226 protein-coding genes, 1 tRNA gene and 1 pseudogene (2 of these 228 running past the window's edge) are annotated in these 223,959 nt (G+C 58.6%); 130 read left to right on the forward strand and 98 right to left on the reverse strand.

All coding sequences use genetic code 11. From position 1 onward, the window contains the following. The 4 genes from AC2FIR_RS00285 to AC2FIR_RS00300 all read right to left on the reverse strand — a co-directional run. On the reverse strand, window positions 1-191 hold the 5' portion of the coding sequence (locus tag AC2FIR_RS00285; RefSeq protein ID WP_496743608.1) for an FAD-binding dehydrogenase. It extends 1,471 nt beyond the left edge of the window; only the first 191 of its 1,662 coding nucleotides appear in the window; it begins with the start codon at window positions 189-191; its stop codon lies beyond the left edge, outside the window. Between the two features lie 11 nt (window positions 192-202). Beyond that, the gene (locus AC2FIR_RS00290; RefSeq protein WP_480906959.1) at window positions 203-1,060 is read right to left on the reverse strand and encodes a bile acid:sodium symporter family protein; all 858 of its coding nucleotides are present in this window, start codon (window positions 1,058-1,060) and stop codon (window positions 203-205) included. A gap of 72 nt (window positions 1,061-1,132) precedes the next feature. Then, the gene (locus tag AC2FIR_RS00295; protein ID WP_480906957.1) at window positions 1,133-1,867 is read right to left on the reverse strand and encodes a glutamine amidotransferase; all 735 of its coding nucleotides are present in this window, start codon (window positions 1,865-1,867) and stop codon (window positions 1,133-1,135) included. Between the two features lie 16 nt (window positions 1,868-1,883). After that, complete coding sequence (locus AC2FIR_RS00300) at window positions 1,884-3,656, reverse strand: SLC13 family permease (RefSeq protein ID WP_496743609.1); 1,773 nt, start codon at window positions 3,654-3,656, stop codon at window positions 1,884-1,886. Between the two features lie 110 nt (window positions 3,657-3,766). On the opposite strand from AC2FIR_RS00300, the gene AC2FIR_RS00305 reads away from it, so the two are divergent. Continuing rightward, window positions 3,767-4,507, forward strand: a complete 741-nt coding sequence (locus tag AC2FIR_RS00305) for a YebC/PmpR family DNA-binding transcriptional regulator (protein WP_170609910.1) — start codon at window positions 3,767-3,769, stop codon at window positions 4,505-4,507. A 72-nt stretch (window positions 4,508-4,579) separates the two neighbouring features. Here the strand turns inward: AC2FIR_RS00305 and AC2FIR_RS00310 are convergent, their stop codons facing one another. After that, complete coding sequence (locus AC2FIR_RS00310) at window positions 4,580-5,269, reverse strand: nitroreductase family protein (RefSeq protein ID WP_496743610.1); 690 nt, start codon at window positions 5,267-5,269, stop codon at window positions 4,580-4,582. Window positions 5,270-5,306: 37 nt separating this feature from the next. After that, on the reverse strand, window positions 5,307-6,191 hold the full coding sequence (locus tag AC2FIR_RS00315) for a LysR family transcriptional regulator ArgP (protein WP_170609913.1): 885 nt from the start codon (window positions 6,189-6,191) through the stop codon (window positions 5,307-5,309). 85 nt (window positions 6,192-6,276) lie between these two features. Between AC2FIR_RS00315 and AC2FIR_RS00320 the strand changes: the two genes are divergently transcribed. From AC2FIR_RS00320 to AC2FIR_RS00350, 7 genes are all read left to right on the forward strand, one after another. Further along, entirely contained in the window at window positions 6,277-6,876 is a 600-nt protein-coding gene (locus AC2FIR_RS00320) for a LysE/ArgO family amino acid transporter (protein ID WP_170816658.1), read from the forward strand. Between the two features lie 40 nt (window positions 6,877-6,916). Next, window positions 6,917-7,825, forward strand: a complete 909-nt coding sequence (locus tag AC2FIR_RS00325) for a DMT family transporter (protein WP_496743612.1) — start codon at window positions 6,917-6,919, stop codon at window positions 7,823-7,825. A gap of 87 nt (window positions 7,826-7,912) precedes the next feature. Beyond that, window positions 7,913-8,485 (forward strand): choline-binding transcriptional repressor BetI, encoded by a 573-nt coding sequence (betI, locus tag AC2FIR_RS00330; protein ID WP_496743613.1) that lies wholly within the window; start codon window positions 7,913-7,915, stop codon window positions 8,483-8,485. Next, window positions 8,482-9,990, forward strand: a complete 1,509-nt coding sequence (gene betC, locus AC2FIR_RS00335; protein WP_480911284.1) for a choline-sulfatase — start codon at window positions 8,482-8,484, stop codon at window positions 9,988-9,990. Before betI ends, betC begins: the two co-directional genes overlap by 4 nt. 89 nt (window positions 9,991-10,079) lie before the next feature. Beyond that, the gene (gene betA, locus AC2FIR_RS00340) at window positions 10,080-11,738 is read left to right on the forward strand and encodes a choline dehydrogenase (protein WP_170609923.1); all 1,659 of its coding nucleotides are present in this window, start codon (window positions 10,080-10,082) and stop codon (window positions 11,736-11,738) included. Window positions 11,739-11,792: 54 nt separating this feature from the next. Beyond that, entirely contained in the window at window positions 11,793-12,443 is a 651-nt protein-coding gene (locus tag AC2FIR_RS00345; protein ID WP_496743614.1) for a thermonuclease family protein, read from the forward strand. 99 nt (window positions 12,444-12,542) lie between these two features. Beyond that, window positions 12,543-12,782, forward strand: coding sequence for an HP1242/YdcH family protein (locus AC2FIR_RS00350; protein WP_170681998.1), 240 nt, complete (start codon window positions 12,543-12,545; stop codon window positions 12,780-12,782). 85 nt (window positions 12,783-12,867) lie between these two features. On the opposite strand, the gene AC2FIR_RS00355 is transcribed toward AC2FIR_RS00350, so the two are convergent. Both AC2FIR_RS00355 and AC2FIR_RS00360 read right to left on the reverse strand, forming a co-directional pair. Further along, window positions 12,868-14,268 carry a helix-turn-helix domain-containing protein gene (locus AC2FIR_RS00355; RefSeq protein WP_170609929.1) on the reverse strand — a complete coding sequence of 467 codons (1,401 nt, stop codon included), beginning with the start codon at window positions 14,266-14,268 and terminating at the stop codon, window positions 12,868-12,870. A gap of 65 nt (window positions 14,269-14,333) precedes the next feature. Continuing rightward, entirely contained in the window at window positions 14,334-15,539 is a 1,206-nt protein-coding gene (locus AC2FIR_RS00360; RefSeq protein ID WP_496743615.1) for a multidrug effflux MFS transporter, read from the reverse strand. Between the two features lie 182 nt (window positions 15,540-15,721). Between AC2FIR_RS00360 and AC2FIR_RS00365 the strand changes: the two genes are divergently transcribed. The 3 genes from AC2FIR_RS00365 (at window position 15,722) to AC2FIR_RS00375 (ending at window position 18,334) form a co-directional block, all read left to right on the forward strand. Further along, window positions 15,722-17,254, forward strand: a complete 1,533-nt coding sequence (locus tag AC2FIR_RS00365) for an acyl-CoA carboxylase subunit beta (protein WP_170609933.1) — start codon at window positions 15,722-15,724, stop codon at window positions 17,252-17,254. Between the two features lie 221 nt (window positions 17,255-17,475). Continuing rightward, window positions 17,476-17,844 (forward strand): DUF6497 family protein, encoded by a 369-nt coding sequence (locus AC2FIR_RS00370; protein WP_496743616.1) that lies wholly within the window; start codon window positions 17,476-17,478, stop codon window positions 17,842-17,844. A 136-nt stretch (window positions 17,845-17,980) separates the two neighbouring features. Further along, a complete protein-coding gene (locus AC2FIR_RS00375) occupies window positions 17,981-18,334 on the forward strand; it encodes a hypothetical protein (protein WP_496743617.1) in 354 nt (117 codons plus the stop codon). 74 nt (window positions 18,335-18,408) lie between these two features. Here the strand turns inward: AC2FIR_RS00375 and AC2FIR_RS00380 are convergent, their stop codons facing one another. Then, window positions 18,409-19,560 carry a DcaP family trimeric outer membrane transporter gene (locus AC2FIR_RS00380; protein WP_496743618.1) on the reverse strand — a complete coding sequence of 384 codons (1,152 nt, stop codon included), beginning with the start codon at window positions 19,558-19,560 and terminating at the stop codon, window positions 18,409-18,411. 650 nt (window positions 19,561-20,210) lie between these two features. Here AC2FIR_RS00380 and AC2FIR_RS00385 point away from each other — a divergent pair. Together AC2FIR_RS00385 and AC2FIR_RS00390 are read left to right on the forward strand one after the other, a co-directional pair. Continuing rightward, complete coding sequence (locus tag AC2FIR_RS00385; RefSeq protein ID WP_170609939.1) at window positions 20,211-20,414, forward strand: hypothetical protein; 204 nt, start codon at window positions 20,211-20,213, stop codon at window positions 20,412-20,414. Between the two features lie 117 nt (window positions 20,415-20,531). Next, on the forward strand, window positions 20,532-22,577 hold the full coding sequence (locus AC2FIR_RS00390) for an ATP-binding protein (RefSeq protein WP_496743619.1): 2,046 nt from the start codon (window positions 20,532-20,534) through the stop codon (window positions 22,575-22,577). Window positions 22,578-22,653: 76 nt separating this feature from the next. Here the strand turns inward: AC2FIR_RS00390 and AC2FIR_RS00395 are convergent, their stop codons facing one another. After that, window positions 22,654-23,100, reverse strand: coding sequence for a DUF4174 domain-containing protein (locus AC2FIR_RS00395; protein WP_170609943.1), 447 nt, complete (start codon window positions 23,098-23,100; stop codon window positions 22,654-22,656). Window positions 23,101-23,265: 165 nt separating this feature from the next. Here AC2FIR_RS00395 and scpA point away from each other — a divergent pair, with 165 nt between their 5' ends. The 6 genes from scpA (at window position 23,266) to AC2FIR_RS00425 (ending at window position 28,740) form a co-directional block, all read left to right on the forward strand. Next, window positions 23,266-25,392: a methylmalonyl-CoA mutase gene (gene scpA / locus AC2FIR_RS00400; RefSeq protein WP_496743620.1), complete on the forward strand. Its 2,127-nt coding sequence runs from the start codon at window positions 23,266-23,268 to the stop codon at window positions 25,390-25,392. Between the two features lie 109 nt (window positions 25,393-25,501). Beyond that, the gene (locus AC2FIR_RS00405) at window positions 25,502-26,098 is read left to right on the forward strand and encodes a VOC family protein (protein WP_496743621.1); all 597 of its coding nucleotides are present in this window, start codon (window positions 25,502-25,504) and stop codon (window positions 26,096-26,098) included. Then, window positions 26,095-26,583 (forward strand): GNAT family N-acetyltransferase, encoded by a 489-nt coding sequence (locus tag AC2FIR_RS00410; RefSeq protein WP_480911267.1) that lies wholly within the window; start codon window positions 26,095-26,097, stop codon window positions 26,581-26,583. Before AC2FIR_RS00405 ends, AC2FIR_RS00410 begins: the two co-directional genes overlap by 4 nt. A 45-nt stretch (window positions 26,584-26,628) precedes the next feature. Further along, a complete protein-coding gene (locus tag AC2FIR_RS00415; RefSeq protein ID WP_170609951.1) occupies window positions 26,629-27,309 on the forward strand; it encodes a TerB family tellurite resistance protein in 681 nt (226 codons plus the stop codon). A gap of 4 nt (window positions 27,310-27,313) precedes the next feature. Next, complete coding sequence (locus tag AC2FIR_RS00420; protein WP_480911265.1) at window positions 27,314-28,327, forward strand: endonuclease/exonuclease/phosphatase family protein; 1,014 nt, start codon at window positions 27,314-27,316, stop codon at window positions 28,325-28,327. A gap of 38 nt (window positions 28,328-28,365) precedes the next feature. Beyond that, the gene (locus AC2FIR_RS00425) at window positions 28,366-28,740 is read left to right on the forward strand and encodes a hypothetical protein (RefSeq protein ID WP_170609955.1); all 375 of its coding nucleotides are present in this window, start codon (window positions 28,366-28,368) and stop codon (window positions 28,738-28,740) included. Window positions 28,741-28,754: 14 nt separating this feature from the next. Here the strand turns inward: AC2FIR_RS00425 and AC2FIR_RS00430 are convergent, their stop codons facing one another. From AC2FIR_RS00430 to AC2FIR_RS00450, 5 genes are all read right to left on the reverse strand, one after another. Further along, window positions 28,755-30,299 (reverse strand): Ppx/GppA family phosphatase, encoded by a 1,545-nt coding sequence (locus AC2FIR_RS00430; protein WP_496761791.1) that lies wholly within the window; start codon window positions 30,297-30,299, stop codon window positions 28,755-28,757. Between the two features lie 58 nt (window positions 30,300-30,357). Further along, window positions 30,358-31,038, reverse strand: a complete 681-nt coding sequence (locus tag AC2FIR_RS00435; RefSeq protein WP_496743622.1) for a P-loop NTPase family protein — start codon at window positions 31,036-31,038, stop codon at window positions 30,358-30,360. Next, on the reverse strand, window positions 31,039-32,112 hold the full coding sequence (locus tag AC2FIR_RS00440) for an AI-2E family transporter (protein WP_496761793.1): 1,074 nt from the start codon (window positions 32,110-32,112) through the stop codon (window positions 31,039-31,041). A gap of 90 nt (window positions 32,113-32,202) precedes the next feature. Beyond that, a complete protein-coding gene (locus AC2FIR_RS00445; protein ID WP_496743624.1) occupies window positions 32,203-33,177 on the reverse strand; it encodes an isopenicillin N synthase family dioxygenase in 975 nt (324 codons plus the stop codon). Beyond that, a complete protein-coding gene (locus AC2FIR_RS00450) occupies window positions 33,177-34,541 on the reverse strand; it encodes an FAD-dependent oxidoreductase (RefSeq protein WP_496743625.1) in 1,365 nt (454 codons plus the stop codon). Before AC2FIR_RS00450 ends, AC2FIR_RS00445 begins: the two co-directional genes overlap by 1 nt. A gap of 168 nt (window positions 34,542-34,709) precedes the next feature. Between AC2FIR_RS00450 and proS the strand changes: the two genes are divergently transcribed. After that, a complete protein-coding gene (proS, locus tag AC2FIR_RS00455; RefSeq protein ID WP_170816649.1) occupies window positions 34,710-36,050 on the forward strand; it encodes a proline--tRNA ligase in 1,341 nt (446 codons plus the stop codon). Continuing rightward, window positions 36,034-36,927, forward strand: a complete 894-nt coding sequence (locus AC2FIR_RS00460) for a glycosyltransferase family 2 protein (RefSeq protein ID WP_496743626.1) — start codon at window positions 36,034-36,036, stop codon at window positions 36,925-36,927. Before proS ends, AC2FIR_RS00460 begins: the two co-directional genes overlap by 17 nt. A gap of 9 nt (window positions 36,928-36,936) precedes the next feature. On the opposite strand, the gene AC2FIR_RS00465 is transcribed toward AC2FIR_RS00460, so the two are convergent. Next, window positions 36,937-37,272: a hypothetical protein gene (locus AC2FIR_RS00465; protein WP_321252154.1), complete on the reverse strand. Its 336-nt coding sequence runs from the start codon at window positions 37,270-37,272 to the stop codon at window positions 36,937-36,939. Between the two features lie 358 nt (window positions 37,273-37,630). Here AC2FIR_RS00465 and AC2FIR_RS00470 point away from each other — a divergent pair, with 358 nt between their 5' ends. The 3 genes from AC2FIR_RS00470 to AC2FIR_RS00480 all read left to right on the forward strand — a co-directional run bounded on the left by AC2FIR_RS00470 (window position 37,631) and on the right by AC2FIR_RS00480 (window position 40,675). Then, window positions 37,631-38,617 (forward strand): DUF6492 family protein, encoded by a 987-nt coding sequence (locus AC2FIR_RS00470; RefSeq protein WP_496743627.1) that lies wholly within the window; start codon window positions 37,631-37,633, stop codon window positions 38,615-38,617. An 83-nt stretch (window positions 38,618-38,700) separates the two neighbouring features. After that, on the forward strand, window positions 38,701-39,996 hold the full coding sequence (locus AC2FIR_RS00475; RefSeq protein WP_496743628.1) for a lipoprotein-releasing ABC transporter permease subunit: 1,296 nt from the start codon (window positions 38,701-38,703) through the stop codon (window positions 39,994-39,996). After that, entirely contained in the window at window positions 39,989-40,675 is a 687-nt protein-coding gene (locus AC2FIR_RS00480; RefSeq protein WP_170609973.1) for an ABC transporter ATP-binding protein, read from the forward strand. The genes AC2FIR_RS00475 and AC2FIR_RS00480 overlap by 8 nt, the downstream gene beginning before the upstream one ends. On the opposite strand, the gene AC2FIR_RS00485 is transcribed toward AC2FIR_RS00480, so the two are convergent. Beyond that, a complete protein-coding gene (locus tag AC2FIR_RS00485; RefSeq protein ID WP_170609975.1) occupies window positions 40,659-41,096 on the reverse strand; it encodes a DMT family transporter in 438 nt (145 codons plus the stop codon). The two genes, AC2FIR_RS00480 and AC2FIR_RS00485, sit on opposite strands and share 17 nt — an antisense overlap. A gap of 96 nt (window positions 41,097-41,192) precedes the next feature. On the opposite strand from AC2FIR_RS00485, the gene AC2FIR_RS00490 reads away from it, so the two are divergent. After that, window positions 41,193-41,594 (forward strand): c-type cytochrome, encoded by a 402-nt coding sequence (locus tag AC2FIR_RS00490; RefSeq protein ID WP_496743629.1) that lies wholly within the window; start codon window positions 41,193-41,195, stop codon window positions 41,592-41,594. Between the two features lie 6 nt (window positions 41,595-41,600). Here AC2FIR_RS00490 and AC2FIR_RS00495 read toward each other — a convergent pair whose 3' ends face one another. Next, window positions 41,601-42,287 (reverse strand): hypothetical protein, encoded by a 687-nt coding sequence (locus AC2FIR_RS00495; RefSeq protein WP_496743630.1) that lies wholly within the window; start codon window positions 42,285-42,287, stop codon window positions 41,601-41,603. A 42-nt stretch (window positions 42,288-42,329) separates the two neighbouring features. Further along, window positions 42,330-42,992, reverse strand: a complete 663-nt coding sequence (locus AC2FIR_RS00500; protein ID WP_496744195.1) for a DNA-3-methyladenine glycosylase I — start codon at window positions 42,990-42,992, stop codon at window positions 42,330-42,332. 414 nt (window positions 42,993-43,406) lie between these two features. Between AC2FIR_RS00500 and AC2FIR_RS00505 the strand changes: the two genes are divergently transcribed. The 8 genes from AC2FIR_RS00505 to AC2FIR_RS00540 all read left to right on the forward strand — a co-directional run bounded on the left by AC2FIR_RS00505 (window position 43,407) and on the right by AC2FIR_RS00540 (window position 51,611). Continuing rightward, window positions 43,407-44,357, forward strand: coding sequence for an ABC transporter substrate-binding protein (locus AC2FIR_RS00505; protein WP_496743631.1), 951 nt, complete (start codon window positions 43,407-43,409; stop codon window positions 44,355-44,357). Window positions 44,358-44,366: 9 nt separating this feature from the next. After that, on the forward strand, window positions 44,367-45,419 hold the full coding sequence (locus tag AC2FIR_RS00510) for a quaternary amine ABC transporter ATP-binding protein (RefSeq protein WP_496743632.1): 1,053 nt from the start codon (window positions 44,367-44,369) through the stop codon (window positions 45,417-45,419). Next, entirely contained in the window at window positions 45,416-47,479 is a 2,064-nt protein-coding gene (locus AC2FIR_RS00515; protein ID WP_496743633.1) for an ABC transporter permease, read from the forward strand. Before AC2FIR_RS00510 ends, AC2FIR_RS00515 begins: the two co-directional genes overlap by 4 nt. A gap of 106 nt (window positions 47,480-47,585) precedes the next feature. Further along, a complete protein-coding gene (locus AC2FIR_RS00520) occupies window positions 47,586-48,251 on the forward strand; it encodes an NnrU family protein (RefSeq protein WP_496743634.1) in 666 nt (221 codons plus the stop codon). 72 nt (window positions 48,252-48,323) lie between these two features. Continuing rightward, on the forward strand, window positions 48,324-48,845 hold the full coding sequence (locus AC2FIR_RS00525) for a DUF2478 domain-containing protein (RefSeq protein ID WP_480906910.1): 522 nt from the start codon (window positions 48,324-48,326) through the stop codon (window positions 48,843-48,845). Window positions 48,846-49,109: 264 nt separating this feature from the next. After that, window positions 49,110-49,976 (forward strand): hypothetical protein, encoded by an 867-nt coding sequence (locus AC2FIR_RS00530; protein ID WP_157707899.1) that lies wholly within the window; start codon window positions 49,110-49,112, stop codon window positions 49,974-49,976. Between the two features lie 97 nt (window positions 49,977-50,073). After that, window positions 50,074-50,319: a helix-turn-helix domain-containing protein gene (locus AC2FIR_RS00535; protein ID WP_025059995.1), complete on the forward strand. Its 246-nt coding sequence runs from the start codon at window positions 50,074-50,076 to the stop codon at window positions 50,317-50,319. Further along, window positions 50,319-51,611, forward strand: coding sequence for a type II toxin-antitoxin system HipA family toxin (locus AC2FIR_RS00540; protein ID WP_496743635.1), 1,293 nt, complete (start codon window positions 50,319-50,321; stop codon window positions 51,609-51,611). The genes AC2FIR_RS00535 and AC2FIR_RS00540 overlap by 1 nt, the downstream gene beginning before the upstream one ends. A gap of 586 nt (window positions 51,612-52,197) precedes the next feature. Here AC2FIR_RS00540 and AC2FIR_RS00545 read toward each other — a convergent pair. The 11 genes from AC2FIR_RS00545 to AC2FIR_RS00595 form a co-directional block, all read right to left on the reverse strand. Beyond that, the gene (locus tag AC2FIR_RS00545; protein ID WP_157707897.1) at window positions 52,198-52,677 is read right to left on the reverse strand and encodes a DUF411 domain-containing protein; all 480 of its coding nucleotides are present in this window, start codon (window positions 52,675-52,677) and stop codon (window positions 52,198-52,200) included. Between the two features lie 39 nt (window positions 52,678-52,716). Next, window positions 52,717-55,050, reverse strand: a complete 2,334-nt coding sequence (locus tag AC2FIR_RS00550) for a heavy metal translocating P-type ATPase (protein WP_496743636.1) — start codon at window positions 55,048-55,050, stop codon at window positions 52,717-52,719. A 65-nt stretch (window positions 55,051-55,115) separates the two neighbouring features. After that, window positions 55,116-55,799, reverse strand: coding sequence for a TVP38/TMEM64 family protein (locus AC2FIR_RS00555; RefSeq protein ID WP_496743637.1), 684 nt, complete (start codon window positions 55,797-55,799; stop codon window positions 55,116-55,118). A gap of 1 nt (window position 55,800) precedes the next feature. Beyond that, complete coding sequence (locus tag AC2FIR_RS00560) at window positions 55,801-56,187, reverse strand: DUF302 domain-containing protein (protein ID WP_496716880.1); 387 nt, start codon at window positions 56,185-56,187, stop codon at window positions 55,801-55,803. A gap of 16 nt (window positions 56,188-56,203) precedes the next feature. Beyond that, on the reverse strand, window positions 56,204-56,329 hold the full coding sequence (locus AC2FIR_RS00565; RefSeq protein ID WP_268888901.1) for a hypothetical protein: 126 nt from the start codon (window positions 56,327-56,329) through the stop codon (window positions 56,204-56,206). Between the two features lie 119 nt (window positions 56,330-56,448). Continuing rightward, window positions 56,449-56,634, reverse strand: coding sequence for a hypothetical protein (locus tag AC2FIR_RS00570; RefSeq protein ID WP_496761795.1), 186 nt, complete (start codon window positions 56,632-56,634; stop codon window positions 56,449-56,451). 90 nt (window positions 56,635-56,724) lie between these two features. Next, window positions 56,725-58,035: a Na+/H+ antiporter NhaA gene (nhaA, locus tag AC2FIR_RS00575; protein WP_496743639.1), complete on the reverse strand. Its 1,311-nt coding sequence runs from the start codon at window positions 58,033-58,035 to the stop codon at window positions 56,725-56,727. Between the two features lie 287 nt (window positions 58,036-58,322). After that, window positions 58,323-58,457, reverse strand: coding sequence for a hypothetical protein (locus AC2FIR_RS00580; protein ID WP_263720905.1), 135 nt, complete (start codon window positions 58,455-58,457; stop codon window positions 58,323-58,325). Between the two features lie 105 nt (window positions 58,458-58,562). Then, window positions 58,563-60,200, reverse strand: a complete 1,638-nt coding sequence (gene groL, locus AC2FIR_RS00585) for a chaperonin GroEL (RefSeq protein WP_496743640.1) — start codon at window positions 60,198-60,200, stop codon at window positions 58,563-58,565. 44 nt (window positions 60,201-60,244) lie between these two features. Further along, a complete protein-coding gene (locus tag AC2FIR_RS00590; protein WP_062563235.1) occupies window positions 60,245-60,532 on the reverse strand; it encodes a co-chaperone GroES in 288 nt (95 codons plus the stop codon). Window positions 60,533-60,665: 133 nt separating this feature from the next. Then, window positions 60,666-60,902: a hypothetical protein gene (locus tag AC2FIR_RS00595; RefSeq protein WP_157707891.1), complete on the reverse strand. Its 237-nt coding sequence runs from the start codon at window positions 60,900-60,902 to the stop codon at window positions 60,666-60,668. Between the two features lie 150 nt (window positions 60,903-61,052). Here AC2FIR_RS00595 and AC2FIR_RS00600 point away from each other — a divergent pair, with 150 nt between their 5' ends. Continuing rightward, window positions 61,053-61,787: a Crp/Fnr family transcriptional regulator gene (locus AC2FIR_RS00600; protein ID WP_496761797.1), complete on the forward strand. Its 735-nt coding sequence runs from the start codon at window positions 61,053-61,055 to the stop codon at window positions 61,785-61,787. Window positions 61,788-61,843: 56 nt separating this feature from the next. Here the strand turns inward: AC2FIR_RS00600 and AC2FIR_RS00605 are convergent, their stop codons facing one another. From AC2FIR_RS00605 to AC2FIR_RS00615, 3 genes are all read right to left on the reverse strand, one after another. Further along, window positions 61,844-62,032 (reverse strand): hypothetical protein, encoded by a 189-nt coding sequence (locus tag AC2FIR_RS00605; protein WP_099275886.1) that lies wholly within the window; start codon window positions 62,030-62,032, stop codon window positions 61,844-61,846. 214 nt (window positions 62,033-62,246) lie between these two features. After that, window positions 62,247-62,660 carry a hypothetical protein gene (locus AC2FIR_RS00610; RefSeq protein ID WP_246162180.1) on the reverse strand — a complete coding sequence of 138 codons (414 nt, stop codon included), beginning with the start codon at window positions 62,658-62,660 and terminating at the stop codon, window positions 62,247-62,249. Then, complete coding sequence (locus AC2FIR_RS00615; RefSeq protein WP_157707888.1) at window positions 62,657-63,082, reverse strand: hypothetical protein; 426 nt, start codon at window positions 63,080-63,082, stop codon at window positions 62,657-62,659. Before AC2FIR_RS00615 ends, AC2FIR_RS00610 begins: the two co-directional genes overlap by 4 nt. Before the next feature lie 274 nt (window positions 63,083-63,356). Here AC2FIR_RS00615 and AC2FIR_RS00620 point away from each other — a divergent pair, with 274 nt between their 5' ends. From AC2FIR_RS00620 to AC2FIR_RS00645, 6 genes are all read left to right on the forward strand, one after another. After that, window positions 63,357-63,671 (forward strand): hypothetical protein, encoded by a 315-nt coding sequence (locus AC2FIR_RS00620; RefSeq protein ID WP_246162179.1) that lies wholly within the window; start codon window positions 63,357-63,359, stop codon window positions 63,669-63,671. After that, complete coding sequence (locus AC2FIR_RS00625) at window positions 63,668-64,012, forward strand: hypothetical protein (protein ID WP_073038017.1); 345 nt, start codon at window positions 63,668-63,670, stop codon at window positions 64,010-64,012. The genes AC2FIR_RS00620 and AC2FIR_RS00625 overlap by 4 nt, the downstream gene beginning before the upstream one ends. A gap of 107 nt (window positions 64,013-64,119) precedes the next feature. Next, window positions 64,120-65,187, forward strand: coding sequence for an FtsH protease activity modulator HflK (gene hflK / locus AC2FIR_RS00630; RefSeq protein ID WP_157707886.1), 1,068 nt, complete (start codon window positions 64,120-64,122; stop codon window positions 65,185-65,187). Then, window positions 65,184-66,272, forward strand: a complete 1,089-nt coding sequence (gene hflC, locus AC2FIR_RS00635) for a protease modulator HflC (protein ID WP_157707885.1) — start codon at window positions 65,184-65,186, stop codon at window positions 66,270-66,272. Before hflK ends, hflC begins: the two co-directional genes overlap by 4 nt. 219 nt (window positions 66,273-66,491) lie before the next feature. Continuing rightward, window positions 66,492-66,971: a hypothetical protein gene (locus tag AC2FIR_RS00640; RefSeq protein WP_496743643.1), complete on the forward strand. Its 480-nt coding sequence runs from the start codon at window positions 66,492-66,494 to the stop codon at window positions 66,969-66,971. A gap of 322 nt (window positions 66,972-67,293) precedes the next feature. Further along, complete coding sequence (locus AC2FIR_RS00645; protein ID WP_496761798.1) at window positions 67,294-67,515, forward strand: hypothetical protein; 222 nt, start codon at window positions 67,294-67,296, stop codon at window positions 67,513-67,515. Between the two features lie 4 nt (window positions 67,516-67,519). Here AC2FIR_RS00645 and AC2FIR_RS00650 read toward each other — a convergent pair whose 3' ends face one another. Both AC2FIR_RS00650 and AC2FIR_RS00655 read right to left on the reverse strand, forming a co-directional pair. After that, window positions 67,520-68,881, reverse strand: coding sequence for a site-specific integrase (locus AC2FIR_RS00650; RefSeq protein ID WP_496761801.1), 1,362 nt, complete (start codon window positions 68,879-68,881; stop codon window positions 67,520-67,522). Window positions 68,882-69,170: 289 nt separating this feature from the next. Further along, window positions 69,171-69,244, reverse strand: a tRNA-Cys gene (locus tag AC2FIR_RS00655). Between the two features lie 225 nt (window positions 69,245-69,469). Between AC2FIR_RS00655 and AC2FIR_RS00660 the strand changes: the two genes are divergently transcribed. The 3 genes from AC2FIR_RS00660 to AC2FIR_RS00670 all read left to right on the forward strand — a co-directional run bounded on the left by AC2FIR_RS00660 (window position 69,470) and on the right by AC2FIR_RS00670 (window position 72,476). Beyond that, the gene (locus AC2FIR_RS00660) at window positions 69,470-70,123 is read left to right on the forward strand and encodes a protein-L-isoaspartate O-methyltransferase family protein (protein ID WP_170610075.1); all 654 of its coding nucleotides are present in this window, start codon (window positions 69,470-69,472) and stop codon (window positions 70,121-70,123) included. A gap of 95 nt (window positions 70,124-70,218) precedes the next feature. Next, window positions 70,219-71,637, forward strand: coding sequence for a TolC family outer membrane protein (locus AC2FIR_RS00665; protein WP_170610077.1), 1,419 nt, complete (start codon window positions 70,219-70,221; stop codon window positions 71,635-71,637). Window positions 71,638-71,711: 74 nt separating this feature from the next. Beyond that, complete coding sequence (locus AC2FIR_RS00670) at window positions 71,712-72,476, forward strand: hypothetical protein (RefSeq protein ID WP_496743650.1); 765 nt, start codon at window positions 71,712-71,714, stop codon at window positions 72,474-72,476. 4 nt (window positions 72,477-72,480) lie between these two features. Here the strand turns inward: AC2FIR_RS00670 and AC2FIR_RS00675 are convergent, their stop codons facing one another. Then, window positions 72,481-73,938 carry a cobyric acid synthase gene (locus AC2FIR_RS00675; protein ID WP_496743651.1) on the reverse strand — a complete coding sequence of 486 codons (1,458 nt, stop codon included), beginning with the start codon at window positions 73,936-73,938 and terminating at the stop codon, window positions 72,481-72,483. Between the two features lie 219 nt (window positions 73,939-74,157). Here AC2FIR_RS00675 and AC2FIR_RS00680 point away from each other — a divergent pair, with 219 nt between their 5' ends. Beyond that, window positions 74,158-74,568, forward strand: a complete 411-nt coding sequence (locus AC2FIR_RS00680) for a cobalamin biosynthesis protein CobQ (protein ID WP_496743652.1) — start codon at window positions 74,158-74,160, stop codon at window positions 74,566-74,568. A gap of 64 nt (window positions 74,569-74,632) precedes the next feature. Here the strand turns inward: AC2FIR_RS00680 and AC2FIR_RS00685 are convergent, their stop codons facing one another. Beyond that, window positions 74,633-74,953 (reverse strand): DUF6280 family protein, encoded by a 321-nt coding sequence (locus tag AC2FIR_RS00685; protein WP_037310273.1) that lies wholly within the window; start codon window positions 74,951-74,953, stop codon window positions 74,633-74,635. 219 nt (window positions 74,954-75,172) lie between these two features. On the opposite strand from AC2FIR_RS00685, the gene efp reads away from it, so the two are divergent. Beyond that, window positions 75,173-75,736: an elongation factor P gene (gene efp, locus AC2FIR_RS00690; protein ID WP_170610085.1), complete on the forward strand. Its 564-nt coding sequence runs from the start codon at window positions 75,173-75,175 to the stop codon at window positions 75,734-75,736. A gap of 56 nt (window positions 75,737-75,792) precedes the next feature. On the opposite strand, the gene AC2FIR_RS00695 is transcribed toward efp, so the two are convergent. Next, on the reverse strand, window positions 75,793-76,737 hold the full coding sequence (locus AC2FIR_RS00695) for an ABC transporter transmembrane domain-containing protein (protein ID WP_170816619.1): 945 nt from the start codon (window positions 76,735-76,737) through the stop codon (window positions 75,793-75,795). A 106-nt stretch (window positions 76,738-76,843) separates the two neighbouring features. Beyond that, window positions 76,844-77,581 carry a CAF17-like 4Fe-4S cluster assembly/insertion protein YgfZ gene (ygfZ, locus tag AC2FIR_RS00700; RefSeq protein WP_496743653.1) on the reverse strand — a complete coding sequence of 246 codons (738 nt, stop codon included), beginning with the start codon at window positions 77,579-77,581 and terminating at the stop codon, window positions 76,844-76,846. Between the two features lie 73 nt (window positions 77,582-77,654). On the opposite strand from ygfZ, the gene AC2FIR_RS00705 reads away from it, so the two are divergent. Next, a complete protein-coding gene (locus tag AC2FIR_RS00705; protein WP_496743654.1) occupies window positions 77,655-78,329 on the forward strand; it encodes a TIGR04283 family arsenosugar biosynthesis glycosyltransferase in 675 nt (224 codons plus the stop codon). A gap of 851 nt (window positions 78,330-79,180) precedes the next feature. Here the strand turns inward: AC2FIR_RS00705 and AC2FIR_RS00710 are convergent. Then, the gene (locus tag AC2FIR_RS00710) at window positions 79,181-80,050 is read right to left on the reverse strand and encodes a MurR/RpiR family transcriptional regulator (protein WP_170816616.1); all 870 of its coding nucleotides are present in this window, start codon (window positions 80,048-80,050) and stop codon (window positions 79,181-79,183) included. Window positions 80,051-80,157: 107 nt separating this feature from the next. On the opposite strand from AC2FIR_RS00710, the gene AC2FIR_RS00715 reads away from it, so the two are divergent. The 9 genes from AC2FIR_RS00715 to AC2FIR_RS00755 all read left to right on the forward strand — a co-directional run bounded on the left by AC2FIR_RS00715 (window position 80,158) and on the right by AC2FIR_RS00755 (window position 89,782). Next, entirely contained in the window at window positions 80,158-80,967 is an 810-nt protein-coding gene (locus tag AC2FIR_RS00715; protein WP_496743655.1) for an N-formylglutamate amidohydrolase, read from the forward strand. A gap of 2 nt (window positions 80,968-80,969) precedes the next feature. Beyond that, entirely contained in the window at window positions 80,970-81,494 is a 525-nt protein-coding gene (locus AC2FIR_RS00720; RefSeq protein ID WP_496743656.1) for a TRAP transporter small permease subunit, read from the forward strand. Then, window positions 81,494-82,819 carry a TRAP transporter large permease gene (locus AC2FIR_RS00725; RefSeq protein WP_170610096.1) on the forward strand — a complete coding sequence of 442 codons (1,326 nt, stop codon included), beginning with the start codon at window positions 81,494-81,496 and terminating at the stop codon, window positions 82,817-82,819. Before AC2FIR_RS00720 ends, AC2FIR_RS00725 begins: the two co-directional genes overlap by 1 nt. Window positions 82,820-82,876: 57 nt before the next feature. Beyond that, window positions 82,877-83,914 (forward strand): TRAP transporter substrate-binding protein, encoded by a 1,038-nt coding sequence (locus tag AC2FIR_RS00730; RefSeq protein WP_170610097.1) that lies wholly within the window; start codon window positions 82,877-82,879, stop codon window positions 83,912-83,914. 57 nt (window positions 83,915-83,971) lie between these two features. Then, window positions 83,972-85,333: a glutamine synthetase family protein gene (locus AC2FIR_RS00735; protein ID WP_480490213.1), complete on the forward strand. Its 1,362-nt coding sequence runs from the start codon at window positions 83,972-83,974 to the stop codon at window positions 85,331-85,333. 99 nt (window positions 85,334-85,432) lie between these two features. Then, window positions 85,433-86,815 (forward strand): aldehyde dehydrogenase family protein, encoded by a 1,383-nt coding sequence (locus AC2FIR_RS00740; RefSeq protein ID WP_496743657.1) that lies wholly within the window; start codon window positions 85,433-85,435, stop codon window positions 86,813-86,815. A gap of 65 nt (window positions 86,816-86,880) precedes the next feature. Then, window positions 86,881-88,026 carry an iron-containing alcohol dehydrogenase gene (locus AC2FIR_RS00745; RefSeq protein ID WP_496743658.1) on the forward strand — a complete coding sequence of 382 codons (1,146 nt, stop codon included), beginning with the start codon at window positions 86,881-86,883 and terminating at the stop codon, window positions 88,024-88,026. A 72-nt stretch (window positions 88,027-88,098) separates the two neighbouring features. Continuing rightward, a complete protein-coding gene (locus tag AC2FIR_RS00750; protein WP_496743659.1) occupies window positions 88,099-88,938 on the forward strand; it encodes an EamA family transporter in 840 nt (279 codons plus the stop codon). A gap of 73 nt (window positions 88,939-89,011) precedes the next feature. Beyond that, window positions 89,012-89,782, forward strand: a complete 771-nt coding sequence (locus tag AC2FIR_RS00755; RefSeq protein ID WP_496743660.1) for an alpha/beta hydrolase — start codon at window positions 89,012-89,014, stop codon at window positions 89,780-89,782. Between the two features lie 16 nt (window positions 89,783-89,798). On the opposite strand, the gene AC2FIR_RS00760 is transcribed toward AC2FIR_RS00755, so the two are convergent. The 3 genes from AC2FIR_RS00760 to parE all read right to left on the reverse strand — a co-directional run bounded on the left by AC2FIR_RS00760 (window position 89,799) and on the right by parE (window position 93,382). Beyond that, window positions 89,799-90,080: a hypothetical protein gene (locus tag AC2FIR_RS00760; protein WP_170610108.1), complete on the reverse strand. Its 282-nt coding sequence runs from the start codon at window positions 90,078-90,080 to the stop codon at window positions 89,799-89,801. Window positions 90,081-90,362: 282 nt separating this feature from the next. Beyond that, entirely contained in the window at window positions 90,363-91,427 is a 1,065-nt protein-coding gene (locus tag AC2FIR_RS00765) for a GTP pyrophosphokinase (protein ID WP_496743661.1), read from the reverse strand. After that, on the reverse strand, window positions 91,424-93,382 hold the full coding sequence (parE, locus tag AC2FIR_RS00770) for a DNA topoisomerase IV subunit B (RefSeq protein WP_170610112.1): 1,959 nt from the start codon (window positions 93,380-93,382) through the stop codon (window positions 91,424-91,426). Before parE ends, AC2FIR_RS00765 begins: the two co-directional genes overlap by 4 nt. A 171-nt stretch (window positions 93,383-93,553) precedes the next feature. Between parE and AC2FIR_RS00775 the strand changes: the two genes are divergently transcribed. The 4 genes from AC2FIR_RS00775 to AC2FIR_RS00790 all read left to right on the forward strand — a co-directional run bounded on the left by AC2FIR_RS00775 (window position 93,554) and on the right by AC2FIR_RS00790 (window position 97,622). Then, complete coding sequence (locus AC2FIR_RS00775; RefSeq protein WP_480490203.1) at window positions 93,554-94,372, forward strand: class I SAM-dependent methyltransferase; 819 nt, start codon at window positions 93,554-93,556, stop codon at window positions 94,370-94,372. A 128-nt stretch (window positions 94,373-94,500) separates the two neighbouring features. Continuing rightward, window positions 94,501-95,109 (forward strand): carboxymuconolactone decarboxylase family protein, encoded by a 609-nt coding sequence (locus AC2FIR_RS00780; protein WP_480490201.1) that lies wholly within the window; start codon window positions 94,501-94,503, stop codon window positions 95,107-95,109. 117 nt (window positions 95,110-95,226) lie between these two features. Beyond that, window positions 95,227-96,153, forward strand: coding sequence for a polyphosphate kinase 2 (gene ppk2, locus AC2FIR_RS00785; RefSeq protein WP_480490199.1), 927 nt, complete (start codon window positions 95,227-95,229; stop codon window positions 96,151-96,153). A 104-nt stretch (window positions 96,154-96,257) separates the two neighbouring features. Beyond that, on the forward strand, window positions 96,258-97,622 hold the full coding sequence (locus tag AC2FIR_RS00790) for an MATE family efflux transporter (RefSeq protein WP_480490198.1): 1,365 nt from the start codon (window positions 96,258-96,260) through the stop codon (window positions 97,620-97,622). Here AC2FIR_RS00790 and AC2FIR_RS00795 read toward each other — a convergent pair whose 3' ends face one another. Together AC2FIR_RS00795 and AC2FIR_RS00800 are read right to left on the reverse strand one after the other, a co-directional pair. After that, window positions 97,623-98,024 carry a hypothetical protein gene (locus AC2FIR_RS00795; RefSeq protein WP_480490196.1) on the reverse strand — a complete coding sequence of 134 codons (402 nt, stop codon included), beginning with the start codon at window positions 98,022-98,024 and terminating at the stop codon, window positions 97,623-97,625. A gap of 13 nt (window positions 98,025-98,037) precedes the next feature. Further along, the gene (locus AC2FIR_RS00800; RefSeq protein WP_480490194.1) at window positions 98,038-99,240 is read right to left on the reverse strand and encodes a pyridoxal phosphate-dependent aminotransferase; all 1,203 of its coding nucleotides are present in this window, start codon (window positions 99,238-99,240) and stop codon (window positions 98,038-98,040) included. Between the two features lie 91 nt (window positions 99,241-99,331). Here AC2FIR_RS00800 and AC2FIR_RS00805 point away from each other — a divergent pair, with 91 nt between their 5' ends. The 7 genes from AC2FIR_RS00805 (at window position 99,332) to AC2FIR_RS00835 (ending at window position 104,343) form a co-directional block, all read left to right on the forward strand. Continuing rightward, entirely contained in the window at window positions 99,332-99,724 is a 393-nt protein-coding gene (locus tag AC2FIR_RS00805; RefSeq protein ID WP_170676314.1) for a helix-turn-helix domain-containing protein, read from the forward strand. Further along, window positions 99,721-99,978, forward strand: a complete 258-nt coding sequence (locus tag AC2FIR_RS00810) for a succinate dehydrogenase assembly factor 2 (protein WP_480490192.1) — start codon at window positions 99,721-99,723, stop codon at window positions 99,976-99,978. The genes AC2FIR_RS00805 and AC2FIR_RS00810 overlap by 4 nt, the downstream gene beginning before the upstream one ends. A 78-nt stretch (window positions 99,979-100,056) precedes the next feature. After that, window positions 100,057-100,554, forward strand: coding sequence for a MarR family winged helix-turn-helix transcriptional regulator (locus AC2FIR_RS00815; RefSeq protein WP_170805411.1), 498 nt, complete (start codon window positions 100,057-100,059; stop codon window positions 100,552-100,554). 390 nt (window positions 100,555-100,944) lie between these two features. Next, entirely contained in the window at window positions 100,945-101,940 is a 996-nt protein-coding gene (gene dusA, locus AC2FIR_RS00820) for a tRNA dihydrouridine(20/20a) synthase DusA (protein WP_480490190.1), read from the forward strand. Window positions 101,941-101,974: 34 nt separating this feature from the next. Beyond that, window positions 101,975-102,799, forward strand: coding sequence for a sulfite exporter TauE/SafE family protein (locus AC2FIR_RS00825; protein WP_480490188.1), 825 nt, complete (start codon window positions 101,975-101,977; stop codon window positions 102,797-102,799). Continuing rightward, window positions 102,793-103,578 carry a hypothetical protein gene (locus tag AC2FIR_RS00830; RefSeq protein WP_496761805.1) on the forward strand — a complete coding sequence of 262 codons (786 nt, stop codon included), beginning with the start codon at window positions 102,793-102,795 and terminating at the stop codon, window positions 103,576-103,578. The genes AC2FIR_RS00825 and AC2FIR_RS00830 overlap by 7 nt, the downstream gene beginning before the upstream one ends. Window positions 103,579-103,614: 36 nt before the next feature. Then, window positions 103,615-104,343, forward strand: a complete 729-nt coding sequence (locus AC2FIR_RS00835) for a SpoIIAA family protein (protein ID WP_496743667.1) — start codon at window positions 103,615-103,617, stop codon at window positions 104,341-104,343. 138 nt (window positions 104,344-104,481) lie between these two features. Here the strand turns inward: AC2FIR_RS00835 and AC2FIR_RS00840 are convergent, their stop codons facing one another. Genes AC2FIR_RS00840 through ccmI form a run of 3 tightly spaced genes read right to left on the reverse strand, consistent with a single transcriptional unit; the run spans window position 104,482 to window position 106,423 of the window. After that, window positions 104,482-104,715 (reverse strand): DUF1289 domain-containing protein, encoded by a 234-nt coding sequence (locus AC2FIR_RS00840; RefSeq protein WP_170610137.1) that lies wholly within the window; start codon window positions 104,713-104,715, stop codon window positions 104,482-104,484. A gap of 17 nt (window positions 104,716-104,732) precedes the next feature. Then, a complete protein-coding gene (ruvX, locus tag AC2FIR_RS00845) occupies window positions 104,733-105,197 on the reverse strand; it encodes a Holliday junction resolvase RuvX (RefSeq protein ID WP_170610139.1) in 465 nt (154 codons plus the stop codon). After that, window positions 105,194-106,423 carry a c-type cytochrome biogenesis protein CcmI gene (gene ccmI, locus AC2FIR_RS00850; protein WP_496743669.1) on the reverse strand — a complete coding sequence of 410 codons (1,230 nt, stop codon included), beginning with the start codon at window positions 106,421-106,423 and terminating at the stop codon, window positions 105,194-105,196. Before ccmI ends, ruvX begins: the two co-directional genes overlap by 4 nt. Window positions 106,424-106,599: 176 nt before the next feature. On the opposite strand from ccmI, the gene AC2FIR_RS00855 reads away from it, so the two are divergent. From AC2FIR_RS00855 to AC2FIR_RS00870, 4 genes are all read left to right on the forward strand, one after another. Continuing rightward, the gene (locus AC2FIR_RS00855) at window positions 106,600-107,844 is read left to right on the forward strand and encodes a sarcosine oxidase subunit beta family protein (protein ID WP_170610143.1); all 1,245 of its coding nucleotides are present in this window, start codon (window positions 106,600-106,602) and stop codon (window positions 107,842-107,844) included. 89 nt (window positions 107,845-107,933) lie between these two features. Further along, window positions 107,934-108,263 carry a sarcosine oxidase subunit delta gene (locus AC2FIR_RS00860; RefSeq protein ID WP_170610145.1) on the forward strand — a complete coding sequence of 110 codons (330 nt, stop codon included), beginning with the start codon at window positions 107,934-107,936 and terminating at the stop codon, window positions 108,261-108,263. Window positions 108,264-108,330: 67 nt separating this feature from the next. Continuing rightward, entirely contained in the window at window positions 108,331-111,345 is a 3,015-nt protein-coding gene (locus tag AC2FIR_RS00865) for a sarcosine oxidase subunit alpha family protein (protein ID WP_496743671.1), read from the forward strand. Beyond that, on the forward strand, window positions 111,338-111,904 hold the full coding sequence (locus tag AC2FIR_RS00870) for a sarcosine oxidase subunit gamma (RefSeq protein ID WP_496743673.1): 567 nt from the start codon (window positions 111,338-111,340) through the stop codon (window positions 111,902-111,904). Before AC2FIR_RS00865 ends, AC2FIR_RS00870 begins: the two co-directional genes overlap by 8 nt. On the opposite strand, the gene AC2FIR_RS00875 is transcribed toward AC2FIR_RS00870, so the two are convergent. Both AC2FIR_RS00875 and AC2FIR_RS00880 read right to left on the reverse strand, forming a co-directional pair. Beyond that, window positions 111,898-112,341 (reverse strand): hypothetical protein, encoded by a 444-nt coding sequence (locus AC2FIR_RS00875; protein ID WP_496743674.1) that lies wholly within the window; start codon window positions 112,339-112,341, stop codon window positions 111,898-111,900. The two genes, AC2FIR_RS00870 and AC2FIR_RS00875, sit on opposite strands and share 7 nt — an antisense overlap. Before the next feature lie 102 nt (window positions 112,342-112,443). Beyond that, window positions 112,444-113,205 (reverse strand): FkbM family methyltransferase, encoded by a 762-nt coding sequence (locus AC2FIR_RS00880; protein WP_496743676.1) that lies wholly within the window; start codon window positions 113,203-113,205, stop codon window positions 112,444-112,446. 101 nt (window positions 113,206-113,306) lie between these two features. On the opposite strand from AC2FIR_RS00880, the gene AC2FIR_RS00885 reads away from it, so the two are divergent. From AC2FIR_RS00885 to AC2FIR_RS00895, 3 genes are all read left to right on the forward strand, one after another. Then, on the forward strand, window positions 113,307-113,906 hold the full coding sequence (locus AC2FIR_RS00885) for a superoxide dismutase (protein ID WP_496743678.1): 600 nt from the start codon (window positions 113,307-113,309) through the stop codon (window positions 113,904-113,906). A gap of 3 nt (window positions 113,907-113,909) precedes the next feature. After that, window positions 113,910-114,791 carry a metallophosphoesterase gene (locus AC2FIR_RS00890; protein WP_170610154.1) on the forward strand — a complete coding sequence of 294 codons (882 nt, stop codon included), beginning with the start codon at window positions 113,910-113,912 and terminating at the stop codon, window positions 114,789-114,791. A 221-nt stretch (window positions 114,792-115,012) separates the two neighbouring features. Next, complete coding sequence (locus tag AC2FIR_RS00895; protein ID WP_496743679.1) at window positions 115,013-115,471, forward strand: baeRF12 domain-containing protein; 459 nt, start codon at window positions 115,013-115,015, stop codon at window positions 115,469-115,471. A gap of 52 nt (window positions 115,472-115,523) precedes the next feature. Here AC2FIR_RS00895 and AC2FIR_RS00900 read toward each other — a convergent pair whose 3' ends face one another. Further along, window positions 115,524-116,075 (reverse strand): LOG family protein, encoded by a 552-nt coding sequence (locus AC2FIR_RS00900; protein ID WP_496743681.1) that lies wholly within the window; start codon window positions 116,073-116,075, stop codon window positions 115,524-115,526. Between the two features lie 126 nt (window positions 116,076-116,201). On the opposite strand from AC2FIR_RS00900, the gene AC2FIR_RS00905 reads away from it, so the two are divergent. The 3 genes from AC2FIR_RS00905 (at window position 116,202) to AC2FIR_RS00915 (ending at window position 120,052) form a co-directional block, all read left to right on the forward strand. Further along, window positions 116,202-117,692, forward strand: coding sequence for a LysM peptidoglycan-binding domain-containing protein (locus AC2FIR_RS00905; RefSeq protein WP_496743683.1), 1,491 nt, complete (start codon window positions 116,202-116,204; stop codon window positions 117,690-117,692). 79 nt (window positions 117,693-117,771) lie between these two features. Further along, complete coding sequence (locus AC2FIR_RS00910) at window positions 117,772-119,577, forward strand: ABCB family ABC transporter ATP-binding protein/permease (protein WP_170610162.1); 1,806 nt, start codon at window positions 117,772-117,774, stop codon at window positions 119,575-119,577. 64 nt (window positions 119,578-119,641) lie between these two features. Continuing rightward, on the forward strand, window positions 119,642-120,052 hold the full coding sequence (locus AC2FIR_RS00915) for a DUF2147 domain-containing protein (protein ID WP_496743685.1): 411 nt from the start codon (window positions 119,642-119,644) through the stop codon (window positions 120,050-120,052). Between the two features lie 30 nt (window positions 120,053-120,082). On the opposite strand, the gene AC2FIR_RS00920 is transcribed toward AC2FIR_RS00915, so the two are convergent. After that, entirely contained in the window at window positions 120,083-123,880 is a 3,798-nt protein-coding gene (locus AC2FIR_RS00920; RefSeq protein WP_496761809.1) for an efflux RND transporter permease subunit, read from the reverse strand. After that, on the reverse strand, window positions 123,877-125,109 hold the full coding sequence (locus AC2FIR_RS00925) for an efflux RND transporter periplasmic adaptor subunit (RefSeq protein ID WP_496743689.1): 1,233 nt from the start codon (window positions 125,107-125,109) through the stop codon (window positions 123,877-123,879). The genes AC2FIR_RS00920 and AC2FIR_RS00925 overlap by 4 nt, the downstream gene beginning before the upstream one ends. A 226-nt stretch (window positions 125,110-125,335) precedes the next feature. Here AC2FIR_RS00925 and AC2FIR_RS00930 point away from each other — a divergent pair, with 226 nt between their 5' ends. The 5 genes from AC2FIR_RS00930 to AC2FIR_RS00950 all read left to right on the forward strand — a co-directional run bounded on the left by AC2FIR_RS00930 (window position 125,336) and on the right by AC2FIR_RS00950 (window position 130,984). Beyond that, window positions 125,336-126,007 (forward strand): hypothetical protein, encoded by a 672-nt coding sequence (locus tag AC2FIR_RS00930; protein WP_496743691.1) that lies wholly within the window; start codon window positions 125,336-125,338, stop codon window positions 126,005-126,007. 45 nt (window positions 126,008-126,052) lie between these two features. Further along, window positions 126,053-127,375, forward strand: coding sequence for a PQQ-like beta-propeller repeat protein (locus AC2FIR_RS00935; protein WP_170610172.1), 1,323 nt, complete (start codon window positions 126,053-126,055; stop codon window positions 127,373-127,375). 49 nt (window positions 127,376-127,424) lie between these two features. Next, window positions 127,425-128,888: a ribosome biogenesis GTPase Der gene (der, locus tag AC2FIR_RS00940; protein WP_480888663.1), complete on the forward strand. Its 1,464-nt coding sequence runs from the start codon at window positions 127,425-127,427 to the stop codon at window positions 128,886-128,888. Window positions 128,889-129,321: 433 nt separating this feature from the next. Next, window positions 129,322-130,308 (forward strand): fatty acid desaturase, encoded by a 987-nt coding sequence (locus AC2FIR_RS00945; RefSeq protein WP_496761812.1) that lies wholly within the window; start codon window positions 129,322-129,324, stop codon window positions 130,306-130,308. A 91-nt stretch (window positions 130,309-130,399) separates the two neighbouring features. Next, window positions 130,400-130,984, forward strand: a complete 585-nt coding sequence (locus tag AC2FIR_RS00950; protein ID WP_170805453.1) for a helix-hairpin-helix domain-containing protein — start codon at window positions 130,400-130,402, stop codon at window positions 130,982-130,984. Between the two features lie 64 nt (window positions 130,985-131,048). On the opposite strand, the gene serS is transcribed toward AC2FIR_RS00950, so the two are convergent. After that, window positions 131,049-132,341: a serine--tRNA ligase gene (gene serS / locus AC2FIR_RS00955; protein ID WP_496743696.1), complete on the reverse strand. Its 1,293-nt coding sequence runs from the start codon at window positions 132,339-132,341 to the stop codon at window positions 131,049-131,051. A gap of 85 nt (window positions 132,342-132,426) precedes the next feature. Next, entirely contained in the window at window positions 132,427-134,088 is a 1,662-nt protein-coding gene (locus AC2FIR_RS00960; RefSeq protein WP_496743698.1) for a mechanosensitive ion channel family protein, read from the reverse strand. Window positions 134,089-134,289: 201 nt separating this feature from the next. Between AC2FIR_RS00960 and yajC the strand changes: the two genes are divergently transcribed. From yajC to AC2FIR_RS01010, 10 genes are all read left to right on the forward strand, one after another. Next, complete coding sequence (gene yajC, locus AC2FIR_RS00965) at window positions 134,290-134,577, forward strand: preprotein translocase subunit YajC (protein ID WP_170610183.1); 288 nt, start codon at window positions 134,290-134,292, stop codon at window positions 134,575-134,577. Window positions 134,578-134,610: 33 nt separating this feature from the next. Continuing rightward, window positions 134,611-136,272 carry a protein translocase subunit SecD gene (secD, locus tag AC2FIR_RS00970; protein WP_496761816.1) on the forward strand — a complete coding sequence of 554 codons (1,662 nt, stop codon included), beginning with the start codon at window positions 134,611-134,613 and terminating at the stop codon, window positions 136,270-136,272. A 1-nt stretch (window position 136,273) separates the two neighbouring features. Further along, window positions 136,274-137,242: a protein translocase subunit SecF gene (gene secF / locus AC2FIR_RS00975; protein WP_496743701.1), complete on the forward strand. Its 969-nt coding sequence runs from the start codon at window positions 136,274-136,276 to the stop codon at window positions 137,240-137,242. Next, complete coding sequence (locus tag AC2FIR_RS00980) at window positions 137,235-137,981, forward strand: TSUP family transporter (protein WP_480911135.1); 747 nt, start codon at window positions 137,235-137,237, stop codon at window positions 137,979-137,981. Before secF ends, AC2FIR_RS00980 begins: the two co-directional genes overlap by 8 nt. 9 nt (window positions 137,982-137,990) lie before the next feature. Further along, window positions 137,991-138,344, forward strand: a complete 354-nt coding sequence (locus AC2FIR_RS00985; protein ID WP_480911132.1) for an Mth938-like domain-containing protein — start codon at window positions 137,991-137,993, stop codon at window positions 138,342-138,344. Window positions 138,345-138,491: 147 nt separating this feature from the next. Further along, a complete protein-coding gene (gene ccmA / locus AC2FIR_RS00990) occupies window positions 138,492-139,106 on the forward strand; it encodes a heme ABC exporter ATP-binding protein CcmA (protein ID WP_170610193.1) in 615 nt (204 codons plus the stop codon). After that, complete coding sequence (gene ccmB / locus AC2FIR_RS00995) at window positions 139,103-139,759, forward strand: heme exporter protein CcmB (RefSeq protein WP_496743704.1); 657 nt, start codon at window positions 139,103-139,105, stop codon at window positions 139,757-139,759. The genes ccmA and ccmB overlap by 4 nt, the downstream gene beginning before the upstream one ends. 61 nt (window positions 139,760-139,820) lie before the next feature. After that, window positions 139,821-140,594 (forward strand): heme ABC transporter permease, encoded by a 774-nt coding sequence (locus AC2FIR_RS01000; protein ID WP_170610197.1) that lies wholly within the window; start codon window positions 139,821-139,823, stop codon window positions 140,592-140,594. Next, complete coding sequence (gene ccmD, locus AC2FIR_RS01005; RefSeq protein WP_170610199.1) at window positions 140,591-140,749, forward strand: heme exporter protein CcmD; 159 nt, start codon at window positions 140,591-140,593, stop codon at window positions 140,747-140,749. The genes AC2FIR_RS01000 and ccmD overlap by 4 nt, the downstream gene beginning before the upstream one ends. Further along, window positions 140,742-141,281: a DsbE family thiol:disulfide interchange protein gene (locus AC2FIR_RS01010; RefSeq protein ID WP_170610201.1), complete on the forward strand. Its 540-nt coding sequence runs from the start codon at window positions 140,742-140,744 to the stop codon at window positions 141,279-141,281. The genes ccmD and AC2FIR_RS01010 overlap by 8 nt, the downstream gene beginning before the upstream one ends. Window positions 141,282-141,306: 25 nt before the next feature. Here AC2FIR_RS01010 and AC2FIR_RS01015 read toward each other — a convergent pair whose 3' ends face one another. Next, window positions 141,307-142,008: an SDR family NAD(P)-dependent oxidoreductase gene (locus AC2FIR_RS01015; protein ID WP_170610203.1), complete on the reverse strand. Its 702-nt coding sequence runs from the start codon at window positions 142,006-142,008 to the stop codon at window positions 141,307-141,309. Between the two features lie 143 nt (window positions 142,009-142,151). Beyond that, window positions 142,152-144,842 (reverse strand): aconitate hydratase AcnA, encoded by a 2,691-nt coding sequence (gene acnA / locus AC2FIR_RS01020; protein WP_496743706.1) that lies wholly within the window; start codon window positions 144,840-144,842, stop codon window positions 142,152-142,154. 226 nt (window positions 144,843-145,068) lie between these two features. Between acnA and AC2FIR_RS01025 the strand changes: the two genes are divergently transcribed. Then, window positions 145,069-145,770 (forward strand): DUF1223 domain-containing protein, encoded by a 702-nt coding sequence (locus AC2FIR_RS01025; RefSeq protein ID WP_496743707.1) that lies wholly within the window; start codon window positions 145,069-145,071, stop codon window positions 145,768-145,770. A gap of 1 nt (window position 145,771) precedes the next feature. Here the strand turns inward: AC2FIR_RS01025 and AC2FIR_RS01030 are convergent, their stop codons facing one another. The 5 genes from AC2FIR_RS01030 to purB all read right to left on the reverse strand — a co-directional run bounded on the left by AC2FIR_RS01030 (window position 145,772) and on the right by purB (window position 150,194). Beyond that, window positions 145,772-146,695 (reverse strand): lysophospholipid acyltransferase family protein, encoded by a 924-nt coding sequence (locus tag AC2FIR_RS01030; protein WP_496743709.1) that lies wholly within the window; start codon window positions 146,693-146,695, stop codon window positions 145,772-145,774. Between the two features lie 113 nt (window positions 146,696-146,808). Beyond that, window positions 146,809-147,906, reverse strand: a complete 1,098-nt coding sequence (locus AC2FIR_RS01035) for a flagellar motor switch protein FliG (RefSeq protein WP_496743711.1) — start codon at window positions 147,904-147,906, stop codon at window positions 146,809-146,811. 68 nt (window positions 147,907-147,974) lie between these two features. Then, window positions 147,975-148,517, reverse strand: coding sequence for a tetratricopeptide repeat protein (locus tag AC2FIR_RS01040; RefSeq protein ID WP_170610210.1), 543 nt, complete (start codon window positions 148,515-148,517; stop codon window positions 147,975-147,977). 102 nt (window positions 148,518-148,619) lie between these two features. After that, window positions 148,620-148,772, reverse strand: coding sequence for a chitin-binding domain-containing protein (locus AC2FIR_RS01045; protein ID WP_170610212.1), 153 nt, complete (start codon window positions 148,770-148,772; stop codon window positions 148,620-148,622). Between the two features lie 117 nt (window positions 148,773-148,889). Next, on the reverse strand, window positions 148,890-150,194 hold the full coding sequence (gene purB, locus AC2FIR_RS01050) for an adenylosuccinate lyase (protein WP_496761818.1): 1,305 nt from the start codon (window positions 150,192-150,194) through the stop codon (window positions 148,890-148,892). 87 nt (window positions 150,195-150,281) lie between these two features. Here purB and AC2FIR_RS01055 point away from each other — a divergent pair, with 87 nt between their 5' ends. The 3 genes from AC2FIR_RS01055 to AC2FIR_RS01065 all read left to right on the forward strand — a co-directional run bounded on the left by AC2FIR_RS01055 (window position 150,282) and on the right by AC2FIR_RS01065 (window position 151,653). Next, the gene (locus AC2FIR_RS01055; protein ID WP_496715055.1) at window positions 150,282-150,614 is read left to right on the forward strand and encodes a hypothetical protein; all 333 of its coding nucleotides are present in this window, start codon (window positions 150,282-150,284) and stop codon (window positions 150,612-150,614) included. A 144-nt stretch (window positions 150,615-150,758) separates the two neighbouring features. Beyond that, complete coding sequence (locus AC2FIR_RS01060; RefSeq protein ID WP_321252296.1) at window positions 150,759-151,319, forward strand: hypothetical protein; 561 nt, start codon at window positions 150,759-150,761, stop codon at window positions 151,317-151,319. 10 nt (window positions 151,320-151,329) lie between these two features. After that, entirely contained in the window at window positions 151,330-151,653 is a 324-nt protein-coding gene (locus AC2FIR_RS01065) for a hypothetical protein (protein ID WP_170610219.1), read from the forward strand. Window positions 151,654-151,665: 12 nt separating this feature from the next. Here the strand turns inward: AC2FIR_RS01065 and AC2FIR_RS01070 are convergent, their stop codons facing one another. Both AC2FIR_RS01070 and dddP read right to left on the reverse strand, forming a co-directional pair. Further along, entirely contained in the window at window positions 151,666-152,883 is a 1,218-nt protein-coding gene (locus AC2FIR_RS01070; protein WP_170610221.1) for a bifunctional alpha/beta hydrolase/OsmC family protein, read from the reverse strand. A 187-nt stretch (window positions 152,884-153,070) separates the two neighbouring features. Next, on the reverse strand, window positions 153,071-154,414 hold the full coding sequence (dddP, locus tag AC2FIR_RS01075) for a dimethylsulfonioproprionate lyase DddP (RefSeq protein WP_170610223.1): 1,344 nt from the start codon (window positions 154,412-154,414) through the stop codon (window positions 153,071-153,073). Window positions 154,415-154,537: 123 nt separating this feature from the next. Here dddP and AC2FIR_RS01080 point away from each other — a divergent pair, with 123 nt between their 5' ends. Further along, complete coding sequence (locus AC2FIR_RS01080; RefSeq protein WP_496743713.1) at window positions 154,538-155,281, forward strand: heme-dependent oxidative N-demethylase family protein; 744 nt, start codon at window positions 154,538-154,540, stop codon at window positions 155,279-155,281. Between the two features lie 36 nt (window positions 155,282-155,317). Here AC2FIR_RS01080 and AC2FIR_RS01085 read toward each other — a convergent pair whose 3' ends face one another. The 5 genes from AC2FIR_RS01085 to AC2FIR_RS01105 form a co-directional block, all read right to left on the reverse strand. Next, the gene (locus AC2FIR_RS01085) at window positions 155,318-156,232 is read right to left on the reverse strand and encodes a hypothetical protein (RefSeq protein WP_496743715.1); all 915 of its coding nucleotides are present in this window, start codon (window positions 156,230-156,232) and stop codon (window positions 155,318-155,320) included. Between the two features lie 199 nt (window positions 156,233-156,431). Continuing rightward, window positions 156,432-157,226 (reverse strand): lytic murein transglycosylase, encoded by a 795-nt coding sequence (locus tag AC2FIR_RS01090; protein WP_170676410.1) that lies wholly within the window; start codon window positions 157,224-157,226, stop codon window positions 156,432-156,434. Window positions 157,227-157,304: 78 nt separating this feature from the next. Beyond that, a complete protein-coding gene (locus AC2FIR_RS01095; RefSeq protein ID WP_480811761.1) occupies window positions 157,305-157,952 on the reverse strand; it encodes an MSMEG_1061 family FMN-dependent PPOX-type flavoprotein in 648 nt (215 codons plus the stop codon). Window positions 157,953-158,084: 132 nt separating this feature from the next. Beyond that, the gene (gene glnA / locus AC2FIR_RS01100) at window positions 158,085-159,491 is read right to left on the reverse strand and encodes a type I glutamate--ammonia ligase (protein ID WP_170610233.1); all 1,407 of its coding nucleotides are present in this window, start codon (window positions 159,489-159,491) and stop codon (window positions 158,085-158,087) included. Between the two features lie 43 nt (window positions 159,492-159,534). Next, window positions 159,535-159,873 (reverse strand): P-II family nitrogen regulator, encoded by a 339-nt coding sequence (locus AC2FIR_RS01105; protein WP_480522527.1) that lies wholly within the window; start codon window positions 159,871-159,873, stop codon window positions 159,535-159,537. A 167-nt stretch (window positions 159,874-160,040) separates the two neighbouring features. Here AC2FIR_RS01105 and AC2FIR_RS01110 point away from each other — a divergent pair, with 167 nt between their 5' ends. The 3 genes from AC2FIR_RS01110 to tig all read left to right on the forward strand — a co-directional run bounded on the left by AC2FIR_RS01110 (window position 160,041) and on the right by tig (window position 164,535). Next, the gene (locus tag AC2FIR_RS01110) at window positions 160,041-161,576 is read left to right on the forward strand and encodes an NAD(P)H-hydrate dehydratase (RefSeq protein ID WP_496743717.1); all 1,536 of its coding nucleotides are present in this window, start codon (window positions 160,041-160,043) and stop codon (window positions 161,574-161,576) included. Window positions 161,577-161,895: 319 nt separating this feature from the next. Further along, entirely contained in the window at window positions 161,896-163,020 is a 1,125-nt protein-coding gene (locus tag AC2FIR_RS01115; RefSeq protein WP_170676416.1) for a porin, read from the forward strand. Window positions 163,021-163,203: 183 nt separating this feature from the next. Further along, complete coding sequence (tig, locus tag AC2FIR_RS01120) at window positions 163,204-164,535, forward strand: trigger factor (protein WP_496715066.1); 1,332 nt, start codon at window positions 163,204-163,206, stop codon at window positions 164,533-164,535. A gap of 100 nt (window positions 164,536-164,635) precedes the next feature. On the opposite strand, the gene AC2FIR_RS01125 is transcribed toward tig, so the two are convergent. The 6 genes from AC2FIR_RS01125 to rpsF all read right to left on the reverse strand — a co-directional run bounded on the left by AC2FIR_RS01125 (window position 164,636) and on the right by rpsF (window position 168,385). Further along, on the reverse strand, window positions 164,636-165,499 hold the full coding sequence (locus AC2FIR_RS01125; RefSeq protein WP_170619144.1) for an acyl-homoserine-lactone synthase: 864 nt from the start codon (window positions 165,497-165,499) through the stop codon (window positions 164,636-164,638). Between the two features lie 97 nt (window positions 165,500-165,596). After that, window positions 165,597-166,298 (reverse strand): helix-turn-helix transcriptional regulator, encoded by a 702-nt coding sequence (locus AC2FIR_RS01130; RefSeq protein WP_170610242.1) that lies wholly within the window; start codon window positions 166,296-166,298, stop codon window positions 165,597-165,599. A gap of 226 nt (window positions 166,299-166,524) precedes the next feature. Further along, window positions 166,525-167,001 carry a lytic transglycosylase domain-containing protein gene (locus AC2FIR_RS01135; protein ID WP_170610244.1) on the reverse strand — a complete coding sequence of 159 codons (477 nt, stop codon included), beginning with the start codon at window positions 166,999-167,001 and terminating at the stop codon, window positions 166,525-166,527. Between the two features lie 145 nt (window positions 167,002-167,146). Beyond that, entirely contained in the window at window positions 167,147-167,764 is a 618-nt protein-coding gene (gene rplI, locus AC2FIR_RS01140) for a 50S ribosomal protein L9 (protein ID WP_170610246.1), read from the reverse strand. 12 nt (window positions 167,765-167,776) lie between these two features. Further along, window positions 167,777-168,004 (reverse strand): 30S ribosomal protein S18, encoded by a 228-nt coding sequence (gene rpsR / locus AC2FIR_RS01145; RefSeq protein ID WP_005608650.1) that lies wholly within the window; start codon window positions 168,002-168,004, stop codon window positions 167,777-167,779. Window positions 168,005-168,031: 27 nt separating this feature from the next. Continuing rightward, window positions 168,032-168,385, reverse strand: a complete 354-nt coding sequence (gene rpsF / locus AC2FIR_RS01150) for a 30S ribosomal protein S6 (RefSeq protein WP_170610248.1) — start codon at window positions 168,383-168,385, stop codon at window positions 168,032-168,034. A 283-nt stretch (window positions 168,386-168,668) separates the two neighbouring features. On the opposite strand from rpsF, the gene AC2FIR_RS01155 reads away from it, so the two are divergent. Then, window positions 168,669-169,187, forward strand: a complete 519-nt coding sequence (locus AC2FIR_RS01155; protein WP_496743720.1) for a hypothetical protein — start codon at window positions 168,669-168,671, stop codon at window positions 169,185-169,187. A 126-nt stretch (window positions 169,188-169,313) separates the two neighbouring features. After that, window positions 169,314-169,886, forward strand: coding sequence for a YceI family protein (locus tag AC2FIR_RS01160; protein ID WP_496761822.1), 573 nt, complete (start codon window positions 169,314-169,316; stop codon window positions 169,884-169,886). A gap of 69 nt (window positions 169,887-169,955) precedes the next feature. On the opposite strand, the gene AC2FIR_RS01165 is transcribed toward AC2FIR_RS01160, so the two are convergent. Beyond that, window positions 169,956-171,182: a cytochrome b/b6 domain-containing protein gene (locus AC2FIR_RS01165; RefSeq protein WP_496743721.1), complete on the reverse strand. Its 1,227-nt coding sequence runs from the start codon at window positions 171,180-171,182 to the stop codon at window positions 169,956-169,958. A 174-nt stretch (window positions 171,183-171,356) separates the two neighbouring features. Between AC2FIR_RS01165 and fabD the strand changes: the two genes are divergently transcribed. From fabD to mltG, 7 genes are all read left to right on the forward strand, one after another. Further along, complete coding sequence (fabD, locus tag AC2FIR_RS01170) at window positions 171,357-172,295, forward strand: ACP S-malonyltransferase (RefSeq protein WP_496744197.1); 939 nt, start codon at window positions 171,357-171,359, stop codon at window positions 172,293-172,295. Between the two features lie 42 nt (window positions 172,296-172,337). Next, on the forward strand, window positions 172,338-173,075 hold the full coding sequence (fabG, locus tag AC2FIR_RS01175; protein ID WP_170610255.1) for a 3-oxoacyl-[acyl-carrier-protein] reductase: 738 nt from the start codon (window positions 172,338-172,340) through the stop codon (window positions 173,073-173,075). 210 nt (window positions 173,076-173,285) lie between these two features. Further along, window positions 173,286-173,519: an acyl carrier protein gene (locus tag AC2FIR_RS01180; protein ID WP_008756330.1), complete on the forward strand. Its 234-nt coding sequence runs from the start codon at window positions 173,286-173,288 to the stop codon at window positions 173,517-173,519. A 138-nt stretch (window positions 173,520-173,657) separates the two neighbouring features. Then, the gene (locus AC2FIR_RS01185; protein ID WP_170610257.1) at window positions 173,658-174,197 is read left to right on the forward strand and encodes a GNAT family N-acetyltransferase; all 540 of its coding nucleotides are present in this window, start codon (window positions 173,658-173,660) and stop codon (window positions 174,195-174,197) included. 122 nt (window positions 174,198-174,319) lie between these two features. After that, a complete protein-coding gene (locus AC2FIR_RS01190) occupies window positions 174,320-175,063 on the forward strand; it encodes a 1-(5-phosphoribosyl)-5-[(5-phosphoribosylamino)methylideneamino]imidazole-4-carboxamide isomerase (RefSeq protein ID WP_170610259.1) in 744 nt (247 codons plus the stop codon). A 209-nt stretch (window positions 175,064-175,272) separates the two neighbouring features. Continuing rightward, a complete protein-coding gene (gene fabF / locus AC2FIR_RS01195; RefSeq protein WP_480911079.1) occupies window positions 175,273-176,538 on the forward strand; it encodes a beta-ketoacyl-ACP synthase II in 1,266 nt (421 codons plus the stop codon). After that, window positions 176,539-177,693 (forward strand): endolytic transglycosylase MltG, encoded by a 1,155-nt coding sequence (mltG, locus tag AC2FIR_RS01200; protein ID WP_496743724.1) that lies wholly within the window; start codon window positions 176,539-176,541, stop codon window positions 177,691-177,693. A 62-nt stretch (window positions 177,694-177,755) separates the two neighbouring features. Here the strand turns inward: mltG and AC2FIR_RS01205 are convergent, their stop codons facing one another. The 3 genes from AC2FIR_RS01205 to phhA form a co-directional block, all read right to left on the reverse strand. Further along, entirely contained in the window at window positions 177,756-179,018 is a 1,263-nt protein-coding gene (locus tag AC2FIR_RS01205; RefSeq protein ID WP_170610928.1) for a DEAD/DEAH box helicase, read from the reverse strand. 299 nt (window positions 179,019-179,317) lie between these two features. Further along, on the reverse strand, window positions 179,318-179,656 hold the full coding sequence (locus tag AC2FIR_RS01210) for a 4a-hydroxytetrahydrobiopterin dehydratase (protein WP_170610266.1): 339 nt from the start codon (window positions 179,654-179,656) through the stop codon (window positions 179,318-179,320). 6 nt (window positions 179,657-179,662) lie between these two features. Continuing rightward, window positions 179,663-180,463 carry a phenylalanine 4-monooxygenase gene (gene phhA / locus AC2FIR_RS01215; protein ID WP_170610269.1) on the reverse strand — a complete coding sequence of 267 codons (801 nt, stop codon included), beginning with the start codon at window positions 180,461-180,463 and terminating at the stop codon, window positions 179,663-179,665. Between the two features lie 115 nt (window positions 180,464-180,578). On the opposite strand from phhA, the gene AC2FIR_RS01220 reads away from it, so the two are divergent. The 3 genes and pseudogenes from AC2FIR_RS01220 to AC2FIR_RS01230 all read left to right on the forward strand — a co-directional run bounded on the left by AC2FIR_RS01220 (window position 180,579) and on the right by AC2FIR_RS01230 (window position 183,443). Beyond that, window positions 180,579-181,037 carry an Lrp/AsnC family transcriptional regulator gene (locus AC2FIR_RS01220; protein WP_170610932.1) on the forward strand — a complete coding sequence of 153 codons (459 nt, stop codon included), beginning with the start codon at window positions 180,579-180,581 and terminating at the stop codon, window positions 181,035-181,037. A gap of 556 nt (window positions 181,038-181,593) precedes the next feature. Next, window positions 181,594-183,138: pseudogene (locus AC2FIR_RS01225) on the forward strand (phage tail protein). 8 nt (window positions 183,139-183,146) lie between these two features. Next, window positions 183,147-183,443 (forward strand): DUF7742 family protein, encoded by a 297-nt coding sequence (locus AC2FIR_RS01230; protein ID WP_170619145.1) that lies wholly within the window; start codon window positions 183,147-183,149, stop codon window positions 183,441-183,443. Here AC2FIR_RS01230 and AC2FIR_RS01235 read toward each other — a convergent pair. Next, a complete protein-coding gene (locus tag AC2FIR_RS01235; protein WP_496743726.1) occupies window positions 183,424-183,762 on the reverse strand; it encodes a TraR/DksA family transcriptional regulator in 339 nt (112 codons plus the stop codon). The two genes, AC2FIR_RS01230 and AC2FIR_RS01235, sit on opposite strands and share 20 nt — an antisense overlap. A gap of 84 nt (window positions 183,763-183,846) precedes the next feature. Between AC2FIR_RS01235 and cysE the strand changes: the two genes are divergently transcribed. Beyond that, window positions 183,847-184,656, forward strand: coding sequence for a serine O-acetyltransferase (cysE, locus tag AC2FIR_RS01240; RefSeq protein WP_170610280.1), 810 nt, complete (start codon window positions 183,847-183,849; stop codon window positions 184,654-184,656). A 397-nt stretch (window positions 184,657-185,053) separates the two neighbouring features. On the opposite strand, the gene AC2FIR_RS01245 is transcribed toward cysE, so the two are convergent. The 7 genes from AC2FIR_RS01245 to AC2FIR_RS01275 form a co-directional block, all read right to left on the reverse strand. Beyond that, window positions 185,054-186,358 carry a pyruvate dehydrogenase complex dihydrolipoamide acetyltransferase gene (locus AC2FIR_RS01245; RefSeq protein ID WP_496743728.1) on the reverse strand — a complete coding sequence of 435 codons (1,305 nt, stop codon included), beginning with the start codon at window positions 186,356-186,358 and terminating at the stop codon, window positions 185,054-185,056. A gap of 14 nt (window positions 186,359-186,372) precedes the next feature. Continuing rightward, on the reverse strand, window positions 186,373-186,858 hold the full coding sequence (locus tag AC2FIR_RS01250) for a hypothetical protein (RefSeq protein ID WP_170610286.1): 486 nt from the start codon (window positions 186,856-186,858) through the stop codon (window positions 186,373-186,375). A gap of 3 nt (window positions 186,859-186,861) precedes the next feature. After that, window positions 186,862-188,232 carry a pyruvate dehydrogenase complex E1 component subunit beta gene (locus AC2FIR_RS01255; RefSeq protein WP_496743730.1) on the reverse strand — a complete coding sequence of 457 codons (1,371 nt, stop codon included), beginning with the start codon at window positions 188,230-188,232 and terminating at the stop codon, window positions 186,862-186,864. 15 nt (window positions 188,233-188,247) lie between these two features. Further along, window positions 188,248-189,237, reverse strand: a complete 990-nt coding sequence (pdhA, locus tag AC2FIR_RS01260; protein WP_496743732.1) for a pyruvate dehydrogenase (acetyl-transferring) E1 component subunit alpha — start codon at window positions 189,235-189,237, stop codon at window positions 188,248-188,250. Window positions 189,238-189,416: 179 nt separating this feature from the next. Continuing rightward, window positions 189,417-189,716 carry an FtsB family cell division protein gene (locus AC2FIR_RS01265; RefSeq protein ID WP_170610294.1) on the reverse strand — a complete coding sequence of 100 codons (300 nt, stop codon included), beginning with the start codon at window positions 189,714-189,716 and terminating at the stop codon, window positions 189,417-189,419. A 132-nt stretch (window positions 189,717-189,848) separates the two neighbouring features. Then, the gene (locus AC2FIR_RS01270) at window positions 189,849-190,193 is read right to left on the reverse strand and encodes a lysozyme inhibitor LprI family protein (RefSeq protein WP_496743733.1); all 345 of its coding nucleotides are present in this window, start codon (window positions 190,191-190,193) and stop codon (window positions 189,849-189,851) included. Window positions 190,194-190,262: 69 nt separating this feature from the next. Further along, window positions 190,263-191,453: a phosphoglycerate kinase gene (locus tag AC2FIR_RS01275; RefSeq protein ID WP_496743735.1), complete on the reverse strand. Its 1,191-nt coding sequence runs from the start codon at window positions 191,451-191,453 to the stop codon at window positions 190,263-190,265. A gap of 133 nt (window positions 191,454-191,586) precedes the next feature. Between AC2FIR_RS01275 and AC2FIR_RS01280 the strand changes: the two genes are divergently transcribed. Beyond that, window positions 191,587-192,093 carry a peptidylprolyl isomerase gene (locus tag AC2FIR_RS01280; RefSeq protein WP_170610303.1) on the forward strand — a complete coding sequence of 169 codons (507 nt, stop codon included), beginning with the start codon at window positions 191,587-191,589 and terminating at the stop codon, window positions 192,091-192,093. Next, window positions 192,086-192,643, forward strand: a complete 558-nt coding sequence (locus AC2FIR_RS01285) for a peptidylprolyl isomerase (protein WP_496743737.1) — start codon at window positions 192,086-192,088, stop codon at window positions 192,641-192,643. The genes AC2FIR_RS01280 and AC2FIR_RS01285 overlap by 8 nt, the downstream gene beginning before the upstream one ends. 4 nt (window positions 192,644-192,647) lie before the next feature. On the opposite strand, the gene AC2FIR_RS01290 is transcribed toward AC2FIR_RS01285, so the two are convergent. Continuing rightward, window positions 192,648-192,821 (reverse strand): hypothetical protein, encoded by a 174-nt coding sequence (locus AC2FIR_RS01290; protein WP_496743739.1) that lies wholly within the window; start codon window positions 192,819-192,821, stop codon window positions 192,648-192,650. 184 nt (window positions 192,822-193,005) lie between these two features. Here AC2FIR_RS01290 and AC2FIR_RS01295 point away from each other — a divergent pair, with 184 nt between their 5' ends. Further along, complete coding sequence (locus AC2FIR_RS01295; RefSeq protein WP_496743741.1) at window positions 193,006-193,971, forward strand: DUF3179 domain-containing protein; 966 nt, start codon at window positions 193,006-193,008, stop codon at window positions 193,969-193,971. A 21-nt stretch (window positions 193,972-193,992) separates the two neighbouring features. Here the strand turns inward: AC2FIR_RS01295 and aqpZ are convergent, their stop codons facing one another. Next, window positions 193,993-194,682: an aquaporin Z gene (aqpZ, locus tag AC2FIR_RS01300; RefSeq protein WP_496743743.1), complete on the reverse strand. Its 690-nt coding sequence runs from the start codon at window positions 194,680-194,682 to the stop codon at window positions 193,993-193,995. Window positions 194,683-195,038: 356 nt separating this feature from the next. Here aqpZ and AC2FIR_RS01305 point away from each other — a divergent pair, with 356 nt between their 5' ends. Further along, window positions 195,039-195,803: a hypothetical protein gene (locus tag AC2FIR_RS01305; RefSeq protein WP_496743745.1), complete on the forward strand. Its 765-nt coding sequence runs from the start codon at window positions 195,039-195,041 to the stop codon at window positions 195,801-195,803. 77 nt (window positions 195,804-195,880) lie between these two features. Here the strand turns inward: AC2FIR_RS01305 and AC2FIR_RS01310 are convergent, their stop codons facing one another. The 4 genes from AC2FIR_RS01310 to AC2FIR_RS01325 form a co-directional block, all read right to left on the reverse strand. Next, window positions 195,881-196,381, reverse strand: coding sequence for a bactofilin family protein (locus AC2FIR_RS01310; RefSeq protein WP_496743747.1), 501 nt, complete (start codon window positions 196,379-196,381; stop codon window positions 195,881-195,883). After that, a complete protein-coding gene (locus AC2FIR_RS01315) occupies window positions 196,371-197,696 on the reverse strand; it encodes a DUF5930 domain-containing protein (protein WP_170610319.1) in 1,326 nt (441 codons plus the stop codon). The genes AC2FIR_RS01310 and AC2FIR_RS01315 overlap by 11 nt, the downstream gene beginning before the upstream one ends. Window positions 197,697-197,878: 182 nt before the next feature. Continuing rightward, entirely contained in the window at window positions 197,879-198,691 is an 813-nt protein-coding gene (locus AC2FIR_RS01320) for a ferritin-like domain-containing protein (RefSeq protein WP_496744199.1), read from the reverse strand. A 94-nt stretch (window positions 198,692-198,785) separates the two neighbouring features. Next, on the reverse strand, window positions 198,786-199,247 hold the full coding sequence (locus tag AC2FIR_RS01325; protein WP_170610321.1) for a peroxiredoxin: 462 nt from the start codon (window positions 199,245-199,247) through the stop codon (window positions 198,786-198,788). Window positions 199,248-199,319: 72 nt separating this feature from the next. Here AC2FIR_RS01325 and AC2FIR_RS01330 point away from each other — a divergent pair, with 72 nt between their 5' ends. The 4 genes from AC2FIR_RS01330 (at window position 199,320) to AC2FIR_RS01345 (ending at window position 205,862) form a co-directional block, all read left to right on the forward strand. Next, the gene (locus tag AC2FIR_RS01330; protein ID WP_496743749.1) at window positions 199,320-202,700 is read left to right on the forward strand and encodes a YhdP family protein; all 3,381 of its coding nucleotides are present in this window, start codon (window positions 199,320-199,322) and stop codon (window positions 202,698-202,700) included. Between the two features lie 44 nt (window positions 202,701-202,744). Next, window positions 202,745-203,791 (forward strand): tRNA preQ1(34) S-adenosylmethionine ribosyltransferase-isomerase QueA, encoded by a 1,047-nt coding sequence (queA, locus tag AC2FIR_RS01335; RefSeq protein WP_170610938.1) that lies wholly within the window; start codon window positions 202,745-202,747, stop codon window positions 203,789-203,791. Window positions 203,792-203,903: 112 nt separating this feature from the next. Continuing rightward, on the forward strand, window positions 203,904-205,175 hold the full coding sequence (locus AC2FIR_RS01340) for an MFS transporter (RefSeq protein ID WP_496761825.1): 1,272 nt from the start codon (window positions 203,904-203,906) through the stop codon (window positions 205,173-205,175). 108 nt (window positions 205,176-205,283) lie between these two features. Then, complete coding sequence (locus AC2FIR_RS01345) at window positions 205,284-205,862, forward strand: DUF924 family protein (RefSeq protein ID WP_496743751.1); 579 nt, start codon at window positions 205,284-205,286, stop codon at window positions 205,860-205,862. Here the strand turns inward: AC2FIR_RS01345 and AC2FIR_RS01350 are convergent. Further along, window positions 205,859-206,293: a hypothetical protein gene (locus AC2FIR_RS01350; protein WP_496715086.1), complete on the reverse strand. Its 435-nt coding sequence runs from the start codon at window positions 206,291-206,293 to the stop codon at window positions 205,859-205,861. The genes AC2FIR_RS01345 and AC2FIR_RS01350 overlap by 4 nt on opposite strands. 215 nt (window positions 206,294-206,508) lie before the next feature. On the opposite strand from AC2FIR_RS01350, the gene lpdA reads away from it, so the two are divergent. After that, window positions 206,509-207,903, forward strand: coding sequence for a dihydrolipoyl dehydrogenase (gene lpdA, locus AC2FIR_RS01355; RefSeq protein WP_170610335.1), 1,395 nt, complete (start codon window positions 206,509-206,511; stop codon window positions 207,901-207,903). A gap of 136 nt (window positions 207,904-208,039) precedes the next feature. Here lpdA and AC2FIR_RS01360 read toward each other — a convergent pair whose 3' ends face one another. Continuing rightward, on the reverse strand, window positions 208,040-209,425 hold the full coding sequence (locus AC2FIR_RS01360; protein ID WP_496743753.1) for a M20/M25/M40 family metallo-hydrolase: 1,386 nt from the start codon (window positions 209,423-209,425) through the stop codon (window positions 208,040-208,042). A 328-nt stretch (window positions 209,426-209,753) separates the two neighbouring features. Here AC2FIR_RS01360 and hemA point away from each other — a divergent pair, with 328 nt between their 5' ends. The 4 genes from hemA (at window position 209,754) to AC2FIR_RS01380 (ending at window position 214,378) form a co-directional block, all read left to right on the forward strand. Beyond that, window positions 209,754-210,977 (forward strand): 5-aminolevulinate synthase, encoded by a 1,224-nt coding sequence (hemA, locus tag AC2FIR_RS01365; protein ID WP_496743755.1) that lies wholly within the window; start codon window positions 209,754-209,756, stop codon window positions 210,975-210,977. 130 nt (window positions 210,978-211,107) lie between these two features. After that, window positions 211,108-212,322: a helix-turn-helix domain-containing protein gene (locus AC2FIR_RS01370; RefSeq protein ID WP_496761827.1), complete on the forward strand. Its 1,215-nt coding sequence runs from the start codon at window positions 211,108-211,110 to the stop codon at window positions 212,320-212,322. A 71-nt stretch (window positions 212,323-212,393) separates the two neighbouring features. Next, window positions 212,394-213,515 carry a flavodoxin-dependent (E)-4-hydroxy-3-methylbut-2-enyl-diphosphate synthase gene (ispG, locus tag AC2FIR_RS01375; RefSeq protein WP_170677562.1) on the forward strand — a complete coding sequence of 374 codons (1,122 nt, stop codon included), beginning with the start codon at window positions 212,394-212,396 and terminating at the stop codon, window positions 213,513-213,515. A 14-nt stretch (window positions 213,516-213,529) separates the two neighbouring features. Then, window positions 213,530-214,378, forward strand: a complete 849-nt coding sequence (locus AC2FIR_RS01380; RefSeq protein WP_496743760.1) for an SDR family NAD(P)-dependent oxidoreductase — start codon at window positions 213,530-213,532, stop codon at window positions 214,376-214,378. 59 nt (window positions 214,379-214,437) lie between these two features. Here the strand turns inward: AC2FIR_RS01380 and AC2FIR_RS01385 are convergent, their stop codons facing one another. Together AC2FIR_RS01385 and AC2FIR_RS01390 are read right to left on the reverse strand one after the other, a co-directional pair. Further along, a complete protein-coding gene (locus AC2FIR_RS01385) occupies window positions 214,438-215,196 on the reverse strand; it encodes a DsbA family protein (protein ID WP_496761830.1) in 759 nt (252 codons plus the stop codon). Further along, a complete protein-coding gene (locus AC2FIR_RS01390) occupies window positions 215,193-216,572 on the reverse strand; it encodes a M48 family metalloprotease (RefSeq protein WP_496743763.1) in 1,380 nt (459 codons plus the stop codon). The genes AC2FIR_RS01385 and AC2FIR_RS01390 overlap by 4 nt, the downstream gene beginning before the upstream one ends. Here AC2FIR_RS01390 and AC2FIR_RS01395 point away from each other — a divergent pair. The 3 genes from AC2FIR_RS01395 to AC2FIR_RS01405 all read left to right on the forward strand — a co-directional run bounded on the left by AC2FIR_RS01395 (window position 216,571) and on the right by AC2FIR_RS01405 (window position 221,606). Further along, the gene (locus tag AC2FIR_RS01395) at window positions 216,571-217,734 is read left to right on the forward strand and encodes a pyridoxal phosphate-dependent aminotransferase (RefSeq protein ID WP_496743765.1); all 1,164 of its coding nucleotides are present in this window, start codon (window positions 216,571-216,573) and stop codon (window positions 217,732-217,734) included. The two genes, AC2FIR_RS01390 and AC2FIR_RS01395, sit on opposite strands and share 2 nt — an antisense overlap. A 66-nt stretch (window positions 217,735-217,800) precedes the next feature. Continuing rightward, on the forward strand, window positions 217,801-219,021 hold the full coding sequence (locus tag AC2FIR_RS01400; RefSeq protein WP_496743767.1) for an N-acetylmuramoyl-L-alanine amidase: 1,221 nt from the start codon (window positions 217,801-217,803) through the stop codon (window positions 219,019-219,021). A 95-nt stretch (window positions 219,022-219,116) separates the two neighbouring features. Further along, window positions 219,117-221,606, forward strand: coding sequence for a penicillin-binding protein 1A (locus tag AC2FIR_RS01405; RefSeq protein WP_170610366.1), 2,490 nt, complete (start codon window positions 219,117-219,119; stop codon window positions 221,604-221,606). Between the two features lie 22 nt (window positions 221,607-221,628). Here the strand turns inward: AC2FIR_RS01405 and AC2FIR_RS01410 are convergent, their stop codons facing one another. Further along, complete coding sequence (locus AC2FIR_RS01410; protein WP_496743769.1) at window positions 221,629-221,991, reverse strand: aminoglycoside phosphotransferase family protein; 363 nt, start codon at window positions 221,989-221,991, stop codon at window positions 221,629-221,631. 127 nt (window positions 221,992-222,118) lie between these two features. Between AC2FIR_RS01410 and prfB the strand changes: the two genes are divergently transcribed. Continuing rightward, a complete protein-coding gene (gene prfB / locus AC2FIR_RS01415; protein WP_170677545.1) occupies window positions 222,119-223,246 on the forward strand; it encodes a peptide chain release factor 2 in 1,128 nt (375 codons plus the stop codon). 184 nt (window positions 223,247-223,430) lie between these two features. Beyond that, window positions 223,431-223,959 carry the beginning of an amidase gene (locus tag AC2FIR_RS01420; protein WP_496743771.1) on the forward strand. 872 nt of this gene lie beyond the right edge of the window, so 529 of the gene's 1,401 nt are visible here — the first part of the coding sequence; it begins with the start codon at window positions 223,431-223,433; its stop codon lies off the right edge, out of view.

The following is a 223,959-nucleotide window of genomic DNA, read 5'->3' on the forward strand; positions in this document are numbered from 1 at the left end:
ATGCGGCGTTGCTCGGGCGTGTCGACCATGAACAATCCGCCAAGGCTCCAGAACGCCTGACCGCCCAGAAAGTGTTCAGGCTCCTGATCAACGATGATCACTTTCTTGCCGCGGTCGCCAAGTTCCGCAGCCGCCGCCAGACCGGCAAGACCGCCGCCAACGACAATTGCATCTGCAGTATTGTTGGTCATGAAATGTCCTTTCAGCGGTTGCGGAACCAGACGAGAAACGGAAGAGCCACGAAATACATTGTGATGCCATAAACGGCCGAGGGCAGGGCCAGCGGGCTGAACCCGCTTTCTGTTCCAGTGATCAAGGCCGCCAGCGTGATACCCAGTGTCGAGTTCTGAATGCCGGTTTCGATGGAAATCGTCTTGCTTTCATTCCACGACAGATTGGCCGCACGCGCCAGCCCCAGTCCGATCAGCAGCAGCGCCAGGTTCAGTGTGACCAGCCCCGCACCCATGATGCCGAGGTTGTCGATGAACAACTGCCAGTTTCCGGCCAGGGCGGCGATGACGATCAGGATGAATAGGATAGTAGCGGTTTTGGCCAGCGCGGGTTCGACCCGATCGGCAAACCCGGTTGCAAAATGGCGCAGGCCGACACCAATGGCCACGGGCAGGGTGGTGATCAGAAACATGGCGATGGCCAGTCCGCTGATCGACACCTCGGGCGCATCCTCGGCCATGAAATGGCTTATCGACCATGCGGCCAGTACGGGCACGGTCACGATGGACAACAGGCTGATTACAGCGGTCAGACTGACGGACAGCGCGACATCGCCCCTGGCAAGCCGGGACAGGATGTTGCTGGTCACGCCGCCGGGACAAAAGCTCAGCAACATGAACCCGACTGCTATTGCGGGCGGCAAGGCGAACAGCTTTACGACAGCAAAAGCGGTGACTGGCAGCAAAACTACCTGAGACAAGGCACCGATCGCGAACGGATACTGTCGGCTTAGCACGCGACGGAAATCGGCCGCCTCCAGTCCGATACCAAGAGACAGCATGATGATGGCCAACGAAACGGGCAGGCCGACATTGATGAGCAGATCCAAGAACAACTCCTCCCAAAGCTGTTCGGATCAACCTATGCGAGGGGCGACGGATCAGGCAACCACGTCGTTGGGTCAGCCATAGCGCTGAGCGAACCGCCGCAGGATTTCGCCGGGTTGGGTAACGTCGGCGGCGTGGCACAGATCGATCAGGGTTTGCGCGTCTTCGGGCGGGAAATAACCGTGGTCTTTGTAGATGTTGATGCGCTGTTCAAAGTCCCCTGCATCCGCCTCGGGGTGGAACTGCGTGGCATAAACGTTCTGCCCCCATCGGATCATCTGGAACGGGCAGGGGTCCGAAGCCACCAGATGCACGCAACCATCCGGCAGGTTCTGGACGGCTTCCTTGTGGCCAACAAAGGCTTCGAATTCTGATTGCAGACCCGCGGTCAGCGGGTCGGCCGCGCCGGCCTCGGTCAGGCGGCAGATCGAAGGGCCGACCGGCTCGCCAAAGCGGTTCTTGCTGACGTCGCCCCCCAGATGTGCGGCCAGAATGCCCAACCCGTAACAACAGCCCATAAAGGGATGATCCAACGCGGTGATTTGCGGCATCAATCCCATGATGGTGTTTTCGATACGAGCATCCAGCGGCGATTTCGAAGCCGGATCGTCACTGACGCAGCCAGGACCTCCCCCCACGATAATACCGGCGTAGTCCGAAACACTAAGCCCCTCGGGCAAAGTCTCGCAATCCAGCCGGATGCGATGGGTCTGGTCTGCGTGAAGCCCGGTTTTTTCGAGAATCGAGGCGTACTCGGCGTCCGATGCATCAGTTTCAGGGCGCAGTTGCAGGATCAAAAAGCGTTTCATGTGCTGCCCTTACCCGTCAAAGCGGCCAGAACACAAGTATGGCCGGAACCGAAACCGCGATAATCAGGATCTCCAGCGGCAGGCCCATGCGCCAATAGTCTCCGAAACGATATCCGCCCGGCCCAAGAACCAGTGTGTTGTTCTTGTGCCCGATGGGCGTCAGGAACGCAGCCGAGGCGGCAACTGCGACTGTCATCAGGAATGGATCGGGCGACACTTCAAGCGTTCGGGCCATCTGGATGCCGACAGGGGCCGCAACGATGGCAGTTGCCGTGTTGTTCAGAACATCCGAAAGGGTCATCGTGACGATCATCAGCACGGTCAGAATGGCCCAGGCCGGCAAGCCGTTTGTCAGTTGTATCAGCGCGTTTGCGATCAATTCGGTGCCGCCTGAAGATTCCAACGCACTGCCCAACGGGATCATGGAACCCAGCAGGACAACGACCGGCCATTCAATATGGTTGTAGATATCGGCAATCGGCATGATCTTGGTCAAAACATAGGCGACGACGACCAGTCCCAGGGCAATCGGCAGGTAAATCAGGCCGATGCTGGCAGCCAGTACGGCGGCGGCGAAAAGTCCGATGGCAAGCCACGCTTTGTCGTTTGCCGTGACATTCAGCCCGCGCGTGGCCAGCGGAAGACAGCCGAGCCATTCAGTAACGTCCGCCCCCCGATCCCGTGGGCAAAGCAGCAGCAGGATGTCGCCCGCTTCAACCTGGGTCTTCCGGACCTGTTCGGTGATGTTGCGGCCTTGACGCGAAATGCCCATCAGTACGGTACTCTGCCGCCAGGCAAGGCCCAGCCCTTGCGCTGTGCGGCCCGTGATGCGGGCGCTTTCGGGGGCGACGACTTCGATCACTTCCAACCCGTCGCCTTCGGCGGTCAGCAACTCCTGTCGCCGCGTGTCCGAGAAATCCAGATTGAGCGCCGTGCGGAACTCATCCAACGCCTCGGGTCGCGCCTCAAGAACCAGCGCGTCGCCCTCGTGCAGCGTGGCATGGGTGGATCGGCCATAACGGCGTTTGCCATCCCGGATCAGCCCGATGATGGCGACGTCCGATTTTTCCGCCACCTCGTAAAGCTCACTGACCCGTTTGCCGATATGAGGGGACTCGGGCGGAACAGTGAGTTCGGCGATGTACTCGGCCAGCGCTTCGGAGGTTTCCGTCTGCGGCCCCCGGTCCGGGATCAGTCGCCATCCGATCAGCGCAACAAAGGCCAGCCCGGCAATCGCGGCCAACCCGCCAACGGGGGCGAAATCGAACATGTGGAACGGCTCGCCCAGTGTTTCAGCCCGGATCGATGCAATGATGATGTTGGGCGGGGTGCCGATCAGCGTGGCCATGCCGCCCAGAATCGTGGCAAAACTTAGCGGCATCAGGCTTAGCCCGACCGATCGGCCCGCCTTGCGGGCGGTCTGAATATCCACCGGCATCAGCAGCGCCAGCGCCGCGACGTTGTTCATAAAGGCAGACAGCACAGCCCCGATCCCGCCCATCAACGCGATATGGGCGCCAAGTCCGCGCGAAGCATCGACTAAGATGCGGGTGATCAGGAACACCGCGCCGGACCGCACCAACCCGGCAGAGACCACCAGGACCAGAGCGACAATGATCGTGGCCGGATGGCCGAAGCCTGAAAAGGCATTGTCAACGGGCACAACGCCCAGCACAACACCGATCAGAAGTGCCGAAAACGCGACCAGATCGTATCGGAACCTGCCCCACAGAAGCAGTGCAAATACGGTTATGAAAAGTGCGAATAGAATGATCTGGTCAGTCGTCATGGGGCCACCATACCCACGCTGACGGGTTGGACAAGCCGCTCTCTTGATCCCACACCCTGCAACCGTCTATATGAGCGCCGAATACGCAATCACTATCACGAGGACGCAACATGGCAGGCCATTCCAAATGGGCCAACATCCAGCACCGCAAGGGGCGTCAGGACGCCGCGCGGTCCAAACTGTTTTCCAAGCTGTCGAAAGAAATCACCGTTGCCGCCAAGATGGGCGATCCCGACCCCGACAAGAACCCGCGCCTGCGTCTGGCGGTGAAAGAGGCCAAGTCGAACTCGGTTCCCAAGGATGTGATCGACCGCGCCATCAAGAAATCGCAGGCGGGCGAGGGCGACGATTACGAAGAAATCCGGTACGAGGGCTACGGCCCGAATGGCGTGGCCGTCATCGTTGAAACGATGACCGACAACCGCAACCGGACCGCATCGACCGTCCGGTCGACCTTTTCGAAGAACGGTGGAAACCTGGGCGAGACCGGATCGGTCGGCTTCATGTTCGACCGCAAGGGCGAAGTGGTCTACCCGGCCTCGGCAGGCGACGCGGACACCATCTTTGAAGCGGCCATCGAGGCGGGTGCCGAAGACGTCGAAAGCTCGGACGACGGGCACATCATCTGGTGCGCGGATACCGATCTGAACGACGTGTCCAACGCGCTTGAGGCCGCGCTGGGTGAGACCGAGTCGACCAAGCTGGTCTGGAAGCCCACAACAACGACCGAGTTGGGCCTCGAGGACATGCAAAAGCTGATGAAACTGGTTGATGCGCTGGAAGATGATGATGACGTGCAGCGCGTCACCACCAATTTCGAGGCCTCCGACGAGGTTATGGCGCAACTGTAAGGCGTCGTATGACTGATTGAAAAACCCGGCCTGTCAGGCCGGGTTTTTTTGTGCCCTCGGTCTGACGGGTTGTCAGAAGAATGACGAGATGTCTTCCAGCGGTTTCTTTAGTTTTGCAACGGACGGGACGGTCTCGTCTGCAGCGGGATGGCCCACTGCGATAATCATTGTCGGTTTTTCGGAAGCAGGTCGGTTCAGTGCATCATTGAGAAAACGCATGGGGTTAGGGGTGTGTGTTAAAGTGCTGAGCCCGGCGTGGTGCAGCGCCGCCAGCAGAAACCCGGTGGCGATGTTGACGCTTTCTGGGACGTAGTAATTCTTGTACCGGGTACCGTCATCGAACTGCCCCCAACGCTGGGCGAAGACGGCAATCAGCCAGGGGGCGACGGTGAGGTGTTCCTTGACATCGTTTGTCCCGATCGGCTCCAGCGCCTTGATCCACTCATCACCAGCACCGCCTGCATAGAACCGGCGTTCCTCCTCCTCGGCCTCCTCTCGGATGCGCTGTTTGAGCCCCGGGTCAGTTACGGCCACGAAATGCCATGGCTGATGGTTGGCGCCGGACGGGGCCGTTCCCGCAGTGCGGATGCAACTTTCAATCACCGCGCGCGGAACCGTTCGGTCGCAATAGTCGCGGACCGTGTGGCGCTTGCGCATGACGTCATAAAAGCTTTCGGCTGCCGTTGCCATCTCAGCGTCTGTCATATCGCTGCGGTCCGGCAGCGGTAGTGGGGTGTAGTTGATTTTATCACGTGAAAACATAGTATTCTTCGGGGTATTTAATCTTTGTTTGGCGTGGTTATTCCGGGATCAACCACTGGGCGGCGGCTTGTCTGACCGCTTTGGTTAAGGGTTTCAAGGCTGGCGCCAGTACACGGCCCACCTGCCAACTGAGCGGGATGTCCAAAGGCGTGTCTGGAATGACTTCCTGCAACCGCCCTGCGGCAATCGCCGGACGGACCAGCGTCTCAGGGTTCATGCCCCAACCCAACCCGGCCAAGGCTGCGTCGACAAACCCGTGCGAGGACGGCAGATAGTGCGACGGCGGTGAAATCCGACCGCTGAATTGGCGGGCAATCCAAATCTTCTGCAAATTGTCCTTTCTGTTGAACGTCAGACACGTGGCCCGCGCCAGTGACGTCGCGTCGACACCATTCGGAAACCACTTCGCCATGAAAGCGGGACTGGCTGTCGGCAGATAGCGCAAGACGCCTAGCGGTGTGGTATCGCATCCGGTCACGGGCTGTCCGCCCACGGTGATCGCCGCACTGACCTCGCCGCGCCTGAGCCATTCTGCCGAATGGTCCTGATCATCCACGACCAGATCAAACAAAATACCCCGCGTCTGCGCCATCGCATCAATGAACCATGTCGCAAGAGTGTCCGCCGGAATGGCGATGCGTACTCTTGCTGGTTCTGGACCCTGCTTAAGGGTCAGTTCGCGGGACAACTGCGCCTCAAGAAGGCTGATGTCCTCAGCGTGCCGGGCGATGCGAATACCTGCAGGCGTACCCGAGCAGGGCGTGCCGCGGTTGATCAAAGCGGCACCGACGCGGTCTTCCAGCGCTTTGATCCGTTGTGAAATGGCCGAGGGCGTAACGGCCAGCTCGGAAGCAGCCGCTTCGAAACTGCCGTGACGCAGAATTGCCGACAGGGCGGACAGGTGGTTGGGGTCCAGCAGCATTAGCTGCGCTTAATCTGGATCAACATCTTTAATTTGATAGATCGCCTTGTTGGTTTTAGTCAACGGTCGGAACGCAGGAGGTTTCATGTCCACATCTCTGATCGCCGGTTTTGCCTTGGGCTTTAGCCTGATCCTGGCCATTGGCGCCCAAAACGCCTTTGTCCTGCGGCAGGGTTTGCGTCGCGAACATGTCTTCACCCTTTGTCTGACCTGCGCCGTCTCGGACGCCGTACTGATCGCCGCCGGTGTCGCCGGGTTTGGCTCGCTGGCGCAGGCCGCGCCCTGGTTCGAGCCGGTAATGCGGTATGGTGGAGCCACCTTCCTGACATGGTACGGCCTGCGCAGCCTGCTGTCGGCCTGGCGTGGCGGCGCAGTGATGGAGGTGGGAAATGGGCACCGTACCAGCCTGCGGGCGGCTTTGCTGGCCGTTCTGGCCTTCACATGGCTCAACCCGCATGTATATCTGGATACGGTTGTTCTGATCGGGTCGATATCGGCGCAGTATGACGACCGACTGGGATTTGCGGTCGGAGCCATGCTTTCCAGCTTTGTTTTCTTCTTTTCACTGGGATATGGCGCGCGGATCTTGTCGCCCATTTTCACCCGCCCCCGGGCATGGCAAATTCTTGATGTGGTGATCGGGATCATCATGTTGGCCATTGCACTGAAACTTGTTGCGATGTGAAGGGTTGTCCCGCCGCCGGTTTCGGTGTTCAACCACTGACATGACAACAGCAGCAGTATCCATCCGCCCGATCGCAGGTATGTTCTGGATGTTCTCCGCCGGGCTGTCCTTTGTCATGATGACGGCCCTGGTGAAGACCCTTGGCTCGTCCATGGATCCGATACAGGCGGCCTTTCTGAGGTATGCGCTTGGTTTGGTGTTTCTGCTGCCTGCCTTGCGAACGATCATGGCAACACATCTGACCAAAAGAGACCTGACTTTGTTCGGGCTGCGGGGGATTATCCACGCCGTGGCGGTCATGCTTTGGTTCTTTGCCATGACCCAGATCCCTTTAGCCGAAGTGACGGCGATGAACTACATGACACCGATTTACGTCACGCTGGGCGCCGCGCTGTTTCTGGGGGAAAAGCTGGCCTTTCGCAGGATTGCCGCAATTTTGGTTGCCCTGATGGGGGTTCTGATCATTCTGCGCCCCGGGTTTCGAGAGGTTTCGCCAGGCCATGTCGCCATGTTGGGAACGGCGCTGACCCTTGGCGGGTCTTACCTTTTGGCCAAGCTTCTGGTCCGGGATATCCCGCCTTCGGTCGTGGTTGCGCACCTGTCAATCTGGGTTACAATCGCCCTGATCCCGTTTGCCTATGCCGTCTGGACCCCGCCCAGCCTTCACGATTTGGGTGTATTGTTTCTGATCGCCTGTTTTGCGACAGCCGGTCATTACTTCATGACGCTGGCCCTGCACGCGGCACCTGTTGCGGTAACCCAGCCGGTCACGTTCCTGCAACTGATCTGGGCAACTTTGATGGGCGCACTGGTATTTCATGAACGGGTTGATGTCTGGGTGGTTGCTGGCGGAACGCTGATCCTCGCTGCCGTCAGTTTCATCTCATGGCGCGAAGCGGTCCTGAACCGCAGTGCCGTAACGCCACCGGGTGTCGGCCCGAAATACTGACGCCGCTCGCTCGGCCTGAACGTTATTGATTGACGAGTCAATAAAACCCCCTTAGCGTTTGGTAAACCCAGCTGCTGAGAGGTAGGCATGCCAAAACTCGGAATGGAACCGATCCGTCGGGATGCAATCGTCCGCGCGACGATTGCCGAGCTTGGTCTGAAAAAGTCCCTCGACGTGACCGTCAGCCAGATCGCCAAACGGGCGGGCATGTCCAGCGCGTTGGCGCATCACTATTTCGGCGGCAAGGATCAGATATTTCTGGCCGCCATGCGCCGCATTCTATCCGATTTCGGTGCCGAAGCCCGCGAGCAACTGAAAGGCGCGGAAGCAAGGGAAAGACCGCAGGCCATTATCCGGGCATGCTTTGCACCCTCGTGTTTCACACCTGATGTGATCGCTGCCTGGATGACCTTTTATGTTCTGGCGCAAACCAATGACGATGCGTTGCGTCTCTGGCAAATCTACCAGTCGCGGATCAGATCCAACCTGATCGACAGCCTGCGACCGCTGATGAGTGACCCGGTTGAAGCTGCCGAGAACATGATTGCCCTGATCGACGGGCTGTATATCCGCGCGGCGCTGAGCGCACCGGAAGAGCCGCAACTGGCCGTTAACCACGCAATGCGTGTCCTCAACACTTTGCTCGAGGCTGAAAAATGACAAAGCCGAACATTCTGATCCTGATGGTGGATCAGCTGAACGGAACCCTCTTTCCCGATGGTCCCGCGGACTGGCTGCATGCGCCCAACCTCAAGAAACTGGCCGCGCGTTCGACCCGTTTTGCAAATGCCTATACCGCGTCGCCCCTTTGTGCGCCCGGTCGGGCCAGTTTCATGTCCGGCCAGTTGCCTTCGCGCACCGGTGTTTACGATAACGCGGCCGAGTTCCGTAGCGATATTCCCACTTACGCGCATCACCTTCGTCGCGCAGGCTATTACACCTGCCTGTCCGGCAAGATGCACTTCGTCGGTCCCGACCAGATGCACGGGTTTGAGGATCGCCTGACCACTGACATTTACCCGGCCGATTTCGGCTGGACACCGGACTATCGCAAACCCGGCGAGCGAATTGACTGGTGGTATCACAACATGGGTTCGGTGACAGGCGCGGGCGTGGCCGAAATATCGAACCAGATGGAATATGATGATGAGGTTGCCTATAACGCCAAGGCCAAGCTTTACGATCTGGCGCGCGGCAAAGGCGACCGCCCCTGGTGCGTGACCGTCAGCTTCACCCACCCGCACGACCCCTATGTCGCCCGGCGCAAGTACTGGGATCTCTACGAGGATTGCGAGCATCTTCTGCCCGAGATCGCCGATATCGGCTACGACAATCAGGATCCGCATGCAAAACGGATCTTCGATGCCAATGACTGGCGCAGTTTCGACATCACCGAAGAAGACATCCGCAAATCCCGGCGCGCCTATTTCGCCAACATCACCTATCTTGACGACAAGATCGGCGAGATCATCGAGGTGCTGGAAACGACGCGGCAAGAGGCGATCATCATGTTCGTTTCAGACCACGGCGACATGCTGGGCGAGCGGGGCCTGTGGTTCAAAATGAACTTCTACGAAGGCTCGGCACGGGTGCCGCTGATGATCTCGGCCCCTGATCTTCCAACAGGGCGTATCGACACCCCGGTATCGACCATCGACGTGACACCGACGCTGGGCGCTCTGGCTGGCGTCGACATGGAGGAGATCGCGCCATGGACCGACGGCGAGAACCTTGTTCCCTTGGCTCAGGGCGGCGAGCGCACCGCGCCCGTGGCCATGGAATACGCGGCCGAAGCATCATATGCGCCGCTTGTCTCATTGCGCTACGGCAAGTGGAAATACAACCGCTGCACACTGGACCCGGATCAACTGTTCGACCTTGAGGCCGATCCGCACGAACTGACCAACCTTGCCTTGAACCCCGAACACGCTGGCACACTGCAAACCCTGCGCGCGAAATCCGAGGCGCGCTGGGATCTGGATCGTTTCGACGCAGACGTGCGAGCCAGTCAGGCGCGCCGCTGGGTCGTGTACGAGGCTTTGCGGCAGGGGGGATATTATCCGTGGGATTACCAGCCGCTGCAAAAAGCATCGGAGCGTTACATGCGCAATCACATGGATCTGAATATCGTCGAGGAAAACGCCCGCTTCCCGCGCGGCGAATAACCTCTTCATCTTTTTGAAAATACTCCCGCCGGAGGCAATTGGGTTTTTCAACGAAAAACCTTGGCCCGGCGGGAACAGGAGACCTGAAAATGGAAGCAGATTTTGTCATTGTGGGTGCAGGATCCGCAGGGTGCGCGATGGCCTATCGCCTCAGCGAGGCCGGGGCTTCGGTCCTGGTGATCGAGCATGGTGGCACCGATGCGGGACCGTTCATCCAGATGCCCGCCGCACTCAGCTATCCGATGAACATGTCGCGCTATGACTGGGGCTACAGTTCCGAACCCGAGCCGCATCTGAACAACCGCCGGCTGGCCTGTCCGCGCGGCAAGGTGATCGGCGGATCGTCGTCGATCAACGGTATGGTCTATGTACGCGGTCATGCCCATGACTACGACACCTGGTCGGAAATGGGCGCCGACGGGTGGTCCTATGCGGATGTCCTGCCGTATTTCAAACGAATGGAATCCTGGCACGACGGCGGGCATGGGGGCGATCCGACGTGGCGCGGCACTGACGGGCCCCTGCACGTGTCGCGTGGCCCGCGCGAAAACCCACTGTTCCAGGCCTTTGTCGATGCCGGACAACAGGCGGGATACCAGGTAACCGGCGATTATAACGGTGAAAAGCAGGAAGGGTTCGGCCCGATGGAGCAGACCGTCTGGAAAGGACGGCGCTGGTCTGCTGCGAATGCCTATCTGAAGCCAGCTCTCAAACGGGATAACTGCGACATCCTGCGTGGCCTTGCGACACGTGTCGTAATGGAAAACGGCCGCGCCATGGGCGTCGAATTGGTCCGACGCGGCAAAAAGGAGATTATTCGCGCCCGGCGTGAGGTTGTTCTGGCCGCTTCTTCGATAAACTCGCCCAAGCTGCTGATGTTGTCCGGTATTGGGCCCGCGGCACATCTGGCTGAACATGGGATCGGCGTAGTCGCGGATCGCCCCGGGGTTGGGGCTAACCTGCAGGATCATCTGGAACTGTATATCCAGCAGGCATCGCTGCAGCCGATCACGCTGTACAAGCACTGGAACCTGTTCAGCAAAGGGCTGATCGGTGCCCAGTGGCTGTTTACTAAAACGGGTCTGGGTGCCTCGAACCAGTTTGAAAGTGCTGCGTTCATTCGCTCGAAACCCGGTGTGCGGTATCCGGATATCCAGTATCATTTCCTGCCGATCGCCGTGCGCTACGACGGGCAGACCGCGGCCGAGGGGCATGGTTTCCAAGCGCATGTCGGTCCCATGCGCTCACCTTCGCGCGGGGCGATAACGCTGCGCTCGGCCCGTGCCGAGGACGCGCCGGTCATTCGCTTCAATTACATGAGCCACGAAGAGGATTGGGCGGACTTCCGCACCTGCATCCGCCTGACCCGCGAGATCTTCGGTCAGGACGCTTTCAAACCCTATGCGGGCAAAGAGATCCAGCCCGGAGCCAGCGTTCAGTCCGACGAGGAATTGAACGAATTCATCGCCGAACATGCCGAAAGTGCGTATCACCCTTGCGGGACATGCCGTATGGGGCGGGCAGACGACAAGAACGCTGTCGTCGACCCGCAGGGGCGTGTGATTGGTGTAGATGGTCTGCGGGTCGCGGACAGTTCGATTTTCCCGCAAATCACCAACGGAAACCTGAATGCGCCATCGATCATGGTGGGCGAGAAAATGTCGGATCACCTGCTGGGCAAGGATGCGTTGCCTAGTTCGAATGACCGGCCATGGGTCCATCCCGAGTGGGAGACCGCTCAGCGTTAACGTTTCTTAACATACCCCGTTGAATGCGCCGCTGGTCAGGGGCATATCGGGGGTATGTTAAGACTTTGTTTGTGTTTTGTTCTGATGCTGCCGCAGATGGTTCTGGCCGCTGACCGGCCAACCGGGACTGTGCGGGTCGTGGACGCGGATACGTGGGATGTCGGTGGGGTCAGGATTCGTCTGTCTGGAATTGACGCCCCCGAATTGGATCAGACATGTCGTGACGCGCAAGGTGTCGAATGGCGCTGTGGCGCGTGGGTAACGCAGGTTGCACGACAAAGGTTCGATGGGCGACCGGCCTTCTGTGAACCGGTGGATCGGGACAGGTATGGCCGTGTGGTTGCTCGTTGTTATGTAGCGGGGAGCGATGCAGCGCTTACGCTGGTCGAGGATGGGCTGGCCTTTGCGTATCGCAAATACTCCCGCGAATATGTGCCGATTGAACAGAGGGCCGCGAAGGAAAAGAAGGGTCTGCAGGCAACAGTGGTTCAGGTGCCCTGGGTGCACCGCGCCGGGACCGCAGGTTTGCCCCCGCAGGAAACGTGCCAGATCAAGGGAAATATCTCAGCTCGTGGAGAAAAGATTTACCACATGCCCGGGCAGGCTTTCTATGCGGCGACAAAGATCAACAAGGCAAAGGGCGAGCGTTGGTTCTGTGATGCCAGGGCGGCGCGTTTGGCGGGCTGGCGACCTGCAAAGCGGTGAATCCAGCCTTTTGGTGTCGCCAATTTGATCCGGGTCAAAGCGGTATCGCCGGAACATGTTTATCCATGGGGACAACAACATTTCGAGGAGCTTACAGGAATGTCCCACACCCCACATGAACTGGCCGAAGAGTTTCCGGAAAAGGTCGAAGTGATGAGTCACCTCAAGCAGTCCGACGCGCATTTTGCCCGGCTGTCAGACGAATATCATGAGATCAACCGGACCGTGCATCGGGCCGAGACCAATGTCGAGCCGATGGAGGAACTGGCTGAAGTTGAGTTGCGCAAGAAGCGCGCGGCCTTGAAGGATGAAATCTGGGCGATCCTGTCGAAAAACTGACCCAATCGGGGGCTCTGCCCCCGTCGCGGCAGGCCGCGACTCCCCCGGGATATTTTTTGCCAGATGAAGATCCCGGGGAATTGTTTCAGGTGACTTCGTAGGGCAGCGTTCCTCGGGTATGGGCGTCGATTGTCAGCCTGCGTTCCAGCGGGGGAACGGACCTTTGGTGACAGGTTTGACGTTCGCAAATCCGGCAGGAAATCCCGATCGGTTCATAGGCGCTGGCATTGCTGATATCCAGGTTGTCGGCATAGACCAGAGCCTGCGCGTGACGCACTTCGCACCCCAGTGCAATGGCGTAGCGGCGCACCGGGGCCCCGAATGAACCGCCGGATTTCGATACGTCGCGTGCCAGGGAGATATAACGCACTCCGTCCGGCGTTTCGGCAAGTTGAAGAAGGAAATGACCTGGTGTTTCGAATGCGCGGTGGACATTCCACAGCGGGCAGGCGCCGCCGAAGCGCGCAAATTGCAGTCGTGTGGCTGAATGGCGCTTGGTGATCGTTCCGGCCTGATCCACCCGAACAAAAAAGAAGGGGATGCCTTTGGCTCCGGGCCGTTGCAAAGTGGACAAGCGGTGGGCAACCTGTTCGATCGATGCGCCGAATCTGATGCTGAGCAATTCAAGATCGTGGCGATCCTCTTGCGCGGCGGCCAAGAAGGCACCGTAGGGCATCAGGGAAGCCCCGGCAAAGTAGTTCGCAAGCCCGATTTTGGCGATGGCGCGGGCTTCGTCACTTTGGAAGCGGGCGAAATCCAGGGTTGCTTCAAGCAGTTTGTCCTGAGAAATCAGCGCAACCTGCAGCAGCAACTGAAAGACCTGCGTTTGCGGCGCGGCGCGTGAAGACAGGGAAAGCGTTTTGCTTGCTATGTCATATTTGCGCGTTTCCGAGATGTCCGTGAACTCAACACGGATGCCCCGCTCGGACAGGCTGTTGAGGGCTGCGGCGCGTATGCCTCCGGCTTCTTCCGCGCGTGTTGAAAACCGTTCGGCGGCCCGGTCGACAGCGTCGATATAGTTGTCGCAATAGTGGAAGAAGTCGCGCACTTCTTCCCAGGGGCTGGCCTGAATTCGGGAATCCTCGCGCCCCAGGGCCTCGTCCAGCGAGGCCAGCCGTTCGTGCGTCTGGCGATACGTGCGGTGCAACGCGATGAAGGCGCGTGCCAGCGCCGGCGCGTTCGATGCAGTCAGTCGCAAATCGGCAAGAGGGGGCATTGCGTCGTCGAAGACCGGGTCAGCGAGCGCTTCGCGCATATCCGACACCAGCCGTTCGCTGTCACCGGTGCTGAGCTCGGTGACATCCATCCCGAATTCTTGCGCCAGAGCCAGAACAACCGTTGTCGAGATCGGTCGGTTGTTGTTCTCCATCTGGTTTAGATAGGGCAGGGAAACGCCAAGCTTGGTTGCGAATTCCTTTTGCGTCAGGGTCAGGCGCGTGCGCATTTCGCGCAGCTTTGCGCCGGCATAGAGCTTTTGAGTGGCCATGGCGTGTCTTTGCAACTTTTCTTTCAGCGCAGGCTAACTTTGCAAACCGCTGCGTGCAAGAAAGTTCAAAGACCCAGCTGTCGTTCCCGCCAAATGACAAGGCTGATGGCTGCGATGGCCAGAACCGCGGTTGTGAGCATTAGCCAAAGCAACGGCATTGCGCCGGTTTCCTGTGTCAGAAGCGCGCCCGCAAGTGCGCTCAGCGCTGCGCCGCCGCCAAGCATGATCGCTCCGCTCAGACCGGATGCTGTTGCGGCCAGATGGGGGCGAACGGACAGCGAGCCGGATGTTGCATTGGGGATCGCCATGCCGTTGCCGACGCCAACAAATGTCATAAACCCGAAGAAACTGATGGCGGTTCCCAAGCCGGCCAGGAACAGTAGAGCAGACAGGAATACACCAAGCGCGTTCAGCCAGCTTCCCCACAAAATCATCTTGTTGATGCCAAAGCGAACCGAGTAGCGCCCGCTCAGGAAGTTGCCGAAGAAATAGCCAAGTGCTGGCGCGCCGAAATAGATGCCGATTTCTGCCGCGGTCATGCCAAAGACCTCGGTTCCGATGAAGGGGGCGCCGCCGAGATAAGCAAAGAACGCGCCAGACGAAAACGCGGAGGACAGAGAGTATCCCCAGAACCGCGGAGACGTGAGAAGTTCCGGGTATTCCCGAAACTGCTGCAACAGTGTCTTGCCGCTTTTGATGCTGGTTTCACCGAAATCCGAATAGGTCAGCCAGATCGCAAGAGCGCCCACCAGAAAAGGAAACCAGAAGTTGGCTTTCCAGCCAAAGACCTCTTCCAGGATGCCGCCAATTGCTGGACCGATCATCGGAACGACCGCCATGCCCATGGTGACATATCCAATCATCGAGGCGGCTTTGTCCTGTTCGTAAAGGTCGCGAACGGCGGCTCGGCTGAGGACCATCCCGACCACGACAACGGCCTGAGACATTCGAAACGCCAGGAAAATCTCGACATTCGGGGCATAGATGCAGCCTAAAGTCGCCAGCAAAAAAAGCCCGAGCCCCCACAGCATAACGGGCCTGCGCCCGGCCTTGTCCGCTATTGGGCCAATCAGTATCTGCAGCACCGCATTTATCAGCAGATACAGGGCAATCGACAACTGCATCACCCGGTATTCCGTCTCAAAATACTCTGCCATGTTGGGCAGGCTGGGCAGAAACAGATTCATGCTCAGGGCCGAAAGCCCCGATAGGATGACCAGTGTTGTGATTGAAGGCGGCGATCTGCGCACCGAGGTCGAGCTGAATTGCATGATGTGCATGTATAGGGGGCGCAGATGAGATTACCATCGGCCTCGCAGCGCCAATCGAAAAATTAGCAAATTTACACTATTCAATGGCTTGATTGCCAATAGTTTGCAAATTTGCCGAAAGTTGCTTTGGTCCTTGCATGACTCCGTATAAGGTCCGGCCAAATTTTACAGGGGTTATCGTCATGAAAGACATCCTTTCCGAGCTTGAAGATCGCCGTAACGATGCGCGGCTGGGCGGTGGGCAAAAGCGGATCGATGCGCAGCATGCGCGGGGCAAACTGACGGCACGCGAGCGGATCGAGTTGCTACTGGACGAAGACAGCTTTGAAGAATTCGATATGTTCGTCAGCCATCGTTGCACTGATTTCGGGATGGAAAATCAGAAACCTGCGGGTGACGGTGTTGTGACCGGATGGGGCACGATCAACGGTCGCATGGTCTATGTGTTCAGTCAGGACTTCACGGTTTTTGGCGGCTCGCTGTCTGAAACCCACGCACAGAAGATCTGCAAGATCATGGATATGGCAGTGCAGAACGGAGCCCCGGTGATCGGTATCAACGACTCGGGTGGAGCGCGTATTCAAGAAGGTGTTGCGTCACTGGCGGGTTACGCCGAAGTGTTCCAGCGTAACATTATGGCCTCAGGTGTCGTGCCGCAGATCAGCGTAATCATGGGGCCCTGTGCGGGCGGCGCGGTCTATAGCCCGGCGATGACCGACTTTATCTTCATGGTCAAAGACACTTCCTACATGTTCGTAACCGGTCCCGACGTAGTAAAAACCGTAACGAACGAGGTCGTGACGGCGGAAGAGTTGGGTGGTGCGTCTACTCATACAAAGAAGTCTTCGGTTGCCGACGGTGCATTTGAAAACGATGTCGAGGCGCTGGCCGAAGTGCGCCGTCTGGTTGATTTCCTGCCGCTCAACAACCGCGAAAAGCCGCCCGTGCGTCCGTTCTTTGACGAACCCGATCGCATTGAATCTTCGCTGGATACGTTGGTTCCGGACAACCCGAACACGCCCTACGACATGAAGGAACTGATCGCGAAGGTCGCGGATGAGGGTGATTTCTACGAAATTCAGGAGGATTTCGCGAAGAATATCATCACCGGTTTCATCCGGCTCGAGGGGCAGACCGTTGGCGTCGTGGCCAACCAGCCGATGGTTCTGGCCGGATGTCTGGACATCGACAGCTCGCGCAAGGCCGCACGGTTCGTGCGCTTCTGTGACTGTTTTGAAATTCCGATCCTGACACTTGTCGACGTTCCGGGTTTCCTGCCCGGCACCAGCCAGGAATATGGCGGCGTGATCAAACACGGCGCAAAGCTTTTGTTCGCCTATGGCGAGGCAACGGTTCCGAAAGTAACCGTCATCACGCGCAAGGCTTACGGCGGAGCCTATGACGTGATGGCGTCGAAGCACTTGCGTGGCGATTTCAATTACGCCTGGCCGACAGCCGAGATCGCGGTGATGGGCGCCAAGGGCGCGACCGAAATCATTCACCGCGCCGATCTGGGCGACGCGGACAAAATCGCGCAGCATACGCAGGACTACGAGGATCGCTTTGCCAATCCCTTCGTCGCGGCCGAGCGTGGATTTATTGACGAAGTGATCATGCCACACTCTACGCGTCGCCGTGTCTCGCGGGCATTTGCGAGTTTGCGGAACAAGAAGCTGAAGAACCCGTGGAAAAAGCACGACAATATCCCGCTTTGATGGCCGGGGTGGGGCGGCCCACCTCGAATTGGAGACGGTCTGCCGAATTTGATGGCGGAACGATTGCGAAGCCGAAAATCCGACTTTGAGGCCGAAACAGGTTTATGGAACAACCAGCCAGAAACAGATTAGCGCGGAGTGTCAACGCTGCGCCCGCGACCCCGGAGAGAGGAGCCTGCCACTGGCGGGGCTGGGGTCGCGCATTTGTTTTGGCTGGCGCGTTGCTTGCATCCCCTGCGGAAGTACTGGCCCAAAGCCTTTTGCCTGTTCCGTCAGGTCAGCCGGTCGAGCTCAGCGATGTTCTACTGGACAACAACCCAGGTGAATTGTGGCTGAGGTTTCGCTTCATCGCCCCCAAGATCGGTTCGACAGTTGGGCGGATCGGTTATGATGTGGCGTCGGCCGATATGGCGCATCTTTGTGAAATCCTGGCGGTTCCCTATGTGGCGAAGCATGAACTTGAGCCGGCGCGCGTCGTGATTTCCTTTTCCGACCGCGCCACCGAATTCGGCAATGCCGCGCCCGACGCAACGCAGTTCTTCGAGGCCTACCGGTTGCAGGATTCCCGGTGTATCTGGGAAGGGCTCTGATCATGATCGGTGATTTTCATGACATCAGTGCGTTTCAGAAAAAACCGGCAACCGTGGAGGTTCGCGCAATGAAGCCAGCTCTGGTTGGGTGTAAGTCCTTTTTCCTTTTCAACATGTTGATGACCGAGGTTCAGGTATGCTGAAGCATCGTGGTTTCCCCGGCCGTCTGTCCGGTACCGATTTCCAGTTCGTCATCCGGCGCGCCAACCCCAAAGGTGTAACGCCTCTGACCCGGCGCGAGCGTTTCCGGGATCGCAAACCAGCGGACCGGCGCGCGGATGTGGCGTTCATGGAAGCGTTGTGGGACCATTTCGGCGACCAGCCGTTTGAGCGTGGCAATCTGGACGCAGGGCGGCTGAGCTGGCTGTTCGGGCGGGAAGTGATTGCGGCAGAAGACCCGTTCGACCCTGCCAGCTACGACGCGTTGCTGGTGATTGATCTGGACGTCGCGCGCCATTCTTTTCCTGAAATCTTCGACGGGGTGCGCTGATCGTGTTTGCCGCCGTGTCCCATATCCGCCAAGGGAAAACCCTGCCCGAAACCGGGCAGGGCCGGTATGGGACGTCAGAAGTTCAACTGCGCCGCCAGTTGGACCCGGTCGCCGTCAAACGTCCGGCCAGTGGGTGCATCGTTCCGCTCGCCAAAGAAGTATTCCGCGCTGAATGTCAGGTTGTCGGTTGCCTGGTAAAAGGCGTTCACATGGATCGTCTCGAGCTCGGTGAAGGACAACGTGCCAGTCGAGGTGGGCAGATCGTAATCTTCGCGACCATAGGCGATACCGACATTCCATTTCGTACCAATGTCCTGGCGGAACTCGATGGTATAGCCGTCGACGTCATTTGCCCGGCCGTTGACGATGGCATCGCCCAGGCCGATCAGGTAGGGGCCAAGCGCCTCACCGTCGACGTAGTTGACCTGAAACAGCCCGCCCTGCCACGGCCGGACCGAGCCCGAGAGGGTAAAGCCCGTCTGATCGACTTCGACCGCTCCGGATTCGGCCTGGCCATAGAGGGCGGACGCGCGGGCAATATATGTGCCGTCGTTGTACTCGATGGCACCGGTGAAAACCGGATCTCTCGCATTGGACGCGCTGACATTCTCTTCGATCGAAGCCGAAAATGTGGTGTTGGACCCAAGGGTATTCGAGTAGCGCACCTGTGGCACACGAGCGAATGGGATACCGACAGGACCGTTGAATTCAACCGAGGTCGGATAGGTGTCCAGCGGCTGGAAATTGGTCCAGTACTGACCGATCAGCCAGCTGTCTCCGATCGTGATATTGGCATGGCGCAGGCGCAGTTCAGCCGCTCCGCCCGAGGCGAACAGATCCAGTTCCAGCTGGCCGCCGATTTCGCCGATACCGGAAGGCGTGCTGGTACGCAGCCCGATTCTGGACTGACGAACAGTCGCGCCGAATGTGCCACTGGTCTCGTTTGCAGGCTCACCGATGTTGTTTACGAAGGCGGTGTCACCCTGGTCGTAGTCGAAGTCGTAGAAGAAATCGGCCTTGATATATCCGTAGACGTCCAGAGTGGTGTTGCCGATCCTCAGATCGCCGGTCCCGGCACCGGATTTGGCGGCCTCCAGCGCTTCGACACGGGCGCGCAGGGCAGCCAGTTCGGCCTGGGTCTGAGCATCCTGGGCGTTGGCCTTCAATCCGCTGAATCCGAGCGCCGAGACGGCGAGCAGAAGGGCCGTTTTTCTCTTTATTATCATTTGGGTATTTCCTTGTATGCGAGTGTGCACAAGCACAGTTCCACGTCCCAAAATCCGATGGAAATCACGACAACGGGACAAAATGGGCCCGATTTCTCAAGCAATCGTGCGGGAAATCCCAAGCACCTTCACGTGTGGGTGAAAGAGGGTCGTAACGCACGGAAATCGAGAGAAAATTTGGCTTTCGAATTCCAAGGCGTTCGTGATTTGCCTTTTGCCCAAATCGCACTTGGAAGCCAGGTCTGTCACAGGAATGTGACACCTTCTGGTGTGCTGGAATATGGATACGGCAAAGGTCTTGTCGGCGCGAAATTGCGCGGCATTACGCAGGATGGGCAAAATCCAGCCGGTATTCGGGGTGGAAACAATACTTTGTTTGCCGCCGGGATTGTGCCGTGCATGGTGGAAGGGCCGTGCGGCTCTACTTTGCCTGCGTCGCACAAGCACCTACTATTCCGTACCCCTTCCTATCGCGGGCAGGCTTGTGTTCCCCACAATATCCTGCCCGCGTTTTTCTTTTCTCAGACAGTAGGCAACAAGCGGCAAAAAACTGCGCAAAAAGTTTGGTTGCCGCCGTTGTTATTGCATAACAATGCGGGCTTCCGGCATCTGGCCGCAAGGAAACCAAGAAATCTGAAGGGGCAGAAACCATGCAAACCTCACGCATCTTCCTTGTGGTCGCGGCCTGCGCAGGCCTTGCGGCCTGTGGCGAAACCACCGGCGAACAAGCGGTCATCGGCGGCGGAGCGGGCGCCCTGGGCGCGGTCGTTCTGGACGCAAACCCGGTCGTCGGCGCTGCGGTCGGTGCCGCGGGCAACGTACTGTATTGCAAGTCGCAGGGTACCTGCGACTAACTCAAAGCTTTTCGGGGCGCGTTCCGCCCCGTCCGCCATCATGCAGAACGCCGTCGCGGGGGGAGTCCCCTGCGGCGGCGTTTTGCATTTTCAGAACACCAAGCCAAAGGACGTCTCATGTTCAACAAGATCCTGATCGCCAACCGGGGCGAGATCGCCTGCCGGGTCATCAAGACCGCTCGCAAGATGGGTATCGGTACGGTCGCCATTTATTCTGACGCCGACAAGAACGCGTTGCACGTTTCGATGGCGGATGAGGCGGTGCATATCGGACCGCCACCGGCGAACCAGTCCTACATCGTGATCGACAAGGTGATGGATGCCATCCGTCAAAGCGGTGCACAGGCGGTCCATCCCGGCTATGGCTTCTTGTCCGAGAACTCGAAATTCGCCGAAGCGCTTGAGGCCGAAGGCGTCGCTTTTGTTGGCCCCCCGGTGGGTGCGATCGAAAGCATGGGTGACAAGATCACCTCGAAGAAGATCGCTCAGGACGCCGGTGTTTCGACGGTTCCCGGTTACATGGGGCTGATCGAAGATGCCGACGAGGCGGTCAAGATCTCGAACGACATCGGCTATCCCGTCATGATCAAAGCCAGCGCCGGTGGTGGCGGCAAGGGGATGCGGATTGCCTGGAATGACGAAGAAGCGCGTGAGGGTTTCCAGTCGTCCAAGAACGAAGCGGCCAATTCCTTCGGCGACGACCGGATTTTCATCGAGAAATTCGTGACCCAGCCGCGGCACATCGAAATTCAGGTTCTTTGCGACAGCCATGGCAATGGCATCTATCTGGGCGAACGCGAATGTTCGATCCAGCGCCGGAACCAGAAAGTGGTGGAAGAGGCACCGTCGCCGTTCCTTGATCCCGAAACACGCAAGGCAATGGGGGAACAGGCGGTCGCGCTGGCAAAGGCCGTGAACTACGCCAGTGCGGGCACTGTGGAATTCATCGTCGATGGGGAAAAGAACTTCTACTTCCTGGAAATGAACACCCGATTGCAGGTGGAACACCCCGTGACGGAACTGATCACCGGCGTCGATCTGGTGGAACAGATGATCCGGGTGGCCGCAGGTGAGACGCTATCGATTACGCAGGATGACGTGACCCTGACAGGCTGGGCGATCGAAAACCGTCTTTATGCCGAGGATCCGTATCGCAACTTCCTGCCGTCGATCGGCCGTCTGACCCGCTATCGCCCACCGCAGGAAGTCGCAGCCGGTCCGTTGCTGGTCAATGGCAAATGGCAAGGTGAGGCCCCCTCGGGCGAGGCTGCAGTGCGCAATGATACCGGCGTCTATGAGGGCGGCGAGATCAGCATGTATTACGACCCGATGATCGCCAAGCTCTGCACCTGGGCACCAACCCGTGAGCAGGCGATTGAGGCGATGCGCGTGGCGCTGGACAGTTTCGAGGTTGAAGGCATCGGCCACAACCTGCCGTTCTTGTCCGCTGTCATGGATCACCCGAAATTCGTCAGCGGCGACATGACCACGGCGTTTATTGCTGAAGAATATCCAGACGGCTTCGATGGGGTTCAATTGCCCGAGGCCGAGTTGCGGCGGATCGCGGCCTCGTGTTCTGCCATGCACCGGGTTGCCGAAATTCGCCGTACCCGCGTATCGGGCCGGATGGACAACCACGAACGCAAGGTTGGCACCGAATGGACGGTGACGTTGCAGGGACAGGAGTTTGACACAACAATTGCCGCCGACCCTGAAGGTTCAACGGTGAGCTTCGCAGATGGCACCGTGCACCGTGTGTCCTCAGACTGGACGCCAGGTGATCAACTGGCAGTACTGGATGTGGATGGCAATCCACTGGTGCTGAAGGTGGGCAAGGTTTCGGGCGGGTTCCGCATCCGAAACCGGGGCGCGGATATCAAGGTGCACGTGCGCACCCCACGTCAGGCCATACTGGCCAGACTGATGCCGGAAAAACTGCCGCCGGATACTTCAAAAATGCTGCTGTGCCCGATGCCCGGCCTGATCGTGAAGATCGATGTCGAAGTGGGGCAGGAGGTTCAGGAAGGTCAGGCGCTGTGCACCGTCGAAGCGATGAAGATGGAGAACATCCTTCGCGCCGAGAAAAAAGGCGTGGTCTCGAAGATCAACGCAGGTCCCGGAGACAGTCTCGCCGTGGACGACGTGATCATGGAATTCGAGTGACCATGGCTGCGCTTTTGTCATATCTCCAAGGGCCACCGGCGATCATCGCCGGGGCCAATGGGCTTGGCGAAAGTTCTCAGCCGCCCTCGCGCCGCTCGCGAATCTCGCGTTCGCGCAAGGGGGTCTTGTCGATGGACCGGCCAATCTCGCGCACGCTCCACGGGCTGGGCTTGCGCAGTTTCACCACCCCGTCCTTGTCGACAAACACCATCTGGAATCCACGCGGGCGCAGTTGTGACCGAATGGGCGACCGCGCCTTGGGATCGGTATCCGTCAGCACGATAACGTCGCGGTCGCGCATGGCGTCTTCACCTTCCAGCAGCATGTCGATCTGTTGCTGGAACCGTGGATCGGCAGGTGTATCGGCAAAGACAACGATGGGTCGGCTGACCCATAGGAATTCGTCCAGTTCGCTGTCGCCAGCGGGTCGGACAAAACTGTCATCTGCTGGTGCTGTGCCATCGGCGGCCAGCGCGGCCAGCGGGAATAGTGCCGAGAAAACAAGGGCAAGCGTGCGTGTCATATGGCCTCCTGTTCCACTGAATATAGCCACTGTGCAGGCGATTGCGACCAGCGATTTGCACTCAACGCTCAATTTTCCGCGCCCGGGCCGGATTGAAGGGCGGGATTGAACATACGCGTGCTGTCGCAAACCGGCCGCGCCCCGAATTGATAAGAGGAAATCGAAATGACCGACACGAAGGACTGGAAAGCGCTTGCCGAGAAAGAGCTGCGCGGTCGTCCGTTGGATGATCTGACCAAAGAAACGCTGGAAGGCATCGACGTCAAACCGCTGTATACGCCTGAGGACACGGCGGAACTGCCGCATATGGGGTCTTTGCCGGGTTTCGGGCCGTTTACGCGCGGTGTAAAGGCGACGATGTACGCAGGCCGTCCGTGGACCATCCGCCAATATGCGGGCTTTTCCACCGCCGAGGAGTCGAACGCTTTCTATCGCCGCAACCTGGCGGCCGGTCAGCAGGGCGTGTCGGTGGCCTTCGATCTGGCGACACACCGGGGCTATGACAGTGACCACCCGCGCGTTGTCGGAGACGTGGGTAAGGCCGGTGTGGCCATTGACAGCGTTGAGGACATGAAGATTCTGTTCGACGGCATTCCGCTGGACAAGGTCTCGGTCTCGATGACGATGAACGGCGCGGTGATTCCGATTCTGGCAAGCTTCATCGTTGCAGGCGAAGAACAGGGCCATGACAAATCAGTCCTGTCTGGCACCATTCAGAACGACATTCTGAAAGAGTTCATGGTGCGCAATACCTATATCTATCCGCCTGAACCGTCGATGAAGATCATCTCGGACATTATCGATTACACGTCGAACGAGATGCCCAAGTTCAACTCGATCTCAATTTCGGGCTATCACATGCAAGAGGCCGGAGCGAACCTGGTGCAGGAACTGGCCTATACGCTGGCTGACGGGCGCGAATATGTTCGTGCCGCGACGCAAGCCGGGATGGACGTGGACAAGTTCGCAGGTCGCCTGTCGTTCTTCTTTGCGATCGGCATGAATTTCTTTATGGAGGCCGCCAAACTGCGTGCCGCGCGGACCCTGTGGCACCGCGTGATGACCGAGTTCGGGGCAAAGTCCGAACGGTCCAAGATGTTGCGCACCCATTGCCAGACTTCCGGCGTGTCGCTGCAGGAACAGGACCCCTATAACAACGTGATCCGTACCGCATATGAGGCGATGAGCGCGGTTTTGGGCGGCACCCAGTCGCTGCACACAAATGCTTTGGACGAAGCAATTGCGTTGCCGACCGACTTTTCGGCCCGTATCGCGCGGAACACGCAATTGATCTTGCAGGAGGAAACCGGCGTGACGGATGTGGTCGATCCGCTGGCGGGTTCCTACTACGTCGAAAGCCTGACCAACGAGCTGATCGACAAAGCCTGGGCCCTGATGGAAGAGGTCGAGGAGATGGGCGGCATGACCAAGGCCGTGGCCAGCGGCATGCCCAAGCTTCGGATCGAAGAAAGTGCCGCGCGTCGTCAGGCCATGATCGACCGGGGTGACGAGGTGATCGTCGGCGTCAACAAGTACCGCAAGGAACAGGAAGACCCGATCGACATTCTCGACGTCGACAACGTCGCCGTGCGCGAGGCTCAGGTCGCGCGGCTGGAACGTATCCGCGCAACGCGGGACGAAGCAGCCTGCAATCAGGCGCTGGACGCATTGACCACCGCAGCCCGTGAGGGCGGAAACCTGCTGGCTGCTGCGGTCGAGGCCGCCCGCGCCCGCGCATCCGTAGGAGAGATCAGCATGGCAATGGAGAAGGAATTCGGCCGCCACCGCGCCGAAGTGAAAACGCTGGCCGGTGTCTATGGAGCGGCCTATGAGGGTGACGAAGGTTTTGCCGCGATCCAGAAATCCATCGAAGATTTCGCCGAGGCTGAAGGCCGCCGCCCCCGCTTGCTGGTCGTCAAGATGGGGCAGGATGGTCATGACCGGGGTGCCAAGGTGATCGCGACTGCTTTTGCGGATATCGGGTTTGACGTCGACGTTGGCCCTCTGTTCCAGACACCGGCCGAGGCGGCTCAGGATGCCGTCGACAATGACGTCCACGTGGTCGGCATCTCGTCTCAGGCGGCAGGCCACAAGACACTGGCCCCGCAACTGGTCGAGGAACTCAAGAAAGCCGGTGCCGAGGATATCATCGTGATCTGCGGCGGGGTGATCCCACAGCAGGATTATCAGTTCCTCTACGACCACGGCGTCAAAGCGATCTTTGGTCCGGGCACCAATATCCCCGAAGCGGCACAGGATATTCTGCGCCTGATCGGCGAAGCCAAGGGGTAAGGCCCAGACAAGATTTTTCAACGAAGAATCTTGTGGCGCAGATGTCCGAGGACAGCTTTATTGGGAAAGGCAGCGCGTTTTCTGCGCTGCCTTTTATGATGGGGTGGAAATGGAACTGGATCATCTGGCCGTCGCAGGGGAAACGCTGGAGGCTGCTGCCGCGCATGTCGAGGACGCCTTGGGGGTCAGGCTTGAGACAGGCGGCAAGCATGAGAAATTCGGTACTTATAACAAGCTGCTCGGACTTGAAGATGGCTTGTATCTGGAAGCGATTGCAGTTGACCCGAATGCGGCGCAACCTGAGCGCACCCGGTGGTTCGATCTGGACCGGTTTCAGGGTGCACCGCGCCTGACCAACTGGATCTGCCGTGTGAAGGATATCGAGGCGGCCACCGTGCCGGGTGGCCCGTTAGACCCGACAGATCTGGAGCGCGGGGCGCTGCGCTGGCGCATGATCGTGCCATCGTCCGGGCGCCTGCCTTATGACAACCTCTATCCCGCATTCATACAGTGGCAGGGCGATCTGCACCCCGCCGAAGTGTTGCAGGCCAGTGGTTGCCGGTTGCTGAGATTGCTGGTGTCCCATCCCGAAGCAACGAAGCTTGCCCAAAGCACCGGGCCGGTTGAGGGTGTTGAGTTTCACCAGGGCTCGCCGGGCCTGCGCGCTGAATTCGAGACACCAAACGGACGTCGCGTTCTGGAATGAGGGTTCGGCAGGCACAGATTGCGGATGCACCGGCGATTGCTAAAATTACCAACGCGATCATCAGGGATACCCTGGTTACGTTCACATCCGAGGAGCGGACTGCCGCGGGAATTGCAGCCGACATCGAAGCCCGCGGTGCGGGGTTTTTGGTGGCTGAACTGGATAGCGAGGTTGTCGGTTTCGCTTCGTATACTCGGTTCCGATCCGGGCCGGGGTATGCCGAATGCCGCGAGCACTCGATTCAACTAGCTCCATCAGCACGTGGCAAGGGGATCGGCCGCGCGTTGATGAGCCGGTTGGAAGAGGTGGCCCGGGCCGAGAGCGTCCACGTGCTTGTGGCGGGAATATCCTCGGAAAATCCGGCTGCCATCGCCTTTCACGCTCGCATCGGTTTCACCGAAGTCGGACGAATGCCCCAAGTGGGCTGCAAATGGGGCCGCAGGTTGGATCTGGTACTGATGCAGAAAATTATTGGTCAGGACTGATCTGTCGCACCTGACACGCGCGATTTGTGGCGCTAGGGTGCGGCCATGTCGATCTGGACCCGTATATCCGATGCGCTGAGCGCACTGGCACAAGGTGAAAGCCTGACTGCCGTTTTTGAGAAACTGCGCTCACCGCCCGAAAGGTCGGTGGCCTTTACAATCGCTGTGATCGCGCTGGGCGCCAAGATGGCCAAGGCAGACGGGCAGGTGACGCGGGACGAGGTTACGGCCTTTCGCGATGTGTTCCAGATTGCCCGCGAAGACGAAGAAGGCGCGGCGCGGGTGTTCAACATGGCCCGAACCGACGTGGCCGGCTATCAGGACTATGCCCGCAAGATCGCCAGGATGTTCGACGAAGACAGCACGACGTTGTGCGACCTGATGGAAGGCCTGTTTCACATCGCCATGGCCGACGGGTTTTATCACCCGAACGAAAACGAGTTTCTGGAAGAAGTCAGCCGGATATTCGGGCAAACCGACGCTCAGTTTCTGGCGCTGCGCGCCCGTTTCGTGCCGGATGCCCCAAACGATCCGTATACCGTTCTGGGCGTGACAAGGGACATGCCGTTGACCGAAATTCGCAACATCTGGCGCAAGCTAGTGCGCGAAACCCATCCTGACGCCATGATGGCGCGCGGCGTGCCCGAGGAGGCAATCCGGCTGGCCGAGAAAAAGATGATCGACATCAACCGCGCCTGGGACGAAATAAACGGTGCAAAGGTCTGAACGGATGCGTTTGGCGACCTACAATATCGAATGGTTCGCCAACTTGTTTGATCGCCAGGATCGTCTGATCGTCGATGACGGCTGGTCCGGCCGCTTTGATGTCACCCGGGCCCAGCAGGTCGAGGCGATCGCCAAGGTTCTGACGGCTATCGACGCAGATGCCATTCTGATCGTTGAGGCCCCAAACACCGGCAAAACGCAGAACACCGTCCGCGCGTTGCAGGGTTTTGCGGAAGCCTTCGATTTGCGCACCACTCATGCGGTCATGGGCTTCGCTAATGAAACCCATCAGGAACTGGCACTTTTGTTTGATCCTCAGTTGCTGATGGTGCGCCATGATCCAAAGACGCGGTCTGCGCAGCCATTCGACCATCAGACAGCACCCCGGTTTGACACCGAATTTCGGATTGATCTGGATATCGACGCAACCGAGGATGTTGTGCTTTTTTCAAAGCCACCGATGGAATTGGCGGTGGAAACAAAGTCGGGTGCGAAATTTCGCCTGATTGGGGCACATCTGAAATCCAAAGCGCCGCGCGGCGCGGAAAGCCGGGACGAGGCGATCCGGATTTCAATTTCCAACCGGCGCAAACAACTGGCTCAGGCGATCTGGCTGGCCCGGCGCGTCGAACAGCACATTGCCGAGGACGAACCGGTGATTTTGCTGGGTGATCTTAACGACGGCCCGGGCCTGGACGAGTTCGAGAACCTATTCGGGCGCTCATCCGTCGAGATTTTGTTGCAGTCCGGTTTGTTTGATCCCAATGCCGCAACCGCTTACGGCTCTGTCGGTGGGGAAACACCTTCGACGGCCCGGTTTGTGCGCCGGGACAAGGGAGATTTTCTTGAGGCATTGCTGGATTACATCATGATCAGCGATCCGCTGCGCCAGCGAAATCCGGTCTGGCGAATCTGGCATCCGTTGCGGGACGACGCGATCCGTTCGAACGCGGAATTGCGGGACGCACTGCTGACGGCCTCGGACCATTTTCCCGTAACTCTGGATATTGACCTGTGATCTTTCAACGCCTTCCCGCAGTGCTTATGTTTGGCCGCATGAAACGAGTTCTTTTGATAAGTCTGATCGTGACGTCCACTGCGTTCCCAGCCAGCGCGCAGGAAGATACCGGCAAGTCCCTGATGGAGCGCGGCGCCGAGCTTTTCTTCGAAGGCCTGCGCAAGGAAATGGAGCCCACGCTCGATGATTTGCGCGACCTGGCTGAACAGTTTGGTCCTGCCATGCTGTCCTTTTTTGAGGAAATGGGACCGGCACTGGCAGAAATGACCAAGGAGATACAGGATTGGAGCGTTTATGAGGCACCGGAGATCCTGCCCAATGGCGATATCATCATCCGCCGGAAACCGCAGGACGACACCCCGCAAACTCTTGAGGAAAAACCAGAGCCGGACGAAGGTGTAACGGATATCTGAGCGTTTACAGGGGATTACCCCTGGATGATAACCTTGGTCTCGGACTTCAATGCCTGAGCCAGAGAGCCGAAGCGTGCTTCGGCGGTTTCGTTGAACAGCGGTTCGGCGGCTTTTGGCAAAATCAGATCCAACTGGCGTTTCTTTGGGAAATAACGAAGTTTGCCCATCGTGGCGTCATTCTTCATCCACAGCATTGCGCCAAAGCGCATTGCCTTGCCCAGAATCTCGGCCTGCTTCTGACTCTTTTCATCCAGCAGTTCATATTGCGGCGCGAACCGGTTGCCTTCGCGTTTGTTGCGGTAGCGGTGCTGCAACGCCAGACCAATAAACACCCGTTCCGAATGCTTCAGCCCACCCAGGTTGGCACGGGTCACGTAGTCGAAACAGACCTCTGCCCGATAATCGGGATGAGCGCGCCAACTGACATCGTGCAGAAGGCACGCGGCCTTGACCAGCCGGACGCGGGTTGACGGTGCCGATTTGAACAGCGGCATGACGAAATCGAACAGGTGTTTTCCAAAACCGGGCAGACGGGCGTCCTTGGCTTCCGAAAAGCGGCTGGCCTCGATCAGCGGGTCGCAATCGCGCAGGCTTTGCGGCATCTGTTCGTACAAAAGCCCTTCGCGGATTCCATAGCTTGAAATGGCGATGTCCTTGGGTTTGAATGTCCGGATCAGTCGGGACAGCACATCCATCGCATAAGGGATCAGCGCCATGCGCGAGCTGGACACACCAGCCCGGCTGCGCAGTTTCTCGGGGTCGCCCTTTTCGATGAACCGGATGGTTTCGTGCACCTGCTTGTGGGTCATCCTGTATTCATGCAGAACGTTCAGCGGATAACCCCGCCGCAGCATGTCCAGCCGTGCAAAGGCGCGCCAGCTGCCGCCCACCAGGAACAGGCGATCCCGCTGGGGGCCCAACTGATCGCGCAGTTCTTCCATGGTGGATTTGATGTGCGCCTTGCGGGCACGACGCCCGCCTTTGATGTCCCGCAATTTCAACGGACCCAGCGCCGATGTCACGCGGCGACCGGTCTGGCCTTCGCCGATCTCGGCCAGTTCCATGGATGAACCGCCAATATCGCAGATCAGACCGTATGCACCCGGCCATCCCAGAAGCACGCCTTGAGCGGAAAAACGGGCCTCTTCCAGACCATCGATGATCGAAACGTGCAGGCCGGTTTCGGCTTTGACCTCGTCGCAAAACTCCTGCCCGTCCTTGGCTTCGCGTACCGCGGCGGTTGCGACAACGTGCAGACCGGGCAGATCTAGGTTGTCGGCCAGATGCTGGAACCGGCGCAGGGCATCCAATGCGCGAACACGCCCTCTGGGGTTCAGGTGCCCGGTCTCCGACAGACCCGCGCCCAGTTCGCACATCACCTTTTCGTTGTAGAAATACGCGGGCGAGCGGGCCGCCCCGTCAAATATGACCATACGGACCGAGTTCGATCCGACATCGACAACACCGACCCGGGACAAGTCCCTGACGCGGGGATCAGAAAATAGCGGTCTTCCGAAAGGTCCCCAGTCGGGGATGGTGGTATCGATAGTCTGATCCATGTCTTTCCCAGATATTCCTGTCTCAGGATGCGAAATCACCGGATTCGGGTCAATCTCTTCAATGGCCGTCGCCGGCATGGTGTTTCAGAACCCGGATCGCCAGCGCCCGAGTGATGTCGCGCCTTTCCGACAGTGCGAGCTTGTCCAGTTGCGCCACGACCTCTGCCGCCGTTTCGAAACGCCGGTCCATGTGCTTGACCAGATAGGAAATCACCTCGGGTCCGGGGTTGAGCTGCCGGTCCACGAACAGCTTGGCCAGCACGGCCCCTAGAAGGGCGTCATCGGGCGGGTCCAGGGCGACCTGATGGGCGCCTTCGATACGGCTTTGCAAATCGGCCAGAGGCAGCTGCCAAAGCTTCGGCGCCAGCCGTCCGGTCATCAACAGCGCGTGGCCCTCGGCCAGAACAAGATTGTGCAGATGAAACAGCGTTTTCTGTTTTTCAACGTCATCTGCGATCATGGGGACATCTTCGACCGCGACCGAAGTCCGGGCCAACTCGGGCACCTCGCTGTGCTTCAGATCGGTGGCTGAAATGATCCGTCCGCCGGTTTCCGCCGCCCATACATGCGACAGATGTGTTTTTCCTGAACCTGCCGGTCCGCTGAGCACCAGTTTGTTGCCTGGCCAGGACGAGGCGGAAATCATTGCCACCGCCAGAGCGTTGGCGGGGGAAACAAAAAAATCCTCGCGTCCCAGCGCGGTTTTCGCCGGAAGGTCAAAGCTGAGCTGGCGTGCCATTCACTTGTCTTCCTGATCCAGCCCTTCCAGCCCGGTATACAGGCGGCTTTCCAGATATTTCGAAGTGGCAAACCGGGCCAGTACGCCGAGTGCTGCGGCGACCGGAACAGCCACCAACATGCCCACAAAACCGAACAGTGCCCCAAACACGGACAGCGCCAGCAGCAGCCAGACCGGATGCAGGCCGACCGAATTGCCGACAAGTTTGGGTGTCAGGAAATTGCCTTCGGTCACTTGCCCAAGTGCGAATACACCAGCGACCAGCCCGATATGGGCCCAGTCACCCCAGAACTGAAACAGCGCCAGCCCGATCGCCAGCGTGCCGCCGATCAGCGCCCCCAGATACGGGATGAAGGTGACGAGCCCGGCAATGAACCCGACAATCAGCCCGAACTGCAGGCCGACAAGCATCAGTGCGATGGCATAGTACGTGCCCAGGATCAGACAGACCGTTCCCATGCCCCGCACGAACGAGGCCAGGACATCATCGATTTCCCCGGCCAGCTTCTTGATTGTCGGCGCATGGTCACGCGGCAAAAGCTCGGCTATACGCGCAATCATGCGGTCCCAGTCCAGCAGCAGGTAGACGGTAACCACCGGCACGATGACCAGCAAAACGACCACGTTTATTGCCGACCCCAACGAGGCGACGACTGTTTGCAGGACATCGCCGGTCTTCGACTTCAGGGTCTCGCCAAGAGAAACCAGAAACTGATGCGAGTTGGACTGACGGTCCAACAGGGACGGAAATTGTCGTTCGATAAACCCGCGCAGTTCCTTGAACAGGCTGGGCATGATCTCGACCAGATCGATCAGCTGAGTGATCAATGCGGGAACAACCATCAGGATCGCCAGGACGAAACCCAGCACACCGACTACGGTGATGATGCCCGTCGTCGCCATGCGCGAGAGACCCAGATTTTCAAGCCGATCCGCGACCGGATCCAGAAAATATGCAATCGCACCACCGATGACGAAGGGCAGAAGCACGTCCCCAAGAGCCCACAAAAGAAGGGCAATCACCACTGCGGCGATGCCCCAGTATCTGAGCTGATCCTTAACGGGCAAGGCCATATCGGTCCCCTGAGTTTGGCACTTGCACGTGTTCTTGGCCCATGCGCGCCCGCGATGCAAGTGGTTCATGCCCGCTGAGATTTTGGGGTGTCAGCTGTGCAATGTTCCTAGTTCGGGGGTTTCCTCATCCGCCATTTCATCTGACCAGTTTGTGCGCCAGATCTCTGCCGACCAGTGCCCGCAATGGACTGCGGGCCGGTCAAAGCCGGGTAGGGGTGGCAATTGGGGTTGGATGACAACATCATGACGCGGCACGGCGAAATACGGAAAGGAATACCGTTCCCGCCCCGAGCGGTTGACGACCCGGTGCGGAGTTGATTTCAACCGTCCCCCTGACCAAAGCTCCAGCATGTCGCCGATATTGACGACAAAGCCACCGGGCGGGCAATCCGGAGTAATCCAGTCTCCGGCCCGCGTCTGAACCTCAAGCCCGCCGACGGGATCGGGCGCGATGATGGTCAGTGCGTCGGTGTCTTTGTGCGGATGAATGCCATAGCCCGCTTCCTCGGCGGCCTGAGGTGGGTAATGCAGCAAAGTCATATTGGTCATCGGGTCGCGGAACGCGTCGCGCAGACTGTCCGGCTCAAGCTTCAACCCGACTTCCAGCGCCCCAAGCAAATGGTCTGTGACGCGATCCAGTTCAGCCCAGTATTTCAGGATGACGTCCTGTGCGCCCGGGACTTCGCGCGGCCAGAGATTTGGCCCGTAAAGGGCACAGTCCTGACGGATACGCGCATCCGATGGGGTTTCGAAGTGCAACTTGTAGCCTTCGTATTTGTCGGCGGTCCCCGATCCGTCGTTCGGGGTGAAAAATCCCATGGGAATATAGCCGCGATAATTGTCACGGGTGATGGCCTGATCCCATTTGCTGCTGTCATCGATGCCGAAGATCTCACGAACGCAGTCCCGAACCTGCTCGACCATATCCGGGGGAACGCCGGTGCCTGTAATCGATAGGAAGCCGATGCTGGTGCAAGCGTCCAGGATTTGCTGAACGGTGGTGTCAAAGCCCGGATGAGCCTTGTCGTTCAGGGGGGCGATGTCGATGGTAGGAATATGGTTCATCAGTTGATCCTCACCCCCTGGCGTTCAAGTTCCGCGTGAACCGGGGTCAGGTTCAATTCGTGCACGTCCTGATTACTTTTGAGGGACAACGCCGCTGCAATTCCGGCACCCTGACCCATGACAGCACAACAGGCCATATTTCGGGTCGCGGCATGGGCGACGCGGTCTGCGCCGTGCGAACGCCCCGCCACCAGCAGGCCCTGCACACCTTTTGGCAGCATGGATCGGTAAGGGACCTGCATGTACCGGCCTGTGGTCGGCAAGATCAGGATGCCATAGCCGTCGATGAACTCGGGGTAGATGCCGATCGTGTCTTCGAACCGACCCTGATGGCGGGCGTCATCCTCGGTCATGTTATAGACCGCGTCGATCTTGCGGGTGTCGCGGATGCCGATAGTCATCCCAAAGTTCCGCAGACGGGCGTTTTCACAACCGGGCATGAACCGGCGCAGCGCCTCGATGGCCAGCATCGACTGACGTCGGCCTTCGATCTCGCCGCGCGTCAGGCTGTCGGGGTCGGTGCCGTCTATCTCGGCCAGATGGATAAGGTTCATGTAGGTCAACTCACCCGTGTCATGCATTGCGCCCCATGTACCGGCGATGGTGTTCAGATGCGGCGGGATCAGCCCCTCATCAATGGCTTGTTGGAACGGTTTGTGCACGAAGGGCGAGAACATGTCGTCTTCTTTGCCGCTCGTTTCGATGTTCCACTCACCGCCGCCGCCCCAGTCCTTGTAGGTCTGCGGGTCGGATTTGACACCTTCCATGAATGCGCGTTTGTCGACACCGGCCAGATGGAACATGACCGAGGCCGCCATCATGTCTTCGCGTGGGGTTTTGTGGGTCGGTGCGCCTGCACGATGGGCTACATCAGCGTCCCCGGTGGCATCAATCACCACCTTGGCCAGTATCGCCTCGCGCCCTGCCTTGGATTCGGTGATGATCCCGGTGATCCGGTTGCCTTCCATGATCGGAGCGACAAACTGACGGTGCAGCATCGGATGCACACCAGCCTCTTCGACCAGCTTGTCTGCCACCAGTTTGAAGCCCTCGCTGTCGAGCTCATAGCTCAGCGACTGGCTTTCCGGCACCGCAGCGCCCATCTCCTTGGCACGGGTTTCGAACTCCATGCCGATGCCGCCAGCTTCGACCGTCTGTTCGTGGCGATACCAGGCGAAACCTTCGACCCCGACAGCGGTGATGTTCCCCCCCATGCAACCGAAGCGGTCGACCAAGGACACTTCCGCCCCCGCCCGAGCCGCTGCCAGTGCGGCGGCAAGGCCGGCGGGGCCGGAACCTACAACAAGAACGTCGGTGTGATGAACTACGGGGATCTGGCGGGCGGGTTCCTGAATGGTTTGCACGGGGACCTCCTGAGAAAATGTTCCCGCTACCATCTTGAATGCTGACTGGCGGGTCAATCAAAAAACCGACTGCTCCGAGGTCGCAAAATCGCCAATGGCCGATTGCCCCCGGCGGGGCTTTGCAATAAGCAGCTTTGAAGTCGAATTCTCACCTTTGAAGGTCATACAATGCGCCTCAGCCGTTACTTTCTGCCCGTTCTCAAGGAAACCCCCTCGGAGGCCCAGATCGTCAGCCACCGGCTGATGCTGCGTGCCGGGATGATCAAACAGGCCGCGGCCGGGATTTATTCGTGGCTGCCGTTGGGTTTCAAAGTTCTGCGCAAGTTGGAAAACATCGTGCACGAGGAACAGGCGCGGGCGGGTCACATCGCCATCCAGATGCCTATTTTGCAATCCGCGGACCTGTGGCGCGAATCCGGACGTTACGACGATTACGGTCAGGAAATGCTGCGAATGCAGGACCGTCACGGGCGCGACATGTTGTATACGCCGACGGCTGAGGAACTGGTGACCGACATCTTCCGTGGCCATGTCAGCAGCTACAAGGATCTGCCGCTGACCCTCTATCAGATTCAGTGGAAATTCCGCGATGAAATCCGCCCCCGTTTCGGCGTGATGCGTGGTCGTGAATTCTATATGAAGGACGGCTACAATTTCGACCTGAACAAGGAAGACGCGCTGCACGCATATAACCGCCATCTGGTCAGCTACCTGCGCACTTACGAGCGTATGGGGCTGCAAGCCATCCCAATGCGTGCCGATTCCGGCCCCATCGGTGGTGACGACACGCATGAGTTCCTTGTTCTGGCCGATACCGGCGAATCCGAGGTCTTCTATGACAGCGCCGTCACCGATCTGACCTTTGGCGACCGCGTGATCGATTATGACAACCGCGAGCAGTGTCAGGCGATCCTCGAGGAGTTCACCTCGAAATACGCGCGCACCGACGAAACCCATGACGAGGCGCTGTTCAACCAGATCCCGGAAGAGCGCCGCCGCGTCGCGCGCGGAATCGAGGTCGGCCAGATCTTCTATTTCGGCACCAAGTATTCCGAACCGCTGGGTGCAACCGTGCAAGGCCCCGACGGTAAGCCGGTTCCGGTCCACATGGGCAGCCACGGCATCGGTGTCAGCCGCCTGATCGGCGCGATCATCGAAGCCAGCCATGACGACAAGGGCATCATCTGGCCGGAGGGCGTGACCCCGTTCCATTGCGGTATCGTCAACCTGAAACAGGGTGATGAAGAAGCGGATACGGCTTGCGAAAGGATCTACAAGGCACTGACCGCGCTGGGGCTTGAGCCGCTTTATGATGACCGCAACGAGCGGGCAGGGGGCAAATTCGCAACCATGGACCTGATCGGCCTGCCGTGGCGCATCACTGTCGGTCCGCGCGGCCTGAAGAACGGTGTGGTCGAACTGACCAGCCGTCGCACCGGCGAAAGTGAGGAACTGAGCCCCGAGGCCGCGGTCACCAAGATCGCCGGGATTTATGAGCAGATCGCCTGAGCAGACCGACACGCCGCTGATCTCGGTGATCACGGCGACTTACAACCTGCTGTCCCAAGGGCGGCAGGACAGTTTTCTGGGCGTCATCGAATGCATGGCGCGGCAGAACTGCGTTCGGGCCGAGCACGTCATTCAGGATGGCGCTTCGTCGGATGGAACCACTGCGTTTTTGAATGAGGCGACGGCAGACGCCCTGCGTACACGCGTGATCAGTGCACCGGATGCCGGTCTGTACGATGCGATGAACAAGGGGGCACAGGCCGCGCGCGGAACGTATCTGCTGTTCCTGAACTCGGACGACACCCTGGCGTCAGATGATGTGCTTAACATGGCGGCGGATCGGCTTGAGGCAACCGCGCCCGATTTCCTGTTCGGGTCGACACTGCGCAAACACGCGGACGGATCGGAAAGCCGGGAGAAACGGATGTCACTTACGGCGGTCCTGCAGCGGATGCCGTTCTGCCATAACTCGGTTTTCATAAAACGGGATGTCTTTCTTGCACTGGGCGGACATGACACGCAGTTTCGCGTTGCCGCCGATTACGACCTGATGCTGCGCCTGGTCGGTGGCGGCTATCAGGGTGAGCGGATGGATGATCCGGTCTCGTTGTTCTGGGAAAGAGGTGTGACCAGCGACGATGAGGCAACAGGGCAGGACTATGCCCGTGTCTGGATGCAATACTACGCGGATTTCAAGACGGCCCATGGGCTGACGCAGCAGGATTTCTTTGGATACTATCGGCGCGGACACATGCCGGCCAACCTGATGCTTGAAGTTCTGCGTCGACCTGATACGCCCGAGGCGATCAAACTGGCCGCGCGCCATTGCCTGTTTAAGACCCTGCGCCGTTCGGTGCAGTTTTGGCGAAAGTTCTAGTTTCTTAATTCAAGTGCCGTTCCGGGATGGGCGTGCCGCAAGAACTTCTCCATCTGCCTGCCCGCCATGGGCGACGACAATCGGACGCCCAAGCTTACGCACCAGATCCTTGAATTCGAACCCAAGAAAACGCAGTCCACAGACCCGCTCGCCGGATGTTCTGTCGGTGATGCACAGGCGGCCCTTTCGGAATGCCAGCCTGTATCCCTTGTCTTTCAGGATGTCAGCCAGGCTACCCCAGCTTGCCGCGCTGGCGAATAACGGGCGGATTGCTGCGCGCAGCAGAGCCGCTGTTTCGCAATCGAGTTCTGTGGATGCCGTTCGGGCCACAATAGAACCCGACACCTCAGTCTTCCGCTTAATTAACATGAGCGACCCCCGCTCTGAAATGTGTTCCCCCATTACAGGGTGTCAAAATTTCTCAGAATAATCAAAATTTGAAATAAAATTACTCTGAAAATGTTGCATTTTGAGTTCAATAATTCACGCAATGCCCGCATTGATATCATAGGTGAAACAATTCAGCGCTGTCTGTGAAGGATGTCACAACTATTGGTATAGCCCGCTTGTTACTCTGTCGCCTTAAGCCCGAGCCCTTCCAGACGGACCGACCGCGTTTGATTCGTTCCGGCATTGCAATTGCCGGGCTGGACACAAGATATCAGAGTGGTAAATCAGTCTGGTTCAGACGGGGGATACGGACGTGCTGAGTTTTGCAACGGTTGTGTATTCCAAGGACTATCCCTTGCTGGAATTGCAGGCGCTGTCATTTGCCCGGTTCGTTGACCCCCGAAGTGTCGCATCGATCCATGTTATCATGAACGACATTGACGAGGCGTCGCTCAGACAGAAGATCGATCCAATCCTGCCGTCTTATGGTCCGTTGCTGCCCAAGGTTAAGGTGCTAAGCGGCGACGACGTATTGCTGGGCACCGGGCATTGTTCAGAACGGCCCTGGCGTGACCGGGTCCTGATCGAGAACCGTTTCCGGATTCCGTTCGCCCGAAAAGGCGGGTGGCGGGGCAACAACGGGTATCGCGCTCAGCAGGTGCTGAAACTGGGTGCCGCACGCGTGGTAGATGCCGAGAATATCGTTATCCTGGATACCAAGAACCTGTTTTTGCGCGCTTTCGAGCAATCTGAGTTCTTTTCACAGGATGGCGCCGCCCAAATCCCGTTCATTCCGGTTCAAAGCGATTTTCACCGCAATTGGTTGTCTGAGAGTTTGGAGGCGCTTGGGGTTAACAAACCCGGTACTACCGATCTTGAAACAACGAACTTTGCGACACCGTTCCCGGTCCGAAGATCGCTTGTTTTGGCGCTGCTGGACGAAATCAATGCGCGTTACGGTTCGGTGCAGGCTCTCTTTGCGTCGCGGCGGCGGCCTTCCGAGTTCATGCTACTTAACGCGTTTTGTATGGGCTCACCTGAAGGTTACGTACCTTGGTTTCAGCCGATTGAAAACAACAGCGTCGGTATGTGGCCCACCTGTTCGCAGGACGTTCTGAGCGCGCAGGTGTCACGACTGGACTATCCGCAGTCACTCAGCCTTGGATTGCACAATCGGGCGGTTTCGAAACTGCCCGAAGATCTGCGCGAACGGGTGTTCAAGGCATTGGAAAGCCGCGGCATCAGCGACCCGGCCAGAACAAAGGCTGTATTGGATCAAACTTCGGCCCTTTCCGGCTAGCACAGACACTGGTGGCGACAAGTCGCTTGACCATCAGGGCAAATGCCGAAAGGGTCGCCGCAAACAGAAAAACCGGAGCAGGCATGGCCACCACACCCCCGCCCTTTGCCCCTTTTGAATGGAAAATCGCCTGGCGTTATCTGCGTGCCCGCCGCGCCGAAGGCGGCGTCAGCGTGATGACCTGGATTTCCCTGATCGGGATCACTCTGGCCGTGTTTGCCCTGATCGCGACCCTGGCGGTGCGGTCCGGGTTCCGGTCCGAGTTTGTCGGTACCATTTTGGGGGCCAACGCGCATGTCACCGTCTATTCGGCTGGCCAGGTGGGTCAACAGGGCAGCGTTGACAGGACGATTGCGGATTTTGACGGCATGGCGGTGCGGATCGCGCAGGTTGACGGGGTCGAGCGGGCCGCGCCATTGGTCAAGGGACAGGTGCTGATCACCAACCGCGACCGCAGCAGCGGCGTCGAGGTCTTTGGCATTCGCCCCGACGATCTGAGCGATTTGCCGGGTATTGCTGAAAGTGAACAAGCCATTGGTGATCTGTCGGGGTTTCAGGACGGTGAAGAAGTGGTTGCCCTTGGTTCCGGCGTTGCCCGCAGCATCGGGGCGACAGTCGGCGATACGATCAAGCTGACCTCGCCCAACGGGGTCAAAACCGCCTTTGGCACGTCGCCGCGGGTGAATGCTTACCACGTGGTCTATGTCTTTTCGGCCGGCCGCTACGATATTGACCGGACCCGGGTCTACATGCCGTTTGACAGGGCGCAGAGCTTTTTCAACCGCGAAGGTGTCGCGGATGAGATCGAGGTGATGGTCGCGCAGCCCGAGGCACTGAACCCGATCCTGATCCCGATACTCGAAGCCGCAGGCGAGCGCAGCCAGATCTGGACGTGGCAGGACGCTTCGGGTGGGTTCCTGCGCGCGCTCGAGGTAGAGGACAACGTGATGTTCATCATCCTGTCGATCCTGGTGCTGATCGCGGCGATGAATATCGTCTCTGGCCTGATCATGCTGGTCAAGAACAAGGGGCGGGACATCGGCATCCTGCGCACCATCGGTCTGAGTGAAGGGTCCGTTCTGCGGGTGTTTTTCATTTGCGGGGCATTCACCGGCATCATCGGAACGGTGATGGGCGTGGTCCTTGGATGCCTTTTCGCCATCTATATCGATCCGATTTTTTCCTTCGTGAACTACGTCATGGGAGGCGGTGTCTGGGATCCGTCCATTCGCGGCATCTACGCTTTGCCCGCCGAATTGCACTTGACCGATGTACTCAAGGCAGTCGCGCTTTCGTTGGGTCTGTCCTTTCTTGTCACCTATTTCCCTGCTCGTCGTGCGGCGCGGCTGAACCCGGTTGAGGCGCTGCGCTATGAATGATGTGACGATGCGGCTGAACGGTCTGACCAAGACCTATCTGAGGGGCACTCCGGGCGAGGTTCAGGTTCTGCGCGGTGCAGATCTGGAACTTCGCGCGGGTGAGGCTGTGGCGCTGGTGGCACCGTCGGGTGCCGGAAAGTCGACGCTGCTTCATATTGCCGGGCTTCTTGATGCCCCCGATGCCGGATCGGTTGAAATTGCGGGTCAGGATGCCTCGGGCAAAGGCGACCGTACCCGCACAGCATTGCGGCGGCGCGATGTGGGATTTGTCTATCAGTTCCACCATCTGCTGCCGGAATTCACGGCGCTTGAGAATATAACCCTTCCGCAACTGGCCAATGGCGTATCCGAAAAAGCTGCCCGTGAACGGGCTATGTCACTGCTGGGGCGGGTTGGGGTTGCGTCCCGCGCCGATCATCGCCCGGCGGCCCTGTCAGGAGGAGAGCAACAGCGCGTTGCATTCTGCCGGGCGCTGGCCAATGCGCCGCGCGTTTTGCTGGCGGATGAACCGACCGGCAATCTGGACCCTGAGACCTCGGATCAGGTTTTCGATGCGCTGATGTCACTTGTGCGGGGTGAGGGGCTTTCGGCGTTGATCGCCACTCACAACCCGGATCTGGCCGCGCGGATGGACCGGATCGTGCGGTTGGACGGCGGTGTTCTCAAGCCAGTTGAGTGATGGCGACGCCAACTGCCATAACAGCAATCCCGCCCGCCCGCATCCAGGTTAGGGGTGTGATCTGGGCGCCAAACAGACCAAAATGGTCAATGGCGGCTGCACTGATCAACTGGCCCAGCAGGACAAAGAACACTGCGTTACCGACGCCAAAATGCGGGGCCACGTGGGTGATGGACAACACATAAAAGGCGACCAGAACGCCGCCGAGGAACAGGTGCTTCGGGGCTTCTGAAATTTTTGAAAGCGCGTCGAAGCCGGGAAACACCAACATGACCAGCGCCGAAGCGGTCAGGGCAACGGCGAACAGAACCACTGCCGCCGTGGTCGGCGACCCGATCAGTTTACCCAAGGCCGCATTCAGACCCGCCAGCAGAGGCACGCCGACCCCGGCTGCCAGCATGATGGCTGCGTATTGTGTCATTGCCCGATCCTTTGCCCTTGTTGCGTTGATCTGGATCATTGCCCCTAGCCGCAGAACGGGCAAGCCTGCAATTGCCAATCCTGACAGGAGATTACGATGAAAATGTCCGCCGCCCGGGTCACATTTCTGACAGCCGTCTTTCTGGCATCACAAGCGCCAGCACAGGATGCCGAAAATGGTGGCCATTTGTACCTGCGCCACTGCGCCACCTGTCACGGGATCGAAGCAACGGGTCAGGGTCCGATGGCCGGTGTCTTGGTTATTCAGCCCACTGACCTGACCAAATTGGCGGATGCAAATGGGGTGTTTCCACGGGCAAGAGTTGTGGCACGGATCGACGGACGCGATCCTCTGGTCTCGCACGGCAGCCCGATGCCTGTGTATGGGCCGTTCTTCGAAGGGCAGGACACGGCGATCAAAACGCATGATGGCCAGCCGATTCTGACGAGCCAGCCAATTGTCGATCTGGTCACCTATCTGGAAACGCTGCAAAAGTGATGGTGATCAGCTGCAAATGCCGTTGATTTCCGCGCCCCGCCACGGCAGGGCGACGTCGCGCTCGCGCCCCTTCTCGGGCAGCGGTGACAGGTCGAAGTGCACACCCAGCATGTCGTGCAGACGCTGCGTGCGGGCCGCCTGGGGATCCAGCGCCCGGCAGCACACATATTCCTCGACGATCGCGCCCTGTTGTTCGAACCCGTAAGAAAGGAAGTCAGGCGAAGTTTCGAGGTCGAACAAATAGGGATCCTTGCGTCCGCCATGTTCTGCCGCTGCGCGTAATGGATGATACCCGGTGGTTTCGCGGTTCTGCCACTGCCAGACATGGGTCAGTTCATGCGCCAGCAGCATTGCGGCTATCAGGTTCATTTCGTCCGGAAATCCGGACATGTAATTCTCAAGATACCAGTCACGCGAGAAATAGACCCGGTTGAACAGGGCCACTGCGGCAGGGGTGCTGGTGACAAGCCCCTCTTCGGCTGGTGGCAGAATGCGATCCCGGCAGGCCAGACGCGGTCGCGCCTCGCGGTAGTATGTAATGGGCAGCACGGGCGCGCCATCGACAAGTCTGACGCGATCAATGTTCAGGCTTTTGCCCTGAATGGTGTCGGTGAACGCGCGTTCGGTCTCTGTCAGCGGGCGGCTGCAGGACGCAAGCAGAAACAGGACGACTAGCATAACGCGAGTGATCATGCCTTGCAGCCTAGTACGACGCATTCCGCCTGCAAGGTGATTTTAGAGGCTCATCGCCAGAACACGGCTGATTTCTGTCAACGATCGGCCGGATTGCTCCATCCATGTGTTGAAAGCCTGCTGTACTGCGGCCATTGCCTTTTTCGACGTGGCGGGCCTGTCAATGATGCCTTCGGCGATCAGCCGCGCGGTGACGTCCTGTGACAATATGAAACTGTCACGCCCGGCAAACCGCATTGCATATTGAGCCGAAGCCCCTCCAAGGCGCGCCCCGCGTTTGGCCAGCATTGCCAGCAGGCCAATGTAGTCGTGCGAAGGCCAGCCGCCCAGAACCTGACCCGCTCCGCCTTCTTCACGCAATTCCAGCAGAAACGCGGCGTTGTCCCGAACGGCGGCGATCTTTGTTCCGTTGCGCACGATACGCGTGTCCTGCAGCAGGCTGTCGAACTTTTCGTCGTCCATGAAGGCGCACCGCCCGACATCAAATCCGTCAAATGCCGTTTCGAACCCATCCCACTTGGATTCGATGACTTTCCAGCTGAATCCCGCCTGAAAAATGGTCTTTGTTATTGTCGACAACCAACGGTCGTCCGGCATGGCGGCCAGCTCAGCGGCGCTTTTGGGTTTGCTCAGCTTTTCCTCCAGCCTGTCAGGGCCGCCATGCCGGTCGGCGGCAATGCTGTAGATTTCGTCAAAATGGCGCATCATTCGGTTCCTCCGGCGCTAGTGTTTCCTTTTTGTTCCTATCTGGCAAGAGGGCAAGTGGCGCCCGGATGGCGGGTTCCTATAGATCGCGATTATTGCGAAATGCAGAAATTTAGACGGTTTTGCAAAGAAATGCTCGACAAAACAGGGGATTCGGGTTTGTGATTGACTCGTCAATCAATGTCCGGTGCCCTGGCAAACCTCAGCAACAAGCCAGGACGGTGCAATTGCGTTGCAAAGCGGGTGGGGGAAATCGCGCCAAAAAAGTGAAATTAGCTTAGCTCTGGTGTCAGTGTTCACTTTCCTTTTCCGGCTAAATTTGTGCATGTTGCGACATGGTATTGTCACCAGACAAGTCAGCCGGCGTAAAAACGCGTCGGGGTGGGCAAAACAAAGAAGACAGGGAGAAAAATCATGAAAAAACTGAGTGTAAGCATTTTGGCCCTTGCGGTAGCGGGATCGGCACAGGCGGCGGATATGGGCGCCGTGGACGAGCCGATCAAGCTGGCGATCAACGAATGGACCGGTCAGCACGTTACCACGCATGTGGCGGGCGAGATGCTGAAGGCCGCAGGATATAACGTTGAATACGTCACAGCGGGCATGATGAACCAGTTCCAGGCGCTGGCCGATGGCGACATCGACGCAACGCTTGAAATCTGGTCGTCCAACGTGTCGGACGAATATGCCAAGAAAATCGACGAAGGCACCGTGGTCGAAATCGGCGATCTTGGGCTGGATGCCAAAGAAGGCATCGCATACCCGGCCCATGTGGCCGATCTGTGCCCCGGCCTGCCTGCTTGGGAAGCGCTGAAAGACTGCGCGCAGGTCTTTGCCACGGCCGAGACGCTGCCCGGCGGGCGTCTGGTCGACTATCCTGCAGACTGGGGTACACCCGGCGCGGATCGTATGACGGGTCTTGAACTGCCGTTCAAAGCGGTTCCTGCGGGCTCGGAAGGTGCTCTGATCGCGGAACTGCGCGCTTCGACTGAACGCAAGTCGCCGCTGCTGATCACCTTCTGGCAGCCGCACTGGGCGATGTCGGCCTATGACGTGCAATTCGTTGACCTGCCTGCGGGCGAAGAGGCTTGCTTTAACGATCCGGCCTGGGGTCCGAACCCGAACGCGGTGAATGACTGCGACTTCTCGCCTTCGCGCATCTTCAAAGCCGGTTGGAGCGGCATGGAGGAGAAATGGCCGGCCGCATACGAGATCCTGACCAACTACCAACTGGCGGTCGAAGACCAGCAGCCGATGATGGGTGCGATCGACGTTGACGGCGGCTCGGTCGAAGAAGTTGTCGCCGCTTGGATGGCCGAGAACGAAGGCAAATGGCGTCCGGTCGTCGACGCGGCAACCAAGTGAGCCGCATAAGTGACTGACGCAAACACGCCAGCCATCGCCTGCTGGAATCTCTGGCAGGTCTTTGGCCCTGGTGCTGAAAAAGCCCTGACCGACGCGCTGTCTCGGTCAGGGAACGACTCTGAAAAAGCCGCCGCCGATCTGCGCGAAAACGGGTTAATTCCGGCCGTTCAGGACGCGAATTTCGAAGTCCAGGAGGGCGAGCTTTTCGTCATCATGGGGCTTTCGGGGTCGGGCAAGTCCACGTTGATCCGGTGTATCTCGCAATTGCTGCCCGGAACGGGCGGAGAAATCCATGTGGACGGCGAAAATGTCATTGGCGCATCAAAAAAGACGCTGACCGAGCTGCGCCGCAAGAAGCTGGGCATGGTGTTCCAGCATTTTGGTCTGTTCCCGCACATGACCGTTGCCGAAAACGTGGCCTATCCGCTGCGTGTTCAGGGCGTTGGCAAAAAGGAACGTCTGGCCCGCGCTCAGGAAGTAATATCGCTGGTCGGATTGGAAGGCCGCGAAGACAGTTTCCCGCGCCAGCTTTCGGGCGGTCAGCGCCAGCGTGTTGGCATCGCACGGTCATTGGCCGTGAACCCCGATATCTGGTTTCTGGACGAGCCATTCTCGGCCCTCGACCCCCTTATCCGCCGCCAGTTGCAGGATGAGTTCCTGCGCATTCAGGCGACGCTGAAGAAATCCATCGTCTTCATCACGCACGACATTCAAGAGGCGCTGAAGCTGGCCGACCGGATAGCGATCATGCGCGACGGCAAGATCGTTCAGATCGGAACGCCCACGGATATCGTGCTGCGCCCGGTCGACGACTACGTGCGCGAATTCTCGAAAGATGTGGCCAAGGGCCAGCACGCCAAGGTCGCCTCGGTCATGCGCGGAGGCGAAAGTGAGTGTGGGCCGGATGATCCGGGCCTGACCACGGCGATGACGCTGGACGCCGCCCTTGCACATTGCATGGAACTGTACGAACCGGTGCCTGTGCGTGACGAGGCGGGCAACATCGTCGGCAGTGTCCACCCGTCGGATCTGGCTGCCGCGCTTCAGGTGGATGACACATGACCGCGGCTACGGATATTCCTGCGCAGCAGGCGCGGCTGACCGCAGGCGCGCAGGCGGCCCTGATCACCGTGATCGTCGGTGCCGTGTGTCTTGCACTGGAAGGCGTCGCCCCGTGGCTGGTGAAATGGCCCACCGCGTGGGAACTGCCTGCGACCCAATGGGTGGGCGCTTTCCTGGACTGGTTCCTGAACGGTATCAAACCCGCCATGCGGTTGTTTTCCGATCTGATGACCTATCCGATGAATGCGGCCAACTATGTGCTTGCCAATACCCCGTGGCCGATCCTCATCGGTCTTGTCACCGCATTGGGCTGGTATCTTGGCGGCTTGCCGATGGCGGCGTTGGGATTCTTCGGCCTCAGCTTTGTACTGGCCTCAGGCTACTGGGCCGAGAGCATGAACACCCTGGCGCTGGTCGCTGTCTCGGTGCCGGTCGCGCTGATCGTTGGCGGAGCGATCGGTATCCTCGCGAATGAGGTGCCAAAGGTGAAATCCTTTGTGCAGGCGGTGCTGGACGTGATGCAGACTGTGCCGACTTTTGCCTATCTGACGCCGCTGCTGCTGCTCTTTGGTTTCGGCCCCGTTGTTGGTCTGATCGCCTCGGCCATCTACGCCGCACCGCCGATGGCGCGAAACGTGATGCTGGGCCTCGAAAGGGTCGAGCCCGAAATCAAAGAGGCCGCCATCATGTCCGGCGGCACCCGGTTTCAGCAACTGTTTCAGGTGGAAATCCCCGCCGCCGCGACGCAGATCATGGTTGGTGTGAACCAATGTCTGATGGCGGCGCTTTCGATGGTGATCATCGCCGCCGTCATCGGCGGGTTCAACGATATCGGCTGGGAGGTTCTGCTGACCATGCGCAAGGCGCAGTTCGGTGAATCCCTGCTGGCCGGTCTGGTGATTGTGGTTTTCGCCGTGGTGATTGACCGGATGAGCGGCACTCTGGCGACCGAGCGCAAGCGTTATGACCAACGCGTCGTTTGGGCTGTCCTGGGCTTTACTGTACTGTTTACGGCCGCCTTTTGGGCATGGCTTCCGAATCCGTCCGAACTGACGCTTCTGGACCCCATGGCCGAAGCGGTCGACAGTGGTCTGACGGCGTTCACGCAGGCGAACGGACCGTGGCTGGATGCGCTCAAGAACAACTCGCTGTTCTATGTTCTGTTGCCGTTGCGGATCGGTCTTGATCAGGCGGTTCTGCCGTTTACCTGGGGGTTCCAGTGGACACCCGGGATGAGTTACGGCCTGTTCGCCGCCGGTGCTGGTATCACCCTGCTGATGGCGTGGCGCGGGCACCTGACCGGTGGACTGGTCGTGTTGATCCTGATTGGCATGCTGGAAACCGGAATTGCCAACCTGCCTTGGCCGTTTGTCCTGACCGGAACCGCCGCCCTTGGCTGGGTTGCGGGCGGCTGGCGTCTGGCAGCGCTGTCGGTGGGGCTGCTCTGCACCATCCTCGTCTCGGGCCTGTGGGAAAGGGCACTGCTGTCGCTCTACCTCAGCGGTGCTGCGGTGTTTTCCTGCGCCGTAGTTGGCGGGCTGATCGGTCTGGCCAGCGCGGTGTGGGAGCCGGTGTGGAAAATTGTCCGCCCGATCTGTGACATGCTGCAGACGATTCCGCTGTTCGTGTTCCTGATCCCGGTGCTGATGGTGTTTCAGATTGGCGAGTTCTCTGCCTTTCTGGCGATCTGCGCCTATGCCATCGTCCCGATGATCCGCTACACGCGGCACGGGCTGGTCAATACGCCGGAAGAGATGATGGAGGCCGCCATTTCAAGCGGCGCGACCGAGTGGCAGATCATGCGTGACGTGCGTGCGCCTTACGCGGCGCCGACCATCCTGCTGGGGCTGAACCAGACCATCCTTTATGCCTTTGCCATGCTGGTGATTGCGGCGCTGATCGGGACAACCGGTCTGGGCCAGTCGATCTATCTGGCGCTAGGGCAGGCCGATGTGGGGCTTGGTATCTCGGCTGGTGCCGCGATGGCCATCCTGGCGCTGATTGCCGACCGCATGGTGCAGGGCTTTGCCGAAGAACGGCGCAAGGCACTGGGCTTGTGAACAAGGGCAGGGGCAGCGTATCTGCCCCTGCGCCCGACTTGATTTCGGACAAGGACCACCCCCGCGCCGCAGCCTAAAACCGGGCGCAATATGTTCGGAGTTTATCATGACCGGTTGGGCCCTCTTCCTTGCAGCGCTGATCACCTTCCTTCTGACTCACGTTGTCCCGGCTCGTCCCGCCGTGCGTGGCAGGTTGATCGAAACGATGGGGCGCAGGCGGTATTTCGCGACCTATTCCGCCTTGTCCCTGCTGGTGCTGGGCTGGCTTGTCGTCGCGGCCGCGCGGGCGCCGTATGTTGAAGTCATACCGCCTTTTGCGCTTTTTCGCTGGATACCTTTGCTGATCATGCCGATAGCCTGCTGGCTGGCCATAGTGGGGCTTTCGATCCAGAACCCGTTTTCGTTCGGAGGGCTGGGACACTGCGCCTTTGACCCCGAGAACCCGGGCATCCTGCGCACAACGCGCCATCCGGTTTTGGCAGCGTTGATGTTGTGGGCCGGCGCGCACCTACTGGCCAATGGCAGCCTGTCCCATGTCATCCTTTTCGGGCTATTCGCGGGTTTCGCTGTAATGGGTATGGCGCTGATCGACCGCCGCAAGGCGCGGGCGATGGGTATCGAATGGACGCGTCTGTCGCGCAATACCGCGCGCTCCTCGCTACGCGCACCGCGCCCATGGCCGGGCAAATGGTCCGGTCTTGTCGCGCTTGCCGTATTTGCGGTTCTGCTTCACCTGCACACACCTGTTATTGGCCTTTCCCCTCTGCCTTGACGCGAGGTGTGGCCGAGCACAGACATGCGTGCTATCTGGAATGTCATGTATTTGTACGAAGAGGGTCTCTGAATGTACCTGGCCTATGTCACCACCACCGATCGCGGCGCAACCGACCGCCTGCTGAGCGCTGTGGCCGAGCATCTTCTGAACGCTGACGCGCGGCTGGCTGGTGTGGTTCAGACCAACACCGAATGCGCGGACAGCAGCAAATGCGACATGGACGTCCGGGTGTTGCCCGAAGGTGAGACCATTCGGATTTCCCAGTCTCTGGGCACCCAGTCGCGCGGTTGCCGTCTTGACCCGGCCGCGCTGGAGCAGGCCGTCGGATATGTAACTGCTTCTCTGGACGACAATCCGCAGCTTCTGATTATCAATAAGTTCGGCAAACACGAGGCGGACGGCCGCGGCTTCCGCCCTGTCATCGCTGAAGCCCTGGCGCGGGATATTCCCGTTCTGGTCGGTGTCAACGGCCTGAACAACGAGAAATTTCAGGAGTTCACAGGAGGCGCCGCTGAGGAAATCACACCTGACCTGCAAGAGATCGTCAGCTGGTTCAATCAGGTAACGGCCCAACGCGCGACAGCGGCCTGAGCCAGCCATTCTTGCTGCAAGGGCAGTGAACCTTCGTGAAAACGCCCTCAGTCAGAATTATCGGTTGTTGACAGGGAGATATGGAGGCGAGTACCGGAATCGAACCGGTGTACACGGATTTGCAATCCAGAAAGAACGGTCGCAAAAACAACGGCTTATGGGTGCAAAACACCTCCTGACAAAAAGTGAACAAAAAGCGAAAGTTTCAACGCTGTTTGCGTGCCAGAATGCTCACAAAATCGTTTCTAACCTTGGGATAATTCGATGAGTTGGGCGGTTGCAAATGAATGCGCAGAGCGTCGCTTCGGCAGCGCCGCGCGCAAGCAGATCATCATGTTCCTGGCCGATAAGGCGAGCGATGATGGCTCAGGCATCTGGTGCTCCAAGGGGACCATCCAGCGCCACACTGAGCTCAGCGAGAGCACGGTGAAGCGCACCATCATCGACTTCCTCCGCGAAGGCATTTTGATCGAGACGGGGCGGCGGCAGTGCAAGAACGGCTACACCGTCATTTACCGCATCGTTCTGGAACGCGTGGCCGCGCTCGAGCCCACGGCTGAGCCCGACATCGAGACGGGGGTCACTGTGAACCCCGTCCAGCCTGAACCCGGCACGGGGTCCACGGTGAACGGGGTACGGGGTTCACGGTGGACCCCAAACCATCCTAAAACCATCCATAAACTACCTACGCGCAGGCGCGAGGCGGCGGAGGTGGAGGTTGAAGCTCTTGAAACTGAGAAGATCTTGGCGGCGTATCCCGAGGACAGGATCCGAGACCGGCGGACCAGTCTGCGCCTGATCGCTGCAGCATTGAAAGCCGGTGTGGAGCCCGATGACCTGAAACATGCGGTCAAAGCCTATGCGAAGGAAAGCGAAGGATACACGCGCAGCAAGGTCTGCTTCTCAGACAACTGGTTCAAGATGTGCCGATGGGAGAAGGGGCTTGCCCAGATACAGGCGGACCGGGAGAAGGCGCGAGAGGCCGAAGCCAAAGGTCGCGCTAGCCTCGCCGAGTGGATCCGTGAACGCCACCCTCTTTGCCGCCACATTACAAACCGGCAGATTGAGGGCTTGATCTCGTCAAAGCTGGTGACGCCCGAGCAGGTGCGCGCTGCGGGGCTGCAGGCATAAGTGCGGCTCGATTGTTACGCCATGGCGTAAAAAGTAGATATTTACGTTGCAGCGTAATTTGTTTTAATTTACGCTGTGCCGTAAAAGGAGCCACATCATGGACCTCACAGCACGAACGGCCGAGCAGATCGGCGAGGCACTTCGCCGGACGCGCAAAGCGCGCGGCTGGACCCAAAGCGACATCAGCGCGCGTACGAATTTGCGCGTCGCGACGATTTCGTCGCTCGAGAATGGCGACGCGGGAGCCAAGCTCGCCACAGTGCTCGCTGTTATGGCGGCACTTGGGCTTGAGTTCCGATTGGTGGAACGCGGTGGCTCGCTTGAGATTGAGGATATCTTCTGATGGCCAAACATGGGCGTAGCGGCACGATGCAAGTGCTTCTGAACGGACGGTTGGTGGGGGCTTTGCGTCTCGCTGGTTCAGGCGCGATCAGCTTTATCTATGATCCGGAATGGTTGGCATGGGAACACGCCATGCCCATCTCGCTTTCGCTGCCTTTGCGTGAAGTGGCACACCAGGGCGGCCCTGTTATCGCCTACTTGGAAAACCTGCTGCCGGACAATCAGGCGATACGCGAACGCGTAGCCGCTCGGGTGCGTGCAGGCGGTACGGACGCCTGGCACATGCTGGAGAAAATCGGGCGCGATTGCGTAGGGGCCTTGCAGTTCGTTTCGGGCGAGATCCCCGAGTTTGGCGCACTCGAGGGAGAGCCCGTTTCAGAGGCACAGGTTGCGGATATGTTACGCAACCTCGCAAACGCTCCGCTAGGCTTAGATGAGGAAGACGACTTCCGCATTTCTATCGCAGGGGCGCAGGAAAAAACGGCGCTGCTACGCCACGAGGGCGCGTGGATCCGTCCATCGGGGCTCACCCCAACAACCCATATCCTCAAGACGCAGCTTGGCGTTCTGCCCGCAGGGATCGATTTGTCTGACAGTGTTGAGAACGAGTTTTTCTGCATGAACCTCTGTCGGGCCATGGGCATGGATGTGGCTGAAGTCGAGATTGCCGACTTCGAGGACGTGCGGAGCCTTGTTGTGACCCGGTTCGATCGGCGCTGGACCAAAGATGGCCGGTTGATCCGCCTCCCGCAGGAAGACTTTTGCCAAGCGCTCTCAGTCCCACCCAGTCAAAAATACCAAATGGATGGCGGGCCAGGGATCACCGAAGGGATCGGGCTGCTGCAGGGCAGTGATGACCCTGACGAAGATCAACGCGCCTTTTTCCGCGCGCAGGTGCTGTTTTGGTTGTTGGGCGCGACGGACGGGCACGCCAAGAATTTCAGTATTGCATTGCGCCCTGGCGGTTTCCTTTTGACCCCGCTTTATGACGTGCTGAGCGCACAAAAAGCCGTGGATGACGGTCAAATTCGCCAAAACCGGATGCGTCTCGCGATGGCGGTCGACGGGCACTATCGGATCAATGAGGTGGTGCCGCGCCATTTCCCGCAGGCTGCGAAGGCGGCAGGTTTTGGTGTGGCGCTGGCGGAAGAGGTCTTGTCGGGCGTCGCGTCTGAGCTTGAACCCGCCTTGGACAAGACACTAGCAGACCTGCCGGATGGGTTTCCACAGCCTTTGGCAGATGCCATTGCTGCTGGCATACGACGTCGGGCGATTGCCTTTCATGCCGTATGATCCGCAGATCATATTTCCGTTTTATGGTCGGTAGATCATATCGAGTGGCAGGCCGAGTTCCTGCAACAACACGTATGTGGATCCAGGGAACGCCGCAATTGTTAGGTCGCAGAGGCCCCACTCTATTCGATGCAGCGGGTTTTCCATGTGATGGGCGGCAATGCGGACCTTAAGGTGGATTGCAGCGAAGGCTAAGTGAGAGCCCATACTACCGAATGCTGCGCTCTGCACCAAGGTGTGTAGTCCGGTTCGAAGCGGTCGTTCGAAGACGTGCTATGCGCCTGTTCAGTGATGGATGGTGGCAATTCCGGTAGAATATCAGTGGCTTGCGCGGTGTCGTGTGCAGTGTGTGTTCATGTTTAGATCGCGTGATTTCGCACTCCTTAGCGGGTGTTTCGATGCGCTGGCACAGATTGGACTCTTCGGGGCCTCGTAGTGTTCATCGGGGACGAGCAATGGCCAAGGAGTTGGCTTTTCTGCCGGACGGATCCGCCAACGCCGAGATTCTGAGCGATTACGCCGTGATGCGGGAGCAGGCACGCCTGTGTTCTCGTCCCTGATCAGAAGCGGAATCGCAGCTTCAAGGTCACGCGGCAGCGTAGCAGGTGAACACCTCGGTCGATCCGTCGCGTTGGATCAGGAACACGTCATAGGCCTCGCGCTCGCTTTCCGGCCCCATCCCGGGCGAGCCGTAGGGCATGCCGGGCACTGCGAGGCCCACCGCGTCGGGGCGTTCCACCAGCAGACGGCGAATGTCGGCAACAGGGACGTGGCGCTCGATCATGTAGCCATTCACGCGCCCCGTATGGCAGGAGACCATCTCCTGCGTGATGCCGTTGTCCAGCTTGTAGCGCATCAGAAGCGTCCCGGCGCTCGCCTCGGTCGTTACGGCGAAACCATCGTTTTCGAGTATCTCGATCCAGGCCGAGCAGCAGCCGCAGTTCGGATCCTTCATCACGTGGATCGCCGGACCGGCGCCTAGCGCCAGGGTCCTGAAGGGCGATGCAGCCACCAGCGCGGCGCCGCCAATCAGAAGCGTGCGGCGGGAAAAAGCGTTCTGGGTCATCTGCGTTTCCTTTCGAGTTCGCATGTATGGACTGGCAGGTCAGAGATTGACCCGCCTGAGCCGTAGGGCGTTGGTGATCACCGAGACGGAGGACAGGCTCATGGCCGCCGCCGCGATCATCGGCGACAGGAGAAGGCCGGTGACGGGGTAGAGCAGTCCTGCTGCGATGGGGACACCAAGCGCGTTGTAAGCGAAGGCGAAGAACAGGTTTTGCTTGATGTTGCGCAAAGTGGCGCGTGCGAGCTTGCGCGCCCGGACGATGCCCATCAGGTCACCGCCCAGCAGGGTGATGCCGGCGCTTTCCATCGCCACATCCGCGCCCGTGCCCATCGCGATGCCGACATCCGCGGCGGCCAGCGCGGGCGCGTCGTTCACTCCGTCGCCCGCCATTGCGATCTTGTGGCCCTCTCGACGCAACTGGTCGATAAGGACCTTCTTGGCTTCGGGCAGCACGCCCGCCCGCACCTCGTCGATCCCGAGCTTGCCTGCCACTGCCTGCGCTGTGCGCTCGTTGTCGCCCGTCGCCATTATCACCCTCAGACCCTGGGCATGAAGTTCGCGGATCGCCTGTGCGGTCGAGTCCTTGATCGGGTCGGCGACCGCCACGATGCCGACGAGCGCGCCATCGAAAGCGACGAACATCGCCGTCTTGCCCTCGGCGCGCAGGGTGTCGGCGTGCGCCTCGGCCGCACCCGTATCCAGACCCATCTCCCGCATCATCGCCGCGTTGCCGAGCGCCACCGCACGCCCACCGACGCTGCCCTGTACGCCCTTGCCGGTGACGGCACCGAAGTCCGTGGCCTCCTGACGCGGGGCACTCTGCGTCTCGGCTCCCTCGACGATCGCTTCGGCCAGAGGGTGCTCCGAGCCGCGCTCCAGCGCTGCGGCCAGCGAAAGCAGGTCGGTCTCGGCGATGTCGCCAAGCGCCATAAGGTCCGTCAGCTTCGGCTTGCCCAAGGTCAGAGTGCCGGTCTTGTCCACGATGAGCGTATCGACGGCCGCCATGCGTTCCAGCGCCTCGGCGTCCTTGATCAGCACGCCCGCCTGCGCCCCGCGTCCTGCTGCCGTTGTGATCGAGATCGGCGTCGCAAGCCCAAGCGCGCAGGGACAGGCGATGATCAGGACGGACACCGCCGAAGCGATCGCGAAGACCAGCGCGGGCTCGGGGCCGACGGTCAGCCAGACGATGAAGGCGACGACGGCTATGGCGACCACGGTCGGCACGAATACCGCCGACACCCGGTCAGCCAGACCCTGGATCGGCGCGCGCGAGCGGCGCGCGTTCGACACCATCGCGACGATCTGCGCCAGCACGGTGTCGGATCCGACCTTTCCCGCCTCCATAACCAGAGAGCCATTCTTGTTGATCGTCGCTCCGGTCACCGCATCGCCCGGGCCTTTCTCGACGGGCATCGACTCACCCGTCAGCATACTCTCGTCAAGCGACGACCGGCCCTCGATCACCGTCCCATCGACCGGGACCGCATCACCGGGTCGCACGCGCAGCCGGTCTCCCTCCATGATGTTTTCCAGCGGCGCGTCATATTCGGTACCGTCTGGCAGGATACGCCGCGCCGTCTTTGGGGCGAGATCGAGGAGCGCGCGGATCGCATCCCCGGTGCGCTCGCGTGCGCGCAGTTCGAGAACCTGGCCCACGAAGACTAGCGTCACGATCACAACCGCCGCCTCGAAATACGTCCCCACGCCGTGCCCCATCCGGTACTGTTCCGGAAACACCCCCGGCAGGAACGTGGCGACGAGCGAGTAAAGGTATGCCGCCGCCACGCCGATGCTGATCAGCGTCCACATGTTCGGGCTTCGGTTCACGATCGAATCCCAGCCGCGCCGGAAAAATGGCAGCGCCGCCCAGAATATGATGGGCGTGGCCAGCAGAAACTCGAGATAGCTGGCCGTCTGATGCCCGATCCAGTCGCGCACCGGCAGCGCCACCAGTTCACCCATCGTCAGGATAATAAGCGGCACCGCGGCGGCAGCCGAGATCCACATCCGGCGTGTGAAGTCTGTCAGCTCCTCGCTGGGCTCGTCGGAGGGCACCATCGGTTCCAGCGCCATGCCGCAGATCGGGCATGACCCCGGCGCATCCCGAACAATCTCGGGGTGCATCGGACAGGTGTACTGGACGTTGGCCGGTGCGGCCTTCTTTTGTCCGGCGGCCCTTCCCGAGGCATAGAACCACGGATCCGCCGTGAACTTCGTCTGGCATTTCTCCGAACAGAAATGGAAGGGCTCGCCCTGGAACTCGGCGTGAAGTCCATCGGGCTTGACTGCAACCGTCATCCCGCAGACCGGGTCTTTCGCCGTCTCGGCCCCCGATGGCATGTCGGGTGCCGCGTGGTGGTGATCTTGTTCCATGGTCTGTCCGCCTTTCGGTCTTTTTTCAGCTTGCCACCTCCAGCGGTTGGAAGATCAAGCCCTATTCAATCTTGGTCGCGAACGCTCTCTTCAGGCTTTCTCCGCATCGCCACCCAGAGCAGCGGTAAGCCCGTCACGAGGCCGAGACCGAGCACTGCCCAGGTCGCCCGGCCAAAGTCTCCGCTGACCGCCTCGCCGCCGAAATGGGCGAGCAGGAAGCTGGCCGGGATGATGCCGGCCAGCGTCGCGAGGGCGAACCGCCAGGCGTGCAGGCGACTGAGCCCCGCAGCGTAGCTGATCATGTCGAAAGACACGAACGGCATCAGGCGGCTGGCGAAAACCGTCGCCGTCAACGCGGTCTGCGAGCCGAGCAGCCCGGCATCGACGCGGTCACCAAAGACCCGCCGCAGGATATCATGCCCCAGAATCCGTGCGAGGCCGAACGCGATCAGTGCTCCGAGTTCCGCGCCGATCACGACCAGAACCGTTCCCCAAACATGCCCGTAGGCCGCACCGGCGGCCAACGCGATCGGCGCGCTCGGGATCGGACTGGCTACAACCGCGAGGGTCATAAGCGTGACGATGAGGACCGGCCCCCAGATCCCGGCGCGCGCCACCAGCATTTCCAGACGCTCGCCGTCCATCAGGCCGCGTGCTTGGTCGAAAGCGGAAGGCGCGAACAGCCAGGCACCGAGCACGGCGATCCCGAGGATCGCCATCACCACGAGGATGATTGCGCGCAAACCCACCTCAGATCGAAGCTACGGCCTTCGCGAGAAGGTCTCGGACCTGGCTCGCAACAGCCGTGAGTTCGCGGTTCTCGATCGCCTGCATCGACGCGACCGGGTCGATGGCGCTGACCTCGACGCCATCTTCGACCTCGCGCAGGATGACGTTGCACGGCAGCATCGCACCCACACGCGGCTCGATCCCGATGGCGTGATGCGCCATCTTCGGATTGCAGGCGCCGAGGATGCGATAGGCAGGCATCTCGACATCCAGCTTCTTCTTCATCGTCGCCTTGACGTCGATCTCGGTCAGCACGCCGAAACCCTGATCCGCCAGCGCCTTGCGCGCACGAGAGTCAATATCGTCGATACCTGCGCCGGAGATCACGCGATTGATCGTGTAGGTCATTGCGAAGTCCTTTTTCCTATTTCCGAAGATATTTGATCAGCGCCGCTATGGCCAAAACCACCAGCACAAGGATCAACAGGCCGAACAGCCAGCCAAACCCCATCCCGAAACCCATTCCGAAGCCCATGTCGTTCCAATTCATCTTCTCGTCCTCCTAGGTTGCACCCCTAAGGGTCGCCTAATAAACAGGCCTCACTACTGCATGCGCATTATAGCATAGGATCGGTGTCTGGACGGCGGGGCGCCCTTTCCGGCTTCCGCCTATTGTCGAAGAAGTTTGATCTGTGCCTCTATGGCCAAGATCACCAGTACGAGGATCAGCAGGGCGCAGAGCCAGCCAAGGCCCATACCGGTTCCCGTGTCGTTCCAATTCGTGTTCCCTTCCTTGCGGGCAGTTGCTGCACGTTGCGCTGCGTCGTCGGCTGTTGCAGCAACATTGGGCAGCAAAGCATCTCAGAACTGATCGGCGTCGAAATCGACGATGGACAGTAAGGGTACATGAACGAGGTCGCGCAGCGCATCGGCTGTGTGTTTTCGTCACCTCATTCGCAATGTGAGCCAAATCAGAAGCGAGATGCCGAGTATCGCCGAAAGCGCCGATCCGCCGAGAATACCCAACTTTGCCGCATTCAGGACGTAACTGTCGAATGCGAGGCCTGCGATGAACAATGACATCGTGAAACCGATCCCCGTCAGAAAAGAGCCGGCCAGAATGAAGGGCCACGACAAGGCCGGCGCGAGTAGCGCCAGGCCGGATCGTACGGCAAACCAGCTGAACCCGAGGACGCCGATCGGTTTTCCCAACACGAGGCCGACAATGATCGCCAGCGAGACCGGTTGTACGAAATCGACACCCTGAATCGTGATGCCGGCATTTGCCAGTGCGAAGATCGGCATGATTGCAAAGCCGACCCAGGGGTGCAGCATCATCTCGAGCCGTTCGACTGGTGAGAGCGACTCCGTGACCGCTCTGCCGGCTTGACGCAGGTCGCGGTGGCTTGCGGCATCTCCTTGTCGACGATCGCCGGCCGGAACGGCGAGTACTCGCCCAAGGATCTCACGCAGGCGGGCGTCGCTCACCCATATGCGCGTTGGTGTCATCAGGCCCAGAATGACGCCTGCAATAGTCGCGTGGACGCCGGAAGCGTCGAAGCATAACCAGACTGCCGCTCCCAGAAGGAAATAGACCGGTACGCTTCTGATCCCGACGCGCGAGGCGCCTGCGACGATACCAATCCCCAGAAAGCCCAATCCGAGAGCCGACCAGTTTAACGCCTCACCGTAACCGAAGGCGACCACGAGGATTGCACCGACGTCATCAAAGATGGCCAGAGACAGCAGGAACAATCGCAAGGTGGGCGGGATCCGGCCTCCGAAGAGCGCCAGGCACCCGATCACGAAGGCCGTATCGGTTGCCATCACGGTTCCCCAGCCATGTATGCCGGGCTGGCCGGACATCAGCGCAAGATACAGAGAGACCGGCACGACCATGCCACCCAAGGCGCCTGCGAACGGCAGGGCGGCCTGTCGAGGGTTCCGCAATTCGCCCAGCACCAACTCGCGCTTGAGTTCCAGAGAAAGCACGAAGAAGAAAAGGGTCATCAGACCGTCGTTGATCCAGTGCCGCAGAGAGCGGGTGAAATCCAACGAGCCGAATGTGAGACCGATGGGGGTTTCCCAGAAGCTCAGAAAGCCTTCTTGCCACGGTGAGTTGGCCAGCCCCAAAGCCAGCAGAACAGCCAGGAGCAGGAGTCCACCAGCTGCCGCTTCGATCTTCAGGAAGCGTGCGAATGGTTTCGTTATGCTGTCGGCGGCCTCATGGGGCAGGCCTTGATGAGAATCGATCACGGGAGAAGCATACCTTTTGGGGTCGACAGAGTCTTTGTCATCGCAAAGCGGATGCGTTGACCGCGAGAAGCAGTTGCCGGCGCCTCAGCCGCGTCGCGTACGGCTCAGGCGGCAAGCGTCCGGGCCTCCGCGAATGAAAGAAATCTCCGGTGCTTCTCGTCTCATAGGTGCAGCCTTGCGCAGCGGAAGCTCTGCCAAAGTGTTATGCGCGTCGTCTCCCGCCGCCATCAGGCTCCGTATTCAGTGATAGCCAATATTCACTGATAGCCAATCACTTGGCCCTCTACCTATTTCTTCTTGTGCTCGCCTAGATTGGTCAAGGTTTTGCCCTTCGTGAAGTCGGCTGTTGCAACGACCTTTTCCTTCACCTTCTTAGGCTTTTTCGCTTCGCGGTTGCCGCGTTGCTTGTTGCCTTTGGTCATTTCCGTTTCTCCTATTGTGAATTATTGTGCTGACTAGATCGGTGTTCATGTCCATCGGGAATGTGATTTCTCGTCCCGAGGCTCCTGCGCACAGGCCCCGCCCATTCACATCATTCCGCCCATTCCACCCATATCGGCCATTTCGTTACCGGCGCCGCCCTTTTCGGGCTTTTGCGCGACCATCGCCTCGGTCGTGATCAATAGCCCGGCAATGGACGCGGCGTTTTCCAGTGCGATCCGAACGACTTTCGTCGGATCGATAACGCCGGCCTTCAGCATGTCGACGTACTCCTCGGCTTGCGCGTCGAAACCGAAGCTCCGGCTGTCGTTCTCGATGACCTTGCCAACAACGACCGATCCGTCGACCCCGGCATTTTCGGCAATCTGGCGCAATGGTGCCTGGATCGCGCGCCGGACGATCTTGATGCCGGCATTCTGATCGCCGTTCTCGCCCTTCAGCGTCGCCAGCACCTTGCCGGCATGAACCAGGGCCACGCCGCCGCCGGGCACGACACCTTCCTGAACCGCAGCGCGGGTGGCGTTCAGCGCGTCGTCGACGCGGTCCTTGCGCTCCTTCACCTCGATCTCAGTTGCCCCGCCGACCCGGATCACGGCAATGCCGCCGGCAAGCTTGGCGAGCCGTTCCTGCAGCTTCTCCTTGTCGTAGTCCGAAGTGGTCTCCTCGATCTGCGCCCGGATCTGGTTGACGCGCGCCGCGATCGCGTCCTTGGCTCCGGCACCGTCGATGATCGTCGTGTCATCCTTGGTGATTGTGACCTTTCTGGCGGACCCGAGCATGTCCATGGTGACATTCTCCAGCTTGGTGCCCATTTCCACGGAAATCACCTGACCGCCCGTCAGCACGGCTATGTCTTCCATCATCGCCTTGCGGCGGTCTCCGAAGCCGGGTGCCTTGACGGCCGCCACCTTCAATCCGCCGCGCAGTTTGTTGACGACCAGCGTCGCCAGCGCCTCGCCCTCGATATCCTCGGCCACGATCAGCAATTGCTTCTCGGCCTGAATCACAGCCTCCAGCAACGGCACCATGGATATGAGAGAGGTCAGCTTTTTTTCGTGAAGCAGTACGACGCAATCATCCAGCTCGACGACCATTTTCTGAGCATTCGTGACGAAATAGGGGCTCAGATAGCCGCGGTCGAACTGCATGCCTTCGACCACTTCGGTCTCGGTCTCCAACCCTTTGTTTTCCTCGACGGTGATCACGCCTTCCTTGCTGACCTTGGCCATCGCGTCGGCGATCTGCCGACCGATCTCGACTTCTCCGTTGGCCGAAATGGCGCCGACCTTGGCAATCTCGTCGCTGTCGCCGACCGGCCGGGACATGGTCTTGATCTCGGCCACAACTGCAGCGACGGCTTTGTCGATACCGCGCTTGAGATCCATCGGGTTCATGCCGGCCGCGACCGACTTCATGCCCTCCCGGACAATCGCATGGGCGAGCACGGTGGCGGTGGTGGTTCCGTCGCCAGCCTCATCATTGGTGCGCTGCGCGACCTCCTTGACCATCTGGGCGCCCATATTCTCGAAATGGTCCGAAAGCTCGATCTCCTTGGCGACGGTCACACCGTCCTTGGTGATGCGCGGCGCACCCCAGGATTTATCTAGAATGACGTTTCGGCCCTTGGGGCCGAGGGTGATCTTGACGGCATTTGCAAGCGTGTTGATGCCTTTCAGCATGCGATCGCGGGCGTCGGTACTGAATCGAACTTCCTTGGCGGACATGGTGTGAGTTCCTGAGACTGAGGTTGACGTGAAAGGTTTCGGACTCAGGCGATCACGCCGAGAATGTCGCTCTCCTTCATGATCAGAAGGTCTTCGCCATCGAGTTTGATCTCTGACCCGGACCATTTTCCAAACAGGATCCGGTCGCCGGCTTTGACATCCATCGGGATGCGCTCGCCGTCCTCGCGTCTTCCGCCCGCGCCAACGGAGACGACTTCGCCTTCTTGAGGTTTCTCCTTAGCGGTATCGGGAATGATGAGACCTCCCTTGGTCGTCTCATCGCCTTCAATGCGACGAACAAGAACCCGGTCGTGGAGTGGAGTGAATGACATCTAAGTGCTCCTTGTTGAGATTTCGTTGGCGAAACGGGCCGGGTCAAATGCTTAGCTGCGTTGCGCGCAAGTCCGCGGTATCCTATTCGGTCTCCACTCCGAGAATTCGGATCGACACCGCCGCCCGAGCGGTTCACGGGCGTCGAACAGAGTTCCCGCCAGCGATGATCGTGTTGATCATTTCGGCGACGGCCCGGTGCCTTTCCATTTCGAGTTCGGTACCGACCGCGTTCTCATGGGTCGCCGCGGCGTCGCGAAGAACCCCCACGATCTCGTGTTCCGGCAGCAACCCGCGATCGTTCATGGCAAGCAGGAGCGCCTCGCAGATCGATAGGGCGGCCTGGCCTGCATGTTCGCTTGCGGTGGACATCTGAGTTTCCTTCCTTGGCATCGTGAACCTGAGAGAAGGTGAGATTCAGATGCATCCGTACATCTCGCAGGAATTGCTCTATGCTGGACTGATCCAGAGCAGTGTCCGAGCCGATTTCTGCTCTTGGGTCACGACACGCCGGGAGGCCCCATGACATCAGTTGAACACAGCCCCCTTACCCGCAAGCTCTCGGCCTTCGTCGCCCTGTCGGAGGTCGAGCTGGCCGTGCTTGAACGACTGCATCAGCGTCGCCGCTCCTTCGTTGCAGGGCGTGATATGGTGCATCAGGGCCAGTCGGCTCAGGCCGCGTATATTCTGTCCGCGGGTTGGGTCTGTTCCTACAAACTGCAGGCCGACGGGACCCGGCAGATCGTGGATTTCCAGGTGCCAGGAGATTTTCTGGGATTGCGCAGCGTCCTGTTGCGCACGTCGGACCACAGCTTCGAACCCATCGTCGACATCGAGGCTGCGGAAGTATTGAAGAGCGACCTTCTTAATGCGTTCGCGCAGACCCCTCGCTTGGCGACCGCCATACTCTGGGCGGCGTCAAGGGATGAGGCGATGGTGGTGGAACATCTCGTCGGCATTGGTCGGCGTGATGCGGACGCCCGCATGGCGCATTTTCTGCTGGAGTTGGGATCGCGGCTTGCGCTGGTGGGCATGGGGACTGAGGATGGGTATGATTGCCCGCTGACCCAGTATCACCTGGCAGATGCCTTGGGGCTTAGTGCGATTCACGTGAACCGCGTCCTGCGGCAGCTTCGCGAGAACGGACTGGTGACCTTTCGGGACGGCCGCGTGACGTTTCACGACTATGAGGGGCTGGTGGCACTTGCCGAGTTCGATCCGGCGTATCTGGATCAGAGCGGCCCGCTCCTGAAATGAGAGGGCCGCCCTCCGCAAAGCGAGGGGCGGCCAAGGTTTGCATCAGGTGTCGGATGTCACGAGAGCTTCTCGCTCGCCGCATCGAGTTCCTTGTTGGTCTCGGCCTCGTTCTTCGCCGTGTTCGCCTTCTCGGCTGCCTCGTAGTGCCTGAGCGCCGCGTCCTTCTTCGGACCAGCGGGCGCCTTGTCCCACGCGGCTTTCACGGAGGTCATCTTCTCGGCAGTCTTGTTCTGTTCGGGAGTCATTGGAATTGTCCTTTCCTGGACGTTCCGAGAATAAGAAGCGCGCCGACATGCCGACCCTTTGGGGATCGGCACGCCCACACGCTTCTCGGGTACTCGGAAAAAGATGCGCCACCAAATATTCGGCGGGCACGTCTCATCTAACCGTGCCAGGGCCTCGCCGCACTGACGCAGGTTAGTCCCGGCGCCCGCGGCAGGTCGATTGCCTCTGCGGTTCTTAAATCACCACAGTTTGCTGGTGGGAAATCCTCAGCCAGGTGTCCTCATCGTTGAGGTACGTTGAGGCGCAAAGCGCTTTGTAGATCGGCACGTCGGTTTTTTCAGCCGAGACCCGGTAAGTGAGGATCGCGATGTCACCGCATCGCGTCACGCGCCGTTCGGCCATGACGACGGAACGCCAGCCGGTCCTTTCGCGAAGATGGGGCCAGATCTGGTCGCCCTGGAGGATGCCGGGCGGATAGGGGAAGACCATAACGGCGTTGGTTGCTGTGGTCGCCTGCGCACTGTCGGCGCCACTGGTCCAGAAGTGTTCCTCCATTTCCCAGAGTATGCCCTGTTCGTGTGGAGAAAGCGTACCGGACTTGTGCGCTGCATGTGCCGGTCTCCTCGCGGTCGCGGTTGAGACGGTCATTCGCCTGACCCCGACCCGCCAACCATGAACATCTGAAACAGCACAAAGATGATCGCGAGCACCGCCCAGATCGCGCCGCTTGTTCCCGGGCGGCCATCGGCCACCGTCGAGGCAGCGCGCTGCAGGGCACCTGACGTCCGGCCTTCAGGAAGCAGCTGGCTCAAGTCACGTGCGACCCTGCCATGATCGCTTGCAAGTGAGGGAACATCCTGAAACCGGGCAAGCAGCGTTTCCAACCGCGCGCGCGCGGCGTCGTGTCCCAGCGTGACCAGTTCAGCTGTTTCGTTCCATGGATCGAGACCGAGCCGCGCAAGCGTGGAAAGGACTGTCACGGCATAGCCGTTCCGGTCCTCGCCGACGGACGCATGAAGAAACCGATCGAACTCGGGCGGGTGCGGGTTGAGAACATTGGGGTCGGCCATCGCCAATCCTTTCAAGGGTTGCAGGAACGCAGATCGCCCCTGTTTCCCAAAGGATACGCGCAGGTCGGTCTCGCCGCCCTTACACAGGTCAGTGTGGGCGACTGACCAAAGGACGGGGTCGCAGCCGGTTCGGTGCCCGGGACTAACATGCGTCAGCACCAGTCGGACGATCCCGAGGTACAAGATACTAAATCGTTCGACTGGTCCGTCCCGGACTCCAAGGGGCCGTCAACAGTGGTGAGCGACGGATCTGCCAACATCGCGGAGACCAGAGATGAACATGCGGTCGACCAGATCGACGGTGACGTTTTCAAACCCGTTCACCTTGCCGGGATACCCGGGCGATTTGCCCGCGGGCGACTACGAGGTTCTCGTCGAAGAAGAGCTTCTCCAGGGGCTAAGCTTCGAGGCCTATAGACGGACGGCGACCTACCTGACGGTGCGCGGAAGGGGCGGTCATGCGGGACGTACCGAGTTACGGGCGATTTCCGACAGCGACGTGAAAGAGGCGCTGAGCCGGGATCGGGCCGCGACTGAGAAGAACAATCACGGCGAGGCGGCGCCTTCTCCGCAGGAGGACTTGAAATGAATACTCCCGAATGGCTCAAACCCGGCATCTATGGTGCCGTGATCGGTGCTGTCTTTGTCGGCGTCGTCGGATTTACATGGGGTGGCTGGGTGACCGGCGGCACTTCGAATGACCGGGCGGTGGCGATGTCCCGTAATGATGTCGTCGCCTCAATGGTACCGGTCTGCCTCGACATGGCGCGGTCAGACCCGGCTCGGGTGGACAAGCTTGCAACGATCCGGGCAGCCTCAACCTACCAGAGGCGCGACGCTCTCATGACAGCCGGCTGGGCGACGATGCCAGGAACCGATGCCCCAGACCGAGACATTGCGCAAGCCTGCCTGAAGGAACTGGAACTCTGAGGTCATGCTGTTCAGAGCCGACGATGTGATGGCGCAAAACGGTTCGCACCGTCAAACGCGCGAGCCAGGCATCGCACCGAGTGCCAAAACCGAAATAGGAGCTTGCGATGCCTTCTGATAACAATGGACCGGAAGATCGCGGACCTTGGAAAAACAAGCAGACCCGCGTTCCCCCTGAGGTTGACGCAATTCTCAGGCGGGGTCGGGATCGGCTGCACGGCATCCTGCCGGACGGTCTGCCACCGGTGAAGCGTCTTGCAATCGGGGCCGCCATTGCGCTTGCGGCGTTTGGGGCGTGGTCCTCATATTACACCGTGCCGAGCGACTCCGTCGCGATTGTCCAACGGTTCGGGAAGTACTCGGCCGAGGTCCCTCCGGGGCTGCACTTCAAGATCCCGTTCGGGATCGACGTGACCACGTTGGTCCCGGTCAAGCGCCAGCTGAAACAAGAGTTCGGGTTCACGACTCCGGGTGCCTCCGATCCCTATCAGAGCCCGACGGACGGTCGCCGCGAGACCGAGATGGTGACTGGCGATCTCAACGCCGCGCTCGTGGAGTGGGTGGTGCAGTACCGGATTTCCGAACCCCGGAAGTTCTTGTTTGAAGTGCGCGAGCCAAGCGCGACCCTGCGTTACGTCTCGGAGTCCGTCATGCGCGAAGTTGTGGGAGACCGCACAGTCGACGAGGTGATCACCGTCGGGCGCCAGGAAATCGAAAGCGAAGCCCTGATGAAGATGCAGGCGCTCGCGACCAAATACGCGATGGGCATCAGCATCGATCAGGTACAGCTGAAGAACATCAATCCGCCCCAGCCGGTTCAGGCCTCGTTCAACGAGGTCAATCAGGCACAACAAGAGAAGGAGCGGATCATCAACGAGGCCCGCCGCGAATACAACCGCGTCATACCTCTGGCCGAAGGCGAAAAGGACCAGCGCATCCGCGAAGCCGATGGCTATCGCTTGAGGAGGATCAATGAAGCCGAGGGCGATGCGGCACGCTTCACGGCGCTCCTGACGGAATACCGTCTGGCGCCCGAAGTTACCCGGCGCCGGATCTACATCGAAACCCTGCAGGATGTTCTGCCGGGAATTGGCTCCAAGATCATTGTCGACGGGTCCACGGCAAGCATCCTGCCGCTTTTGAACCTGGATCGACAGACAGGAGAGCAACCATGAAGACCATTTCGACCATTACCGCCGGGATCGCCGTCGCCGGTCTCGCCGCTGCATCATCCGCGATCTACACGGTCGGGGAGGTGGAGCAAGCCATCATCACCCAGTTCGGCAAACCGGTCGGCGCGCCGATCACCGAGGCCGGTCTTAAGATAAAACTCCCCTTCGTTCAGGAGGTTAACCGGATCGACAGCCGGGTTCTGGAGTGGGACGGCTCGCCATCGGACATGCCCACCAAAGACAAGCTCTATATCTCGGTCGATCTCTTCGCGCGCTGGAAGATCACCGATCCTCTGCAGTACTTTCTGCGCCTGCGCGACGAGCGCAGCGCCCAGTCGCGCCTCGATGATATCCTCGGTAGCGAGACGCGGAACGCCGTCGCCAAGCACGAACTCATCGAGATTGTGCGCACGACCAGGGGCCGGACGCCGCTTCGGGACACGCTTCTGACTGATCAGGAGCTTGCGCAGGACATTGGCGCACTGGTTCCCATCACGAAGGGGCGGGCGCTGGTCGAGCAGCAGATCTTCGAGGCGGCGGCGGAGAAGGTGCGCGTCTTCGGGATTGAGCTTCTCGACATTCGTTTCAAGCGCATAAACTACAATGAGAGCGTGCGACCCAAGATCTATGACCGCATGATCTCGGAACGCCGGCAGATCGCCGAAAGATTCCTGTCCGAAGGCAACGGTGAAGCGGCCCGTATTCAAGGCAACAGGGTGCGGGATCTGAACAAGATCCAGTCCGAAGCCTATCGCGCTGTCGAGGAAATCCGCGGTGCCGCCGATGCCGCAGCAGCAGCAATCTATGCGGGCGCCTACAATGTCGATGCCGTTTCGGTCGAATTCTACGATTTCACCCGAACCATGCAGGCCTACGGCGACATGATCTCGGATGACACGACGCTTGTCCTGACGACGGACAGCGATCTGTTCCAGTTCCTGCGCGGCATGCAGGGCGAGGCAGACCCCGTCCGCGATCCGGGCAGCGTCCCGGACGACGGTGGCGTGGCATCAACCGGCAGGGCCCGACCAGCGCAAGACCCCTCGACGCCAATCGTGACACGCACAGATGTCGAGCTGGGGCAATAGTTTCTTGGTCATGGCACGTGGATTGCCCAGGCTTTTTTCCGCTTCCAAGCGAGACACACCCACTTAATTTCCGTGCCCCTAATCTGCGTCAGCACACGATTTGCGCTTGGCTGGTAGGTGTATGGCAAGAGTTGGATCGCGACGAGGCGAAGGACTGCCTGCCTCGCTCGAACACACGACATCCAGCGTCGAACCGCGCAGCGAGGAGGACAATACGCTATGACATCAGTGAAACATCTAACCAGGACGGCAGCAGAGACGACCGATCTTGAACGGCGCGTGTTGGCCCATGAACGGATTCTGCAGGCCCTGATCGCTTACATGGCACGTACCGAGCCGCGTTTCGTCGACCACCTCCGAGAACGGTTCGTAGAACCGATGAGATTGACCCGGCACGAGCATGACCACCGCGAAACCGACGACTACGCGGAAGAATTCATTCGCGCCGTGATGCTTCTCGGAGAGGAGCGCGCGCCCAACGCGAAGGAGTCGAAATTGACCGACAAGAAACCCGTGTCGGCGAAAGGCAGAGGAGAAAAGGGGGCTTCCATGAACTGGCCACCGCACCGCGGTGGAGTTCAGGTGCGCGAAAGGAACGGCATCTGGGAGGTGGAGGTCGATGGCAAGTTCCGCGGCGACTACCACCAGAAGGAACATGCTCTTGCCGCTGCGGCCCTGCACAAGTTGTCGCCCCGATGACCGGTCGTACTCATCGGACAGTTCCGCCGGACTTCGCGATCCAGGTGGCCGAGAACGAAGGAATGCCATCCAGATCGAATTCCAGGGGCTCCCCGCCGCCGCCCGCGCCCACGCGACGGCTGACTGGAACGCTCACGCTTGGGCTATCGAAGACTCGCGCTGCAACCGGCGGACTCTGGTCCGCCAAGGAGCAAGCGGCGATGAGACACCCGCTGGCAAGGTTGATCTCGAGGCTGGCCATCGTGGCTGGAGTGATAGCGTCCCTGGCCTTCCCCGTCCTTGCGCAGGATGGCACCGGCCCGATGCCTCGGAACGCTCATCCTTGCAAGATACTCATGACATGACCAGGCGCGGCCGTGTGTCTGGCATGCGGGTCAGCATCGGGTGTCGTCTGCGATACAGCTTCCCGCAGCCGACGCCGCTGATTGCGATGCTGAACGTCCACTACTCGCGCTTTGGCGATCTGGAGCGTGCCGATTACCTCGTGACGTCGCCAAGCGTGCCGCTCGAAAGCTACCGCGACGGCTTCCCGAGTCAGGTTTGAAAGATTAGCAGGGGTTGAAATTGTCTATCGCAGTCTTGAGTTGGTTTAGCTGGTAGCCTTCTCTCAGGTAAACTTCTTGAGTTACGCCAGATCGAGCGTGGCCGACGATACACTGTACAATGGGCTCAGCTACTCCGGCTTGGCTCAGTCGCGTCACGACTGTGTGCCGGAAGCTGTGGAAAACTAAGCCGGGCTCTTTAATGCGCAGCTTTTTCAAGAAACTCTCGTTGCACCAGCGTCCTAGGTTGCGTCCATAACCCCCGTTGGCGTTGTAGCTGTATTCAGGGAATAGGCGAGTCCCTGAACTTCTGCTCTCCACAAAGTTCAAAAAACCTAGGCGTATCAATTCGGCATGTACGGGTACTTTGCGTCTTCCGGCATCAGACTTCACCCGCTGGTCCTCGCCCTCATCTGTAATGTTTAGATACCATACGCCACCTTCTTGCTGAACGTCAGCGATGTCCAGTTGGCATATCTCGTTCAGGCGCGCGCCAGTGAACATTCCTAGTAGTACACCCCACTTGTGGCATTCCTTGCGCACCAGCCCAGACGGGTTTTCTGTTAGTTCGTTGTAAATCAAGCGGGCGTGGTCGGGCTTGAAGGGTTTGCGTTCGGTGACGCTGTTTTTGGCCTTTGCCACCTTCATGCCGTCGAAGAGGCTATGCGGCGAGTATCCGTGTCGTTCGGCCCAATCAAAAAAACTTTTGAACATTTGTATGTGGCTATTGATCGTTTTGGGGGCGATTGTCTTCTGACCCGGCAACTTAATGACTTCCATCAACGGCATGTTTTTCAGGGCGGGCTTGGTGTTCCTGCTGGATGGCAAGGCTTGCAGAATCTTTTTGACCTCGTTCGCATCTTGCTTCGTTATCGTGCTCAGCAACCTGTCTGGCCCAAAGTACTCAACAAGAATTTTCAGGTACGCGCTGTTCTGGCTAACTGTTTTTTCAGCCCACTGACGCGAATGTTCCGCGATGAAGTCATCAATTGCGGTGCCTATTGGTGAAGAGGCGGGGAGCGCCTTTGCAGGCGGTGATACAGTCACGGCTGGGGCGTCATCATAAGAATAGTGTTCAAGGCGTTCTACTGCCTCCAGAATGCGCCTGAGCATATCTCTGCGTCCCTTTCGCCACTCTCGGCGTAGGTCCATCGCGTTATCGTCCCAGTCCTGTGTGCTTATGTCAGAGGCTTCGCAAAACGCATCGCTGTCGAGATGGAGGTCAGACAGTAAATCCTCACCTTCACCAGCGTTTTCATGGATTTCAATCTCTTGCTGCATCCCACTGATGGCCTTCTCTGGAAAGCCTTTGTCGTTCAGCCGTTCCAAATATTTGTCTAAAGACGCCTTGAAGTACCGATGCACCATTGATCGGATTTGGTCTTGTCGTAGTCGGGGCACGTTCTTTTGATCCGGTATTAATCGACCGCAAGATGCAAGAAAGCGCGCCAGATCACCAGCCCTATGCGGGCAGCGAGTACGCAGCGATACTCTTACAGATGTTCGCTTTTGCTCATAAGACGGAGGGATAGGCCAGCGGAAGTAATAAATACCGTGTCTTGAGAGGCTTAGGTAGGATGACTGCATCATTGTAGGTGTGTCCCACTTTGTGTCACACCCGAGCACCACAAGGCTAAGTCAATGATTTAGAATAAAATGGAGGCGAGTACCGGAATCGAACCGGTGTACACGGATTTGCAATCCGCTGCGTCACCACTCCGCCAACTCGCCTTTTTAAGTAAAATCAATTACTTGCCGTGGTGTGAGAGGCGTTTTAACAGCTTTCGTCTGGGGCGTCCAGAGGATTGATTGCAATTTTGGCATCCGGCTTTGGAAATGCAGTCCCGCATTGTGTGCAAACCGGGCATCATCGGCAAGATTCAGTGCATGAGCCGTTGCTGGCTGGCAAGGGATGTGGCACAAGCCAAACAATCAAGAGAGCAAGTGAGCGATCCAATGACAGACTTCGCAAAACGTCGCCAAACGATGGTCGATACTCAGGTCCGGCCTTCCGATGTCACCAAGTTCCCAATCATCGATGCGATGCTCAGCGTCAAACGCGAGAATTTTGTGCCGCACGCACAGCGCGAAGCCGCATATGTCGAAGATCTGATCGATCTGGGCGACGGGCGGTACATGACCGAACCGCGGACGCTGGCCAAGATGCTGGATGTGCTCAACATTTCCAACAACGAGGTGGTGATGGACATCGCTCCGGCGCTTGGCTACTCGACTGCGGTTGCAGCGCGCATGGCGCAACTGGTCGTCGCTGTCGAGGAAGAGGAAAGCCTGGCCGGCGAAGCGCAGACGCTTTTGATGGAAGCTGACGCCGACAATGCCATCGTGCATGTCGGCCCTCTGGAACAGGGGGCTGGTGAACATGGGCCGTATGACGTGATCATGGTGCAGGGTGGTGTCGAGCAGGTTCCGCAGGACTTGCTGGCGCAACTCAAGGATCACGGTCGGATTGCCTGCCTGTTCATGGAGGGTGAACTGGGGGCGGTGCGCATCGGTTATAAATCCGGCGGACGTGTCACCTGGCGCCATGCGTTCAATGCCAGCGCGCCGGTTCTGAAGGCATTTTCGGCCGAAAGTGCATTTTCGCTATAGTCCGAAAGCAGATTATTTCGCTGCCTTGATTAGTTGAAAACAAAGGCGCAAACTGCCCAACGAGCAGTGTTATTTTGATTTGAGAGGACTTGGTTATGCGTGGTACGCCAACTGGTAGACTGGTCAGGGCAGCGGCCTTGACCACCGCCATTGCCTTGAGCGCAATACCCGGCCGCGCGGTCTGGGCCGATAATCTGACCGATGCGTTCATCGGCGCGTACAATACAAGCGGTTTGCTTGAGCAGAACAGGGCGTTGTTGCGTGCGGCGGACGAAGATGTCGCCATTGCGCTGTCAGCGCTGCGGCCGATCATCAACTGGGCCGTCCAGGTAAGCCAGGACTACACCCGTGCACGGACCAATAATGTGGTCACGACCAACGAACCTTCTCGGTTTTTCACGGGTCTGACGCTTAACCAACTCGTGTATGATGGCGGTGCATCGATCTTGGGGAAACAATCGGCTCAAGAAACTGTGCTGGCGACCCGACAGAGCCTGATTGATATCGAGCAGGGGGTTCTGAGCCGGGCGGCAAGTGCCTATCTGGATGTGTTGCTGCAGGAAGAAACTGTGGCCATTCGCCAGAACAACGTCGAGGTTTCGGCAGAGGAACTTCGCGCATCAAATGATCGCTTCGAGGTTGGTGAAGTCACCCGGACTGACGTGGCACTGTCCGAGGCTCAATTGGCTGGCTCACAGGCCGATCTGGCCGTTGCACGTGGCGATCTGGATATCGCGCAAGCTGAATATGTAAATGCGGTCGGTAATGCTCCCGGACGAACAGCCGGTCAGCCAAGTTTGCCCAGTCTGCCTCGCTCCGAAGCGGAAGCGATCAGCCTGGCGCAACGTAACCATCCAGCGATTCTGTCGGCGCAGCATCAGGTGCGAGCGCTGGATCTCATCGTGCAGCAACAACGGGCAAACTTGGGTCCAAACGTTTCCCTAGATGCTGACGCCGGTGTTACAGAACGCTATGACAACAGCGATTACATCAACGATGCCAGTGTCTCGCTAACTTTCAGGCAGCCGATCTATGCCGGTGGCCGACTGGCAGCTAACGTCCGTCGGGCCATGGCGCAACGCGATGGGTCGCGCGCCAATCTGCTGAATGTTCAAAAGAACATTACGCAAGGCGTAACGAACCAGTACGCGGCTTTTCAGGCGGCCAGCGCAAGCTTGAGAGCATCAACCGAACGGGTTCGTGCGTCGCAGGTTGCTTTCGATGGTATCCGTGAGGAAGCGACCTTGGGGGCCCGGACAACGTTGGATGTTCTGAACGCTCAGCAGGATCTACTGGATGCGCAACTCGCCGAAGTCAGATCGCGCACAGAGCGAACCCGCGCAGCCTATGATTTGTTGCAGGCCCAGGGCCTTCTGACCGCAGAACGCCTTGGTCTGGCCGTGCAGATTTATGATCCGACGCTGTACTATAACCTCGTCAAAAAGGCTCCGGCACAGGTCAGCAAGCAAAGCCGTGACTTGGATCGCGTCCTCAAAGCGTTGCGTCGTGACTGACGGGCAATACTATCGGTTGTGAGGTTCGAATTGTTTGGCTACACTTATCCGTAAGGATAGAGCGGTAGAGAACAATGACGGATAATGTCGTAAAAGCAGGGATCGAGGACGTCCTGTCCTCGGTCAAACGTCTGGTCAGCGAAGAAAGCCGCAAGGTTCCCGATTTGGCGTCCAAACGCAAGCCAAGCCGGCTGGTTCTGACCGATTCCCTACGGGTCGATGATCCCGTCAGGGTTGAAAGAAAGCAGGAAGCGCCGGAAGGTGTTCCCGGGTGCGAAGCAGAACGCACCGCAAAACCTCTGGTGCTGAGCGCCAGCGACATCATCAAAAACGGTGAGCGTGAGCCTGCCAATACATCAGTGTTGGAAAACGGACCCAAAGCAGGGGCTGCGGACGATCTCGCGGGCAGTCTGAGCGCAAAGATCGAGGCGCTTGAGGCCGCCATAGCCCGGACCGAGGACCAGTGGGAGCCTGACGGTAACAGCGATGACGCTTATTCGGGGACGCAGGTCAACCCACTGAGCTGGGATGGGGCAGGCGGATTCGGGGCTGGATCCGAGCAACTTGACGACCAGATTGACGAAACTGAAGACGAAAGCTTCTCGGCGACATTTGTACGATCTTCGCAGGCGTCACATTCTGAACGGGCAGAGCCTGAAGCGGATGATCCAGACGATTTGAATGTTCCCACATTGGACGAGGATGCATTGCGGGAACTGGTGGCCGATGTGGTCCGGCAGGAATTGCAGGGTGTTCTTGGGGAACGTATCACGCGAAATCTGCGCAAACTGGTGCGGCGGGAGATCCACCGCGCATTGTCTGCTCAGAACCTCGAATAAACTGTTACTGGCGGGTCGGCGGTGCGGCCAGTGACAGCAACAGGTCCAAGTCCATGTGCTGTTCCAGATGATCCGCCAGATCATCCAGCGTCTGTTCCACACCGTCATCGTAGCTGAGGTCTGAATTCACACCGAACTGCGCCAGATAGCTGGCGCGGAACGTGTCTGACGAAAAGATCCCGTGCAGATAGCTGCCACGGATACGGCCATTTCGACTGGCAGCGCCTTCCGGGCGGCCGTCAATCTCCAGCCAGGCATGGTCGCAATCGGCCCCGTCGGTGCGTCCCATATGTATCTCGTAGCCGGTGACGGTCTCTCCGCCCGTCAGTGCCTTTGCAGTGCGCAGTCTGACGTGCTTGTCCCCGGCCATGACAGTTTCGACGTCCAACAGGCCCAACCCGTCGACTTTGCCCGGATGACCATCGACGCCCTCCGGGTCAGAAATGGTTTTGCCCAGCATCTGATAGCCGCCGCACAGGCCCAGAACATGGCCGCCGCGACGGACATGCGCCATAAGGTCCACATCCCAACCCTGTGCCCGGAAAAAGGCCAGGTCGCCGATAGTGGACTTGCTGCCGGGCAGCAACACAAGATCGGCATCACCGGGCAGGGCCCGCCCGGCGGGGACGATCTCGACCGTCACGCCGGGTTCGGCCGACAATGGATCGAGATCGTCAAAATTCGCCATGCGCTCCAGTTGCGGGACAACTACCTTGCACGCCCCGCCACCATGAGAGCGGATGTCCATCATGTCTTCGGCGGGAAGTTTCCAGGCATCGTGAAACCACGGAACCACGCCGAGACAAGGCCAGCCGGTCCGGGCGGCAATGTCATCGCGCCCTTCATCGAACAGTGAAACATCGCCCTTGAACCGGTTGACGGCGAACCCTTTGATCATTGCAAGATCGCGATCTTCCAGAACGGCCTGCGTTCCGACGATCTGGGCGATCACGCCACCGCGATGGATGTCGCCGACCAGCACCACCGGCACCCCTGTTGCGCAGGCAAACCCCATGTTGGCAATGTCGCCCTTTCTCAGATTGGTTTCGGCCGGGCTGCCCGCACCTTCGATAAGCACCAGATCGGCGTCGCTGCATAACCGGTCAAAGCTTTGCAGCGCGGCGCCCAGTAGTTTGGATTTATCCTTGCGATAGTCGCCAGCCTTCATCGTTCCCGCGCGTTTGCCCTGCACGATAATTTGCGCCCCGGTATCCGTTTCCGGCTTCAGCAGGATCGGGTTCATATCCGTATGCGTCGGTCGCCTCGCAGCCATGGCCTGCAACGCCTGAGCGCGCCCGATCTCGCCGCCGTTCTCGGTCACGGCCGCATTGTTTGACATGTTCTGCGGCTTGAATGGAGCAACCTTCAGCCCGCGCTTTGTGAAGGCCCGCGCCAGACCGGCGACCAGAACCGACTTGCCAACATTGCTGCCGGTTCCCTGAATCATGATGGCGCGAACCATGGGCGTCTCCTATACGTTGAGGCGCAGATGACCTGATTTGAGGCCAAAGGGAAAGCCCGGATGAACACGCCCGCGCATCTTTTGATCGGTGCGGCCGCATTTGCGCGACCAGCCCGGGGCCGAACCTAGTCGGCGGCGTTGCTGGGGTCTCTGCTGCCGGATTTGTCGCTCTATCTTATGGCTGGCGTGTCGCTGTTAGTTCTGGGCATTCCTGAATAGGTGGTTTTCGGCCAGCTCTACTATTCGAAATCATGGCAAACGGTCTTTGCCATCGACAATTCCTTCTTTCTGTGGGGGGCGATGTTGCTGATCGGTATCTGGCGCGGCTGGCCCTTACTGATCGTCGCCACCCTGGCCGCGCTATTGCATGTGACAATGGATTTCCTGCTGCACGCAGGGGATGGTCGCCCGCACCTCTGGCCCCTGACGGACTGGGTGTTTGATAGCCCGGTCAGCTATTGGGACAGCACACATCACGCCCTATGGGTCGCGCCTGTGTCCGTCGAGGTCTGTGCAGGTTCATACCTGCTGTTGTGGCAAAGAGGGTTGTCGGTTTCAGCCAAGCTGTTCTTTGCGGCAATGCTGGCAGCCGAGATCTGGGTCGCGCGCCAGTGGCTTTTGTTCTTCTGAAGCGTTCAAAAGAAAAACGCGCCCGTAGTTGGGGGCGCGTTTTTTCACCGGAAGACGCCGTTGATCAGGCGGCTTCAGCTTGCTGTGCGGCGTTGCGACGCTCGCTTTCTTCACGCGACAGCGCGACCGAAGTGCGCACGCCACGGCCAACGAACTCCATCAGTCCGCTGACGACCCGCTCGTTGGGGTCGATACCCGCGCAGGACAGCACCTCGCGACCATCGCGCGAACGGGCCCAGCGGGCGATTTGTTCCGGGCCGTTGCCGTATTTCTTGTCATCGGCAATGGCATCGTCCAAAGCAGCCAAAACAACGGCTGCAAAAAGTTTGCGAGCACGATTGCCTTGCTCGTTGTTAAAGGCAGTGCCGTCAACGAAATCTCTCATCTCGTCAATCCTTGTTGTTCTTGCTCTTGCATTTTCGGCGTGGCGGCTCTTATGACCTATTAGGTGCGATTCGGATACACTTAAAATGCATAGTTGCGTTGCGTCATGTGCATGGCTTGCTGCAAGTGCAGCACTAGGTGTCGTTGTCTTGTCAGGTGTGGTCACGCCAGATATAGGGACGGGAACTGACGCATCAACCGTTTGTGAAGGATTTATGTAATGCCCAAGATAAATGGGAACGAAATTCGCCCCGGCAATGTGCTTGAGCATAACGACGGGCTTTGGGCCGCGGTCAAAGTTGACCACGTAAAGCCCGGTAAAGGTGGTGCTTTTGCCCAGGTCGAACTTCGTAACCTGCGCAACGGCTCGAAGTTGAACGAGCGATTCCGCTCGGCGGACAAGGTCGAACGCGTCCGCCTTGAGCAGAAAGATCAGCAGTTCCTGTACGAATCCGATGGCATGCTGGTGTTCATGGATTCCGAAACCTATGAGCAGATCGAACTGCCTGCCGATCTGCTGGGCGAGCGCCGCCCGTTTCTGCAGGACGGCATGACAATTGTTGTCGAATTTTATGAAAGCGAAGCATTGAACGCCACGCTGCCGCAAAAAGTGACCTGCAAAATTGTCGAGACCGAGCCGGTCGTCAAAGGCCAGACCGCCGCGAATTCGTTCAAGCCGGCCATTCTGGACAACGGTGTCAAGGTCATGGTGCCGCCCTTCATCGGGCAGGACGAAATGATCGTCGTGAACACCGAAACCATGGAATATTCCGAGCGCGCATAACGCGCCCCTTGTTCGAAAAGTGAAAAACCGCGCGGTTCCGTGCCGCGCGGTTTTTCTTACCTACTTCTTTCGATCTGCCGATAGCGCTCGGGGTGGGGGCCGAAAAGCTCGAGCATGAGTTCGTATTTGATGCGGTTTGCGCTGACCTGCCGGTAGAACGCGATCAGGAACGCGGTGGGGCCCTGAATTCGGCCAAGCCCGCTCGTGGCTGCGACGACCGTCCCGACATCCGTTTTGCCGTTCAGCACCAGATAGCCGCCCAGCATCAGCACGCCGACAGTTCCGGCCCCATTGATTACGCTAAGCAGAAACTTGGCGGACAGCTTCCAGAGGAACATTTTTCGCCGGGTCTCATAAATATCATCGAACAAGGCGTCGACCTCTTTCGAGACTGCGTCGATCTCCTCGATGGTCAGCTTGTCGGTTGCGCCCCGCAGGATATGAACACGCTCGGCGACAAAGACGTTCACCTTACGCTGCGAGATCAGCACGATGACGATTTGCGGGACGATCATCGAAAAGGCGATCATGCCCAGACCCGGTTGGGTCGAAGAGATATAGCCGATCACGCTGATCAGGGTTCCGATCTGAACCACGGGGTCTGAAAATGCGCCGCCCGCAAACTTACCCAATTCTTCGGCTTCGGCCGAAATGGCGGTGGTCATGGTTCCCTTGCGAACAGCCTCGCCTGACGCCTTTACATCCGAGGCCCGCACCAGCAATCGCTGGCGGATCATGCGGATCATGTCCTCGCCCAGTGTTCCGGCGCGAAACCCCAAAAGCCATTTCAGCGCGAGGCTGAGAAGAATGACGGACATCATTCCAGTGCCCAGATAAATCAGTTTTTCCGTCGTGACGTCGTCCGAGGTGAGGTGGTTGATGATATCGCGCTGAAACTCCAGCGGAACGGCCGCCAGACCTGCGATTGCAATGGACAAAACGATTAGGAAGATCTGCCGCCCGGCGCTGGCACGCCAGATCGCTCTGTATAGCTGAAACATTGAAGCATCCGGTTTGCTGAATTCAAACCAGTGTGACAGCGCGGGTGGCCATGTTCAAAGGGCAGGGCAGAGTTCCTGGGCGCAGTCGTGCCGCTTTGGCAACATGTTAAGGCGCCAGTGTAACCTTCGCGTCATCGGCTGTCATGTCGTCCCCGGCGCGGTCCAGACGCAGGTAGGCGATCCCAAGGCCATTGGACTGGGTGAAAAGGGTCCCGGCAGGTTTTCCGCCCGAGGTAATCGGGGTTCCGACCGCCGCAATGCCATCAACGCTCACCCCGCGCAGACCCTTGCGCAGTTCGGTCTTGTGCTTCATGCGGGCCGTGACTTCCTGCCCCACATAGCAGCCTTTCTTGAAATCCACGCCGTTCAGCGCTTCGAACCCGGCTTCAAGGATAAAGGTGTCGGGTGTCAGTTCGACCCCGGTTTCCGGAATGCAGCGCCGTACCCTTATCGCGTCCCAGTCGGTGCCATCATCGCCGTCCGCCGCCGATGTATAGGCACGCCAGCCCAGTTCGGGATGGCGCGGGTCGGGCAGGGCGCCTTCGGGTGCAGGCCCGGTTCCGCGTTGTACGTTCAAATCACTGTTTTCGATGGTCACATCGGCGCGCAGTTTGTACATGCCCAGCCGTTTGGCCACCCCGTCCGCCAATTCTTCGGCAACGTCCAGCAAAATGGCATCCCCGTCCCGTTTAAGAAAGAAATCGGCCAGGTATTTGCCCTGCGGCGTCAGCAATGCAGCGTAGACGAGGCCGTGGGCCAGCTTGTTGACGTCATTCGTGACCAGCCCCTGCAAAAAGCTGTCAGTGTCCTTACCGGAAAGGCGCAGAATGCGGCGATTGGGCATGGGGTGGTCCTCGTCATTTCCTTGGGCTCCGTGATATAGGAGTTTCCGTGACCATGACCAGAGGTTAACAGACGTGCCCGCGCCAATCAGCATCGTGATCCCGACCCTGAACGCTGCTGGCTCGCTGCCCGGAACCTTGAAGTCGCTGATGGAGGGGGTGCAGGCGGGTCTTACCCGCGAGTTAGTGATTACCGATGGAGGGTCAACGGATGAGACGTTGGCCATGGCGGACGAGGCCGGAGCCAGGATCGTTGAAGGCGCGCCTTCGCGCGGTGGACAATTGCGGCGCGGATGCCAAACGGCTTCGGCTGAGTGGTTGATGATTTTGCACGCGGATACGGTCCTGCAAAATGGGTGGAGCGACGCGGTGGCCTCACATCTGGAAACCGGTGCACCGGCTGCGTTTCTGTTGCAGTTTCAGGCCCGGGGATTTGCGCCCCGATGGGTCGCCGGCTGGGCCAATCTGCGCAGCCGCCTGTTTGGCTTACCCTATGGCGATCAGGGGTTGCTGGTGCCGCGCAAAACCTATCTTGCTGCTGGCGGCTATAAGGAGCAGCCTTTGATGGAGGATGTCGCGTTGGTCCGGGCGCTGCCGCGCGTGCGCATCCTGCCCGTGCGTGCCGTTACGAGCGCGGAGCGCTATGAGCGTTTGGGCTGGCTGCGTCGGGGAGGGCGGAACCTGTGGCTGGTGTTTCGCTATTTTCTGGGGGCCGATCCGGAACAACTGGCACAGCAGTATCGGCGTTGAATGCGGTGCGCAGTTCGACCAGCGATTTGCCCAGCCGGAACGGAGCGGCGAAACTGACCAGGCACAAAGCGACGATCTGCAGACCCAGAATATGCGCGTTGGCCTGCAGGTATTCCCATTCATCCTTCAGCTTGCCGACCTGTTCGATCAGGTCATCATAGCTTTGCGCCAGAATTAGATAGTCCCCGGCGATTGCAGGCACTTTGCGACGCATGTTGTCGATTGCGGTCTGGGTTTTTTCATCCAACGAGGTGAAGACAAGAAACTGGTCGATGTTGAAAGCGTCGGCCGTGGCGGCCATGTCGCGCATTTCGTCCATGTCGTCCTTGGCCCCGGTTCCGAACAGAAAATGCAGACCTTGTAGCGGCGCTACCTCGTTCGTGACGGCAATGAACAGGGGTAGATCGGCATTGCTGGCGGTTGAGGCCGACAGGAACTCGACCTTGTCGCACAAAACTGCTGTATCCGGGTCATAGGCCGGGTCGCAGAACCGCAGCCGGAACCGCGCGGCGTCGCGGTCAAAGGCCAGCGTTGCTGCATAGGCCACGTCGATCTGCCGGTCCAGCCGCGAACTGTCCGAGGTATAAAGGCCCGCCAGCACCGCCACCAGCGCGCCGATGCCGCCCAGCACGACCCAGACCAAGTCGGCAAGTTTCCAGGCTCGGTGCCCGGCCGGCTTGCGAAACAAGAATGCCGTTCCGACCGAACCCACGAGAAAGAACAGGATCAGCAGTGGCAGCTGGTTTTCCGTAATGAACGTCATGGGTTCAAAGTGTACGGACTGCCGTCCGGCTGGCAACAGTGTTCACGGGCAGTTGTACCGATTGGGATGGGTCGCCATTCGGCAGATGTTAAGACCCTGAACTCTGCCCGAATTTCCGAAAGAGTTTCGTGCGGTCGAAGGCCTGTTCCAGCTCGTCGGTCCGCGCTTTCACCGAATCCCACAGACGTTCCTGTACTTCGGCAATGGCGCACTCCATCAAAACCAGAATGGCGGCCATCGAGTCCCACGCTGACGGTACCGAGATGCGTGCGCTGAACGTGTGCTTGGCCAGCCTGTGAATAGGTGAGCGCCATTGGTCAGTGAACAGCACAATTTCCGCCTCACGCTCATGGCAGAGCTGCCCGATCAGCAAGGTCGAGTTTTCATACCGCCGGACATCCAGCGCGATCAGGACATCCCCTTTTCGCACGTCCAGCAAGTCATGTGTCCACGAGGCGGCTACAGGCAACAATCTGACATCCGGCCGGATCATTTGCAGGTGCAGGTAGAGATACTGCGCCAGAGTGCCGGTTATTCTTCCTCCGGTTAGGAAAATGCGCCGGTCCGGGTCGCACAGCAACCGGCAGAAACTGTCAAATTCCGCCGGATCCACTTCATCGATCGTGCGTTTCTGGTTTTCCAGCGTTCGCCCGGAGTAGCGATTCAGGATGTGTTCCTCGGGCAGATCGTTCTGCCAGAGATCGCGCTTGGCCTCGGGCCCCGAGATCATCTCTTTAACCTCGTGGCGCAGCGCTGCCTGAAACTGCGGGTAACCGTCAAACCCGGTTTTCTGCAACATGCGCGCGACTGTCGTGGTGGAAACCCCCGCTGTGCTGGCCAGTTCTGTTATGCTGCCCAAACCGGCCATCGGATAGTCATCCAGCAACACGCTGACCAGTTGCCTTTCAGATGGGGTCAGCTTGTCCCGGTGTGTCAGCAGCCTGTCCGTTACCCGCACGGTTGGACCCTCCTGTTTGATGACGTCGACTGTGATGTGAATATTTTTTCACTGCAATCAAGGTTGGGGAAATTTGTACAGGAAAAATATTGACAGGTGAATGTCCGATGTGGAATTTTTTCCACACGCCCAATCTGGGGCGCTTTCTGGAATCACGGGATTGCACATTGGACTACGGACCGGTCGTTCATATCGAAGCGAAAAACGATGCTCCCGCCGTGGTTGTGGTGTGCGAGCATGCGTCGAACCGTGTTCCCGAAGCGCTTGGCGATCTGGGGTTGCCCGCTGCGGCGCTGGAAAGCCACATCGCGTGGGATCCTGGTGCGTTGGCGGTAGCCCGGCTGATCGCGGCGGACATGTCTGCGGTATTGGTTCATGGCGGAGTGTCTCGGCTTATCTATGATTGCAACCGCCCACCCGAAGCGATCGGGGCAATGGTGGTGAAAAGCGAAGATATCCGAATCCCTGCTAACGCCGATCTGACCCCGCAGCAGCGGCAGGACAGAATAGACAGTGTTTACAGGCCCTTTTGCGCCGGCTTATCCAATCAGATTCAATCGCATCGCAAGACATTGCGGCTGATGGTGACAGTCCACAGTTTCACGCCGGTCTATCACGGCAAGCCCCGATCGGTAGAGTTGGGGTTGCTGCATGGCGAAGATGATCGGTTTGCGCAGGCCATGATGGCGTCGGCACCTGTTGATCTGAAGTTTGAAACCCGCCTGAACGAGCCTTACTCGGCCGCGGACGGCGTAGCGCATACGCTGGATGCGCAGGCGAAGCCCAATGGGCTTTTGAATGTGATGATCGAGATCCGGAATGATCTGATCCGAACGGAGGATCAGCAAAAGGCGATGGCGGCGTGTCTTGTGCCATGGATCAGCCGTACGTTGAACGATTTCGGGGAAAGGACGTAAATGTGATCCGGGCGATGGAGATATATGTGCGGGTCATCGACGCGGTCAATCACAAGGTTGGCCGCGTGATGATGTGGGGGCTGTTCGCCATGATGGCGATCCTGCTGTGGTCTTCAATCTCGAAAACCTTTTTTGTTCCGTCGCTCTGGACCCTGGAAATGGCGCAGTTCGCGATGGTTGCCTACTACATGCTTGGCGGGCCGTACTCGATCCAGATGGGGTCGAATGTGCGGATGGATCTGCTGTACGGAGAATGGTCCCATCGGCTTAAAGCGTGGACTGACGCATTTACCGTCATGTTCCTTATTGTCTATCTGATCATCCTGTTGTGGGGCGGCTGGGACAGCCTGATGTACTCGTTCCAATACGGAGGAGAGCGCAGCGCAACCATCTGGCGGCCGTATCTGTGGCCGGTCAAACTGATCATGGTTGTCGGCATCTTCCTGATGCTTTTGCAGGCCATTTCCGAGTTCTTCAAAGACATCCTGCGCCTTTGCGGCCACGACATCCCCCGAGAGGTAATCTGATGTCCTACGAGATGATTGCCTTGCTGATGTTCGCATCAATGATGTTGATGCTGCTGACAGGTCAGCGGGTGTTTGGTGCGATCGGCTTTGTCGCGGTGGTGTCGGCCTTGTTCCTGTGGGGGGATCGCGGCGGCTATGATCTTGGATTCGCGGCTGCGATCAAGGTTATGAAGTGGTATCCGCTGCTGACACTGCCGATGTTCATTTTTATGGGATACATCCTGTCCGAAAGCCGGATCGCGGATGATCTGTACAAGATGTTCCATGTCTGGATGGGCGGACTGTCGGGCGGGCTGGCGGTCGGAACCATCGGGCTGATGGTGCTGATTTCGGCGATGAACGGGCTGTCCGTAGCGGGCATGGCCATCGGGGCCACGATTGCTCTGCCGGAACTGCTGCGGCGGAACTACGACAAACGCATGGTCACCGGGGTGATCCAGGCAGGGTCATCATTAGGAATTCTGGTGCCGCCATCTGTGGTTCTGGTTCTCTATGCCATGATCGCCCGTCAGCCGGTTGGTCAGCTTTGGCTGGCCGGGGTTCTTCCCGGCCTGATGATGGCCGCCATGTTCATCATCTATATCATCATCCGGTGCCGGATCACCCCGTCGCTGGGCCCGGTTCTGCCAGCCGAAGAACGCGATATTCCGCTGAGAGAGAAGCTGCGCCTTCTGCAGGCCGGATTACTGCCGGTCGGGATTTTCATGGTGATGATGGTCCCCTTCGTGAACGGCTGGACTTCGCTGGTTGAATCTTCGGCCATTGGTGCGATCACGGCGCTGCTGGCGGCAGCGCTGAAAGGGCGCCTGACCCGCGAAGTGTTTGAAAACTCGATGCGGCATACGCTGGGAATATCCTGCATGTTCATGTGGATCATTCTGGCGGCATTGGCATTTGGTGCCGTGTTCGACGGGCTGGGCGCGGTCAAGGCCATCGAAAGCCTGTTCACTGAAAAGCTGGGGCTTTCCCCTTGGATGATCCTTGTCCTGATGCAGCTCAGCTTTATCCTGATGGGCACGTTCCTGGACGACACCGCGATGCTGGTGATTGTGGCCCCGCTATATGTGCCGCTGGTCGGAGAACTGGGCTTTGATCTGATCTGGTACGGCGTTCTCTACACCATCACCACGCAGATCGCCTATATGACGCCGCCGTTTGGCTATAACCTATTCCTGATGCGGGCGATGGCCCCGCCGGAAATTACGCTGCGCGACATCTATGGCTCGATCATTCCTTTTGTTCTGGTGATGGCCTGCGCTTTGGCCACGATCATCATCTTCCCCGAAATCGCGCTTTGGCTGCCGAATTATGTCTATGGAAAATAAGTCAGAAGACCCCGCAAAGGGGCGAAACTCAGTTCGACTAAACAGAGGAGAAGGATAATGACAACAAGACGCAGATTTCTAAGGTCGGCGGGGCTGGCCGGGGCGGCCACTCTGGCAAGCCCTGCAATCGTCAAAGCACAGTCGGCCATCAAGTGGCGGTTCCAGACCTACGCCGGCAGCGCATTGGGCGAGCACGTGACCAAGCCTGCCATCGACTACATCAACGCCAACGCAAACGGCGAACTTGAGATCGAGCTGTATTTTGCCGATCAGATCGTTCCCACCGGCGAACTGTTCCAGGCGCTGCAGCGCGGTACCATCGACGGGGTGCATTCAGACGACGACTCGATGGCGTCGCCGACGCCGCTGCGCCAGTTCGGCGGCTACTTCCCCTTTGCGACCAAACATATCCTTGATGTGCCAGTGCTGTTCAATCAGTACGGTCTGGCCGATATCTGGCGGTCGGAATACGAAAAGGTCGGTGTGGCGTGGTTGTCTGCTGCGGGTCAGGACCCGTGCAACTTCAACACCAAGAAGGAAATCAAGACGCTCGGCGATCTGGACGGGCTGAAGCTGTACACCTTCCCGACGGCGGGTCGCTTCCTGGCCAAGTTTGGCGTCGTGCCGGTGAACATTCCTTACGAGGATGCCGAAGTGGCGGTTCAGACCGGAGAGCTGGACGGTATGGCATGGTCGGGCATCACCGAAGATTACACCGTGGGCTGGGCCGATGTGACCGACTACTTCCTGACCAACAACATCTCGGGTGCCTGGATCGGTTCGTGGTTCGCAAATCAGGAACGCTGGGCCGAACTGCCCGATCACCTGAAATCGGTTGTCATGGCCGGGATCGAGGCGGGCCACACCTATCGCAACCAGTGGTACTGGGGTGGCGAAGCGGCGTTGCGTGCCAACGGCGACAAGCTGGAACTGCGGCAAGTTCCGGCCTCGGAATGGAAAGAGGTTGAAAACGCAGCTATCGAATTCTGGGATGAGGTCGCGCAGGAAGGCGAGATTCACCAGAAGATTGTTGGCATCTTCCGCGAGTACAACTCGGTCATCAACCAGGCCGGTGCTCCCTATACCTTCGATTGATACCAAACTCGGGGGCACCGCGTTTGGTGCCCCCGTCAGCAGCTAGAGGTTTGTTTCATGACCGCAACTTTGACATTCGAAACCCTGAAATCCCAGGTCGCATCCGGTGACATTGATACAGTCTTGGTTTGTTTTGTTGACATGCAGGGCCGTTTGATGGGGAAGCGGTTTCATGGGGGTCATTTTGTTGCGGGTGCGTGGGAAGAGACGCATTGCTGCAACTATCTGCTGGCAACGGACCTCGAGATGGGGACGCCGGACGGGTATGCCTCGACCAGCTGGGAGCGGGGATACGGCGACTACGTCATGAAGCCGGATCTGGACACGCTGCGGCCGGTGCCGTGGCTTGAGGGGACGGTGATGGTGATGTGTGATGTGCTGGATCATCACACGCATGAAGAGGTGCCGCATGCGCCGCGTTCGATCCTGAAGAAGCAGGTGAACCGCCTGAAGGCGATGGGCTATGAGGCGATGTGCGCCACCGAGCTGGAGTTTTTCCTGTTCGAAAAGAGCTTTGATGCGATCCGCAAGGAGGGGTTCCGCGATCTGCAACCGATCTCGGGCTATAACGAGGATTATCACATCCTGCAGACCACCAAGGAAGAGCATGTGATGCGGCCGATCCGCAACCATCTTTGGAATGCCGGCATTCCGGTCGAAAACTCGAAGGGTGAGGCCGAGACCGGGCAAGAAGAGCTGAACATCAAATACGCGCCGGCGATGGATACGGCTGAATATCACTCGATTGCCAAGAACGCGGTGAAAGAGATCGCCTGGCAGCATGGCCATGCGGCGACGTTTCTGCCGAAATGGCATCACGACAAGGTGGGCAGTTCGTCCCACGTGCACCAGTCGCTTTGGGCCGATGGCAAGCCTGCCTTCTATGACGCGGAAGATGAGCTGGGCATGTCGGCGCTGATGAAAAGCTACATGGCCGGTCTGCTGAAATACGCTGCCGATTACACATACTTCATGGCGCCTTACATCAACAGCTACAAGCGGTTCATGAAGGGCACCTTTGCGCCGACGCGGATCATCTGGTCGGTTGACAATCGCACCGCCGGGTTCCGCCTGTGCGGGGATGGCACTAGGGCAGTTCGGGTGGAGTGCCGGATCCCTGGGTCGGACATGAACCCCTATCTGGCGATGGCCGGAATGTTGGCGGCCGGGATTGCGGGTATCGAAGAGGGGCTGGAGCTACAACCGCCTGCAAGGGGCGATGTCTATCAGGGCGACACGGGCATGATCCCCGGCACTTTGAAGGATGCGCGCAACGCGCTGCATGGCTCGGCGATGTTGCGCGGGGCTATGGGGGATGATGTGGTGGATCACTATACCCGCGCGGCCGAGGTCGAGATTGAGGAATTCGAGCGCGTGGTGACGGATTGGGAAGTGGCCCGGGGCTTCGAGCGGGCGTAGGCTAGGGGAGAGCGGGCGCTGCGCGCCCGGGTGCCTTCGGCGAGAGTATTTGGAAAAAGATGAAGCAGGGCGCGCCCTGCGAACAGTCAAGAGGTTGGGATGGCCCAGACACTGAAGTGTATCTCTCCGGTCGATGGATCGGTTTTTGCCGAGCGGGAAGTGCTGTCGCGCGAAGCTGCGTTTGAGCTGGCCGCAAAGGCCCGCGCGGCGCAGGCGGGCTGGGCGGCGCGGCCGTTGCAGGAGCGGATTGATCTTGTAATGGCGGGCGTAGCCGCCGTTGGCGCGATGAATGACGAGATCGTGCCGGAATTGGCCCATATGATGGGTCGCCCGGTGCGCTATGGCGGTGAGTTCGGCGGCTTCAATGAGCGCGCCAGTTACATGGCCGAGATTGCCGCAACCTCTCTGGCCGATATCGCGGTGGGCGAGGATGAGACGTTCAGGCGCTATATCAAGCGCATCCCGCACGGGGTCGTGTTTGTGGTGGCGCCGTGGAACTACCCCTACATGACCGCAATCAACACGGTGGCACCGGCGCTGATCGCGGGCAACACTGTGATCCTGAAACATGCCACGCAGACCCTGCTGGTGGGGGAGCGTATGGCGCAGGCCTTCCATTCGGCAGGTGTGCCCGAGGATGTGTTCCAGAATGTTTTTCTGAGCCATGACGTGACCAATGATCTGATCGCTGGCAATGCGTTCGACTTCGTGAACTTCACCGGCTCGGTCGGGGGCGGTCGGGCGATGGAACGCGCGGCGGCAGGGACATTCACCGGTGTCGGCACGGAACTGGGCGGCAAGGATCCGGGCTATGTCATGGAGGATGCCGATCTGGACGCGGCAGTTGATACGCTGATCGACGGGGCGATGTTCAATTCGGGCCAGTGCTGCTGCGGGATTGAGCGGATTTACGTCCATGATAGCCTGTATGATGACTTCGTTGCCAAGGCGGTTGAGGTTGTGAAAGGTTATAAGCTGGGCAACCCGCTGGATACCGGGACGACAATTGGTCCGATGGCGAATGTGCGCTTTGCCGACGAGGTGCGGGCGCAGATTGCCGAGGCGGTTGCGGCTGGCGCGGTGGCGCATATCGACACTTTCCCCGAGGATGATGGCGGCGCCTATCTGACACCCCAGATTCTTACAGGCGTCACCCATGACATGCGGGTGATGCGGGACGAAAGCTTTGGCCCCGTCGTTGGCATAATGAAAGTGTCCTCGGACGAAGAAGCCATCGCGCTGATGAATGACAGCGAATTTGGCCTGACCGCGTCGCTCTGGACCCGCGATGTGGACCGCGCCGCGCGGGTCGGGAACCGGATCGAGACCGGCACCGTGTTCATGAACCGGGCCGACTATCTGGACCCGGGCCTGTGCTGGACCGGCTGCAAGAATACCGGTCGTGGCGGCGGACTGTCCGTGATCGGCTATCACAACCTGACCCGTCCAAAGTCGTATCACCTGAAAAAGATGACTGGCTGAGGATACCCGCCCGTCCCGTTCTCCCCCTCTGCGGGACGGGCCCGAACATTGAGAGAAAACAGGACATGAGCCTTCAAGGAAACTGGTCTTATCCGACCGCGATCAAATTCGGCGCAGGCCGAATCCGGGAACTGCCCGAGGCCTGCGCGGCCGCCGGGATGAAACGCCCGCTGCTGGTCACCGACAAGGGGTTGGCCGATCTGCCGATCACCAAGGCAACGCTGGATATCATGGAGGCCGCCGGTCTGGGGCGCGGCCTGTTCAGCGACGTGGACCCGAACCCGAATGAGAAGAACCTTGAGGCCGGTGTCGCGGCTTACAACGCGGGTGGCCATGACGGGGTGATCGCCTTTGGCGGCGGCTCGGGTCTGGATCTGGGCAAGATGGTGGCCTTCATGGCAGGTCAGACGCGGCCAGTCTGGGATTTTGAAGACATTGGCGACTGGTGGACCCGCGCCGATGCCGATGCCATCGCCCCGATCATCGCGGTGCCAACAACGGCAGGCACCGGGTCGGAGGTAGGTCGCGCCAGCGTCATCACCAATTCCGAGACCCACGCCAAGAAGATCATCTTCCACCCGAAAGTGCTGCCCACGGTGGTGATCTGCGATCCGGAACTGACCGTGGGCATGCCCAGGTTCATCACCGCAGGTACCGGGCTGGATGCCTTTGCCCATTGTGTCGAGGCCTATTCCAGCCCGCACTACCATCCGATGAGCCAGGGCATCGCTTTGGAAGGGATGCGCCTGGTCAAGGATTACCTGCCGCGCGCCTATGCCGACGGCACCGACATCGAAGCCCGCGCCCAGATGATGAGCGCCGCCGCCATGGGCGCCACCGCCTTCCAGAAGGGCCTGGGCGCGATCCACGCCATGAGCCACCCCGTCGGCGCGCACTTCAACACCCATCACGGCACCACCAACGCGGTCTGCATGCCCGCCGTGCTGGACTTCAACGCCCCCGCCATCGCCGACCGGTTCGCGCAGGCCGCAGCCTATCTGGGCATCGATGGCGGCTTTGACGGCTTCCGCGCCTTTGTTCAGGACTTCAACGACAGCCTCGGCATCCCGCGCAAGCTCTCCGAACTTGGCGTCTCCGAAGCCACTATCCCGGACCTCGTCCAGGGCGCCCTCATCGACCCCTCCTGCGGCGGAAACCCGGTCGAACTCACAAAAGAGAACCTTACAAACCTCTTTAACACCGCGTTGTGATCCACCTCTCTTTGTGACAATAGGACACCGGCCCGTTTTGCGGGCCGGTTTTGTTTCACGAAAGGTTCGGACGTGACCCCGTTTGTCATCGCCATCACTTTGGCGGCTGCAATGCTGCATGCAGTTTGGAACGCAATAGTCAAATCTGCGGCCGACCGAACCACGACGATGGGCTTGGTGGCTCTTGGACAGGCTATTCCCGGGGCGATCATGGTTGCTGCACTGCCCATGCCCAGCGCCGAGAGCTTCCCCTACATCCTGATCTCGACCTTTGTGCATTTCGGGTACTATTTCATGCTGGGCAAGGCGTATCAGCATGGTGACCTGAGCGTCGTCTATCCCATCGCCCGCGGGATCGTACCGGCGCTGGTGTCCCTCTGGGCGATGCTGTTGGTGGGCGAAATGCTGCCCCTGCAGGCTTGGGCCGGGATTGCTCTGATCGCGGTTGGTATCCAGCTCAGCAACTGGAGGGCATTGCGTTCAGGGCTCGGGCGCTCGACCCTGTTGTTCGCGATAGGGACAGGGGTGTGTATCTCGATCTATTCGGTGTTCGACGGGATCGGGGTGCGCTTGTCGGGAAACACGCTCAGCTACTGGGCCTGGGGGGCTTTTCTGCACCTGTTTATTGCCGGATTTGTCGGCATCCGCAGGCGAAAGAAACTGGCGGATTATCCCTTGGACGTGTGGGTTGTTGGCCTGTTGGGCGGCCTGGTGTCGATGGCGGCCTATGGGTTGGTGCTTTACGCCAAGAACTTTGCCCCACTGGGCGCGGTTTCGGCGCTGCGCGAAACCTCGGTCATCTTCGCGGCGCTGATCGGGTTCATTTTCCTGAAAGAAGGCAACTGGATGCGGCGGCTGGGGGCCGCGGTTCTGATGGCCGTTGGCGTGGCGCTGATCGGGCTGGCCGTTTAATCCCCCCAAGACCATCTTGCTGAGTGCGCCCCCGATCTCTCATATTGAGTCGGAGTGATGAGGGAGCGTTTTCATGACCAAAGAGATTGTTCTGATCCACGGGGCCTTTGCCGGGCCGTGGTGCATGCAGGATTACGCGGGCTTTTTCCGCGACAGGGGCTGGACCGTCCACACACCCGCATTGCGGTATCATGGTGGAGATCCGAAGGCTGAGCCTGATCAGGGGCTGACCGATACCAGCGTGACGGATTATGCGGACGACATTGCGGAATTTGTGAAAGGACTGGACAGCAAGCCGGTTCTCCTTGGCCATGCGATTGCGGGCGTGGTGGCCCAGCAGGTGGCCTCGCGCGGGTTGACCAGCGCCGTCGTCCTTATCAACCCGAACGCAGCGTGGGGCACCTTGCCCGAAACCGACGACGAACGGGCCATCCCCCGCGCGCTGATGGAGGGCGGGGCGTTCTGGAAGCAACCCATGCGGGTCGAGTTCGACCTGATGGCGCCCTTTGCGCTGAACAAGATGCCCGAGGCGCAACAACACGCGGTGTTTGACCAGTTGGGCGCCGAAAGCGGCCGGGTGATGTTCGAGATGTTCTTCTGGATGTTCGACGACCACCACGCAATGAAGGTCGACATCGACAAGGTCGACTGCCCCGTGCTGATCGTTTCAGGCACCGAGGATCGGGCGGTGAACCCTGACACCTGCCGCGCTTTGGCGGAATTGTACGGAGACCGCGCGACCTTTATGCCCGTAAAGGATCACGCGCATTTTCTGTTCATGGAACCCGGCTGGGAAAAACCCGCCGGGCAGATTGCCGATTGGTTGGATGGAAAGGTGGGCTAGCAGGCCCGCCATTGCATCACCGGCTGGTCTGAAAGCTGCTTTGTGGCCGCCAGCTCATCGTGCCATCATCCCGTTTGACACAGCGGAGCAGATGTTCCTCTCGCGATGTTGAGGTAGTGGTGACGGTGTTGTCGCCCGAGATCACCACGAAGGAATCCAGTGAATAGGCCATGCCCTGATAGTAGCAGAACCGTAACTCTGCCCCGACCGGAATTGGTGACGCGGTGAGCAGAGCCTGCTGCGCGTTTGCCTGGCTGGCCAGCACGGCAAAGGCCAGCCCGAGGGTTAATGATTTCATGTCGTCCTCCCGTTCGAAATCTCGTGTTCGTTGAAATTGGGTCTTGGACGCTCGGAACCTCAAATGTCGTTCTTCTATGACGGATTGTGCGCAAGTGTGAACGGGGTCAACGGGTTAGGCAAGGGGGTTGCGGTGTGCCGGGCTGAAGTCCGGCCTACCGGCGCGTTGAGGTGTTGCACATTCACGCTCGCGTCTTGCACGAGAACTGTGGTGAATTAGGATGGGTGTTTCATCCATCTAGATGTGGAAAAATTGATGGGTTAGAAACCCATCCTACGCTTGCTAATCATCTCCGATCGCTGGAAACCCATTCTTCTCAAGCAAGTCGCGTATGTCTAGGTCAGGATGCTCTTCCTGTACCAGACCAGCAACTCTTGAACCAACATTTGGAAGAGTTGAAGTATCGATTTTTTCGAAAAATTTCCTCGGGTCTGAAAAAATCATTGGAATTCGAACAATCTGAATCGGATTGAATTTGTTATTGCTATTAATAAAGCTAAGATAGTTTCTTTGTGGAATGGAATTCATGAGCTTATCGAGGTCAGCGAGAGTTTCGATTCCAAATTTCTCTAACTCAACAATGGCGGTTTCACTCCATTTCTTATATTTGGGGTTATCATCAATGTTTGGAATACTGTTTTTTTCCACGTAGCTCTTAACAAACGCTTCAATTCCAACGCTTGTTAAAGGGTCTGAACCGTGGCCAGTAGCGCCGCTGGCTACTAGCTCAAAATATTCGTTTGCTTCTTTCGTTACAGTTGCGAGGGTCGCGTCTACGGTTTCTAATACGGCAGAAGCGCCAAACAACTTACGCTCTAAAGCAGCAGGAAGAGCGGCTTTGGATTTGTAATTGAAAGCGTGCTCAATCTCAGCCCAGGTGTCTTGTAGGGCTGTACGAATTTGAACTTCAAACTCTAATGCGTGCAAGTCGGAGTACTCAGGTAAACTACTTCTCGCATCCCCAAGCTTACAAATTAGGTGTAAGGATCTGTAGCCAAATTCGCGAGTGCTTTCTGGTCTTCTCTTGTCTATCGAATCTTTTTCGTTAACGCTAAAGAGACCGCGAACTATAGACTCTATCTTTTCGATATCGCTTTCAAGATAGGAAATAACTCGAATTCCAAGGATGTCTGCGCATTCATCTAGGGGTTGTTCATATTCCTTTTTCTGGCATTTTTCGAGAAAGCTATCAATGCATTTTACGCGGCTTTTAACTCCTGAGTACTTCAGTTTATTCTCGTCTAACTTGTGGAGTATTAGGTCTTCGACAATGTCGTTAAGGCGATGATAACGATCTATGACACGCTCATAGGCGACTTCGAGGTCGTTTCTATTATTTGACTTCAAACATCCAACTCCTCCACAAACCGTGCGTTCTCTTGAATGTATTGGAACCGCAGTTCGGGTTTTTTGCCCATCAGGCGCTCGACCAGGTCGCCGGTCTCGCCGGGTTCGTCCTCATCAATCGTGACGCGGATCAGTTTGCGGGATGCCGGGTCCATCGTGGTCTCTTTCAGATCCTTGGCGTCCATCTCACCCAGACCCTTGAAGCGGGACACGTCGATCTTGCCTTTGCCGCCCAGACCTTTCTCAAGCCACTCGTCGCGCTCAGCCTCGTCCAGGCAATAGACGCGCTTGGCGCCCTGGGTCAGGCGATAAAGGGGCGGGCAGGCCAGATACAGGTGGCCCGCGTCGATCATCGGGCGCATCTGGGTGAAGAAGAACGTCATCAGCAGCGATGCGATATGCGCCCCGTCCACATCCGCGTCGGTCATGATGATGACCTTGTCATAGCGCAGGTCGTCGACGTTGAACCTGGTGCCAAGGCCGACACCCAGCGCCTGCGTCAGGTCGTTGATTTCGGCATTGGTACCCAGTTTCGAACTGGCGGCGCCCAGCACGTTCAGGATCTTGCCGCGCAGGGGCAGCAGGGCCTGTGTTTTGCGGTCGCGGCCCATTTTGGCGGACCCGCCCGCCGAGTCGCCCTCGACGATGAATAATTCCGTACCGTCGCGTGTTGAACTGGAACAGTCCACCAACTTGCCGGGAAGACGAAGTTTCTTAGTGGCGGACTTGCGTTGTGTTTCCTTCTCGGCCCGTCGGCGCAGGCGTTCTTCGGCCCTCAGGATGAGGAAGTCGAGGATCGCCCCGGCGGATTTCGTGTCTGCGGCCAGCCAGTTATCGAAATGGTCGCGGACCGAGTTTTCGACCAGCCGTTGTGCCTCGACCGTGGCCAGACGGTCCTTGGTCTGGCCGACGAATTCCGGCTCACTGATGAAACACGACACCAGGGCGCAGCCGCCTGTGATCAGGTCGTCGCGGGTGATCTGACCGGCCTTTTTGTTGTTGATCAGTTCCCCGTAGGCCTTGATCCCTTTGAGAACTGCGGCCCAGAACCCGGCCACATGAGTGCCGCCTTCGGGCGTGGGAACGGTGTTACAGTAGGATTGGATGAAACCGTCGCGTGAGGGCGTCCAGTTGATCGCCCATTCGACCTTGCCGGGGGCGCCGAATTTCTCGTTAAAGTCAACGGTGCCGGCAAAGGGCTGCTCGGCATAGGTGGACGAGCCGTTCATGGTCTCTTTCAGATAGTCCGACAGACCGCCGGGAAAGTGAAAACTCGCCTCGGTCGGGGTTTCACCATCATCGATGGCGGATTTCCAGCGGATTTCGACGCCCGAGAAAAGGTAGGCTTTGGATCGGATCGACTTGAACAGGCGGGCGGGCTTGAACCGGTGATGGCCGAATATTTCCTCATCCGCGTGGAAGGTGACGGTGGTGCCGCGCCGGTTGGGGGCCGCACCGATTTTCTCGACTGGGCCCAGCGGGATACCGCGCGAGAACCGCTGTTCGAACAGTTGTTTGTCGCGCGCCACCTGCACGACCATCGAATCCGACAAAGCGTTGACAACGGACGCACCCACGCCGTGCAAACCGCCCGAGGTCTGGTAGGCCTTGCCCGAGAATTTACCGCCCGCGTGCAGGGTGCAAAGAATGACCTCCAGCGCCGATTTGTCCGGGAACTTTGGGTGCGGATCGATCGGTATACCGCGCCCATTGTCGCGCACCGTCAAAGCGTAATCCGAGTGCAGTTCGACCTCGATCCGGTTCGCATGTCCGGCCACGGCCTCGTCCATCGAGTTGTCGAGGATTTCGGCAACCATGTGGTGCAAAGCGCGTTCGTCCGTGCCGCCGATATACATGCCGGGGCGTTTGCGGACCGGTTCCAGCCCTTCAAGCACCTCAATCGAGGAGGCGTCATAGGCGGCGGTGGCGCTGGGCGTCAACAGATCGTCGGGCATGGGTGCTGCTCTTGTTTTTGGGTTTACTCCATTATGGCAGGTGATGTGTGCGGGGGGAAGAGGGGCGCGAGGTGTTGTGGATAGATGTGCTGGCGGCTGAGTTTTCGCCTGATCGACGGTAATTTGCTAGTCTGGGTTCGAGCAACGGCCTTATTGCAAAGGAGTGGGTTGATGAACACGAGCGCGTCCGGTTTTGTTGGAGAGATTCCTGAGCATTACGACAAGGGGCTAGGGCCCAATATTTTTGTCGACTATGCAGACCGGCTTGTCGACGAATGCTGTGCAGAGCCCGTGGCAAATGTAATCGAACTGGCGGCTGGCACCGGAATTGTCAGTGGCAAGCTGCGCGACAGATTACCGAAGGACGCCAGTTTGCTGGTGACGGATCTGAACGGGCCGATGCTGGAGGTGGCAAAAAAGAAACTCGAAGAGGGCGATAATCTCCGGTTCTCAGTCGCGGATGCAATGGATCTACCATTTGAGGAAGCCCGTTTCGATCTTATGGTTTGCCAGTTTGGAGTGATGTTCTTTCCCGACAAAGTTGCCTCATTCCGCGAGGCAGCCCGAGTTATCAAGCCCGGCGGCCGTTACGTTTTCAACGTGTGGAGCGCAATGTCCGAGAACCCGTTTTCGCAGATGGCTCACGAAGTGGCCCGACAGTTTTTTCCGGATGATCCGCCCGGGTTTTATAAGGTTCCCTTTCACTACGGTGATCCACAGTTGGTCAAGGCGGACCTTGCCGAGGCAGGATGGGGTGACATCAGGTACGAGACCATTCGACTGAGCAAACGCATTGAGGCGCCCGAGACATTTGCGAAAGCTTTGGTTTTCGGGAATCCATTGATTGATGAAATCAGATCCCGAGGCGGAGTTTCTTCGGATGACGTTGCCAGGGAAATGGCGTCTGCTCTGCACCGCACTTTTGGCCCAAGCGAAATGACGATGCCGTTGTCGGCTACGACATTTGTTTGCCGCAAGACCCAAGCGTGACAGATCCGGGCTTTTCTTAGTCTGCTGTTTTCAGGACTTTTGTTCCGCCTATTCCTTTGGCATCAATATCCCGACAGAGCGCTGAGGGTTCACGGCCAAGGGCGTTTGGCCCATAGAGAGGATTGCGAATGAGCTGGATCAAAACCATTCCGTTTGACGAGGCGAAAGGTAAGTTGCGAAAGCTGTATGAGCGAGTGACCGGCCCGGACAACAACGTGGACAACATCATGATGGCGCACAGCCTGCGCCCGCATTCGATGGAAGGCCACATGGCGATCTACAAGAACGTGCTGCACCATTCAGGCAACCAGATTCCCAAATGGTTTCTCGAAGTCCTGGGTGTCTGGGTCAGCTCGCTGAATCGGTGCGGCTATTGTGTGGAACATCACTTCAACGGGTTGCAGCGGTTGCTGGGTGATACTTTGCGAGGTGATGCCATACGCGCAGCGATTGAGGCGCGACAGCCGGAAACGGCGCCGCTGGATGCAGCACAGGTGGCAGCGATGGGATATGCCCGCAAGCTGACCGAAGCGCCGGCCGAACTGACCGAGGCCGATGTGATCGCTTTGCGAGGTGCGGGGTGGGACGACGGAGAGATCCTCGAGATCAATCAGGTCTGTTCCTATTTTTCCTATGCCAACCGGACAGTTTTGGGATTGGGGTGTTCGACCAAGGGGGATGTTTTGGGACTGTCGCCAAACAACTCCGACAACCCCGACGATTGGGGCCATCGGTAAGGGCGCAAGCGGGCGTGGGCAGGCTGTTGCGGCTGTCGGAGTTTGATGCCGATCAAGGCGAATTTTATGAGTTTCTGCTAGGCGTTCCGGGAAACATTGAAACCCAGGAGCATATGCATGGCGGCAATCGTCCAGACCGACTTGAAACCCACTGAGATCAATACTGTACAGGCTGAAGTTCAGGATGCCGCGCAGCCATGCGCCGAGAAAATCCGGCACGCTTTCGAGAGCGGCAAGTACCCTTACGGCCACAAGATGGCGCGCAAAACCTACGAGGCGGAAAAGGCGAAGCTTCAGGCTGAATTGCTCAAGGTGCAGCTTTGGGCGCAGGAGACGGGCCAGCGGTTTGTTCTGCTGTTTGAAGGGCGCGACGCGGCGGGCAAAGGCGGCACGATCAAGCGGTTCATGGAGCACCTGAACCCCCGTCAGGCCCGCGTGGTGGCCCTGAACAAGCCGACGTGGGAAGAGAAGGGGCAGTGGTACTATCAGCGGTATGTGCAGGAACTGCCGACGGTGGGTGAAATGGTGTTCTACGACCGGTCCTGGTACAACCGGGCAGGTGTCGAGCGCGTGATGGGGTTCTGTTCGCCAAACGAATACCTTGAGTTCATGCGGCAGACGCCCGAACTGGAACGGATGCTGGTGCGATCGGGTATCCAGTTATACAAGTACTGGTTCTCGGTCACGCAGCCCGAACAGCAACGCAGGTTCAAGAGCCGCGAAACCGATCCGCTGAAGCAGTGGAAGCTGTCGCCAATCGACAAGGCCAGTCTGGACAAATGGGATGATTATACCGAGGCGAAGGAGGCGATGTTCTTTTACACCGACACCGCCGATGCGCCCTGGACCATTGTCAAATCGAATGACAAGAAACGCGCACGGCTGAACTGTATGCGGCATTTCTTGTCGACGCTGGATTACCCGGACAAGGATCACGAATTGGTTGACGAGCCCGATCCGCTGATCGTCGGGCAGGCGCATCACGTCATACATCGTTCGGATCACGTGCTGGGTACGTCGCTGCATCCCGAAGCGCGTTTATGAACAATCTGGCCTTTGGGGAATTCGGAGTCTCAGTTTGAAAATTCGCTGATCGGCTCTTGTCCCTGACGATGGCCGGGCCTATGGCTGTTGCGATGAGCAAAGTCATGTCATATCCCGGCCATTTTCGCGCGATTGCCGTTCTCGGTCTGCCCCTGATTGGCGGGCATCTTGCGCAGTATGCGATTGGCCTGACCGATACCATCATGTTGGGATGGTACGGGGTCGAAGCGCTGGCTGCGGTGACGCTGGCCAGCAGTTACTACTTTGTTCTGTTCCTTTTCGGCGCAGGATTCGGCTTGGCGGTCATGCCCATGGTCGCAACGGCCGCGGCGGAGGAGAACGAAACCAGCATCCGAAGATCAACCCGCATGGGGTTGTGGCTGTCGCTGATTTACTCGGCCCTGATCATGCCGCTGCTTTGGTGCTCCTATCCCATACTGATCGCCCTGAAGCAGGAGCCGGAGGTTGCTCAAACAGCGTCGGAGTACTTGCGTGTCGCAGGGTGGGGGATCATCCCGGCGCTATTGGTCATGGTGCTGAAGTCTTATCTGGCTGCGTTGGAGCGTACACAGATCGTCTTGTGGATTACCGTTGCCGCTGCCCTGGTGAACGCGGTGACGAACTACGCGCTGATCTTTGGCAATTGGGGGGCTCCGGAACTTGGTGTCATGGGGGCCGCCATCGCATCGGTTGTGACGCAGATCGTTTCGTTGATTTGCGTCATCTACTATGCCGTGCGCGTTTTGCCTGAACACAGCCTGTTTCAGCGTTTCTGGCGGCCGGATTGGGAAATGTTCGGCAGTGTTCTGCGGTTGGGCGTTCCTATCGGCCTGACCATGCTGGCCGAGGTTTCCCTGTTTGCCACTTCGGCCCTGATGATGGGATGGATCGGGCAGGTACCGTTGGCCGCGCACGGTATTGCGCTGAACCTCGCCTCGGCAACGTTCATGGTTCACCTGGGCCTTTCAAACGCCGCCACCATAAGGGCAGGCAACGCGCTGGGCCGGAAGGATCGAGCGCACCTGGAAAAAGGCGCGATTGCCGTAACCGGGATGTCGCTGGTTGTGTCAGTGCTGACGATCATCCTGTTTCTGACTTGCGCCGAACCGTTGATTTCCCTGTTTATGGAAGCGGACAACCCCGAGCGTCCGGAGATTCTGGCGATCGGCACCGGGCTTCTGGCCATGGCAGCCCTGTTCCAACTGGTTGATGGCGCTCAGGTCATCGCGCTGGGCTTGTTGCGCGGTGTGCAGGACGCCAAGATCCCAATGGTGATGGCCGCGCTCAGCTATTGGGTGATCGGTATTCCGGCGTCTTACTACTTTGGCTTCATGCGGGGTATGGAGGGTATCGGAGTTTGGCTTGGCCTTGTCATTGGGCTGGCCTGCGCTGCGGTGATGCTGATGGCCCGTTTCTGGTACAGGTCCGTGCGAGAGGTCGGGTTGCCTGTCGAAAGACCGGCGGCCTGATCAGTTTTTGTTCAGGCGATCGGCCTTCTTGCGTACAAGCACAGTCCGGAGGTCGTGCATCGCCATCAGCAACCGGTCGCTGACATCTTCAAGCTGTTCTTCCGTGGCCTTGGACTGGGCCCACTGTGTCGTCAGGTTCAGGTAGTCGACCGCGCGGTGAATGTCGTCAATGTCACGTTTCGCCAACAGGGCTTTACGTTCTGTCATCCAGCGTTGGATCTCGGCCTTGTCAGCATCGGAAAGCGTGTGCTGCCCATGAGCTTTGACGTCGTCATTTCGAATGTTGATAACGGCGATCTGATCCATTTCGATCCGGCGATGTCGATTTGCCGTATCGATTTTGAACACGACCGCTCCGTTTTCGCGGACACGGAAATAGTATTCCGGCAGGTCTGTCGACAAGATTTTTCTCCGATCAGATCAGTGCGGCGCAAAACCGTTGAATGCGGGTACACGCCTCTTTCAGGGCCGCGTCCGAAGTCGCGTAGCTGATCCGGAAATTCGGCGACAGCCCAAAGGCCGCACCAAAGACAACGGCAACGTCCGCTTCCTCCAGCAATGCGGTGGCAAAGGCTTCGTCACTGTCAATAAGGGTGCCTGCAGGGCTGGTCTTTCCGATCAGACCTGCGATGGACGGGTACACATAGAACGCGCCTTCGGGCGTGGGGCAGGAAATGCCGTCGATTTCATTCAGCATCTCGACAACCAGATCGCGGCGCCGTTTGAAGGTCTCGTTGTTGGGGGCCAGAAACGCCTGGGTGCCGTTCAGTGCCTCAACCGCGGCCCATTGGCTGACTGAACACGGGTTAGAGGTGGATTGCGACTGGATTTTACGCATGGCCGCAATGATCTCGACCGGGCCCGCGGCGTAACCGATCCGCCAGCCGGTCATGGCATAGGCTTTGGATACGCCGTTGCAGGTGAGCGTACGGTCATACAGTCCCGGCTCAACCTCAGCAGGGGTGCAGAACTCGAACCCGTCATAAGCCAGGTGCTCATACATATCGTCGGACATGATCCAGACATGCGGGTGGCGCATCAGCACATCGGTCAACGCCTTCAGTTCTTCCCGGCTATATCCGGCCCCGGTTGGGTTCGATGGAGAGTTGAAGATGAACCACTTTGTCTTCGGCGTGATCGCGGCCTCAAGCTGTTCGGCGGTCAGCTTGAAATTGTTTTCGAGTTTGGCTTCGACCACAACCGGCGTGCCCCCGGCCAAAAGCACCATGTCCGGGTAGCTGACCCAGTATGGCGCGGGGATGACAACTTCGTCGCCCGGATTCATCGTCGCCATCAGCGCGTTGTACAGCGTCTGCTTTCCGCCCGTTCCGACCGAAATCTGGGCCGGCGTGTAATCCAGCCCGTGATCGCGCTTCATCTTGGCGCAGGCCGCCTGCTTGAGTTCGGGGATACCGTCGGGGGCGGTATACTTGGTCTTGCCGGCGGCAATGGCAGCGACCGCCGCGTCCTTGATGTTCTGCGGGGTGTCGAAATCCGGTTCGCCCGCGCTGAGGCCAATGACGTCGCGTCCGGCGGCCTTCATTTCAGCCGCCTTTGCCGTCATCGCGATTGTGGGCGAAGGTTTTACGCGTGACAGTGTCGCAGACAGGAAACTCATGAGTGGCCTCGGTTTGTATGTTTTGTCTGTCTGTCATAGGGTGCGCCCGAATGACGATCAAGCGCTATGAAAAATAGATTTGGAGCCCCAGATGACTGATGAATACGACTGGTTCGGACCGGATGCAGCAACATTTGGGGATCGTCTGGCTGGCGCGCGAGAAGCGGCCGGGATGTCACAGTCTGAGATGGCCCGCAGGCTGGGTGTAAAAAAGGCGACCATTGTCGCGTGGGAGAACGATCTGTCCGAGCCGCGCGCGAACCGTCTGTCGATTATGGCGGGCATGGTGAATGTCTCGATCATGTGGTTGCTGACCGGAGAAGGTGAGGGGATGGGCGCCCCCTTGGAGGAGGATGCCGAAAGTCTGGAGTTGGCAGGCGTCGCCGCCGAGTTGCGCGCAATTCGTGGCGAAATGCGCGCCAGCGCCGAACGCGCGGCGCGTCTTGAGAAAAAGATCCGCCTGATGTTGGAGCCTCAACAGTGACGGAAACACGCGATGTTCGGATCAAGCGTATGAAAATGCGCTCGATGCGGCGCGGGATCAAAGAGATGGATTTGATCCTTTCGGCCTATGCCGACCGCAACCTTGCGGGCATGGATACGGTCGGTCTGGATGCCTACGATGCGCTGCTGCACGAAAACGATCAGGACCTTTATCAATGGGTGACTGGGCAGGCCAGGCCTCCTGAAAACTTTGCGGACCTGATCGCGGATATCGCGCAGACCTTTCAAAAGTAACGGAAAATCCCACTTAACCGATTTTTCGGAAATTCGGTTCATCGTGTCAGAAACTGCGCGACTGAATCGGAGGGTCGGATGAGTATGGAATTGCAGGTTTCCGCGCCGGGAACCAAAGGGTTCATGACCAGCTATCTTGAGGCGCTGGCCCTTGTCGAACGGCTGCATCGGTTGCTGCTGGATGTCATCAAGGATGAATTCGAACGTGTCGGTGTGCTGGAAATCAATGCGGTGCAGGCGCTTCTTCTGTTCAATATCGGCGATCACGAGGTGACGGCGGGCGAATTGAAAAGCCGGGGTTACTATCAGGGCAGCAATGTCAGCTACAACCTGAAGAAACTGGTCGAAATGGGTTACATGCATCACCAGAGATGCGAGATTGACCGGCGGTCCGTCCGGGTGCGCCTGACCCCACGCGGCCGAGAGATTCGCGACATCGTGGCCGAGCTGTTCTCGCGCCATGCCGAAGGCTTGCAGAGCCGTGGTGTTCTGGAATTTGACGGGATCGAACATATCACCACGTCTTTGCGCCGGGTCGAGCGATACTGGACCGATCAGATCCGCTACATTTACTGAGCTTTCGGGCACGTCGCTTGGCAAAATGTGACCGCCAGGTACCGGATTGCAATTCAAGCTCTACGGGTGCTGACCGGAACGTCGTATTCACGGCAAAAAGCGACTGAGGGTCGAGGGCCGGACAACTTCGAGCCCTCTCAACAAAAAGCCCAGTACGCTAACTGGGCATCTTCCTTCCGTGGTTTGATCGCCGGCTTTCGGGCAAAGTTTGGGTAAAAATCTTGAGCGTGATGGGTGCCGGATCACATCGCGTTCAAGTCGCTGTTCGCTCTCGCCGAATATGCTACACCGTGGCACGCTCGAATCAGAAACCCCAGTGCCCCAAAACCGGCAATACAGCCCGGCCAAACCTCGTGGCGCTTTCACTTGCAGGAACACGGAGCCAGCGCTTTGACGAAAAACGCACAGAAAGCAGCGCGTCTGAGCGTGGCCCCCATGATGGACTGGACAGACCGGCATTGTCGGTTTTTTCATCGGTTGCTCAGTCGTCAAACCCTGCTTTATACGGAAATGGTGACCGCCCCGGCATTGGTCCGGGGTGGGGCACTTCATTTGCTGGACTACAGCCCGCAGGAGCACCCAGTTGCCCTGCAACTGGGCGGGTCGGATCCTGAAGAATTGGCACAAGCAGTGCGCTTGGGCGCAGAAGCCGGGTATGATGAGGTTAACCTGAATTGCGGCTGCCCTTCCGATCGGGTTCAGTCGGGCACGTTTGGGGCGGTGTTGATGAAGGACCCCTCTCGCGTCGCCGAATGCGTGGCGGCGATGATTGATGCTGTCGATATCGAAGTTACCGTCAAATGCCGCCTTGGCGTCGATGATCAGGAAGCCGAAGAAGTGCTGCCTGCATTTCTGGAGGCAATCCGCGCGGCAGGCTGCGGTCGCGTTACGATCCACGCGCGCAAGGCCTGGCTTCAAGGGCTCAGCCCAAAGGAAAACCGCGATATTCCGCCGCTGGACTACGGTCTGGTGCATCGGATGAAAGCGGCTTTTCCTGATCTGCATGTCTCGATCAACGGCGGTATCACCTCGCTGAAACAAGCGAGGGAGCATCTGGACGCCGGGCTGGATGGTGTGATGATCGGACGTTCGGCCTATCATCAGCCCGCCGACATTCTTTGCGATGCTGACCCGCTGATCTTTCAAACAGGACTTGCCACTGACCCGTTTGAAGTTGTCCATGAAATGGTGCCTTATGTCGAAATACACCTTGCCGACGGTGGGCGACTGCACCAGATCACGCGTCACATGCTGGGCCTGTTCGCCGGACGACCCGGTGCGCGGGCATGGCGACGCGCACTGTCCGAGGGGGCAGTACATTCCGGGGCCGGGCCCGAGGTGATGCTGCAGGCGCTGGAACAGGTTGCGCCACTGGCTGAGGTTTAGACAATATCCGGTTTGACACCGGTTTGGGGGGACAATGCCCGAGACGATGTTGCTGGCCCAAATGCTGGGCCTTTTGCTTGCGATCGGGGCCCTGGCCGGAGTGCTGGCCGGGTTGCTGGGCGTCGGGGGCGGAATTGTTCTGGTACCTGCGTTTTTCTATGCGTTTCAGACTCTTGGATATGGCGGGCCGCAACTGATGCAGCTGTGTCTGGCGACATCTCTGGCCACGATCATCGTCACGTCCGTCCGGTCCGTGCTTGCGCACAACAAAAAAGGCGCGGTGGACTGGAATATCCTGCGCGGATGGGGCGTTGGTATTGCCATAGGTGCCGTTCTGGGTGTTCTGGTGGCTTCGGCCTTGCGAACAGAGGCGCTGCAGGCCCTGTTTGGGATACTCGGCATGGTCATCGGGGCCTATCTGGGGTTGGGCCGGTCAGAATGGCGGCTGGGTGACGCCATGCCGATAGGGATGCGCCGTGCGGTTCTTTCGCCATCGGTCGGCTTTTTGTCCGTGCTGATGGGGATTGGCGGTGGCAGTTTCGGTGTGCCTTTGATGAGCCTTTTCAACACTCCCATTCACCGCGCCGTGGCCACTGCCGCCGGGTTCGGCGTGATTATCGCAGTGCCATCGGTCCTGGGCTTTCTGTTTGTGGAAATCCCGGTCGAGCATCGTCCGCCTCTGACAATCGGGGCGGTTAACCTAGTTGCATTTGGCGTGGTGGTCGCAATGACGATGATAACGGCGCCCTGGGGGGTGAAACTGGCCCACGCGATGGATCCCAAACCCCTAAAACGGGTTTTTGCCGTGTTTCTGACACTGGTCGCCCTCAATATGCTTCGCAAGGCGGTGGGATGGTAGACCATTTTCAAGATAAGGGCTGGATCTCGTTTCCTTATGATCCGGTTCTGGCTGAATGGGTTGAAGAGGCTTTGCCTGCCGCCCGAAGCTCGGTCTCGGACCCGGCGCACGCTCAGTGGCTCGATTGCGAGGGGACGTGGTTCATCGGTGTCGATGCTCTGACCAATGATCGCCAGGGCCGGGTGGGGCGTTCGCTGCCGCTGGCCGGGCATGCGATGGACTTCATCACTGGGCAGTACGGTGTTCTGCCGCTGCACAAAGGGCAGGTCTCGGTCATCTACCCCGGCTACCCGCGCCCCCGACGTGGCGAAAGCGAGGCGGCCGCACGGTACAGGCAAAACAGGGATGCCGCCCATGTGGACGGACTGCGCCCCTCTGGCACTGACCGCCGCCGACATGTGGATGAGCCGCACGCATGGATTTTGGGAATACCGCTGAACAAAGCCGGCGCCGATGCTTCGCCGATGGTTCTGTGGGAGGGGAGCCACAAGATCATGGGGGCTGCCTTTCGGAACGCCATGGCCGGACACCCGGATGAGACATTGCATCAGATCGACGTAACCGAAATCTACCAGACGGCACGACGAGAGGTCTTCGACACATGCCCGCGAATCGAACTGCCGGCCGCGCCGGGCGAGGCTTATCTTTTGCATCGACACTGTCTGCATGGGGTCGCCCCGTGGGCTGAAACCGCAAGTTGTGGGCCCGACGGACGGATGATCGCCTATTTCCGCCCAGAATGTGCCGGGGGTGTAGCCGAGTGGCTCGAAACTCCGTAACGTCCTGCCATTGTTTAGCTTTGGAGGATTTTCGGTATGATGACCGTCCACACGAATTCTGATGGCGCACAGATTGAAGTTGAATTGTCTGGCCAGATCACTGCCGACGACTATGCGTCGACCCTTGTTCCGGCCATCGAAGCTGCTTTGACCGAGCATGACGCGGTTCGCCTTCTGGCGATCGTGCATCCGGAGTTCAAAGGTTGCGACCTTGGAGCCGCGTGGTCTGACACCAAACTTGGTCTGAGCCATTGGCGCGGCTTCGACCGGATCGCAGTGGTGGCCGATCAGGGCTGGGTTCAGACAAGCATCCGGCTGGCAGCTCCGATCCTGCCGTGCCCGGTGCAGGTGTTCGAGATGACCGAGTTGGAAGCCGCCCGGCGCTGGATGCGCGAGTCCCTCGGGGCCATTCATGTCACAGATCTGGGCGGCCCGTGTATTCAGATTTCCTTGATGGGCAAGTTGGACCCCGATGAATACAAGCAGGCCGAGACCGATCTGGACAGCCTGCTTCGCGAGCGTGACGGGTTCAGGTTACTGATTGATCTGCGGGAATTTGATGGCTGGCAGGGGCTGACGGCACTGGCTGCTCATTTCCGTCTGGCACAGGGGCATATCGGGATGCTTGATCGCGCAGCAATTGTTGGCGACAAGGGCTGGCAGAGGATTGCGCAAAAAGTGGCAAGCCACGTGTTGGGAGCGCGAACGCAGTATTTCCCGTCAGAAGAAATCGAAAACGCAAAATCCTGGCTTACGGCGGGCTGATCCCATCGCGGAGAGGCGGCTGAACTGATCGCGCCGCTGTGCTGGCCACTCACTCACGATCCGCGAACTCAACCCCCTCGGAGTTCACTTGGCCCGAAGCGGCGCAGTTTTAGATCGGTCTATTCTGGAATTGAAGCGTCAGCCTTTGTTCAGACGGGCAGCGCGGCCACCACGCCGTTTCGCGAGACGCGGTTTACGAGCCGGCAGGTCTGTCATGATTTCCGCCCGCTCGCTGCTTTCCATCTTGGACCAGCGCGAAATCTCGTCAAGGGTGCGGTAGCATCCTGTGCAGATACGTTCCGTCGGGTGCACAACACAGATCTGGACGCAGGGGCTTTCCACCTCATTCCTTTTCCAAACCATGTTTGTCATCGCGCCAACCCGCCTTTTTAAAGAAAGCGCAACCTGTCGAGCGCTCCTTGCAAAATATAACCAGCAGCGACGTGATCAATAACCTGTCCGCGACGTTTTCGTGTCGTATCCGCCTCAAGCAGTGCCTTTTCTGCCGCAACTGTGCTTAATCTCTCGTCCCAAAAACCGATGGGAAGGTCCGTCAGGCGCGACAGATTCCGGGCAAAAGCGCGGGTTGACTGGCATCGGGGGCCTTCAGTTCCGTCCATGTTTTTGGGCAGGCCCAGAAGTATCCCTCCGATTTCGCGGTCAGCAACAATTTCCAGAAGCCGCGCGGAATCGAGCGTGAATTTCTTGCGCCGGACCGTCTCGAGCGGGCTGGCCACGCCGCGCATCCGGTCCGAAACTGCCACGCCGATCGTCTTCTCGCCAAGGTCCAACCCCATGAGCGCCGTCATCGGGGCCAGCGCGGCGGCGAAATCTTCGAACTGATCGTGGATCATGGTTCCAGACCTGCCCTTCGGGCGGCCGCAGCCAGCATGTCCAGCGCATCGGCATTGCCGGCGAAAACAGATTGCGCTTCGTCGTATATTCCGCTTGCCCGTTCCGCTTCGCCAAGAACGCCCAGTGCTGCAATCAGGCGGGCCCATTCTTCGGGCGATCCGCCTTCGGTTGCCAGCCGGTCCGACAACTGGTTGACCATTCCGCGGATCATGTCCTGACGTTCTTCCGGCGTCAGTTCCGCTGCTGCGTTGACAGCGGCCTGATCAGGGCCTGGCGCGGTGGAAGGTGCCGGGATTTCCGGAGCATTGAAAACGCCCGCCCTGAAGGCCAGTTCGTCAATTTGGGCGCGGATCGCATCAGCCCAGGGTGCGCTGGCGGGCGCCTGGGCCAGCGCATCAGCCCAGAGCCGGTAGGCCAGGTCGGGTCGTCCGGTCTGCACAAGCATCTGCCCCCAGTAGTACCGCGCAGGTCCATGATGCGGGTCGCGATCCAGCGCCTGTTTCAGCGCGTCCTCAGCCTCGGGCGAAACATAACCGCCTGCCGCCAGAATCATCATCTCGGCCAGGTGGGAATAAGCATCCGCTGGCGCTGCATCACCCGACAGTTCGATCACGCGTTGCTGCGCCTTGTAAGCAGCCTGAAAATTGCCTGCGTTGGCCTCATGTTGGGCCAGCAGTATGTGACCCTGCAAGTCATCGGGCCTGCTTGCCACGGTTTCGCGCAACTGGCCCAGCAATTCGACATAGCTTTCTTCCAGCTGAGGCGTCGGCGCGTGCGGTGTCGACGCTTCAAATTCGGCCTGAGCCGGACGATCGGCGCGCAGGCTCTTGGCCATTTCCAGTCGCATTTCCAGTGGTTGATCCGGCAACCCGTTGGCACCGAGTTGACGATAAAGCCCCATTGCACCACCCACCAGCACAAGCGCCACGACAACAAGTGATCCGACCGTAACGGCACGCGACGGGCCGTTGCCCGCTGCAGACTGCTGCATCTGCGCATCCGCAGCGAGAATGCGACGAGAGATCTCGGTGCGTACCCTGTCGGCATCCGCTGCTGGGATTACGCCTCGGGCCAGGTCCCGGTCCACGCCCGCCAACTGTTCACGGTAGACGCGCAGGTCATAGGCCGCGGCAGGTTCGCGGTTTTTCCTGTTGCGCAGCATGGAATATCCCAAAAACACGGCAATCAGCAGTGCAGTCAGTAAGATCAGGACCCAGAACGTCATAGTATCTCCGAAACGCTTGCCCTGACTTAGACCCGCTGGCCGCCCGACAAAAGGGACAAATGGCCGCGAATGGCGTACATGTCGCAATAGTGCGATATTGCGGCGTTGTGCGGCAGGGGTAAACTGTCGCCACAGGTCATATCTGCGCCCAATCACCGAACCGGATGGATTCGCTTATGAAACACTATTCAGCCTTTGCCGTTGCGCGCGAAGCGCTTCGTTACCACACGGGATGGGAACGCGCCTGGCGGTCGCCCGAACCCAAGAAACGCTACGACGTAATCATCGTTGGTGCGGGGGGACATGGCCTGGCCACTGCATACTACCTGGGTAAGAATTACGGCATCCAGAACGTGGCCGTGATTGAAAAAGGCTGGCTGGGCGGTGGTAACACCGGCCGGAACACGACGATCATCCGCTCGAACTATCTGCAGGACCCGTCGGCGGCGATCTACGAAAAGGCGCGCAGCCTCTATGAGGATTTGAGCCAGGACCTTAACTATAACATCATGTTCAGCCCGCGCGGCGTGATGATGCTGGCGCAGACACAGCACGAGATCCGCGGCTATCAGCGCACAGCACACGCCAACGCCTTGCAGGGCGTCAAGACCGAGTGGATTACGCCTGAACGTGTCAAGGAATTGGTGCCGATCATCAATCTGGACGGCCCGCGCTATCCGGTTCTGGGCGCGCTTTGGCAGGAACGCGGCGGTACCGCACGCCATGACGCGGTGGCGTGGGGCTATGCCCGCGCCTGTTCCGCGATGGGCATGGACATCATTCAGCAGTGCGAAGTCACCGGCGTCCGTTCGGACAATGGCCGCGTGGTTGGTGTCGATACCACCAAGGGCGCCATTGACTGTGACAAGCTGGGCATCGTTGTTGCCGGGCATTCGGGGCAACTGGCCGAGATGGCAGGCTTCCGCCTGCCGCTTGAGGCCATCGCGCTGCAGGCGCTGGTGTCAGAGCCGATCAAACCCTGCATGGACGTTGTCGTAATGGCCAACACCGTGCACGGCTACATGTCTCAGTCCGACAAGGGCGAGATGGTGATCGGCGGCGGAACCGACGGGTTCAACAACTTCACCCAGCGTGGATCGTTCCACCATATCGAGGAAACGGTGCGCGCGCTGGTCGAGACCTTCCCGATGATCTCGCGTCTCAAGATGCTGCGCCAATGGGGCGGGATCGTGGATATGACCGGCGACCGCTCGCCCATTCTGTCGAAAACACCGCTGCAGGGCTGCTTTATCAACGGCGGCTGGGGCACGGGCGGCTTCAAGGCGATCCCGGGTTCGGGCTGGGGCATGGCACAGCTGATGGCCACCGGTCATTCGCCGCTGACCGAAGCCTTCTCGCTGGACCGCTTCAAAGAGGGCCGCTTCATCGACGAAAGCGTCGCCGCCGGGGTGGCGCATTGATGGAGATTTTTCGCCGAAAAATCGTCTCTGCCCCTGACTACGAATTGCGCGGACGTCAAACGACGGCTTGCTGCTGAAAGGATGACAAAATGCTGATCCTGAATTGCCCCTATTGCGGCGTTGACGCCGAAGAAACCGAACTGGCCGCTGGTGGCGAGGCTCATCTGAAGCGCTTTGGCCCCGGCTCGTCGGATGACGAGTTCCACGACTATCTGTTCATGCGTGAAAACCCCAAAGGCGTGCATTTCGAACGCTGGCGGCACGCCAATGGCTGCGGCAAGTGGTTCCACGCCGCGCGTTGTACGCAAACGCTCGAAGTGTTCGGCACCTACACCGCTCAGACCTCCGAGCCGCCGCAAGACATCAAGGACGCCATCACCGCAAAACGGCCCGGCTGGACGTGGAGAGAGTTCTCCTGATGCTTCGCCTTTTTAAAAATACTCCCGCCGGAGGCTCCGAAACCTCCACCTGCGAAAGGTCCGCAAAATGAGCACCCGTCTCGCAAAACTAGGCCGACTGATTAACCGGTCGAAACAGGTCACCTTTACTTTCAACGGCACCGCGATGCAGGGCTACGAAGGCGATACGCTTGCCTCGGCCCTTCTGGCTAATGATCAGATGATGATGGGCCGGTCGTTCAAATATCACCGTCCGCGTGGCGTCGTCGCCAGCGGGGCCGAGGAACCGAACGCTCTGGTCGGTCTCGGGCAGGGCGGCCGCTTCGAGCCGAACCAGCGTGCCACCACGACCGAGCTGTTCAACGGCCTGACCGCGATCTCGCAAAACCACTGGCCGAACCTGGAATTCGACATCGGTGCCGTCAACACTCACCTGTCGCGGTTCCTGCCGGCCGGCTTCTACTACAAGATGTTCATCCATCCCAAGCCGTTCTGGAAGCATGTCTACGAACCGTTCATCCGCCAGTCCGCCGGTCTGGGCAAAGCGCCGGACAAGGAAACCAAGGACGCGGACACCTATGAACACTTCTACGCCTTCAACGATGTTCTGGTGATCGGCGGCGGCGTGGCCGGTCTTCAGGCGGCCAAAGCAGCGGCGCAATCCGGTGCCAAGGTTCTGCTGATCGAGCAGACTGCACATTGGGGCGGTCGCGCTCCGGTTGACGGCGGAACCGTCAATGGTGAGCCTGTGGATAAGTTCGTGGAACAATTGGTTTCCGAACTCGAAACAATGAGCAACGTTACCATGCGGTCCCGTTGCATGGGCGCAGGGGTTTATGACCATGGTTACGCATTGGGTTACGAGCGTCTGAACGATCACAAACCGGGCACGCAAGGCCCGCGCCATCGCTTGTGGCGGATCCGGGCCAAACAGATCGTGACTGCAACAGGCGCGATCGAGCGTCCGCTGTCCTTTGCCGGTAATGACGTGCCGGGTGTGATGTTGGCTTCGGCCATGCGCGACTATGTGATCAATTGGGGTGTGACCCCCGGCGAGCGTGTCATCGTCGCCACCAACAATGACGATGCTTATCGCACGGCGATCCTGATGAAACAGGCGGGTGTCGACGTCCTGCGCGTTGTCGATGCACGTACATCTGCCGGGCCGTTGGCCGAAGAGGCGCGTCAGCTTGGCATCCGTGTCGATCCGGGCAAGGCCATCGCCAAAGTCAAAGGCGGCAAACGTGTCAAGAAAGTTGCGATCTGCAATCAGGAAGGCATCGGCGGCGCTCGCGAAGAAGTTGAGTGCGATGCGGTTGCCATGTCGGGGGGCTGGTCTCCGGTGGTTCACATGTGGTCGCATTGTGGGGGCAAGCTGATCTGGGATGAGGCGCAAGCCCATTTCCGTCCCGATCCGGCGCGCCCGCCTCTGGGTGCAAACGGTGAAGGTTTCGTTCTTGCCGCGGGTTCCTCGAACGGTCCTCTGGCGCTGGGCGAGGTGCTGTCCGATGCCCATGCCGCTGGCAAAGCGGCGGCCAAGGCGGCCGGGTTCAAACCGAAGAACACCAAGGCCCCTGCTGGGGAAGCTACCGGCGAAGCGGCGATGGAAGCTGTCTGGCTGATGCCTGCCAATGCCGAAATTCAGCTGCGTATGAAATCCTGGCTCGACTTCCAGAACGACGTCAAAGTTTCCGACGTCCAGCTGGCTGCGCGTGAAGGGTACGAAAGCGTTGAACACACCAAGCGTTACACCACGCTGGGCATGGCGACCGATCAAGGAAAAATGAGCAATATCAACGGTTTGGCAATCCTGGCTGATGCGCTGGAATCCGAAATTCCGAAGGTCGGCACCACAACCTTCCGCCCGCCCTATACCCCCATTTCGATGGGCGCGATCGGCGGCGAAGCGCGTGGCGAAGTGTTCCAGCCGATCCGCCAAACACCGATGCACAACTGGCATGACAAGAACGGCGCCGACTGGGAGCCGGTCGGCCACTGGCGCCGGACCTACGCCTACGTGCGTCCCGGAGAGTCCGTGCATGACGCGGTCAATCGCGAGGTCAAGAACACCCGCGAAAACCTTGGCCTGCTTGATGCATCGACGCTGGGCAAACTGATTGTCAAAGGCCCGGATGCCGGCAAGTTCCTCGACATGATGTACACCAACATGATGTCCACGCTGAAGGTCGGCAAATGCCGCTATGGCCTGATGTGCTCGGAAAACGGTTTCCTGATCGACGACGGCGTTGTTGCCCGCATCGACGAGGACACATGGCTGTGCCACACCACCACCGGCGGGGCCGAGCGTATCCATGGGCACATGGAAGAGTGGCTGCAGACCGAATGGTGGGACTGGAAAGTCTACGTGGCCAACGTGACCGAGCAATACGCGCAGGTCGCCGTGGTCGGCCCCAACGCCCGCAAGGTGCTTGAGAAGCTGGGCGGCATGGACGTCAGCAAAGAAGCGCTGCCGTTCATGGAATGGCGTGATGGCAAGATCGGTGACTTCAACTGCCGCGCCTACCGCATTTCGTTCTCGGGTGAGCTGTCCTATGAAATCGCGGTACGGGCCTCTCAGGGGCAGGCTTTCTGGGACGCTCTGATGGAAGCGGGCAAAGAGTTCGGCGTTATGCCTTATGGCACCGAATGTTTGCACATCCTGCGGGCCGAGAAAGGCTTTATCATGATCGGCGACGAGACCGACGGCACCGTGATCCCGCAGGATCTGGGGCTGCACTGGGCGCTGTCGAAAAAGAAAGAGGACTATCTGGGCAAACGCGCCCATTCGCGCAGCCACATGGCCGATCCTGAACGTTGGAAACTGGTCGGGCTTGAGACTGTGGATGGATCGGTTCTGCCGGATGGTGCCTACGCAGTGGGCGAGGGCGTCAACGCCAACGGTCAGCGCAATATGATAGGACGCGTGACCTCGACCTATTACTCGGCCAACCTGGACAAGGGCATCGCCATGGGTCTGATCAAACACGGGCCTGACCGGATGGGTGAGATTGTCGAGTTCCCGGGAACGGATGACAAAGTCTACAAAGCCAAGATCGTGGATCCGATCTTCTACGACAAGGACGGGGAGAAGCAGAATGTCTGAACCCATCAGCGCACTGAATCACGCAAGCTTCGACGGCATTGCCAAGGTCGAGGAATGCGGGCTGCAGGGTATGATCACTCTGCGCGGCGATCTGTCCGACAAGGTGTTTGCCAAGGCGGTCAAAGACGCCACGGGCCAAAAGGTTCCCGGCCAGCGCGAGGCTTTGGTGAACGGCGATACCGGCGTTTGCTGGATGTCGACCGACGAGTTGCTGGTGCTGGTGCCCTACGCCGAGGTCGAAGCCAAGTTGGCCACGATGACCAATGCCCTGAGCAGCACACACGCCCTGGCCGTCAACGTCTCGGATGCCCGCGCAGTGTTCCGCATATCGGGCGGCAGCGCACGCGAGGTACTGGGCAAGCTGGCTCCGGTCGAGTTCTCGGAAGAGGCATTCCAGCCCGGCCAGATCCGGCGCTCGCGTCTGGCACAGGTGGCAGGTGCGTTCTGGATGGATGACACCGAAACCTTCCGGGTGGTTTGTTTCCGGTCCGCCGCAGATTATGTGTTCAAACTGCTGAAAGTCGCGGCGCAGCCGGGCAGTGAAGTTGGGGTTTACTGACCTCTGCCTAAGTGCAGTTGAAATAGAAGCCCCGGGTCATCCGGGGCTTTTTTTTTGACCAACGCGCAGTTTCCCGTCCCGCATGGTTTGTTTGATGCACTTACGTTGCCAAAGCTACTGTGGACTTTGATCTTGTTTTTGGCTTGATCGAGGTTTGCCTGATACCGCATGCGCACCGCCTGACCGTCCGAACTCGGCAATGTGACCTTCCAGCTCATCTGGTAAATGTCGTTTCTGCGGGTATTCAGGTTTGCGTCCATCCAGTCGTGGTAGTTACTGACGACCTTCGCTTTGTTGGCTTCTGGATCAATGCGAAAGTAGTATTCCGGTGCGATCCAGCCTTCCCGACCCTTGACCTTGCAATGATATGTCAAATCTTCAGCCGCTGCCGTCTGAGCAGCAAATGCCGCAATGATAATTCCAAATAGTCGTTTCATTTCTTATCTTATTCATCAATGAGTTACTGGTGGAAGGAAACAGGTTTAGCTCGGGGAAACAAGCAGAACCGCACGTAAAATGAGAAGGTGGATTGTCGCATTCTACCCGTGCAGAACAATCGCGCGATAGCGTGTCAATTCTTCGGGTTTGAGCATTGTCTGAACGTCTGCCGGTTGCCTGCTTTCGTCACAAACATTGGAGTAAAAGGAAAGGCTTTCCAGCAGCTCGGATGTGCGGGTCAGGCGATCTTCGTCGGCCAACAGGGGGGAGTGGAGAGAGAGATACAGTGCAGGCCGTACCTTTTCCAACCATGACAACAGGGTTGGCAGTACGAAGAACTCGGCCCCTTCGATATCCATTTTGACCAGTGACACGCCAGACAGATCATTCACCGCCTCGAACTGATCCCAGGCAATGGTCAGCGCATCGCTGCCATGTGCGCCGTCATGAAGCAATGAACTGGTGGAATCGCCGGGCTCTCCGCGCAGGGATGCCATGCGGGCCACACCGAACTGGTCTGACAGCGCCACACCAAAGGCCGACACGTTGTGGATGTCGTTCAGGTCCAGATTCCACGCCAGATGTCGGTAGGCCGTCGGGTCCGGCTCGAAACACCAGACATGCCGCGCCTTGCGTGCGCCATAAAGGACGGTGGGGCCAATCCACGCACCGATGTCAAGGTAATCGCTGCCCGGCGTCAGGTACTCATCAAGGACGGCGAAGGTCTCGGGTTCCCAGTCACCCGCAGTCGCCTTGCGCCAGAATTTCGAATGATAGGGGTCAAGGCGAAACGGCTCGCCGTTCAAGTTGCCCGCATAGTATCCGCGGGCGCGGTAGAACATCTTGCGCGCCTGTGTCAGCATCGTCTGCCTCCGGGTTTTCTTGTCTCGGCTCTTGACCTGCGGCGGCTGCCAAAGCATTTAACCTTGGGAACCGCAACTTACATTTTAAACAGGGGGCCGATATGGCTTTTGAACTTCCTGATCTTCCTTATGCACATGACGCGCTGGCAGCCAAGGGTATGTCCGCGGAAACACTGGAATATCACCACGACCTGCACCACAAGGCCTATGTCGACAACGGCAACAAGCTGATCGCCGGGACAGAGTGGGACGGAAAGTCGCTGGAAGAGATCATCGTTGGCACCTATGACGCAAACGCTGTCGCCCAGAATGGCATCTTCAACAACATCAGCCAGCTGTGGAACCACAACCAGTTCTGGGAAATGATGGGCCCCGGTGGCAACGCCATGCCCGGCGAACTGGAGAAGGCGCTGACCGAAAGCTTCGGCTCGGTTGACGAATTCAAGTCGCAGTTCAGCGCTGCTGGTGCCGGTCAGTTCGGCTCGGGCTGGGCGTGGCTGGTCAAGAACGCGGACGGATCGCTGGCCGTGACCAAGACCGAAAACGGCGTGAACCCGCTGTGCTTTAACCAAACCGCACTGCTGGGTTGCGATGTGTGGGAGCACAGCTACTACATCGACTTCCGCAACAAGCGTCCGGCTTACCTTTCGAACTTCCTCAACAATCTGGTGAACTGGGAAAACGTTGCATCGCGGATGTAATCATTGACCCGACGAGGGTTCATACGGGGTCTGCTGGCGGTTACGCTGGCAGGCCTTTTTACTGCGGCTTATGGCTTTTTCATCGAGCCGGCCCTGCGGCTGCGCGTACGTAAATGGCGCCTGAAACGAACCGACTGGACTGCGCCCCCGGTTCGTATTGCGGTTCTGGCTGATCTGCATGTCGGAGAGCCGATGATCGGGCTTGACCGCATTCGCCAGATCGTGCGGCGCACCAACGCACTGGCGCCGGATCTCATATTGCTGCTTGGGGATTACTCGGCAGACCTGAAAACCTTCATGCAGCCGGTCAGGCCGGACGATCTGGCCGACGTTCTTTCTGATCTTGATGCGCCTCACGGGGTGTTTTCGGTGTTGGGCAACCACGACTGGTGGGATGACCGGCAGGCTCAGTTAAGGGGTGGTGGGCCGAATATCTACGCCGAGGCGCTCGGACGCAAAGGCATCACGGTTCTGTCGAACACCGCGATCAAGCTTGAGGCGTTGGGTTTCTGGCTGGCTGGGCTTGAGGATCAGTGGGCTATCCGGCGCAAGGGCGGCGGGTATCAGGGGCTGGATGATCTGCCGGGCACCTTGAGTCAGGTAACGGACGATGCGCCGGTCGTGATGATGGCGCACGAACCGGATATTTTTCCAAAAGTACCAAAGGAAGTTGCGCTTACCCTGTCCGGGCATACTCATGGCGGACAGGTGCGCCTGTTTGGCTGGTCGCCCGTGGTACCATCCCGCTATGGCAATCGGTACGCCTATGGGCACGTGCAGGAAAACGGGCGGGATCTGGTGGTTTCAGGCGGTATTGGCTGTTCAATCCTGCCCGTGCGGCTGGGGGTCACGCCTGAGATTACAGTGATCGAAATGTCGGCCTGATCCTTTTCTTAGCGCTGGTGAAAACCTGCCGATACGTCGACTTTTGCCTTCGCCGGGATTGTATCGCGCCCCGCAGACCCTACGTAAAGTAGGCGGCAGGAGAGAGCTGCAAATCAAATAGACAAGCGACAGTAAGCGCGCCAATCCACTGTTGGCACGCTACAGAAGACTTGTGCCCAAAGGGCGGGGGGCGACCTCAACGGCCGATACAGGAGATCACTATGGTCGCAATTGAACAGGGAACATGTGTTATCATCGCAGACGGGGAAAAGGCGCTGGTGATGGAAAACATCACAGACGCCGAAGATCCCAATCTTGTCGTCGTCTCGGTTGAAGAGCAGGACACAGCGGACAACAAACCCAAGGACAGGGCAGGACGCCGGTTCGATTCCGGGCCGAACCAGAAGTCGGCCATGGAAGAGACGAACTGGAAAGCCCACGCCAAATCCTTGTTCGTTCAGGATGTGGCGGATTTGCTGAATCGAAAGGGGTTGAAAGGTGCGTTCAAGCGGCTTGTTCTTGTCGCCAGCCCTCATGTTCTGGGCCTGTTGCGCCGGCGGCTTCACAGCGAGGTGCTGGCCAAAGTGGTCGCCGAGGTCGACAAGACCCTGACAAACCACCCGTTGCACAAGGTCGAACAGGTTTTGCGTCAGCGATTGGCAAAGCCTGCGGTTGCCTGACTAACTTTTCCCCGGGAGGCCAAATGGTCCCCGGGGTTCCGAACATCCTGAGTTACGTCAGAAGCGAACGCAGGGCCTCAATGGCCCCTGTTGGGGAGTCCACCCAGGTCAGAAACTCGCCTAGCGATGGATCGGCAAATTCCTGATCGATGACTTGCGCGACCAGTTCGCGCAGCTTGTCCCAGTATCCATCAACATTCAGGATCAGGATGGGTTTGTCGTGCAGGCCAAGCTGCCGCCATGTCAGGGCTTCGAACAGCTCGTCCAGCGACCCGGGGCCACCCGGCAGAACGACAACGGCGTCGGCATTCATGATCATGACCTTCTTGCGCTCGTGCATGGTCTCGGTGATCACGAAATGGGTCAGGTCGGTCTTGCCGACTTCGCGCCGGACCAGATGCACCGGGATGACACCGAAAGTTTCCCCTCCGGCGGACTGCGCCGCGCGCGCGACCTCGCCCATCAGCCCGACATCTCCGGCACCATAAACCAGACGCCAGCCTTCATTTGCCAGCAATGTGCCGAACGCTTCGGCGGCTGCGGCATAGGCGGGATTTGTGCCATTGCGTGACCCGCAATACACACAGACTGATTTCTGAGACATCAGATGGGTTCTCCGGGCTTGTGTCTGAGGTTTTGACCCCTGATAGCGGGATTGATAGGTTGCCTCAACCGTCAGGCAGAATGTGTGAAAGTCAAAGCATTTGCGCTGCGGAGTGAAAGGAAAAGAATGGACGCCAAGTCGGGAAGCGGAAGCTCTGGAAACTTCCTCTGGGGATTGATCGCTGGAATTGCAGCTCTGATCGGAGCGGGAGGTTTGTATCTGTCCGGCATTTTTGGCGATGAACAGGACGCTCCGGTGCCTCAGCAGACCGAACTCGCTGCCGAAGCGCCACAGGAAGATGTCACCACCGAACCAGAAGAAGCCGCTGAAAAGTCTGTGAAGCCTGAGGAAAATGCGGAGCCTGAGCACTCTGTAGATCAGGCCGGGCAAGGCGAGGGCCAACCGGAACCGGCGGGCGAGGAAAAGGCCGAGACCGGGGAGGCAGTTGAACCTGCGCCCACGCCGGTCATCGCGCCTGCTCTGGATCAGGTTTTCATAGAAACGGACGGGAACGCCCTGTTGTCCGGCACCGCCGAACCGGGTTCCGAAGTCCGCGTGTTACTGGATGGTGAGCCTGTGCACAGCTTCAAGGTCGATGCCAGCGGGCAATTTGCCGAGTTTGTCGTAATCCCGTTTTCCGATATCGCAAGGGGCTTGGTGCTGGAGACATCTGACGGAGCCGCGGCGTCGCGTTCGGATGATTACCTGATAGCGGCGCTGCCCGCGCCCGAGCCGCAACAGACCGAGGTGGCTTCGGCCGAACCGTCTGAGGAAGCCGGAGCGCAAACGGTTGAGCCCGGTGCATCCGAAGTGGAAGTCACGAAACCCGAACCGACCGAGACCGCAGCAGCGGAAGACACGGGAACAGACCAACAGCCTGTGACTTCGCAAGAGGAGCAGACGGCAGAGGCGTCTTCTGAGGATCAGCCCCAGCCCGAATCCGAAACGGCAGATACTGAAACCGCCGAAACCGACACCGCCGAAACCGACACCGCAGAAACTGAACAGGCAAAAACTGAACCCACCGTATCTGAACCGGCAGCCGAGGCTTCTCAGGATCAGCAGGTCGCCGTATTGCGGTCTGGTGAAGAAGGTGTCGAACTGGTGCAGCCTCCGGCGACGCAAACTCAGCAGCCGGATCAGATTGCTTTGGATACAATCGGCTATTCGGAAACCGGCGAAGTCGAGCTGACAGGGCGTGCGCAGGGCGGATCGGCTGTGCGTCTTTATCTGGACAACCGCCTTGTCGGCGATCTTCCGTCCGCGGAAGACGGAAAATGGCGGGGCGAGATCGAGGGTATCGACCCAGGTATCTATACATTGCGGGTGGATGAGGTAGCCCCGGACGGAACCGTCGTCAGTCGACTGGAAACCCCATTCAAGCGAGAGCCAATCGAGACGCTGCAGGCGGCTGATCAGTTGGATGAAGCGGATGCCGAGAGCCAAACCGCCGCAATCCGGTCGGTCACGGTTCAGAAAGGCGACACACTCTGGGCGATTTCGCGGGAACGTTTTGGTGACGGTATTCTCTACGTCAAACTTTTCGAGGCCAACCGCGACTCGATCCGTGATCCGGACCTGATTTATCCGGGTCAGATCTTTACCATTCCCGAATGACCACCCGGCTCTGGCCCTTTTGGGGGCGGGGGCCTATTTCTGATCTCAGGACAGACACTTGAAGCGACGGACAGCCCCAATGCAATCTGATAACGGGTCAGAACCTGACGAACGGCGCTCTGGCTGGCGCACGATCCGAAAGGTTTCGCCTTACCTGTGGCCCGATGATGAGCCATGGGTTAAGCGCCGCGTTGTTCTGGCGCTGACGATGCTGGTCGTGGCCAAGCTGATCGCGGTATATACGCCGATTCTGTACAAGGGCGCGGTCGATGCGTTGGCGGGCGAAGGTGTGCCGCCCATAGCGCTTGGTGCTGTCGGGCTGACAGTGGCCTATGGCGTCGCGCGGATGATGACCGTTGGCTTCCAGCAATTGCGCGATGCGGCTTTTGCGCCAGTTGGACAGCGTGCTTTGCGTGCGCTTGCGCTGGAAACCTTCCAGCACATCCACCAATTGTCCATGCGCTATCACGTGACACGCCGAACAGGCGGTCTGAGCCGGATTATCGAGCGGGGCGTCAAAGGGGTAGAGTTCCTGCTGCGGTTCCTGTTGTTTTCGATTGGGCCGCTGATCCTGGAACTGCTGCTGGTTGCGATCATCCTGATGTGGCTGTTCGACGTGTGGTACCTGGTTGTCGTCGCCGTCACCATCACACTTTACATTTGGTTCACGTTCGCGGTGACGGAATGGCGGGTCAAGCTGCGCCGCGAGATGAATGATCAGGACACCGAAGCCAATCAGCGCGCTATCGACAGCCTGCTGAACTTCGAAACCGTCAAGTATTTCAATGCGGAGATGCGCGAATCCGAACGGTATGACGTTTCGATGAAGGCTTATGCAAAGGCCGCGCTCAAGACCGCTTATTCGCTGGCCTTTCTGAATTTTGGACAGTCCTTCCTGATCACCTGCGGGCTGATCGGTGTCATGGTTCTTGCGGCCATCGGCGTGCAGAACGGAGGCCTGACGGTGGGCGATTTCGTGATGGTGAACGCCTACATGATCCAGATCACCGTGCCGCTGAATTTCCTGGGCACGGTCTATCGCGAAATCCGCCAGTCTCTTGTGGATATGGGGCAGATGTTCGATCTGCTCGAACAGCCCGCCGAGGTAACCGACAAGCCTTGTGCACCCAATTTGAAGGTGAATGGCGGCGAGGTGACGTTGGAAGATGTGCGGTTCGGGTATGAGGCCGACCGGGAAATCCTCAAAGGGGTATCCCTGACCGTACCGGCAGGGCAAACCGTTGCAATCGTCGGGGCGACTGGGTCCGGCAAGTCGACCATCGGGCGGCTTTTGTTCCGGTTCTACGATGTCACCGGTGGCGCGCTGAAAATCGACGGACAGGATGTCCGCGATGTCAGTCAGACCAGTCTGCACGCGGCCATCGGTGTCGTGCCGCAAGACACCGTGCTGTTCAATGACACGATCCGCTACAATATTGCTTATGGCCGCGAAGGGGCCAGCCAGTCCGACGTGGAAGAGGCCGCGAAAGCTGCTCAGATACACGACTTCATCGCCAGCCTGCCTGACGGCTATGACACAAAGGTTGGCGAGCGGGGGCTGAAACTGTCAGGCGGTGAGAAGCAGCGCGTTGGTATAGCGCGCACCTTGCTGAAGAATCCGCCGATTTTGTTGTTGGATGAGGCGACCTCGGCGCTGGATACCGACACCGAACAGGACATCAAGGACGCCCTAGCGCGGGCGGGAGAGGGGCGGACTGTGCTGACCATCGCTCACCGCCTGAGCACGATTGCCGAAGCGGATCGCATCGTTGTGCTGGAACGGGGCGAGATCCTGGAACAGGGCACGCATGACGAGTTGCTCTCTCGAGCCGGGCGCTATGCGCAGCTATGGAACCGGCAGCAATCGGACACGCAGGCTGCCTGACGCGCGTTGTGTCCGGCAGGATGATTTTGTGATAAAATAAGCCTGTTCTTACAGGAGATTTCCGATGCGTCGATTTGTTCGAAAAGGCACAATTGCGGGCATACTTGCCGTGGCAATCAACCTTCCCACACTGGCCGCAGCTGATCCGATCGAAGGCGTCTGGAAGACCGAGCCGGATCGAAAGGACTTGATCTCGCACATCAAGATTACGGTGTGTGGCGGCAAGTTTTGCGGTCAGATTTTGTCGGCCTATGACAAATCCGGAAAAGAGGTGCAGACGCCCAATATCGGGAAGAAACTGTTCTGGGATGTGTCCAGCGAAGGTTCGGGCACATATGGCGGCGGAGAGTTCTGGGTGCCACTACTGGATGTCGAGGCGGTGCCTCAGATGACGTTGCAGGGCGACACGCTCAAGGTCAAAGGATGTGAACATCACCTTTGTGGCCATCAGACCTGGACACGATTGCAGAATTGAAAAGGGCCGGTGTTGGCCGGCCCATGATCTTTATTCTGCTGCTTTCAGAGGCGGATTGGGTGGTTGATCCGACGCCTGGTCCGGTTTGGCCACGGACAGAGCGTCTGTGACCTCATCGTCCTCCCAGATAACCTCGGTCGCCTGCGCTTTTCGCGCCGCCCGTCCAATGGCCATATCCTGTGCCAGCCGGCTGGCGCGGCCTGCCGAGGCGCGGGCCAGTGCCTTGCCCAGCCAGATTGTGTAGGTCGCCACCCAGACTCGCAGCGCCAACAGCGATGGTGTCACGATCAGTGTCAGTACGGTCGCGATACCCAGGCCAAAGACAACCGCAGTGGCAAGCTGTTTCCACCACAGGGCGGTGGGGCTGTCGATGGAATAACCGCCGTTGATGAAGTCCAGCGACAGACCGAACATCATCGGTGTCAGACCCGCCATCGTGGTCAAAGTGGTCAGCAGAACCGGACGAATGCGCGCCTCGGCGGTGCGGACGATGGCCTCGATCCGGGGCATGTAGCGGCTGTATTCCTGATAAGTGTCGATCAGAACGATGTTGTTGTTCACCACGATCCCGGCCAGCGCCACGATGCCCGTCCCAGTCATGATGATCGAGAACGGCTGTTGCATGATCATCATTCCGATCAGCACCCCGGTTGTGGACAGAACAACCGCCAGCAGCACCAGCACCGAGTTGTAGAACGAGTTGAACTGCGCCAGCAGGATCACGAACATCAATCCCAGCGCACCCATGAATGCATTCACAAGGAAGGCGCCGGACTCTTCCTGTTCCTCCTGGTCGCCGGTCCATTCCCAGCTGACCGCTTTCGAGAAAGGTCCAGTGTCCAACCACTCCGTCAGGACGGCAATCCGTTCATTGGGGTTGATCAGCGAGAACTGCGCGTCGCCATCCTTAATCGCAGACCGGATATCCTCGGCGCTCTGGCTACCGGTCAGCTCGACAATCTCATACGCCTCACCATCGGGGCTGGTCAGGGTCGCGCCCTTAGGCTCCGCGCCTTCCGCAACCGCCCGGACAACGGCCAGCCTTTGTTCTGTGCCGTCCGCGTTGGTGATAACGACCTTGCTCAGCCCCGGTTCTACGTCCGCTTTGATGTCGTAATACCGCTCCTGATTGATGCGGTTGATCTCGGCCAGTTTTTCAACCGGCTTGCGGGTTACGAAATTCGATAGTGGCACCAGACCATCCGAAGTGCGGACCTTCAGCGAATCCAGCGTGGAAAGAACGCGGTCTTCTTCGGGCAAGCGCACACGAATCTCGACCTCTTCATCGGTATTGTCCGGGCGCATCTCACCCAGCAGGATACCGCGTGTCACCAGTTGCACCATAGCGCCCACAGTCGCCACATCGGCCCCGAAGCGGCCCGCCTTGGCCACGTCTACGTCGATCTGCCAGTCAATGCCGGGCAGGGGCAGGGTGTCTTCGATCCTGACCAGACCGGGGGTGGTGTCGAACGCCTCGCGCGCGGACAGGGTTGCTGAGGTCAACTCCTCCCAATTGTTGCCCTTGATGCGCAGATGCACCGGTTTGGCCGAGGCCGGACCCTGATCCAGCGGCTGAAGCTCGACGATGATGCCGGGCAGTTCGGCCAGACTTGCGGTCAGTTCCTCAAGCACCATATCGCCGTCGTATTTGGGATCGATGAAATGACGGTCAAACAGCCCGCCGAGGATCGGCTCTGACACATTCGGGCGGTCTTCCCACGGGATGATTTCGAACTGCACACGGCCAACGGTGTCGCCGGGGGCCTGCGCGCCACCGGTGTTCTGGTTCAGCCCACCTTCACCGGCAAAGGCGAAGACGTTGATAACAGCCGGGTGCGCGCTGATGGTCTGTTCAGCGGCCAGAACAATTGCGTCTTTTTCCGCCAGAGACAGGTTGCCACGGGCGCGGACATAGGCGGTGGCCTGTTCGGGCTCAGTCTCGACAAAAAACTCGACGCCGCGGTTGTTGTTCGAAAAGGCCGTCATCACAGATACAACGGCAAAGCCGATCACCGCGATCGAGACGATCGGCATGATCGGATTGCCAACGAGGAATTTTACCATATAGCCAAAGACCGTGTGTTCTTTGGCCGTGTGCACGTGGTCGTCTTCGCGGCGTTCGATCTTTGCCGCGCTCAGCGTGACCGACCCTGCAAAGGCACCCGTCAGAAACAGGAACGCGCCGAACAAACTGCCTGCGGTGCCGCCGATTGGAAGCAGATAGGTCGGGTTCAGCACCTGCATCGCACCCAGGAAAATCAGGTAGAGCGATGGCGGCACCAATACGGCGCGTACCCACCAGCGGGTTCGCGCGCGCAGCCAGTTCGACGTGCGGTCAAAAGTCCGGCTCAACCGGCCCGAAACACCGCCCATCACGGGCAGATAGATCAGCGCCACAATCAGAGAGGATGACAGAACGAAGATCAACGTGATCGGCAGCATCTTCATGAACTCGCCCGGAACGCCGGGCCAGAACAGCATGGGCAGAAACGCACAAAGCGTGGTCGCCGTCGATGATACGATGGGCCAGAACATCCGCTGTGCCGCCTCGACATAGGCGTGCATCGGGCCGACGCCTTCCTTGATGCGCTTGTCGGCGTATTCGACCACCACGATGGCCCCGTCGACCAGCATCCCGACCGCAAGGATCAGGCCGAACATCACCATGTTCGAAATGCTGACGCCCATCATGGCCAGGAAGGCGAAGCACAGCAGGAACGAGGTCGGAATCGCAAAACCCACCAGCAGCGCCGCACGAGTGCCCAGCGACGCCAGCACAACGATCATCACCAGCGCAACGGCCGTCAGGACGGAACCTTCAAGCTGGCTTACCATCGAGCCGACGATACGGCTCTGGTCATTCGACGTGCCGACATCGACTGCTGCCGCCAGTTCCGGAGGCCAGACCTTCTGAGCCTGGGCAACGACTTCTTTGACCTCGTTAACTGTGTCGATGACGTTAAAGCCTTTGCGCTTGACCACCTGCAAGGCAACGGTGGACTCGCCATCGAACCGGGCAGTGCCTTCACGGTCTTCAAAGGTGTAATTGATCTGCGCCAGTTCGCCCAACGTGACAACGCGGTCGCCATTGACCTTGACCGGCAGCCCGTAAACATCCTGCGCCGTCTTGAAGGACGAAGGGATTTTGACCGAGAAGGTGCCTTGCGCCGTCTCGACTTCACCAGCAGCGATCAGCTGGTTGTTGTTCTGCACAACGTTGATCAGTTCAGCGGCGGTGACGTTGTATGCCTCAAGCCGCAATGGGTCGATCACCACTTCAAGCAGTTCGTCCCGATTGCCGGCAATCCCGGCTTCCAGAACGGAATCCAGTGCTTCAAGATCGTCCTGCAGGTCTTTGGCAACACGGGCCATTGTGCGTTCGGGAACCGCGCCGGTCAGGTTGACGATGACGATTGGAAATTCGGAGAAGTTGATCTCGTTCAGCGAATACTGCTCGGCACCTTCAGGGAAATCTGCCTGCGCGCTGTTCATCGCGTCGCGGACATCGGCAGTGATCGCGGTCTTGTCCCAGCCGAAGTCGAATTCAAGTGCAATCCCGGCATAGCCTTCTGCGGCGGTGGCGGTCATTTCCTTCAGACCGTCCAGATCCGCCAGTTCGGTTTCCATGGGCTTGATCAGCAGGTTTTCGGAATCTTCGGCCGAAATGCCGGGAAACGAAACCGAGACGAACAGGGCCGGGATTTCGATATCCGGCTCGCCTTCTTTTGGCAGGCTGACATAAGCAAACCCGCCAACTATCAACGAGATCGCGATGAAGGCCAGGACCATTCGGGCCCTGTCGGCGGCCCAACTGACAATACCCGTCATTGCGACAATTCCCGGTAGGTCGGCGCGACACTGACGCCTTGGGTCACGAATTCCTGCCCGACGACAATGATATCCACCGTTTCAGGCAATCCGTCGATCCAGACACCGCTTGAGGTGTCACGCAGCAGATGAACAGGCATGAAGTCGACTACATTGCCCGCTGCAATTGTGCGAACCCCCAATTGGCCTTCATTGTTCAGCGTCAATGCGGATTGCGGCAGCAGGTGCGCCTTGGCGCCTTCGGCTGCGATGCGAATGTCAGCGGTCTGGCCGTCGCGGATGGCCAGTTCCGAGTTCGGAACGGTGATCTCAACCTCGAAGGTCCGGGTGGTTTCATCGGCGGAACGGCTGAGGAACGTCACACGGCCCGTAACCTCAAGACCGGTCACCAGTTTGGCCGAAGCCTCGGACCCCACAATGATCCGGTTCACTTCGGTCTCGGGAACAAAACCCACCAGCTTGATCGGATCCAGCTGAATGACGGTTGCACAAAGCGATCCTGGCTGCATCAGGCTGCCCAATTCCGCCGTGTCGCTTTCCAGCAGGCCACGGAACGGCGCTTCGATGGTGAGGCGGTCAATCTCGCGCTGGGCCGCTTTCACCTCGGCCGCGGCAGCTTCGATACCGGCGCGAGTGGCCTCCAGACCCGCTTCGGCCGATTTCACACCTGCTTCAGCGGTGCTCATGGCGGCCTCGCTGGAGATCCGACGTGTTTCCGACCCAAAACCCGTTTCAGACAGCTTACGCGCCGCTTTCAGGTTGATCTCGGCCTCGGCCACGCGCGCATGTGCTTCGGCAAGCCGGGCCTCGGCTTCGGGGATACGGCTTTCGGCCTCAAGCTTGCCCGCCATCGCTTCGGCCAGGCTGGCCGGGCGGGTGCCGGGGTCGAGTTCGCACAAAAGATCTCCGGCCTCGACAAAAGTGCCCTTGCGCTTGGGTTCCGACACTACGGTCGATATCGTTTCGGCCAGCACTTCGACCTGACGGTTCGCCTTGGTCTGGCCACGCAACAACACTGCGCTGTCGATCTCGCGCGCCGATGACCGCAAGGCGACGACCTTGATTGCATCCGGATTTTGGGCAGCTTCCGCGCCCTCACCACCTTCAGCGGCTTGTGCTTCCGTTACGTCATCTTTTCCAGCAAAGGCGAACAGGGCGTCCCTTTCGAACACCAAAAAGTATAATGCAACAATTACCAAAAGCGCGTTTGCTAATGAAATCAATCGCATGCAGAAATTCTCCTAGGATTCATTGCCAGATTTTCACTGGCGCTTATGCCTCAAAATGGGGTCCGGCATAGGCCATTTCCATACTGAACTGAATAGTTCGGTTTAGTTTTTTTCGCAAGGGCGCACTAAGCCGGTGAAAATGTGCGAAATCGGACCCTTGGCTTGGACGTGGTGCCGGGGTATGACATGGCGCTAATATGACAGGACACTAAGCCTGGGGGCAGGGATGAGCGACGTCGACAGTTTCATTGATGAGGTGACAGAAGAGGTGCGCCGCGACCGGCTGTATCTGCTTTTGCGCCGCTGGGGCTGGGTGGGTATTGCGGCGGTTGTACTTATTGTAGGCGGGGCCGCTTTCAACGAATATCGTAAAGCCAGCATCACAAGTCAGGCTCAGGCGCTGGGCGATGAAATTCTTGCGGCGCTGTCGCAAGATGATTTCGCCGAACGTGCCGCCGGTCTAAGCGGGATACAAACGCAATCTCCGGGTGGGGACGCAGTTCTGAAAATGCTGCTGTCCGCATCGCAGAACGAGGCCGGTTCGGCGCAGGATGCCGTGACCAGCCTGAACGCGGTTGCGACGCAAGCTGATCTGCCCGAAATCTATCGCGCCATCGCGAGCTTCAAGGCGTTGTTGTTGCAAAGCGAGACCCTTTCGGCGGACGAGCGTCGCCTGCAATTCGAGGCACTGGCCACGCCCGGTGCGCCGCTGCGCCTGTTGGCAGAAGAACAGCTTGCGCTGATTGATGTCGCCGAGGGCAACACCGCCGCTGCGATTGATCGTCTGCAAGCGCTGCGGCAGGATGCCGAAGTTGGTGTCGATCTGCAGCAGCGTGCGACCCAGCTGATCGTGGCGCTGGGGGGCGAACCGGAACAACTGGTCGCCCAGCAAGGCTGATTGAGACAGCGAAACAAGAATGACGACAGGCGAGTTCGGAACATCATGGTAACGAGACTATTCCCCCGCATTGGACTGCCATTGGCGGCGATTGCCCTGACGACGCTTGCGGCCTGTCAGGAACCCGAAGTCATTCTGCCCGGTGAGCGCGAAGACATCCGTCCCGCGTCCGATACCGAAACCGTTGAAACCCGTGGGTCCAAACCGATCAGCCTTCCGGGGCAGACATCGAACGCCAATTGGGCGCAGAGCCCGGGCACAGCCGCTTTTCGAACCACAAACGCTGCGCTCAGCTCAGCGCCGCAACGTATCTGGTCCACTTCGATTGGCGAAGGCGATTCCCGCAAGAAAAGGATTACAGCGGAACCGGTTGTTGCAGGCGGGCTGATTTATACCCTCGATTCCGGAGCCACAGTGTCGGCCGTTACGCCTCAGGGGCAGGTCGCCTGGAGCACCAACCTTATCCCCCCAAGCGACGGTGATTCCGACGCGACAGGCGGCGGAATGGCCTATGCCGACGGGGTTTTGTACGTCTCATCCGGGTTTGGTCGTCTCACGGCGCTGGATGCCAAGACCGGCGCGCAACGCTGGCAGAAGCGGCTGAACGCAACCGGCAGCGGTGCGCCGCTGGTCAAAGACGGGTTGCTTTACGTCGTCGCCGGGGATGAGACCGGCTGGGCTGTGAATACCAAGGATGGCCGTATTGCCTGGCAGGTCGAAGGAACACCCAGCGTTGGGAACGTGCTTGGGGCACCGTCGCCTGCGCTGACCTCGGACCTCGCGGTCTTTGCTTTCGGATCCGGTGATATTGCCGCGACGTTCCGCAGGGGCGGCATCCGCCGTTGGAACGCTTCGGTCGCGGGCGGACGTCGTGGTCGCGCGGCGGCCCGGATCGTTGATGTCACCGGGGGGCCAATGGTAACCGGGGACACGATCTACATTGGCAACCACTCGGGCCGGACCGTGGCACTGGAAGGCGGGTCCGGAGAACGTAAATGGACCGCCAACGAAGGTGCGGTTGATACGGTCTGGCCGGTCGGAAACAGCGTCTTCCTGATCAGCGACCGCAGCCAGTTGGTGCGACTGAACGCAACAGACGGATCGGTGATCTGGGCGCAGGACCTGCCCGGATTTGTCAAGGACAAGCCCGGACGGCGCGGGGCGATCTTTGCGCATTATGGTCCGATCCTTGCTGGCGGGCGCATCGTTGTGGCCTCAAATGACGGGTACGTGCGCTTTTACAGCCCGGTTGACGGAACCCTGGTTCACCGGATCGAAGTCCCCGGCGGGGCGACAGCGTCGCCCGTTGTTGCGGGGCGCACTTTGTATATCGTGTCCACCAAAGGTGCACTGCACGCTTTCCGTTGACGGCAAGATGCGCTAAAGGGCGCACCTTGAGTCTTGAAAGTTGAGTATCATGTCGCTGACCCTCGCTATCGTGGGGCGCCCGAATGTGGGCAAATCCACACTGTTCAACCGCCTTGTGGGCAAGCGCTTGGCCCTGGTCGACGATCAACCCGGCGTGACACGTGACCTGCGCGAAGGCGAAGGGCGGCTTGGCGATCTGCGATTCACCGTGATCGATACGGCGGGTCTTGAGGATGCAACGGATGACAGTCTGCAGGGGCGGATGCGCCGCTTGACCGAGCGCGCGGTGGATATGGCCGATGTCTGCCTGTTCATGATCGATGCGCGTGTGGGGCTGACCCCCACGGACGAGATGTTCGCGGAAATCCTGCGCAAACGATCCAAACATGTCATCCTTGCGGCCAACAAGGCCGAAGGAAATGCGGCGGATGCCGGCGTGCTTGAGGCTTATAATCTGGGTTTGGGAGAGCCCGTACGCCTGTCGGGCGAGCATGGCGAAGGAATGACCGACCTTTACGCCCACCTCATGCCTCTGGCGGACGCGATGGCAGAACAACAGGCCGATGAGACGCCTGTGACAGATGTGGAACTGGACGAAGAGGGCGAAGGCGAAGCGCGCCTGATCACCGATGCGAAACCGCTTCAGGTCGCTGTTGTCGGTCGTCCAAACGCCGGAAAATCCACCCTGATCAACAAGATTATGGGTGAAGATCGTCTGCTAACGGGTCCCGAAGCCGGGATTACCCGCGATGCCATCAGCTTGCGGATCGACTGGGCCGATCCCGATGGCAACAGCACGCCGATGCGGATTTTTGACACCGCCGGAATGCGCAAGAAGGCCAAGGTGCAGGAGAAGCTGGAAAAGCTGTCCGTCTCGGACGGGCTGCGCGCGGTCAAGTTTGCCGAGGTCGTGGTGGTTCTGCTGGACGCGGCCATACCGTTTGAACAACAAGACCTGCGCATCGCCGATCTGGCCGAACGCGAAGGCCGTGCCGTGGTCGTCGCGGTCAATAAATGGGACATCGAAGAGGACAAGCAGGAAAAACTGCGCGATCTGAAAGAGTCCTTTGAGCGGCTGTTGCCCCAGTTGCGCGGTGCCCCGCTGATCACCGTTTCAGCGAAAACGGGCAGGGGGCTTGAGCGTCTTCGTGCCGCCATCCTGCGCGCTCATGACGTCTGGAATCGCCGTGTGCCGACCGCAGCCCTGAACCGCTGGCTGGCAGCCATGCTGGAACAGCACCCGCCGCCGGCACCGCAGGGACGTCGGATCAAGCTGCGCTATATGACCCAGGCCAAGACCCGCCCGCCTGGGTTCGTGGTCATGTGCTCGCACCCGGACAAGATGCCGGACAGTTATTCGCGGTATCTGGTGAACGGGTTGCGTGAGGATTTCGACATGCCCGGCACACCAATCCGGCTGACCCTGCGTGGGCAAGGGGACAAGAACCCATACAAGGGGCGGCGCAAGAAAAACGCCGGGGCCCTGGCAAAGCACCTGAAGGGGCGCGGCTGATCTTTGGGTCTGGTCCGGCTGACGCAGCCGGACCGGATCATGGATTCTTGATATGTGCCCGGTTCCAAAGCCTCGGTACGCTTCGGCCGGTTCACGAAAATTGCGAAGGGCGCGGCCCCAATTCCGGTCAATCGCGAACATGAGTCAAAAAAGATAAGAATATCGCGATATTTGTACGTACTGGCGCCGTCAGTTTTGATCTTGAGAATGCGAGGCAAAGGTGCCGTAGGGTCAATCTCGGCGCCGGTGACGGAACAGCTTGGCAAAGACTTGAGCGGATTTCCCCGATCACTTGGACAATGTCTGAAAGAAAATGCTATCTATGCCATTGTTGGAGCATAACAATTACCCGCGCCGGTCTTGCTTTGAGACTATTCGTGTATAATCTGACGATGAACGTTCACACCGGCCAACAGAGGAAAGTGGGGCGGTTATGGATCTCAGGGAATATACCCGCCGATATGCGGTTCAGGACAATCGGCTTGCCAGCCTGAGCTATTTTGGGACTTTTGCGGTGTATTTCACATCGCTGGCTTTGGCGATCATCTTCGTGGACCGGTGGTATGTCATGGTCCCGGCCGGCATTGTTTTCGCATTTTCGGCAGTGCGCCTTTACGTGTTGCAGCACGATTGCGGCCATCATTCCCTGTTTGAGACGCGTCAACAGAACGAATGGGCGGGGCATGGCTTGTCACCCTTCACCTTTGCACCTTTCGAGGTGATGAAGCAGAACCACAATCTGCACCACGCCGGTATCGGCAATCTGGAACATCGTGAGACCGGTGAAATTCACACCATGACGCTGCGCGAATGGCAGCGCGCAGACTGGAAATCCCGTCTGTTCTACAGGCTTTATCGCAATCCGTTCATCCTCGTGCCGGTTGGTGCGCTGTTCACCTACTTCATTCGCTATCGCTGGCCCAAGAACACCGTGCGATTTGGGGCAGGTGGGGTGCTGTTGCACAATCTGTCGATCATCGTGTTTCTGGGTTTGCTTTATTATGTGGCCGGGACAACGGGGATTCTGGTCTGGTTGGTTTTTTCGTTGTTGGGCGGAATGCTGGGGGTGTTTCTTGTGTATCTTCAGCATAACTTTGAAGACACATACTGGGATCGCCGCCCGGATCTGGACCCACAGGTTGCCGCTTTGCAGGGTTCTTCAGCGCTGGACTTCGGCTGGTGGTTCGACAATGCGGTCGCCTGCATCACGCTGCATGATATCCACCATTTCAACGCGCGCATCCCGTCCTATCGACTGCGCGCCTGCCACTATAACCTGCCGCCTGAATTCACCCCGCGGCGGATCAAGTTTCGCGAGGCGGTGGCAGCACTGAACCTGAAGCTTTGGGATGAGGATGCTAAACACCTTGTTCCGTTCCCCAGGAAGGCCTCGACAGGCAATCTGGCTCATAGCGGCTAACATCATGCGGTGAGCCAAGCTATCAGGGGGTTGGGGGGATGTACATCCGACGTTTATATGTATTCGAGCGACGAATTGGAAAGGACCAGTAATGACCGCAGTGACCAACATAAAAGGTGTGGGCCAAGCGCTTGCAAAATCGTTGAGCGACAATGGATTCAAAACTGCGGAAGCCATCGCCAAGGCAAACGCCGCTGATCTGGTCAAAATCCCGCGCATTGGTGCATCACGTGCGCAAACACTGATCGCAGCCGCCAAGGAAGCTGTTGCTAAGCCAACTGGGACCAAGCCGACGTCCCGGCGCGCACCGGCCCGAAAACCTGCGGCCCGCAAAACCGTAGCTGCGGCTGCCGCTGAAAAGCGGGCAAAAGAAGAGGCGCGCAAGGCGGCCGAAGAAAAAGCTGCGAAGGAACAGGCAGCAGCCAAAGCCCAGAAAAAGGCCAAAGCCAAGGCCAAAGCCGAAAAAGCCGCCAAGAAGCGGCGCGAGATGGAGGCGGCCTTTTCCGAGGCGAAAGATAAAGTGAAGGCCAAGTCCAAAAAGGCCAAACAGAAGGCCAAGTCCAAAAAGGACAAGGCGAAGAAAGACGTTGCCAAGAAGTCAGGCAAAGACGCCGCCAAGAAGTCCGGCAAAAAAGAGGGAAAAAAGAAGAAGGACAAAAAAAAGGCGAAGAAGTAGTCCCTCTCCGCCTCGGCTTGTTTCGAAAACCGGCACCGTTTCAGACGGTTGCCGGTTCTTTGTTTCAGGCCAGCGTGCCGTCCGTCTGCAAAGTCAGCTTGCCGCCCAGGTAGGGGGCCAGGACGTCCGGAAGGGTAACGGTTCCGTCTTCATTCTGGCCGTTTTCCAGGACGGCAATCAGGCAGCGCCCAACCGCAAGACCCGAACCGTTCAGGGTGTGAACATATTCCGGCTTGCCGCCGCTTTCGGGGCGGAAACGCGCGTTCATGCGGCGGGCTTGAAATGCCCCTGTTGTCGAAACCGAACTGATCTCGCGGTATGCATCCTGCCCCGGCAGCCATGCCTCGATGTCGTAGGTCCGGCGCGCGCCGAAGCCCATGTCACCCGTGCACAGAACCACGGTGCGATAGGGGATACCCAATTGCTCCAGCAAATCCTCGGCGCAGCGCAGCATACGCTTTTGCTCGTCATCCGAGTTGTCGGGATGGGTGATCGAGACCATCTCGACTTTTTCGAACTGGTGCTGGCGCAGCATGCCTGCCGTGTCCTTGCCCGCGCTTCCGGCTTCGGACCGGAAACAGGCGGTGTGCGCGGTCATGCGGATGGGCAGGGCGCTTTCTTCTAGAATGTCACCGGCGACGGAATAGGTCAGCGTGACCTCGGATGTTGGAATAAGCCACCAGCCATTGGTGGTCTGATAGCTGTCCTCGCCGAATTTGGGTAGCTTGTCGGTGCCATACATTGCCTCGTCCCGCACCAGAACCGGCGTCTGCATTTCCGTCAGGCCATTCTTGTCAATATGCGTGTCCAGCATTAACTGCGCCAGTGCGCGATGAATGCGGGCGACGCCTTTCGACAGGTTCACGAACCGGCTGCCGCTGGTCTTGGCGGCGGTTTCAAAGTCCATCGCCGCGGCAACGGCAGGGATTTCGTAGTGCTCCTTGGGTTCGAATGCGAAATTACGCGGAGCACCCCAGCGATTGACCTCGACATTTTCGTTTTCATCCGCGCCTTGCGGCACGTCGTCGGCAGGGACGTTGGCAATGCGCGCCAACTGGTCGGTCAGCAGGGCGTCCAGATCTTTGGCTTCGGTCTGCATCCGGGCAATCTCGGCCTTTTTCTCGGCCACCAGTGCGCGCAGACGCTCAAACTCGGTTTCGTCGCCGCGCGCCTTGGCGGCGCCGACTTCTTTGCTGGCCTTGTTCTGCTCGGCCTGAGCGGTCTCAGCGGCAAGTATCTTGGCGCGGCGGCTTTCATCCAGCCTGAGCAGGTCAGACGACACCGGCGCGTCCCCACGGCGCGCAAGGGCGGCGTCGAAGGCGGCTGGGTTTTCGCGAATGGCGCGGATGTCGTGCATTGTTCAGATCCTTGAATACGTGAATCACTGGAACCGCTTATGCACTATCTCGCGGGGAGGGTGTAGCCGGGACAAGACGCCCGGACTATTTCTCTTCCTCTTCGGTGACTTCATGCGCCAGATGGCCGTCCCAAGCCTCGGCAGGGATCTTAGGTTCGGGTGGATCGGCCATGTAAGACGGTGTCATGATCTGAACACTGTTTTCGTTGAAAACGGCCACGATATTGCGATGCAGATCCGAGCGGATTTTCGGGATGATGCTGCCGCGTGTGGTGTAACCGTTGATCTGGTAGTTGATCGCGTAATCGGCCAGCGCGGTCCACAGCACAAAGGGGGCGGGCTTGGACTTGATCCCTTTGGTACGGTTGGCCGCCTCGATCAGCATCGCCTCGACCTTTTCGGGCGGCTCTTCATAACCGATGCCGACAGTGGTGTGCAACAACAGGCCGCTGCCATCTGTTTGCTTGGAAAAGTTCACCACATCCGAGTTCATCAGCTGCGCGTTCGGGATCGAGATCAGCTCGTTCTTGATGGACTTCAGATGCGTCTCCATCAACTTGATCTGCACCACGTCACCGATATGGTCACCAATCTGAATGCGATCCCCGATCGAAGTTGAACGGCGATAAATCACAAACAGGCCAGCAAGCATGTTCGACACGACCGAGTTCGCACCCAGCGACAGCATGGCGCCGACCAGAATGGTCAGCCCCTGAAACGCGGCCGAATCCGAGCCCGGAATGTAGGGCACGGCAAAGACCAGCGCGATCAGGATCACGATGACACGGGCAATATTGAATGTCGGATTCACCCAGTGCTTTTCGAAATCGCCCATTTCGAAGGACCCGGCCTCGACCGCATCAAAGAACACCCTCATGCCGCGGATTACGTAGACGGTGATCCAGGCGATCAGGCCCAGCATGATCAGGTTCGGGATATAGCTGAGGATGCCCTTGAAGATCAGCAGGACAGGTTCCGTCAGATAAGTCAGCAGCAGTTGCGCGAAATACCGGGTTTCGGCAAAAGCCAGAAGGACAAAGGACAGGTAGTAGTAAAAGCCCAGAAAGAAGATGACCAGCAGGATGAAATTCAGGCCGTATCGGATCAGGGCTGCAATCGCTTCGGCTTGAACGCTTTTGGCGGTCGCTGTTTCGACGTCCTTGAGATAGCGCTTGACCAGCTTCAGGGTGCGTCGCCGGATGCGCCGGTGAAGCCACATGATAATGATGACAAACAATGCAAAGCCGACAGTCCAGGCTAATGCCTCGATCGCGCCTGACACGCGCGCCTGGTCCGTCCGGTTCGCACGGTAGTCGACAATCGCCTCTTCTATCGCGTCGCCATGCAGAAGGCTGAGAACGTCCAGTTCCATCTGGTCCAGTTCCGCATCGGCGACGGTAACGATCGAAACTCTGACGCCATCAGCGAAAATGCGTGTACCGAGATCGGTTTTTTCGAAAGTAATGTCGACATCGGGGTCTTCCGAAGATTCGGCGACTTCGACAATAATCTTCTGGACCTGCTCGGCCCGTTCCGATGCCGGCAATGCGCTGGAGCCGCGCAGGAAGAACAGTGTTTCGCCATCGACGACCACCGGGGCCTTGAAAACATCCGTTTCATCGGTCTCTGGGGCCAGAATTTCGGGGGGTGCTTCCTGTGTGTGTCCGGCAGTGCACATGGCAAAAGCCAGCAGGGCTGCGATCAGCAAAACTTTTAATGCTTGCAGGTATTTATATAGCTGATTCATTGTGACCCTCACGGCCTGACTATACCCCGCCTGACCGTCGTTCCTAGGGTATATCTGCAACGCTTGGAAACATCTTTCGACACGGTGACACAATCAGGACGGGTTACACCGCCGCCTTTGCTTGCAAACGGACACCTCAAAGCATAGGTTCCCGCCAAATTTGCGGAGCTTGTCCGCGATCCAAAGTAAAAGGAATGTCCCATGGAAGGTGGCGCAATCGCCCAGTTTCTCCCGCTGATCCTGATTTTCGCGATCATGTATTTCCTGCTGATCCGTCCGCAGCAGAAGAAGATGAAGGAACATCAGGCGATGGTCGACGCCGTGCGCCGGGGCGATCAGGTCGTCACCCAGGGCGGGATGATCGGCAAAGTGTCCAAGGTCAAGGAAGGCGAGAACGAGATCGAGGTCGAGATCGCTGAAGGCGTCAAGGTGCGTGTGGTCAAATCGACCATTGCACAGGTTCTGAACAAGACCGAGCCTGCGAAATAACTTCGCGCGACAATCCCTTGAAAAGGCAGGGTAATGCTGCACATTGATACCTGGAAGCGGGTTCTGATCTGGTCGGTCTGTGTGATCGGCCTGCTCATGGCCCTGCCGAATGCGTTCTATACGCGTGTCGAACAATCGAACGACGCCAAAACCGCCATTGAACTTGGCATTGATACTCCGGAAATGCAGGCCGAGGCCGCCCAGTGGCCCAACTGGCTGCCGTCTTCTCTGGTCAACCTGGGCCTCGATTTGCGCGGTGGCGCGCATCTCTTGGCCGAAGTCCAGACCAGCGATGTCTACGAAGCCCGAATGGAGGCGATGTGGCCGGAAATTCGCGACGCCCTGCGTGATGAACGCGGGACGGTTGGGACCATCCGCAAGCAGCCATCTGCACCGGATGAGATTCGCGTAAGGATCAGCCAGCCCGAGGGCATGTCGCGCGGGCTGGAAGTTGTGCGTGGTCTTGCGCGTCAGGTGCAGACGCTGACCGGTGTTGGGGCGACCGACATCGAAGCGCGCGCCGACGGTGACATGATCGTAGTGCAATTGTCCGAAGCCGAGAAACTGGCATCGGATGACCGGACCGTGCGTCAGGCGCTGGAAATCATCCGTCGCCGTATCGATGAGGTCGGAACACGCGAACCCACCATTCAGCGTCAGGGTACGGACCGTATTCTGATTCAGGTCCCGGGCGTCGGCAGCGCAGGTGAGTTGAAAGAGATCATCGGAACGACCGCGCAACTGACCTTTAATCCGGTTGTGGGCCGTGGGACCGACCCGGATGCCGTACCGGGTATCGGTGAAAAAGTCGTGCCCTCGCTGGACGAAAGCGAAGTTTTCTACACCATCGAATCCGCTCCGGTCGTGACCGGTGAAGAACTGGTGGATGCGCAACCGTCCTTCGACCAGAACGGCCGCCCCGCAGTCAACTTCCGGTTCAACACTTCGGGCGCGCGCAAGTTCGGCGATTATACCCTCGATAACATCGGCGCACCGTTCGCGATTGTGCTGGATGATGAGGTGATTTCGGCCCCCGTGATCCAATCCCACATTCCGGGCGGGTCCGGTATAATCACCGGCAATTTCACAGTAGAAGAAAGCACCAACCTGGCTGTGCTGCTGCGCGCCGGTGCCCTGCCTGCGGGGCTTGAGTTCCTTGAAGAACGTACCATCGGTCCCGAACTGGGGCAGGACAGCATCGATGCGGGGAAGGTGGCCACCACGGTGGCCTTTGCCGCAGTGCTGGTCTTCATGGCGCTCAGCTATGGCCTGTTCGGAGTGTTCGCCAATATCGCGCTGATCATAAACGTTGGACTGCTGTTCGGCCTTCTTTCGGTGATCGGTGCAACGCTGACCCTGCCGGGTATTGCGGGCATCGTGCTGACGGTTGGCATGGCAGTCGACGCCAACGTGCTGATTTTTGAGCGCATACGCGAGGAACTGAAATCCGCCAGAGGGCCCTCACGTGCCATTGAACTGGGCTACGAAAAGGCGCTGTCGGCCATTCTGGACGCCAACGTCACTACATTTATCACTGCGACGATCCTGTTCGCCATGGGCAGCGGTCCGGTGCGCGGCTTTGCCATCACTCTGGGTCTGGGCATTCTGACCTCGGTCTTCACCGCGATCTTCGTGACGCGCCTGATGATCGTCATCTGGTTCGAACGCCGCCGTCCCAAAACGATCGAGGTTTGATATGCGACTTAGACTTGTTCCCAAGGAAACCTCGTTCGACTTCTTCAGCCGCTGGAAAGTCTGGCTGGGCATTTCGGCTTTGCTGATGATCGTGGGCTTCGCCTCGTTCCTGATCCAGGGTCTGAACTTTGGTATCGACTTTCGCGGCGGCACCACGATTCGGACGCAAAGCGCGCAGGAAATTGATGTGGGCACCTATCGCGATGCCATCGCGCCGCTCGAACTGGGTGACGTGACCATCACCGAGATTTTCGATCCGACTTTCGGCGAAGACGAAAACGTCGCAATGATCCGCATTCAGGCGCAAGCCGATGCCGAAGCCGTTTCCGCTGCAACCGTGACAGCAGTGGAAGGGGCGTTGCAAGTTGCGGTGCCGGATATTCAGTTCGTCTCGGTCGAATCCGTTGGTCCAAAAGTGTCCGGCGAGCTGATCCAGACTGCGGTTATCGCTGTGGCTTTGGCCATCGCTGCGGTGCTTGTCTACATCTGGCTGCGGTTCGAATGGCAGTTTGCCCTGGGTGCAGTGGCCGCGCTGGTACATGACGTGATCCTGACCATCGGTATCTTTTCAGAGCTGCAGATCCGCTTCGATCTGGCCATCATCGCGGCGCTGCTGACCATTGTCGGCTACTCTCTGAACGACACAGTGGTTGTGTTCGACCGGGTGCGCGAGAACCTGCGCAAGTACAAGAAGAAGGACCTCAAAGAGGTTCTGAATCTTTCGATCAACGAAACACTCAGCCGGACGGTGATGACCTCGGTCACCACTCTGCTGGCGCTGATTTCGTTGTATGTACTGGGCGGGGACGTGATCCGCGGCTTTGTCTTTGCGATGATCTGGGGCGTGATCGTGGGCACCTATTCCTCGGTCTTCGTGGCATCGACCATCCTGCTGTGGCTGGGGGTCAAGCGCGACTGGTCCAAGCCGTCAAACACCGCAGGTAACCAGTTCGCAAACATCGATGCCTGAGCTTTCGGGCCAGTCCCCGGCGGGGCTGGCCATCGTTTTGTTCGCGGCTTTTCTGGGCGGTGTCGTGCGCGGTTTTTCCGGGTTCGGCACCGCTCTGATCTTTCTTCCTCTGTCCGCGCCAATTCTGGGCCCGTTCGGTGCGCTGATTGCCCTGACAGTCATGGATATTTTCGGTCCGGTTCCGAATCTACGCCGGGCCTGGGTCGCCGTCGATCGGTCGGATCTTCTGCGGCTGGTCCTTGGATGTGCGGTGACGTTGCCGATCGGGTTGTGGCTACTGACGCAGGTGGAACCCGTGGTGTTCCGGTACGTGGTCAGCCTGATCTCACTGTTCATGCTCGCCGTCCTTGTCTCGGGGCTGCGCTATCGGGGGCGCGTGCGCCGCGCCATGGTTGCGGGGATCGGAGCAGCCGCTGGTTTCCTTGGTGGTGTCGCAGGGTTGCCGGGTCCCGCCGTCATTCTGTTCTACATGTCGCGTCCGCTGCCGATTGAAGTTGTTCGGGCCACAATTCTGTTGTTCCTCTTTGCCTTTGATTTCCTGTTGCTTGGCATATTGACTGGAATGGGCCGGGTCACCCTGGCGTCGATCGGGCTGGGTCTGGCGCTGGCCGTTCCGAACCTGGCTGGAAACTGGCTGGGAGGGTGGCTTTTCCGGCCCGAGCGCGAGAGGATCTACCGTGCAAGCGCCTATCTGGCGATTGCCATTGCGGCCTTGTCGGGCTTGCCGCTTTGGGGATAAACACGGGCCATGCGCTTGAACGAGATAACATACAACAGCTCTGCACCGGTTGACGGCTACGGTCCCGGCTTCTTCCGCATCGGCGGGCAGGTCTACGAAGGGTCTGTTCTAACCGGTCCGACCGGCACCGCCGGTTGGGGCGGCTACGATGATCAGGACGCTTTGCTGGAGTTGTCCGACGATGTCGATGTGGTCTTCATCGGCACCGGCGCTGAACTGTCTCACATCCCGGCTGGCTTGCGTGTCGCATTGGAGGACGCAGGGCTTGGGGTCGAGATCATGAACTCACCAGCGGCCTGCCGTACCTATAACGTGCTGCTGTCCGAAGGCCGGCGCGTGGCGCTGGCCCTGATCCCCGTTTGACCGGATCCGCTCTTCATCTGGCCAAAAATATCCCGGGGAGCGCGAGGGGCCGGCCCCTCGCTCCGCTTCTTTCCAGAAACGCAAAGGCTGTTCTCCTGCGGCAAATCCCGCCTTTTGCGTCTGGCAGCAATAAGATAAGCGGAACTCATGACACTGACCGTTAGCGATCTTGCCGTCACCCGGGGCGGTATCCCTGTTCTCGAAGGACTGAGCTTTGTGCTGGAACCCGGCCGCGCACTGATCCTGCGCGGCCCCAACGGGATTGGAAAAACAACCCTGCTGCGAACGCTGGCCGGGTTGCAGCCGCCCTTGGCTGGCCGGATCGAAGGGGCTGAAGACCGGATCGCCTATGCCGCGCATTCGGATGGGTTGAAACCCACCCTGTCAGTGACAGAAAACCTGACTTTCTGGGCTTCGGTTTTTGGCACACCGGACATTCAGCCCGCGCTGGACGCCTTTGACCTGAATGATCTGGCAGACCGCCACGCAGGCAACCTGTCCGCAGGTCAGAAACGTCGTCTGGGTCTGGCCCGAATGCTGGTCACCGGACGCCCGATCTGGATGTTGGACGAACCCACCGTGTCTCTGGATCGCAATGCCGTGCAGATGTTCGCCGATGCGGTGCGGGCACATCTGGGGCAGGGTGGTTCGGCCCTGATCGCCACCCATATCGACCTAGGGCTTGACGGAGAGGTTCTGGATGTCGGTCCCAACAAGGCCAAACCAAAACCCATCGACGATTTTGACGGAGGTTTCCTGTGATCGCCCTGTTATTGCGCGACTTGAAGCTGGCCTTCCGTGCGGGCGGGGGCTTTGGTCTGGGTCTGGCCTTTTTTCTGATAGTCACCGTTCTGGTGCCGTTTTCCGTAGGGCCGCAATCCTCGCTGCTGTCGACGATCGCGCCAGGCGTCCTGTGGCTAGGGGCGCTGTTGGCGTGCCTCTTGTCGCTGGATCGTCTTCTGGCACTGGATTGGGAGGACGGATCACTGGACCTTCTGGCCACCGCGCCACTGCCGCTCGAGGCTGTCGTGACGATCAAGGCGCTGGCCCATTGGCTGACCACCGGCTTGCCGTTGGTCCTGGCCGCGCCGTTTCTGGGCGTGTTGCTGAACCTGCCTGCGCCGGGGTTTTTCTGGTTGGTCATCTCGCTTCTGATCGGCACCCCGGCGATGAGCGTCATCGGCACGTTTGGCGCGGCGCTGACCGTGGGGCTCAAACGTGGCGGACTGCTGCTGTCACTGCTGGTTCTTCCGCTTTATGTGCCGACGCTGATTTTCGGTTCCGAAGTCGCCCGACGCGGCGCGACGGGGATGGAAACACAAACGCCCCTGTTGATGCTGGCCGGGATCACGGCGGCAACCATAGCCCTGCTGCCCTTTGCCAGTGCTGCCGTGCTGCGGATCAATCTGCGGTGAACCGCCACAACTTTGACTGATGTCAATTGAGAACAGACCCGAGTCGGACTAGATAGAGCCCATGTCGATTGCAGCCAAAGCCAACGCCCTCTGGGAATATGCCAACCCGCGCAAGTTTCTTGCCACCAGTGAACGTGTGCTGCCGTTCTTCTGGTTCACCTCGACGGTTTGCATTGTCGTCGGCCTGATCTGGGGGTTTTTCTTTACCCCTGACGACTACAAACAGGGCTCGACCGTCAAGATCATCTATCTGCATGTGCCCGCCGCTTTGATGGCGATCAATTGCTGGCTGATGATGCTGGCGACATCGCTGGTCTGGCTGGTGCGGCGCCATCATGTCAGCGCGCTGGCTGCGCGGGCTGCGGCACCGGTCGGAATAGTCATGACACTGATCGCACTGGCAACCGGCGCGATCTGGGGGCAGCCGATGTGGGGAACATGGTGGGCCTGGGATCCGCGCCTGACCTCGTTCCTGATCCTGTTCCTGTTCTATCTGGGCTATGTCGCGCTGTGGGAGGCGATTGAGGACCCTGATACAGCGGCCGACCTGACATCGGTGTTGTGTCTGGTGGGGTCGGTCTTTGCGATCCTCAGCCGCTATGCGGTGAATTTCTGGAATCAGGGTCTGCATCAGGGTGCATCGGTGATGCGCGCTGCAGCTGTGACCGGGGCGGATACCGAAGAGAAGGTCAGCAACATCTATTTCTACCCGCTGCTTTTGTGCATCGTTGGCTTTGTCCTTCTGTTCATCGCGCTGGTGCTGTATCGCGCCGGCACGGAAATCCGGGCGCGCCGGATCAAGGCGCTGCTGGCACGGGAAAGGGTGGGCGGATGATCCCCGATCTTGGTAAATATGCGGATACGGTTTTGTCGGCCTATGCGGCCTCGATTGTCCTTTTGGTTGCGCTGGTCGTGTTCAGCGTGCTGCGCGGACGCAAGGTGCGCGCCGAAATGGAAAAAATCGAACAGAGGATGACGCGCAATGGCTAAGATCTCGCCACTTATGATCGCGCCGCCGCTGATCTTTGGCGCGTTTGCCGTTTTGGCGGGAATCGGGATGTTCCGCGACGACCCCAATGCATTGCCCTCGGCCCGGGAAGGCCAGACCGCGCCGCCCGTCGTCATGACCGAGTTCCCCGGCAAATCCGGCTTCGACGATGCCACCCTGCGCGACGGAGAGGTCAAGCTGGTCAACTACTGGGCCAGCTGGTGCGCCCCGTGCCGGGCCGAACACCCGAATCTGGAGGCTCTGGCGCAGGAAGGCATTCCGATCTACGGCATCAATTACAAAGACCCGTTGGGTAATGCCGAAGCTTTTCTGACCGAACTGGGCGATCCCTACGCTGGGATCGGACGGGATGAGCAGGGGCGTATGGGGTTGGACTGGGGCGTCTACGGCGTACCTGAGACCTATGTGATTGACGGCGAGGGCACCATCATTCTGCGCCATGCCGGGCCAATCACCCAGCGTGTCATCGCAAGCACGATCCGCCCTGCACTGGAGAAGGCGGCAGTGCAATAGGCTGGTAAGCTTGGGCCGACTGCATTCAAAGGCGATACCCGCCTGAGACCGTCAGAACCTCTCCGGTTATGAAGGATGCCGCGTCGGAACACAGAAATCGCACGGCCCCGGCAATATCGCTTGGGGTTCCGGCGCGTCCCAGCGCGGTGTCCTTGACGAATAACTCGGTCAGGTCATCCGGACGTGGTGCCTCGGGGATGTTGATCGCACCCGGCGCGACCGCATTGACGCGAACTCCGGCCGGTCCAAGCTCTTTCGCCATGGCGCGGGTCCAGAGGTTCAGCGCCGCTTTGCTGGCCCCATAGGTGACCGCGTCACGTGGTGGTAGTACCGAATTGACCGAAGATATGCTGACGAGGGCCGCCCCCGGATGAAGGTGCGGCAGGGCCGCTGCCAGCAATGCGGCCGGAACCAGAAGGTTCAGATCCAGGATCGCCCGATGGTCTTCCGCTTCAAAATGCTCTTTCGGAGTTGAGGCAACCAGACCGGCGTTGTTCACGACCACATCCAACTGGCCAAAATGATCCAGAACTTGTGCTATGACAGCTTCTGGCTGCTCCTTTTGCGTCAGGTCAGACCGTATTGACAGCAGGTTGTGGTTCGCTTTCAACTGCGTCGGCTCAGTGGAGCGCCATGTGAATGCGACCCGGTGATCTTTTTCCAGTTCCTCGACAATCGCCCGCCCAATTCCCCGTGCGCCGCCCGTAACCAATGCCACTTTTTTCATCTGCTTCTCCTGCCCACACCAGAACGGGGTTAGGGGCAAAAGGCAACTTCTTCTGTTTGAAAATACCCTGTAGAGCGAGGCAATGCCGCGCAAGAAAAAGGCGCCCGAAAGGGCGCCCTTCAAAAAGCTATATCTGGTCCGGCTCAGCCAGCTTTGGCTAGGTTCCGCAACACATAGTGCAGCACGCCGCCGTTCTCGATGTATTCGATCTCGGGCGCGGTATCGATGCGGCACTTGAGGGTGATGGTCTTCTCGGATCCGTCACCATAGATGATGGTACAGGGAACCTCTTGCAGCGGCTGGATGGTATCCAGACCGTGGATCGAAACCGTTTCATCCCCCTTCAGACCCAGCGATCTACGAGTATCGCCACCGGTAAACTCGAACGGGATAACGCCCATGCCAACCAGGTTCGAACGGTGAATACGCTCGAAGCTTTCAGCGATCACGGCCTTGACGCCCAGCAGGGCCGTGCCTTTAGCCGCCCAGTCACGCGAAGACCCCGCGCCGTACTGCTCGCCGCCAAAGACGACAAGCGGAACGCCCTGTTCCTGATAAGCCATCGACGCCTCGTAGACCGAGGTCTGTTCGCCATCGGGGCCTTTGGTATAGCCGCCTTCGACGCCGTCCAGCATTTCGTTTTTGACGCGGATGTTGGCAAAAGTGCCGCGCATCATGACCTCGTGGTTGCCGCGGCGCGACCCGTACGAGTTGAACTCGCGCGGCTGAACCTGACGGTCCGTCAGATACTTGCCGGCCGGAGTTGTCGTCGCAAAGGAACCTGCAGGCGAGATGTGGTCGGTGGTGATCATGTCACCCAGGATCAGTAGAACCTTGGCGCCATCGATATTCGAGATCGTGCCAGGCTCGGACCCCATGCCCTGGAAGTAGGGCGGGTTCTGAATGTAGGTCGAGGTCGGGGGCCAGTCATAGGTCTCCGCATCGGTGGTCTCGACCGACTGCCACTTCTCGTCGCCCTTGAAGACGTCGGCGTATTTCGACTGGAACGCCTCGCGGGTCACGGTCTGTTCGACCAGTTCCGCAACTTCCTGCTGGGTCGGCCAGATGTCTTTCATGAAGACGTCATTGCCGTCCTTGTCCTGACCAATCGGCTCGGACGTCAGGTCGATATCCATCGTGCCGGCCAGTGCGTAAACGACAACCAGCGGCGGTGAGGCCAGATAGTTGGCACGTACGTCAGGCGAGATACGGCCTTCGAAGTTGCGGTTGCCCGACAGGACCGACGTGGCAACCAAATCGCCCTCGGCAATCGCATCGGACAGCTCTTTCTGTATGGGACCCGAGTTGCCGATACAGGTAGTACAGCCGTAACCGACAAGGTTGAAGCCGATCTGGTCCAGATCTTCCTGCAAGCCGGCGGCTTCAAGATAGGCCGACACAACCTGCGAACCCGGTGCCAGCGAGGTTTTGACCCACGGCTTGCGGTTTAGACCCAGCGCAGCCGCCTTGCGCGCCACCAGACCCGCGCCAATCATCACGTATGGGTTCGAGGTGTTGGTGCACGAGGTGATCGAGGCGATTACGACCTTGCCCGATTCCATGGTGTAGTCTTCGCCTTTGACGGCGACTTCCTTGCCCATTGGACGCTTGAACGTCTCGGCCATTTCCTTGGTGAAAGCGGCCTTGGCGTTGGTCAGTGCGACATAGTCCTGCGGGCGTTTCGGGCCCGAGATCGCGGGAACGATGGTGCCCATGTCCAGCGACAGGGTGTCGGTGTAGATCGGCGCATAGTTCTCATCGCGCCAGAAACCGTTTTCTTTGGCGTAGGCTTCAACCAGTGCGATGCGATCTTCGTCACGGCCGGTGTTGCGCAGGTAGCGCAGCGTTTCACCGTCGATCGGGAAGAAACCACAGGTCGCGCCGTATTCCGGCGCCATGTTGGCGATGGTCGCACGGTCGGCCAGCGGCAGACGGTCCAGACCCTCGCCGTAGAACTCGACGAATTTGCCAACCACGCCTTTTTCACGCAGCATTTCCACGACCTTCAGAACAAGGTCGGTCCCGGTGGTGCCTTCGACCAGATCGCCGGTCAGTTCAAAGCCGATGACTTCGGGGATCAGCATCGAGATCGGCTGACCCAGCATTGCGGCCTCGGCCTCGATCCCGCCTACGCCCCAACCCAGAACGGCCATGCCGTTGACCATTGTGGTGTGGCTGTCAGTTCCGACAAGCGTGTCGGGGTAGGCGACTTCATCCCCATTCTGGTCAGTGTCAGTCCAGACGGTCTGCGCCAGGTATTCCAGGTTCACCTGGTGGCAGATCCCTGTGCCGGGGGGCACAACGCGGAAGTTGTTGAACGCGCTCTGGCCCCATTTCAGGAACTGGTAACGCTCCATGTTCCGCTCATATTCGCGGTCCACATTCATCTGGAACGCGCGCGGGTTGCCGAATTCGTCAATCATCACCGAGTGGTCGATGACCAGATCAACCGGGTTCAGCGGATTGATCTTCTGAGCATCGCCGCCCAGACCCTTGATGCCGTCGCGCATCGCGGCAAGGTCGACCACGGCAGGAACGCCGGTGAAGTCCTGCATCAAAACGCGGGCCGGACGATAGGCGATCTCGCGCGGGTTCTTGCCGCCCTTGGCGCCCCATTCCGCAAAAGCCTTGATGTCGTCGACCGAGACCGAAAAGCCGTCATCTTCGAACCGCAACATGTTTTCCAGCACAACTTTCAGCGCGGCGGGAAGCTTGGAAAAATCGCCCAGACCGGCCTCTTGCGCGGCGGGGATCGAGTAATAGGAAATGGACTTGCCATTCACGCTCAGGCTGCGGCGTGTTTTGGCGGTATCCTGTCCGACTTTGATGGGCATCTAATGGCCTCCCTCTCAAAATGACGTGGATTGTGGGATTCGCTGAGGGGTATCTGCATCACGTTTAGCCTTGGTTCAAGGTCCAACACGACAAGTGCGGCAATTTTTGTATACCATTGCACACATTTTTTACAATTTGGGTGTCACAGGTCTCAAGAAACCTTGATTGGCGGTTGATCTTTGAACGGTCTAAACCTGTCTGGCAACCGACCAAACCGAGGCCGCCATGTTCAGAATGACTTTCTTTTCAACGCTTACGTCATTGCTACTGGCGGCACCGGTTCTGGCTGAAAACGATCCCGTCGTTGTAGAACTTTTCACCTCTCAAGGCTGTTCATCCTGCCCGCCTGCGGATCGAATCCTGCATGATCTGGTCAAGCGCGACGACGTCATCGGGCTGGCGTTACACGTCGACTACTGGGACTACATCGGCTGGAAAGACGAATTCGCCGATCCCGATCATACGACGCGTCAACGCGCCTACGCCCGTCAGGGCGGGCGGTCGATGATTTACACACCGCAGATGGTGATAAACGGCCAACAGGACATCGTTGGCGCGCAATTGCGGGAACTGAACCGACTGATTGACGCGCATCTCAAAGCCGCCCCTAAGGCTTCGGTCAATGCCAGCCGGACTGGGAACGACGTTGTTGTGGATGTGACGCCCGTCAATCTACCGGTTGCAGAGACGTATGACGTGCGTGTCGTTCAGTATTCTCCGATGCGACACGCCTCGATCCGTAGGGGCGAGTTGGCGGGACACGAACTGGACTATGCCAATGTTGTCGAATCCTGGCAGAGCGCCGGGCAGTGGGACGGGGTCGCGCCACAGCGGTTTTCGACGGTGTTGACCTCGGACCTTCCTGCGGTTGTGCTGGTGCAGAGAGCGGGGCACGGCCCCATCATTGCAGCGACCAAGGCAGAATGAATTAGGGCATATCTTCCGGCTGAACCCCCAGCCCGTTCCATGTTTTCCAGCGTCGGTGAATCCAAAACCACTGACCCATGTGTTTGCGAACCACGGCTTCAAGATCATCGTTGGTGAACTGGGTCATGGTTTTGGCGTCAGTATGCGGAACAGGATCATGCAGAATGATCTCGAAATCGATCCCGTTCGGCTGGCGCACTGCATAGCATGGGATCAGCACGGCACCATATTTGATCGCCAGTTCCGCATTCAAAACCGAGGTGACAGCCGGTTTGCCGAAAAAAGTCAGTTCTTCTCCGCCATGGGCGTGCAGGTCGGACACGATGGCGATGATCCCGCCTTTTTTGAGCGAACGAACCATTTCGACCATGCCCCGACGACCCTGTTCGAACATCGGCTCACCGGTTTTGTAAAAAGCTTCAACGTATATGTCATTGAAATACGGGTTGGCCATTCGGCGATACAGGCACCCGATGGGTTTGCCGCTGCGGTTCTGCAACGCGATCCGGGCCGCGAGGTAGTGTCCGAAATGCGCGGTAATCATCATGACCGGTTTGCCTTCGGCCACGGCGGCATCAAAAGCAGCGATGCCGGGACCCGAAATTTTGGCAGCCTTCTGCCGCTCGGAAAAGGCCTCGGGCGAAAAATGCTCCATGATCGCCCGGCCCGCATTGTCGGGAACGGCGCTGCAAATGCGGCGAACCTCGGCATCGGGCAGATCGGGGCATGTCAGTTTGAGGTTGCGACGCACGCGGTTCGTGAAGCCAACAATCGGCGACAGGCCGCGCACAATGGCACCCATTGCCGCAATACGCCGTTCGTACGGCAATAGCCGCATCGTACCGATTACAGCTTTGAGGAAAAGGCTGGTGATATAGTATTTACCAAGCTCAAAGCGGCTCAGTTCCGACTTTTCGACGGGCATGTAGGTGTCTCACCAGATATTCGATTTGCGGGCTCAGACATACAGGTCAGAAACCGCAACCACAAGCGTTCAGCAAATCCAGAGGGATCACCATTGCGTTCCGGTGCGTGGCATTATTGTTCATCGCCTTCTTCTTCGATCAAGGTGATGGCTCCTTCATCCACCAGTGCGCGAATGACACCGACAATCTGCGCCATCGCGTCGTCCGCATCCTTTTGCCTGACCTTGCCCCGTTCACCCATTTCCTCGCGCAGATTTTCCGCCATGCGCGTAGAAATGTTGGAAAGCAGGAATTCGACCGAAGCCCTGTCTTCATCGGCGATTGCGCCCGCCAGTGCGGTCACTAGCACGGGTTGATCGATACCGCGAAGCAGCGCGGGGATGTCCCGCGCAGTGATGCGGGTTGATATGTGGGCAAAGGTAAAGATGGACTGGCGTACCACACTGGCAAAGTCGGAATCCTCTTCATCCAGCGCGGTCAGCAACCCGTCCCGGGTTGTTGCGGCTGACTGGTTCAGGATTGCACCGACGCGGGCGCCGGGGTGGTCCGCAAAGGCCGGTGCAGGGCGCTGATCCAGTTGGGCGGCCAGCGACCATCCAATCCGCTCAACCGCTTCGGGCGTGATGTTGGCCGTTTTGGATACGGCATAGGTTATGCGGCGGGCCACGGGGCCTGGAAGGTGACCAAGCAGTTCTGCGGCCGTGGGCGTATCAAGCTTGGACAACATCACGGCGGCAATTTCGGTGCTTTCCGCTTGCGCCATACTGGCCAGATCTTCGACAGGTATTTCACGAAGGCGCAGCCACGGGTCGCCGATCTGACGCACGCCGGCAACCTTTCGCAATCGCGCTGCCGTTGCCGGTGTAATTTTGCCGTTGACGGCATCCAGAGCGCCTGCCAGCCCGTGCGGGAAGGCCAAGCCGACGCCTTCAAGCGCGCGCGTGAATTCCCGAGCGACCGCATCAAGTGTGACGCGGTCCACCAGACCCATCTGTCCCAGCTGATGGGTCAGTTTCTCCTGCAAGGCGTCCGGGAGTTCTTCCAAGGCAATGTCGGCGCCTTCGTTCAGAAGAAGCCGAACGATAACAGCGGCTTTTTGCCGGTTGCTGAGCTGTCGGGGCACAACACGCGCCGCGTCTTCTTCTTCCCCTTCGATCACCGGCGTCGAAGCAGCCGGAGATATATGTACCAGAGCTTTGGCGTCTTGCATCTGCCCGCGGTCCCAAATTGCGATTCCACGCGCAGATTACGAAGCAACAGGTAAATTTACCCTGAACCTCAGTAGCTGTAGGTCAGCCCGGTGCGGATTGCATCGCGCAGAGAGGTCTCGGCCCATGTGCCTTCGCCGCCCCGTGCCTTGATCTCGCGCCACTGTGCTATGGCTAGATCGGTTTTCCCTTCTGCAACAAAACCCTGCGCCATATAGCTACGGGCAAGGATGTTGTCCGGGTTGGCGGAGATAGCGTTTTGATAAAACACGTTGGCCAGTTCCAGTTCGCCCATCTTGCGATAGGTAAAGCCCCAATAGGTCATGACGCGGTCGTCATTCTGATCCATCACGCGCAATATCGCCTGCGCGTTTTCATACTGGCCATCGTAGGCCAGTTCCCGAACTGCATCATAAAGCTGATCTTCGGTGAAATTGGTTTTGTTCGGTTTGACACAGCGACCGGCCGTCTCGTCATACACGCGCCCGAACAGGCATTTCTTGGTCGTGTTTGTCGGCTTTGGGGGGCTGCTGTCGCCACCACCTGCTGCAAACGCGGCGGGAGCGAGCACAAAAGCCTGAAGGGCAAGTGCTGAAGCTAGTACGAGGCGCATATTCCTACTCCGTTTTCAAAGGAACTTGTCAAAAGCATAGCGTGATCTTCAGAAAAGCTAACAATTGACTGATCGCTTTTATTCACAAGCAGGAAAGATTTTTCAGCTGTTGACGATTTTGGTGCAGCTTTGTGTCTCGGTGTCCCAGATTGTGCCGGGTGCGCAGGACTGGGTCTGATTGGTGTGATTGCTGCACGCAAGTGCGACCGACGCAACGCAGGAAAATGTCAACGCGCAGAGAATGGTTCGAAACATTGGACTCTCCCATCCGGAAAATGCACCTGCAGGATAACCCAATTCCGTCAATCTGGCAAAAAACAAGACCCGGATCGGGGAAGCGACCCGGGTCCTGAAAGAAATCAAACGTCTGCGCTATTCACCAAAGACGCGGGCGAAAATCGTGTCCACGTGTTTGGTGTGATAGCCAAGGTCGAATTTCTCTTCGATTTCCTCGACGCTCAATGCGGCGGTGACGTCGGGGTCTGCCAGCAGCTCTTCTTTGAAATCGGTGCGGTGTTCCCAGACTTTCAGTGCGTTGCGCTGAACCATGGCATAGGCGTCCTCGCGGCTGACGCCAGCTTGGGTCAGCGCCAGCAGCACCCGCTGGCTCATCACAAGGCCGGGGAACCTGTTCATGTTTTCGATCATGTTCTCGGGGAAGATCAGCATCTTGTCGATCACGCCTGTCAGTCGTGCCAGCGCAAAGTCCAGCGTGATTGTCGCATCCGGTCCGATCATGCGTTCGACCGAAGAATGCGAGATATCCCGCTCGTGCCAGAGCGCCACGTTTTCCATCGCCGGGATCACGGCCGCGCGCACCATGCGCGCCAGACCGGTCAGGTTCTCGGTCAGGACCGGGTTCTTCTTGTGCGGCATGGCCGAGGAACCTTTTTGACCCATCGAGAAGAACTCAGCCCCCTCCAACACCTCGGTCCGCTGCATGTGGCGGATTTCGATTGCGATGTTTTCGATGCTGCTGGCGATGACGCCCAGGGTGGCAAAGAACGCCGCGTGACGGTCGCGGGGAATGACCTGCGTACTGATTGGCTCGGGGACCAGACCCAGTTGATCGCAGACATGCTCCTCGACGCGCGGGTCGATATTGGCGAAGGTGCCGACTGCGCCGCTGATCGCGCCCGTGGCAATCTCGGCGCGCGCATCGCGCATCCGGGACAGGTTGCGGTCCATCTCGGCGTAGAAACGCGCGAATGTCAGGCCCATCGTTGTCGGCTCGGCGTGGATGCCGTGGCTGCGACCGATGCGGACAGTGTCCTTGTGTTCGATTGCGCGACGTTTTAGGGTGGCCAGCAGACCTTCGAGGTCGGCGACCAGAATATCTGCGGCGCGAGTCAGTTGCACGTTGAAACACGTGTCCAGCACGTCCGAGCTGGTCATGCCCTGATGGACAAAGCGGGCCTCATCGCTGCCGACATGTTCTGCCAGATGGGTCAGAAAGGCGATGACGTCATGTTTTGTGACGGCTTCGATCTCGTCGATGCGGGCCACGTCGAATTCCACGTCCTTGGCTTTCCAGACGGCTTCGGCGTTTTCGCGCGGGATCACCCCCAGATCGGCCATGGCGTCACAGGCATGCGCCTCAATCTCGTACCAGATGCGGAACTTGGTCTCGGGCGACCAGATGGCAACCATGTCAGGGCGGGAATAACGGGGAATCATTGGCGGCTGCACCTTTTTGTGTTTGGGATGAGGCGTTGCGCGGGGTTTAGCCGTGCATGCATTAGGGAACAAGGTGCGAGTGCCGAGATGAGACGGTTTGCCCTGATTTTGATGCTGTGGCCCGGATTTCTGGCCGCAGAGGAGTTCCGCCAGTTGTCGGGCAACGAGATACTTGTCGCCTTGACCGGCAAAAAGCTCGATTATGGAGAAGGAGCCTGGCAGAGCTTCGACGCCAATATGCTGACCCGGTATTTCTCGGGCAGGCCCAGTTCGGGCCGCTGGAATGTGCGTGACGACAGGTACTGTTCGCTTTGGCCGCCTTCGGATTTGTGGGCGTGTTACGACGTTCAGGTAAGCGGGCAGAGGGTGCGTTTTGTCGATGACAATGGCGGCGTGACGGATGGGACTTACGTTGATTGAAGATATGGGTTGGTCAAGTAACTGAGCGCTGCATATTGAAGACCGTTGCCGCCCGGTTTCCCGAACCATGCGCGCCCTGATGCTGGACAAGTACCGTTTTGGTGGGCCAAGCTGCGTGAAGTGAAACCAACAGGTTATTGAGATATGCGTATTATTTTGAATTCCGCACTGGCTGCCTGTGCGGGGATGTGGTTGGCGTGCATCCCACCCGCATCGGCGGACACACCGGTCACCTATACCGACGACGGGCGCGCGCTGTTCCGATTTGACGTTCCCGATTTCTGGACATTGCGCACAGGCGGAATTCGGGAAATCGAAGATACGCAACTTGGCGATCCGCGTGCTGTGGCCCGGGTCATGGGGATGCGTCCAGTCACTGACGATAATGTCTGGATGGGTTTTGTGTCGCCGAACGGTGTCAAAAGCATCGCTGACGGGCTGCGTTATCTGGAAGATATCGACAAGTTTCTGGTCAAAGAGCCGACGGTCACAAGTACCAGTGACAGGCGCATCGGCGGTTTGCCCGCACGTGTGATCCGCGGGACAGGCAACAGGGATGGCAGGGGGGTGAACTTTACCGCCACTGTGATCGATCTGCCGCGTGACCGGGTTGCGATCGTCGTCGCAATCCTGCGCAACGGAGCGGATCCGGCCTATGCCGATACACTGAATGCCGTTTTCGCGTCATTCCAGCCTGCGCGGTAAGGAGGTTCAGATGACAAGAAGATTTATCAAACCCTCGGTTCTGGCGCTGGGGCTTGGGGCATCCAGCCTTCTGCTGACGGCATGCGACGGTGTCTCGGTTGGTGTCGGGGTCGGATATGGATATGACCCGTTTTACGACTCGATGCTGTGGAACGACTACTACCACGACGTGGATGTCGATATTGACGTGAACAGGCCAGTCAGACCTGATCGACCGAACCGACCCGGCGGGCAACCACCGACACGTCCAAGGCCACCCGTGGCGAAGCCGCCGGTGACCCGGCCTCCGGCCGCCCGGCCGCCGATTCACCGGCCGGCTCCCCGCCGACGGTAATCAACGGGGCGTTCAGGTCGGAAGCAATTCGGTTGTTATGTGGACGGACGCTTCCAAAGTTCTGTGCACGGGGCATTTGTCGGCGATTTCCATAAGCCGGGTGCGTTGGTCCTGCGTCAGCGGGCCTTCCAGCCGGATTTTTCTGCGGAACAGGTCAACCTTGCCTTCCGTGACAAGCCCGGCATCCTGCGCATGAACCTTGTCATGGCAGACATCGACGCTGACATGGGTCAGCGGCCAGTTCTTGCGCCGCGCATACATGCGGATCGTCATGGACGTGCACGCACCCAGGCCGGATGAGACGAAACCATAGGGCGACATGCCCCGATCCGTACCCCCGTACGAGGCTGGCTCATCCGCGACCGCGTGGTGACGAGGGCCAGCCTGAATATCCTGCAAGAAGCCGGATGGGTCGGCCTCGATCACCCGCACCACACCTTCCGGCGCGCCGGGCGGCGGTGCGGGCGGACACAAGGGTACGTAACGTCCAACCCAGGCCGAGATTACATCGGCGGCGTATTCGGCATCGGAGGCCCGCGTAATCAGGTGATCGGCATCATCGAGGGTGACAAAGCTTTTGGGATGTTTGGCGGCCTGGAAAATCGCACCGGCATTGTCGATGCTCACCGTTTCGTCACGTGGGGCATGCAGGATCAGAAGTGCAGCCTTCAAATCACCGATGGCCGGGGTCAAAGCGGATTCTGAAATGTCATCCACAAAGGCCTTACCGATCCGAAACGGCCGCCCGCCCAGCAGAACCTCGGCCGAACCGTCCTGTTCGATTTCCGGCAACGCGGCTTCGAAATGGTGGGACACGTGCCCGGGATCGGCCGGTGCGCCAAGAGTGACAACAGCCTTGACCGAGGGAATGCCCGCACGTGCCCGCAGAACAGCGGCCCCGCCCAGCGAATGCCCGATCAGCAGGGCAGGAGCCATGTCACGCCCTTCCAGATAAGTCGCCGCCGCGATCAGATCTTCAACATTTGACGAAAAAGTCGTGTTTGCAAACTCGCCTCCAGAATGCCCCAAACCTGTAAAATCAAAACGCAGCACGGCAATGCCCATGACCGCCAGGCGCGCAGAAATGCGCCGCGCGGCAGGGATGTCTTTGGAACAGGTAAAGCAGTGCGCAAAAAGGGCTGTTGCCAAAACCGGCCCGTCGGGCAGGTCAAGGCGGGCTGCCAGTTGGCTGCCATCGTGCCCGGAAAATGTAATGCGTTCGGTCGGCATAAGGAACTCCTTGGTCGTTGGCTTCACAGTGGGCACAGCGACGCCTTATCTCAACCCGCCTGACATGTGCCTCACGCGGAGGTGACAGGAATTCCCTAGTTCTTCTTATGCCAAAAGCATCTGTGAAGGCACGAGAGGCAGAACCTCTCGCAGAATGCCAGGTGACGCGGTCTGGTTGGAAGGTGACCTAAGCCAAACCCATCAGGGCTGGATCAAAGGGATATTTCGTCAGGTTCTCATATCCGTCCTCGGTGATCAGAACCTGATCCTCAAGCTTGATCGAAAAGTCGCCGCCGACTTCTCCGACCGCTGCCTCGACACACAGAACCATGCCCGGTTCAAGCGGGTAGTCGTAGGCACCCGCAACCGCCTGATCCGGATAGGCAACCAGAGGCCATTCATCGCACAGGCCCACGCCATGCATCAGGCAGCCGTATTTCTGGGCCTGGAACTTGTCGTCCAGCCTATGAGCATTGGCCGTCAATTCGGGGATCGTGACGCCGGGCTTCAGCATTTCCATGTTGGTCATGATATGCTCATGCGCGTGCTGCATGGCATAGATCATGTCGGCGCGCGGCTTTTCGTCGCCGATCCACCAGGTACGGGAAATGTCGATGCAGATCCCGTAGGAACCGATCAGGTCCGTGTCAAAGGCAATAATTTCGTTCTTCCGGGTAATCCGGGGGCCACATTCCTGAAACCAGGGGTTTGTTCGCTGGCCCGAGGCAAGCAGGCGCGTTTCAATCCATTCGCCGCCGCGCCGGATGTTTTCGGCGTGCAAGACAGCCCAGACATCATCTTCCGAGGTCTTGCCGTCACCAACATTGGCGCGGGCGAACTTTTCCATCTCGCCAACAGCGGTTTCACAGGCGTGATTGGCGCAGCGCATGGCGAGGATTTCGTCGGGACCTTTGATAGCGCGGGTCTTTTCGGTGACCTCTTCGCCTTCCATGATCTCAAATCCCTGCGCCTCAAGTGCGCGCAGCCCGTGCAGCATGATCTTGTCCACTGCCAGTCGTTTGTTGCCGCCGCTGTGTTCGTCGATCAGAAGGCGCACCTCGTTTGAGAAAACATCGGCGGCCACGTCCACCTTGTCACCGCGGTCGAAATAAAACAGATCAGCGCCCGACCGCTGTTCCCGCACCAATGGATTGAACTTGGACAGGAAGGGAGAGTTCTTGTAGTCCCAGATCACCATATAGCCATCGGCGCATAAGAGAACCGCGCGAAATGGGTTATGTGTGTTCCACAGCTGCATGTTGGTGCTGTCGGTGGCGTATCGGATGTTCAGCGGATCGAACATCAGCAACCCGCCGTATCCGCGATCAACGATAGATTGGGTCAGCCGTTTCCACCGATATTCCCGCATCCGGGCCAGATCGGGAAGAACCAGACCCGCTTGTTCCCATTCTGCAAACGCCAATTGGGTTGGGCCGATTTCTATGCGGTCGTTTTCGTTTGGCGTACCGTCACCCAGCGTTGCCCCCTTGGTCGGGTCGATCTTGCGGGTGTCCCGGTAATGCTGATTCATGGCTTCGCTCCCTTTTGGCCCGGCAAAGATGGTCGTACCGTCCCATGCCGTCTTAGTAGTTTGCGACCCATGTTCAGTCGCTTTTGGACCGACAATACCAAAATACGGTGATAGCCCTAGGCCATGACTGAAATACTGCAACAACACATTCCCTATAACCCGCTGGCTGCGAAACCGCTGCCGGGGATTCAACCCGCACGCCCCGAAGACTGGTTGAATCGCGACGAAGCGTTTGCAGCCCAGATGCGCAGGCGCGAGGATTTGTTGGCAGAACGACGCGATGATGTTCTGGCACTGGATCCCGGTGCAGAACCGGCTGCGCAAGAATTGCTGGATATGGTGTTGCGGCAGGTTTATCCCGAAGCCTCCGATCATGTGATCCGGTCTGACGGGGCAGAAGTGGGCATTGACCGCGCACAGCCACTGGATACTTTGTGTCGGCTTGTTCAGGAAGATTTTTGCATTCTGCAGAAACAGGGCGGCGAACATGTTCTGACCGGCGCGATCCTGTGTTTCCCAGCCAGTTGGCGTCTTTCCGAGAAATTCATGCGTCCGCTGATCGATATTCATCATACCGTCAACAGTTATGATGAAAACGTCGCCAGGCGGGTTCAGCGTCTGTTTGACGGGATTCAGCCGGATCGGCCACTCTGGCGCTTTAACGCGCTGTGGTACGATGACGCCGAGCTGTTTCAGCCCCGCAGTACCAGCGAACCGCGGAAAATCCGGGATCCGGGAAACACGCCTTTTCTGCGCAGCGAGCGTCAGACCATTCTAAGACTGCCCCAAACGCGCGCCGTTGTTTTCTCGATCCACACTTATGTTCTGGCGGCTGACAGGGTGCTGGAAATGGAAAACCCCGCCTGATGGCGGGGCCTCCTAGGAGGGTCTTCTAGTAAAGCTTCATAGTCCTAGCGCACCGGCAACACCTGCAAATGCGCCGCTGGTATTAAGGGTCACGATCGCGACCGTAAAAGCCAGAACCTGAGTATTGAGGCGGAAATCCTCGCCCCGGATCAGGTTCACGGCCGCCAGAGAAAGCGCGATCGGTGCCGACATGCTGGCCACGGCCCCGGTCAGGCCCCAACTTGTCAGACGCAGGATGTCGCTGGGCTTTTCATTCTCGTCGGTGGTCGGTTCAATCGGTGCGTGGGCCTGTTGATCCGTCTGATCTGTTCTGAACGCGATGCTCAGCAATTGATCGTCCGACAACTGGATCGGCCTTGCGTTCGGTTTCGGTATCGCGGCTTCCGGCTGGTAATGATCTGCGGTATTCGAGGTGCTGACGCCTGCAAACGGGCCGGTTACGGACTGAAATATCTGTTTTCTGTCCCTGGGTTTGCTTGGCATTAGCGTGTCAAACGCGCTCATGAACTGTTCGATGGTCAAAACCGCGTTGGGCGAAAGCCACTCCACGCGCTGGGTCGAGCAGATGTCGACCATGCGATACAGGATCACAACCAGCATAAGCTCGGAAATTTCGCTGTCATCCAGCAAAGCTGACACCGGTGAGACCGAAATGACCAGACGGTTCTTTGGTCGTGTTACCGGCGGTCTGGGTATCGTTTTGAGGCCCGCAGTGCGGTCCAGCCGGTCGAAACGGTCGTCGACCCCGTTCAATTCCGTATCCAGTGTCAGACGAACCAAATACTGGCTTGAGACGATGCTGGCCTCGGTGCCGCTGAGCAGCGACTTTCGCTCGATCAGATGACCATAGTCTTCCAGCGTCGCCGCGACGATATTGCCAAAGCGTTCGATCGCGCCCTTGGTCTCACCGTCAAATTGCAGACCGCCATGATAACTGTGCTTCCGACTCACCGCGCATTCCTTTGTCGCTTTCTGTCTGAGACCGCAGACTAGCGGGTGATCTGGGGGAGAATTTGACGAAAATGCAAAAAAAATCAATTTTCGAGGGATTGATTACGCTTTGGAAACCAAGAGACTAGGGGAAAATTCGGGCATCTGTGGCGACAATGTGGCCAAAGTTGGGATCGCCTGTGTTGGAACCTTGTTTCGCCTATTGGTCGATTCGCTGCCCCATGATTGCTATGGATTGCTGATAGACCGAGGCGGCATTCCACTGCTGGATAACCGCAAAATTGGGCTGCCCTTTCTGATAGCCCCGGCCGGGTTTCCACCCTTTCTTGCGAAGAAAATTCGCGGTCGAAGCCAGGGCATCGGTCATGTTGTAAAAGTCCACCCGACCGTCACCCGTCGCATCGACACCATAGGTCAGGGCATTCCCCGGCAGGAACTGCGTGTGGCCCAGCTCGCCATGTTTTGCCCCTTTTGTCGCCATCGTGACGCTGCCCTGATCCACCAGTTTCAATGCCCCGATTGCGTGCGGAATGAAGAATTCGGAACGGCGACAATCATAGGCCAGTGTCGTTATTGCGGAAACAACCTGGCTGTCGCCCATGAAGTTTCCAAACCCTGTTTCCATGCCGTGAATGGCGATCAGAACACCGGCAGGTACGCCGTATTGCCGTTCAAGCGCGGCGTAAAACTGCGGGTTGCGGGACTTTCGCTTGCGTCCCTGCGCGACAATCGTGTCGGCGCCGCGCACCTGCATGAACTTGTCCAGCGAGTATTTGAAACTTTTCTGGTTACGATCTGCTGAAATTGTTCGCGTGGCGTATTGCGTCTGGGCCAGTGCCTGCAGCCCTTTCTTTTTTACACCCGCGCGCCGCGCCTGTTTGGCGAAATCTGCCTTCCATACCTCAAACCCGCTGCCGGTGTTGCCGCAAGGCGCGGAGAGTGCCAGGGACGGCAGGGACAAGGCACAGAATATCGCCGTTGCAAGTCGAAGCATGAAACCTATCCAATAACTTGAAACTCTGGGGCAGCGTACGCGCCATGCGGGAAATGGCAAACGAAATCCCGGGACGGGTCAGTAAAGGTCCAGTTCTCCGGCCTCTTTGAGGCTTTCAAACCACTGTTCCGGCGTGGCGTCGATTCTGGCGTGTTTGACCATCATCGCGTTCATATTGGGTAGATGAGATGAATCCGGCCATTCTTCGGGTTGCCAAAGGTGAGAGCGGACGATGCACTTTGGGCAATGGGCAAAAATCGTCTGGATATGGATCAGTAGTGCCAGCTTTGGTGCTTTGCCGCTCATGGTCATACCGCTCAGCAAATCCGGATCGGCGCAAAGCCGGGCCGTGCCGCGCAATCGCAATGTTTCCATTTTCCCGGGGACCAGAAAGATCACACTCACGCGTGGGTCATGCAGGATGTTATGAAACGTATCCACTCGCTTGTTGCCGGGGCGATCCGGGATAGCGATCAGAGTGTCAGACAGGATTTCGACAAACCCCGCGGGATCGCCGCGGGGCGAGATATCAAGGTGACCGTCGGGATTGGCCGACGCGATCAGGCAAAACGGTGAGGTGCCGATGAAATCGCGGCACATCTGATCCAATGCCGGTATTTCCTTGGCAACAATCTGCGGCAGGGGCGCACCGGTAATCTGTTCCAGTTCGTCCGCAGACGTAATGAAATGCGAATAAGGTGAAAAAGGCGCGTCACTGGCGGGCATGAGATTTCTCCGCTGGGATCTGTGGCCCGAGTGTGAAAGATCACTCGCAATCCGTCAAATCCAGTGCGGCGACAAGAAAAGGGGCGCCCGATGGACGCCCCCTTTGCGAGAATTTTCGTCGAAAGTTCCTGATCAGCAGCTGTAGTACATGCCGTATTCAACCGGATGCGGCGTGTGCTCGTAGGTTTCGACCTCTTCCATCTTCAGCGCGATGTAGCCGTCGATCTGGTCTTTGGTGAACACGTCGCCCTGCAGCAGGAAGTCATGATCGGATGCCAGAGATTCCAGAGCTTCGCGCAGCGAGCCGCAAACGGTCGGGATGTCGGCCAGTTCTTCGGCAGGCAGATCGTACAGGTTCTTGTCCATGGCTTCGCCCGGATCGATCTTGTTCTTGATGCCGTCCAGACCGGCCATGAGCAGCGCGGCAAACGCCAGGTAGGGGTTTGCAGCCGGATCGGGGAAGCGGGCCTCGACGCGCTTGGCTTTCGGGCTTTCGGTCCATGGAATACGGATGCAGCCCGAACGGTTGCGTGCCGAATAGGCGCGCAGAACAGGTGCCTCAAAGCCCGGGATCAGACGCTTGTAGCTGTTGGTCGACGGGTTGGTGAAAGCATTCAGGGTCTTGGCGTGTTTCAGAATACCGCCGATGTACCACAGGGCTTCGTCTGACAAGTCGGCGTATTTGTCGCCTGCGAACAGCGGCTTGCCTTCTTTCCAGATCGACATGTTCACGTGCATGCCGGTGCCGTTGTCGCCATAGATGGGCTTGGGCATGAAAGTTGCCGACTTGCCATAGGCATGTGCCACGTTGTGAATGACGTACTTGTACTTCTGCAGCTCGTCCGCCTGTTTGGTCAGGCTGTTGAAGATCAGACCCAGTTCGTGCTGGCACGAGGCAACTTCGTGATGGTGCTTGTCGACCTTCATGCCCAGACGCTTCATGGTCGACAGCATTTCCGAACGCAGGTCCTGCGCCTCGTCGATCGGGTTCACCGGGAAGTAACCGCCCTTGACGCCCGGACGGTGGCCCATGTTGCCCATTTCGTATTCGGTATCAGTGTTCCAGGCCGCGTCGGTTGCATCAACTTCGAACGATACCTTATTCATTGTATTGGAATAACGGACATCATCGAACAGGAAGAATTCGGCTTCGGGGCCCATATAGGCCACGTCACCAACACCGCTGGCTTTCAGATAGGCTTCGGCCTTCTGTGCGGTGCCGCGCGGGTCGCGGCCATAAGCTTCGCCGGTGTCAGGTTCAACGATCGAGCAGTGCAGGCACAGCGTTTTTTCGGCGTAGAACGGATCGATATAGGCCGATTCAGTGTCGGCGATCAGTTTCATGTCCGAGTTTTCGATCGACTTCCAGCCAGCAATCGAGGAGCCGTCGAACATAAAGCCTTCTTCCAGGAAGTCTTCATCGACCAGATCCACATCGACGGTCACGTGCTGCAACTTGCCCCGCACGTCGGTGAAGCGGATGTCGACGTAGGCGACGTCTTCTTCGCGGAGAGTTTTGAGAACTGCTTCTGCGCTCATTCCCTTAGTCCTTCTGATAGATATGTCAGGATATTCGGTTGATTTACAGGGCTTCCGAGCCGGTCTCGCCGGTACGGATGCGGATGGCTTGTTCGACGGGCGAGACAAAGATCTTGCCGTCGCCGATCTTATCGGTTTTGGCGGCATCCACGATGGCTTCGATGGCCGCGTCGACCTGATCGTCGTCCAGCACCACCTCGACTTTTACCTTCGGCAGAAAGTCGACCACATATTCCGCGCCGCGGTAGAGTTCGGTATGGCCCTTCTGACGGCCGAACCCTTTAACCTCGATGACACTGAGGCCCTGGACGCCAACGTCCTGCAGCGCCTCTTTCACTTCGTCCAGTTTGAACGGTTTGATGATCGCTTCGATCTTCTTCATCCCGGCCTCCTAATCTGCTTGTCAGGTTGGCAGTGATCACGTCTAAGATCGCTGGGCAATCTGATTGCGAAACGGACCGGTTGCTTGTGCGTAGAATTTCAGCGAGCGGTGAAATTTTCATCGAGTTGCACAAAATGTAATCGAAATTGAATCGCGCGGGAGATGAGATGACGGATTTGCTGACGGCGGCGCAGATGCGGGCGATTGAACTGGCTGCGATTGAATCGGGCAAGGTTACCGGTCTGGAACTCATGGAACGCGCCGGGCAGGGCGTTGTTGAGGCGATTTTTGAGGAATGGCCCGAGCTGGCAAAAACGTCCGGTCGCGCATTGGTGCTGTGCGGGCCGGGAAACAATGGTGGTGACGGGTTTGTCGTTGCCCGGTTGTTGAAAGAGTGGGGCTGGGAGGTTGAGGTGTTTCTGTACGGCGACGCCGCAAAACTCCCGCCTGACGCACGAAGAAACTTTGAGCGGTGCCAAGGCAAGTCCGACGTCAGTGTCCGAAAGATCGATACGCTTGCAGATGACAATCTCAATTTCCCTTCAGACCTAGACCTGGTAATTGATGGATTGTTCGGAACCGGGCTGACGCGACCGTTTCAGGGCGGCTTCTCCTTGTTGGCAAATGAGCGGGTAAGGGACCTGTCGTCAGGACGCGGCTTGCGGGTGGTTGCAATCGATATTCCCAGCGGCTTGTGCGCCGACAGTGGGCGCGTGCTGGGAAATGTGATCCAAGCGGATCTCACCGTAACTTTTCACGACATGAAGGTTGGTCACATGATCGGCGAAGGCCCCGCCAATTGCGGTGTGGTTCGGACAAAGTCGATCGGCCTTGAGCGAGAAAAAGACAATCGAGTTGTTAAGCTGGTTTCGGAAAAGAGTTTTCGGGTCTCGAAGGAACCGAAGGATCACAAATACTCTTATGGCCACGCCCTGATCCTTTCCGGCGGACCGGGCAAAACCGGCGCTGCGCGGTTGGCCGCGCGGGGCGCGTTGCGGATTGGGGCAGGGCTGGTGACAATTGGTGTGCCCCCGGCCGCGCAGTTGGAAGTTGCCGCGCAGGTCACCGCTGTCATGTTGCGACTGGCTGAAGGGGCTGACGAGCTTTCCCGGGTGCTGAAGGACGGGCGACTGAATGCATTGTGCCTTGGTCCGGGAATGGGGCTGGATCGTGCCCGTGACTTGGTGCCGGCGGCACTGTTGGCAGGACGCTCAACCGTGCTGGATGCAGATGCGTTGACGGCGTTTGCAGAGGACCCCAAGGCATTGTTCGATCATCTACATGAGAACTGCGTGCTGACACCACACGGGGGCGAGTTTGCCCGGCTGTTTCCGGATATTGCACAGAAGTTGGAAGAAGTTCCCGACAAAGGCCCGGCATACTCCAAGGTGGACGCAACCCGTGCCGCTGCCGAGCGCGCAGGATGCGTGGTTCTGTTCAAGGGGCCGGATACTGTGATTGCGGCGCCGCACGGGTGGTGTTCCATAAACTCGGCGTTTTATGACCGATCGGCGCCATGGTTGGCCACGGCGGGGGCCGGAGATGTTCTTGCAGGCTTCATCACCGGATTGATGGCGCGAGGGCTTGGGCCGATGCAGGCCGCCGAAACTGCTGCGTGGTTGCATGTGAAATGTGCGCGGCAATTTGGCCCCGGACTGATTGCCGAGGACCTGCCCGAGCAGTTGCCAAATGTTTTGAAATAGTTGAATGTTTGATTGTCTGCGCGGTGGGTCGCCGAAAAGCTGGCTGATCGGCGTAATTTTGCCAGCGGCGTTGACGAAAATGCACAGCAAGTGTTTGCCAGTTGCATGGCTGATTGGCAGAATTTTCTTGCAGACTACCTTTGACTGCTGAAAGTCAGATTTAAGCGGTTGAAATTATTGAGTATAAATCTCTGCCTTGGGCTCTCGATGTGGCTAATATGCAATGCTTCTACTGTCTGAAATGCCGGCTATTGGAACCTCAGATTTTCGTGAACAAATGGGCGGGACGTGAAACCAGAACCCCATCATGGTGACAGATATGACTAAGATTCTCAGAAACTCATCAATAGCCGCGATTTTGGCGGCAACAGGCGCGATACCAGCTGCTGCTGAGTTGAAATATGAAAATAACAGCGGCGGATATGTGCATCTATACGGACAGTTCCACCCCGCTCTTGTTTCGGTGGACGACGGCCAGGATACCGAGACACGTGTTCTGGACAACGACCTGTCCAACAGCCGGGTCGGTCTGCGGTTGATGCAGCCTTATGGCAGCAACGAGTTCATGTTCTGGTTGGAAACCGGCCTGGGCTTGCCCAGCACAGGGACGGCCAACCAGTTCGGCACCAACAACAACGGATGGTCGCGCGAAGACATTCGCCACGTCGATTTCTCGCTTAAGGGGGGGTACGGAAAGTTCTCGGCTGGTCAGGGCAGCATGGCATCAGATGGGGCCGCAGAAGTTGATCTGTCTTATGTCGGGACCGCTTTGTATTCGTTCACCAACGATGAAAACGGAGCGTTCTTCTATCGTGATCCCACAGGCACACTGAGCACAATTACAGTGGGCGACTCGTCCAGCAACTTTGACGGGGCGCGTCGCGGGCGCATCCGCTATGACACGCCGGATTTCAACGGGTTCTCGGCGGCAATTGCCTATGGTCAGAACATCCTGTCCAGCAGCGATGACGACGACTACTATGACATCGCGGTTTCCTACGGCAATACGTTCTCCAACGGCGTCGAGTTTGCCGCCAGCATCGCCTACGCCGTGCGCGACTTTGACAACTCATCTGGTGAGCGAAAAGACACGATCGGGTCAGCCTCGGTTCTGCTGCCCAGCGGGTTCAGCTTTACCGCTGCCCTTGGTTCGCGCGATGACACCTCATCCGGTGCAAGCGATCCGGACTATTGGTACACCAAGCTGGCTTATGAAGGAGACTGGGTGTCCTGGGGCAAAACCGGCGTCGGTATCGACTATTTCGACGGGTCGGATTTTGAGAACAGCGGTTCAAGCACCAAGTCCTGGGGTATTGCCATCGTTCAACGGTTCGACAGCATCAACACCGACGCATATCTGAAGTACCGCAACCACGATTTCGACGACACGATCAGTTTCGACAAAAACGAAGCGTGGGTTCTGGGCGCGCGCTGGCGGTTCTGATCCTGCTTCTGAGACAAGCATGCGCTCCGGTTCGTTCCGGGGCGCTTTTTTGTTCAATTCAGCGGCAAAACAAAGCTGATCCGGGCTTTGCCCCCTTGCACGCGGGCGGCTGGGCAAATAGAAGGCGTCAAATTTGCCCGGCGCGCCGTTTTGCGCGCCCCGAATCCTATGGGGACTACCATAATGCAGGTTACCGAGACGCTGAACGAAGGTCTAAAACGCGGCTACAATATCGTCGTATCCGCAGCCGAGCTGGACGAAAAGGTCAATGAGAAGTTGACCGAAGCGCAGCCGGAAATCGAAATGAAAGGTTTCCGCAAAGGCAAGGTACCGATGGCGCTGCTGAAAAAGCAGTTCGGCCAGCGCCTGTTGGGCGAAGCGATGCAGGAGAGCATCGACGGTGCGATGAACAAGCACTTTGAGGACAGCGGCGACCGTCCTGCGCTGCAGCCCGAGGTCAAAATGACCAATGAGGACTGGAAAGAAGGCGACGACGTCGAGGTCGCAATGTCCTATGAGGCGCTGCCTGCGATCCCCGAAGTAGACCTGAAGTCGGTCGAACTGGATAAGCTGATTGTCAAAGCAGACGACGCAGCCGTCGAAGAAGCGCTGAACAACCTGGCCGAAACCGCGCAGGACTTCAAAGCGCGCCGCAAGGGTTCCAAAGCGAAAGATGGCGATCAGGTTGTGATCGACTTTGTGGGCAAGGTTGACGGCGAAGAGTTCGAAGGTGGTTCCGCCGAAGACTATCCGCTGGTTCTGGGTTCCAACAGCTTCATCCCCGGCTTCGAAGAGCAGCTGGTTGGTGTGAAGGCCGAGGAAGAAAAAGACGTCAACGTGACTTTCCCTGCGGAATACGGTGCCGAGCATCTGGCCGGTAAAGACGCTGTCTTCACCTGCACCGTGAAAGAAGTGAAAGAGCCAGTCGCTGCAGAAATCAATGACGAGCTGGCCACCAAATTCGGTGCCGAAGACCTGGCTGCCTTGAAGGGCCAGATCGCTGAGCGTCTGGAAGCCGAATACGCCGGTGCCTCGCGCGCTGTCATGAAGCGTGCTCTGCTTGATGTGCTGGACGAGAAAGTCTCGTTCGACCTGCCGCCGTCGCTGGTTGAGGCTGAAGCCAAGCAGATCGCACACCAGCTGTGGCACGAAGAGAACCCGGAAGTGGAAGGCCACGACCACGGTGAGATTGAGCCCACTGACGAGCACAACAAACTGGCAGAACGCCGCGTGCGCCTGGGCCTGCTGCTGGCCGAACTGGGCCAGAAGGCCGAGGTTGAAGTCACCGACGCAGAAATGACGCAAGCTATCATGAACCAGGCCCGTCAGTACCCGGGTCAGGAACGTCAGTTCTTTGAGTTCGTGCAGCAGAACGCTCAGATGCAGCAGCAGCTGCGCGCGCCGATCTTCGAAGACAAGGTCATCGATTACATCGTTGAACTGGCGCAGGTTGCCGACAAGGAAGTCAGCAAGGACGATCTGCAAAAAGCCGTTGAGGCACTGGAAGAGGATTAATCCTCTTCCAATCCCCCGGCAACGTGGGGCACAAAAAAGCGGAGCCGTCTGAAATTAGACGGCTCCGCATGGGTGGCTTTGTACTTATGAGGTGAGGGGGTCAGGCCTCATGAGCAAAAGCACGGGGGGTTCGTAGCAGAGCGGTCTTTTGCTCTGGCGTAAATCGGTCCGAAAGCTCTTCGATCAGTTTCAGAACATCTTCGACTTCGGCCTTGCTCGTGGCCGCGTTCATCTGTTCGACAAAGTACCGTTCCAGTTGCGAAAGCGGCTGATGGTCGAAGTTAGCGACCGGCTGCTGTGGCGCTGCTTCGGTCTTGCCATGGGCATAAAGATCCAGAGCCGCTTCTTCGGTCAAGAAGACATCATGCTCAATCCCGGCATAGTTGCGAATTCCTGCAATCCGTTCATCCGAGCAATCCATGAGTGCGGCCATGGCGACGACCTTGCCCATGGGCTTGGCTGTGCCGACATAGTCATAGGGCGCGTTGCCTGAACGTTGCAGGACCCGGTTCATCACTGGATCGATCACTGCGATCGAGTCCAGAACTCCGGCTGTCTGTGCGTATTCGAACGAGCCGATCATGACTTCGCTGGTGACGTAGGATACAGAGTTCTTTCCGCGTCCGCGTCCGAGTTTCTTGGTGTCGACGCAGAAGCGCGTCGCTTCCCAGACCTGGGCACTGCGTATGGGTGCCTCGCCATCCAGGATAGAGCTGAAGACGTCGGCCAGCATGTGTGGCCCGGTCGTCTGCAACAGTCGCATACACCCAACGACGTCCCCTTCGTCGTTGATGCTGACAACATGTGCAGGATGTAGGTCGTCAAAGTGATCGCGCTCGCGCCCATCTTTGATGTTGACATCCCAGCCAAGGCGATCCCCGAAAACCCGTGCCCGCAGCTTGAACATGTCGTCCAATACGTCTTTGAATTTGTGCTGGTTCATACCATCAATTACGATGATCATTTCCATCCCCCTACAGTCTGGTTACCGTGTCTTAGAATTTAACCAAGAATCGGTTTAAGGCTATTGGGGGTTTCCCGTAATTTTGTCTTTTTTTTGATTAACCTGGGGCAATTAGGCCCATTCCGATGGCCCGTCCGATGGCCTGCGGAGTGGTGAGCGCGCCGAGTTTCTCGCGGCCCGAACGCATGTGCACTTCTACCGTGCGGTGTGAAATGGACAGAATATCGCCAATGTCCTGCTGAGATTTACCCTCGGCGACCCATTGCAGGATCTCTTTTTCCCGGGTCGAAAGGGTCGGCAGGTACAACGCTTTCGCCAAAAGACCGGATTGCATAACGGTGTCATGCGCGTGAACCGCGGCCATCTGAAGATCGCCCATCACATGCTTCTTTAGCTTTTCCCATTCCGCGTCCGAGCAATCCCTTGTGACACTGAGCATTCCGCATTCGCCGTACGGCCCCCGGATCGGAACAGTCAGCCCGCGCGATGTAATCCCGAAATCATTCGCATCGCGGAAGACAGCATGGAATTTCTCGTCATGGTTAAACCGCCCCCAGTCAACGGGCGCGATGCTAAGCACTGACTGATAAATCGTGGGGTCGAAATGGTGATAGCCGTGGCTGCCATAGTGAATCTTCCACTCGTCAGGGTAGTTCGCATAACCCTGCACATCACCTTTGATGGGGTTCATGGTTGCATAGGAAGCGTAGTCAAAGCCGAGCTCATCGCAGACGGCATTGATGATGTCTGAGGCCGACTTTTCCTCATGGTCGATTGCGGCCAAGTCTATCAGTTTCACCGGTCCAACCCTTACAGTGACACTCCTAGCCCCAAAGAAATGCCGTCTTCGTCCTTCACGGTGTATACGTTGCGTCAACCTTGGGGTGTTGTGCAAGCCATTTGTGCAAGCCGCGTATGCTTATTGCGTACTTAAAGCAACAGAACGGGGAAAAACATACCTTTTCGGCACTTAATATCCCGGATTACCTCCGGTTGACGCGAAGTTCGGGGCGTTTTGAGGGGGTTTATTCCGATCGCAGGCCCGTTTCGACCAGCATTTTTCGCGCTTTCGCTTCGGGATAGAAGCCCTTTGCGTACAGAAAAATCGCCCGTTGCTGATCCCCATCGGACAACAACCATGCCCCCCTTAGGTACTTTCCGGCGAATTCCAGATTGGTGTCTGCATCCAGCAAGCCTTGCGCTTTCCCGTCATACCCCATCGAGCGTGCCGTTGCGGGAAGGATTTGCAGCAACCCGTAATACGGCCGGTTGACCGCCCATGGCCGATGTGTGCTTTCCCGGATCGCCAGCTTGTGTACCAGTTCGCGCGGCAGTTCGTAGTGATCGGCCCACTTGTTGATCGATTCGCGCAGTTCGGCGGTCTCGTTCGGATAAAGCGGTGGATCAAATGCTTCGTCTGAGGGCCGGTTGGAGCCGCTACAGGCGGCGATGGGCGTTGCAATCAGAATAGCCAGCACACTGCGGCGAAGGAACAAAGTCATAAGATAGCTCCGACAATGGAGGGGCCGATGATATGAAACGAAATTCTGACTGCAAGGTTGGGTTTTTTGGAGCAGCAAAAACTTGCTGAAATAAAAAAGAGGCCGCGCATGGCACGCAGCCTCTTTCTCGTCATTTCCTGTCGGATCAGGCTTTGGCTTCGTCTTCTTCAGCCGAAGCTTCCGGTGCCAGATCTTCGTCTTCAGAAGCGGCAGAACCGATGTCGTCGAACAGTTCGGCAATCTCGAATTCCGCGGCAGCTTCTTCTTCAGCAGCCAGTTCCTGGATCGATTTACCGGAGGCTTGCAGTTCGGCTTCTTCTTCCGAACGTGCAACGTTCATCTTGATCTCGACTTCGACCTCGGGGTGCAGTTTGACTGCGAGCGAGTGCAGGCCCAGTTCCTTGATCGGAGCAATCAGAACGACCTGTTTCTTATCGACAGTGAAGCCTGCTTCGGTTGCGGCCTCTGCGGCGTCACGCGGAGTGACCGAGCCGTAGAGAGCGCCGGCATCCGATGCCGAGCGAATCACGATGAACTGCTGACCGTCCAGCTTTTCAGCCAGTGCTTCAGCTTCTTTCTTGGTTTCCAGGTTGCGTGCCTCAAGCTGCGCTTTCTGGGCTTCGAACGACGCGATGTTGGCACTCGATGCGCTCAGCGCCTTGCCCTGGGGCAGCAGGAAGTTGCGGGCGTAGCCGGGTTTGACGTCAACGACGTCGCCCATCTGACCCAGTTTCGCAACGCGTTCCAGAAGGATAACTTGCATGTCAGTCTCTCCTTACTTCACGGCGTAGGGCAGCAGGGCGAGGAAGCGCGCGCGCTTGATAGCACGGGCCAGTTCACGCTGCTTTTTCGCAGAAACGGCGGTGATGCGCGAAGGTACGATCTTGCCACGCTCAGAGATGTAGCGCTGCAGCAGACGGGTGTCCTTGTAGTCGATTTTCGGCGCGTTCTCACCCGAGAACGGGCAGACCTTGCGGCGGCGGAAAAATGGTTTTGCGGCCATGGTTTATGTCCTTTCGTCAGGCGTTGATCAACGGCGCTCGCGGCGGTCGCCACGCTCGTCACGCTTTTGCATCTGAACCGACGGGCCGTCTTCGTGGCCGTCGACCTTGATGGTCAGAACGCGCATGACGTCTTCGTGCAGACGCATCAGGCGTTCCATTTCCTGAACGGCGCCCGAAGGAGCGTCTGTCTTCAGGAAGGCATAGTGGCCTTTGCGGTTCTTGTTGATCTTGTAGGCCATCGTCTTGACGCCCCAGTACTCGCTATCAACCAGCTTGCCGCCGTTGTCAGCCAGAACGGTGCCGAAATGTTCGACGAGGCTTTCCGCCTGCGCGTTGGACAGGTCCTGACGCGCGATCATTACATGCTCATACAGTGGCATGTGCACTCCTGTTTATATCAAGGCGCATTTCAAAGGCGGGGCTTTCTGGTCCTTCGCGACCCTGCCACGAGAGGCTGCGCGATTCATAACTCTTGCGAAGGATGGCCCCATATACACGTTTGAGCGCGAGGGGCAAGCCCCGCCACATATGCCTTTGTGAAGTCGCCCTAATTCCTTTGGCGCGCCCAATTCCTGACGCTTTTCGGCTCAAAGTTGTTTTGTATGCCGGGGACTAGCCGGAACGAGCAAATTCAGTACGGCAACCTGAGACGGGGTAAAGAAAATGACCGCTACGAACACAAACGCAATTCACAAGACGGCCACTGGTTCGCGATTTGAACATTCTGTGCCTGTCATGGTGGCCTTCGCACCGAACTGGAAAGCGAGAATGATCTTGGCGCGGGCCTTGGGCCTGATTTTGATCGTAGCCGCATTTTCCATGTGGCTTATGACCGGATCCGTTGCAGGACCCGAAGTGTGGCCTATCAAACTTGCGGCTTCGATGATGTTCCTGCTGGTCGGGGTCAGTTTGCTGACGATCGAGATTATGGATGCCCGGCCGGACGCATATTTTGATCCGATCCGCCGCGAAGTGCGCGTGCTGCAGAAAAACGAAAATGGTCGCCCGCAAACGGTTCTGCGTCGCAGCTATGAAACCCTGGGGGGTGCACGTTTTGCGGATGATCAGGTCGAGTTGTTCGACATGGATGGCAGCCTTCTGATGAAGCTGCCGCTGCAATCAGCGGATGTAAGCCGGGCGCTCAAGGGGCAACTTAGCGGAAACGTTACGATCTTCGCCTAAATCCCGTTCTGTTCAAAAAAGAACAGAATTTGTGAGAGAATAGAGGTTGAGTGCCGCCCTTGGGCGGCACATTTACGTTAGTGAGCAACCATTCTGGGTTGCACCACCAATTCTGCGGAGTTTGTTATGAAACCTATCCTCCTGGCCGCCGCACTGGCCGTATCAGCAACATCGGCTTTTGCTGCTGCCGAGAAATATGTTCTGGACTCAAGCCACAGCCAGGTCGTCTTTACTTACAATCACCTCGGATTTTCGACCACATCCGGGATGTTCTCGGGTTTTGAAGGCGAGATCATGTTCAATCAAGCAGACCCTGCCGCGTCGAGCGTGACCGTCTCGATGCCGGTGGTCGAAATGATCACGGGCTGGAAGCCGCGCGAAGATCATTTTATGTCCGAGGATTTCTTTGCTGCGGCCGAGGGTGACTTGGCCACCTTTACCTCGACCGGTATTGAAGTGACAGGCGAGAATACCGCCAAGATCACCGGCGATCTGACCCTGAACGATATCACCAAGCCCGTGGTGCTGGACGCAACGCTCAATCAGGTTGGCGAGCATCCGATGGCTGGAAAGCAGTGGGCCGGGTTCGATGCGACCACAACTCTGCTGCGCAGCGACTTCGACCTGGGTCAATTCGCACCGTTCGTCAGTGACGAGGTGGAAATTTCTATCTCGATCGAAGCGCAAAAGGCTGAATAAGACAGATTTCAGCTATTGAATCGAAAACCGCCGGTGCTGAAACACCGGCGGTTTTTTTGTCGGTCAATGTTACTTGGCCCGCGACGCGGTCAACTCTACTGCAACGGTCACGGCAAACGCAAGCGAGTCTTCAGCGGGCATTTTTTTGCCAATGTCGAAACTCAGCCGGTCCAGCGTTATTTCCCCGGTCATTGTTGCGACATTATCCTGAATACTCAGAGCGAAGGGCAAAGCGATGTCCAGCGTCTTGTCTCGGATTGTCAGGGGGCCACGCGCCTCGTATCCGGATTCGGTTTTGAACAGGTCGGCATCGAAGCTGGCGGTCGGGAACTGGCCGCTGTCGAAGAAATCCGCGCCCATGGCTTGATCCGTTACGGTTCCGAGGCTCAGCGAGCCGATGGCTATGGTCACGTCCACCGACCCTGCGAGGCCGGGTTCTGCCGGTTGGTCGAAAGTGATCGCGGCGGTCCAGTCAGAGAAACTGCCGGTTACAGGGCTGCCAAGTTGCTTGATCGTAATCGACAGGTTTCCTTCCTGCACCTGCCAGTCCGACTGAACCTCTGCAAGATCGGCGGTGTCAGTGGAAGCGGCAGAGTGGTTGGTGAAAACCCCAGTGGACCAGCCGCCGACCAGAACACCACACCAGACAACTAGTGCGGCGGCGGCGGGGACAAGTGAGTGTTTCTGGGCGGGCGGCTCGGGCGCATCCGTTGCGCCCGGCAACATCCGACGCAGCGTGCTGTCTTTATCCATGACATGGTGTTTCAGCGCTCCTGCGATGTGCAGCACCAGCGAACCCGCCAAGACGATGATGAGCAGCCAATGCAGGCTGGCGGTCAGTTCAGCCAGAGCGGGCGACTTGGGAATGAATGGCAGGTTCTGGCCAAAGGGCCACAGGATAGGCGCGAACCCTTCAGCGGCTGCGTGGTGCAACCAGCCGGTCAAGGGAACCAGCACAAGCGAGCCATACAAAAGCCAATGCACTGTTTCGGCGGCGAATGCTTCGGGCTTGTTTTCTGCGTTCAGCAAACCGGGTTTGGTTTGTGTCATCGCCCAGAGGATACGGGCCAAGGCTACGAAAAAGACGGTGATGCCAACAGTTTTGTGCAGTGAAAACAGCCGTGCGGCCTGCGCGATATCGTCCTCGGTTGTCGGAATTGACGGGTCATAGATCGCCTGGGCCAGGTTGTTGGCAAAAAAGCCCAGTGGCAATGCCGTGAAAATCAGCAATGCCGTCAACCAGTGAAAGGTCTTGGCAATACTTCCGTAGGTAGAGAAGGTATTTTTCGAGTGCATTGATCGGATGCTCCGAAGGTGAAGGTCTGGACACAACCTATATCCGTGTGAACAGGACACAATATGACCGTGCGCACAGCGATGGTGCCGGAATGCAGAGCGCAGGCAATGCTTGTGCCGGGCCAATTGTCGGTTTACACCCCGCCGCAACCTAACGTCATCCATGAGGTTGCAATGACACTCGCGTTCGTTTTCCCGGGGCAGGGCGCCCAGACTATCGGTATGGGCAAAGCACTGGCCGAAGCCTATCCCGCCGCGCAGGCGGTATTTGCCGAAGTGGACGAGGCACTGGGGGAAAAGCTGAGCAGCCTGATCTGGGATGGCGAGATCGAAACACTGACGCTGACACAGAATGCGCAACCGGCGCTGATGGCGACCTCGATGGCGGCGATGCGCGCGCTTGAGGCCGAAGGGGTTGCGATTACCACTGCGTCCTACGTCGCGGGGCATTCGCTGGGCGAATACTCGGCGCTTGCTGCTGCAGGGGCTTTGTCGGTCGCCGATACTGCCCGCCTGCTGCGCACACGCGGTCAGGCTATGCAGAGCGCCGTGCCGGTAGGTGAAGGCGCGATGGCCGCAGTGCTGGGGCTGGATCTGGAGGCCGTTCGCGCGGTTGCGGAAGAGGCCGCGCAGGGCGAGGTCTGCCAGGCGGCGAACGACAATGATCCGACACAGGTTGTGGTATCGGGCTCCAAGGCGGCTGTGGAACGTGCCGCAGTCATTGCAAAGGAAAAAGGTGCCAAGCGGGCGGTCATGCTGCCGGTCAGCGCGCCTTTCCACTGTGCTTTGATGCAGCCGGCTGCCGATGTGATGGCCGAGGCTCTGGCCGCGGTCGAAATAAAGGCGCTGGCCGTTCCCTTGGTGGCGAATGTGCGTGCCGAGGCCGTGACGGACCCGGATCTGATCCGCCAGTTGCTGGTCGAACAGGTGACGGGTTCGGTCCGGTGGCGTGAAAGTGTGCAGTACATGGCCGCGCAGGGTGTGACCGAGACATGGGAAATTGGCGCGGGAAAGGCGCTGTCGGGCATGATCCGAAAAATCGACCGGGCTATTGGCGGCAAGGCTGTCGGTACACCCGAAGACGTGCAGAATGCGGTGCAGGCCGAATCGTAATCTCCATACGCGTCGACACAGACGAACCAAGAGGGAAACCGAATGTTTGATTTGACAGGTAAGAATGCGCTGATCACTGGGGCTTCGGGCGGCATCGGGGGCGAAATTGCACGTACCCTGCATGCGGCGGGCGCGTCGGTTGGGCTTTCCGGCACACGGGTCGAGCCATTGCAGGCGCTTGCGGACGAACTGGGCGAACGGGCCCACGTTTTGCCCTGCAACCTGAGCGACGCCGAAGCGGTTGCAGCGCTGCCGAAGCAGGCGGCCGAAGCGATGGGATCCGTTGATATTCTGGTGAACAATGCGGGCATCACGCGCGACAACATCTTTATGCGCATGTCGGATGAAGAATGGCAGAGCGTGATTGACGTGAACCTGACCGCGACCGCCAAACTGTGCAAAGGCGTTCTGCGCGGCATGATGAAGGCCCGCTGGGGTCGTATCATCAATATCTCGTCGGTGGTGGGCGCAACCGGTAATCCGGGGCAGGCGAACTATGCGGCGTCCAAAGCCGGAATGGTGGGCGTGACCAAATCGCTGGCCTACGAAGTGGCAAGCCGCGGAATCACCGCGAACGCCGTGGCTCCGGGCTTTATAACCACCGCGATGACCGACAAACTGACGGACGACCAGAAGAGCGGAATTCTGGGGCAGGTTCCGGCGGGCCGTATGGGCGACCCTTCGGAGATTGCCGCCGCAGTTCTGTATCTGGCTAGCCCCGAAGCGGGATATGTTACCGGAACCACCTTGCATGTGAATGGCGGTATGGCCATGTTGTAAGCGCGGCGCAGGGCAGGCGCGAAACCGTTTGCCTTGTGCGTTGTCTGTGCTATAGGCGGCGCAGATATGTGGGGGCCGGTCATTCAGGTTGGCCTTCGCCATGCCCGGTCAGCCGGGTCTCAAACCGCCCGGAACGGGCAAACCAAAGCCAGCCTGAGCGGGCAAGGGCAGAACCGGGCAATGCGCCCTGAAACGGAATGAGGAAAAGACATGAGCGACGTCGCAGATCGCGTTAAAAAGATCGTTGTTGAGCACCTGGGTGTCGAAGAAGACAAAGTCGCGGAAAACGCGTCCTTCATCGACGATCTGGGCGCGGACAGCCTGGACACTGTTGAACTGGTTATGGCCTTCGAAGAAGAGTTCGGCATCGAAATTCCCGATGACGCAGCCGAAACCATCCAGACCTTTGGCGACGCCGTCAAATTCATCAGCGAAGCGTCCTAAGCGTTTCGTGTCGAGATAGAGCGGCGCTTCCGGGCAACGGAGGCGCCGTTTTTTTGTGCCCGGACCGATTTCCCGCTTGCACGGCGTCTTATTGCTTCGCACTGTTTCCACTGAGGCAAAATTCCAGGCGGGCAGGGCATGATAAGATCCACCCCGATGATAAACACGGCGCGACTGACGCTGTGTGCGATGCGACCGGAAGATTTCAACCGCTTTGCGGAAATCTGGCGAAATCCGTGTGTTGTGCGCCATATTGGCGGCAAACCGAAATCACGGGGCGAGGCGTGGGATGCGTTCCTGCGTAATGCCGGACACTGGCAGATGGCCGGATTCGGACAATGGGCGGTAATCCAGCAATCGAATCGGCAGATGATCGGTCAGGCAGGGTTTTTCTATGGCGATCGGGGTCTGGGTGAGGATTTTGGCCGTTTCCCCGAGGCAGGCTGGGTACTGGCCCCCGAAGCGCAGGGAAAAGGACTGGGATACGAGGCTGCACAAGCGGCGCACGACTGGTTCGACAGGGTCATTCCCGGGCCGTTGGTCGCCATGGTGGATGCCACAAATGAAGCGTCGCAAAGTCTGGCGCAGAAGCTGGGCTACGTTCTGATGCGTGAATGCGAATACATGGATACACCTGTCCATCTGTTACGGCGAAATGGCCCACCGGCACGCGTCTGAAACACAGTAATTGTAGCAATGCCGCAAACAGAGCGTGGTTTGCCGAAACTGTTTGAAACAACCGTTTCGGCGCTGTCTATGCTATGCTGGATTTTACAGCGATTGGGCGAAGGAGCATGCTCATGAGGATTTATCCCACGATGGAATTGCAGAACGGACGGTGTGTCTCGCTGGACAAAGGCCGTCTCGATGAAGCCATGGTCTGGCATGTCGATCCGGTTGCAACCGCGCGCAGCTGGTCCGCGGCCGGGGCCGAATGGATGCAGCTGACGGATTTCGACGCAATCGAAGGGCGCAATACCAACGCCGAACTGATTGAAGAAATAATTCGAAGCGCGGAAATGCCTGTGCAGCTTGCCGGTGGTATGCGAAGCCGCGAGCACGTCGAACACTGGATCGACAAAGGTGCCGGCCGGGTTGTGATCGGAACTCTGGCCGCGCGTGATCCCCACGTGGTCAAGGAACTTGCCAAACTGCACCCCGACCAGATCGTTCTGGCCGTGGATGTCTGGCAAGGTCAGGTTATGACCGAAGGCTGGCGCAGCCAAAGTGCCTTTACGCCAGAAGCGTTCATCGACGCTTTTGCCGACACGCCTTTTGCTGCCATTCTGGTCACTGATATCGACAGCGACATGGATGACGTCGAAGCGCAGCTGGGATTGATTTCGGGGCTGGCCAAGCACTCGCGGACCCCGGTCATCGCCAGCGGCGTCGTTCGCACGGCAGACGATATTTCGCGGCTGGCCTACATCTCTAACATCTCGGGCGCGATTGTGGGCCGTGCGCTGTTCCGCAAGACACTGAGCCTGTCCGAAGCGCTTAAGGTTGCGGCCGCTGCCCATGAACCGGTGGCGCAGTTCCAATAGGACCGGCCCGATATATCTAGCCCGCCCTTTTCCGTTTCAGGGAAGGGGCGGTTTTTTTGTGCAGAGCGGTGGTGCATTCCTGCTGAACCACAATATATGACCGGAATTGGCGAAATGACGCTAACAAGGAATGCGCCCTTGCTCTTGCCCCCGCACCCCGGTGCGGGGTATGGACGGTTCTCATACAGGAAGCAGGCAAGAGGCATTTCATGCGCAGAGTCGTTGTAACCGGTCTGGGATTGGTCACTCCTTTGGCCAGTGGGGTCGAGGAAACCTGGTCGCGGCTGCTGGATGGGGAATCCGGCGCGGGCCCGATTACCCATTTCGATGCTGAGGCAAGTGGTGTCACCACGACATATGCCTGCGAAGTGCCGCGTGGAGACGGCACGAACGGGACTTTCAACCCTGACGACTGGCTGCCGCCGAAAGAGCAGCGCAAGATCGAAGATTTCATTCTGTATTCGATTGCTGCTGCGGACATGGCCTGTCAGGATTCCGGCTGGTTGCCTGAAGATGAGGAAAGCCGCCTGCGGACTGGTGTTCTGATCGGCTCGGGCATCGGTGGGCTGGGGTCCATCGCGGAAACTGCCAATCTGATCCGCGACAAGGGCCCGCGGCGTGTTTCGCCTTTCTTTATTCCTGGCGCGCTGATCAACCTGGCGTCGGGTCAGGTGTCGATCCGTCATGGCTTCAAGGGACCGAACCATTCGGTCGTGACCGCCTGTTCCACCGGGGCGCATGCGATCGGCGACGCCAGCCGCATCATCCGCGCCGGCGACGCTGACGTGATGGTGGCCGGTGGCGGTGAAGGCTGCATCTGTGAGATCGGTATTGCCGGTTTCAACGCGTGTAAGGCACTGTCGACCAAATATGCCGATGATCCGAAGAGGGCCAGCCGCCCTTATGACATCGACCGCGACGGGTTCGTCATGGGCGAGGGCGCAGGCATCGTTGTTCTGGAAGAATATGAACATGCCAAGGCGCGCGGCGCGAAGATCTACGCCGAGGTTCTGGGCTATGGCATGTCCGGTGACGCCTATCACATCACCGCGCCGTCCGAGGACGGTGATGGGGCCGAGCGTTCGATGAAAGCAGCGCTGCGCAGTGCCGGGCTGGAACCGAAAGATCTGGACTATATCAATGCGCATGGCACCTCGACCATGGCGGATACGATCGAGCTGGGCGCAGTGGAGCGTTTGCTGGGCGAACATGCCAGCAAGGCGACCATGACCTCGACCAAATCGGCCACCGGTCACCTGTTAGGGGCTGCTGGCGCGATTGAGGCGATCTTCTCGATCCTTGCGATCCGCGATCAGGTGGCACCGCCGACGATCAATCTGGACAACCCGGCGGTTGAAACACCCATCGATCTGGCACCGAACGCTAAGCGTGAGCGTGAGATCAACGTCGCGCTTTCCAATTCGTTCGGCTTTGGCGGCACAAACGCAAGCGTGATCTTCGGAAAGGTCAGTTAAATGTGGCGGGCCCTAGCGTCCAACGCGCTGACCCTGCTGGTGGTCGGCCTGTTTCTGATGGGCGGTCTGATCCTTTGGGGGCAATCGCAATTCAAGGCTGAAGGTCCGCTGCAATCCGCGATCTGCCTGCGGGTGGAAAGCGGTTCGAACATGACACGTGTTAGTCGCGATCTGGAGGATCAGGGTGCGATCAGCAATGCCATGATCTTTCGCATGGGCGCCGACTATACGGATCAGGCGCAGAAATTGAAGGCGGGCAGCTTTCTGGTGCGCGAAGGCGCCTCGATGCAGCAGATCATCGACGAGATCACCAGCAGTGGTGTAAGCACCTGTGGTTCCGAGATCGAGTACCGTATCGGTGTAACCCGCACGCAGACCCGTGTACGCGAACTGGACCCTGCGACTTTGGACTTTGTCGAGGTTGCCTCATTTGGATCAGATGAGGAAACTCCGGCGGAATACGCAGAAAAACGTGGCGAGGCTGACACGCGATATCGGGTGTCAGTGGCCGAGGGCGTGACCGCGTGGCAGGTTGTTGACGCGCTGAAGTCATTTGATGCGCTGAGTGGTGACGTAACCCAAATTCCGGCCGAGGGTGAGTTGGCGCCTGACAGCTATGACATCAAGCCAGGCGACGACAGGAATGCTGTCTTACAGAAAATGCAGGAAAAGCAGCGGCTTCGGATCAATGCAGTCTGGGAAAGCCGTCAGGACGGGTTGCCACTGGAAAGCCCGGAAGAAATGCTGATCCTCGCGTCCATCATCGAAAAGGAAACCGGCGTGCCGGAAGAGCGCGGACAGGTTGCCAGCGTATTCGTGAACCGCTTGAAGCAGGGTATGAAGCTGCAGACAGACCCGACCGTGATCTACGGTATCACCAAGGGTCAGGGTGTCCTTGGACGCGGATTGCGGCGGAGTGAGCTACGGCGCGCAACCCCTTGGAATACTTACCTGATCGATGGGCTTCCGCCGACACCGATTGCCAATCCGGGACTGGCAAGTCTGGAGGCCGCAGTTGCACCAGAAGAAACCGACTATGTCTTCTTTGTTGCTGACGGAACCGGCGGTCATGCTTTTGCGGAAACCTTGCAGGAGCATAACCGCAATGTTGCCAAATGGCGTGAAATCGAAGCCGAGCGCAACTCGGGCAACTAATCCGCAAGAGACATGAATAAGTGGCCGGGGGCGCATCGTCGCCGGCCATTGTTGTTGTGCGATCAGGCCGCCGGGCGTCGGCGCTGTCTGCGCCGTTTGGAAGGGGCGGAATTCGAGTTTCCGGAACCCGCATGCGGTTTGGAACCTCTGCGACGATTGCCCTGACGGCGCGCAGGTTTCTGAGGCTCGGCTGCTTCAGGCAACGCGCCGCTGGCGACGGGAATTTCAATCTTCATCAGCTTTTGAATTTGCCGCAGCAGATCGACTTCTTCCGGTGCGCAAAACGCAATGGCTTCACCTTCGCGCCCGGCACGGGCCGTCCGCCCGATGCGGTGGACATAATTGTCGGGCACCTCGGGCAGGTCGTAGTTGATCACATAGGCAACGCCGGGGATGTCGATCCCACGTGCGGCCACGTCTGTCGCCACAAGAATCTTGATCTCGCCCGTGCGAAACGCCTTGATGGCGCGGTCGCGTTGTCCCTGGCTTTTGTTGCCATGGATTGATGCCGCGTTGAAACCGTCTGCGACCAGCCCCTTCATCAGCTTTTCTGCGCCATGTTTGGTGCGGGAAAACACAAGCGTCAGCGCCTCGGGGTCGGCTGAAAGGATGTCGCGCAGTTTGCCGGGCTTTCCGGGCTTGTCGATGAAGTGGATGGATTGAGTGATCTTGTCCGCAGCTTTGCCCGGTGGCGAAACCTGCACCCTTTGCGGGTTGGTCAGATAGGCGCGGCTGAGTTCCTCCATCTGCTTGGGCATCGTGGCCGAGAACAGCATGGTCTGGCGCGGGCTGCCCAGATGCGGCGCAATGCGGCGCAGGGCGTGGATGAAGCCCATGTCCAGCATCTGATCGGCTTCGTCCAGCACAAGATGCCGGACGGCGCCCAGATCGACGGCGCCGCGATCCATCAGGTCGATCAGGCGTCCGGGCGTTGCCACGAGTATGTCGGTGCCGCGCGACAGGAACGAGATCTGCTTGTTGATGGACTGGCCACCAACAACGGTCGCTACGCGCAGTTTGGTTTTTCTGGTCAGATTACGCAGGCTTTCGGCGATCTGATTGACCAGTTCGCGGGTAGGGGCCAGGATCAGTGCCTTTGCCGTTTTGGGGGCCGGCTTGCCTGGCTGGGCCAGAAGGTGGTCAATCAGCGGCAGGCCGAAGGCCAGCGTTTTACCTGTACCGGTCTGGGCCAGACCTAGAATATCGTGTCCCTGAAGCGCAAGCGGAATGGCCTGGTTCTGGATGGGGGTGGGTTGGGTAAGTTGCGCGTTTTTCAGGGCGTCATTCAGAGCGGGTGCAAGACCCAGCATGTCGAAGTCGAACAAATCGTATTCCTTTTTGGTCCGCAAAGCCGGGTTGGCCGCGAACATGAAATTCTGGCCACGCAACTTGCGCGACCGGCAGGGTTTAGCGAGACCTCAGGACGGGCAGGCGGGTCCTGCGCCATCCGGCCATCGCATCAAGAACCCTGCGTGAAGGGGAACTGGAGGGTAGGAGCGCTTTAGGCAGGCTACGAGCCTGCCGATGCTCACGCGTCAGCGCTGTGTTGAGCGGCACATGAGGGTTATAAGCGCAATTGTCAAGCGTTGCTGAATGCAAGCGCTTGTTTGGGGTGGTTATCGTGCTACGCCGTCAGAGCGTCCAGTTTTGCGGCCCAGATGAAGTCATTGTCACTGAGGCCGCCGATCTCATGCGTGGTGAGCCGGACCACTACGTAACCATAGCCGAAACTGATATCGGGGTGATGCCCCTGCTGATCGGCGAGCCATGCGCAAAGATTGGCCAGATAGGTCGCCTTGGCAAATCCCTTGAACTTAAAGCGTCGCGTCAGTGTTTTGGTTTCGGAATCAAGCTGCCAGTCCGGGCTGAGGGCCTTGAGATGCGACTTGGCGTCTTGCGCGGTCAGCGGCGGTATGCCGCCGGAACAAGGGACGCATGTTTGATCTGCTAGTTTCTGTGTCATTGTGGATCACTCGGCAGCGGTTGTTTTTTCAGGGAACTTGTTCGGCAGCAGACCGAGAGACTGGGCGCGGTGGACGTCGGCCAGAAGGTTGCGCTCGGCCGCTTCGAACAGGTCCTCTGGATCGTTTAGCACAAAATACCCCATCTGGTGCATATCGATCCGATAAGGAGTGCGCAGGATCGTCAGGGCATCAAACGGGTCCCGATCTGGTATGTCGCTGTTCACGGCGTATACAAGTTCGGTGGGCGAGGAAGCCAATCCTGATCCCAGCGCTTTGATACCACCTTCCTGGCGACGCAGCCCAAATTCGATTGTGAACCAGTATAGCCGGATCAGCCAGGCGTAGTCGTTCGGTCCCGCCTGTTGCCCGGCTTTACCGATAGCATGGCTGAACGCCGCAAAACGCGGATCACTCAGCAACGGAGTATGGCCGAAGATTTCATGAAAAATGTCGGGCTCTTCAATATAGTCAAAATCTTCACGTGAGCGAATGAAGGATGCCGCAGGGAAAGTTCGATCCGCCAGCATGCCGAAGAAAGTCTTGAACCCGATGAGGGCCGGAACCGGCTGTACCCGCCAGCCGGTCAGATCCAGCAGACGCTCGGAGATGTCCGCGCAAGACGGTACGGTTGTTTTGGGAAGATCGAGGCGTGCCAGCCCGTCCAGGTATTCGCGCGCCATGTAGCGCTGAACATTTGGCGCTTGCGCGGCATAGAGATCGGCCCAAACCGCGTTCTCTTCATCCGTGTAGACTATGTGGCCGCGGCTGTCGGGTATTTTCGCGACGTAGCTGGTTGATTTGGGCATGATGTATCCTCCTGAAACAATTGTAGCCCTTCAGGTTGAAATAAATGTCTGGAAAGAGGCAATTGGATTGCTATTTTGAAATGTATGGGCGCCCAGAAAGGAAATTGTGAAACATATGCTTCATGATGCGGATATTGCGGTTTTGCGGGAATTGCAGCTGAACGGCCGGTTGTCGATGCAGGATCTGGCAGAGCGAACCGGGTTGTCGGCCTCGCAATGCTGGCGGCGGGTGCGTGATCTGGAAGCGTCGGGCGTTATTGCCGGCTATGGGGCGCAGCTCAGGGCCAAGGAAATCGGGTTGAATGCGATCGCTTATGTCCATGTTGCGCTGCGAGATCATCACGAGGACAGCATCAAGTCATTCCTGCGTTTGGTGGAGACTGAACCGCAGATAGTGGAATGCGCGTCCATCACCGGGGACCATGATTTTATTCTGAAAGTGTATGCACGAACACCGGAGGACCTTGAGGGCTTTATCATGCAGCGTCTTCTGAAGTCCGGGCTGGTTCGCGATACCCGGAGCAATTTCGTGCTGCGTCAAAACAAAACACGGGCGCCTTTGCCTTTGCGTTGATTGTTCGACAAAGGCTTGAAGGTTGCCCGGTAGGCGAAAGAAATCATTAATAATTTTGTCACGATGCCTGTTGCGCCGACGTTGCGCGAAGCCTTGACTGTGCGGCCTTTATCGCGTATAAGATGTGTCATGCTAGAAGAAGTGGGCAACGGCCCCGGGGCAACCCGGTGGCCGTTTTTCGTTTCTCTCGTGCGGAAAAACTCTCGCATGAGGTCACAGGCAAACATGACTTTGATTACCCCGGAAGAGCGGATGTCCCAAACGGCTGAACTTTTGCAGTCGCTCGAGACGTCCATTCGCGGTTTGCGCCAGGCAGCGGAAGAACTGCGCAGGCAAATCGGAGCCGGGGAGGATGCAGATCTTGCTGGTACAGCAAAACAACTCGGGCAGTTAGAGGGGCTGATCCGAAGTTGCCAAAAAGTGGAGACAAACTTTGTCGAACAACATCACAGACAAGCCGGGATTGCCCAAGGAGGATACACTTGCATCCGTCGTGACAGAGATCTGTTATGGAACCGGTGTTCGCGAGATCGATGTGTCCGAGCTATATGGCGTCGTGCGCGGTTACGCGGTCGAAGATGTTTCCGATGCGCGTTCCGCGTTGCAGCCCCTGATGTTACGCTACGGTTTCGACGCAATCGAGCGTGACGGCATGCTTGTTTTCCGGATGCGTGACGGTCGGCGGCCTGTTGATCTGTCATCTGATCAATTGGCGCAGAGTGAAGAGGTTAGCGGAGACATCGAACATCGCCGCGAAGCCGAGGCTGAAATGACCGGCCGTGTCCGATTGCGATTTGTGCAATCCGATGCCGATCACGATGTTGTCGCCGAGGAGGCGATCCTGCCCGATGACAGCACCCATTCCGTGTCGGTCAACGAGATGCCCCTGTCAATGACGCGGGCCGAGGGACGCCAGACCGCCGAACGATGGCTGAGCGAAGCGCGCGTGTCGCGTGAGACAGCCCGCTTTGCGCTACCGCCTTCGATGATGCATCTGGGGGCGGGCGATGTCGTCCGGTTGCCCTCGAACGGACAGGGCGCGCTGTACCGGATCGACCGGCTGGAACAGGCAGAGCTTCAGATTGTGGATGCGGTAAGGGTCGAACCGGGCGTCTACACGCCGTCTGATTTGCCTGATGATAAGGTAACTGAAAAACCCCATGTCGCTCCGGTACCGGTTCTGCCGGTGTTTATGGATCTGCCATTGCTTACAGGATCCGAGGTGCCACACGCGCCATATCTGGCCGTATCTGCGAAACCGTGGCCAGGAAATGTAGCGGTCTATTCGGCGTCGGATGATGAAGGTTACGCATTGAGCGGTCTGATCCCGGGGCAGGCGATTATCGGAGTGACCGAGGGCCCTTTGATGCGGGCCACCCCGGGTATCTGGGACGAGGGTGCGCCGCTGCGGGTGAAGTTGATCGACGGGGTGTTGGAATCGCGGCCGCGTCAGGCATTGCTCAACGGTGCAAATTTGGCAGCAATTGGTGACGGCACACCGGGGAACTGAGAGGTTTTTCAGTTCGCGACGGCAGAAATGCAGGAGGTCGACACATATGCGCTTTCAGGACGGTTGCGTGGGCAGGTGGGAACCGACGCCCTAATGCCGGACGCCTGGCCGGAAGGATCTTTGTTCGTGATGCTGAACGATCATATTTATCAGACCAGCCAGTCACGATCAGAGCGCCGGGTCGCCAGGCATTATCGCATCGGGCCCGCAACACGGGGGCATGACGACGCGTCTTTTGTGCATCAGATTCAGGCTTTCGACGGAAACGGCTTGCGGCCATATGCACCGGCGCATCTCAAAGCAGCCCAATCCCAAGGCGGTGACATGATCTCGTGGGTGCGGCGCACACGTATTGATGGCGATGATTGGTCAGGGCTGGATGTGCCGCTGGGTGAGGAAAGCGAATCCTATCTGGTTCGGGTTCGGTCCGGCGCTGCGGTCTTGCGGGAAGACCTGACCGACACTCCGCAGTGGCACTATTCCGCGGCGATGAAATCAACCGACGGCGTCAGCAGCCCATATAGTGTCGAGGTGGCGCAAGCCTCGGCCGTTTTCGGCGCGGGCTTGTTTGCCAGGCTTCTGGTTGGATAGGTAAATCCGTGCGTCCTGTTCTTCATGGAGATGTCAGTGCTGCGGCGCGGGCCTTGTTGGCCGCGCCGCAGTGGGAGCGTCAGAAACTATGCGCCCTGTTGATTGCTGAGGCTGAGCTGGCCGATCAACATGTCAGGCGAACCGGCGATCTGCATCCGATATTCGGCAACGGATCGTTGATGGCCGCTGCGCGCAGCCGTCGGCTGGCGGATGAATCGGACTTTGGAGATATTCAATATTGCCAGTGCTTTGAGATGGTTCTGAGCCAACTGATCCGTTTTCTGGTTAGCCGGACGCACAGCTGACACATTTTCCAGCCGCCGGATCAAGGTCCAGTCGCCCGCGCGGGATTTCATCGCCGCAATCCTCGCAATATCCGAACTCACCATCGCCGATCCGTGTCAGGGCCGCTTGCAATCGGCGCGCCTCAAGATCCCGGTTTGCTTGCTGCGCCTTGGCCATGGCCTGATTTTGCAGCGCATCCATTCGGCTGAGGCGCCCCACGGCCTGTTGATCCAACGGAACGATCGCCTGGGCCTCTTTGCCCGCCTCTGATTGCGCGGCCAGTTCGCGCAATCGGTCGCGAATTTGTGTTTCGAAATCGGCCAGTTCGGACTCATTCATTTTCGTTACCCTGCCGATCAAGGGTTTGCGTTTGGTGTTTTTACAACTAAATGGCATTCTAGGCGCAGCAAGGGATCAATAGCTATGTTTGAAACGCGCACCAAAGTGAGAAACATGGATCCGGTCTGGGATCGGATCACGGCCGAGGCGCACGCGGCTGTCGAAAAAGAGCCGCTGATGGGCGGGTTGGTGCACGCGTGTATCCTCCATCACCGCAGCCTTGAACGTGCGCTGTCGTATCGGGTGGCGGCCAAGCTGTGCTCGAACGAGATGTCGATGATGGTTCTGCGCGAGATCGTGGACGAGGCCTATGCCGACGACCACGGATTGATAGAAGCGGCGCGGGCCGATCTGATGGCAGTCTACGAACGCGACCCGGCCTGCCACCGGCTGTTGCAGCCCATTTTGTATTTCAAAGGCTATCAGGCAATGCAGGCGTATCGTGTCGCGCATTGGCTGTGGCGCAAGGGCCGTCATGACTTGGCTTATTTCTTCCAGATGCGTTCGTCCGAGATCTTTGGGATCGACATTCACCCGGCCGCGCAGATCGGAAAAGGCATCATGATCGATCACGCACACTCCATCGTGATCGGGGAAACCGCCGTTGTGGGTGACAATGTCTCGATGTTGCATTCTGTGACGCTTGGCGGAACCGGCAAGGAAGAAGAACAGCGCCATCCGAAGATCGGAAACGGTGTTCTGATTGGGGCCGGAGCCAAAGTGCTTGGCAATATCAAGGTCGGTAACTGCAGTCGCATAGCCGCCGGATCGGTGGTGCTGCAGGAGGTTCCGCCTTGCAAGACCGTGGCGGGCATTCCTGCCAAGATCGTGGGTGAGGCGGGCTGTGATCAGCCGTCGATCTCGATGGACCACATGCTGGGCAAAGACCAGTAAGGCAAATCAGTTCGAGCGGTTGTTCATTTTCTCCGACCGCTCGCACCTTCTTTCTTCCCATCGCTTCTTGCGCTCTTTGATCAAACTATCGCGCCGTTTTCTGTCTTGCGAATGCAGCAGGATCAGATGAACTGAAACGGGAATTTTCGCGCGGATAGTTGTTGGGCTTGGCCCTTAATGGCGCTGGAAGTGCTGTCGCCAGCAAAAAAGAGCATCATCAAAATTTTGACTGATTTCGCAGAGGTCAGTGCACTCCGACAGGTAAAGGAGCCATGCGCAATGAGATGCGAGACGCCGATCTTTCTGAACAAAGCCGATGGTGATCTCGCCCTCTCACATCCTGAACAAGGGGCAAAGCCTCGCCTGATCAAGGATGCGGCGAGGCTGTTGTCTTGTTTCAGGCCAGCATGACCATCGGGTTTTCAAGATTGTCCACGATGGCTTGCAGCAACTGTGCGCCAAGCGCGCCGTCAATGACCCGGTGATCAACCGACATTGTGACCGACATGACCGTGGCGACCGTCAGTTCGCCATCTTCACCCACGACCGGCTTCTTCAACCCTGTACCAACGGCCAGAATACCTGCATGGGGCGGGTTCACGATGGCGTCGAAATTGTCGATACCAAACATGCCGAGGTTCGAAACCGCGAATGTACCGCCCTGATATTCATGCGGTGCCAGCTTGCGTTCACGGGCACGACCGGCGAGGTCCTTCATCTCGGTTGACAGCGCAGAAAGCGATTTGGTGTCGGCGTCCTGCAGAACTGGGGTGAACAGGCCGCCTTCGATTGCAACCGCAACGGCGACATCCGACGGCTTCAGTTGCAGCACCCGATCGCCCGCCCAGACGGCGTTGCACTCCGGGACCTGTTGCAGCGCGTTGGCGACGGCCTTGATGATGAAGTCGTTGACGCTCAGCTTTACGCCACGGCTCTCCAGTTGTTTGTTCAACTGGCTGCGGAACTTGAGCAGTGCATCCAGCTTGATATCGCGGCGCAGATAGAAATGCGGGATGGTCTGTTTAGCTTCACCCAGACGCGCGGCGATGGTCTTGCGCATCCCGTCGAGTTTGATCTCTTCGTATTCACGACCCTCGTACATGCGGGCAACCATATCGGCGGATGGGCCAGTTGGAGCCGCCGCCGCTGCAGGTGCTGACGCGGCTGCGGCGGGTGCCGCAGCAGGTGCGGTTGCTGTCGCGCCTTCCACATCTGCCTTGACGATACGGCCATGGGGACCCGATCCGGACAATTGCGCAAGATCCAGGCCTTTCTGCGCCGCGATGCGTCTGGCCAGAGGTGATGCAAAGATGCGTCCGCCATCGGCTTTGGCCGGAGCAGCCGGGGCAGGGGCCGGCGCCTCGGGTGCCGCGGGCGCGGCAGCCTCGTTGCCCGCGGCGGCTGCAGGCGCAGCCGCTGGAGCAGCGGCAGGCGCGGCCGCGATATCATCGGCGCTTTCGCCATCGTCCAGAAGAACCGCAATAGCGGTGTTGACCTTGACCCCTTCGGTGCCTTCCGGGATCAGGATCTTACCAACAACACCTTCGTCGACGGCCTCGAACTCCATCGTGGCCTTGTCGGTTTCGATTTCGGCCAGCAAGTCACCCGAGGCGACGGTGTCGCCTTCCTTGACCAGCCATTTGGCAAGTGTTCCTTCCTCCATGGTGGGTGAAAGGGCGGGCATCAGAATTTCGGTGGGCATGTCTTCATGTCCTCTTACTTCGAGAATGAGTAGATCAGCGTTGCGATGTCGATAAGCAGAATAGCGGCACAAAAGGTGACGAACACACCAATCACCATGGAACGCGCGCGCGACACATGCGGGTGGTTTGTCTTCAGCCACTCAGTGAAGTTTCCCAGTGCCGCCGCGTCGCTGTGATCCAAAACCGCCAGGTAATCCATGCCAAGCTGCAAGCGTTGCTGCTCGAGCACGATGTAGATGACGGAAGCATACGAAACGATACAGGCAACGCTCAGCATTGCCCGGATAGGCCAGGCGTCGGTCAGACTTCCAACGATAAAGGAAAACTGAAACTCGATCCCGTTCAGGCCTTCCAGATTCAAAGCTATGCTGATGAAGGAAACGGCAAGGAACGCTGCGCAAACATAAAGCAGATTGCGGTTGTTGTCCTTTCGTGCGGCATCGAGGCTTTCGAAAAGCCAGTCTGCTCCCGAAGGATAATCTGCGTTCCTTGCAATCATCGCCTAGCGGTACGTCACTTGTTTGACGGCTGCGATCACCTCATCGGTGGTCACGAGCGCCAGTTTTTCCAGGTTTGCAGCGTAGGGCATCGGAACATCCTTGCCGGTGCAGTTGATGACCGGCGCGTCGAGGTAATCGAACGCCTCCTGCATCACCACGGATGAGATATAGCTGCCAACCGAACCTTGAGGCCAACCTTCCTCGACAGTCACCAGGCGATTGGTCTTCATCACGGAATTGATGATTGCGCCTGTATCCATCGGGCGGATTGTGCGCAGGTCTATCACTTCGGCGTTGATACCTTCCTCGGCCAGCTTGTCGGCGGCTTCCAGTGCGAACTGCATGCCGATACCGAAGCTGACGATGGTGACGTCGGAACCTTCGCGCCAGATACGGGCCTTGCCCAGCGGGACGGTCAGGTCGTCAACCTGAGGCATGTCAAAGCTGCGACCGTAAAGGATTTCGTTTTCCAGGAAAACGACCGGGTTGGGATCGCGGATGGCAGACTTCAGCAGACCTTTTGCGTCAGCGGCAGAGTAAGGCATGACAACCTTGAGGCCGGGCACCTGCATGTACCACGCCGCATAGTCCTGGCTGTGTTGGGCTGCGACGCGTGCCGCTGCCCCGTTCGGGCCACGGAACACGATCGGACAACCCATCTGACCGCCGGACATGTAAAGCGTCTTGGCGGCCGAGTTGATGATCTGGTCAATTGCCTGCATGGCGAAGTTGAAGGTCATGAACTCGACAATCGGTTTCAATCCACCAAAGGCCGAACCCACCGCAATGCCAGCAAACCCGTGCTCGGTGATCGGAGTGTCGATCACACGCTTGCTGCCGAATTCGTCCAGCAGGCCTTGCGAGATTTTGTAGGCACCCTGATATTCGGCGACTTCTTCGCCCATCAGGTAAACGTACTCATCGCCACGCATTTCTTCGGCCATGGCGTCGCGCAAGGCTTCGCGAACGGTTTGGGGTTTCATTTCGGCATCTGCCGGCCAGTCGGGGGACAGATCCACCACCGGTGCCGCCGGTGCAGCAGCCGGAGCCGCAGCAGCGACCGCCGCCGGGGCAGCCTCGGGCGCCACTTCAGCAGCGGGCGCGGCCGACGGCAGGGCCGAGGCGTCTTCACCTTCCTCAACCAGAATGGCGATTGGAGTGTTCACCTTGACCCCTTCGGTGCCTTCCTCGATCAGGATCTTGCCAACGATGCCTTCGTCGACGGCTTCGAACTCCATTGTGGCCTTGTCGGTTTCGATCTCGGCTATGATATCGCCGGATGAAACGGTGTCGCCTTCCTTGACCAGCCATTTGGCCAGCGTGCCCTCTTCCATCGTGGGCGAAAGGGCGGGCATGAGAATTTCGGTTGCCATGTCTTATTCGTCCTCTCAGGCGTAGATGTCGGTCCAGAGCTCGTCCAGCGACGGCTCGGGGCTTTCTTTCGAGAATTCGGCGGCCTTGTTGACGACCTCTTTGATCTCTTTGTCGATTGCTTTCAGATCATCTTCTGTCGCGTGTTTGCCGGACAACAGCAGCTCGCGCACATGTTCGATCGGGTCGCTTTGCTCGCGGACCTTCTGAACTTCTTCCCGTGTGCGATACTTGGCCGGGTCAGACATCGAGTGGCCGCGGTAGCGGTAAGTCTTGACTTCAAGGATATACGGACCCTTGCCCGCGCGGCAGTGAGCGACGGCCTTTTCGCCGGCCTCCTTGACGGCCAGAACATCCATGCCGTTGACGATCTCGCCGGGAATGCCAAAGGCTTCTCCGCGAACGTAAATGTCCTGGGTCGAGGTAGAGCGGGCTTGCGCGGTGCCCATGGCGTACTGGTTGTTCTCGATCACGAAGACAACGGGAAGATCCCACAGGGCAGCCATGTTGAAGGTTTCATACACCTGACCCTGGTTCGCGGCTCCGTCGCCGAAATAGGTGAATGTCACCCTTCCGTTGCCCTTGTACTTGTCGGCAAAGGCCAGACCCGCGCCCAATGGCACCTGCGCGCCCACGATGCCGTGGCCGCCGTAGAAATGTTTCTCTTTCGAGAACATGTGCATTGAGCCGCCCTTGCCCTTGGACAGGCCGCCCTCGCGCCCGGTCAGTTCGGCCATCACGCCGCCAGGATCCATGCCGCAGGCCAGCATATGGCCATGATCACGATAGGAAGTGATGCGCTTGTCGCCTTCTTCGGCAGCAGCTTCGAAACCGACCACAACGGCCTCCTGACCGATGTACAAATGGCAAAATCCGCCGATCAGACCCATACCGTATAGTTGTCCCGCCTTCTCCTCGAATCGGCGGATCAGCAACATTTCGCGATAATAGAGTTTGAGTTCGTCCGCAGAAACGTTTGGTTTCTTTGTGGTTTTTCGCGCAGCCATTGTGGCAATCTCCCCCTTTCGGCAAGATAGTTTAGCGTTAAACTATCTCATAGAACATTTGGCCGCATCTGGCGAGAGTAAAAGTAACGCAGGGGCAGGATGCGCGATCCTTGGCCTTGCGGTCGTCGTTAAGAGACTGCGGGCAAAGGTTTTTCGATGGAAGTCTGAAACCTCAGGGATCAGTGAATGACGATTTCATCCGTGCGGACCATGCCCAGAACCGAACGGGCCTGCTGGTCCAGCAAATCAAGATCCAGGTAGGTGTCCGACAGACGGCGGGTCAGGTTTTCCATTTGCGAGGTCTCAGCCTCAAGCCGGGCCAGATCGCGCGACAGAGCGTCCCGTTCCGCAGCAATCTCGACCCGTCTGAACAGGCCAAAATCGCCCTGCACGGCGGCGAAGGTGAAATAGACACCCAGCATGAAAGCCACCATGAAGAACAAAACTGAGCCCAAACCGGGCCGATGGGAACGGGACACTCTGTTAACCGCCGTATGAAGTCTGCCTCAATAACGTGCCCTTTGCGGACATCTGATCGCACTATGTCACAGGCGATTCGCGTTGTGAATCCCTTGATTCGCACTTTTTTGCGAATTGCCGAATTAGGTTTCTCAGCGCCATGCCGCCAGCGCCTGATTGCGGGTCAGAGTTTGCTGTTCCATGCAGGCCCAATAGAACATGGGCGCCGCGCTGCCATCGCTTGCCAGCTCCGGATCGCAGGTTGCGTCACGCGCTTTCAGCCAGGCGCGCTGTTCGTTCAACAGGGATTGACCGTTCCCACGCGCATCGGCCAGCGGTTTGACTTCGGCCCAGATACGGTTCAACTCGCGATCCGCGATTTCCCATTTTTCCTTGGCGCAGAAATTGGCGTCGAGTTGGGTTTGTCCGCCACAACTGGATTGTGCGGCGGAATAGGCGGGGATCAGTATGATGATCAGACAGGCAAGGTACCTCATGACAAAATCTCCAATTCAATAAGGGGAGTTTATCATGAGGCGCGAAATGCAGCCAATTTGTCTTTACGACTAGCCTTCCAATGCCGCGACGCCGGGCAGGGTTTTGCCTTCCATCCACTCAAGAAACGCGCCGCCGGCGGTTGAGATGTAGGTGAAATCGCTGGCTGACCCCGACGCATTAAGGGCGGCAACCGTGTCACCCCCACCAGCAACCGAGATCAGCTTGCCCGACCGGGTCAGCGCAGCCGCTTTAAGCGCTGCGGCGTTTGTGGCAGCGTCGAAGGGTTCCAGCTCGAAAGCACCCAGCGGGCCGTTCCAGATCAGGGTCTGGCTTTGCGCAAAGATTTCGGTGATGGCCGCGACACTTTCGGGGCCGGCATCCAGGATCATACCCTCCGGGGGGCATCCATCAGATGGCAGAACCTGATGCGGAGCATGGGCTTCGAACTTTTCGGCGACCACGATGTCGCGGGGCAGGACAATCGTGCAGCCCGACGTCTCCGCCTTTGCCAGAATTTCCGAAGCCGTGTCCTTCATCGCGGTTTCGGCCAGCGATTTCCCGACATCAATGCCCTTGGCGACAAGAAATGTGTTCGCCATACCTCCGCCAATGACCAGATAGTCGACCTTGTCGATCAGATTGCCCAGCAACTCCAGCTTGGTCGATACCTTGGCCCCACCGACAACGGCAGTGACGGGGCGTTTCGGTGAACCCAAGGCGCCTTCCAGCGCCTCAAGTTCGGCCTGCATCAGACGACCGGCGCAAGCGGGAAGCAAACGGGCAAGCGCCTCGGTCGAGCTGTGGGCGCGGTGCGCGGCGGAAAACGCGTCGTTACAATACAGATCACCCAGGCGTGCCATACCTGCGGCCAGGTCCGCATCGTTCTTGGTCTCTGCCGCATGGAAACGGGTGTTTTCCAACAGCAGCACCTGACCGGGCTTCAGTTCCTGCGCGGCCAGTTCGGCTTCGGCACCGACGCAATCGGCGGCAAACAGGACCTCGGCTCCAAAGGCGGCCTCCAGGGTCGGTACCAGCTGTTTCAGAGACAGGCTCTCGCGGCGTTCACCGCCGGGGCGTCCGAAATGGGCCAGCAGGATAGGTTTGCCACCTGCGTTCAGGATATCGCGCACGGTCGGAACGATGCGCTGAATACGGGTTGCATCGGTCACCACGCCGTCCACGACCGGAACGTTGATGTCCACGCGCACCAGCACGCGTTTTTCGCCCATGTCCATATCGTCCAGCGTTTTCCAGCTCATCGCCCAATCCTCGTCATTTTCAACCGATCTAGGCGGTTCTTTTCCTGCATTTTGCATTCAGGTCAATGCGTCACTTGGCATTCATGCGCCCGCATCATAGGTATTTGCGCAAGATAAACGACAGGAGGGCCAAATGGCCGAGATCAAGGATCCCGAAAACACCATCATCATCGAACTGAAGGATGGCAATGTCGTCATCGAGCTTCTGCCGGACGTGGCGCCCCAACACAGTGAGCGGATGAAGGAACTGGCGCGTGCGGGCGAATACGACAACGTGGCCTTTCACCGTGTGATCGACGGTTTCATGGCGCAAACCGGCGACGTACAGCATGGCGACATGGAAGACGGGTTCAACCTGCGTATGGCAGGTACCGGCGGTTCGTCCCTGCCGAACGTTCCGGCGGAATTCTCGAAACTGCCCCACGACCGGGGAACACTGGGCGCCGCCCGGTCACAGAACCCGAACTCGGCGAATTCGCAGTTCTTCATCAACTTCAAGGACAATCACTTCCTGAACGGCCAGTACACCGTTTACGGCCGCGTTATCGAAGGCATGGAGCATGTCGACGCCATCACCCGCGGCGAGCCGCCTGCAAGCCCCGACCGGATGGTCAGCGTCAAGGTGGCGGCAGATGCATAAGCTGGCGGCAGTTTTTGCTCTGATTGCCGGCCCGGCGCTGGCAACCGGGCTTGAGATCGAAGTCGAAGGTCAAGGGGCCAATGGCACCATCACCATCGAACTGTTCGACGACGTAGCCCCCAAACATGTTGAACAGATCGCGGCGCTGGCCAGCGAAGGTCAGTATGACGGTGTGATCTTCCACCGCGTGATTGACGGGTTCATGGCACAGACGGGTGATGTGCATTTCGGCGATCAGAACTCTGATGAGTTCAACGCGGGTTTAGCCGGGCGCGGCGGTTCCAAACGTCCGGATCTGCCTGCTGAGTTTTCGGACGTGACGTTCGATCGTGGCGTTGTAGGCATGGCGCGGAGTAATAACCCCAACAGCGCCAACTCGCAGTTCTTCATCATGTTCGAGCCCGGTCCGTTTTTGGATGGCCAGTACACGGTCGTCGGAAAAGTCACGGACGGCATGGATGTTGTTGATGCGATCAAACGCGGCCATCCTCAGACCGGGGCGGTCACAGGCCAGCCTGACGTGATGAAAAAAGTCACCGTGACCGAGTAATACCTCAATCCCGGCGCTGTTTCGCGCCGGGTTTTTCCATTCCGCTACCCATCGATGAAATCGTGGATCGCACGGTATGAGCTTCCGGCGCCTGAAGCGAAGCGAAGTGGCTTACATCTTTCAATGTCAACATTGCGGCAGCAGGGATCGCATCGGCGATTGCCTGTGAATAACCCATCAGGATCGCCTCCTTGAATGGTGCGCCGCTTATGACGGCACATGGTCCTGGCTGTTGATAGAAACTGAATTGGGTGCCAGCGGAAGCTTCGTTACCCCGATCAGGTGCATTCAATTTTGCGTGTATCGGTCTGGTCCAAGGGGGAAAGCTGCGTCAGCATGACAGAACGTCAAGAGGTGGGCTGATGCGCGTTCTCTTTACATGTGCGTTGATGATTTGGGCCACGGCCACAGGAGCCGGTCCTGATGAATGGCGTGCGGAATGGCCGGAGACCGATTTCAGAAAATCCGCAATAGCGAACTGGTCGGAAATCCGGTCAGGTGGTCCGCCGAAAGATGGGATTCCGGCATTGGACGATCCCGGGTTTGTCCGCGTTTCCAATGGCTCGCTTGCAGATGTCGAACCTGTGATAACTGTGGAACTGGCGGGAGCCGCGCCACGCGCCTATCCAATCCGCTATCTGATGTGGCATGAGATCGTGAACGACCGTATCGGCAGCACCCCCATCGCAGTTACATTTTGTCCGCTTTGCAACTCGGCCATCGTGTTTGATCGGCGTTTGTCCAATCGTGTGTTGAGTTTTGGCGTTACCGGTAAACTGCGTCATTCCGATATGGTGATGTATGACCGCGAAACCCAAAGCTGGTGGCAGCAGGCGACGGGTCAGGCCATTGTCGGACGCATGACAGGTCGCGAACTCAGGACTTTGCCGGTTTGGATGGAAAGCTGGGCCGATTTCAGCGCCCGCAATCCCGAAGGGCTGGTGATGGCTGAACCCGCCTACAACCGCGACTATGGGCGCAACCCCTATCGGGGCTATGACACGTCGCGTCGACCTTTTCTGTACTCCGGACAAGACCCGCCGCACGGTATCCCACCGCTTGAACGGGTCGTTCGGGTGGGGGACAAGGCGTGGCCTCTGACGCGCCTGAGCGAAGAACATGAAGTGCAGGAAGCGGGGCTGACGATACGGTGGTCACCGGGTCAGGCCTCGGCGCTGGACACGGGGCGGATTGCAAAAGGGCGTGATATCGGATCGATCCGCGTGCGGGATGACAAGGGCAGGGACGTTGTCCATGATGTCATGTTTGCCTTTGCCTTTCATGCCTTCTGGCCGAACGGGCAATGGATGGTCGGAGGCCGCCCTTAACGGCCTCCGACAGAATTCACCCTAGTCTTCCGGGGACATTACTTTCCAGATCACCGCTCCGACCGCGGCCCCGATCAGCGGCGCGACCCAGAACAGCCACAGCTGCGCCAGCGCCGGACCATCCGCAAACAGCGCCACACCGGTCGACCGCGCCGGGTTGACCGACGTATTCGTGACCGGGATCGAGATCAGGTGGATAAGAGTCAGGCCCAGACCGATTGCAATCGGGGCAAAACCCGCAGGCGCGCCGGCAGACGTCGCACCCAGAATGATCAGAATGAAGAACGCCGTCAGAACGATCTCGATGATCAGTGCAGACATCATCGAATACCCTTCGGGCGATGCGTCACCGTACCCGTTCGATGCAAACCCGCCCACGCCTTCAAATCCGGGTGCGCCGCTGACGATCATATACAGAACAATCGCCGCAACAACCGCGCCGACCACCTGCGCGCCCCAATAGGGCAACAGATCCTTGGCCGGAAACCGGCCGCCAATCATAAGCCCCAGGCTGACGGCAGGGTTGAAATGTCCGCCTGAAATATGCCCGACCGTATAGGCCATTGTCAGCACGGTCAGGCCGAACGCAAAGGAAACGCCCAGCCAGCCAATACCAACATCAGCTACACCTGCAGCAAGTACCGCACTGCCGCACCCGCCCAGCACCAACCAGAAGGTGCCGAAAAACTCTGCCATTAGTTTTGATGACATCAAAAGTCCTCCAGAAAACAATGATTTTCAGGTTAATTCAAAAAACACGTTTTGTGAAACTAATGAAATCGGAGAGTTTTTTGCGAAAGCGGGCCGCACTCAACAGACCATCGAGGACGCCCGGGGCTTCGTTGCTCAATCGCCTGAGCATAGAGGGCGCGAAACCCGCGTCGCGTTAGTATCCTGAGCTGTTGTTCTATTGACCGCCAGTTGCCGACTGCGGCACGCACATCACATCCGAGGCCCGAGATTTCATGTAAATTCCTGCTGATTGTTTCTGTGACGGGACCTCGGCAGTAAGTCTTGTTCAGTCGTTTGCGATCAAGGTCAAATCTTGGATGGGTCAAAAACAGAAAATGCCACCTAGTGCAAAATTGCCCGGGGACCATTCGTTCGCCGGTGTCATCGAAGATGCATATCGCGTTTTTTCCTACCCCAAGCCAACACGAACCGGCGTCTGCGAAGGGTGCTGCATGGAGGCGTCCATCGAAGCGGAATTCTTTTTTCCGGAAATAAAAGACCTGCCTCTGCACCATATTCGGGATTGGTTCTTCGCGGCATGTGATCCGGCAGGCGTCGATAAGGCAATATGGGCCTATCTCCTGCCACGTATACTGGAAGTGCTGGCATGTGATGAAGACGTCAGCGCGACCGGGCTTGAAGTCAGCCTGAGCCGGTTTGAAACCGGCAACCCGGATAACTGGTCAACCGAGGAATGGAATGTGTTCGATCGGTTTCAGCGCCTCTTCCTGATGCGTGAGATCGACCGGCAAGGGCATGATTACCTGGATGATACGATCTGTATGTTCAACCTGGGTGGGTGGCCATTGGAAACCCTGCTGGCGCAGGTTGCGGATGTTGCCGATGACAAGCTGGTCTGCCGGTTCTGGAACGACTGGTGCGCCGGTCGCGTACCTGGTCGCGAGGCGATTTGGATCACCGCCTTTTGGCCAAGCCCGAACAACTCCAGAATATTCGACTTCTACACATCAAAAGAGATGCATCAGAGGTTTGAGAAGCTGGCTTTTGCAGACGACACCAAGGCAGAACTTGCCGAAAAGGCAATAGCAGTTGCGGGAATCATAGAAACCAATGCCACGTGGAACCAGCGTGAGACCTAGAAGGCCCAGATGCAGTCAAAGAAAAACGCCGCATTGTTCCTGCGGCGTTCTCCAGACTATTGCTGTTTCAGCAGAGGTTACTGGCTGACTTCCGTTGCCGGGTTTGCGCCCGACTTGCCGCTGCGGCCAGGGTTCAGAGGGTCATCCTGACGCTGCACCGAACCTTCGAAATGTGCGCCGCTTTCGATGGCGATGGTCTTGTGGATAATGTCGCCTTCAACCCGTGCGGTCGAAGTCAGGCGGACCTTCAGGCCGCGGACCCGGCCGACAATGCGGCCATTGATCACCACGTCATCGGCGGTCACTTCACCCTTGATGGTGGCCGTCTCGCCAATGGTCAGCAAATGGGCGCGAATATCGCCTTCGACGGTGCCTTCCACCTGGATGTCGCCGGACGTCTTGATGTTGCCTGTGATGTGCAGGTCCGACGACAGAACCGATGCTGGTGGCTTCGGCTTGGGCGGAGTGCTGGCCTTGGTCTCGGTCGAGGTGGGTGCTGCCGGTGTTGCCGGGGCGGCCGGCTTGGCCGCTTCAGGTGCCTTGGAACCGGGCTCGTTGATTTTGCTCTTAGAAAACATTTCTCGCAGCCTTGATGTAAGTCATTGGGTTCACAGGTCTCCCGTTCGACCGCACCTCATAGTGCAGATGCGTGCCGGTTGACCGTCCGGTGCTACCCATATCAGCAATATGATCCCCGCGCGAGACCCTTTGACCGACCTTCACGCGGATCTTTGTGTTATGAGCATAAAGTGTCTCAAGTCCGAACGCGTGCTTGATCTTTACCAGCCGCCCAAAACCGGATTGCCAGCCCGCATGGGTGACAACGCCATCGGCCGTGGCAAAGATATCCGTGCCGTGCGGCCCGGCAAAATCTGCACCATTATGCATGCGGCGGCCGCCCGTTTTGGGGTCACGACGGGTGCCATAGCCGCTGGTGTATCGCACCGCGGCACGCACCGGGCTCGCAAAGGGCGCTTTTTCCGCCGCAATACGGTAGAGGTTCAACTGGTCCATCTGCTGCAGCAGACGGTTCGCGCGGATTTCTTCCGGAGATAACTCCTCACCGCGCGTGCTGAAGGATAAAGGGGTCAGCGGACCGCCCATACCGCTATATCCGCGCCGGACCTCTTCGATGATACGGTCTGTGGGCATACCTGCCTGCTGGAACATCTTATCCAGTGGCTCGACAGAAATGACCATCGCTTCTTCCAGTTGCCGGAAAATCTCGTCGCTGCGCTCCTGCATCAGGCGAATTTCCAGTTCAAGCTCGTCACGCTGATCCAACGCATCGCGGGCATTGGCGGCGATCTGATCGCGTTCCTGCGCCGTCCGCGCCAGCGCTTCGGTCATGAAATCCATTTGCGCGGGGTTCGCGGCAGCGGCCATGTAGACGTCGCCCCCATCGGTGCCCTGTTGCACTTGGGCCAACTCGGTTCGCGCCTCTTCGCGCTGCTTCATCGTCGCGCGCAACGTGGTCTGGATCACGTCGATGCCGGTTTCCAATTCGCGGCGGCGGTTTTCCGATGCCAGAAGCTCTGATTGCATTACGGAAATCTGCTCAAGCGCGGCGTTGAACCGGTCCTGCGCGGCCAATGCCTCCTGCGCGCGCGCGTCGCGTTCTTCCGAGATGATATTCAGCCGTTCCTGATATGTCGCCTGATCGCGCCTTGCCTGATCGCGGAAATTGCCCGACCCGATACTGTCCATCAGCAGGATCGCCGTGGCAACGGCGGTCCAGCCGACCATGATGGCCACACCGGCAACCGCCGCAATCTGGGTTTCGGAACTCAGCCGTATGAACCGGGTGTCCTGGTCGGATTTCAGAAAAACTCTGCGCTCGGGAAAGTGCCGCTCGAGCAGTGAATGAATTTTGATTGCCAGACGTGTTCGCACGCGTCTTCCCTCTCTCGTCCCCATTTCCGGGATCGGTCGTGAGTGATAGCCGTCCCTTGGGCGAAGTTCATAGAGGGCCGGTTCGATTTGGGCAAGTTTGTTGACCGGAGAGACAACTTAACAGCCGGTAACGGGCCAATTGTCGGCGGGATTTTGCCTAAACAGCCGCATTGGCCCCCAGATCATGTGCTTCCCGGCAATGGCATCTCTTCAGTGAGGGGCCAGTAAAAATCCGGAGGCAGTCCCGCTTCGGCGCGTTTCTCTTCGTTGAAAGGTGGTTTCAGGGCACCATGAAAGTAGCGCCGGACAAGCTGGTGGAACACGTCTTTTGGGTCGGCGTTTTCGCGTCCACACAGAAAATGAAACCATTTCGAGCCGTACGCCACGTGGCCGACCTCTTCGGCATAGATCACCTCAAGCGCGGCGATGGCGTCATCTGCACCAGCCTTGCGGAAGATTTCGATCATGCCCGGCGTGACGTCCAGACCACGTGCCTCCAGCACCATTGGCACCACGGCCAGCCGCCCCATCAAATCGTCGGCCGTATCTTCAGCCGCGCGCCACATTCCGGCATGGGCGGGCAGGGCGCCATAGAAACTGCCCATCTGTTCAAGGCAATCACAGACCATTTCGAAATGGCGCGACTCCTCTTCGGCGCATTTGACCCAATCGTCATAAAACCCGATCGGCATGGAGATGTGACCGAACCGGGCGATGATATCCCAGTGCAGGTCCACTGCATTCAGCTCGATATGGGCCACTGCGTGTAACAGCGCGATGCGACCGGCCTCGGAGCCGGGGCGGCGTTTGGGTACGTCGCGTGGTGACCGCAGTTCGGGCCTTTCCGGCCGGGCCGGGTTCAGAGGTGGCGTGGCGGTGCCGATTTCAATCCCGGGCGCTTCACCCCTGCGGGCAGCAAACCATGTGGCGGCATGGCGCTTGGAAAGCGCGGTCTTGGCCCGCCCATCTGCCGTGTTCAGAACTTCGGTCGCCATCGTCGTCAGCGTGTCGGACACGGGTATCCTCCGCAGTAGCCTGGTGTCGCGCGGTTGATAGACCGTATGGTCGCCTGGGTCGAGGGGGCCAAACCTAAAGTGCGCGTACAGCCTCCAGCACCTCGTCGACGTGACCGGGCACCTTGACCTTGCGCCAGACCCGGGCGATCCGACCATCAGCGTCGATCAGAAAGGTTGATCTTTCGATCCCCATGGATTTGCGCCCATACATGTTCTTTTCCACCCAGACCCCGTAGTCCTCGCAAGTGGTCGATCCCTCGTCTGACAACAGCGGTGTGGTCAGTCCATGCTTGGCGACGAATTTGTCGTGCTTGGCCACACTGTCCCTCGAGATGCCGAAAACTTGAGCGCCAGCTTCCGCAAAGCTCTGAAGTTGTTCCGAGAAACCGATGGATTCCTTGGTGCAGCCCGGCGTATCATCACGGGGGTAAAAGAATAAGACGACGGCTTGGCCGCGCAGGTCCGACAAGGTAATTTCACCGCCTCCGTCCCGTGGCAGGGCGAAATCGGGGGCTATGTCTGAAACATCGGGCATTGGAAACTCCGTTGAATTGGTCAAGTTCGGTTTAGCGGACTATAGGGCGGCACGAGCAGGTTGAAAGGTGTAGTGAACGCTTTGACGGAAAACGAAGAACAGCAGACCGGAGAGGCCAGCCAGCCTCCACGCCGGCGGTCACGTCGCCGCGCCGCCAGCCTTTGGGCGATGCGGGGTGTCGCGCTGTTGGTTCTGTTGGGTCTTTTCACCGGATTCATGGTTCTGGGCCAGACGATGCATGCGCCCGCCTGGCTGCGCGACCGGGTCGAAGAACGTCTGGAGAGGACGCTGGGCGGGCTGCAGATCCGCTTTGGGGATGTCACTTTCGTTATCCACGAAGGGTGGCGACCCAGATTGCGGCTGAGCGACGTGAGTATCAGCGATGCGGCAGGTCAGCAAATCGCACAGGTTTCTGACTTGCAGGCCAGCCTGGCGATGCGCCCCCTGTTGCGCGGTAACGTGCGGCCCAAGCGTATCATGCTCAGCGGTGCCCAGATCGACCTGACCCGGGGGCTGGACGGTGCGCTGACACTGACCGTCGGCTCCGGCAGCGCGCCGGTTCAAGAGGCGCCCGATCTGGCGCAGCTGATCGAGGAAGCCGACGAGATATTCCTGTCGCCGCTCCTGTCCGCTCTGACGTCGGTGGAACTGGATGCGATCACTCTGGGCTACCAGGATTTGCGCCTGGGCCGGTCCTGGGTTCTGGACGGGGGCCACATTCAGGCCATTCGCAGCGCGGGAGAGATGCGGCTTGCCACCGGGTTTTCGGTACTGACCGGGCGCGATTACGCCAGCACGATCGAGGCAAATTACACAAGTACACTGGGTTCGCCGCAGGCCAGTTTCGGCATTTCCATTACTGATCTGCCCTCCGAGGATATTGCCGGACAAAGTCTGGCACTGTCGTGGTTGCAGGTGCTCAAGACCCCGATCTCTGGCGCGTTGCGCGGCAGTTTCGATACCGAAGGTGCTTTGGGTCCGGTGTTTGCAACGCTGAACCTCGGGGCGGGTGCTGTGCAGCCGACAGCAGATATCAAACCGATCCCGTTTGAAGCCGCGCGCACGTATTTCACCTACGATCCCAAAGGCCAGGCGCTGGATTTCAACGAGGTGTCAATCGAGTCGGCATGGGGGTCCGTACACGCCGACGGCAAGGCGTTTTTGCACGGTCTGGAAAATAATGTGCTTGAAAGCCTGTCATCGCAGCTGAGGCTGAGCGCCATCCGGATCAACCCGGCCAATCTGTTTCCCAAGACGCTCGAACTGTCGCGTGCCGAGCTTGATTTCCAGATGAAGCTTGCCCCATTTCGCCTGCGACTTGGCCAGATGGTGATTGAGGATGGCAGCCACCGTTTGCTTGCGTCGGGGCGGCTGGAAGGTCTGACCGATGGCTGGGCCGGTGGTCTGGATGCCCATCTGGACAAAATGCCATCCGACGATCTGTTGAACTATTGGCCCGAGCGTTTGGCCCCGAAACCCAGGAAATGGGTTTCCGAGAACGTCTACCAAGGCAATCTTTCGAACGTGGATTTTGCTTTGAGGCTGAAACCGGGAGTTAAGCCCGATATCTATCTGGACTTCGGGTTCAGTGAAACGACTGTCCGATTTGCAAAAACGTTGCCTCCGGTTCAGGACGCACAGGGGCAGGCAAGCCTGCTGAGCGACCGGTTCACCGTGACCGCGCAAAGCGGGGTCGTGATCCCTGACGTAGGTGGGCCGGTGGACGCATCGGGCACGTCCTTCATTATTCCTGATACAGCCATCAAGAAGTCCTCTCCGGCCATCGCACGTATTCAGGCAAGCGGCAGCACAACGGCGGCCCTGTCACTGCTGGAGCGCCCACCATTGCAACTGATGAGCAAGGCAAATCTGCCGGTTGAACTGGCGGATGGCGACCTGAAGGTTGAAGGCACGCTGGCCTTGCCAATGCATAAGGGGCTGGATTTTGAGGATACCGAGTTTCATTTCACCGGAGAGCTGGGGAACCTGTTCAGCGACCGGCTGGTGCCCGGTTTCACCGTCAGCGCGGACCGCCTGACGCTGACCGGTGATCAGAACGACATTGCCATTGAAGGTTACGGTTTGTTCGGTGCTGTGCCGGTACAGGCGCGCTGGAACCAGCCGATTGGCACCGGCGGTGCGCAGCGCAGCACCTTGAGCGGCCAGATTGAACTCTCACCCCGCCTTATGGATGAACTCAAGGCCGGCCTGCCAAACGGGATGCTGACCGGGCAGGGGACGGCCGATTTCGATTTGGGCATCGGTGGAGGAGAGCCGCCAAGGCTGACGGCGACGTCTGATCTTGTCGGCGTTGGTCTGGCGATACCGGAACTTGGCTGGCGTAAAGCTGACGGAAGCACGGGCACGATGGATGTAGAAGCGAAGCTCGGCGATCAGTTGAAGGTGGATCTGTTGCAGATCGACGCAGCAGGGCTGCGCAGCAAGGCGTCGATTTCGTTCCGCGAAGGGGGGGCGTTCGACCGGGTCAGCTTCAGCTCGTTCGATTTGGGTGATTGGCTGGCCGTGCCTGCCGAACTGATCGCGCGCGGGGCCGGGGCCCCGGACATTCGGGTGCTGGGCGGTGTCATGAACATGGCAAAGGCAACCTTTGGCCAAAGCAGTGGCGGTGGTGGTGCAGGGGCCGGGCCAAGACTGAACGTCGCGCTGGATCGTCTGCAGATCACGGAAGCCGTTGCATTGACCGGTTTCAAAGGCGCGTTTGCGACAACCGGGGGCGTCAACGGCGGTTTCACTGCACAGGTCAATGGCGGGGCGACCGTACAGGGTCAGGTCACGCCGCGCGCGGGGCGCAGCGCCGTTACCCTGAAATCACAGGACGCGGGGGCGGTTTTGCGCTCGGCCGGGGTGATAACGCAGGCGCGGGGCGGAGGATTTGACCTGCAACTTGAGCCGGTTGCAGGTCCCGGAAATTACGACGTTATCCTAAAGATCGTAGATACGCGGATCAAGGATGCGCCAGCCATGGCGGCGCTTCTGAATGCAATAAGCCTGGTGGGGCTGGTGGATGAAATGGCAGGGCAGGGCATTTTCTTTTCGGCAATCGACAGCCGGATGCGGATCACGCCGACAGAGATCAAGGTGCTCAGCGGCAGCGCGGTTGGGCCGTCGATGGGCCTGTCTTTTGACGGAAGCATTGATACTGTAGCCCAGCGACTGAATTTGCGCGGGGCGATCTCACCCATCTACCTGGTGAATGCCATCGGTAGCGTTTTGACCCGAAAGGGCGAAGGTGTTTTTGGCTTCAACTACACACTGAAGGGGCCGCTGACGAATCCCAAGGTTTCGGTGAATCCTTTGTCGGGTCTGGCGCCCCTGTTTCTGCGGGACCTGATGCGTGCCCCTGCACCCACCGTGTCGGATGGCCCGAATGCCCAGGCACCCAAGCCGGATGAGCCCAAACGCACCTACGGTTCTCCCCCAAAAGATCATTGAACGCAACTGTGGCCGAATCTATCGCGGCCTTGTATGGCGCGGCCATGAAACTCAGCGATTTTGATTTCCATCTGCCCGAAGACCTGATTGCCACGCGGCCCGCCAGCCCGCGTTCCTCGGCCCGTTTGCTGGTGGCGCAGGGGGATTCAATTTCTGACGGGCATGTGTTCGATCTGCCCGATTGGTTGCAGCCCGGCGACAGGCTGGTACTGAACGATACGCGCGTGATCCCCGCACGCCTGAACGGACACCGCCATCGCGACAGCGCGCAGGGGCCGGTATCGGCCGCGATCCAGGCGACTTTGCTGGATCCGCAGTCCGATGGCACATGGTCCGCTTTGGTCAAACCGTTGAAGAAGGTGAAGCCGGGTGAGGAAATCCGCTTCTCGGACCAACTGAGCGCGACGCTGGAGACCGTCGCAGACGGACAGGCCTTTTTACGCTTCAACCTGACGGGCCAGGATTTCGATGCGGCGCTTGAACAGGCCGGTGCGATGCCTTTGCCCCCTTACATTGCAGCGAAACGTCCGGCGGACGATCAAGACAAGACCGATTATCAGACGATCTGGGCCAGAAATTCGGGCGCGGTGGCCGCGCCGACCGCGTCGTTGCATTTCGATGAACCCTTGATGCAGGCGCTGGCGGACCGGGGTGTTTCGATCACTCATGTCACTCTGCATGTCGGGGCCGGAACCTTCCTGCCAGTCAAGGTCGAGGATGTCAAAACCCACAAGATGCATGCAGAATGGGGCAGGGTCAGTGCCGAAGCCGCCGCCGATATCCGGGCGACCAAAGCCGCGGGCGGGCGGGTCATTCCTGTGGGAACCACTGCATTGCGTCTGATCGAAAGCGCGGCCCGAAATGGCGAGATCGAAGCCTGGGAAGGGGATACGGATATCTTCATTTATCCCGGCTTTCGTTTTAACGTCACAGATGCGCTGATGACCAACTTCCACTTGCCGAAATCCACTTTGTTGATGCTGGTTTCGGCCCTGATGGGACAGGATCGGATGCGCAAGGTCTACGCGAACGCAATCGCCCGGAAGTATCGCTTCTTTTCGTACGGAGACGCGTCGCTTTTAATCCCGTGAATGGCGCGTTCGCTGGATCAGGCGCTGGCAATATCATAGACAAGCACGATCAGAGTGTTTTTTGATCTGACTGCGGTGCGGACAGATAGATTGGCAATTTTCGGAGGCCCCGATGCTTCAGGTTCTTTCCAGCGCATGGGCGCTTCTTCTCGGTATGGGGTTGCTGATGATCGGCAACGGCCTGCAGGGTACAATCCTGGGTGTCCGCGGCGAAATCGAAGGGTTCTCGACCCTCGAGATGTCCTTTGTTATGTCGGCATACTTCCTTGGATTTCTGGGTGGGTCCCGTCTGGCGCCAGAAATGATCCGGCGAGTTGGCCATGTACGTGTTTTTGCGGCGCTGGCCTCGTTCATCTCGGCTGTGATGATCATGTACCCGATGCTGACCGATCCGATCGCCTGGATTCTCGGGCGCGTCGTAATCGGTTTCTGCTTTTCCGGTGTTTATGTGACCGCTGAAAGCTGGCTGAACAACGCGGCCAGCAATGAAAACCGCGGGCAGGCGCTGTCGCTGTATATGATTGTGCAGATGGCGGGGATCATCAGTGCTCAGGCCCTTATGCTGGTCGGCGACCCGGCAGGCTATGAGACATTCGTGATCGCATCGATCCTTGTTTCGGTCTCCTTTGCGCCCATCTTGCTGTCGATTTCACCAACCCCGGCATTTGACACCGCCAAACCCATGACGTTGCTTCAGCTAATGGGGATATCACCCCTGGGCTGCGTGGGCATGTTCCTGCTGGGTGGCGTCTTTTCAGCTCAGTTCGGCATGGCCGCCGTTTACGGCGCGCGGGCAGGGCTTTCGCTGGTCGAAATCTCGACCTTTGTCGCCTCGTTTTATATCGGCGCGATGGTACTGCAATACCCGTTGGGTTGGTTTTCCGACCGTATGGACCGGCGTGTGCTGATCCTTGTCGTCGCAACGCTGGGTGGCTGCGGGTCAACAGTGGCCATGCTTTTCGGCGTATCGTTTCCAATCCTTCTGGGCGCGGCCTTCCTGATCGGCGGAATGTCCAACCCGCTTTATTCCCTGCTGATTGCCCACACGAACGACTTCTTGGACCACGATGACATGCCCGCCGCATCCGGCGGTCTGGTGTTTATCAACGGGCTTGGAGCAATTGCAGGCCCGCTGATCACCGGTTGGCTGATGGGCGATGCGATCTTCGGGCCACCGGGCTTTTTTCTGTTTATTGCCGCACTGTTATTCGTGATGGCCTTCTATTCGCTATACCGTATGACACAGCGCGCTTCTGTACCGGTCGACGAAACTGGCACCATGTCGACCCTTTACCCGACGGCTTCGCCTGTGGCGTTTGAATTGGCGCAGGAGGTTGCCATCGAAGCCGCCGAAGCCGAGCATGCTGAGCGGGTTGATGCCTAGGACACAGATTTATGTCGCAAGTGTTGCAATATGTTACTGTAACACTTCTGTAAAACGGCCTTAAATGACGTTACGTCCCTGGGGAGGACAATGCACGGAGTGACGGCAATGGTTACGCCTGAAGAAGTATTGAGTTTTTGGTTAGATGAAGTTGGCCCCGAAGGATGGTATATTCAGGATGACGCGCTGGACGCGAAAATCCGGGACAAGTTCTTAAAAACCTGGGAAGCCGCGAAAGAGGGCAAGTTTTCTCTTTGGCTCACCTATCCCAGCGGTGCTTTGGCCTACATCATTTTGACGGACCAGTTCCCGCGAAACATGTTCCGGGGCTCTGGCAGGGCATTCTCGACGGATCGTGCAGCGCTGGCGGCTGCGAAATGTTCGGTCGACAAGGGCTGGGATCTGAAGATTGATGAACCCGCCCGGCAGTTCTTTTATCTGCCGATGATGCATTCGGAAAATCTGTGTGATCAGGAACGGTGTGTACGCCTGATTTGTCAGAACCTCAGCGAATGCAACCCGGGCAACCTGTTGCACGCGCGCGCGCATCGCGAAGTAATCCGCAAGTTCGGTCGCTTTCCCTATCGCAACGAAGCGTTGTCGCGGCAGATGACGGAACATGAGGCTGCTTATGTAAACAAAGGTGGCTACGGATCCACCGTTCGCGAATTGCAGGCCGCAAGCTAGGACGCAGGTTTACACTCACGGATCGCGATGACTCTGTCGGCGATAGCGTCGGCAGACGTGTGAATTGCATTGTTGATCAACTCGTCCGGGGACTTCGACAGATCAGTGAAGCGCTCCTGAACCGATTGCAGACGATCCTGTGTTTCTTGCAAACGATCCAGTGCGGTTGTCACGCGTAGTTTTACTGCGCTATCCAGAACGTCACCATTTACCTGGATCAATGTCAGTTCATCCTTCAACCCCTTGATGTCATCCCTGATGCCTTGTGCCTGTTCCTGCAGGGGTGCCACGACCTGCAGCTTTTCAGCAAACCCTGTCGTTATCCCCTCGAGGGTCGAAGCCAGTTTCCATCCCAAAAACAGGCACAGCGCCAGCAGAAGCAAAGTCGCGTTCAGCAGGGCAAGTACAAGATCCTTAAGCGTTTTGGCCATGAGTCGTCTTTCTATTGAAGCTTGATCAGGAAAGGCCGGAGAACTCCGTCGCATTTGTTCTAACGCCCGTTCTTCCGTCGGTATAGGCAGAAATCCGCGCCTTTCGATTTGGGTGACCTTGCGTCGCTTTTGTCGCGGAGACGGTATATTGATGCATTGCGGAGAATAGTTTAATGGTAAACTAATTTTCAATCGACCTGCGCCGAGAGGAACACATGGCAGCACAATCTTTTGATCTGATCGTAATCGGTGCCGGTCCCGGCGGATATGTCGCTGCCATTCGCGGCGCACAGCTGGGTCTGAAAACCGCTGTTGTCGAACGTGAACATTTGGGGGGAATCTGCCTGAACTGGGGATGTATCCCGACAAAGGCGCTGCTGCGGTCTTCCGAAGTTTTCCACCTGATGGAACGCGCGAAGGATTTCGGCCTGAGCGCGGATAAGGTCGGCTATGACCTCGACGCGGTTGTCAAACGCTCGCGCGGAGTTGCAGCCCAACTGTCGGGCGGAATTGGACATCTTCTGAAGAAAAACAAAGTCACCGTCGTGATGGGTGAGGCAACAATCCCTGCCAAAGGGAAAGTCAGCGTCAAAACCGACAAGGGGACCGAGGAACTGACCGCCAAGAATATCGTCCTGGCCACCGGTGCCCGTGCGCGCGAACTGCCGGGCCTCGAGGCCGACGGCGATCTGGTCTGGACATACAAGCATGCGCTGCAACCACCGCGGATGCCGAAAAAGTTGCTGGTCATTGGTTCCGGCGCAATTGGCATCGAATTTGCCAGCTTCTACAACACGTTGGGTGCCGACACGACCGTAGTTGAAGTCATGGATCGGGTTCTGCCGGTTGAAGACGCGGAAATCAGCGGTCTGGCGAAGAAGGCATTTACCAAGCAGGGCATGAAGATCATGGAAAAAGCCATGGTCAAGCAACTGGATCGCGCGAAGGGTAAAGTCACGGCCCATATCGAGGTCAAGGGCAAGGTCGAAAAGCACGATTTTGATACCGTGATTTCTGCCGTGGGCATTGTCGGAAATGTTGAAGGCCTGGGGCTCGAGGCGCTGGGCGTCAAAATTGACCGAACCCATGTTGTGACGGATGAATATTGCCGCACCGGAGTCGATGGTCTTTATGCGATTGGTGATATCGCCGGTGCGCCCTGGCTGGCGCACAAGGCCAGTCACGAAGGTGTCATGGTCGCAGACTTGATCGCAGGTCAGCACGCACACCCGGTGAAACCTGAGAGCATTGCGGGATGCACCTATTGCCAGCCGCAGGTTGCATCTGTCGGCTATTCTGAAGCCAAGGCAAAGGAACTTGGGTATGACGTAAAAGTCGGCCGCTTCCCCTTCATCGGCAACGGCAAAGCCATCGCTTTGGGTGAACCGGAAGGTCTGATCAAGACCGTATTCGATGCCAAAACGGGTGAGTTGCTGGGGGCCCATATGATCGGCGCGGAAGTTACCGAACTGATCCAGGGCTATGTTGTGGGGCGTCAGTTGGAGACCACGGAAGAAGATTTGATGAACACGGTCTTCCCGCATCCGACCCTGTCAGAAATGATGCATGAGAGCGTTCTCGATGCCTATGGGCGTGTAATCCACATGTAGCGCATCAGGGGGCGCTGCCCCCGCCGCCCTATAGGCGACTCCCCCGGGATATTTTGAGCCTGTTGAATGAAGGATCCCCTGTTCATCTGGCCCCAAATATCCCGGAGCGCGAGGCAGAGCCTCGCCTAAAACCGGTTCAGCGGGTCAGGGCGTCAAGAATACGGGCCCATGAGCGGATGCCTTTGTGAAAGCTTTTCACATCGTATTTTTCATTCGGTGAGTGAATAGCATCATCGTCATTGGCATACCCGACCAGCATCGAATCCAATCCCAGAACCGTATTGAAATAGCCAACCACAGGGATCGATCCGCCCATGCCGGTGAAGACTGCTTCTCGATCCCATTCATCCGAAAGCGCGCCGCGCGCCGCTTCGAACTCAGGGCGGTCAAGGTTCATGACCGAAGCGGGGGACCCCTCCAGATCGCTGTCCCAAACTACTTTGGCATCGGGTGACAGGCGGTCCTCGACATGTTTGCGGATTTTGTTGCGCAACGCGTCCGGGTCCATGTCGCCCACCAGACGGCAGGTGATTTTGCAGTGTGCCTCGGACGGGATAACGGTTTTCGATCCCGCGCCGTTGTAGCCCCCCCACAACCCGTTCACCTCAAGCGTGGGGCGCGCCCATTGCTGTTCCAGCGTGGAATAACCCTTTTCACCGTGCGGCTGTGTGTACCCGACCGAGTTCAGGTATTCGGCTTCGTCAAATCCGCAGCCCTCCCACTGGCGTAACTGTTCGGCGGGAACTTCGTGGACGCCTTGATAGAAGCCATCAACCGCAACGCGTCCGGTTTCATCGTCATAGAAGGAGGCGACGATTTTCGACAACTCCCGCAAAGGATTCAGGCCCGGGCCGCCATAGTGGCCCGAGTGCAGATCGATGCGGGGGCCGACGATGGTGAATTCGTCTTTCAGCATTCCGCGCAGCTGCGATGCAATCGAAGGCACACCGCGCGATACCATGGATGTGTCGCAAACCAGGGCCAGATCGGCCTGCAATTCCTTTTTGTTGGCCTCAAGGAACGGCACCAGCGATGGCGATCCGGACTCCTCTTCACCCTCGAAAAAGAATGTTATGCGGCAGGGCAGGTTCCCGTGAACCGCTTTCCAGGCGCGGCAAGCTTCGACAAAGGTCATCAACTGGCCCTTGTCGTCCGAAGAGCCGCGCCCGCGAATGACCTGACCATGTTCGGTGTCTTCCAGCGCCGGGTCGAAGGGATCGCGGTTCCAGAGGTTTAGCGGGTCGACCGGCTGCACATCATAGTGACCATAGAAAAGAACATGCGGGGCGTAATGGTCGTCACCAACATGACCGACAACCATGGGGTGACCAGGTGTCACGCGTTTTTCGGCGTCGATACCGATACTTTGCAGATCGGATACCAGCCAGTCTGCCGCCTGATCGACCTTTTCCTTGAAGGCCGGGTCTGTCGAGATCGAGGAGATGCGAAGAAACTCCATCAGACGGTCGATAGAAGTGGTCAGATCGTCGTCGATCCTGCTCAGAACAGCGTCAAGCGACATTGCTTTCTCCTGAATGGTTGTGAATTTGCGCGGAGCCTACCAGTGCTGGCCGCGCCGTCCAGTGTGTATCGACGGGAATTTGGTCTATACTGATGAAATCGAAGTGCCAAACACGGCGGCCTGCGTCGTTTCCTCGCGTCTGATGGCCGTAACTTTACTTGTCTGCCGTTGTGATAGGGGATAGTTGATGCAAATCAAAGTGGCCCGCCCCGCAACACGGATAGGCAGACGGGGTAGGGAACCTGGCCGCTATGGCCTGAAAAGGTGCCAGTTGATAAAGTAAGTTACCCGGTTGTGGACGACCAGATCGGGGTGCAAGGAGAGACCGGTGGATTATACAGCTCAGCTCGATTCAGCGATTGCCAGGCTACATGAAGAAGGGCGCTACCGGACCTTTATCGACATCGAGCGTCGCAAGGGCCATTTTCCCCATGCTATACGCACTTGCCCGGATGGCTCGCAGCAAAACATCACTGTTTGGTGCGGCAACGATTATCTGGGGATGGGCCAGCACCCGGTCGTTCTGGACGCCATGCACGAGGCGGTGGATGCCGCCGGAGCAGGCTCGGGCGGAACGCGCAACATTTCAGGCACGACCGTTTACCACAAACGGCTGGAAGCTGAACTGGCTGACCTGCACGGCAAGGAAGCTGCGCTGCTGTTTACCAGTGCTTATATCGCCAACGATGCGACGCTCAGCACGCTGCCGAAACTGTTCCCCGGTCTGATCATCTATTCCGATGCGCTGAACCATGCATCGATGATCGAAGGCGTGCGCCGCAACGGCGGGGCCAAGCGGATCTTCCGTCACAACGACGTCGCACATCTGCGTGAGCTGCTGGAGGCTGACGACCCGGCCGCGCCCAAGCTGATTGCGTTCGAATCCGTTTATTCAATGGACGGCGATTTTGGCCCCATCGAAGAAATCTGCGATCTGGCCGATGAATTCGGCACGCTGACCTATATCGACGAAGTGCACGCGGTTGGCATGTACGGCACGCGCGGCGGGGGCGTGACCGAACGTGATCGCCTGGCGCATCGCATCGATATTATCAATGGAACGCTCGCCAAGGCTTATGGTGTGATGGGTGGGTATATCGCCGCCAGCGCAAAAATGTGCGATGCCGTGCGTTCTTATGCGCCGGGCTTCATCTTCACCACCTCTCTGCCGCCTGCGGTTGCAGCCGGGGCGGCGGCGTCGGTCGCTTATCTCAAGCGTGCGCCCGAACTGCGCGAACAGCATCAGACGCAGGCAAGTATCCTCAAGCTGCGGCTTAAGGGGCTTGGTCTGCCATTGATCGATCACGGCAGTCACATTGTTCCGGTGATTGTCGGAAATCCGGTACACACGAAAAAGCTGAGCGATATGCTGTTGGACGATTACGGCATTTATGTGCAGCCAATCAATTTCCCAACTGTCCCCCGTGGAACCGAGCGCCTTCGGTTTACCCCTTCTCCAGTGCATGGTCCGAACGAAATGGACCGCCTTGTACACGCTATGGACGAACTTTGGTCACATTGTGCGCTAAATCGCGCCGAACTTGCGGGTTAATCTAACACCAAAGTGTGCAACGTGTTTGACGCGTGTTAATCTAACGGCAACAAAAGCATCGGACGAATCGTTTTGGGGATGATTCGCCGTTAGCGTGAAACACACGCGAAGGCAGAATGGGGCAGCAGGAATGATTGGGCGCAGATCTCAGCGCGATTCCGAACAGGATACCGACGTCAGACCGAAGGGTTTTGACGATTACGAGGTTCGGCTGGGTGATGTGATGCGTGGCGAACGCGCCACAATGGGCAAGTCGCTTCTGGATGTTCAGCGCGAGTTGCGGATCAAAGCCAACTACATCGCTGCGATAGAAAACGCCGACCCTGACGCCTTCGACACGCCCGGCTTTATCGCCGGGTATGTGCGTTCTTACGCGCGTTATCTGGGTATGAACCCGGATGATACCTTCGCCGCGTTCTGCCAGGAAAGCGGGTTCGAGGTTGCGCACGGCATGTCGGCCGAAGCTTCGGTCATCCGCAAGGGTACAGGCAATCTGCCATCCCGGGGACCGATGGGCCGTGACCCGTTTATTTCTCCGAACACACCGTATCTGCCCGGCAGGGAATCGTTCGTAAGTCAGATCAAGCCGCGCGCCATAGGATCTTCACTGGTTCTTGTGGCTGTCATCTGCGGCATTGGATATGGCGGCTGGTCGGTTCTGAATAGGATTCAGCAGGTTCAGGTCAGCCCGGTCGAACAGGCACCGGTGGTTCTGTCCGACCTTGATCCCTTGGATGCCGCGCGTTCGAAAGAAGATGTTCAGGAAGTGGCGGCACTGGAGACACCCAGCGCCGAGGCACTGGACCGCCTTTATCGCCCGCAGGCTTTGGACGTTCCGGTTCTGGTCGCGCGTGACGCACCGATTTCGACCCTTGATCCGCGGGAAGTGGGCGCCTTCCGGCCGCCGGAGCTGCCCGAAATTCAGCTGGCCGAAGTTCACACTGTCGAACGCCCCTCGCTGCCGCAGGTGGTCGAACAGATCGACACTACCCTCAAGATCGTAGCTGTAAACCCATCCTGGATGCGGATCACGGCGGCGGATGGCAGCATTCTGTTCGAAGGGACGCTGGGCACGGTCGAAAAAGGCAGTACATTCGAAGTGCCGCTGACCGAAGAACCGCCTCAATTGCGGGCAGGGGCATCGGGCGCGGTTTACTTCTCGATGAACGGTGAACACTTTGGTCCTGTTGGGGCACCCGGTACAGTCACCAAGGGTGTCGTGCTGTCGAAAGACGCGGTGGCCGAGCGGTTCCAGGTTGCCGACCTTGAGGCAGAACAAAACAGTGCGCTCAAGCAACTGGTCGCCGAGTTGCAGACGCAGGCGGCGGAAACCCCGTCCGAGTGATCTTGCCATTGCGATAGCCCCGTTGCCGGACTATCTAAAGTCGCAACTCTGGCTGTTCTGGACCCGTCCTCATGTCGCTCAATCACGTTCGTCCGTGGCGTAACATCTACCGCCGCAAATCCCGTCAGATCATGGTCGGAGATGTCGCCGTAGGTGGTGATGCACCGATCGCGGTTCAGACGATGACGAACACCCTGACAACGGATGTGGCGGCCACTGTGGCACAGGTGCAAGCCGCAGCCGAGGCCGGCGCGGACATCGTGCGGGTGTCGGTCCCGGATGAGGCGTCTTCGAAAGCGCTGAAAGAGATTGTGCGCGAAAGCCCGGTACCGATTGTGGCCGATATCCACTTTCATTACCGCCGCGGCATCGAAGCCGCTGAAGCCGGCGCTGCCTGCCTGCGGATCAACCCCGGCAATATCGGCGACGAGAAACGGGTGAAAGAAGTAATCAAGGCCGCGCGCGACCACAATTGTTCGATCCGGATCGGCGTGAACGCAGGTAGCCTGGAAAAGCACCTGCTTGAAAAATACGGCGAGCCGTGCCCCGAGGCGATGGTCGAAAGCGGGCTGGAGCATATCCGCATCCTGCAGGACAATGATTTTCACGATTTCAAGATCAGCGTAAAGGCCAGCGACGTGTTCCTGTCCGCAGCGGCCTATCAGGGCATTGCCGAAGCAACGGACGCCCCGATCCATCTGGGGATCACCGAAGCTGGCGGACTTGTCTCGGGTACAATCAAATCCGCAATCGGTCTGGGCAACTTGCTGTGGATGGGTATTGGTGACACGATCCGCGTCAGCCTGTCCGCCGACCCAGTCGAAGAGGTGAAGGTAGGATACGAAATCCTGAAATCGCTGGGCCTGCGCCATCGTGGGGTGAACATCATCTCATGCCCGTCCTGCGCGCGCCAGGGGTTCGACGTGATCAAGACAGTCGAAGCGCTGGAACAGCGTCTTGAACACATCAAGACCCCGATGAGCCTTTCCATCATCGGGTGTGTCGTGAACGGCCCCGGAGAGGCGCTGATGACCGATGTCGGCTTTACCGGCGGCGGGGCAGGCTCGGGCATGGTCTATCTGGCCGGCAAGGCCAGCCACAAGATGTCGAACGATCAGATGATCGACCATATTGTTGAACAGGTCGAGAAGAAGGCGGCTGAGTTGGATGCCGCGCAGGAGGCCGCCGAGTAAACCAGAGGTCAGCGATGTATAAAAAGGCAATTGAACAAGGCGGTGTCGCCGTTGTTACAGGGGCGGCCAGCGGTGTAGGGCGCGTTGCGGCCCTTAGGTTTGCGCAAAGCGGGCTTAGTGTCATTCTGGCGGATTTGCCGGGGGACAAGCTGAACGAGGCCGTGGCCGAGGTCAGTGCCAACGCTGCTGAAGGTGCGCAGGTCATTGGTGTTGCCACAGATGTCTCCAAACAGGAAGACATCGACGCACTGGCCGAAAAGGCCTTTGCAACCGGTCCGGTTGCAGTTCTCATGAACAATGCCGGGGTCGGTCTGCCGACCAAAGCGTGGTCGGAGATGGCGAACTGGCTGAAACTGCTGGAAATCAACTTTCTGGGCGTGTTGCGCGGCGTTCAGGCCTTTCTGCCCCGCATGATCGAGGCGGACCGGCCGGCAGTCGTGATCAATACCGGATCAAAGCAGGGCATCACGACTCCGCCCGGCAATCCCGGCTACAATGTGAGCAAGGCCGCCGTGAAAGTGCTGAGCGAGCAGTTGGCGCATGAGTTGCGCGAGGCGGGCGCACCGATATCGGTGCATCTGTTCGTTCCGGGCTTTACCTACACCGGGATGATCGCCGCCTTTCTGCCGGAAAAGCCTGCCGGGGCCTGGACAAGCGAGCAAACGGTAGATCATTTCATCCATCGTATGGCGGACGGGGATTTCTACATCCTTTGCCCGGACAATGACGTGGACCAAACACGCGACGCGCGCCGGATCGCGTGGAATGTCGAGGATATCACCCAGAACCGTCCGCCCTTGTCCCGATGGCACCCCGACTTCGCCGAAGGCTTTGCAAACTTCGAAAACACCGGGAAAAAGTAAAAAAGGCCGCGCGAAGCGGCCTATTTTTCAATGAACATCAAAGGGTAATCCCGGAATCGTTACCCTTTTTCGGCCCGAACACCGTCCGCAATCTGTTGCATCTGGTCGGCAGGCAGGTAGCCGCGCAGAAGTTCAGTACCCAGCACGAACGACGGGGTGCCGGAAATCCGCATGCGTTGCGCCAGTTCTCGGGTTTGGGCGATCTCTTTGGAAACCGCGTCACTGTCCATGGCGGCGATGATGTCGTCGGTTTCAAGACCCAGACCATCCGAGAGACGACGCAGCGTGACTTCGTTGGGTTCGCCTGTGAATTCAAGCAGTGCATCGTGCACCTGCTTGTAGGCATCTGCACCTGCTACATGTTTGGTCGCCACGGCAAAGCGCGACGATATCATCGAAGCTTCGCCAAGGATTGGGAATTCCTTGATGATCAGCCGGATGTTCCCGTCTTCCGCCAGCAGAGCGTCCACTTCAGGGACCGCACGGCGGCAATATCCGCAGCGATAGTCCATGAACTCGACCAGAGTGATGTCGCCATCGGGGTTTCCGCCCACCCAGCTATAGCCGTCATTGAACAGTTCCTCGGCATTGGCGGCGACCAGTTCCTGGTCAGCCACGGCCTCGGCGGCGGCGTTGCGCTGCTCCAGAATGTTGATCGCCTCGAGGATCACCTCGGGGTTTTGCAGCAGGTATTCGCGAACCTGTGTACCGAACTCGGCCTTTTCGGCGTCGCTCATGTCGTTCAGGTCCAGTGCCTGCACCGGTCCGGTGATCAGGGACAGCCCAACAAGGGCCATGGCTGCATGTCTGAGGATCATCTGCGTTTCCTTTTCTTTTCTACCTGTTCCGAGGCTATCAGCACATCCTGCGCCCTTTGCCACCCCGGAGACCCTTCGGGCAATTGCCTTATGGCCCGTTTTGCGTGGATGCCTGCATCGGCCATGCGACCTTGCAGGGCATATCGTTCCGCTGTCACAACCGCGGCCATTCCGTTGTTGCCGACCTGAGAATAGGCAACCCCCAGATCCTGCATCAGCCGACCGTTTCGATAATCGCGCGCGCGGGCTTTTTCAAGCGCTTGCAGGGCGTTCTCGGTTTGCCCTTGCGCCAGCAGCGCACGCCCGTACCCGGCGAGGATAAGTGAGTCGTTCGGGGCCATTTCAACAGCACGGCCGTAGGCGGCAACAGCCTGATCCATCTGCCTGTTTTCCAGCAATATCTGCCCCTTGAGTTCGTAGTAGTACGGATCGTCAGGGCGAATGGCCAGTGCCCCGTCAATCGCCGCGCGCGCCGCGCCAAGATCTCGGTTCTGGTGGTGCGCTGCTGCCTGGCGCATCAGGCGAATATCCTCCGCGCTTTCCTCGCGCGCGCGTCGCATTGTCCACGTAGGCGATCGCAGAAACGCAGACAGCTTGCCCTTTACGCGGGCAAACCAGTAGTCGGCATTGGCGTTGTGGGTCGAGTTGTCTCCGAACTCGTCAAGAAACGCCTCGGCCGCGCGCAGGCGTTCCCGGCTGGTAGGGTGGGACCGTGTATAAGGATCCTGATTTGCCTCGCTCAGCAGTTCCTGGCCTGCAAACTTGCGATGCAGGGCCACCATGCCCTTTGGTGAGATGCCCGCCCATCGCAGATAACCCGCCGCGCTGCGGTCTGCCGATGCCTCTTCAGCGCGTGTATGCCCCAGAAAGCTGCGCAGGGCCGAACCGGAGGTCCCGGCAGCGATGCCGCCCGCTGCTTCGCCACCGCCCGCCGCGGCGACAATCAGCGCCAAAGCGGTTCCCAGAGAAGCATTGCGCTTTGCGGCGCGCAGGTTTTCCACACGTCTGGCCAGATGGCCATTTGCGATATGTGCGGCCTCATGCGCGATGACAGCCTGCAGCATCTCGGGGCTGTCGACAGTCAGGATCAGCCCGTAGTTCACGTAGATGGCGTTGTAGTCGATGACGAAGGCGTTGAACGTCTTGTCGTGGACCACCAGAATCCGCACCCTGTTCGTGTTCAGTCCAGCCGCCCGCAGCACCGGAAACGCCAGTTCCCGCAATCCGTGTTCGATGTCAGGATCGCGGATCAGGCCCTGCGACTTGGCAGGAACAGCGCCCGTTGTCCATGTCACCGCGATCAGTAACATGGCCGGGATTGACGCCAGCCTGGATACGCGTTCAAAAGCCATGGCCGCAACATGGGAGATGGCCATGAGAAACTCAACCCGATCCGGGGTCGATCCCTTCATCGTGATGGATGTGATGGAAGCCGCGCGCCGCGCCGAGGAAGGAGGACGCCATATCATCCACATGGAAGTCGGGCAGCCTGGGACCGGTGCCCCCAAAGGCGCGGTCGAGGCTTTGGCGTCGGCCATGGGTCAGTCGCCGCTGGGCTATACCGTTTCGCTGGGCCTGCCGGCGCTGCGGCAACGGATCGCACAAATGTATGGCGAGTGGTACAATGTCGATCTGAACCCTGACCGGGTGGTGATTACGCCCGGATCTTCCGGTGGGTTTCTGCTGGCGTTCACCGCGCTTTTCGACAGCGGCGATCGGGTCGGTATCGGCGCACCGGGCTATCCTTCTTACCGGCAGATCCTCAGGGCGCTTGGGCTGGTTCCGGTCGATCTGCCGACCGCGCCGGAAAACCGCCTGCAACCCGTCCCGGCGGATTTCGCGGGGCTTGATCTGCAAGGTCTGATGGTGGCGTCCCCGGCGAACCCGACCGGTACCATGCTGGATCGACCGGCTATGGCCGCGCTGATTGATGCGGCCCATGGACAGAACGCGTCATTCATCAGCGACGAAATCTACCACGGCCTGGAATACGAGGCCAAAGCCGTCACCGCGCTGGAACTGACGGACGAATGCTACGTCATCAACTCGTTCTCCAAGTATTTCTCGATGACCGGCTGGCGCGTCGGATGGATGGTGGTGCCCGAGGACCAGGTGCGCGTGGTCGAGCGGATCGCTCAGAACATGTTCATCTGCGCCCCACACGCCAGCCAGGTCGCGGCGCTGGCCGCGATGGATTGCGAGGACGAACTGCAAGCCAATCTGGACGTCTACCGGCAAAACCGAGCCCTCATGCTGGACGGGCTGCCCAAAGCCGGATTTACCAATATCGCACCGCCGGACGGTGCTTTCTACGTTTATGCCGATGTATCGAACTTGACGCAGGACAGCCGCGCCTTCGCGGCTGAGATTTTGGAACACGCCGGTGTGGCGGTGACGCCGGGGCTGGATTTCGATCCCGAACGCGGCCACAAGACCCTTCGATTTTCCTATGCCCGCTCGACGGCGGACATACAGGAAGGGTTGCAGCGGCTGCGCAGCTTCATGGCGGCACGAGGGGCCATCCCGCAGGCAGTGTAACCCGTTCACAAACCGGCGCTGGTACAGTAGGGTCTGCGCAACACGATCTCGGGAAAACTTGAGGCCATGAGCAGACTTTTCTTTGCCTTCGCGCTGATCTGGGCGCTGACGGGCGCTGTCGCAGCGCAGGATTTCAGCGCCCTTGCGCGCGTGCAGCCGGACATAAGCCGTATCACGGATGTCGGCCGAACCGGCGTGAAGGTGGATATCGGGCTGAGCCAGGGCGTGCCTTACCGCGTTTTCACTTTGCGGGATCCGTATCGCATGGTTCTTGACTTCCGTGAGGTCGACTGGACCGGTCTGATCAGCAGTGAATTCCTGCAATCCGAACGGATCAGTGAGGTGCAGTTCGGTACTTACGTCCCCGGCTGGTCCCGTCTGGTTCTGGAACTTGGTGCGCCGATGGGTGTCGATACGGCGCAGTTGAAGCTGGATCAAATAACAGGCACTGCGGTGTTGTCCCTTATGCTCAAGGGGGTCGAGTTCGACGTATTCAATGCCAGCGCCGGTGCTCCTCAGGTTCCCGGTTGGGATTTGCCGGAAGCGACCGCCCCACTTCCGGCGGCGCCGCGTGATCCCGACGGACCCATTCGCGTCATGCTGGACCCTGGACATGGCGGCATCGACCCGGGGGCCGAGGTTGGCGGGACCGATGAAAAAACCCTGATGCTGACCTTTGCGCGCGAACTGAAAGAGCTATTGCTGCGTTCAGGTGGGTATGAAGTGGTTTTGACCCGCGTCGAGGACCAGTTTGTTTCGCTGGAGCGGCGAATTGCGCTGGCGCATCGGGCCGGTGCCGATGTGTTCATCTCGCTGCACGCGGATTCCCTGTCGGACGGGCAGGCGCATGGTGCGGCCGTGTATACCCTGTCAACTGACGCATCGGATGTTGCCAGCCAGAAACTTGCGGAACGTCACGACCGGGGCGACCTGCTCTCGGGGGTGGATCTGAACGGGGCCGACGATCAGGTTGCGGATGTTTTGCTGGACATGGCCCGTCAGGAAACCAGACCGCGCACCAACGCATTGGCGCGGGCTTTGGCCAATGGCATGGCGCAGCAAGGTGGTCCGATGAACCGGCGGCCCGTCCGTACGGCCTCTTTCTCGGTTCTCAAGGCGGCGGATATTCCCTCGGTGCTGGTCGAACTGGGTTTTCTTTCCAGCCCCAGAGACCTGAAAAACCTGCAAAATTCCGATTGGCGCGCGCAAATGGCGCGTGGGATTTACAACGGTCTGGAAAACTGGCGGCAGCAGGATGTGATCAGACGCTCATTGATTGGCCAGTGACCCAGCGTCGCAAACAGGCTAGAATACGCCATGGTGTTTTGACCTGGCGTGGGGCCGACACTATATAGGCCGCACCGCGAGTAAAAGGCAGTACAGTGATCCGGTTCATTCTTTCGTTTTTCGGGGCGATCTTCAGCCTCGTGACCCTGGGTATCTTCATGGCGGCACTGGTCATCGGTGCGGTCTTCTGGATGTATGGGCGCGACCTGCCCAGTCATGAATCACTGGCGCAGTACAAGCCGCCCACGATCAGCAGGATATATTCCGGTAAAGGGCAGCTGATCGACGAATTCGCCCAGGAACGCCGCCTGTTCACACCGTCCGAGGAAATCCCGGATCTGGTGAAGCAGGCCTTTATTTCGGCGGAAGACAAGAATTTCTACACCCATCAGGGCTATGACCCGCGCGGGATAATTGCTGCGGGTGTCGAAGCGGTGAAATCCAAAGGTGAAAACGTGCGCGGCGCGTCGACCATCACGCAGCAGGTCATGAAGAACTTTCTGTTGTCCGGCGACCGGCAGGCCGAACGCAAGATCAAGGAAATCATCCTTGCGACCCGGCTTGAAGACACTCTGGACAAGGAACAGATCCTCGAACTTTACATGAACGAGATCTTTTTGGGCCAGAACTCTTACGGTGTGACGGCAGCAGCACAGACGTATTTCAACAAGACGCTGCAGGAACTGGCCCCGCATGAGGCCGCCATGTTGGCTGCCATGCCGAAGGCGCCGTCAAACTACCATCCGGTTTTGCAAAAGGAACGCTTGCTGGCGCGTCGCGACTACGTGCTGCGGGAAATGAACCAGAACGGCTACATTGACCGGGCTACCTATGAGGCCGAGGTCAACATGCCTTTGCGCTCGGTACAGAACGGTGACTTTGAAAGCTTCCGCACGGCATTGCCGCCCCGTGACTATTTCACCGACGAAATCCGCCGCCAGCTAAGCGAAGATTTCGGCGAGGGTGAATTTTTTACCGGCGGCTTCACGGTGCGTGCGTCGGTGGACGAGGAAATGCAGGTCGAAGCTGCCAAGGCCCTGCGCACGGCCCTGCAGAAATACGACCGCTCGCGCGGGAAATGGCGCGGTACGGGTGAGGTGATCCCGGAAGAAAAACTGGCCGAGGAAGCCCAGTGGCGCGAGGCGCTGGCCATCATGGAAATTCCGCGCGATGTCGAATTGCCGACCCAATGGTATCCGGCTGTTGTGATGAATGTGGCCGATCAGTCGCTGACCGTGGGTATCGAAAACGGTCCGGCAGACGGAACCATTCCACGCGAAGACATCAAATGGATGCAGGGCAGTTTCAAGGACAATTTCAAGCGCGGCGATGTCATTCTGGTGATGGCCGGGGAAGAAGGGCAGTGGTCTGCCCGCCAAGTGCCTGAGGTGCAGGGCGGTTTCGTCGCGATGGATGTGAACTCGGGCCGTGTTCTGGCGATGCAGGGCGGGTTCTCGTATCAGGATTCGGTGTTTAACCGTGCCACGCAAGCTCAGCGTCAGCCGGGGTCCAGCTTTAAGCCTTTCGTCTATGCCGCTGCGCTGGACAGTGGTTACAGTCCCGCCACCATCGTTGTGGACGCCCCGATTGAGGTGAACACGCCGCAGGGTCTCTGGCGGCCCAAGAACTCGTCGAACAAATTCTACGGGCCAACACCGCTGCGCACCGGGATCGAACAGTCGCGGAACCTCATGACCATCCGTCTGGCCCAGGAGGTGACGATGCCGGTGGTTGCGGGATATGCCGAACGGTTTGGTGTTTATGACCGAATGGGCGCGTTCCTTGCGAACTCGCTGGGATCGGAAGAAACGACGCTGTACAAAATGGTCGCCGCCTATGCGATGTTCGCGAACGGCGGCGAGCGGGTCGAACCCACTCTGGTCGACCGTATCCAGGACCGGTTCGGAAAGACGATCTACCGGCATGATGACCGCCAGTGTCTGGACTGCAACTCAACCTGGCTGGAACCGGATGAGTCGCCGCAGATCGTGACCGACCGCGAACAGGTTATGGATGCCATCACCGCCTATCAATTGACGTCTATGATGAAAGGCGTGGTTGATCGCGGCACCGCGTCGCGTGTTGTCAACCTGCCGGTGCCGACTGCCGGCAAGACCGGCACCACCAACGAATCCAAGGACGCCTGGTTTATCGGCTTCACCTCGAACATCGTGGCCGGCTGCTATATCGGCTACGACCGGCCTCGTCCGATGGGCAGTGGCGCCTATGGCGGTACGATGTGCGGGCCAGTATTCCAAAGTTTCATGGAAAAGGCGGTCGAGAAATATGGCGGCGGTCCGTTCGAAGTTCCGCCAGGCGGGCACTTCATCAAGATTGACCGTTTCAGCGGGGCGCGCCTGCCAGAGGATGCGGTCGGGGAATATGTGGTTGCCGAGTATTTCCGCGACGGTGTCGATGGCTTCATAGACCGGATTTTCGATGGCGGCTTTGCCATGGGATCCGATTTGCCACTGTTCGAAGAAGTCAGCGGATCGGGTCGGCAGGTGACAACTTCCACCGGAAGCACAGTTACGGTCGGACCCAACGCAAGCCAGGGTGATCTGCAGGGGGGCGGACTGTACTAGTCCGCAACTTGTAGGAATAGGTTCAACAGGTCAGTTCGCGGTCATCGGTAATCTGTTCACAAGACCGCCAGCAGATCGATAGCGCACATTTGGCAGCAGCCCATTTGGCAAGCCGTTTGCATGGTACGCCCAATGCGTCCGAATAGAGCCACAGGCAGTGGTTGATTTGCGAAGGCTCGCGTACAAGTTCCGGCATGCCTTTCGGATGTCGCAGAGCGTTTGCCAGTTCGAAAGTAGCATCCCCCAGATATCCCTTGGCATCTATAACCCGAGGACCGGGATCCGATAGTAGCACGTTGTCGGTATGCAGATCGCCGTGAAGCGGGTCGTGCGTGTGCTGACTGCTTAACAGATCTTGGGCCAGCCCCGTGTCCGCAAGCAACACGATGCGTGTCAGGTCCCAACTGTCAAAAACTCGCCCGACGCATCCTTCATTCGCATCTCACTTGTCTTGTGGTGGCTCTCGCCTCTTGCTATCACGCAGGCCTGATTGAGCAAGTTGGGACAAAACCATGCGCGCCGAAACCCAGAATATTGTGGCGGAAATAGAAAAGTCGCTGGAGCTGCTGGCGAAGCGCATGGATTACGAAACGGCGCCGCACCGGCTTGAGGAATTCAACGCACGCGTCGAAGACCCGAACCTGTGGGACAACCCGGAGAACGCTCAGAAGCTGATGCGCGAACGCCAGATGCTGGTCGATGCCATCGAAACCTACGAGTCGATCAAGACCGACCTGAGTGACAATGTCGAACTGATCGAACTGGGCGAGATGGAAGAGGACGAAGAAGTCGTTGCCGACGCCGAGGACGCTATCAGGAAACTGAAGGCCAAGGCCGCCAAGAAAGAGCTTGAGGCCCTGCTGGATGGCGAGGCAGACGGCAATGACACGTTCCTTGAGATCAACTCGGGCGCGGGGGGCACCGAAAGTTGTGACTGGGCCTCGATGCTGGCGCGGATGTATGTGCGCTGGGCCGAGAAAAAGGGCTATACGGTCGAATTGCAGTCCGAGACCGCGGGTGAAGAGGCGGGGATAAAGTCTGCCGCTTACAAGATATCTGGCCACAACGCCTATGGCTGGCTGAAATCGGAAAGCGGGGTGCACCGGCTTGTGCGCATCTCGCCCTATGACTCGGCGGCCAAGCGGCACACGTCGTTCAGCTCCGTCTGGGTCTATCCGGTGGTTGACGACAACATCGAGATCGAGGTGAACCCGTCGGACATCCGCATCGATACTTACCGCTCTTCGGGTGCCGGTGGTCAGCACGTGAACACCACGGACTCGGCGGTTCGGATTACGCACATCCCCACGGGCATCGTAGTGACCTCGTCCGAGAAGTCGCAGCATCAGAACCGTGACATCGCCATGAAGGCGCTGAAATCGCGCCTGTACCAGCAGGAACTGGACCGTCGCAACGCCGATATCAACGCGGCGCACGAAGCCAAGGGCGATGCCGGGTGGGGCAATCAGATCCGGTCTTACGTGTTGCAGCCTTATCAGATGGTCAAGGACTTGCGGACCAATCACGAAACCTCGGACACCAAAGGGGTTCTGGATGGTGATCTGGATGGGTTTATGGCAGCAACGCTGGCCCAGAACGTTGCCGGTAAAAGCCGGTCCGAAGCGCAGGGCGACAGCTGATCACAAGGGGGCTCTGCCCGTCGCGGTGGGCCGCGACTCCCCCGGGATACTTTTGGCCAGATGAAGCGGATCCTCCGGGGTGCCTGGGGGTCCCGAAAAGATACATGTAAACAGTGGGTTTAATTGGCAGGTTGCCCCGGCTAGGCTGGTGGCGACCACGTTGTATCTGAGCTGATGAACTCCCATGGATCTGAGCCAAACTTCCGCCGTTGCATTGCTGTCTGCGCTGTCCTCGGGGCAATTGACGGCTGCTGAGTTGATGCGCGAAACCTTGCATCGGATTGCCAGCGTTAATGGAGAGGTCAACGCCATCGTCGCCCTGCGCGATGAGGATGAGTTGATGTCCGAGGCTGAGGCGCTGGATGCCGGTCCCGGGCGCGGCCCGCTGCATGGACTGCCCATGGCGGTCAAGGATCTGGTCAATGTGGCCGGGATTGTGTCGTCGCATGGATCGCCAATTTACCGAAACAACGTGCCCGAGCGGGACGATCTGATCGCAGAAAGATTGCGGGCCGCCGGTGCCATTCTGATCGGCAAAACAAATACACCCGAGTTCGGGCTGGGATCGCATACGTTCAATCCGGTGTATGGCGCCACGCGCAACCCGTACGACCCCGCCCGAACCTGCGGCGGTTCGTCCGGTGGCGCGGCGGTGGCGCTGGCAACGGGTATGGTGGCCTTGGCGGATGGCTCGGACATGATGGGCAGCCTTC

The sequence above is a fragment of the Ruegeria sp. CDSB136 genome (assembly GCF_059610965.1).

What these genes read in the sequence shown, in the direction of transcription:
- AC2FIR_RS00530 (WP_157707899.1), top strand. Translation starts at nt 49,110, where the DNA reads ATGAGTTGGGCGGTTGCAAATGAATGCGCAGAGCGTCGCTTCGGCAGC.
- AC2FIR_RS01080 (WP_496743713.1), top strand. Translation starts at nt 154,538, where the DNA reads ATGACTGAAATACTGCAACAACACATTCCCTATAACCCGCTGGCTGCG.
- AC2FIR_RS00430 (WP_496761791.1), bottom strand. Translation starts at nt 30,299, where the DNA reads ATGGATCAGACTATCGATACCACCATCCCCGACTGGGGACCTTTCGGA.
- AC2FIR_RS01165 (WP_496743721.1), bottom strand. Translation starts at nt 171,182, where the DNA reads ATGCACTCGAAAAATACCTTCTCTACCTACGGAAGTATTGCCAAGACC.
- AC2FIR_RS00865 (WP_496743671.1), top strand. Translation starts at nt 108,331, where the DNA reads ATGAGCACCCGTCTCGCAAAACTAGGCCGACTGATTAACCGGTCGAAA.
- AC2FIR_RS00755 (WP_496743660.1), top strand. Translation starts at nt 89,012, where the DNA reads ATGACCAAAGAGATTGTTCTGATCCACGGGGCCTTTGCCGGGCCGTGG.
- AC2FIR_RS00560 (WP_496716880.1), bottom strand. Translation starts at nt 56,187, where the DNA reads ATGACCTACACGATCAATCGCGTGATCTCCGGCGCAGGTATCGACGAT.
- betA (WP_170609923.1), top strand. Translation starts at nt 10,080, where the DNA reads ATGGAAGCAGATTTTGTCATTGTGGGTGCAGGATCCGCAGGGTGCGCG.
- AC2FIR_RS00615 (WP_157707888.1), bottom strand. Translation starts at nt 63,082, where the DNA reads ATGGCCGACCCCAATGTTCTCAACCCGCACCCGCCCGAGTTCGATCGG.
- cysE (WP_170610280.1), top strand. Translation starts at nt 183,847, where the DNA reads ATGTTTGAAACGCGCACCAAAGTGAGAAACATGGATCCGGTCTGGGAT.
- AC2FIR_RS01290 (WP_496743739.1), bottom strand. Translation starts at nt 192,821, where the DNA reads ATGGGTTATTCACAGGCAATCGCCGATGCGATCCCTGCTGCCGCAATG.
- AC2FIR_RS01060 (WP_321252296.1), top strand. Translation starts at nt 150,759, where the DNA reads ATGCGTATTATTTTGAATTCCGCACTGGCTGCCTGTGCGGGGATGTGG.
- AC2FIR_RS00420 (WP_480911265.1), top strand. Translation starts at nt 27,314, where the DNA reads ATGCGTTTGGCGACCTACAATATCGAATGGTTCGCCAACTTGTTTGAT.
- AC2FIR_RS00385 (WP_170609939.1), top strand. Translation starts at nt 20,211, where the DNA reads ATGCAAACCTCACGCATCTTCCTTGTGGTCGCGGCCTGCGCAGGCCTT.
- AC2FIR_RS00875 (WP_496743674.1), bottom strand. Translation starts at nt 112,341, where the DNA reads ATGAAACGACTATTTGGAATTATCATTGCGGCATTTGCTGCTCAGACG.
- AC2FIR_RS01090 (WP_170676410.1), bottom strand. Translation starts at nt 157,226, where the DNA reads ATGCTTCGACTTGCAACGGCGATATTCTGTGCCTTGTCCCTGCCGTCC.
- scpA (WP_496743620.1), top strand. Translation starts at nt 23,266, where the DNA reads ATGACCGACACGAAGGACTGGAAAGCGCTTGCCGAGAAAGAGCTGCGC.
- AC2FIR_RS00480 (WP_170609973.1), top strand. Translation starts at nt 39,989, where the DNA reads ATGAATGATGTGACGATGCGGCTGAACGGTCTGACCAAGACCTATCTG.
- AC2FIR_RS01345 (WP_496743751.1), top strand. Translation starts at nt 205,284, where the DNA reads ATGGTTACGCCTGAAGAAGTATTGAGTTTTTGGTTAGATGAAGTTGGC.
- dddP (WP_170610223.1), bottom strand. Translation starts at nt 154,414, where the DNA reads ATGAATCAGCATTACCGGGACACCCGCAAGATCGACCCGACCAAGGGG.
- AC2FIR_RS00950 (WP_170805453.1), top strand. Translation starts at nt 130,400, where the DNA reads ATGACCGCAGTGACCAACATAAAAGGTGTGGGCCAAGCGCTTGCAAAA.
- AC2FIR_RS00440 (WP_496761793.1), bottom strand. Translation starts at nt 32,112, where the DNA reads ATGGCCTTGCCCGTTAAGGATCAGCTCAGATACTGGGGCATCGCCGCA.
- AC2FIR_RS00620 (WP_246162179.1), top strand. Translation starts at nt 63,357, where the DNA reads ATGAACATGCGGTCGACCAGATCGACGGTGACGTTTTCAAACCCGTTC.
- AC2FIR_RS00350 (WP_170681998.1), top strand. Translation starts at nt 12,543, where the DNA reads ATGTCCCACACCCCACATGAACTGGCCGAAGAGTTTCCGGAAAAGGTC.
- AC2FIR_RS00295 (WP_480906957.1), bottom strand. Translation starts at nt 1,867, where the DNA reads ATGAAACGCTTTTTGATCCTGCAACTGCGCCCTGAAACTGATGCATCG.
- AC2FIR_RS00625 (WP_073038017.1), top strand. Translation starts at nt 63,668, where the DNA reads ATGAATACTCCCGAATGGCTCAAACCCGGCATCTATGGTGCCGTGATC.
- AC2FIR_RS00775 (WP_480490203.1), top strand. Translation starts at nt 93,554, where the DNA reads ATGAACACGAGCGCGTCCGGTTTTGTTGGAGAGATTCCTGAGCATTAC.
- AC2FIR_RS00595 (WP_157707891.1), bottom strand. Translation starts at nt 60,902, where the DNA reads ATGTCCACCGCAAGCGAACATGCAGGCCAGGCCGCCCTATCGATCTGC.
- AC2FIR_RS00640 (WP_496743643.1), top strand. Translation starts at nt 66,492, where the DNA reads ATGACATCAGTGAAACATCTAACCAGGACGGCAGCAGAGACGACCGAT.
- AC2FIR_RS01250 (WP_170610286.1), bottom strand. Translation starts at nt 186,858, where the DNA reads ATGATTGCAAGGAACGCAGATTATCCTTCGGGAGCAGACTGGCTTTTC.
- AC2FIR_RS00715 (WP_496743655.1), top strand. Translation starts at nt 80,158, where the DNA reads ATGTGGAATTTTTTCCACACGCCCAATCTGGGGCGCTTTCTGGAATCA.
- AC2FIR_RS01400 (WP_496743767.1), top strand. Translation starts at nt 217,801, where the DNA reads ATGAGCAGACTTTTCTTTGCCTTCGCGCTGATCTGGGCGCTGACGGGC.
- AC2FIR_RS01275 (WP_496743735.1), bottom strand. Translation starts at nt 191,453, where the DNA reads ATGAGCTGGAAAACGCTGGACGATATGGACATGGGCGAAAAACGCGTG.
- phhA (WP_170610269.1), bottom strand. Translation starts at nt 180,463, where the DNA reads ATGCCCAAATCAACCAGCTACGTCGCGAAAATACCCGACAGCCGCGGC.
- AC2FIR_RS00590 (WP_062563235.1), bottom strand. Translation starts at nt 60,532, where the DNA reads ATGTCATTCACTCCACTCCACGACCGGGTTCTTGTTCGTCGCATTGAA.
- AC2FIR_RS00740 (WP_496743657.1), top strand. Translation starts at nt 85,433, where the DNA reads ATGGCCCAGACACTGAAGTGTATCTCTCCGGTCGATGGATCGGTTTTT.
- AC2FIR_RS01095 (WP_480811761.1), bottom strand. Translation starts at nt 157,952, where the DNA reads ATGCCCGCCAGTGACGCGCCTTTTTCACCTTATTCGCATTTCATTACG.
- AC2FIR_RS00825 (WP_480490188.1), top strand. Translation starts at nt 101,975, where the DNA reads ATGCCCGAGACGATGTTGCTGGCCCAAATGCTGGGCCTTTTGCTTGCG.
- AC2FIR_RS00800 (WP_480490194.1), bottom strand. Translation starts at nt 99,240, where the DNA reads ATGAGTTTCCTGTCTGCGACACTGTCACGCGTAAAACCTTCGCCCACA.
- AC2FIR_RS01350 (WP_496715086.1), bottom strand. Translation starts at nt 206,293, where the DNA reads ATGGCCAAAACGCTTAAGGATCTTGTACTTGCCCTGCTGAACGCGACT.
- proS (WP_170816649.1), top strand. Translation starts at nt 34,710, where the DNA reads ATGCGCCTCAGCCGTTACTTTCTGCCCGTTCTCAAGGAAACCCCCTCG.
- AC2FIR_RS00365 (WP_170609933.1), top strand. Translation starts at nt 15,722, where the DNA reads ATGAAAGACATCCTTTCCGAGCTTGAAGATCGCCGTAACGATGCGCGG.
- AC2FIR_RS00695 (WP_170816619.1), bottom strand. Translation starts at nt 76,737, where the DNA reads ATGTTTCAGCTATACAGAGCGATCTGGCGTGCCAGCGCCGGGCGGCAG.
- AC2FIR_RS01210 (WP_170610266.1), bottom strand. Translation starts at nt 179,656, where the DNA reads ATGACACAGAAACTAGCAGATCAAACATGCGTCCCTTGTTCCGGCGGC.
- parE (WP_170610112.1), bottom strand. Translation starts at nt 93,382, where the DNA reads ATGCCCGACGATCTGTTGACGCCCAGCGCCACCGCCGCCTATGACGCC.
- AC2FIR_RS01255 (WP_496743730.1), bottom strand. Translation starts at nt 188,232, where the DNA reads ATGGCAACCGAAATTCTCATGCCCGCCCTTTCGCCCACGATGGAAGAG.
- AC2FIR_RS01155 (WP_496743720.1), top strand. Translation starts at nt 168,669, where the DNA reads ATGACCGCTACGAACACAAACGCAATTCACAAGACGGCCACTGGTTCG.
- AC2FIR_RS00855 (WP_170610143.1), top strand. Translation starts at nt 106,600, where the DNA reads ATGAAACACTATTCAGCCTTTGCCGTTGCGCGCGAAGCGCTTCGTTAC.
- AC2FIR_RS00980 (WP_480911135.1), top strand. Translation starts at nt 137,235, where the DNA reads ATGCCTGAGCTTTCGGGCCAGTCCCCGGCGGGGCTGGCCATCGTTTTG.
- AC2FIR_RS01310 (WP_496743747.1), bottom strand. Translation starts at nt 196,381, where the DNA reads ATGTTTTCTAAGAGCAAAATCAACGAGCCCGGTTCCAAGGCACCTGAA.
- ccmI (WP_496743669.1), bottom strand. Translation starts at nt 106,423, where the DNA reads ATGACGTTCTGGGTCCTGATCTTACTGACTGCACTGCTGATTGCCGTG.
- AC2FIR_RS01125 (WP_170619144.1), bottom strand. Translation starts at nt 165,499, where the DNA reads ATGATCATCGTAATTGATGGTATGAACCAGCACAAATTCAAAGACGTA.
- AC2FIR_RS00375 (WP_496743617.1), top strand. Translation starts at nt 17,981, where the DNA reads ATGCTGAAGCATCGTGGTTTCCCCGGCCGTCTGTCCGGTACCGATTTC.
- AC2FIR_RS00685 (WP_037310273.1), bottom strand. Translation starts at nt 74,953, where the DNA reads ATGAGAGATTTCGTTGACGGCACTGCCTTTAACAACGAGCAAGGCAAT.
- AC2FIR_RS00535 (WP_025059995.1), top strand. Translation starts at nt 50,074, where the DNA reads ATGGACCTCACAGCACGAACGGCCGAGCAGATCGGCGAGGCACTTCGC.
- AC2FIR_RS00790 (WP_480490198.1), top strand. Translation starts at nt 96,258, where the DNA reads ATGTCATATCCCGGCCATTTTCGCGCGATTGCCGTTCTCGGTCTGCCC.
- AC2FIR_RS01000 (WP_170610197.1), top strand. Translation starts at nt 139,821, where the DNA reads ATGTCGATTGCAGCCAAAGCCAACGCCCTCTGGGAATATGCCAACCCG.
- AC2FIR_RS01010 (WP_170610201.1), top strand. Translation starts at nt 140,742, where the DNA reads ATGGCTAAGATCTCGCCACTTATGATCGCGCCGCCGCTGATCTTTGGC.
- AC2FIR_RS00600 (WP_496761797.1), top strand. Translation starts at nt 61,053, where the DNA reads ATGACATCAGTTGAACACAGCCCCCTTACCCGCAAGCTCTCGGCCTTC.
- der (WP_480888663.1), top strand. Translation starts at nt 127,425, where the DNA reads ATGTCGCTGACCCTCGCTATCGTGGGGCGCCCGAATGTGGGCAAATCC.
- acnA (WP_496743706.1), bottom strand. Translation starts at nt 144,842, where the DNA reads ATGCCCATCAAAGTCGGACAGGATACCGCCAAAACACGCCGCAGCCTG.
- AC2FIR_RS01285 (WP_496743737.1), top strand. Translation starts at nt 192,086, where the DNA reads ATGCATAAGCTGGCGGCAGTTTTTGCTCTGATTGCCGGCCCGGCGCTG.
- AC2FIR_RS00580 (WP_263720905.1), bottom strand. Translation starts at nt 58,457, where the DNA reads ATGACCAAAGGCAACAAGCAACGCGGCAACCGCGAAGCGAAAAAGCCT.
- AC2FIR_RS00900 (WP_496743681.1), bottom strand. Translation starts at nt 116,075, where the DNA reads ATGTCTCAGAAATCAGTCTGTGTGTATTGCGGGTCACGCAATGGCACA.
- AC2FIR_RS01305 (WP_496743745.1), top strand. Translation starts at nt 195,039, where the DNA reads ATGCCACCTAGTGCAAAATTGCCCGGGGACCATTCGTTCGCCGGTGTC.
- AC2FIR_RS00870 (WP_496743673.1), top strand. Translation starts at nt 111,338, where the DNA reads ATGTCTGAACCCATCAGCGCACTGAATCACGCAAGCTTCGACGGCATT.
- AC2FIR_RS00315 (WP_170609913.1), bottom strand. Translation starts at nt 6,191, where the DNA reads ATGCTGCTGGACCCCAACCACCTGTCCGCCCTGTCGGCAATTCTGCGT.
- AC2FIR_RS01115 (WP_170676416.1), top strand. Translation starts at nt 161,896, where the DNA reads ATGACTAAGATTCTCAGAAACTCATCAATAGCCGCGATTTTGGCGGCA.
- AC2FIR_RS00735 (WP_480490213.1), top strand. Translation starts at nt 83,972, where the DNA reads ATGACCGCAACTTTGACATTCGAAACCCTGAAATCCCAGGTCGCATCC.
- AC2FIR_RS00505 (WP_496743631.1), top strand. Translation starts at nt 43,407, where the DNA reads ATGAAAAAACTGAGTGTAAGCATTTTGGCCCTTGCGGTAGCGGGATCG.
- AC2FIR_RS01135 (WP_170610244.1), bottom strand. Translation starts at nt 167,001, where the DNA reads ATGACTTTGTTCCTTCGCCGCAGTGTGCTGGCTATTCTGATTGCAACG.
- groL (WP_496743640.1), bottom strand. Translation starts at nt 60,200, where the DNA reads ATGTCCGCCAAGGAAGTTCGATTCAGTACCGACGCCCGCGATCGCATG.
- AC2FIR_RS00565 (WP_268888901.1), bottom strand. Translation starts at nt 56,329, where the DNA reads ATGAATTGGAACGACATGGGCTTCGGAATGGGTTTCGGGATGGGGTTT.
- AC2FIR_RS00445 (WP_496743624.1), bottom strand. Translation starts at nt 33,177, where the DNA reads ATGAACCATATTCCTACCATCGACATCGCCCCCCTGAACGACAAGGCT.
- AC2FIR_RS00960 (WP_496743698.1), bottom strand. Translation starts at nt 134,088, where the DNA reads ATGAATCAGCTATATAAATACCTGCAAGCATTAAAAGTTTTGCTGATC.
- AC2FIR_RS00660 (WP_170610075.1), top strand. Translation starts at nt 69,470, where the DNA reads ATGACAGACTTCGCAAAACGTCGCCAAACGATGGTCGATACTCAGGTC.
- AC2FIR_RS00310 (WP_496743610.1), bottom strand. Translation starts at nt 5,269, where the DNA reads ATGTTTTCACGTGATAAAATCAACTACACCCCACTACCGCTGCCGGAC.
- AC2FIR_RS01270 (WP_496743733.1), bottom strand. Translation starts at nt 190,193, where the DNA reads ATGAGGTACCTTGCCTGTCTGATCATCATACTGATCCCCGCCTATTCC.
- mltG (WP_496743724.1), top strand. Translation starts at nt 176,539, where the DNA reads ATGTGGCGGGCCCTAGCGTCCAACGCGCTGACCCTGCTGGTGGTCGGC.
- AC2FIR_RS01065 (WP_170610219.1), top strand. Translation starts at nt 151,330, where the DNA reads ATGACAAGAAGATTTATCAAACCCTCGGTTCTGGCGCTGGGGCTTGGG.
- AC2FIR_RS01320 (WP_496744199.1), bottom strand. Translation starts at nt 198,691, where the DNA reads ATGGCGACCGAAGTTCTGAACACGGCAGATGGGCGGGCCAAGACCGCG.
- AC2FIR_RS00325 (WP_496743612.1), top strand. Translation starts at nt 6,917, where the DNA reads ATGACAACAGCAGCAGTATCCATCCGCCCGATCGCAGGTATGTTCTGG.
- AC2FIR_RS00665 (WP_170610077.1), top strand. Translation starts at nt 70,219, where the DNA reads ATGCGTGGTACGCCAACTGGTAGACTGGTCAGGGCAGCGGCCTTGACC.
- AC2FIR_RS00945 (WP_496761812.1), top strand. Translation starts at nt 129,322, where the DNA reads ATGGATCTCAGGGAATATACCCGCCGATATGCGGTTCAGGACAATCGG.
- AC2FIR_RS00300 (WP_496743609.1), bottom strand. Translation starts at nt 3,656, where the DNA reads ATGACGACTGACCAGATCATTCTATTCGCACTTTTCATAACCGTATTT.
- glnA (WP_170610233.1), bottom strand. Translation starts at nt 159,491, where the DNA reads ATGAGCGCAGAAGCAGTTCTCAAAACTCTCCGCGAAGAAGACGTCGCC.
- AC2FIR_RS01395 (WP_496743765.1), top strand. Translation starts at nt 216,571, where the DNA reads ATGAGAAACTCAACCCGATCCGGGGTCGATCCCTTCATCGTGATGGAT.
- rpsR (WP_005608650.1), bottom strand. Translation starts at nt 168,004, where the DNA reads ATGGCCGCAAAACCATTTTTCCGCCGCCGCAAGGTCTGCCCGTTCTCG.
- AC2FIR_RS01055 (WP_496715055.1), top strand. Translation starts at nt 150,282, where the DNA reads ATGAGACGGTTTGCCCTGATTTTGATGCTGTGGCCCGGATTTCTGGCC.
- AC2FIR_RS00815 (WP_170805411.1), top strand. Translation starts at nt 100,057, where the DNA reads ATGAGTATGGAATTGCAGGTTTCCGCGCCGGGAACCAAAGGGTTCATG.
- ccmA (WP_170610193.1), top strand. Translation starts at nt 138,492, where the DNA reads ATGACACTGACCGTTAGCGATCTTGCCGTCACCCGGGGCGGTATCCCT.
- AC2FIR_RS01295 (WP_496743741.1), top strand. Translation starts at nt 193,006, where the DNA reads ATGCGCGTTCTCTTTACATGTGCGTTGATGATTTGGGCCACGGCCACA.
- hflC (WP_157707885.1), top strand. Translation starts at nt 65,184, where the DNA reads ATGAAGACCATTTCGACCATTACCGCCGGGATCGCCGTCGCCGGTCTC.
- AC2FIR_RS01340 (WP_496761825.1), top strand. Translation starts at nt 203,904, where the DNA reads ATGCTTCAGGTTCTTTCCAGCGCATGGGCGCTTCTTCTCGGTATGGGG.
- AC2FIR_RS00460 (WP_496743626.1), top strand. Translation starts at nt 36,034, where the DNA reads ATGAGCAGATCGCCTGAGCAGACCGACACGCCGCTGATCTCGGTGATC.
- AC2FIR_RS01180 (WP_008756330.1), top strand. Translation starts at nt 173,286, where the DNA reads ATGAGCGACGTCGCAGATCGCGTTAAAAAGATCGTTGTTGAGCACCTG.
- AC2FIR_RS00725 (WP_170610096.1), top strand. Translation starts at nt 81,494, where the DNA reads ATGTCCTACGAGATGATTGCCTTGCTGATGTTCGCATCAATGATGTTG.
- AC2FIR_RS00835 (WP_496743667.1), top strand. Translation starts at nt 103,615, where the DNA reads ATGATGACCGTCCACACGAATTCTGATGGCGCACAGATTGAAGTTGAA.
- queA (WP_170610938.1), top strand. Translation starts at nt 202,745, where the DNA reads ATGAAACTCAGCGATTTTGATTTCCATCTGCCCGAAGACCTGATTGCC.
- AC2FIR_RS00895 (WP_496743679.1), top strand. Translation starts at nt 115,013, where the DNA reads ATGGTCGCAATTGAACAGGGAACATGTGTTATCATCGCAGACGGGGAA.
- AC2FIR_RS00915 (WP_496743685.1), top strand. Translation starts at nt 119,642, where the DNA reads ATGCGTCGATTTGTTCGAAAAGGCACAATTGCGGGCATACTTGCCGTG.
- AC2FIR_RS00610 (WP_246162180.1), bottom strand. Translation starts at nt 62,660, where the DNA reads ATGACCGTCTCAACCGCGACCGCGAGGAGACCGGCACATGCAGCGCAC.
- AC2FIR_RS00730 (WP_170610097.1), top strand. Translation starts at nt 82,877, where the DNA reads ATGACAACAAGACGCAGATTTCTAAGGTCGGCGGGGCTGGCCGGGGCG.
- AC2FIR_RS00490 (WP_496743629.1), top strand. Translation starts at nt 41,193, where the DNA reads ATGAAAATGTCCGCCGCCCGGGTCACATTTCTGACAGCCGTCTTTCTG.
- AC2FIR_RS00540 (WP_496743635.1), top strand. Translation starts at nt 50,319, where the DNA reads ATGGCCAAACATGGGCGTAGCGGCACGATGCAAGTGCTTCTGAACGGA.
- AC2FIR_RS00905 (WP_496743683.1), top strand. Translation starts at nt 116,202, where the DNA reads ATGGACGCCAAGTCGGGAAGCGGAAGCTCTGGAAACTTCCTCTGGGGA.
- pdhA (WP_496743732.1), bottom strand. Translation starts at nt 189,237, where the DNA reads ATGGCTGCGCGAAAAACCACAAAGAAACCAAACGTTTCTGCGGACGAA.
- rplI (WP_170610246.1), bottom strand. Translation starts at nt 167,764, where the DNA reads ATGCAAGTTATCCTTCTGGAACGCGTTGCGAAACTGGGTCAGATGGGC.
- fabF (WP_480911079.1), top strand. Translation starts at nt 175,273, where the DNA reads ATGCGCAGAGTCGTTGTAACCGGTCTGGGATTGGTCACTCCTTTGGCC.
- secD (WP_496761816.1), top strand. Translation starts at nt 134,611, where the DNA reads ATGCTGCACATTGATACCTGGAAGCGGGTTCTGATCTGGTCGGTCTGT.
- AC2FIR_RS00345 (WP_496743614.1), top strand. Translation starts at nt 11,793, where the DNA reads ATGTTAAGACTTTGTTTGTGTTTTGTTCTGATGCTGCCGCAGATGGTT.
- AC2FIR_RS01045 (WP_170610212.1), bottom strand. Translation starts at nt 148,772, where the DNA reads ATGTTTCGAACCATTCTCTGCGCGTTGACATTTTCCTGCGTTGCGTCG.
- yajC (WP_170610183.1), top strand. Translation starts at nt 134,290, where the DNA reads ATGGAAGGTGGCGCAATCGCCCAGTTTCTCCCGCTGATCCTGATTTTC.
- AC2FIR_RS00520 (WP_496743634.1), top strand. Translation starts at nt 47,586, where the DNA reads ATGACCGGTTGGGCCCTCTTCCTTGCAGCGCTGATCACCTTCCTTCTG.
- AC2FIR_RS00355 (WP_170609929.1), bottom strand. Translation starts at nt 14,268, where the DNA reads ATGGCCACTCAAAAGCTCTATGCCGGCGCAAAGCTGCGCGAAATGCGC.
- AC2FIR_RS00485 (WP_170609975.1), bottom strand. Translation starts at nt 41,096, where the DNA reads ATGACACAATACGCAGCCATCATGCTGGCAGCCGGGGTCGGCGTGCCT.
- AC2FIR_RS01105 (WP_480522527.1), bottom strand. Translation starts at nt 159,873, where the DNA reads ATGAAGAAGATCGAAGCGATCATCAAACCGTTCAAACTGGACGAAGTG.
- AC2FIR_RS01390 (WP_496743763.1), bottom strand. Translation starts at nt 216,572, where the DNA reads ATGGCCATCTCCCATGTTGCGGCCATGGCTTTTGAACGCGTATCCAGG.
- prfB (WP_170677545.1), top strand. Translation starts at nt 222,119, where the DNA reads ATGCGCGCCGAAACCCAGAATATTGTGGCGGAAATAGAAAAGTCGCTG.
- AC2FIR_RS00885 (WP_496743678.1), top strand. Translation starts at nt 113,307, where the DNA reads ATGGCTTTTGAACTTCCTGATCTTCCTTATGCACATGACGCGCTGGCA.
- AC2FIR_RS00425 (WP_170609955.1), top strand. Translation starts at nt 28,366, where the DNA reads ATGAAACGAGTTCTTTTGATAAGTCTGATCGTGACGTCCACTGCGTTC.
- serS (WP_496743696.1), bottom strand. Translation starts at nt 132,341, where the DNA reads ATGCACGACATCCGCGCCATTCGCGAAAACCCAGCCGCCTTCGACGCC.
- AC2FIR_RS00925 (WP_496743689.1), bottom strand. Translation starts at nt 125,109, where the DNA reads ATGCGATTGATTTCATTAGCAAACGCGCTTTTGGTAATTGTTGCATTA.
- fabD (WP_496744197.1), top strand. Translation starts at nt 171,357, where the DNA reads ATGACACTCGCGTTCGTTTTCCCGGGGCAGGGCGCCCAGACTATCGGT.
- AC2FIR_RS01110 (WP_496743717.1), top strand. Translation starts at nt 160,041, where the DNA reads ATGACGGATTTGCTGACGGCGGCGCAGATGCGGGCGATTGAACTGGCT.
- AC2FIR_RS01370 (WP_496761827.1), top strand. Translation starts at nt 211,108, where the DNA reads ATGATTGGGCGCAGATCTCAGCGCGATTCCGAACAGGATACCGACGTC.
- AC2FIR_RS00495 (WP_496743630.1), bottom strand. Translation starts at nt 42,287, where the DNA reads ATGATCACTCGCGTTATGCTAGTCGTCCTGTTTCTGCTTGCGTCCTGC.
- AC2FIR_RS00475 (WP_496743628.1), top strand. Translation starts at nt 38,701, where the DNA reads ATGGCCACCACACCCCCGCCCTTTGCCCCTTTTGAATGGAAAATCGCC.
- AC2FIR_RS01040 (WP_170610210.1), bottom strand. Translation starts at nt 148,517, where the DNA reads ATGCGCCTCGTACTAGCTTCAGCACTTGCCCTTCAGGCTTTTGTGCTC.
- AC2FIR_RS00860 (WP_170610145.1), top strand. Translation starts at nt 107,934, where the DNA reads ATGCTGATCCTGAATTGCCCCTATTGCGGCGTTGACGCCGAAGAAACC.
- AC2FIR_RS00500 (WP_496744195.1), bottom strand. Translation starts at nt 42,992, where the DNA reads ATGCGCCATTTTGACGAAATCTACAGCATTGCCGCCGACCGGCATGGC.
- AC2FIR_RS01360 (WP_496743753.1), bottom strand. Translation starts at nt 209,425, where the DNA reads ATGTCGCTTGACGCTGTTCTGAGCAGGATCGACGACGATCTGACCACT.
- AC2FIR_RS01245 (WP_496743728.1), bottom strand. Translation starts at nt 186,358, where the DNA reads ATGCCCACCGAAATTCTGATGCCCGCCCTTTCACCCACCATGGAGGAA.
- AC2FIR_RS00675 (WP_496743651.1), bottom strand. Translation starts at nt 73,938, where the DNA reads ATGGTTCGCGCCATCATGATTCAGGGAACCGGCAGCAATGTTGGCAAG.
- AC2FIR_RS00670 (WP_496743650.1), top strand. Translation starts at nt 71,712, where the DNA reads ATGACGGATAATGTCGTAAAAGCAGGGATCGAGGACGTCCTGTCCTCG.
- hflK (WP_157707886.1), top strand. Translation starts at nt 64,120, where the DNA reads ATGCCTTCTGATAACAATGGACCGGAAGATCGCGGACCTTGGAAAAAC.
- AC2FIR_RS01160 (WP_496761822.1), top strand. Translation starts at nt 169,314, where the DNA reads ATGAAACCTATCCTCCTGGCCGCCGCACTGGCCGTATCAGCAACATCG.
- AC2FIR_RS00395 (WP_170609943.1), bottom strand. Translation starts at nt 23,100, where the DNA reads ATGACACGCACGCTTGCCCTTGTTTTCTCGGCACTATTCCCGCTGGCC.
- fabG (WP_170610255.1), top strand. Translation starts at nt 172,338, where the DNA reads ATGTTTGATTTGACAGGTAAGAATGCGCTGATCACTGGGGCTTCGGGC.
- AC2FIR_RS00305 (WP_170609910.1), top strand. Translation starts at nt 3,767, where the DNA reads ATGGCAGGCCATTCCAAATGGGCCAACATCCAGCACCGCAAGGGGCGT.
- AC2FIR_RS00920 (WP_496761809.1), bottom strand. Translation starts at nt 123,880, where the DNA reads ATGACGGGTATTGTCAGTTGGGCCGCCGACAGGGCCCGAATGGTCCTG.
- AC2FIR_RS01280 (WP_170610303.1), top strand. Translation starts at nt 191,587, where the DNA reads ATGGCCGAGATCAAGGATCCCGAAAACACCATCATCATCGAACTGAAG.
- aqpZ (WP_496743743.1), bottom strand. Translation starts at nt 194,682, where the DNA reads ATGTCATCAAAACTAATGGCAGAGTTTTTCGGCACCTTCTGGTTGGTG.
- ispG (WP_170677562.1), top strand. Translation starts at nt 212,394, where the DNA reads ATGTCGCTCAATCACGTTCGTCCGTGGCGTAACATCTACCGCCGCAAA.
- AC2FIR_RS00650 (WP_496761801.1), bottom strand. Translation starts at nt 68,881, where the DNA reads ATGGTGCATCGGTACTTCAAGGCGTCTTTAGACAAATATTTGGAACGG.
- AC2FIR_RS01325 (WP_170610321.1), bottom strand. Translation starts at nt 199,247, where the DNA reads ATGCCCGATGTTTCAGACATAGCCCCCGATTTCGCCCTGCCACGGGAC.
- AC2FIR_RS00525 (WP_480906910.1), top strand. Translation starts at nt 48,324, where the DNA reads ATGTACCTGGCCTATGTCACCACCACCGATCGCGGCGCAACCGACCGC.
- AC2FIR_RS00405 (WP_496743621.1), top strand. Translation starts at nt 25,502, where the DNA reads ATGGAACTGGATCATCTGGCCGTCGCAGGGGAAACGCTGGAGGCTGCT.
- ppk2 (WP_480490199.1), top strand. Translation starts at nt 95,227, where the DNA reads ATGGCGGCAATCGTCCAGACCGACTTGAAACCCACTGAGATCAATACT.
- AC2FIR_RS00935 (WP_170610172.1), top strand. Translation starts at nt 126,053, where the DNA reads ATGGTAACGAGACTATTCCCCCGCATTGGACTGCCATTGGCGGCGATT.
- AC2FIR_RS00910 (WP_170610162.1), top strand. Translation starts at nt 117,772, where the DNA reads ATGCAATCTGATAACGGGTCAGAACCTGACGAACGGCGCTCTGGCTGG.
- AC2FIR_RS01190 (WP_170610259.1), top strand. Translation starts at nt 174,320, where the DNA reads ATGAGGATTTATCCCACGATGGAATTGCAGAACGGACGGTGTGTCTCG.
- AC2FIR_RS00780 (WP_480490201.1), top strand. Translation starts at nt 94,501, where the DNA reads ATGAGCTGGATCAAAACCATTCCGTTTGACGAGGCGAAAGGTAAGTTG.
- AC2FIR_RS00360 (WP_496743615.1), bottom strand. Translation starts at nt 15,539, where the DNA reads ATGCAATTCAGCTCGACCTCGGTGCGCAGATCGCCGCCTTCAATCACA.
- ygfZ (WP_496743653.1), bottom strand. Translation starts at nt 77,581, where the DNA reads ATGCCCAATCGCCGCATTCTGCGCCTTTCCGGTAAGGACACTGACAGC.
- AC2FIR_RS00435 (WP_496743622.1), bottom strand. Translation starts at nt 31,038, where the DNA reads ATGGCACGCCAGCTCAGCTTTGACCTTCCGGCGAAAACCGCGCTGGGA.
- AC2FIR_RS00545 (WP_157707897.1), bottom strand. Translation starts at nt 52,677, where the DNA reads ATGACCCAGAACGCTTTTTCCCGCCGCACGCTTCTGATTGGCGGCGCC.
- AC2FIR_RS01385 (WP_496761830.1), bottom strand. Translation starts at nt 215,196, where the DNA reads ATGATCCTCAGACATGCAGCCATGGCCCTTGTTGGGCTGTCCCTGATC.
- AC2FIR_RS00840 (WP_170610137.1), bottom strand. Translation starts at nt 104,715, where the DNA reads ATGACAAACATGGTTTGGAAAAGGAATGAGGTGGAAAGCCCCTGCGTC.
- AC2FIR_RS01030 (WP_496743709.1), bottom strand. Translation starts at nt 146,695, where the DNA reads ATGCCCGTCGAAAAGTCGGAACTGAGCCGCTTTGAGCTTGGTAAATAC.
- AC2FIR_RS01235 (WP_496743726.1), bottom strand. Translation starts at nt 183,762, where the DNA reads ATGAATGAGTCCGAACTGGCCGATTTCGAAACACAAATTCGCGACCGA.
- ccmD (WP_170610199.1), top strand. Translation starts at nt 140,591, where the DNA reads ATGATCCCCGATCTTGGTAAATATGCGGATACGGTTTTGTCGGCCTAT.
- AC2FIR_RS00410 (WP_480911267.1), top strand. Translation starts at nt 26,095, where the DNA reads ATGAGGGTTCGGCAGGCACAGATTGCGGATGCACCGGCGATTGCTAAA.
- AC2FIR_RS00985 (WP_480911132.1), top strand. Translation starts at nt 137,991, where the DNA reads ATGCGCTTGAACGAGATAACATACAACAGCTCTGCACCGGTTGACGGC.
- AC2FIR_RS01070 (WP_170610221.1), bottom strand. Translation starts at nt 152,883, where the DNA reads ATGCCGACCGAACGCATTACATTTTCCGGGCACGATGGCAGCCAACTG.
- lpdA (WP_170610335.1), top strand. Translation starts at nt 206,509, where the DNA reads ATGGCAGCACAATCTTTTGATCTGATCGTAATCGGTGCCGGTCCCGGC.
- AC2FIR_RS00550 (WP_496743636.1), bottom strand. Translation starts at nt 55,050, where the DNA reads ATGGAACAAGATCACCACCACGCGGCACCCGACATGCCATCGGGGGCC.
- AC2FIR_RS01220 (WP_170610932.1), top strand. Translation starts at nt 180,579, where the DNA reads ATGCTTCATGATGCGGATATTGCGGTTTTGCGGGAATTGCAGCTGAAC.
- purB (WP_496761818.1), bottom strand. Translation starts at nt 150,194, where the DNA reads ATGATTCCCCGTTATTCCCGCCCTGACATGGTTGCCATCTGGTCGCCC.
- AC2FIR_RS00515 (WP_496743633.1), top strand. Translation starts at nt 45,416, where the DNA reads ATGACCGCGGCTACGGATATTCCTGCGCAGCAGGCGCGGCTGACCGCA.
- efp (WP_170610085.1), top strand. Translation starts at nt 75,173, where the DNA reads ATGCCCAAGATAAATGGGAACGAAATTCGCCCCGGCAATGTGCTTGAG.
- betI (WP_496743613.1), top strand. Translation starts at nt 7,913, where the DNA reads ATGCCAAAACTCGGAATGGAACCGATCCGTCGGGATGCAATCGTCCGC.
- AC2FIR_RS00415 (WP_170609951.1), top strand. Translation starts at nt 26,629, where the DNA reads ATGTCGATCTGGACCCGTATATCCGATGCGCTGAGCGCACTGGCACAA.
- betC (WP_480911284.1), top strand. Translation starts at nt 8,482, where the DNA reads ATGACAAAGCCGAACATTCTGATCCTGATGGTGGATCAGCTGAACGGA.
- tig (WP_496715066.1), top strand. Translation starts at nt 163,204, where the DNA reads ATGCAGGTTACCGAGACGCTGAACGAAGGTCTAAAACGCGGCTACAAT.
- AC2FIR_RS00390 (WP_496743619.1), top strand. Translation starts at nt 20,532, where the DNA reads ATGTTCAACAAGATCCTGATCGCCAACCGGGGCGAGATCGCCTGCCGG.
- AC2FIR_RS00930 (WP_496743691.1), top strand. Translation starts at nt 125,336, where the DNA reads ATGAGCGACGTCGACAGTTTCATTGATGAGGTGACAGAAGAGGTGCGC.
- AC2FIR_RS00380 (WP_496743618.1), bottom strand. Translation starts at nt 19,560, where the DNA reads ATGATAATAAAGAGAAAAACGGCCCTTCTGCTCGCCGTCTCGGCGCTC.
- AC2FIR_RS01015 (WP_170610203.1), bottom strand. Translation starts at nt 142,008, where the DNA reads ATGAAAAAAGTGGCATTGGTTACGGGCGGCGCACGGGGAATTGGGCGG.
- AC2FIR_RS01035 (WP_496743711.1), bottom strand. Translation starts at nt 147,906, where the DNA reads ATGCAAGACGCCAAAGCTCTGGTACATATATCTCCGGCTGCTTCGACG.
- AC2FIR_RS01380 (WP_496743760.1), top strand. Translation starts at nt 213,530, where the DNA reads ATGTATAAAAAGGCAATTGAACAAGGCGGTGTCGCCGTTGTTACAGGG.
- AC2FIR_RS00805 (WP_170676314.1), top strand. Translation starts at nt 99,332, where the DNA reads ATGACTGATGAATACGACTGGTTCGGACCGGATGCAGCAACATTTGGG.
- AC2FIR_RS00880 (WP_496743676.1), bottom strand. Translation starts at nt 113,205, where the DNA reads ATGCTGACACAGGCGCGCAAGATGTTCTACCGCGCCCGCGGATACTAT.
- AC2FIR_RS01025 (WP_496743707.1), top strand. Translation starts at nt 145,069, where the DNA reads ATGTTCAGAATGACTTTCTTTTCAACGCTTACGTCATTGCTACTGGCG.
- AC2FIR_RS00760 (WP_170610108.1), bottom strand. Translation starts at nt 90,080, where the DNA reads ATGAAATCATTAACCCTCGGGCTGGCCTTTGCCGTGCTGGCCAGCCAG.
- secF (WP_496743701.1), top strand. Translation starts at nt 136,274, where the DNA reads ATGCGACTTAGACTTGTTCCCAAGGAAACCTCGTTCGACTTCTTCAGC.
- AC2FIR_RS00320 (WP_170816658.1), top strand. Translation starts at nt 6,277, where the DNA reads ATGTCCACATCTCTGATCGCCGGTTTTGCCTTGGGCTTTAGCCTGATC.
- ruvX (WP_170610139.1), bottom strand. Translation starts at nt 105,197, where the DNA reads ATGATCCACGATCAGTTCGAAGATTTCGCCGCCGCGCTGGCCCCGATG.
- AC2FIR_RS00605 (WP_099275886.1), bottom strand. Translation starts at nt 62,032, where the DNA reads ATGACTCCCGAACAGAACAAGACTGCCGAGAAGATGACCTCCGTGAAA.
- rpsF (WP_170610248.1), bottom strand. Translation starts at nt 168,385, where the DNA reads ATGCCACTGTATGAGCATGTAATGATCGCGCGTCAGGACCTGTCCAAC.
- AC2FIR_RS00830 (WP_496761805.1), top strand. Translation starts at nt 102,793, where the DNA reads ATGGTAGACCATTTTCAAGATAAGGGCTGGATCTCGTTTCCTTATGAT.
- AC2FIR_RS00745 (WP_496743658.1), top strand. Translation starts at nt 86,881, where the DNA reads ATGAGCCTTCAAGGAAACTGGTCTTATCCGACCGCGATCAAATTCGGC.
- AC2FIR_RS01185 (WP_170610257.1), top strand. Translation starts at nt 173,658, where the DNA reads ATGATAAGATCCACCCCGATGATAAACACGGCGCGACTGACGCTGTGT.